199 protein-coding genes, 6 pseudogenes and 3 riboswitches (2 of these 208 running past the window's edge) are annotated in these 230,686 nt (G+C 70.4%); of the genes and pseudogenes, 126 read left to right on the plus strand and 79 right to left on the minus strand.

Annotation, left to right across the window (positions count from 1 at the left end):
* The 3 genes and pseudogenes from CDO52_RS11430 to CDO52_RS11440 all read left to right on the plus strand — a co-directional run.
* A pseudogene (locus CDO52_RS11430) lies at positions 1 to 75 on the plus strand (glycerate kinase family protein) (it extends 1,039 nt beyond the left edge of the window).
* A gap of 377 nt (positions 76 to 452) precedes the next feature.
* Complete coding sequence (locus CDO52_RS11435; protein WP_017617114.1) at positions 453 to 803, plus strand: HesB/IscA family protein; 351 nt, start codon at positions 453 to 455, stop codon at positions 801 to 803.
* 191 nt (positions 804 to 994) lie between these two features.
* Positions 995 to 1,978: a carbohydrate kinase family protein gene (locus CDO52_RS11440; RefSeq protein WP_017617113.1), complete on the plus strand. Its 984-nt coding sequence runs from the start codon at positions 995 to 997 to the stop codon at positions 1,976 to 1,978.
* A gap of 79 nt (positions 1,979 to 2,057) precedes the next feature.
* Here the strand turns inward: CDO52_RS11440 and CDO52_RS11445 are convergent, their stop codons facing one another.
* Entirely contained in the window at positions 2,058 to 2,837 is a 780-nt protein-coding gene (locus tag CDO52_RS11445) for a DUF2470 domain-containing protein (protein WP_017617112.1), read from the minus strand.
* Between the two features lie 75 nt (positions 2,838 to 2,912).
* Between CDO52_RS11445 and rpsD the strand changes: the two genes are divergently transcribed.
* Complete coding sequence (rpsD, locus tag CDO52_RS11450) at positions 2,913 to 3,524, plus strand: 30S ribosomal protein S4 (RefSeq protein WP_017617111.1); 612 nt, start codon at positions 2,913 to 2,915, stop codon at positions 3,522 to 3,524.
* An 82-nt stretch (positions 3,525 to 3,606) separates the two neighbouring features.
* On the opposite strand, the gene CDO52_RS11455 is transcribed toward rpsD, so the two are convergent.
* A complete protein-coding gene (locus CDO52_RS11455; RefSeq protein ID WP_017617110.1) occupies positions 3,607 to 3,843 on the minus strand; it encodes a sulfurtransferase TusA family protein in 237 nt (78 codons plus the stop codon).
* A 398-nt stretch (positions 3,844 to 4,241) separates the two neighbouring features.
* On the opposite strand from CDO52_RS11455, the gene ctaC reads away from it, so the two are divergent.
* The 4 genes from ctaC to CDO52_RS11475 all read left to right on the plus strand — a co-directional run bounded on the left by ctaC (position 4,242) and on the right by CDO52_RS11475 (position 8,977).
* Positions 4,242 to 5,288 carry an aa3-type cytochrome oxidase subunit II gene (gene ctaC, locus CDO52_RS11460; protein ID WP_449406726.1) on the plus strand — a complete coding sequence of 349 codons (1,047 nt, stop codon included), beginning with the start codon at positions 4,242 to 4,244 and terminating at the stop codon, positions 5,286 to 5,288.
* Entirely contained in the window at positions 5,288 to 6,961 is a 1,674-nt protein-coding gene (gene ctaD, locus CDO52_RS11465) for an aa3-type cytochrome oxidase subunit I (RefSeq protein ID WP_094932373.1), read from the plus strand. The genes ctaC and ctaD overlap by 1 nt, the downstream gene beginning before the upstream one ends.
* 15 nt (positions 6,962 to 6,976) lie before the next feature.
* Complete coding sequence (locus tag CDO52_RS11470; RefSeq protein WP_017617108.1) at positions 6,977 to 7,402, plus strand: cytochrome c oxidase subunit 4; 426 nt, start codon at positions 6,977 to 6,979, stop codon at positions 7,400 to 7,402.
* Between the two features lie 288 nt (positions 7,403 to 7,690).
* On the plus strand, positions 7,691 to 8,977 hold the full coding sequence (locus tag CDO52_RS11475) for a L,D-transpeptidase (RefSeq protein ID WP_017617107.1): 1,287 nt from the start codon (positions 7,691 to 7,693) through the stop codon (positions 8,975 to 8,977).
* Between the two features lie 301 nt (positions 8,978 to 9,278).
* Here CDO52_RS11475 and qcrB read toward each other — a convergent pair whose 3' ends face one another.
* The 4 genes from qcrB to ctaE are packed head-to-tail and all read right to left on the minus strand — an operon-like array spanning position 9,279 to position 13,598.
* On the minus strand, positions 9,279 to 10,934 hold the full coding sequence (gene qcrB / locus CDO52_RS11480) for a cytochrome bc1 complex cytochrome b subunit (protein WP_017617106.1): 1,656 nt from the start codon (positions 10,932 to 10,934) through the stop codon (positions 9,279 to 9,281).
* Positions 10,935 to 10,937: 3 nt separating this feature from the next.
* Positions 10,938 to 12,053, minus strand: coding sequence for a cytochrome bc1 complex Rieske iron-sulfur subunit (gene qcrA / locus CDO52_RS11485; RefSeq protein ID WP_017617105.1), 1,116 nt, complete (start codon positions 12,051 to 12,053; stop codon positions 10,938 to 10,940).
* Positions 12,046 to 12,957 carry a cytochrome bc1 complex diheme cytochrome c subunit gene (gene qcrC, locus CDO52_RS11490; protein WP_017617104.1) on the minus strand — a complete coding sequence of 304 codons (912 nt, stop codon included), beginning with the start codon at positions 12,955 to 12,957 and terminating at the stop codon, positions 12,046 to 12,048. The genes qcrA and qcrC overlap by 8 nt, the downstream gene beginning before the upstream one ends.
* Positions 12,958 to 12,974: 17 nt before the next feature.
* The gene (gene ctaE / locus CDO52_RS11495) at positions 12,975 to 13,598 is read right to left on the minus strand and encodes an aa3-type cytochrome oxidase subunit III (RefSeq protein ID WP_193373641.1); all 624 of its coding nucleotides are present in this window, start codon (positions 13,596 to 13,598) and stop codon (positions 12,975 to 12,977) included.
* A gap of 396 nt (positions 13,599 to 13,994) precedes the next feature.
* On the opposite strand from ctaE, the gene CDO52_RS11500 reads away from it, so the two are divergent.
* On the plus strand, positions 13,995 to 14,432 hold the full coding sequence (locus CDO52_RS11500; RefSeq protein ID WP_017617102.1) for a DNA-binding transcriptional response regulator: 438 nt from the start codon (positions 13,995 to 13,997) through the stop codon (positions 14,430 to 14,432).
* Between the two features lie 309 nt (positions 14,433 to 14,741).
* Positions 14,742 to 15,794 carry an anthranilate phosphoribosyltransferase gene (trpD, locus tag CDO52_RS11505; RefSeq protein ID WP_232524443.1) on the plus strand — a complete coding sequence of 351 codons (1,053 nt, stop codon included), beginning with the start codon at positions 14,742 to 14,744 and terminating at the stop codon, positions 15,792 to 15,794.
* Between the two features lie 94 nt (positions 15,795 to 15,888).
* Here trpD and CDO52_RS11510 read toward each other — a convergent pair whose 3' ends face one another.
* From CDO52_RS11510 to CDO52_RS11520, 3 genes are all read right to left on the minus strand, one after another.
* Positions 15,889 to 16,164 carry an Lrp/AsnC family transcriptional regulator gene (locus CDO52_RS11510; RefSeq protein WP_017617098.1) on the minus strand — a complete coding sequence of 92 codons (276 nt, stop codon included), beginning with the start codon at positions 16,162 to 16,164 and terminating at the stop codon, positions 15,889 to 15,891.
* Between the two features lie 60 nt (positions 16,165 to 16,224).
* Positions 16,225 to 16,989, minus strand: a complete 765-nt coding sequence (locus tag CDO52_RS11515; RefSeq protein WP_017617097.1) for a rhomboid family intramembrane serine protease — start codon at positions 16,987 to 16,989, stop codon at positions 16,225 to 16,227.
* A 163-nt stretch (positions 16,990 to 17,152) separates the two neighbouring features.
* Complete coding sequence (locus CDO52_RS11520) at positions 17,153 to 18,883, minus strand: DEDD exonuclease domain-containing protein (RefSeq protein WP_094932375.1); 1,731 nt, start codon at positions 18,881 to 18,883, stop codon at positions 17,153 to 17,155.
* A 253-nt stretch (positions 18,884 to 19,136) separates the two neighbouring features.
* Here CDO52_RS11520 and CDO52_RS11525 point away from each other — a divergent pair, with 253 nt between their 5' ends.
* From CDO52_RS11525 to CDO52_RS11540, 4 genes are all read left to right on the plus strand, one after another.
* Complete coding sequence (locus CDO52_RS11525; protein WP_017617095.1) at positions 19,137 to 19,409, plus strand: hypothetical protein; 273 nt, start codon at positions 19,137 to 19,139, stop codon at positions 19,407 to 19,409.
* Positions 19,406 to 20,761 (plus strand): NYN domain-containing protein, encoded by a 1,356-nt coding sequence (locus tag CDO52_RS11530; RefSeq protein ID WP_094932376.1) that lies wholly within the window; start codon positions 19,406 to 19,408, stop codon positions 20,759 to 20,761. Before CDO52_RS11525 ends, CDO52_RS11530 begins: the two co-directional genes overlap by 4 nt.
* 438 nt (positions 20,762 to 21,199) lie before the next feature.
* Complete coding sequence (locus tag CDO52_RS11535; protein ID WP_017617093.1) at positions 21,200 to 22,204, plus strand: C40 family peptidase; 1,005 nt, start codon at positions 21,200 to 21,202, stop codon at positions 22,202 to 22,204.
* A gap of 522 nt (positions 22,205 to 22,726) precedes the next feature.
* Complete coding sequence (locus CDO52_RS11540; RefSeq protein ID WP_033299219.1) at positions 22,727 to 23,779, plus strand: C40 family peptidase; 1,053 nt, start codon at positions 22,727 to 22,729, stop codon at positions 23,777 to 23,779.
* 212 nt (positions 23,780 to 23,991) lie between these two features.
* On the opposite strand, the gene CDO52_RS11545 is transcribed toward CDO52_RS11540, so the two are convergent.
* Positions 23,992 to 25,791: an AMP-dependent synthetase/ligase gene (locus CDO52_RS11545; protein WP_026125479.1), complete on the minus strand. Its 1,800-nt coding sequence runs from the start codon at positions 25,789 to 25,791 to the stop codon at positions 23,992 to 23,994.
* 419 nt (positions 25,792 to 26,210) lie between these two features.
* Between CDO52_RS11545 and CDO52_RS11550 the strand changes: the two genes are divergently transcribed.
* Positions 26,211 to 26,723 (plus strand): hypothetical protein, encoded by a 513-nt coding sequence (locus CDO52_RS11550; RefSeq protein ID WP_017617090.1) that lies wholly within the window; start codon positions 26,211 to 26,213, stop codon positions 26,721 to 26,723.
* Between the two features lie 109 nt (positions 26,724 to 26,832).
* Positions 26,833 to 27,786, plus strand: coding sequence for an ROK family glucokinase (locus CDO52_RS11555; RefSeq protein ID WP_017617089.1), 954 nt, complete (start codon positions 26,833 to 26,835; stop codon positions 27,784 to 27,786).
* Between the two features lie 596 nt (positions 27,787 to 28,382).
* Here the strand turns inward: CDO52_RS11555 and CDO52_RS11560 are convergent.
* Positions 28,383 to 29,081 (minus strand): endonuclease/exonuclease/phosphatase family protein, encoded by a 699-nt coding sequence (locus CDO52_RS11560; RefSeq protein ID WP_017617088.1) that lies wholly within the window; start codon positions 29,079 to 29,081, stop codon positions 28,383 to 28,385.
* Between the two features lie 163 nt (positions 29,082 to 29,244).
* Complete coding sequence (locus CDO52_RS11565) at positions 29,245 to 30,150, minus strand: lysophospholipid acyltransferase family protein (protein WP_017617087.1); 906 nt, start codon at positions 30,148 to 30,150, stop codon at positions 29,245 to 29,247.
* 298 nt (positions 30,151 to 30,448) lie between these two features.
* Here CDO52_RS11565 and CDO52_RS11570 point away from each other — a divergent pair, with 298 nt between their 5' ends.
* The 3 genes from CDO52_RS11570 to macS are packed head-to-tail and all read left to right on the plus strand — an operon-like array spanning position 30,449 to position 33,427.
* Positions 30,449 to 31,216 carry an alpha/beta hydrolase gene (locus CDO52_RS11570; RefSeq protein ID WP_017617086.1) on the plus strand — a complete coding sequence of 256 codons (768 nt, stop codon included), beginning with the start codon at positions 30,449 to 30,451 and terminating at the stop codon, positions 31,214 to 31,216.
* Positions 31,213 to 32,178 carry a hypothetical protein gene (locus CDO52_RS11575; RefSeq protein ID WP_017617085.1) on the plus strand — a complete coding sequence of 322 codons (966 nt, stop codon included), beginning with the start codon at positions 31,213 to 31,215 and terminating at the stop codon, positions 32,176 to 32,178. The genes CDO52_RS11570 and CDO52_RS11575 overlap by 4 nt, the downstream gene beginning before the upstream one ends.
* Before the next feature lie 4 nt (positions 32,179 to 32,182).
* A complete protein-coding gene (macS, locus tag CDO52_RS11580; RefSeq protein WP_017617084.1) occupies positions 32,183 to 33,427 on the plus strand; it encodes a MacS family sensor histidine kinase in 1,245 nt (414 codons plus the stop codon).
* Here the strand turns inward: macS and CDO52_RS11585 are convergent.
* The 3 genes from CDO52_RS11585 to CDO52_RS28690 form a co-directional block, all read right to left on the minus strand.
* Entirely contained in the window at positions 33,378 to 33,833 is a 456-nt protein-coding gene (locus CDO52_RS11585) for a hypothetical protein (RefSeq protein WP_017617083.1), read from the minus strand. The genes macS and CDO52_RS11585 overlap by 50 nt on opposite strands.
* A gap of 220 nt (positions 33,834 to 34,053) precedes the next feature.
* Positions 34,054 to 34,698: a TetR/AcrR family transcriptional regulator gene (locus CDO52_RS11590; protein ID WP_017617081.1), complete on the minus strand. Its 645-nt coding sequence runs from the start codon at positions 34,696 to 34,698 to the stop codon at positions 34,054 to 34,056.
* 114 nt (positions 34,699 to 34,812) lie between these two features.
* A complete protein-coding gene (locus CDO52_RS28690) occupies positions 34,813 to 39,024 on the minus strand; it encodes an MFS transporter (protein ID WP_232524444.1) in 4,212 nt (1,403 codons plus the stop codon).
* Between the two features lie 278 nt (positions 39,025 to 39,302).
* Here CDO52_RS28690 and CDO52_RS11605 point away from each other — a divergent pair, with 278 nt between their 5' ends.
* Positions 39,303 to 40,580 carry a serine hydrolase domain-containing protein gene (locus tag CDO52_RS11605; RefSeq protein ID WP_017617080.1) on the plus strand — a complete coding sequence of 426 codons (1,278 nt, stop codon included), beginning with the start codon at positions 39,303 to 39,305 and terminating at the stop codon, positions 40,578 to 40,580.
* A gap of 84 nt (positions 40,581 to 40,664) precedes the next feature.
* On the opposite strand, the gene CDO52_RS11610 is transcribed toward CDO52_RS11605, so the two are convergent.
* Both CDO52_RS11610 and CDO52_RS11615 read right to left on the minus strand, forming a co-directional pair.
* Positions 40,665 to 40,970, minus strand: a complete 306-nt coding sequence (locus tag CDO52_RS11610; protein WP_017617079.1) for a DUF397 domain-containing protein — start codon at positions 40,968 to 40,970, stop codon at positions 40,665 to 40,667.
* Positions 40,967 to 41,788 carry a helix-turn-helix domain-containing protein gene (locus CDO52_RS11615; protein ID WP_332459815.1) on the minus strand — a complete coding sequence of 274 codons (822 nt, stop codon included), beginning with the start codon at positions 41,786 to 41,788 and terminating at the stop codon, positions 40,967 to 40,969. The genes CDO52_RS11610 and CDO52_RS11615 overlap by 4 nt, the downstream gene beginning before the upstream one ends.
* Before the next feature lie 196 nt (positions 41,789 to 41,984).
* On the opposite strand from CDO52_RS11615, the gene CDO52_RS11620 reads away from it, so the two are divergent.
* Positions 41,985 to 42,299 (plus strand): hypothetical protein, encoded by a 315-nt coding sequence (locus CDO52_RS11620; RefSeq protein ID WP_017617078.1) that lies wholly within the window; start codon positions 41,985 to 41,987, stop codon positions 42,297 to 42,299.
* A gap of 292 nt (positions 42,300 to 42,591) precedes the next feature.
* Positions 42,592 to 43,386: an LLM class flavin-dependent oxidoreductase gene (locus CDO52_RS29435; protein WP_394340790.1), complete on the plus strand. Its 795-nt coding sequence runs from the start codon at positions 42,592 to 42,594 to the stop codon at positions 43,384 to 43,386.
* 93 nt (positions 43,387 to 43,479) lie between these two features.
* On the opposite strand, the pseudogene CDO52_RS29440 reads toward CDO52_RS29435, so the two are convergent.
* Positions 43,480 to 44,238: pseudogene (locus tag CDO52_RS29440) on the minus strand (MFS transporter); the annotation flags it as partial.
* Between the two features lie 180 nt (positions 44,239 to 44,418).
* Entirely contained in the window at positions 44,419 to 44,865 is a 447-nt protein-coding gene (locus CDO52_RS11635; RefSeq protein ID WP_017617075.1) for an acyl-CoA thioesterase, read from the minus strand.
* A 173-nt stretch (positions 44,866 to 45,038) separates the two neighbouring features.
* On the opposite strand from CDO52_RS11635, the gene CDO52_RS11640 reads away from it, so the two are divergent.
* The 6 genes and pseudogenes from CDO52_RS11640 (at position 45,039) to CDO52_RS11660 (ending at position 53,708) form a co-directional block, all read left to right on the plus strand.
* Positions 45,039 to 45,308, plus strand: a complete 270-nt coding sequence (locus tag CDO52_RS11640) for an FAD-dependent oxidoreductase (RefSeq protein ID WP_026125475.1) — start codon at positions 45,039 to 45,041, stop codon at positions 45,306 to 45,308.
* Positions 45,302 to 45,487, plus strand: a pseudogene (locus CDO52_RS29445) (hypothetical protein); the annotation flags it as partial. The gene CDO52_RS11640 and the pseudogene CDO52_RS29445, both read left to right, overlap by 7 nt.
* Positions 45,488 to 45,677: 190 nt before the next feature.
* On the plus strand, positions 45,678 to 46,532 hold the full coding sequence (locus CDO52_RS11645) for an RnfABCDGE type electron transport complex subunit D (RefSeq protein WP_017617074.1): 855 nt from the start codon (positions 45,678 to 45,680) through the stop codon (positions 46,530 to 46,532).
* A gap of 4 nt (positions 46,533 to 46,536) precedes the next feature.
* A complete protein-coding gene (locus CDO52_RS11650) occupies positions 46,537 to 52,569 on the plus strand; it encodes a type I polyketide synthase (protein WP_094932377.1) in 6,033 nt (2,010 codons plus the stop codon).
* Positions 52,570 to 52,763: 194 nt separating this feature from the next.
* The gene (locus CDO52_RS11655) at positions 52,764 to 53,153 is read left to right on the plus strand and encodes an AraC family transcriptional regulator (RefSeq protein ID WP_017617072.1); all 390 of its coding nucleotides are present in this window, start codon (positions 52,764 to 52,766) and stop codon (positions 53,151 to 53,153) included.
* A 324-nt stretch (positions 53,154 to 53,477) separates the two neighbouring features.
* Positions 53,478 to 53,708 (plus strand): type II toxin-antitoxin system VapB family antitoxin, encoded by a 231-nt coding sequence (locus CDO52_RS11660; RefSeq protein ID WP_017617071.1) that lies wholly within the window; start codon positions 53,478 to 53,480, stop codon positions 53,706 to 53,708.
* Positions 53,709 to 53,947: 239 nt separating this feature from the next.
* Here CDO52_RS11660 and CDO52_RS11670 read toward each other — a convergent pair whose 3' ends face one another.
* From CDO52_RS11670 to CDO52_RS11700, 7 genes are all read right to left on the minus strand, one after another.
* Entirely contained in the window at positions 53,948 to 54,724 is a 777-nt protein-coding gene (locus CDO52_RS11670; RefSeq protein WP_017617070.1) for an ABC transporter ATP-binding protein, read from the minus strand.
* A 2-nt stretch (positions 54,725 to 54,726) separates the two neighbouring features.
* The gene (locus CDO52_RS11675; RefSeq protein WP_017617069.1) at positions 54,727 to 55,536 is read right to left on the minus strand and encodes an ABC-2 family transporter permease; all 810 of its coding nucleotides are present in this window, start codon (positions 55,534 to 55,536) and stop codon (positions 54,727 to 54,729) included.
* A 94-nt stretch (positions 55,537 to 55,630) separates the two neighbouring features.
* On the minus strand, positions 55,631 to 56,539 hold the full coding sequence (locus tag CDO52_RS11680; protein ID WP_017617068.1) for an ATP-binding cassette domain-containing protein: 909 nt from the start codon (positions 56,537 to 56,539) through the stop codon (positions 55,631 to 55,633).
* Between the two features lie 7 nt (positions 56,540 to 56,546).
* Positions 56,547 to 57,320 carry a hypothetical protein gene (locus CDO52_RS11685; RefSeq protein WP_152471487.1) on the minus strand — a complete coding sequence of 258 codons (774 nt, stop codon included), beginning with the start codon at positions 57,318 to 57,320 and terminating at the stop codon, positions 56,547 to 56,549.
* A gap of 439 nt (positions 57,321 to 57,759) precedes the next feature.
* Positions 57,760 to 58,290, minus strand: coding sequence for a hypothetical protein (locus CDO52_RS11690; RefSeq protein WP_157745538.1), 531 nt, complete (start codon positions 58,288 to 58,290; stop codon positions 57,760 to 57,762).
* 421 nt (positions 58,291 to 58,711) lie between these two features.
* Complete coding sequence (locus CDO52_RS11695; RefSeq protein WP_017617065.1) at positions 58,712 to 59,290, minus strand: RNA polymerase sigma factor; 579 nt, start codon at positions 59,288 to 59,290, stop codon at positions 58,712 to 58,714.
* Positions 59,291 to 59,327: 37 nt separating this feature from the next.
* Positions 59,328 to 59,930, minus strand: coding sequence for a molybdopterin-dependent oxidoreductase (locus CDO52_RS11700; protein ID WP_026125470.1), 603 nt, complete (start codon positions 59,928 to 59,930; stop codon positions 59,328 to 59,330).
* Between the two features lie 306 nt (positions 59,931 to 60,236).
* Here CDO52_RS11700 and aroF point away from each other — a divergent pair, with 306 nt between their 5' ends.
* Positions 60,237 to 61,295 (plus strand): 3-deoxy-7-phosphoheptulonate synthase, encoded by a 1,059-nt coding sequence (gene aroF / locus CDO52_RS11705; protein ID WP_017617063.1) that lies wholly within the window; start codon positions 60,237 to 60,239, stop codon positions 61,293 to 61,295.
* 205 nt (positions 61,296 to 61,500) lie between these two features.
* On the opposite strand, the gene thiI is transcribed toward aroF, so the two are convergent.
* Together thiI and CDO52_RS11715 are read right to left on the minus strand one after the other, a co-directional pair.
* A complete protein-coding gene (gene thiI, locus CDO52_RS11710) occupies positions 61,501 to 62,775 on the minus strand; it encodes a tRNA uracil 4-sulfurtransferase ThiI (protein ID WP_017617062.1) in 1,275 nt (424 codons plus the stop codon).
* Positions 62,776 to 63,028: 253 nt separating this feature from the next.
* A complete protein-coding gene (locus CDO52_RS11715; RefSeq protein ID WP_017617061.1) occupies positions 63,029 to 64,054 on the minus strand; it encodes a 6-phosphofructokinase in 1,026 nt (341 codons plus the stop codon).
* A 272-nt stretch (positions 64,055 to 64,326) separates the two neighbouring features.
* Here CDO52_RS11715 and glpK point away from each other — a divergent pair, with 272 nt between their 5' ends.
* On the plus strand, positions 64,327 to 65,805 hold the full coding sequence (glpK, locus tag CDO52_RS11720; protein ID WP_017617060.1) for a glycerol kinase GlpK: 1,479 nt from the start codon (positions 64,327 to 64,329) through the stop codon (positions 65,803 to 65,805).
* Between the two features lie 72 nt (positions 65,806 to 65,877).
* Here the strand turns inward: glpK and CDO52_RS11725 are convergent, their stop codons facing one another.
* The 5 genes from CDO52_RS11725 to thiO form a co-directional block, all read right to left on the minus strand.
* The gene (locus CDO52_RS11725; protein ID WP_017617059.1) at positions 65,878 to 66,540 is read right to left on the minus strand and encodes a response regulator; all 663 of its coding nucleotides are present in this window, start codon (positions 66,538 to 66,540) and stop codon (positions 65,878 to 65,880) included.
* Between the two features lie 77 nt (positions 66,541 to 66,617).
* Positions 66,618 to 68,555: a Stk1 family PASTA domain-containing Ser/Thr kinase gene (gene pknB / locus CDO52_RS11730; protein WP_026125469.1), complete on the minus strand. Its 1,938-nt coding sequence runs from the start codon at positions 68,553 to 68,555 to the stop codon at positions 66,618 to 66,620.
* Between the two features lie 152 nt (positions 68,556 to 68,707).
* A complete protein-coding gene (locus CDO52_RS11735; protein WP_017617057.1) occupies positions 68,708 to 69,577 on the minus strand; it encodes a thiazole synthase in 870 nt (289 codons plus the stop codon).
* A 3-nt stretch (positions 69,578 to 69,580) separates the two neighbouring features.
* Positions 69,581 to 69,781: a sulfur carrier protein ThiS gene (gene thiS / locus CDO52_RS11740; protein WP_017617056.1), complete on the minus strand. Its 201-nt coding sequence runs from the start codon at positions 69,779 to 69,781 to the stop codon at positions 69,581 to 69,583.
* A 112-nt stretch (positions 69,782 to 69,893) separates the two neighbouring features.
* Positions 69,894 to 71,045, minus strand: coding sequence for a glycine oxidase ThiO (thiO, locus tag CDO52_RS11745; protein WP_094932379.1), 1,152 nt, complete (start codon positions 71,043 to 71,045; stop codon positions 69,894 to 69,896).
* Positions 71,037 to 71,148, minus strand: a riboswitch (TPP riboswitch). Its footprint overlaps the gene before it by 9 nt.
* Positions 71,149 to 71,280: 132 nt before the next feature.
* Here thiO and CDO52_RS11750 point away from each other — a divergent pair.
* Complete coding sequence (locus tag CDO52_RS11750; protein WP_017617053.1) at positions 71,281 to 71,640, plus strand: Rv2175c family DNA-binding protein; 360 nt, start codon at positions 71,281 to 71,283, stop codon at positions 71,638 to 71,640.
* 171 nt (positions 71,641 to 71,811) lie between these two features.
* The gene (gene thiE, locus CDO52_RS11755) at positions 71,812 to 72,462 is read left to right on the plus strand and encodes a thiamine phosphate synthase (RefSeq protein ID WP_094932380.1); all 651 of its coding nucleotides are present in this window, start codon (positions 71,812 to 71,814) and stop codon (positions 72,460 to 72,462) included.
* A gap of 70 nt (positions 72,463 to 72,532) precedes the next feature.
* On the opposite strand, the gene CDO52_RS11760 is transcribed toward thiE, so the two are convergent.
* Together CDO52_RS11760 and CDO52_RS11765 are read right to left on the minus strand one after the other, a co-directional pair.
* Positions 72,533 to 73,417, minus strand: coding sequence for an SDR family oxidoreductase (locus CDO52_RS11760; protein ID WP_017617051.1), 885 nt, complete (start codon positions 73,415 to 73,417; stop codon positions 72,533 to 72,535).
* A 366-nt stretch (positions 73,418 to 73,783) separates the two neighbouring features.
* Complete coding sequence (locus tag CDO52_RS11765) at positions 73,784 to 74,854, minus strand: polyprenyl synthetase family protein (protein ID WP_017617050.1); 1,071 nt, start codon at positions 74,852 to 74,854, stop codon at positions 73,784 to 73,786.
* A gap of 95 nt (positions 74,855 to 74,949) precedes the next feature.
* Between CDO52_RS11765 and metF the strand changes: the two genes are divergently transcribed.
* Positions 74,950 to 75,903: a methylenetetrahydrofolate reductase [NAD(P)H] gene (gene metF / locus CDO52_RS11770; RefSeq protein WP_193373639.1), complete on the plus strand. Its 954-nt coding sequence runs from the start codon at positions 74,950 to 74,952 to the stop codon at positions 75,901 to 75,903.
* Here the strand turns inward: metF and CDO52_RS11775 are convergent.
* Both CDO52_RS11775 and bldD read right to left on the minus strand, forming a co-directional pair.
* Entirely contained in the window at positions 75,821 to 76,429 is a 609-nt protein-coding gene (locus CDO52_RS11775) for a GNAT family N-acetyltransferase (RefSeq protein ID WP_017617048.1), read from the minus strand. The two genes, metF and CDO52_RS11775, sit on opposite strands and share 83 nt — an antisense overlap.
* Positions 76,430 to 76,934: 505 nt before the next feature.
* Positions 76,935 to 77,429: a transcriptional regulator BldD gene (bldD, locus tag CDO52_RS11780; RefSeq protein ID WP_017591133.1), complete on the minus strand. Its 495-nt coding sequence runs from the start codon at positions 77,427 to 77,429 to the stop codon at positions 76,935 to 76,937.
* A 567-nt stretch (positions 77,430 to 77,996) separates the two neighbouring features.
* Here bldD and pyrR point away from each other — a divergent pair.
* The 15 genes from pyrR to CDO52_RS11855 all read left to right on the plus strand — a co-directional run bounded on the left by pyrR (position 77,997) and on the right by CDO52_RS11855 (position 95,210).
* Complete coding sequence (gene pyrR / locus CDO52_RS11785; protein ID WP_017617047.1) at positions 77,997 to 78,635, plus strand: bifunctional pyr operon transcriptional regulator/uracil phosphoribosyltransferase PyrR; 639 nt, start codon at positions 77,997 to 77,999, stop codon at positions 78,633 to 78,635.
* Complete coding sequence (locus CDO52_RS11790; RefSeq protein WP_017617046.1) at positions 78,635 to 79,561, plus strand: aspartate carbamoyltransferase catalytic subunit; 927 nt, start codon at positions 78,635 to 78,637, stop codon at positions 79,559 to 79,561. The genes pyrR and CDO52_RS11790 overlap by 1 nt, the downstream gene beginning before the upstream one ends.
* A 40-nt stretch (positions 79,562 to 79,601) precedes the next feature.
* Positions 79,602 to 80,891 carry a dihydroorotase gene (locus CDO52_RS11795; RefSeq protein ID WP_017617045.1) on the plus strand — a complete coding sequence of 430 codons (1,290 nt, stop codon included), beginning with the start codon at positions 79,602 to 79,604 and terminating at the stop codon, positions 80,889 to 80,891.
* Entirely contained in the window at positions 80,888 to 82,060 is a 1,173-nt protein-coding gene (gene carA / locus CDO52_RS11800; RefSeq protein WP_017617044.1) for a glutamine-hydrolyzing carbamoyl-phosphate synthase small subunit, read from the plus strand. The genes CDO52_RS11795 and carA overlap by 4 nt, the downstream gene beginning before the upstream one ends.
* Positions 82,061 to 82,068: 8 nt before the next feature.
* Complete coding sequence (gene carB / locus CDO52_RS11805; RefSeq protein ID WP_026125466.1) at positions 82,069 to 85,386, plus strand: carbamoyl-phosphate synthase large subunit; 3,318 nt, start codon at positions 82,069 to 82,071, stop codon at positions 85,384 to 85,386.
* Between the two features lie 166 nt (positions 85,387 to 85,552).
* The gene (locus tag CDO52_RS11810) at positions 85,553 to 86,446 is read left to right on the plus strand and encodes a dihydroorotate dehydrogenase electron transfer subunit (protein WP_017617042.1); all 894 of its coding nucleotides are present in this window, start codon (positions 85,553 to 85,555) and stop codon (positions 86,444 to 86,446) included.
* 109 nt (positions 86,447 to 86,555) lie between these two features.
* Positions 86,556 to 87,518, plus strand: a complete 963-nt coding sequence (locus tag CDO52_RS11815; protein WP_017617041.1) for a dihydroorotate dehydrogenase — start codon at positions 86,556 to 86,558, stop codon at positions 87,516 to 87,518.
* A 291-nt stretch (positions 87,519 to 87,809) separates the two neighbouring features.
* Complete coding sequence (pyrF, locus tag CDO52_RS11820; protein ID WP_017617040.1) at positions 87,810 to 88,514, plus strand: orotidine-5'-phosphate decarboxylase; 705 nt, start codon at positions 87,810 to 87,812, stop codon at positions 88,512 to 88,514.
* Positions 88,515 to 88,871: 357 nt separating this feature from the next.
* On the plus strand, positions 88,872 to 89,195 hold the full coding sequence (gene mihF / locus CDO52_RS11825) for an integration host factor, actinobacterial type (protein WP_017617039.1): 324 nt from the start codon (positions 88,872 to 88,874) through the stop codon (positions 89,193 to 89,195).
* Positions 89,196 to 89,590: 395 nt separating this feature from the next.
* Positions 89,591 to 90,187, plus strand: coding sequence for a guanylate kinase (gmk, locus tag CDO52_RS11830; protein WP_017617038.1), 597 nt, complete (start codon positions 89,591 to 89,593; stop codon positions 90,185 to 90,187).
* Between the two features lie 89 nt (positions 90,188 to 90,276).
* Positions 90,277 to 90,543: a DNA-directed RNA polymerase subunit omega gene (gene rpoZ / locus CDO52_RS11835; RefSeq protein ID WP_017617037.1), complete on the plus strand. Its 267-nt coding sequence runs from the start codon at positions 90,277 to 90,279 to the stop codon at positions 90,541 to 90,543.
* Positions 90,544 to 90,588: 45 nt separating this feature from the next.
* Positions 90,589 to 91,827 carry a bifunctional phosphopantothenoylcysteine decarboxylase/phosphopantothenate--cysteine ligase CoaBC gene (gene coaBC, locus CDO52_RS11840; protein ID WP_017617036.1) on the plus strand — a complete coding sequence of 413 codons (1,239 nt, stop codon included), beginning with the start codon at positions 90,589 to 90,591 and terminating at the stop codon, positions 91,825 to 91,827.
* 346 nt (positions 91,828 to 92,173) lie between these two features.
* Positions 92,174 to 93,367 carry a methionine adenosyltransferase gene (metK, locus tag CDO52_RS11845; RefSeq protein WP_094932381.1) on the plus strand — a complete coding sequence of 398 codons (1,194 nt, stop codon included), beginning with the start codon at positions 92,174 to 92,176 and terminating at the stop codon, positions 93,365 to 93,367.
* A 285-nt stretch (positions 93,368 to 93,652) separates the two neighbouring features.
* Complete coding sequence (locus CDO52_RS11850; RefSeq protein ID WP_017617033.1) at positions 93,653 to 94,918, plus strand: RNA-guided endonuclease InsQ/TnpB family protein; 1,266 nt, start codon at positions 93,653 to 93,655, stop codon at positions 94,916 to 94,918.
* A gap of 52 nt (positions 94,919 to 94,970) precedes the next feature.
* Positions 94,971 to 95,210, plus strand: coding sequence for a hypothetical protein (locus tag CDO52_RS11855; protein ID WP_017617032.1), 240 nt, complete (start codon positions 94,971 to 94,973; stop codon positions 95,208 to 95,210).
* A 98-nt stretch (positions 95,211 to 95,308) separates the two neighbouring features.
* Here CDO52_RS11855 and CDO52_RS11860 read toward each other — a convergent pair whose 3' ends face one another.
* From CDO52_RS11860 to CDO52_RS11880, 5 genes are all read right to left on the minus strand, one after another.
* Positions 95,309 to 96,565, minus strand: coding sequence for a DUF418 domain-containing protein (locus CDO52_RS11860; protein ID WP_026125465.1), 1,257 nt, complete (start codon positions 96,563 to 96,565; stop codon positions 95,309 to 95,311).
* Between the two features lie 262 nt (positions 96,566 to 96,827).
* The gene (locus CDO52_RS11865; protein WP_026125464.1) at positions 96,828 to 97,292 is read right to left on the minus strand and encodes a nitroreductase/quinone reductase family protein; all 465 of its coding nucleotides are present in this window, start codon (positions 97,290 to 97,292) and stop codon (positions 96,828 to 96,830) included.
* A gap of 66 nt (positions 97,293 to 97,358) precedes the next feature.
* On the minus strand, positions 97,359 to 98,549 hold the full coding sequence (locus tag CDO52_RS11870) for an acyl-CoA dehydrogenase family protein (RefSeq protein WP_017617029.1): 1,191 nt from the start codon (positions 98,547 to 98,549) through the stop codon (positions 97,359 to 97,361).
* Complete coding sequence (locus tag CDO52_RS11875; RefSeq protein ID WP_017617028.1) at positions 98,546 to 99,844, minus strand: CaiB/BaiF CoA transferase family protein; 1,299 nt, start codon at positions 99,842 to 99,844, stop codon at positions 98,546 to 98,548. The genes CDO52_RS11870 and CDO52_RS11875 overlap by 4 nt, the downstream gene beginning before the upstream one ends.
* Before the next feature lie 6 nt (positions 99,845 to 99,850).
* Positions 99,851 to 100,231: a DUF3870 domain-containing protein gene (locus CDO52_RS11880; RefSeq protein ID WP_094932382.1), complete on the minus strand. Its 381-nt coding sequence runs from the start codon at positions 100,229 to 100,231 to the stop codon at positions 99,851 to 99,853.
* A gap of 301 nt (positions 100,232 to 100,532) precedes the next feature.
* A riboswitch (SAM riboswitch) is annotated at positions 100,533 to 100,660 on the plus strand.
* An 87-nt stretch (positions 100,661 to 100,747) separates the two neighbouring features.
* Here CDO52_RS11880 and CDO52_RS11885 point away from each other — a divergent pair.
* The 3 genes from CDO52_RS11885 to CDO52_RS11895 all read left to right on the plus strand — a co-directional run bounded on the left by CDO52_RS11885 (position 100,748) and on the right by CDO52_RS11895 (position 103,814).
* On the plus strand, positions 100,748 to 102,133 hold the full coding sequence (locus CDO52_RS11885; RefSeq protein WP_017617026.1) for an aminotransferase class V-fold PLP-dependent enzyme: 1,386 nt from the start codon (positions 100,748 to 100,750) through the stop codon (positions 102,131 to 102,133).
* 196 nt (positions 102,134 to 102,329) lie between these two features.
* The gene (locus CDO52_RS11890; RefSeq protein WP_157745541.1) at positions 102,330 to 103,157 is read left to right on the plus strand and encodes an SAM-dependent methyltransferase; all 828 of its coding nucleotides are present in this window, start codon (positions 102,330 to 102,332) and stop codon (positions 103,155 to 103,157) included.
* A gap of 102 nt (positions 103,158 to 103,259) precedes the next feature.
* The gene (locus CDO52_RS11895) at positions 103,260 to 103,814 is read left to right on the plus strand and encodes a DinB family protein (protein WP_017617024.1); all 555 of its coding nucleotides are present in this window, start codon (positions 103,260 to 103,262) and stop codon (positions 103,812 to 103,814) included.
* A gap of 13 nt (positions 103,815 to 103,827) precedes the next feature.
* Here the strand turns inward: CDO52_RS11895 and CDO52_RS11900 are convergent, their stop codons facing one another.
* Together CDO52_RS11900 and CDO52_RS11905 are read right to left on the minus strand one after the other, a co-directional pair.
* Positions 103,828 to 104,598, minus strand: a complete 771-nt coding sequence (locus tag CDO52_RS11900) for a nucleotidyltransferase domain-containing protein (protein ID WP_026125463.1) — start codon at positions 104,596 to 104,598, stop codon at positions 103,828 to 103,830.
* Positions 104,599 to 104,741: 143 nt separating this feature from the next.
* Positions 104,742 to 106,880, minus strand: a complete 2,139-nt coding sequence (locus tag CDO52_RS11905) for a primosomal protein N' (RefSeq protein ID WP_017617022.1) — start codon at positions 106,878 to 106,880, stop codon at positions 104,742 to 104,744.
* A 608-nt stretch (positions 106,881 to 107,488) separates the two neighbouring features.
* On the opposite strand from CDO52_RS11905, the gene fmt reads away from it, so the two are divergent.
* The 11 genes from fmt to CDO52_RS11955 all read left to right on the plus strand — a co-directional run bounded on the left by fmt (position 107,489) and on the right by CDO52_RS11955 (position 117,583).
* A complete protein-coding gene (fmt, locus tag CDO52_RS11910; RefSeq protein ID WP_017617021.1) occupies positions 107,489 to 108,418 on the plus strand; it encodes a methionyl-tRNA formyltransferase in 930 nt (309 codons plus the stop codon).
* Positions 108,419 to 108,534: 116 nt separating this feature from the next.
* Positions 108,535 to 109,995, plus strand: a complete 1,461-nt coding sequence (locus CDO52_RS11915; RefSeq protein WP_017617020.1) for an RsmB/NOP family class I SAM-dependent RNA methyltransferase — start codon at positions 108,535 to 108,537, stop codon at positions 109,993 to 109,995.
* A gap of 82 nt (positions 109,996 to 110,077) precedes the next feature.
* Positions 110,078 to 110,743 (plus strand): ribulose-phosphate 3-epimerase, encoded by a 666-nt coding sequence (gene rpe / locus CDO52_RS11920; protein WP_017617019.1) that lies wholly within the window; start codon positions 110,078 to 110,080, stop codon positions 110,741 to 110,743.
* Between the two features lie 187 nt (positions 110,744 to 110,930).
* Positions 110,931 to 111,061, plus strand: a riboswitch (FMN riboswitch).
* A gap of 127 nt (positions 111,062 to 111,188) precedes the next feature.
* The gene (locus CDO52_RS11925; protein WP_017617018.1) at positions 111,189 to 111,836 is read left to right on the plus strand and encodes a riboflavin synthase; all 648 of its coding nucleotides are present in this window, start codon (positions 111,189 to 111,191) and stop codon (positions 111,834 to 111,836) included.
* Complete coding sequence (gene pnuC / locus CDO52_RS11930) at positions 111,836 to 112,522, plus strand: nicotinamide riboside transporter PnuC (RefSeq protein ID WP_017617017.1); 687 nt, start codon at positions 111,836 to 111,838, stop codon at positions 112,520 to 112,522. The genes CDO52_RS11925 and pnuC overlap by 1 nt, the downstream gene beginning before the upstream one ends.
* A gap of 80 nt (positions 112,523 to 112,602) precedes the next feature.
* Entirely contained in the window at positions 112,603 to 113,904 is a 1,302-nt protein-coding gene (locus tag CDO52_RS11935; protein WP_017617016.1) for a bifunctional 3,4-dihydroxy-2-butanone-4-phosphate synthase/GTP cyclohydrolase II, read from the plus strand.
* Between the two features lie 94 nt (positions 113,905 to 113,998).
* Positions 113,999 to 114,493, plus strand: a complete 495-nt coding sequence (ribH, locus tag CDO52_RS11940; protein WP_017617015.1) for a 6,7-dimethyl-8-ribityllumazine synthase — start codon at positions 113,999 to 114,001, stop codon at positions 114,491 to 114,493.
* 58 nt (positions 114,494 to 114,551) lie between these two features.
* On the plus strand, positions 114,552 to 115,016 hold the full coding sequence (locus CDO52_RS11945) for a PH domain-containing protein (protein ID WP_026125462.1): 465 nt from the start codon (positions 114,552 to 114,554) through the stop codon (positions 115,014 to 115,016).
* 132 nt (positions 115,017 to 115,148) lie between these two features.
* On the plus strand, positions 115,149 to 115,283 hold the full coding sequence (locus CDO52_RS29080; RefSeq protein ID WP_017617013.1) for a hypothetical protein: 135 nt from the start codon (positions 115,149 to 115,151) through the stop codon (positions 115,281 to 115,283).
* A gap of 314 nt (positions 115,284 to 115,597) precedes the next feature.
* A complete protein-coding gene (locus tag CDO52_RS11950; protein ID WP_094932384.1) occupies positions 115,598 to 116,761 on the plus strand; it encodes an XdhC family protein in 1,164 nt (387 codons plus the stop codon).
* Between the two features lie 177 nt (positions 116,762 to 116,938).
* Entirely contained in the window at positions 116,939 to 117,583 is a 645-nt protein-coding gene (locus CDO52_RS11955; protein WP_017617011.1) for a nucleotidyltransferase family protein, read from the plus strand.
* A gap of 136 nt (positions 117,584 to 117,719) precedes the next feature.
* On the opposite strand, the gene CDO52_RS11960 is transcribed toward CDO52_RS11955, so the two are convergent.
* The 4 genes from CDO52_RS11960 to CDO52_RS11975 form a co-directional block, all read right to left on the minus strand.
* Positions 117,720 to 118,640 (minus strand): aldose 1-epimerase family protein, encoded by a 921-nt coding sequence (locus CDO52_RS11960; RefSeq protein WP_017617010.1) that lies wholly within the window; start codon positions 118,638 to 118,640, stop codon positions 117,720 to 117,722.
* 165 nt (positions 118,641 to 118,805) lie between these two features.
* On the minus strand, positions 118,806 to 121,547 hold the full coding sequence (locus CDO52_RS11965; RefSeq protein ID WP_017617009.1) for a protein kinase domain-containing protein: 2,742 nt from the start codon (positions 121,545 to 121,547) through the stop codon (positions 118,806 to 118,808).
* Positions 121,548 to 121,710: 163 nt separating this feature from the next.
* Positions 121,711 to 122,046 carry a DUF2470 domain-containing protein gene (locus CDO52_RS11970; protein WP_051060639.1) on the minus strand — a complete coding sequence of 112 codons (336 nt, stop codon included), beginning with the start codon at positions 122,044 to 122,046 and terminating at the stop codon, positions 121,711 to 121,713.
* A 120-nt stretch (positions 122,047 to 122,166) separates the two neighbouring features.
* Positions 122,167 to 122,712, minus strand: a complete 546-nt coding sequence (locus CDO52_RS11975) for a YceI family protein (RefSeq protein ID WP_026125461.1) — start codon at positions 122,710 to 122,712, stop codon at positions 122,167 to 122,169.
* 137 nt (positions 122,713 to 122,849) lie between these two features.
* Between CDO52_RS11975 and CDO52_RS11980 the strand changes: the two genes are divergently transcribed.
* The 11 genes and pseudogenes from CDO52_RS11980 (at position 122,850) to CDO52_RS12030 (ending at position 132,177) form a co-directional block, all read left to right on the plus strand.
* Positions 122,850 to 123,326 carry a MarR family winged helix-turn-helix transcriptional regulator gene (locus tag CDO52_RS11980; protein WP_017617006.1) on the plus strand — a complete coding sequence of 159 codons (477 nt, stop codon included), beginning with the start codon at positions 122,850 to 122,852 and terminating at the stop codon, positions 123,324 to 123,326.
* A gap of 75 nt (positions 123,327 to 123,401) precedes the next feature.
* Positions 123,402 to 124,115, plus strand: coding sequence for an SseB family protein (locus tag CDO52_RS11985; protein WP_026125460.1), 714 nt, complete (start codon positions 123,402 to 123,404; stop codon positions 124,113 to 124,115).
* Positions 124,116 to 124,231: 116 nt separating this feature from the next.
* Entirely contained in the window at positions 124,232 to 125,029 is a 798-nt protein-coding gene (locus CDO52_RS11990) for a prepilin peptidase (RefSeq protein ID WP_232524445.1), read from the plus strand.
* Positions 125,030 to 125,213: 184 nt separating this feature from the next.
* Positions 125,214 to 126,400, plus strand: a pseudogene (gene aroC / locus CDO52_RS11995) (chorismate synthase).
* Between the two features lie 84 nt (positions 126,401 to 126,484).
* The gene (locus CDO52_RS12000; RefSeq protein ID WP_017617002.1) at positions 126,485 to 127,018 is read left to right on the plus strand and encodes a shikimate kinase; all 534 of its coding nucleotides are present in this window, start codon (positions 126,485 to 126,487) and stop codon (positions 127,016 to 127,018) included.
* The gene (aroB, locus tag CDO52_RS12005; RefSeq protein ID WP_017617001.1) at positions 127,015 to 128,094 is read left to right on the plus strand and encodes a 3-dehydroquinate synthase; all 1,080 of its coding nucleotides are present in this window, start codon (positions 127,015 to 127,017) and stop codon (positions 128,092 to 128,094) included. Before CDO52_RS12000 ends, aroB begins: the two co-directional genes overlap by 4 nt.
* A 120-nt stretch (positions 128,095 to 128,214) precedes the next feature.
* The gene (efp, locus tag CDO52_RS12010) at positions 128,215 to 128,778 is read left to right on the plus strand and encodes an elongation factor P (protein ID WP_017617000.1); all 564 of its coding nucleotides are present in this window, start codon (positions 128,215 to 128,217) and stop codon (positions 128,776 to 128,778) included.
* Between the two features lie 46 nt (positions 128,779 to 128,824).
* Entirely contained in the window at positions 128,825 to 129,238 is a 414-nt protein-coding gene (nusB, locus tag CDO52_RS12015) for a transcription antitermination factor NusB (protein ID WP_017616999.1), read from the plus strand.
* Positions 129,239 to 129,343: 105 nt separating this feature from the next.
* The gene (locus CDO52_RS12020) at positions 129,344 to 130,114 is read left to right on the plus strand and encodes a methyltransferase (RefSeq protein WP_198345848.1); all 771 of its coding nucleotides are present in this window, start codon (positions 129,344 to 129,346) and stop codon (positions 130,112 to 130,114) included.
* A gap of 143 nt (positions 130,115 to 130,257) precedes the next feature.
* A complete protein-coding gene (locus CDO52_RS12025) occupies positions 130,258 to 131,532 on the plus strand; it encodes a DNA polymerase IV (protein ID WP_017616998.1) in 1,275 nt (424 codons plus the stop codon).
* 258 nt (positions 131,533 to 131,790) lie between these two features.
* The gene (locus tag CDO52_RS12030; protein WP_033299178.1) at positions 131,791 to 132,177 is read left to right on the plus strand and encodes a DUF3040 domain-containing protein; all 387 of its coding nucleotides are present in this window, start codon (positions 131,791 to 131,793) and stop codon (positions 132,175 to 132,177) included.
* Between the two features lie 158 nt (positions 132,178 to 132,335).
* On the opposite strand, the gene CDO52_RS12035 is transcribed toward CDO52_RS12030, so the two are convergent.
* From CDO52_RS12035 to CDO52_RS12045, 3 genes are all read right to left on the minus strand, one after another.
* The gene (locus tag CDO52_RS12035; protein WP_232524446.1) at positions 132,336 to 134,672 is read right to left on the minus strand and encodes a transglutaminase TgpA family protein; all 2,337 of its coding nucleotides are present in this window, start codon (positions 134,670 to 134,672) and stop codon (positions 132,336 to 132,338) included.
* The gene (locus CDO52_RS12040) at positions 134,669 to 135,901 is read right to left on the minus strand and encodes a DUF58 domain-containing protein (protein WP_017616994.1); all 1,233 of its coding nucleotides are present in this window, start codon (positions 135,899 to 135,901) and stop codon (positions 134,669 to 134,671) included. Before CDO52_RS12040 ends, CDO52_RS12035 begins: the two co-directional genes overlap by 4 nt.
* Positions 135,902 to 136,166: 265 nt before the next feature.
* Positions 136,167 to 137,162: an AAA family ATPase gene (locus tag CDO52_RS12045; protein ID WP_017616993.1), complete on the minus strand. Its 996-nt coding sequence runs from the start codon at positions 137,160 to 137,162 to the stop codon at positions 136,167 to 136,169.
* A gap of 289 nt (positions 137,163 to 137,451) precedes the next feature.
* Here CDO52_RS12045 and mraZ point away from each other — a divergent pair, with 289 nt between their 5' ends.
* From mraZ to CDO52_RS12140, 19 genes are all read left to right on the plus strand, one after another.
* On the plus strand, positions 137,452 to 137,880 hold the full coding sequence (mraZ, locus tag CDO52_RS12050; RefSeq protein WP_026125456.1) for a division/cell wall cluster transcriptional repressor MraZ: 429 nt from the start codon (positions 137,452 to 137,454) through the stop codon (positions 137,878 to 137,880).
* A gap of 245 nt (positions 137,881 to 138,125) precedes the next feature.
* Entirely contained in the window at positions 138,126 to 139,112 is a 987-nt protein-coding gene (rsmH, locus tag CDO52_RS12055; protein ID WP_193373638.1) for a 16S rRNA (cytosine(1402)-N(4))-methyltransferase RsmH, read from the plus strand.
* A gap of 203 nt (positions 139,113 to 139,315) precedes the next feature.
* Positions 139,316 to 139,606 carry a hypothetical protein gene (locus tag CDO52_RS12060; protein ID WP_094932386.1) on the plus strand — a complete coding sequence of 97 codons (291 nt, stop codon included), beginning with the start codon at positions 139,316 to 139,318 and terminating at the stop codon, positions 139,604 to 139,606.
* 343 nt (positions 139,607 to 139,949) lie between these two features.
* A complete protein-coding gene (locus tag CDO52_RS12065) occupies positions 139,950 to 141,635 on the plus strand; it encodes a peptidoglycan D,D-transpeptidase FtsI family protein (protein ID WP_449406727.1) in 1,686 nt (561 codons plus the stop codon).
* 139 nt (positions 141,636 to 141,774) lie between these two features.
* Positions 141,775 to 143,433 carry a UDP-N-acetylmuramoyl-L-alanyl-D-glutamate--2,6-diaminopimelate ligase gene (locus CDO52_RS12070; protein WP_094932387.1) on the plus strand — a complete coding sequence of 553 codons (1,659 nt, stop codon included), beginning with the start codon at positions 141,775 to 141,777 and terminating at the stop codon, positions 143,431 to 143,433.
* A gap of 243 nt (positions 143,434 to 143,676) precedes the next feature.
* The gene (locus CDO52_RS12075; RefSeq protein WP_017616987.1) at positions 143,677 to 145,092 is read left to right on the plus strand and encodes a UDP-N-acetylmuramoyl-tripeptide--D-alanyl-D-alanine ligase; all 1,416 of its coding nucleotides are present in this window, start codon (positions 143,677 to 143,679) and stop codon (positions 145,090 to 145,092) included.
* A gap of 41 nt (positions 145,093 to 145,133) precedes the next feature.
* The gene (gene mraY, locus CDO52_RS12080; RefSeq protein WP_394296708.1) at positions 145,134 to 146,144 is read left to right on the plus strand and encodes a phospho-N-acetylmuramoyl-pentapeptide-transferase; all 1,011 of its coding nucleotides are present in this window, start codon (positions 145,134 to 145,136) and stop codon (positions 146,142 to 146,144) included.
* Between the two features lie 20 nt (positions 146,145 to 146,164).
* A complete protein-coding gene (gene murD / locus CDO52_RS12085; RefSeq protein WP_094932826.1) occupies positions 146,165 to 147,589 on the plus strand; it encodes a UDP-N-acetylmuramoyl-L-alanine--D-glutamate ligase in 1,425 nt (474 codons plus the stop codon).
* A 306-nt stretch (positions 147,590 to 147,895) separates the two neighbouring features.
* Positions 147,896 to 149,260, plus strand: coding sequence for a putative lipid II flippase FtsW (gene ftsW, locus CDO52_RS12090; protein WP_017616984.1), 1,365 nt, complete (start codon positions 147,896 to 147,898; stop codon positions 149,258 to 149,260).
* Complete coding sequence (murG, locus tag CDO52_RS12095) at positions 149,257 to 150,417, plus strand: undecaprenyldiphospho-muramoylpentapeptide beta-N-acetylglucosaminyltransferase (RefSeq protein ID WP_017616983.1); 1,161 nt, start codon at positions 149,257 to 149,259, stop codon at positions 150,415 to 150,417. The genes ftsW and murG overlap by 4 nt, the downstream gene beginning before the upstream one ends.
* A complete protein-coding gene (gene murC, locus CDO52_RS12100) occupies positions 150,414 to 151,865 on the plus strand; it encodes a UDP-N-acetylmuramate--L-alanine ligase (RefSeq protein WP_017616982.1) in 1,452 nt (483 codons plus the stop codon). The genes murG and murC overlap by 4 nt, the downstream gene beginning before the upstream one ends.
* Before the next feature lie 126 nt (positions 151,866 to 151,991).
* A complete protein-coding gene (locus CDO52_RS12105; RefSeq protein ID WP_017616981.1) occupies positions 151,992 to 152,738 on the plus strand; it encodes a cell division protein FtsQ/DivIB in 747 nt (248 codons plus the stop codon).
* Positions 152,739 to 153,153: 415 nt separating this feature from the next.
* Positions 153,154 to 154,566 carry a cell division protein FtsZ gene (gene ftsZ, locus CDO52_RS12110; protein WP_017616980.1) on the plus strand — a complete coding sequence of 471 codons (1,413 nt, stop codon included), beginning with the start codon at positions 153,154 to 153,156 and terminating at the stop codon, positions 154,564 to 154,566.
* A gap of 135 nt (positions 154,567 to 154,701) precedes the next feature.
* Complete coding sequence (gene pgeF / locus CDO52_RS12115) at positions 154,702 to 155,430, plus strand: peptidoglycan editing factor PgeF (protein ID WP_017616979.1); 729 nt, start codon at positions 154,702 to 154,704, stop codon at positions 155,428 to 155,430.
* The gene (locus CDO52_RS12120; protein ID WP_017616978.1) at positions 155,427 to 156,167 is read left to right on the plus strand and encodes a YggS family pyridoxal phosphate-dependent enzyme; all 741 of its coding nucleotides are present in this window, start codon (positions 155,427 to 155,429) and stop codon (positions 156,165 to 156,167) included. The genes pgeF and CDO52_RS12120 overlap by 4 nt, the downstream gene beginning before the upstream one ends.
* A 115-nt stretch (positions 156,168 to 156,282) precedes the next feature.
* A complete protein-coding gene (locus CDO52_RS12125) occupies positions 156,283 to 156,810 on the plus strand; it encodes a cell division protein SepF (RefSeq protein WP_017616977.1) in 528 nt (175 codons plus the stop codon).
* 39 nt (positions 156,811 to 156,849) lie between these two features.
* On the plus strand, positions 156,850 to 157,143 hold the full coding sequence (locus tag CDO52_RS12130; protein ID WP_017616976.1) for a YggT family protein: 294 nt from the start codon (positions 156,850 to 156,852) through the stop codon (positions 157,141 to 157,143).
* Between the two features lie 130 nt (positions 157,144 to 157,273).
* Positions 157,274 to 158,155 carry a DivIVA domain-containing protein gene (locus tag CDO52_RS12135; RefSeq protein ID WP_094932388.1) on the plus strand — a complete coding sequence of 294 codons (882 nt, stop codon included), beginning with the start codon at positions 157,274 to 157,276 and terminating at the stop codon, positions 158,153 to 158,155.
* A 65-nt stretch (positions 158,156 to 158,220) separates the two neighbouring features.
* On the plus strand, positions 158,221 to 159,678 hold the full coding sequence (locus CDO52_RS12140; RefSeq protein WP_094932389.1) for a midas domain-containing protein: 1,458 nt from the start codon (positions 158,221 to 158,223) through the stop codon (positions 159,676 to 159,678).
* Between the two features lie 785 nt (positions 159,679 to 160,463).
* Here the strand turns inward: CDO52_RS12140 and ileS are convergent.
* Positions 160,464 to 163,646 (minus strand): isoleucine--tRNA ligase, encoded by a 3,183-nt coding sequence (gene ileS / locus CDO52_RS12145; protein WP_017616973.1) that lies wholly within the window; start codon positions 163,644 to 163,646, stop codon positions 160,464 to 160,466.
* 468 nt (positions 163,647 to 164,114) lie between these two features.
* Between ileS and CDO52_RS12150 the strand changes: the two genes are divergently transcribed.
* The 4 genes from CDO52_RS12150 (at position 164,115) to CDO52_RS12165 (ending at position 166,767) form a co-directional block, all read left to right on the plus strand.
* Positions 164,115 to 164,378 carry a hypothetical protein gene (locus tag CDO52_RS12150; protein WP_094932390.1) on the plus strand — a complete coding sequence of 88 codons (264 nt, stop codon included), beginning with the start codon at positions 164,115 to 164,117 and terminating at the stop codon, positions 164,376 to 164,378.
* A 339-nt stretch (positions 164,379 to 164,717) separates the two neighbouring features.
* The gene (locus CDO52_RS12155) at positions 164,718 to 165,128 is read left to right on the plus strand and encodes a TraR/DksA family transcriptional regulator (RefSeq protein WP_017616972.1); all 411 of its coding nucleotides are present in this window, start codon (positions 164,718 to 164,720) and stop codon (positions 165,126 to 165,128) included.
* Positions 165,129 to 165,163: 35 nt separating this feature from the next.
* Positions 165,164 to 165,844 carry a signal peptidase II gene (gene lspA / locus CDO52_RS12160; RefSeq protein ID WP_017616971.1) on the plus strand — a complete coding sequence of 227 codons (681 nt, stop codon included), beginning with the start codon at positions 165,164 to 165,166 and terminating at the stop codon, positions 165,842 to 165,844.
* Positions 165,841 to 166,767: an RluA family pseudouridine synthase gene (locus CDO52_RS12165; RefSeq protein ID WP_094932391.1), complete on the plus strand. Its 927-nt coding sequence runs from the start codon at positions 165,841 to 165,843 to the stop codon at positions 166,765 to 166,767. The genes lspA and CDO52_RS12165 overlap by 4 nt, the downstream gene beginning before the upstream one ends.
* 15 nt (positions 166,768 to 166,782) lie before the next feature.
* Here the strand turns inward: CDO52_RS12165 and CDO52_RS12170 are convergent, their stop codons facing one another.
* Positions 166,783 to 167,784 (minus strand): DMT family transporter, encoded by a 1,002-nt coding sequence (locus CDO52_RS12170; protein WP_017616967.1) that lies wholly within the window; start codon positions 167,782 to 167,784, stop codon positions 166,783 to 166,785.
* Between the two features lie 73 nt (positions 167,785 to 167,857).
* Here CDO52_RS12170 and CDO52_RS12175 point away from each other — a divergent pair, with 73 nt between their 5' ends.
* Entirely contained in the window at positions 167,858 to 168,763 is a 906-nt protein-coding gene (locus CDO52_RS12175) for a LysR family transcriptional regulator (RefSeq protein ID WP_026125453.1), read from the plus strand.
* A 46-nt stretch (positions 168,764 to 168,809) separates the two neighbouring features.
* Here the strand turns inward: CDO52_RS12175 and CDO52_RS12180 are convergent, their stop codons facing one another.
* The 4 genes from CDO52_RS12180 to CDO52_RS12195 all read right to left on the minus strand — a co-directional run bounded on the left by CDO52_RS12180 (position 168,810) and on the right by CDO52_RS12195 (position 172,647).
* Positions 168,810 to 170,483 carry a thiamine pyrophosphate-dependent enzyme gene (locus CDO52_RS12180; RefSeq protein WP_094932392.1) on the minus strand — a complete coding sequence of 558 codons (1,674 nt, stop codon included), beginning with the start codon at positions 170,481 to 170,483 and terminating at the stop codon, positions 168,810 to 168,812.
* A gap of 157 nt (positions 170,484 to 170,640) precedes the next feature.
* The gene (locus tag CDO52_RS12185) at positions 170,641 to 170,961 is read right to left on the minus strand and encodes an AzlD domain-containing protein (protein WP_017616965.1); all 321 of its coding nucleotides are present in this window, start codon (positions 170,959 to 170,961) and stop codon (positions 170,641 to 170,643) included.
* Positions 170,961 to 171,695, minus strand: a complete 735-nt coding sequence (locus CDO52_RS12190; RefSeq protein WP_017616964.1) for an AzlC family ABC transporter permease — start codon at positions 171,693 to 171,695, stop codon at positions 170,961 to 170,963. Before CDO52_RS12190 ends, CDO52_RS12185 begins: the two co-directional genes overlap by 1 nt.
* Positions 171,696 to 171,789: 94 nt before the next feature.
* The gene (locus CDO52_RS12195; RefSeq protein ID WP_017616963.1) at positions 171,790 to 172,647 is read right to left on the minus strand and encodes an AraC family transcriptional regulator; all 858 of its coding nucleotides are present in this window, start codon (positions 172,645 to 172,647) and stop codon (positions 171,790 to 171,792) included.
* Positions 172,648 to 172,708: 61 nt separating this feature from the next.
* Here CDO52_RS12195 and CDO52_RS12200 point away from each other — a divergent pair, with 61 nt between their 5' ends.
* Both CDO52_RS12200 and CDO52_RS12205 read left to right on the plus strand, forming a co-directional pair.
* Positions 172,709 to 173,152, plus strand: coding sequence for a GNAT family N-acetyltransferase (locus CDO52_RS12200; protein ID WP_017616962.1), 444 nt, complete (start codon positions 172,709 to 172,711; stop codon positions 173,150 to 173,152).
* Between the two features lie 582 nt (positions 173,153 to 173,734).
* Positions 173,735 to 174,394 (plus strand): PaaI family thioesterase, encoded by a 660-nt coding sequence (locus tag CDO52_RS12205; protein ID WP_026125452.1) that lies wholly within the window; start codon positions 173,735 to 173,737, stop codon positions 174,392 to 174,394.
* Between the two features lie 125 nt (positions 174,395 to 174,519).
* On the opposite strand, the gene CDO52_RS12210 is transcribed toward CDO52_RS12205, so the two are convergent.
* A complete protein-coding gene (locus CDO52_RS12210; protein WP_033299169.1) occupies positions 174,520 to 175,479 on the minus strand; it encodes a hypothetical protein in 960 nt (319 codons plus the stop codon).
* Positions 175,480 to 175,919: 440 nt separating this feature from the next.
* Here CDO52_RS12210 and CDO52_RS12215 point away from each other — a divergent pair, with 440 nt between their 5' ends.
* From CDO52_RS12215 to CDO52_RS12225, 3 genes are all read left to right on the plus strand, one after another.
* Positions 175,920 to 177,146 carry a M23 family metallopeptidase gene (locus tag CDO52_RS12215; protein ID WP_157745544.1) on the plus strand — a complete coding sequence of 409 codons (1,227 nt, stop codon included), beginning with the start codon at positions 175,920 to 175,922 and terminating at the stop codon, positions 177,144 to 177,146.
* Between the two features lie 214 nt (positions 177,147 to 177,360).
* Positions 177,361 to 179,166: an AMP-dependent synthetase/ligase gene (locus tag CDO52_RS12220; RefSeq protein WP_017616957.1), complete on the plus strand. Its 1,806-nt coding sequence runs from the start codon at positions 177,361 to 177,363 to the stop codon at positions 179,164 to 179,166.
* A 116-nt stretch (positions 179,167 to 179,282) separates the two neighbouring features.
* Complete coding sequence (locus tag CDO52_RS12225) at positions 179,283 to 181,088, plus strand: AMP-dependent synthetase/ligase (RefSeq protein WP_094932394.1); 1,806 nt, start codon at positions 179,283 to 179,285, stop codon at positions 181,086 to 181,088.
* A gap of 52 nt (positions 181,089 to 181,140) precedes the next feature.
* Here the strand turns inward: CDO52_RS12225 and CDO52_RS12230 are convergent, their stop codons facing one another.
* A complete protein-coding gene (locus CDO52_RS12230) occupies positions 181,141 to 181,503 on the minus strand; it encodes a CU044_2847 family protein (protein ID WP_017616954.1) in 363 nt (120 codons plus the stop codon).
* A 266-nt stretch (positions 181,504 to 181,769) separates the two neighbouring features.
* Here CDO52_RS12230 and CDO52_RS12235 point away from each other — a divergent pair, with 266 nt between their 5' ends.
* On the plus strand, positions 181,770 to 182,054 hold the full coding sequence (locus CDO52_RS12235; protein WP_083919693.1) for a DUF397 domain-containing protein: 285 nt from the start codon (positions 181,770 to 181,772) through the stop codon (positions 182,052 to 182,054).
* A 33-nt stretch (positions 182,055 to 182,087) separates the two neighbouring features.
* Here the strand turns inward: CDO52_RS12235 and fxsT are convergent, their stop codons facing one another.
* The 4 genes from fxsT to CDO52_RS12255 form a co-directional block, all read right to left on the minus strand.
* Complete coding sequence (gene fxsT / locus CDO52_RS12240) at positions 182,088 to 186,551, minus strand: FxSxx-COOH system tetratricopeptide repeat protein (protein ID WP_232524447.1); 4,464 nt, start codon at positions 186,549 to 186,551, stop codon at positions 182,088 to 182,090.
* A 107-nt stretch (positions 186,552 to 186,658) separates the two neighbouring features.
* Complete coding sequence (locus CDO52_RS12245; protein ID WP_026125450.1) at positions 186,659 to 187,795, minus strand: AAA family ATPase; 1,137 nt, start codon at positions 187,793 to 187,795, stop codon at positions 186,659 to 186,661.
* Positions 187,796 to 187,828: 33 nt separating this feature from the next.
* Positions 187,829 to 189,613, minus strand: coding sequence for a VMAP-C domain-containing protein (locus CDO52_RS12250; protein ID WP_026125449.1), 1,785 nt, complete (start codon positions 189,611 to 189,613; stop codon positions 187,829 to 187,831).
* A 359-nt stretch (positions 189,614 to 189,972) separates the two neighbouring features.
* The gene (locus CDO52_RS12255; protein ID WP_017616950.1) at positions 189,973 to 191,409 is read right to left on the minus strand and encodes an aldehyde dehydrogenase; all 1,437 of its coding nucleotides are present in this window, start codon (positions 191,407 to 191,409) and stop codon (positions 189,973 to 189,975) included.
* A gap of 388 nt (positions 191,410 to 191,797) precedes the next feature.
* On the opposite strand from CDO52_RS12255, the gene CDO52_RS12260 reads away from it, so the two are divergent.
* A complete protein-coding gene (locus CDO52_RS12260) occupies positions 191,798 to 192,100 on the plus strand; it encodes a chorismate mutase (RefSeq protein WP_017616949.1) in 303 nt (100 codons plus the stop codon).
* A 56-nt stretch (positions 192,101 to 192,156) separates the two neighbouring features.
* Here CDO52_RS12260 and CDO52_RS12265 read toward each other — a convergent pair whose 3' ends face one another.
* On the minus strand, positions 192,157 to 193,392 hold the full coding sequence (locus CDO52_RS12265) for an endonuclease/exonuclease/phosphatase family protein (protein ID WP_017616948.1): 1,236 nt from the start codon (positions 193,390 to 193,392) through the stop codon (positions 192,157 to 192,159).
* Between the two features lie 207 nt (positions 193,393 to 193,599).
* Between CDO52_RS12265 and CDO52_RS12270 the strand changes: the two genes are divergently transcribed.
* Positions 193,600 to 195,129, plus strand: coding sequence for a flavin-containing monooxygenase (locus CDO52_RS12270; protein ID WP_017616947.1), 1,530 nt, complete (start codon positions 193,600 to 193,602; stop codon positions 195,127 to 195,129).
* Here the strand turns inward: CDO52_RS12270 and CDO52_RS12275 are convergent.
* The 3 genes from CDO52_RS12275 to CDO52_RS12285 all read right to left on the minus strand — a co-directional run bounded on the left by CDO52_RS12275 (position 195,078) and on the right by CDO52_RS12285 (position 198,270).
* A complete protein-coding gene (locus CDO52_RS12275; protein ID WP_094932396.1) occupies positions 195,078 to 195,995 on the minus strand; it encodes an ArsR/SmtB family transcription factor in 918 nt (305 codons plus the stop codon). The two genes, CDO52_RS12270 and CDO52_RS12275, sit on opposite strands and share 52 nt — an antisense overlap.
* Before the next feature lie 551 nt (positions 195,996 to 196,546).
* Entirely contained in the window at positions 196,547 to 197,749 is a 1,203-nt protein-coding gene (locus tag CDO52_RS12280) for an aminotransferase class III-fold pyridoxal phosphate-dependent enzyme (RefSeq protein ID WP_083919692.1), read from the minus strand.
* Positions 197,746 to 198,270 (minus strand): ATP-binding protein, encoded by a 525-nt coding sequence (locus CDO52_RS12285; protein WP_157745547.1) that lies wholly within the window; start codon positions 198,268 to 198,270, stop codon positions 197,746 to 197,748. Before CDO52_RS12285 ends, CDO52_RS12280 begins: the two co-directional genes overlap by 4 nt.
* Before the next feature lie 245 nt (positions 198,271 to 198,515).
* Between CDO52_RS12285 and CDO52_RS12290 the strand changes: the two genes are divergently transcribed.
* The 4 genes from CDO52_RS12290 to CDO52_RS12305 all read left to right on the plus strand — a co-directional run bounded on the left by CDO52_RS12290 (position 198,516) and on the right by CDO52_RS12305 (position 204,787).
* Positions 198,516 to 199,367, plus strand: a complete 852-nt coding sequence (locus CDO52_RS12290; protein WP_017616944.1) for a helix-turn-helix domain-containing protein — start codon at positions 198,516 to 198,518, stop codon at positions 199,365 to 199,367.
* A gap of 14 nt (positions 199,368 to 199,381) precedes the next feature.
* Positions 199,382 to 199,585: a DUF397 domain-containing protein gene (locus CDO52_RS12295; RefSeq protein ID WP_083919689.1), complete on the plus strand. Its 204-nt coding sequence runs from the start codon at positions 199,382 to 199,384 to the stop codon at positions 199,583 to 199,585.
* 538 nt (positions 199,586 to 200,123) lie between these two features.
* Entirely contained in the window at positions 200,124 to 203,690 is a 3,567-nt protein-coding gene (gene dnaE / locus CDO52_RS12300; protein WP_017616943.1) for a DNA polymerase III subunit alpha, read from the plus strand.
* A 239-nt stretch (positions 203,691 to 203,929) separates the two neighbouring features.
* Entirely contained in the window at positions 203,930 to 204,787 is an 858-nt protein-coding gene (locus tag CDO52_RS12305) for a PadR family transcriptional regulator (RefSeq protein ID WP_017616942.1), read from the plus strand.
* A 97-nt stretch (positions 204,788 to 204,884) separates the two neighbouring features.
* Here CDO52_RS12305 and CDO52_RS12310 read toward each other — a convergent pair whose 3' ends face one another.
* Positions 204,885 to 205,400, minus strand: a complete 516-nt coding sequence (locus CDO52_RS12310) for a DinB family protein (protein ID WP_026125447.1) — start codon at positions 205,398 to 205,400, stop codon at positions 204,885 to 204,887.
* Between the two features lie 100 nt (positions 205,401 to 205,500).
* On the opposite strand from CDO52_RS12310, the gene CDO52_RS12315 reads away from it, so the two are divergent.
* Positions 205,501 to 206,085, plus strand: a complete 585-nt coding sequence (locus CDO52_RS12315; protein WP_017616940.1) for a hypothetical protein — start codon at positions 205,501 to 205,503, stop codon at positions 206,083 to 206,085.
* Between the two features lie 17 nt (positions 206,086 to 206,102).
* On the opposite strand, the gene CDO52_RS12320 is transcribed toward CDO52_RS12315, so the two are convergent.
* From CDO52_RS12320 to CDO52_RS12335, 4 genes are all read right to left on the minus strand, one after another.
* Positions 206,103 to 207,299, minus strand: a complete 1,197-nt coding sequence (locus CDO52_RS12320) for a TIGR04222 domain-containing membrane protein (RefSeq protein ID WP_017616939.1) — start codon at positions 207,297 to 207,299, stop codon at positions 206,103 to 206,105.
* A 155-nt stretch (positions 207,300 to 207,454) separates the two neighbouring features.
* Positions 207,455 to 207,934, minus strand: coding sequence for a Cys-tRNA(Pro) deacylase (ybaK, locus tag CDO52_RS12325; RefSeq protein ID WP_094932397.1), 480 nt, complete (start codon positions 207,932 to 207,934; stop codon positions 207,455 to 207,457).
* Positions 207,935 to 208,070: 136 nt separating this feature from the next.
* Positions 208,071 to 208,754, minus strand: a complete 684-nt coding sequence (locus CDO52_RS12330) for an LON peptidase substrate-binding domain-containing protein (protein ID WP_017616936.1) — start codon at positions 208,752 to 208,754, stop codon at positions 208,071 to 208,073.
* A 50-nt stretch (positions 208,755 to 208,804) separates the two neighbouring features.
* Positions 208,805 to 209,368, minus strand: a complete 564-nt coding sequence (locus CDO52_RS12335) for a ferritin (RefSeq protein WP_017616935.1) — start codon at positions 209,366 to 209,368, stop codon at positions 208,805 to 208,807.
* Positions 209,369 to 209,661: 293 nt separating this feature from the next.
* Between CDO52_RS12335 and hisD the strand changes: the two are divergent.
* The 10 genes and pseudogenes from hisD (at position 209,662) to CDO52_RS12380 (ending at position 219,952) form a co-directional block, all read left to right on the plus strand.
* Positions 209,662 to 210,970, plus strand: a pseudogene (gene hisD / locus CDO52_RS12340) (histidinol dehydrogenase).
* Positions 210,967 to 212,151: a histidinol-phosphate transaminase gene (locus CDO52_RS12345; protein ID WP_017616933.1), complete on the plus strand. Its 1,185-nt coding sequence runs from the start codon at positions 210,967 to 210,969 to the stop codon at positions 212,149 to 212,151. Before hisD ends, CDO52_RS12345 begins: the two are co-directional and overlap by 4 nt.
* Positions 212,152 to 212,212: 61 nt before the next feature.
* A complete protein-coding gene (gene hisB, locus CDO52_RS12350) occupies positions 212,213 to 212,806 on the plus strand; it encodes an imidazoleglycerol-phosphate dehydratase HisB (protein WP_017616932.1) in 594 nt (197 codons plus the stop codon).
* The gene (locus tag CDO52_RS28130) at positions 212,806 to 212,967 is read left to right on the plus strand and encodes a hypothetical protein (protein WP_017616931.1); all 162 of its coding nucleotides are present in this window, start codon (positions 212,806 to 212,808) and stop codon (positions 212,965 to 212,967) included. Before hisB ends, CDO52_RS28130 begins: the two co-directional genes overlap by 1 nt.
* A 78-nt stretch (positions 212,968 to 213,045) precedes the next feature.
* Positions 213,046 to 213,681, plus strand: a complete 636-nt coding sequence (hisH, locus tag CDO52_RS12355) for an imidazole glycerol phosphate synthase subunit HisH (protein WP_017616930.1) — start codon at positions 213,046 to 213,048, stop codon at positions 213,679 to 213,681.
* A gap of 108 nt (positions 213,682 to 213,789) precedes the next feature.
* Positions 213,790 to 214,521, plus strand: coding sequence for a bifunctional 1-(5-phosphoribosyl)-5-((5-phosphoribosylamino)methylideneamino)imidazole-4-carboxamide isomerase/phosphoribosylanthranilate isomerase PriA (priA, locus tag CDO52_RS12360; protein WP_017616929.1), 732 nt, complete (start codon positions 213,790 to 213,792; stop codon positions 214,519 to 214,521).
* Positions 214,518 to 215,288, plus strand: a complete 771-nt coding sequence (gene hisF, locus CDO52_RS12365; protein ID WP_017616928.1) for an imidazole glycerol phosphate synthase subunit HisF — start codon at positions 214,518 to 214,520, stop codon at positions 215,286 to 215,288. The genes priA and hisF overlap by 4 nt, the downstream gene beginning before the upstream one ends.
* Before the next feature lie 181 nt (positions 215,289 to 215,469).
* A complete protein-coding gene (locus CDO52_RS12370; protein ID WP_083919688.1) occupies positions 215,470 to 215,931 on the plus strand; it encodes a peptidoglycan-binding domain-containing protein in 462 nt (153 codons plus the stop codon).
* A 257-nt stretch (positions 215,932 to 216,188) separates the two neighbouring features.
* The gene (locus tag CDO52_RS12375) at positions 216,189 to 218,105 is read left to right on the plus strand and encodes an ABC transporter ATP-binding protein (RefSeq protein WP_026125445.1); all 1,917 of its coding nucleotides are present in this window, start codon (positions 216,189 to 216,191) and stop codon (positions 218,103 to 218,105) included.
* Entirely contained in the window at positions 218,102 to 219,952 is a 1,851-nt protein-coding gene (locus tag CDO52_RS12380; RefSeq protein ID WP_017616925.1) for an ABC transporter ATP-binding protein, read from the plus strand. Before CDO52_RS12375 ends, CDO52_RS12380 begins: the two co-directional genes overlap by 4 nt.
* 38 nt (positions 219,953 to 219,990) lie before the next feature.
* On the opposite strand, the gene CDO52_RS12385 is transcribed toward CDO52_RS12380, so the two are convergent.
* Positions 219,991 to 220,977 carry an SIS domain-containing protein gene (locus CDO52_RS12385; RefSeq protein WP_017616924.1) on the minus strand — a complete coding sequence of 329 codons (987 nt, stop codon included), beginning with the start codon at positions 220,975 to 220,977 and terminating at the stop codon, positions 219,991 to 219,993.
* Between the two features lie 217 nt (positions 220,978 to 221,194).
* On the opposite strand from CDO52_RS12385, the gene hisI reads away from it, so the two are divergent.
* The 5 genes and pseudogenes from hisI (at position 221,195) to CDO52_RS12410 (ending at position 224,681) form a co-directional block, all read left to right on the plus strand.
* Positions 221,195 to 221,593: a phosphoribosyl-AMP cyclohydrolase gene (gene hisI, locus CDO52_RS12390; RefSeq protein ID WP_017616923.1), complete on the plus strand. Its 399-nt coding sequence runs from the start codon at positions 221,195 to 221,197 to the stop codon at positions 221,591 to 221,593.
* A complete protein-coding gene (locus tag CDO52_RS12395; RefSeq protein WP_017616922.1) occupies positions 221,590 to 222,345 on the plus strand; it encodes a Trp biosynthesis-associated membrane protein in 756 nt (251 codons plus the stop codon). The genes hisI and CDO52_RS12395 overlap by 4 nt, the downstream gene beginning before the upstream one ends.
* Positions 222,346 to 222,684 (plus strand): HGxxPAAW family protein, encoded by a 339-nt coding sequence (locus tag CDO52_RS12400; RefSeq protein WP_017616921.1) that lies wholly within the window; start codon positions 222,346 to 222,348, stop codon positions 222,682 to 222,684.
* A gap of 332 nt (positions 222,685 to 223,016) precedes the next feature.
* Positions 223,017 to 223,316, plus strand: a complete 300-nt coding sequence (locus tag CDO52_RS12405; RefSeq protein WP_332459816.1) for a CD225/dispanin family protein — start codon at positions 223,017 to 223,019, stop codon at positions 223,314 to 223,316.
* A gap of 281 nt (positions 223,317 to 223,597) precedes the next feature.
* Positions 223,598 to 224,681: pseudogene (locus CDO52_RS12410) on the plus strand (IS701 family transposase).
* Positions 224,682 to 224,705: 24 nt separating this feature from the next.
* Here CDO52_RS12410 and CDO52_RS12415 read toward each other — a convergent pair.
* The 6 genes from CDO52_RS12415 to CDO52_RS12440 form a co-directional block, all read right to left on the minus strand.
* Entirely contained in the window at positions 224,706 to 226,466 is a 1,761-nt protein-coding gene (locus CDO52_RS12415; RefSeq protein ID WP_026125443.1) for an ABC transporter ATP-binding protein, read from the minus strand.
* A gap of 36 nt (positions 226,467 to 226,502) precedes the next feature.
* Positions 226,503 to 227,099, minus strand: coding sequence for a TlpA family protein disulfide reductase (locus CDO52_RS12420; protein WP_083919687.1), 597 nt, complete (start codon positions 227,097 to 227,099; stop codon positions 226,503 to 226,505).
* On the minus strand, positions 227,099 to 227,671 hold the full coding sequence (locus CDO52_RS12425; protein ID WP_017616918.1) for a MauE/DoxX family redox-associated membrane protein: 573 nt from the start codon (positions 227,669 to 227,671) through the stop codon (positions 227,099 to 227,101). Before CDO52_RS12425 ends, CDO52_RS12420 begins: the two co-directional genes overlap by 1 nt.
* Before the next feature lie 18 nt (positions 227,672 to 227,689).
* Positions 227,690 to 228,601 (minus strand): SDH family Clp fold serine proteinase, encoded by a 912-nt coding sequence (locus CDO52_RS12430; protein ID WP_083919686.1) that lies wholly within the window; start codon positions 228,599 to 228,601, stop codon positions 227,690 to 227,692.
* Entirely contained in the window at positions 228,598 to 229,608 is a 1,011-nt protein-coding gene (locus CDO52_RS27400) for an ATP-grasp domain-containing protein (RefSeq protein ID WP_033299146.1), read from the minus strand. The genes CDO52_RS12430 and CDO52_RS27400 overlap by 4 nt, the downstream gene beginning before the upstream one ends.
* Positions 229,609 to 229,749: 141 nt before the next feature.
* Positions 229,750 to 229,953, minus strand: a complete 204-nt coding sequence (locus CDO52_RS12440) for a hypothetical protein (RefSeq protein ID WP_094932398.1) — start codon at positions 229,951 to 229,953, stop codon at positions 229,750 to 229,752.
* Between the two features lie 658 nt (positions 229,954 to 230,611).
* Between CDO52_RS12440 and CDO52_RS12445 the strand changes: the two genes are divergently transcribed.
* Positions 230,612 to 230,686, plus strand: partial view of a DUF2752 domain-containing protein gene (locus CDO52_RS12445; protein ID WP_017616916.1) — the 5' portion only. 360 nt of this gene lie beyond the right edge of the window; only the first 75 of its 435 coding nucleotides appear in the window; its start codon is at positions 230,612 to 230,614; its stop codon lies off the right edge, out of view.

The raw sequence follows: 230,686 nt of genomic DNA on the forward strand, positions 1-230,686 counted from the left end.
GAGGCCGCGCTGACCCGCTCCGCCGCGGAGCTGCGCCGTCTGGCCGCCGACGTCGCCCGCCGCTGGCGGCGCTGACGCGCCGCCGCCCTCCGGTCACCCGCCGCCGACCCAGCGCAGCGCGGCTCTCCGTGGGACCGGCCACCGCCGCTCCCCGGGAATGGCGGACACCGACCGAACGACCTAACCTGGGTGTGCAGCACTATGGTGCGTGCGTCCGGGGCGCTCCGGTGAGCCGGTCCCAGGACAGCGTCGCGCCCCCTACGCGGGGGAGCGGCGGCCGGCGATGGACGGCACCGGGACACGGCGTCCTTCGGGCGGACGGACCAGCGAGCAGTGAGCAGTGCGTGTCCCCGCCACGGGCTGGAATGCACAACGCAGCCTCGGTGTTGAGACGTCGAGGAGTACTCAGGTCGCAGTGGCGGCCGCCACGCCTTTTGGAGGAGCTAGTAGATATGACGGTTCAGAGCGAGGCCACCGCGCAGGGGATCATCCTGACGGACGAGGCGTCGGGCAAGGTCAAGGGCCTCCTGGAGCAGGAAGGCCGCGATGACCTGCGGCTGCGTGTCGCTGTTCAGCCGGGGGGCTGCTCGGGGCTGCGCTACCAGCTGTTCTTCGACGAGCGTGAACTCGACGGCGATGTGGTGGCCGAGTTCGGTGGTGTGGAGGTCGTCACCGACCGCATGAGCGCTCCCTACCTCATGGGCGCCACCATCGACTTCGTCGACACCATCGAGAAGCAGGGCTTCACCATCGACAACCCGAACGCCACCGGGTCCTGCGCCTGCGGCGACTCCTTCAACTAGCCCCCGGGGACGCCGCTCCGGCCGCAGGTGGGAGCGGTGACGTCGGACCTGGCCCGCGCGGGAAAACCGTGCGGGCTTTTTCATATACCCACATATTCACCGATTCCACCGGACATAGGGCCTTCAATGCCCGCGGCACTGATGGGTACTCTTGCTAGGTCCCGATCTCCCGACCCAAGGAGCCCTCCGCAGTGCGCATCGCGGTTACCGGATCCATCGCCACCGACCACCTGATGACCTTCGAGGGACGCTTCGCCGAGCAGCTGATCGCCGACCAACTGGAACAGGTGTCGCTGTCGTTCCTGGTCGACGAGCTGGAAGTACGCCGCGGCGGCGTCGCGCCCAACATCTGCTTCGGCATGGGGCGCCTGGGCCTGCGCCCCGTCCTGGTGGGCGCGGCGGGCGCCGACTTCGAGGAGTACCGGTCGTGGCTGGAGCGGCACGGTGTGGACACCTCCGGGGTGCACATCTCCGACCTGCGGCACACCGCGCGGTTCGTCTGCACCACGGACCGCGACCACAACCAGATCGCGTCGTTCTACGCCGGCGCCATGGCCGACGCCCGCAACATCGAGCTGAAGCCGCTCAGCGACCGCGACGGCGGCCTGGACCTCGTGCTGATCGGCGCCAACGACCCCGAGGCGATGCTGCGGCACAGCGACGAGTGCCGCGCCCGCGGCCTCGCGTTCGCCGCCGACCCCTCCCAGCAGCTGGCCCGCATGGAGGGCCCGGAGGTCCGCCGCCTCATCCAGGGCGCCACCTACCTGTTCACCAACGAGTACGAGAAGGCGCTCGCCGAGCAGAAGACCGGCTGGAGCGACGAGGAGATCCTCGACCTCGTCGGCACCCGCGTCACCACGCTCGGCGCCAAGGGCGTGGTGATCGACCGCAAGGGCGAGCCGCCGCTGCACATCCCCGCCGCCGCGGTGAACGAGAAGGCCGACCCGACGGGCGTCGGCGACGCCTTCCGCGCGGGCTTCCTCGCCGGTGTGTCCTGGGAGCTGTCGCTGGAGCGCGCCGCCCAGATCGGTAACGCCACCGCGGTGCACTCGCTGGAGGTCAGCGGCCCGCAGGAGTACAAGCTGACCGGGGAGACCCTGGTGGAGCGGATCGCCGCCAGCTACGGCGAGGACAGCGCCGCCGAGGTGAAGCCCTTCGTGGGCAAGGCCGTCTGACGCGCGGCGAAGGCCGAAACGGCCTGACGAGAACCGGTCGCCTCCGCGCTGCCCCTGCGCCGCGGAGGCGCTTCTCGTATCAGGGGTGCGCCGCGCTCCCGTGCCGCGACATGAGGTCGAACAGCGCGCGCTCCAACTGGCAGGGCCGCGTGACCCGGCTGCTCCACGGCACCCGGATCAGCGCCGGGTGGCCGCCGTGCACGGGGTTGACCCACAGCGTCACGCCTTGGGCGTCCAGCTCCCAGAGCCAGGCCGCTCCGTCCGGAGCCTCGGGCAGGTGCCGCAGCGAGGCGCTCAGCTCGTCGCGGTGGCAGTCGTTGACGTGGCGCAGGATCCGCTCGGCCGCGCCGGTGATCGGATCGGGGCGCATGGCCATGTAGGACGCGCCGTCGATGAGCCCCGCGGCGTCGTAGGTGTGGTACATCACCGTCGCCGGCTCCACTCGGGCGAGGAGCGGCGCGTCCGGCATGGGATCATGGTCCACTGCGGCGAGTAGCTCCTCGTCGGGACATCCGTCCCACACCGCGAGGGCGGCGTCGCGGCGCTCGCCTGCGGGGACGATCGAAACGTGGCCGTCGCACCACAGCCGAGCGCGTACAGTAGGTGTGCGACCCACGTGCCGCAGCGCGGAGAGTCCGACGCCGATCGTGAGATCGGCGCGGTCGTGCTGAGACGCCCGCAACGCCTCGTGCAGCGGGTGGCCGTTCTCGGCCCACAGCACCGCGCGACCGGCATGGTCTACCGCCCCGCGCACGCTGAAACGCGTGTCGGGATTGTTTGCCAACACCGCCGTGGTGGGGGTCGCCGTGGCGGCGAGGGAACGGACCCGTTCGATCGCGGACGGGCTGGGCTGTCGCATGACACCTCCTAGACTTAGGCAAGCCTTACCTAGGATTCCCGTTTTTTCAAGTGACTCAAATAACGGAGGACCTCAATGCGCTACACCGGACCTAAGGTGCGGTTGTCCCGGCGCGCGGGCACCCCGCTGACCCGTAAGGCGGTCAGCTACTTCGAGAAGCGGCCGTACCCCCCGGGTGAGCACGGTCGCCGCGTTCGTCGCAACACCAGCGACTTCGCGGTCCGCCAGGCCGAGAAGCAGAAGATGCGCTGGTACTACGACCTGTCGGAGAAGCAGCTTCTGCGCGTCTACGAGAACGCCAAGAAGCGCCCGGGCCGTACCGGTGAGGAAATGGTCACCGAGCTGGAGCTCCGTCTCATGACGGTCGTGCTGCGGGCCGGCTTCGCGTCGTCGATCTACGCCGCGCGGCAGTACATCAACCACGGCCACATCACCGTGGACGGCAAGAAGGTCGACATCCCGTCGTACCAGCTCAAGCCGGGCCAGGTGATCGGCGTTCGGGAGAAGTCCCGCAACATGGTGCCGTTCGTCGAGGCCGCCGAGGGGATCCACGCCGACGACAAGATCGCCGGCTTCCTCGCGGTGAGCCACAAGGACCTGCGCATCGCGGTCGTCGACCGCCCGAAGCGCGAGCAGGCCCCGGTTCCCTTCGACGAGCAGCTCGTCGTCGAGTACTACGCCCGCTAGTCCTCTGGCGTAAGCAGGGCCGCGCAGCCGGAATCCGGCCGCGCGGCCCTGCTTTGTGGTGCGCCCGAGGTTCGGGGCCGCCTCAGTACATCCGCCGGATGTGGAAGGCGCTCCCTCGCTCCAATGGGACTTCGGCCACGAACTCGTGCATCTTCAACCGGCACCACGCCGGGATGTCCGTCTTAGCGGCCGGATCATCGGCTGTGACAGCGATGACAGTACCGATCGGCACCTCGCGGATACGGCCCGCGAGCATGATGATCGGGATCGGGCATTTGCGGCCGGTCGCTTCGACGGTGACCAAGGGGCGGTCCGACACCGATGTTCTCCTCGCGTAGCGGGTTCGTATCCCAATCTTGACCCATGCGGAGCGTTAAACGGCACCCGGTTAAGGGTGTCGTAAATGCAGCGATACCCTCGCCTTAGCCCGCTCTCCTGGGCGGTCTTTCGGACACCCGGACGGTGTCCTGAGCAGCCCAGGAATGCCGGGCAGGGCGATGGACGCGAACCGCTGGTGACCCGGCCCGGCGCACCGCGCCCACGCGGCCGGACGGTGTCCCGCACCGCCCCACCGCAAGGGTGTGCAGCAACACGCTGGCAGGGTTCGCCCACGAGCGGATCACCAGGCGATTCGCGATAATGTTGCCCGTTGACAAGCTTCGGATATAACTACGCCCGCGCACGTCGCGCGGGCATTCACCGCTGGGAAGGCAATCCGTGAGTCCGACCCGCCATAGGAATCGGCGCTCCGCGTTGCGCCGATGGGCACCACGTGGCGCCGCGCTCGCCGCGTTGGGTATTGCCGCGACCGGCTGCGCGTCGAACGAGTTCACTCGTTTGGGTGTGCCGGAGCCGATCACCGAGCAGGCAGAGACCGTTCTCGCGCTCTGGCAGGGCTCGTGGGTGGCGGCGTTCGCGGTCGGCATTCTCGTGTGGGGGCTGATCATCTGGTCGATCATCTTCCACCGCAAGCGCTCCGAGCAGCTGCCGCCGCAGGTGCGCTACAACATGCCCATCGAGGCGCTCTACACCGTTCTGCCGATCGTCGTTATCGCGGTCCTCTTCTACTTCACCGCGCGCGACCAGGCCTACCTGCTGGAGACCGACGAGAAGGCCGACGTCAACGTCGAGGTCGTCGGCTTCCAGTGGAGTTGGCAGTTCAACTACCTCGACCAGTCCAAGGCCGAGGCCGAGGAAGCCGCCGACGACCCCAAGGCCCAGCCGACCACCGAGTTCGCGGTCGTCGGTACCCCGCAGGAGGTCCCCACCCTGCGGCTTCCCGAGGGCGCGGTCGTGCACTTCGACCTCACCTCGCCCGACGTCATCCACTCCTTCTGGATCCCCGCGTTCGCCTTCAAGATGGACGTCATCCCGAACCGGGACAACGAGTTCCAGGTCAAGGTCAAGGACGGCACCGCGGGCACCTACGCCGGCCGCTGCGCCGAGCTGTGCGGTGTCGAGCACGCGGGCATGCTCTTCAACCTCGAGGTCATGGAGCCCGAGGACTACCAGAAGTGGGCGGCCGAGCAGAAGCAGGCCGCCGAGGCGTCGTCCGAGCAGCTCGCGGAGAAGGCCGCCGACAAGGGGGCCGACGCCACCGCGAAGGGCGCTGAGAACGGCGCCGAGGCTCGCGACGAGAAGGCCGAGACGGCGACGGACGGCGACAAGGCCGAGCAGGCCGAGAACGCCGACAAGGCCGAGACGGCCCACGGCGCTGACGAGCAGGACACGGCCGACGCCGCGGCCGAGGAGGCGGGCCAGTAATGACGACGGCAACCGAGACGAGTGTCGCGGCCGGACCCCGGCCCACACGCAAGGGGTCGATGATCGTCAGCTGGATGACGTCGACCGACCACAAGACGATCGGGTACATGTACCTGATCACTTCGTTCGCGTTCTTCCTGTTCGGCGGAATCCTGGCGCTGATCATCCGCGCCGAGCTGTTCCTGCCGGGCCTGCAGGTCGTGACGAAGGAAGAGTTCAACCAGCTCTTCACCATGCATGGCACGATCATGCTGCTGCTGTTCGCGACCCCGCTGTTCGTCGGGTTCACCAACATCATCATGCCGCTGCAGATCGGCGCCCCCGACGTGGCGTTCCCGAGGATGAACATCTTCGGGTACTACCTGTTCCTGTTCGGCGGCCTCATCGTCGTCGGCGGGTTCCTCACCCCGGGCGGTGCGGCGAGCTTCGGCTGGTTCGCCTACACCCCGCTCTCCGACGCGGTCCGCTCGCCGGGCCTCGGCGGCGACCTGTGGATCCTGGGCCTGGCCGTCAGCGGTCTGGGCACCATCCTCTCGGCGGTCAACTTCATCACCACCGGCCTGTGCATGCGCGCGCCCGGCATGACGATGTTCCGGATGTCGATCTTCTCCTGGAACGCCATGCTGACCAGCGTGCTCGTGCTGATCGCGTTCCCGGTCCTGACCGCGGCCCTGGTCGCGCTGGGCGCCGACCGCATGGTCGGCACCCACGTGTTCGACCCCGAGCACGGCGGCGCCATCCTCTGGCAGCACCTGTTCTGGTTCTTCGGCCACCCCGAGGTGTACATCATCGCGCTGCCGTTCTTCGGTATCGCGACCGAGATCCTGCCGGTGTTCAGCCGCAAGCCGATCTTCGGCTACAAGAGCCTCGTCGGCGCGACCATCGCCATCGCGGGTCTGTCCGTCACGGTCTGGGCGCACCACATGTTCCCGACCGGCGCGGTGCTGCTCCCGTTCTTCTCGTTCATGACCTTCCTGATCGCGGTCCCGACCGGTGTGAAGTTCTTCAACTGGATCGGCACCATGTGGCGCGGCCAGATCGTCATGGCCACCCCGATGCTGTTCGTCATCGGCTTCCTGGTGACGTTCCTCTTCGGCGGTCTCACCGGTGTGCTCCTGGCCTCGCCGCCGATCGACTTCCACGTCACCGACAGCTACTTCGTCGTGGCCCACTTCCACTACGTGGTCTTCGGAACCGTGGTCTTCGCGATGTTCGCCGGCTTCTACTTCTGGTGGCCGAAGTTCACCGGGAAGATGCTGAACGAGCGGCTCGGCAAGGCGCACTTCTGGGTGCTGTTCTTCGGCTTCCACGGCACCTTCCTGGTGCAGCACTGGCTGGGCGCCGAGGGCTTCCCCCGCCGCTACGCCGACTACCTGCCCAGTGACGGCTTCACCGCGCTGAACCAGATCTCCTCGGTCAGCTCGTTCGTCCTGGGCGCCTCGACCCTGATCTTCTTCTGGAACATGTGGATCACCCACAAGAACCCGAAGACGGTCGAGGTCGACGACCCGTGGGAGTACGGCTGCTCGCTGGAGTGGGCCACCTCCTGCCCGCCGCCGCGGCACAACTTCACGTCGCTGCCGCGGATCCGGTCCGAGCGCCCCGCGTTCGACCTCCACCATCCGCACGCTGCCGCTCCGGGTGCGCACCCGGAACCGGCGACCACGAAGTAAGAGGGTGCGTTCATCATGAAGATGCAGGCTTACCTGTTCATGGGCGTCTCCACCTTCTTCGGCCTGTGCGCGGCGCTCTACGCCTACTGGGCCTGGGTGGCTGAGGGACAGATCGAGTGGACCGGCACGGTCGCCCTGGTCGTCGCGATCGGGTTCGGCTGGATGATCGGCTTCTGGCTGTGGCAGGCCGCCCGGCGCAGCGAGAGCTTCCACGGGCTGCCCCCGGAGGAGCGCCTCGACGGTGAGATCGCCGAGAACGCCGGCGAGTACGGGTTCTTCAGCCCGCACAGCTGGTGGCCGCTGTTCGTGGCCATGTCGGTCTCCTTCACCGCGGTGGGCGTGGCGATCGGCTGGTGGATGGTCTTCATCGGCGTGTTCGCCATCATCCTGACCTCCATCGGCTGGGTCTTCGAGTACTACCGCGGAGAGTTCCAGCACTGAGCGTCACCCCACCGGGTTCGCCCCGGTGGGACGACCGCGCCCTGATCCCCGGCAGGTCGGTGGGTTCCGATGAGTCCACCGACCGGCCGGGGGTATTCTTTTGGGGCGGCCCGTACCTGATCTTCGGTATCTCCCCCCTTTTGGCCGCTGTTGTCAACGATGTGGAACTTTCCAGCTCACCACGGCGTCCAAGGGGAGGACGGGTTCCGCAGGTAGAGCAGGACGCAGGAGGTCGCTCGCGTGAAGGGCAGCACAGTACCGACGGCATACCGTCGGCTCGGCGCCGGAATGGCCGGTCTGACCCTTGCCCTCACCACCGCATGCACGGGCTCTGGTGGCACCGACACCAACACCACGGGCGCCGAGGCCAGCGGGGGCGAGGTCAAGGTCGAGATCAGTCCCGAGGACGGCGCCACCAAGGTGCGCCCGAACCTCCCGGTGACGGTGACCGCCGATGGCGGGACCATCACCGACGTGCAGGTGGAGCAGTCGGGGGGAAATGAGGCCGACGCCCAGAACCCGGCCGACGGGGAGAGCACCGACGGCGGCGACGAGGGCCAGGCCGAGGTCGACAAGGTCACCGGCACCCTCAACAAGGACAAGACCGAGTGGGTCAGTGACTGGAATCTCATCCCGGGCTCCAATGTCACCGTGACCGCCGTCGCCGAGGACAAGTCCGGCGAGGAGACCGAGGTCGTCAGCGAGTTCTCCACGCTGGAGGCCACGCCGGGCAAGCGGCTGGAGCTCAAGTCCAACTTCCCCAGCAGCGGCCAGGAGGTCGGTGTGGGGATGCCGATCGTCGTCAACTTCGACCTGCCCGTGGAGAACAAGGAGCAGGTCGAGAACTCCATCGAGGTCACCTCCGACGAGCCGGTCGAGGGCGCCTGGAACTGGTTCGGCGATAAGGAGGCGGTGTTCCGCCCCAAGGACTACTGGAAGCCGAACCAGAAGGTCAGCGTCGACATGCACCTGGCCGGCACCGAGGCGTCCGAGGGCGCCTACGGGGTGAAGAACTACCGCCTCGACTTCACGGTGGGTCGCAAGCAGGTCAGCACCATCGAGAACGACGACTACACGATGACGGTCGAGCGCGACGGGAAGAAGATCAAGACCTTCCCGATCAGCATGGGCAAGGCCACCACGGAGAAGTACACCACGACCAGCGGCACCCACGTGGTGATGGAGAAGTACGACCGGCTGGTCATGGACTCCTCCACGGTCGGCGTCCCGGTCGACAGCCCCGAGGGCTACAAGCTGGACGTCGACTACGCCGTCCGGTTCTCCGACAGCGGCGAGTTCACCCACGCGGCCCCCTGGAACGGCCAGCTCGGCGAGGCCAACCTGAGCCACGGCTGCCCGAACATGAGCGTGGCCGGCGCCAAGTGGTACTACGAGAACTCGCTCATGGGCGACATCCTGCAGGTCAACGGCACCGACCGGGAACTCGCGGTCGACAACGGCTGGGGCTTCTGGCAGCGCTCCTGGGACGAGTGGCTGGACAACAGCGCCACCGGCAAGGCCGACACCACCGACGGCAAGGGCACCCCGGGCAACGTGCACGGCGGCGCCGCCTAAGGCCGCACAGCGCACCTGAGGGCCGTTCAGAGCACACTCGTGCTCCGAGCGGCCCTCAGTCGTGTGCGGGCTGAAAGGGGGAGTGGGGTCCGGGCCTGCTGGGCGACCGGCCCCCTCCGGCCTCGGTGCGGCTTGTCACCGAAAGACACCGGAAACGTGGAATCGGACAGGGCCGCCCAGCAGACCCCCGGTCCCTCTCCCGTCCCGCAGGCATCCAGGCGGCCCACAGAACGACGAAGGCCCGGCCTCCCGATACGGGAGGCCGGGCCTGCTGTTTCGCCCGTGAGCGTGCGGCTCAGGCTCAGGAGGACGATCCGGCCTTGGCCTCTTCCTCGGCTGCGTGCGCGCCGTGGTGGAGGTGGTGGCCGCTGTGCGGTTCGACGCCCTCGAAGGAGATGTTGTCCTTCGTGTACCAGCGGGCGAGGGCGGAGCGCATCCGGCCCTTGGCGCCGCGGGCCTCCGGGGCCTCGACTCCGTGCTCGTCCACGGCCTCGACGTCGATGCGCTCGACCGGGGCCTTGCTCTGCAGCACGTGCACGGTCTCCTCCGAGGACTCCTTGTGGACCTCGATGAACTCACCGCTGGGCAGCTGCTGGATGGTGCCGCTCTCGTAGCCGTGCTCCAGCGTCTCCCGGTCCTGGCGCTGCAGGCCCAGGCAGATGCGCTTGGTCGCGATGAACCCGATGATCGGCCCGAGGATGACGAAGATCCGGAAGAACCAGGTCGTCGCGTACAGGCTGATCGAGAACGTCTCCGAGAGGATGTCGTTCGAACCGGCGAGCCACAGCAGGCCGTAGAAGACGATCCCGGCGACGCCCACGCCGGTGCGGACCGGCGCGTTGCGCGGGCGGTCGGCCATGTTGTGGTGGCGCTTGTCGCCGGTGATCCACTGCTCGGCGAACGGCCACACCGCCAGGCCGCCGAAGATCAGACCCGGAATCACCAAGCCCGGGACCAGCACGCCGATCGGGACCGCGTACCCGAAGATGTTGAAGTCGAACCAGTTCGGGAAGATCCGCAGCGAGCCCTCCATGAAGCCCATGTACCAGTCGGGCTGCAGCCCGGAGGTGATGGACGTCGGCGTGAAGGGGCCGAACAGGTGGATCGGGTTGACCTGCACGAACGCGCTGAGCGCGACCATGATGGCGAAGACGAAGAAGAAGAACCCGCCCGCCTTGACGGCGAACCCGGGGAACATCGGCGTACCGACGACCTTCTTCTCCGACCGCCCCGTGCCGGGGTACTGCGTGTGCTTCTGGTGCCAGAGGATCATGAAGTGCGCCACGATCAGCGCCAGCAGGATCCCCGGGATCAGCAGGATGTGCAGCATGTACAGCCGCGTGATGATCTCCTCGCCGGGGAACTCCCCGCCGAAGAGGAACATGCTGACGTAGCTGCCGACCAGCGGCAGCGCCATGATCACGCCCTGCAGGATGCGGACACCCATGCCCGAGGGCAGGTCGTCCGGGAGCGAGTAGCCGAAGAGGCCCTCGAGCATCGCCAGGACGAAGATCGCCACACCGATCAGCCAGTTGATCTCGCGCGGCTTGCGGAACGCGCCGGTGAAGAACACCCGCAGCATGTGGATCACCAGCGAGGCGACGAAGATCAGCGCCGCCCAGTGGTGGATCTGCCGGACCAGGAACCCGCCGCGCACATCGAAGTCGATGTACAGCGTGGACGCGTAGGCCTCGCTCATCTGAACGCCGTTGAGGCGCTCGTAGGAGCCGTCGTAGATGACCTCCGCCATGCTCGGCTTGAACCAGAACGTCAGGAAGACACCGGTGATGAGCAGGATGATGAACGAGTACAGGGCGATCTCGCCCAGCATGAAGGACCAGTGGTTCGGGAAGACCTTGCGCAGGTTCTTCTCGCCGGTCTTCGACAGGTGGAAGCGGTCATCGATGAAGTTGCCGATGTTCCGCAGCGCCTTGGGCGCCTCTGGGGTCGTGCTCATCGACTATGCCTCCTTCTCCGCGTCCCAGAACGTCGGGCCGACGGCCTCGGGGAAGTCTCCGTCCGCCACCAGGTAGCCCTCGCTGTCCACGGTAAGCGGCAGCTGCGGCAGGGGCCGGTGGGCGGGGCCGAAAACGACCTTGGCGCCGTTGGCGGCGTCGAACGTCGACTGGTGGCACGGGCACAGGATGCGGTGCGTCCCCTGTTCGTACAGCGCCGCCGGGCAGCCGACGTGCGTGCAGATCTTGGAGTACGCGATGATCCCGTCCTGCGTCCAGTTGAGCTGCTTGTCCGACATGTCGGGGCCCCAGGCGTCCTCCGGCATCTTGATGAGCAGGACGACGGCCTTGGCCTTGTCGTTGAGGCTGATCCCGTGCGGGTGCTCCTCGCTGTGCTCGACGTAGGGCAGCGCCGTGATCATGCCGCCGGCCACGTTGAGGTCCGCGACCTTGATCTTGCGGTCGGTGCCCTCGACGACCATGTGCATGCCCTTTTCCCACAGGGTCTTGTGCAGCTTGTCGCCGGGGAGCGGCCCGGTGTCGCGCAGCATGACGATCGGGGCGAGTCCCAGCGGCGCCATCGCCAGCAGCAGGGTGCGGCGCATCAGGGGGCGCTTGAGGAACCCGCTCTCGTCGGCGCTCTTCATGAAGAACTCGCCGAACGACTTCTTCTCCTCCGGGGCGGAGGGCAGCTCGTCGTAGGGCGAGGACACCTCGTAGTGCGGCATCACGCGGCGCGCCCACACCGTCATACCGGCGCCGATGGCGAACAGGGCGAGGGCGAGCGTGCCGCCCAGGGCCATGTTCGAGTACTGGCCGATCTGCGGGTCGGCGATGGCCGGCTCGCCCGCGGCGTTGGGCGGCCAGGCGAAGTAGGCCACGAGGAAGCCGATGCCGGCGAGGAACGCGATGACGAACCACAGCGAGGCGACCTTCTCGCCCCTGCGCTGCTCCTCCTCGGAGTGCTTGTGCGTCTCCTCGGCGGGATAGGGCCCGGCGTGCTCGCGGTGCGGGTCCGCCGGACCGGCGACGATCGAGTCGCTGGAGGCGTCCGAAGGGGTGCCGATGACCCGGTCGTCGGCACCCGCTTCGTTCTCGGAGTTGGTGTTGTTATCAGTCATGGGCTCGCTGCTTCGCGGTGATCCAGATCGCGCAGGCGACGATCAGGGTGAGACCGACGGTCCAGCCGATGAAGCCTTCGGCGACCTGGCCGACGCGGTCGAGGTCGAAGATGCCGCCCGCGTTCGGCTCGGCCTGCAGGTTCTTCACGTAGGCGATCAGGTCCTGCTTCTCGGTCGGCATAACGGTCGTGTCGTTGAACACGGGCATCTGCCCGGGCCCGGTGAGCATGGCCTCATAGATCTGACGCGGCGAGGCGTCGTGGATCTCGGGCGCGTACTTGCCGCCGGTGAGCGCGCCGCCGCCCCCGGACCAGCTGTGGCAGTGCGCACAGTTGGTCAGGTACAGCTTCATGCCCGCTTCGGTGTCGTCGCCCCCCGAGATGTACTTCTCGTAGGCCTGCTCGTACTCCTCCTTGGCCGCCTCGTAGGCCTTCTCGTCGGAGAAGTCGGAGCGCTGCGGAGCGCTGCCCGGGACATCCGTCGGGATCTGCGGGCCGTCGCCGATCTCGGCCTTGTAGTAGGCGATGAGGTCCCGCAGCTCCGCGTCGGTGAGGGCCTGGGGCTTCCGGGGCATCTGCGCGTCCGGGTTCATGGACGGCATGCGCCCGGTGCTCACCTGGAAGTCGACCGCGGCCGCACCGGCATCGGTGATGTCCGGTGCGTTGCCGCTGCCGCCACCGGTCAGGCCGTGGCAGCTCGCACAGCTCTTGTTGAAGATCTCCTTGCCCCGTTCGGCGTCAGGCTGACCGCTGTCAGCCTTGTCGGCGGCAAGGGTCTGCGCCTGGGCCGTGTCAGTCCCGGTGGGCGCCACAAAGGCGTAGCCCAGACCGAAGAGGCCAAGCGCGAGTATGACGACGACATACCCCGCAAGGGGATGCCGTCGCCGCGCGGTAATCCATTTCACGGTTTCCCCGATTCGGGTTACTGAATGAAGTAGATGGTTGCGAACAAAGCGACCCAGACCACGTCGACGAAGTGCCAGTAGTAAGACACAACGATCGCGCTCGTGGCCTGCTGGTGGGTGAAGCGCTTCGCGGCGTACGTGCGTCCCAGCATGAGCAGGAACGCGATCAGCCCACCGATCACGTGGAGACCGTGGAAACCCGTGGTGAGGTAGAACATCGAGCCGTAGGCGCTGGACTGCAGGGTCAGTCCCTCGTGGACGAGCTCTCGGTACTCGTTCGCCTGGCCGAGTACGAAGACCAGGCCCATGAGGAACGAGATGAAGAACCACATACGGAGCTTCCGGACGTCACCGCGTTCGGCGGCCCAGACGCCGGCCTGTGCGGTGAAGCTGGAGGCCACCAGAATGATGGTGAAGACGAGGGCGTAGCCGACGTTCAGATGAACGGCCGGCCAGTCCCCGAGGTCGGGGTTGCCCTTGATCACCGATCGGATGGTGAAGTACATCGCGAACAGCGCTGCGAAGAACATGAGCTCGTTGGCCAACCACACGATGGTGCCAACGCTCACCAGGTCAGGTCGCTTAGCCGCACCATGCACTGGTGTCGGTCCTGTTGTTTGGTTCGCGGTTGCTGTCGCCACGTCAGCATTATTACGGCATCTCGCGCGAGGTGGTGCACGACCCCCCGTAACCCGTGTGATCGGCGCCGATCACGGTACCGGCCTGTGACGGGGGACGTCGCCGTTCCGCGACCTTCCTGTTACCGGACGCGGCGTGCGGCGACGGGGGTGGTGAGGGCCTCAGCCGGGTGCCGGTTGCCCCGTAGCGAGCGGGATTCACGGCGCTGAACTGCGCGTTCACGACCGGGTGGCGGTGGAAAGAAGGTATCGAATCGATATCGGGACGTCGCGCGGACGGGTCCTGGGCATGGCTCGCGGGGTGGCGCGGGTGGCATCCTGTCGTGTCGAAGGTCTCAAGGAACATAGGCTCGGCAGTGGTGGCGTAATCCTCCACACGGTTCAAAGGGACGGTTGAGCATGGCGAACGACACCCGCGACACCGCGGAGCACGGCCCGAAGATGCGGATCCTGGTCTACAGCAGCGATGCCAGCGCGCGCGAGCAGGTCCGACTGGCCATCGGCCGCCGTCCGGCCGCCGATGTCCCCAAGGTCGAGATCATCGAGTGCGCCACGTCCCCTGTCGCCCTCAAGCACCTGGAGGACAGCGGCATCGATGTCGCGATCCTCGACGGCGAGGCCGCCCCGGTCGGCGGCATGGGGCTGTGCCGCCAGATCAAGGACGAGATCTACCAGTCCCCGCCGGTGCTGCTGCTGATCGGCCGCCGCGACGACGGGTGGCTGGCGGCGTGGTCGCGCGCCGACAAGGCCGTCAGCCACCCGATCGACCCGGTGGCGCTGGCGGAATCGCTGGCCGAGCTGATGCGGGCGCGCGCCGCCCGCCTCGCGGCCCGCTAGGTAGGCTTGGTCACCGACCCCCGGGGTCCAGCGTCGGACCCCGGCACACCGGCGCCCGTCTCACGGGCGGCCCGGTCGTCAGACCCGCTGGTCCACGCACGGAAAGCCGCTTCGATGGTGCACTCCGTCGCCGCCGACGACTCGAACGGCGGCCTCTCACTCCGGTTCTTCAACGGTGCTTCGCACCACGGGGCCGACATCGCACGATGGCGATGGCTGCGCTGAACAGCCGATCCCATCCCCCCGGCCGCGTTCGCGCGGCCGACCGATGTCCGCACCCCACTGACCCAGAACCTGGAGGACGCCCCCGTGCGTACACGTGAGCGAACCTGGTCCGACCTGATCACCGCTCTGCTGGAGGGCGACTCCCTCTCCGCCGAGGAGACGGAGTGGGCCATGAACGAGATCATGGCGGGGTCGGCGACCGACGCCCAGATCGCCGGATTCGCCATCGCGCTGCGCGCCAAGGGCGCCACCGTGGAGGAGGTCACCGGCCTGGCGGGCGGCATGCTGGACAACGCCGTGCAGATCTCGGTCCCGGGCCGCACCGTGGACATCGTCGGCACGGGCGGCGACCGGGCGCACACCGTCAACGTCTCCACGATGGCGGCCATCGTCGCCGCCGCGGCGGGGGCGAAGGTGGTCAAGCACGGCAACCGCGCGGCGTCCTCGTCGTGCGGTACCGCCGATGTGCTGGAGCGGCTCGGCGTGGTGATCGACCTCCCGCCCGAGGCCACCGTGCGGGTGGCCGACGAGGCCGGGATCACCTTCTGCTTCGCCCCGCTGTTCCACCCCTCGCTGCGGTACGCCGCCAAGCCCCGCCGCGAGCTCGCGGTCCCCACGGTGTTCAACTTCCTCGGCCCGCTGACCAACCCGGCCCGCCCCGCGGCCGGGGCGATCGGCGTCTTCGACGAGAGCATGTGCGCGACCGTGGCCGGGGTGTTCGCCCGTCGCGGGGCGAGCGCGCTGGTCTTCCGCGGCGACGACGGCCTCGACGAGCTGACCACCACGACCACCTCGGGCGTGTGGGCGGTCCGCGACGGCGAGGTGCACCGGGAGACCCTGGACCCGACGGACCTCGGCATCCTGCGCGCGGAGCCCGACGCGCTGCGCGGCGGCGACGTGGAGTTCAACACGCGCGTGGTGCGCGAGACGATCGCCGGCCGCCACGGCCCGGTCCGCGACGCCGTGGTGCTCAACGCCGCCGCGGCGATCACGGCCGTCGACGGCCTCAGCGGGTCGCTGGTGGACGCGCTGCGGTCCGGCTGCGACTGGGCGGCCGAGGCGATCGACAGCGGTGCGGCGGCGACGCTGCTCGACCGGTGGGTCGAGGTCAGCCAGGCCTACGCCAAGGGCGTGTAGGCGCACCGGCTCCCAGCGACGACGGCGGCCCCGCGATCACCCGGTGATCGCGGGGCCGCCGTCATGTGCGCCGATCGGCTCGCCGGGGCGGTCCTCACAGCCCCAGCGAGAACGCGGACTCCAGGTCGTGCTGGGAGTAGGCGTGAAACGCGATGTGCGTGTCGGAGGAGCTGACGCCGGGGATCTTGTTCACCCGGCCGGGGATGACCTCGGCGAGTTCCTCGTGCTTGCGAACGCGGACGATGGCGATCAGGTCGATGCCGCCGGTCACGGAGTACACCTCGCTGACACCGTCGATCTCGGCGATCGCCTCGGCAACCTCCGGGATGCGGTCCACGTCGGCCTTGATCATGACGATCGCGGTGATCACTGCGTTCTCCTCCTGGCAGGTCTGTGGCACGGCCGCCGGCTGTGCCCGGTACACGTCCGATCAGTACACGTCTGACAGGCGCGTGCCGGAACGCCAGCGTATGCGGTGGATCAGCAGCCCGCCGATCACCCCGCCGATGAAGCCGTAGACGTGCGCGGCGTACGCCACATTGCCGCCATCGGCGCCGGGGAACAGCGAGACGCTGACGTAGAGAAAATACTGAATCACGAAGTAGGTGCCGACGAGCACCCACCCGGGGAGCCGTATCGGAAGGACGAACAGGGCCAGGAAGATGATCCGGCTGCGGCGCTGCACCAGCAGGTAGGCGCCCAGAACCCCGGAGACCGCCCCCGACGCGCCCACGAGCGGCATGTCGGCGTCCGGCGTCCCCAGCGCGTAGGCGTAGGTCGCGATGAGCCCGGTGACCGTGTACAGGCCCAGGTACCGCAGGCGGCCGAGGCGGTCTTCCACGACCGGGCCGAACACGAACAGGTACACCATGTTGCTCAGCAGGTGGATGGCGTCCCCGTGCAGGAACATCGCGGTGAACGCGGAGACCCAGGGGATCTTGGTGTAGTCGGCGCCGGAGCACTCGCCGGAGTAGGGGAGCTGCTGCCCGCTGAGCAGCTCGACCGGGATCGCCCCCCACTGCGCGACGTAGATGTCGATCGGGCAGAGCCGGGCCATGAGCGAGTCGCCGTACCAGAACGCGAGCATCGACATCGGGGAGAGCAGGTAGACGCTGACATTGGCGGCGATCAGCAGGTAGGTGACGGCGGGGACGCGGCGGACCCGGTAGTCGTCGCTGAGCGGGATGCCTGCCATCGGTCTCCTTCACGCTGCCCGTGAGCCTGTCCGCGCGATATCGGCCCCCGCCCCGCGCAGTCCGTTGATCTCGGGGATATCGACCGAATAATCGCCGACATTCGGTCGATATCCCCGACATCAACGGAGGAGACGGCGGAACTGGCGTGCCGCTGCGGCGCGCTCAGTCGTAGGCGCTGTCGCGCTGCCAGTCTGTCAGCTCATGGTGCTTTTCGGCACCATTGACCGGGCATGTCCAGGGGGAGGCCGCGTCGATCAGCCGGATGCCGGGTGAGCCGAGCCAGCGCAGCACGCACTCCATCTCGCCGGGGGTCGCCCGCGGGCTCGGGCCGGGGCCGGGGAACACGGTCTCGGCGGTGGCGACGAGCGCCTCGACGAAGGCGTGCGGGTCGGCCCCGCGCCGCATCATGCCGCTTCCGGCGAGCCGCCCGTACCTGACAACGTGCACCTCCCACGCCGTTCCCGTCGGCTGCGCGGCCACCAGCTGGGGTATGGCGGCCAGGGCGGCGAGGCGCTGGCTGCGCGCCGCCCCCGCCACGAACGCGGCCCGCCGGTCGCGGAACAGCGCGGCCTCCTCGTAGCGGAGATCAGTGGCGAGGCGGGCGATGTGCCCGCTCAGGGCCTCGACGACGGGCGTGGCGTCGTCGGTCATGGCGGTCGCCGCAGCGGCGGCGTGCGCGGCGTACTCCTGCGGGGATTCGCTCCCGTCGCACGGCGCACCGCAGCGTCCCAGCTGGGCCAGCACGCAGGCGCTGATCGGCCGGGACGGGGAGAAGCGGTGGGTGCACTGCCGCAGGGGGATGGCGTGGTGCAGCGCCTCGCGGGCCAGCTCGGCCTCGCGGGAGGAGCGGAAGGGACCGATGTAGGGCGCGTCGTCGTCGCGGACCGCCCGCACGACCGACAGCCGCGGGTAGGACTCCCGCGTCAGCTTGAGCCAGGCGGCCCGCCCGGGGTTGCGGGAGCGGCGGTTGTAGGGCGGCTTGCGTTCGGCGATGAGCCGGAGCTCGCGGACCTCCGCCTCCAGCGAGGTCGCGCAGACGATGGGGGTGACCCCTTCGACGAGGGAGATCATCTCCCGGATGCGCCCGCGCGTCTCGGCGGCGGTGAAGTAGGAGCGGACGCGCCGCCGCAGGTTCGAGCTCTTGCCGACGTAGAGCGTGTCGCCCTTGGCGTCGGTGAAGACGTACACGCCCGGTGCCTCGGGGACGTCGTCGGCGAGGTGGCGCTTGCGCCGCTGGGCGCTGGTGCGCGGGGTGCGGAAGTGCCGCAGCTCCTCCAGGGTGTCGATCTCGTGGGAGCCGAGGCGCTCCAGGAGCCCGTGGAGGACGCCGACGGTGGCGCGGGCGTCGTCGAGGGCGCGGTGCGTCGGCTGCTCGGCGGCGCCGAAGAACCCGGCGAGCGTACCGAGCTTGTGGTTGCGCACCTCGTCGCGGGTGACCAGTCGGCGGGCGAGGGGCAGGGTGTCGACGACGGTCGGATGGGGCCAGTCGTGGCCCTGGGCGCCGCACGCGGCCTTGAGGAACCCGACGTCGAACGGGGCGTTGTGCGCGACGAGCGCGGTGGCGTCGCCGTCCAGTGCGGCGAATTCGAGGAAGGCGGGCAGTGCCGCGTCCAGGTCCGGGGCGGTGGCGACCATGGCCTGGGTGATACCGGTCAGCAGGGTGATGTGCGGCGGGATCGGCATGCGGGGGTTGACCAGGGTGGCGAACTCGCCGAGCACCTCGCCGCCGCGCACCTTCACGGCGCCGATCTCGGTGATTCCGGCGCCGTCGGAGCGGGAGCCGGTGGTCTCCAGGTCGACGATCACGAAGGTCGTGTGCGCGAGGAGGGTGCCCACGTCGTCGATGGTGCCTTGGACGTGTGCGCCGGGTAGGGAAAGCCGCTGGTCTGCCACGCGGTCAGCCTAAGCGCCGGGGGTGACGGATCGTGGGTGCTGATTCCTCCCCAAGTGACCGATTGTGTCCGGTCCGCTCCTGGATCGATGCGGATCCGTCAAGATCATGACCTTCACTACGTGGAAAGATGGTGCGGGCCACGGGTGGGGGAACGTCGCCGGGGCGGTGCTGGAGGTCGCCGTGTTACCGGGCGGTTTCCTTGTGCACAAGGATCTAGGGTCGTGCCGTGAGTAGCAAAAGGAGGAAGAGGCCTTGAGTATTTCTGTCCCGTCCGATACTCAGCGCTGGCGGTGCGCCCAGTGCGGCAACCTGACCCGGTTCGACGTGACGCGCAGCGTGCGCTCGCGCGACTACCTGCACTTCGATCTCTCCGGCGCCTACGACGTCGAGGAGCGCGAGGTGCTCGCCGAGACCATCGAGCAGGTGCGCTGCCGCTGGTGCAATGCCGTGGACTCGGTGGAGGTCGTGGACCGCCCCGCGGGCGAGGCGGGACGCGTGGCGGGAAACGGCACGGAGCGCGCATGAGTCCCGATACCGCCCCGGACAACGGCGGCGAACCGGGCGAGCGGCCCGCGGGGGAGTCCCTGCGTCGGCCGCTGCCGGAGAGCGTCCGTTCACGGGTCATCGAGTACGGCTCCGATGTCCTCGGCGGCCTGAGAATGTCCCAGCTGCCTCCGGCGCTGCGCCGCGTGGCGAAGTTCGAGCCGCGCCGCCGCGCGCGCCTGGCCGGGCCGCAGATTGCCGCCCAGCTGGAGAGCGACGACGACTTCCGGTCGCAGGTCGCCGCGCGGGTGGAGCAGGTCTGGCCGGAGCTCGCCGAGGGGCTGCGCCAGGGTGTCGTCCCCCCGGCCGCCGACCCGGTCGCCGTGGCGGCGGCCGCCTACCTGATCCGCCCGGAGGGCTGGTCGGAGATCGTCGAGCGCATCCACGGGGAGCTGGAGCGCCAGGAGACGGCCAAGGAGGCCGACGAGGCGGCCGAGACCATCGCGGACCTGCGGCGCCAACTGGAGGAGGGCCGGGCCGAGCAGCGCGAGGAGCTCGCCCGGCTGCGCGCGCGGCTGCGCGAGCAGCGCAGCACCATCGCCGACCTGCGCCGCAAGATCCACGCGGAGCGCCAGCGCGCGAAGGAGGCGGTGGCAGGGGCCGAGCAGGCGATCGCGGAGGCGGCGGAACTCAGTTCCACGACGACCAACCAGGTCAATGCCGTGGAAGCGGAGAACCGCCGGTTGCGCAACCGCCTCGCCGCGGCCGAAGGACAGGTGGAGAACGCCCGCCGCGCCGCCCGCGCCGGGCGCAGCGCGGACGAGGCCCGGCTGCGCGTGCTGCTGGACGTGCTGCTGGACGCCTCCCACGGGCTGCGCCGGGAGCTCGCGCTGCCCACCTCCATCGAGAGCCCGGGCGACCTGGTCGCGGGGGAGCGGCACGAGCGGAGCATCGGCGTGCCCGGCCAGGGGCTGCCCGACGACGACCCCGGCCTGATCGACCAGCTGCTCACGCTGCCCCGCATCCACCTCCTCGTCGACGGCTACAACGTGACCAAGACGGGGTACGGCACGCTGCCGCTGGCCGACCAGCGCAGCCGCCTGCTCGCGTCCCTGGAGGGGCTGGCGACGCGGACCAAGGCGGAGATCACCTGCGTGTTCGACGGCGCCGACGTCGACGCCCCGCCCGCCCTCTCGGCGACGCGGCGGGTGCGGCTGCTGTTCAGCGAACCGGGGGAGACCGCCGACGAGCTCATCATCCGGCTGGTCCGGGCCGAGCCCGCCGGGCGGCCCCTGGCCGTGGTGACCTCCGACAAGGAGATCATCGCCGCGGTCCGGCGCGAGGGAGCGCGGACGGTGGCCTCCGCCGTCCTCCTGCGGCGCCTGGAGTCCTAAGACACAGTGCGGCGATATGCGGCGCTTCGCCGCCGTTGGCGATGGCCCGAGACGGGCTTGTTATCGGCTGGGGGATGCGGGCCTGTGCAGGGGTGATGTTGGTGGGATCACGGCGCGGGCCGTTACTCCCTCGTTGTTGTGGTTGAGGTGAGACCCGAGGTCCGCTAGGTTCTACCCGGAGCTTGACCGGCTTCCCGCTATAAGGCCAGAGCTGTATCTGGAACGGTCCCGGGCCGGCTCGGCCCAGGCTTCCCCCAGCCTCGTCGCGGGAGGCTCCCGACCTCGGGGAGAGCGGTCGCGCTGCCGTGTCCGTCCCGTGTAGGCGACGCATGCTGACCGGGGTCCCCGATCCCCGGGCCCGGCGGCGCCGCAGGCGGACGCCGACCCTCAGCCCCCCGTCCCCGTACGCGGACTTGAACCAAAGGAGCAGAGACCGCCATGGCGAACAAAGATGGTGGTCGGCCGACGGCGCGCCGGATCGCGACCGGCCTCGGCGTCGTTGTCGCCGGTGGCCTGATCGCGCCCACTGGGGTCGCCTACGCCGACCCCGAGCCCTCCAAGGAGGACGTCGAGAAGAATCTCGACGAACTCAACAAGGAGGCCGACAAGGTCGTCCAGGATTACAACCAGGCGAACTCCGACTACAAGGCGGCCAAGAAGAAGGCCGACGAGCTCAAGGAGCAGGTCGGCGACGAAGAGGACAAGTACAACGAGCTGCGCGACGAGGTCGCCGACTTCGCCAGCGCGGCCTACAAGTCCAACGACCTGGACGCCACCACGACCATCCTCGCCGCCGAGAGTCCCGAGGAACTCCTCGAGCAGAGCGATGACATCGACTACCTCTCCAAGACGCAGAAGGCCAAGCTCGACGAGTTCGGCGACTCCTCCGAGCGCCTCTTCAAGCTGAAGGACGAGGCCGACGACGCCCTGTCCAAGGCGAAGAAGGCGAAGAAGGAGGCCAAGGAGAAGAAGGACGAGGTCGAGGAGAAGATCCAGAAGCAGAAGGACCTCCTCGCCCAGTTCCCCGACGCCGAGGACTCCGCGCCGGAGGGCTCGTCGGCCTCCGGCGGCAGCTACACCGGAAGTGCCAGCGGCAACGCCCGCGCGGCGCTCGACTTCGCCTACGCGCAGCTCGGCAAGCCCTACGTCTACGGCTCCGCCGGCCCGAACAGCTACGACTGCTCCGGCCTCGTCATGCGCTCCTGGGGCAACGGTGGCGTCAGCCTGCCGCGCACCACCTACGGCCAGGCCGAGGCGGGGCAGCGGGTCTCCCGCGACCAGCTGCAGCCGGGCGACATCCTCTTCTTCAGCGACCTCGGCCACGACGGTCTGTACGTCGGCGGCGGCAAGATGATCCACGCCCCGCGTACCGGGAAGAACGTCGAGGTCGTGCCGCTGGCCGGGTACTGGGACGGCCAGTTCATGTACGGCGTGCGCCCGTAGCACCGACCGGGCTCACCGAACGGCGCCCCCTCCGGCGCCTGTCGCCTTCGGCCCGCCGATCGCCCACGGGTGCCGGTGTGCATCGTCACGTTCTACCGGCCGCCGAGCAACCTTTTGCCCTGGTCCTCGTACACGCGAGGACCAGGGCTTTTGTGCTTCCCTGCGGTATCGGCGGCTACGTATCGGACATAACGGCCTAACCGCAAACCGGCCTCATTGGTAACGAATCGGTTGAGATGGGGTCGTTGATGCACTAGTGTCCTCGCCGAGTGAGGTCGTAGACCACGCCATCATCCGGATGGCGGCGACCGGCTTCCGCCCCACTCCGCGCACAACACACCTCCTGACCCTCGAGGCGCGGAGACCGGAAGGGCCCCGGCCCGGCGCGAGATCCCGACGCGCCGCCGGAGAGAGCCCCGGGTGAATCAGTGACCGGCGTACCGCCGGGCCCTGACGGGCTCCCCCTGCCCGAACCCCTGTGGACGTACCGGTGGGCGGTCTGGAGAAAGGTGTGCCCCCAGCGTGGATGAACTCCAAGAACGTCGCTCGTATCGCCGTCACCTCGCGGTGGTCGGCTTCATCGCCGCCGGCGCCCTGCTGACCTCCTCCGGTGTCGCCTTCGCCGACCCCACCGCGGACGAGGTCAAGGACAAGATCGAGAAGCTCGAAAAGGAGTACTCAGAGCTCGCCGACAAGTACAACCAGGCCAAAGAGAGCCACGACGCCGCGAAGAAGAAGCTCGACGACCTGGAGTCCAAGCGCGACAACGCGGAGGACAAGCTCGACGATCTACAGAGCGACGTGCGCAAGCTGGCGACCTCGGCCTACACCGGGGTCGACTACGGGTCGCCCGCGTACCTGATGGGCGCTGACGGCCCCGAGGACGCCCTGCAGCAGGCGGCGGACCTCGGCTACCTCTCCAAGAGCCAGAAGGCGAGCCTCGACAAGTACGTCAAGCAGCGGGACAAGCTCGACGACCTGGAGTCCGAGGCGGAGTCCACCGAGAAGAAGGCCAAGAAGAAGCTCAAGGAAGCCAAGGACTCCAAGAGCAAGGCCGAGAAGAAGATCGACAAGCAGCAGGACATTCTTGACGATCTGAGCGCGGAGGAGCGCGCCCAGGCCACCGCCGGTGTCAACGGCGGGTCGGGCAACGGCGGCGGATCCTCCTCCTCGTCCGGTTCCTCCGGTGGCGGGGGCGGCTCCTACAACGGCTCGGCCTCCGGCAACGCTCGGACCGCCCTGAACTTCATCTACGGCCAGATCGGCGACTCCTACAGCCTGGGCGCCAACGGCCCCGACGTGTGGGACTGCTCCAGCCTGGTCCAGGCCGCATGGAGACAGGCCGGGGTGAGCCTCCCCCGGACCACCTACGACCAGGTCAACGCCGGAACCCGGGTCTCCTGGGACAACATGCAGCCGGGCGACCTGATCTTCTTCTACAGCGGCCCCGGCCACGTCGGCATGTACGTCGGCAACGGCAAGATGGTGCACGCCTCCAACCCGTCCAAGCCGGTCGCCGAGGTCACCCTCAACAGCTACTACCGGAACAACTTCACCGCCGCCGTGCGGCCCTGATCCCCGCTCCGGCGCGGCCCGACCAGGCGCCGGACACGAGACCGCCCGCCCGGCGACCAGGTCGCCGGGCGGGCGGTGGGCGTTTCAGGGGCGGCCCTGCCGCTTTCCTCCTCGCCTCTCCGTTGATCTCGGAGATACTGGGGTTCCGGCGGCGATTTTTCCCCCAATATCTCCGAGATCAACGGAGAGGCGGTGACGTCGGTGGTGAAAGGTCAGGAGCTCGTGTAGAGCTCCTCGATCTCGTTCTCGTACTGCTTGGTGACGACGTGCCGCTTCACCTTCAGCGACGCCGTCATCTGGCCGCCTTCCTCGGAGAAGTCCTCGGGCAGGATCTTGAACCTGCGCACCGACTCCGCGCGCGACACCGCCTGGTTGGCGTCGTCCACGGCCTCCTGTACCGCGGCGACCAGGGCGGGGTCGTCGATCAGGTCCGCGACCTCGCCGGTGCGGTCGTTCTGCTGCTTCCAGAACTCGAAGGCCTCGGGGTCGATGGTGACCAGCGCGGAGACGAAGTTGCGGTTGTCCCCGATCACCAGGCACTGGCTGACGATGGCGTGGCCGCGGATGCGGTCCTCGATCACCGCCGGGGCGACGTTCTTGCCGCCGGCCGTCACGATGATCTCCTTCTTCCGCCCGGTGATGCTGAGGTAGCCGTCGTCATCCAGCGCGCCCAGGTCGCCGGTGCGGTAGAAGCCTTCCTTGCCGAACGCGTCGGCGGTGGCCTTCTCGTTGTTCCAGTAGCCGCGCATGACGTGGTCGCCCTTGCACAGCACCTCGCCGTCGTCGTCGATCTTGATGGTGACGCCGGGGAACGGCGGGCCGACCGTGCCGATCTTGTTCTTGCTCGGCGTGTTCACCGCGGTGGGGGCGGAGGTCTCGGTCAGCCCGTAGCCCTCGATGATCGTCAGACCCACCCCGCGGAAGAAGTGGCCGAGGCGGTCGCCCAGCGCGGAGCCGCCGGAGACCGCGTACTGCGCCTGCCCGCCCAGGCGGGCCAGGATCTTGCCGTAGACGAGCTTGCCGAACAGGGCGTGCTTGATCTTCAGGCCCATGGGAACGCGGCCGGAGTCGAGCGCCTTGCTGTAGTCGATGGCGGTGGCCGCCGCGGCACCGAAGACCTTGCCCTTGCCCTCGGCGGTGGCCTTCTGCTCGGCCTTGTTGAACACCTTCTCGAAGACCCGCGGCACGGCCAGCAGGAAGGTCGGCTTGAAGACACCGAGCTGGTCGATGAGTTCGGGGCCGGTGGTCGGGAAGTGGCCGAGGATGGTCTTGGACTCGATGCAGCCGATCTGGATGATCCGCGCGAAGGAGTGGGCCAGGGGGAGGAAGAGCAGGGTCGAGCGCCCCTCCAGGGTGAAGACCTCCTCCAGCGGCCCCTCGATCACGTTCATGATGGTGAAGAGCAGGTTGCGGTGGGTCAGCTCGCAGCCCTTGGGGCGCCCGGTGGTGCCCGAGGTGTAGATGAGCGTGGCGAGCTCGTCGACGTCGCCGGCGGTGCGCCGCTGTTCGAGGACGTCGTCCTCCACCTCGGAGCCCGACGCGATGAGGTCGGCCAGACCGCCGTCGTCGATCTTCCACGTGTGGGCGAGCTCCGCGAGGTTCGTCTGCACGGACTTGACCCGCTCGGCGTGGTCCTCGGTCTCGACGAAGACGGCTTTGGCGCCGGAGTCGCCGAGGATCCACTCGACCTGCTCTGCCGAGGAGGTCTCGTAGATCGGGACGGTCACGGCGCCGACTGACCAGACGGCGTAGTCGATGCTGGTCCACTCGTAGCGCGTCCGCGACATCAGGCCGACGCGGTCGCCGTGCTCGATGCCGGCGGCGATGAGTGCTTTGGCGATGGCCGCGACGTCGTCGCGGAACTCCTGGCAGGTCACGTCCCGCCACTGGCCAGCTTCCTGGACTCGGAGCGCGACGGAGGCGGGCTCATTGGTGGCGCGGGCGAAGACCGTATCTGGCATCCGCGCCTGCGACGAGATCTCGACCTTCACAGGACGGCTGTATTCGCGCACGTTATCGCTCCTGGACGTACAAGGCCTGTTAGGGGACGTGACGACGGTAACAACTTAAGCTACTAGCCGGTAGAACGCGTTCTCGTTCGGTATCCGAAAGAGACGTTATGTTGATGAAAACGGTCCCATACCCTGCGGCGATGCCCGCCGCGCGGCTCACTCGCCGCTCCGCCCGGCGCGCAGGATCTTGACCCTAGCGTTGATCTTGCTCCCGCAACAGCGTCGACCGCCGATTCGGCCATAGATGGGGGGAATCGGGCGCAGTGGCGCGGAACGGAGGATCCCGGAACCGGCCCGGGGTCACGGGAGTCCCTGAACCGCCTCCGGGTTTACCCCGGTTTATCCGGCGGGAAGGGCCATCGTCCGACCGGCGCGGATAACGTGGCGTTCACGACAGGAGAAACAGGGGCTGGACGACCATGGCTGAGCCGAACCGTGACACGGGTTCACAGGACATCATCGATGACGCGCTGCGACTGGTGGACGCCCTGCAGCGCAAACTCATCATCGCGGGCGTGCGCCGCGGGGTGTCGAGCGTGACCTCCCCGCCGCCGCCCAAGGACGACGTATGGGGGGAGGCCATCCGGCTGGAGCAGCCGCCGGAGGAGGAGCCGCTCGACCGGCTGGCCGGGATCGTGCGCACCGCGGCACCGGAGGTTGTCGGGCACCTCGGCAAGGCCGGGGCCGCGCTGTTCGGCGCGCTGGGCGAGACCTGGGACGTGGTCGAGAAGTCGCTGGAGAAGCAGCGTGCCGATCGCGAGCGCCAGGAGCAGGAGCGCCCCGAGCGCGAGAGCGACGACCAGGAGAGCGCCGAGGCCGCGGCGGACAGCGGCGCGCAGAAGAACGGCGAGCCCTCCGCGGCGGACGGCGGGCCGGAGCTCCCGGCGAGCGAGGAGCGTGAGCGGCCCCGTCCCACCGAGACGACGACGTAACCAAATGGTCCATACCAGTGTGAGATTGTGGTGCCAGCGCACGCGGAGCGACGGGCCGCGGTGCGCGTGCCCTCCCTCGACACGTGAATGACCGGAAAAGGAGCCGTCCATGCGGTTGACGATCGGTGTGGACATCGGCGGTACCAAGGTCGCCGCCGGAATGGTCGACCCCGATGGGCGGATCCTCGGCGACGTCGTGCGCTACCCGACCCCGACGAACGACAGTGAGGCACTCGCCGACGTCATCGGGCGGGTCGTCGTGGAGCTGCGCGAACGGCACACCGGTCACGACATCGCGGCCGTGGGCGTGGGCATCGCCGGATTCGTCGACGAGGACCGCGCCAGGATCGTCCTCGCCGCCAACCTGGGACTGTCCGACGACCCCATCACGGAGCGGATCCGGCGGCGGATCGACCTGCCGGTCGTCGTCGAGAACGACGCCAACGCCGCCGCCTGGGCCGAGGCCCGCTTCGGTGCCGGGCGCGGGAGCGACCACGTCGTCCTGGTGACCCTGGGAACCGGGGTCGGCGGGGGCATCGTCATGGACGGCCGGCTCCAGCGCGGCCGCTACGGCGTCGCCGCCGAAGTCGGCCACTACCGGATGGTCCGCCACGGTCGCCGCTGCGGCTGCGGCAACAACGGCTGCTGGGAGCAGTACGCCAGCGGACGCGCCCTGGTCGCCGAGGCCCAGGACCTCGCCACAACCGATCCCGTGCGCGCCGCCTACCTCCTCAAACTGGCCGAGGGCGACATCTCCCGGATCCGGGGACCCGAGATCACCCAGGCGGCCCTGGAAGGCGACGAGGGCGCGCTGGAGTGCTTCCGCGCCGTGGGCGAGTGGGTCGGCCTCGGCCTGGCTGACCTGGCCGCCATCCTTGACCCTGAGTGCTTCGTCGTCGGCGGCGGGGTATCCGAGGCCGGGGACATCCTCCTCGAACCGGCGCGAGCATCGTTCAAGAAGCACGTGACAGGCCGCGCCACCCGCCGCCTCGCCGATATCCGCACCGCCGAACTCGGCCCCCAGGCGGGCATCGTCGGCGCCGCCGACCTCGCGCGGAGGTAGCCCCCGGTTTGCTGCCGGTTGTTCCGACAGCTCCAGCGACCACCGGGCGGGACGGGGGGTCTGCTGGGCGGCCTTGTCGGCGCTCATCCCGTCCGGTGTTCTGTGGTGAAAAGCGGCACCGAGGCCGGAGGGGGTCGGGCGCGCCGGTCCTCCGGCGGGTGCAGCCTGGTTCGGCGCGCTGTGGCGGCCCCCACCGCCGGGCGCCTTCCTGGTTGGGCGGGGCGGCACCGACGGCGGGTGGGGCGCCGGGTATGCCCGGCTTGCCATGGTCTGTGCGGGGTGGATCCGTTGATCTCGGGGATATCGACCGAATGTCGGCGATTATTCGGTCGATATCCCCGAGATCAACGGAGGCGTGGACATAACGGGCACACAGAGAGCGCTTTCCCGCCCTGGGCCGCCCGCCCCACCTGGCGGTCGGTGCCGCCTTCCCCCCGGGAGGTGACCGGCGGTGCGGGCCGACGCCGCTGGCCCCCGGATCCGCTCCACCCGTCAGAGGACCGGCGCGCCCGACCCCCTCCGGCCTCGGTGCCGCTTTTCACCACAGAACACCGGACGGGATGAGCGCCGACAAGGCCGCACAGCAGACCTTGGGCTCATGGTGTCTCGATCTCCGCGAGGACGGGGCGGTGGTCGCTGGCCGCGGCTAGATCGGCGGGCGGCACCAGATCGACCGGCACTCCGGTTCCGCAGACGGTCAGCTCTCGGGAGACGAAGACGCCGTCGATACGTGCCCGCGGCTGTCGTGCCGGGAACGTCAGCTTTTCCCCGCGCGGAGCCTCCGCCCCGGTGTCGCACAGCTCGCTCGCCAGCAGCCGCCACGCCGGACCGTCCGGTGTGCAGTTGATGTCCCCGGCCAGGACCGCGGGGGCGCAGTGGCGTGCGGCCGTGGCGGTAAGGTGCGCCAGGACCTCCTGTGCGTGTCTGCTGCGCGCGTGGTCGTCGAGATCCAGGTGCGTGCAGCCGACGACCACGAGGCGTCCACCCACGTCGAGCACGGCCAGCGACAGCGCCCGGCGGTGCAGTCGGGGATAGCGGCGCAGCAGCCGGTGCTCGGCATGCAGCACGCGGACCGCCGGTCGGATGAGAATCGCGAGTCCGCCCGCGCGCCGGTTCACCGCCGCGACCAGACCACACCCGCGGGCCAGGGCCCGTCGCCGCCATCGCCAGCCCAGGAGCCGGGGCGCCTCCTGCAGGCAGACGACATCGGGTTCACAGGCCGCGATGGCCCGCCCGACCGCCTTCGCGTCGTCACGCAACGCCCGCACGTTGTAACTGAGGACCCGGAGCGTCATGGCTCCTACCTACCCGGCCGCGCGGCCGGGTGACGGTCGGATCGGGATACATCGAGCCCCCGGTGGCCAGGTTCGAACCCGGCCACCGGGGGCTCGGAGCTATGTCCTCGGACGGATCGGAACGGCTCCGCCCGGACGGCCGCCCGCTGGGACGCGATGCGGTCTAGGCGGCAGTGCCCGGGGTGTCCGGCTTGACCGCCTTCGGCGTCGACGACTCGCGTGCGGACTCCTGCGCCTCGGCCTGCGCCTTGGCCTTCTTCTCCTTCTCGGCCTTCTTGGCCGCCTTGCGCTCGGCACGCTCGGCCTTGCGCTGGGCGCGGCGTTCGGCGCGTTCGGCCTTCTTCCGCTCGCGCTCGGTGGCGTGCTGCTCCTTGCGCTCCTCCTTGGCGGCGGCCTCCAGCTCGGTCTTGACCGACTGCGCGTAGCGGTCGACGTACTCCTGGCCGGAAAGCTCCATGAGCGCGTACATGATCTCGTCGGTGACGGCCCGCAGCACCCGCGGGTCCTTCTCCATGCCGTAGTAGCGGGAGAAGTCCAGGGGCTTGCCGAACTTCACCTTGGGGCGGATACCCAGCTTCGGGATGGTGCGGCCGGGCGGCATGATCTTGTCGACATTGATCATCGCCATGGGGATGACCGGCGCCTTGGACTCCAGCACGATCCGGGCCACGCCGGTGCGTCCGCGGTACAGCTTGCCGTCGGGGGAGCGGGTGCCCTCGGGGTAGATGCCGAGCAGATGGCCCTGCTTGAGCACCTTCAGGCCGGTGCGCAGCGCGGCCTCACTGGCCTTGCCGCCGGACCGGTCGATCGGGATCTGCCCCACGCCGCTGAAGAAGAGGCGGCTGATGAGGCCCTTCGGGCCGGTGCCGGTGAAGTACTCGGCCTTCGCCAGGAAGGTGATCTTGCGCGGCAGCGGCAGCGGGCCGAAGAAGTGGTCGGAGAAGGACAGGTGGTTGCCGACCAGGACCGCAGGGCCGTACCTGGGCACGTGCTCCACCCCTTCGGCGCGCGGTTGCCACAGCACCGCCAGCACCGGACCCAGGACCGCCTTGACAATCCAGTAGAACACCGAGTTTCACCCCCGCACCCGCGGGGAGCGTCCGACCTGCTTCGCCACGTTCGCCTTCCCGCATTCACGAACAATCGACGTTATCTTCGCATCGCTTGGGACCGACTACCAATGTCGGAGTAAGTTACCCACAAGTAGGAGAGAAACGTCCCGATCCATCCCGCTATGCAACCATCTCACGTGGCAGGACCGCTCCTACCGGGGCGGCGGGGTTCCGGGCGCCCGGCCCCTGGGTTAGTTTCATAGACCTGATACCTGATCCGCCGCACGGCCGAGACGAGGAAGTCAAGGAGATCCCATGTCACTACTGCCCGGCGCCGAACCGTACCACCGCGGTGGCGGGGGTGTCGGCGTGCTGTTGTGCCACGGGTTCACCGGGACGCCGCAGGCGATGCGGCCCTGGGGGGAGTACCTCGCCGGCGCAGGGCTGACGGTGGACGTGCCCCGCCTGCCCGGACACGGGACGACCTGGCAGGACATGGCGACGACGACTAGCGACGACTGGCTTGGCGTGGTCGAGGAGGCGCTGGTCAAGCTGCACGCCGAGTGCACGCGGGTCTTCGTCATGGGGATGTCCATGGGCGGCTGCCTGGCGCTCCGGCTCGCCGAGCTCCACCCGGACAAGGTAAGCGGTGTGGTCGTGGTCAACCCCTCCCTCGCCCTGGAGGACTGGAAGCTGTTCGTCGCGCCCTACATCAAGCGGCTCATCCCCACGACCCCGGGCATCGCCTCCGACATCAAGAAGCCCGGCGCCGTGGAGATCGGCTACGACGACATCCCCACGGCCGCCGCCGCGACCCTGCCGAAGCTGTGGCGCGCCACCCGCCGCGGCATGTCCAGGCTCACCGCGCCGGTTCTCGTCTACCGGAGTCACGAAGACCATGTCGTTGGACCGAAGAGTCTGCGTATCCTCACGAGTGAGGCGGTGAACGCTCAACTGACCGTGCACGCGTTGGAAAACAGCTACCACGTCGCGACCCTGGACAACGACGCCGAGACCATCTTCGAGGGAAGCCTCGCGTTCGTGCGCGAACACGGCGGAAGCGGGGAAGGAATGGACCGATGACGCAACGCCGGGGGAACGGCCTGCTCGCGGACACCTACGTTCCGCTGATCCTGCTGCCTCCGGCCACGGCCGACCGCATGCTCGACGCGTTGCGTCGCTCCGGCATCGCCGCCTACGCCCTGCCGCTCGACGACGAGGTGCAGGCGACCGCGGCCATCGCCGTCGAGGACCCGCCCACCGACCACCTGTACGTCGACGCCGAGGAGCGCGAGGCGGCCGCCGCGATCCTCCGCCGTGAGCTCCCGGAGCTGGGGGAGCGCGCGCTCGGCGGCGGCGCGGCCGAGACGGCGGCCGAAGCCGCGGGAGCGCAGCCCCGCGCGCCGGATACGCCCGGTGCGGAGACCGCGGACGACCCCGAGACCGATACTCCGGCGTCATCGAGCGAGAGCGCGCGCTCTGACCCAGGGGCCGCCGATTCCACCGCCTCCCCCGCTTCTTCGCCGTCCTCCTCGGACGCCGACGACGCGGACGTCTGGGCCGACCTGGTGGCGCGCTTCTACGAGAGCGGCGGCCCCCCGGCCGGCGACATCCACTGGCCCGACGCGGAGAACCTCAGCGTCCGCGAACCGGCCGACCGCCCCGACGACACGGCCGACCGGCCGAGCGGCGACGGCGACCCCTCCGGTATCGGCGACGGCCCCGTGGCCGAGGGCGTCGACAGCGACGGGGGCGGCGCGGGACGCCGTTACGGGCGCGGCGACGACTCCGACCCCACCGACCACTACGTGCCACCGCCCCCGCCGCCCTTTCCCCGAGGCGACCTGACCAGCCGCCTGTCCTGGGGCGGTCTGTTCGGCGGCCCGCTGCTGCTGCTCGGATCGATGCTCCTGGGCATCCGGCTCCCGGGGTGGCTCGCCTTCTGCGCCGTCGCCGCCTTCATCGCGGGATTCGTCGTCCTCGTCGTCCGGATGAGCGACCGCCCCTCCGGTGGAAACGGACCGGACGACGGAGCCGTAGTCTGACGCCGTGACCTTCCGGCCGCCGAGGATCCCCCGCTCCCTGCCCTCGCTGCCCTCCCCGTCGACCTTCCCGACGTCCGGGCGCACGACCCCGGCCATGGGCTACGAGGCGCCGATCTGGCGTGCCATCAGCGCCTTCCGCATCGCGTCCCTCCTCTACGCTCTGGTACTCATCGTGCAGCACCACGCGCTGCTGGCGCGCCCGTGGCTGGCGTGGACGGTGTTCGCGACGATGGTCGCCTGGACGGCCGTGGCCGGATACGCCTACGCCGTCGATCAGCACCGGCACTGGCGCCTGGTGCTCGTCGACCTCGCCGTCACCTTCGCCTGCCAGGCCGCCACCATGTTCGCCGCCTCGCCCGGCTACCTCCGCATGGCGCCCCCACTCACCGCGACGTGGTTCGGTGGCGCCGCCTTGGCCGCCGCTGTGATCGGCGGGCGGCGCTGGGCGCTCATCATCCCGGTGGGCTACGGCATCGTCGACATCACCGTCCGGGTCAAGCTCGGGCTCGACATCACGGCGGCGACACCGCGCGGAATGGTGCTGCTCATCCTCGCCGGGTTCGCCGTCGGCTACATGACCCACATCGCGCAGGCGGCGGAACGGCGCTTCGCCGCTGCCGTGGAGCTGGAGGCGCGGACGCGGGAGCGCGAGCGGCTCGCCCGGTCCATCCACGATTCCGTGCTGCAGGTGCTGGCCATCGTCCAGCGGCGCGGCACGGAGCTGGGCGGTGAGGCGGCCGACCTCGGGCGGCTCGCGGGCGAGCAGGAGGCCAAGCTCCGCGCCCTGATCGGCGTGCAGGCGCAGGCCGAACGGACCCCGGTGGACGCGGCGGCGGACGTGTCGGCCGCGGACGCGGAGGAGGGCCGGGCCGACCTCAGCGCCCGGCTCGGCGTCCTGGCCTGCGCGCGTGTCACCGTCTCCGCGCCGGCGCTACCAGTGCCGCTGGCACAGCACGCGGTGGACGAGGTCGACGCCGCCGTCCAGGCGGCCCTGGCCAACGTCGAGCGGCACTGCCCCGCGGAGACGCGGGTCTGGCTGCTGGTCGAGGACGAGGAGGACACCGTCACCGTGACGGTCCGCGACGACGGTCCCGGCATGGACGAGAGCCGAATCGCCGAGGCCGCCTCCGACGGCCGTCTCGGCATCGCCCAGTCCATCCAGGGCCGCATCCGCGACCTCGGCGGGGAGACCGCGATCTTCACCGCTCCGGGGGAGGGGACCGAAGTCGAGATGCGCGTGCCGCGATGAACCCGCTGCCCTGAAGCTCGAGCAGCCCGGCGATCAGCGGAACGGTCCACCAGACCTGGTAGAGGAATACGGAGCCGGTGCTGCTCCACGGCAGCGACCCCAGGGCCGCGCCGATCAGCACGCCGATATAGGCGGCATGCCACCCGCGGGAAATCGACGGAACCGTGGGAATGGCGCGCCGGAGTAGGCCGAATGCGAGGAGGGCGACCCCGAGGCCCCACACGGTCAGAAAGATCCGGTGCTGGACGGGGTCGATGGTGGCAATCGCGGAAATGGGCAGGTCCCATCCGGTGCGAAACAGGAATGCGCCGGTCACCAGTACGGCTCCGGCGGTCGCGGCGATGGCCGGGTTGGGAGAACGCGCGGGTGGCAGCGCTGTTCTCGGGCCGGTGGGGTGCTGGTCCATGCCTGCTCCGGGCGGTGCGGTGGGTGTCTGATCCGCACCGAGATTAGAGCGTGGTATTTCCGAAGTCAACGACGTTGAGTTTCACGGAGAAAATGCCGTGGTCGCGGTCGGCGCCGCCCGGTCGGTGGAACATTGAATTACCACCCCCGCTTATGCCATGAATGGCGGGATCCGGGCCCGCAGAGCGATCATGATTTCGGGTGTGTGTCGCCGTTTGTCGCTATTTCCCCGGTGGCGGCGGGAAGAGGGGCATCATGACATCGTCGACGATTCCGGTGACCACCTCGTCGGGGATCGGCGCACCATTGAAGAGGAAGTGGTAGCGCAGCAACGCCAGACCGGCCTCCAACCGGCGCTCGGTGAGCGCGGCGGGGTCGACCTCGTCGCGATCGACGGCCTGGGACACGACGTCGTACATCATCCGCATGGTCCGACCGCCGGAGTACTCGCGCACCTCGGCCATCCGGCCCGGCGAGGCCAGCATGTCGCCGAGCAGGCCACGCAACGCCTCGCCCATCGGCCCCGCGAGCACGCGGGAGGTCTCGGTGAGGACGGTGACGAAGTCCCCCCGCAGGCTTCCCGTGTTCGGCGGGGTGGCGTAGGTCGACAGGGCATGGTGGGCGGCGTCCAGGACCAGCTCGGCCCGGCCGGGCCACCGGCGGTACAGCGAGGCCTTGCTCGCCTGGGCGCGTTCGGCGACCCCCTCCATCGTGAACCGCGCGTATCCGACCTCCGTCAGCTCGTCGAGCGCGGCCCGGAGGATGGCCGCGTTCAGGGCCGCCCCGCGTCTGCGCGGCAGCTTGCGGTGGTCCATCACCGGCTCCTCCGGGGTTCCGGTGGCGGCGTCGTTCGACACGGCGGACATGACCCTTTCTCTGTTTCTCTGCGCGGCTGAGTTCGGTCGCCGATGACCGGATGACTCGGCTGACGGCGTGCGGGCGTCGGCGGGTGGCAGGTGACCACCTGCCACCCGCCGATTCTAGGAAGGCCCACCTTCGGTCCCGCCCTTCGCCGCGGGGACAGCGGTCGCACCCGGGGCGTCCTGGGCCGCACTCACCTCGCCGACATCACCGTCGACCGTGACGATCCGCCCGCTGGTCAACTCGGTGGTCGCCACCCCCGTGCCCATGACCGCCGGGATGCCGTACTCGCGCGCGACGATCGCCGCGTGGGACCCGGCGCCGCCGCTGTCGACCACGACGGCGGCCGCCCGCTGGAACAGCGGCGTCCACGCGGGGTTGGTGTAGGGGCAGACGAGGATGTCGCCGCGGCGCAGCTCACCGAACTCGGCCGGGTCGCGGATCACCCGCGCCGGACCGGTGGCCCGGCCCCCACTCGCCGGCGTTCCGGAGACCAGCGCGTCGCCGCCCTCGGGCGGGCGCGGGAAGATCGCGGTGGGATCGATCAGCCGGACTCCGGCCAGCTCGTCACGCTTGGCCGCGCGCCGCAGCGCGGTGGCGCGCAGCGCCTCGGCCTGCTCCGGGGGCAGTCCGGGCACGTCGGCGATGCTCTCCAGCTCCTCGAAGCGCAGGTGGAACACGTCGCCGGGCGTGCGCAGGACACCGGCGTCGCGCAGCCGCCGCCCCATCTCCATCAGTGAGCGCCGGAGGGGCGGCATCGACCGGGTGAAGTAGAAGTGGGTGTCCTCGCGGAGCGCCATGCCGACGCGCGCCGCCTCCACCCGGCGCATCATCCGCGCCCGCCGACCCGCCCGACGCAGACGCGGGTGGGCCAGCAGCCGCTCCTCGGCCGCCCGGGAGCGGTCGCCGGGGGCGGCGCCGGCGGTGTCCTGGTCGAGGAGCATCCTGATCAGGCCGAGGACGGTCGCAGGAGACTCGATCCACGTGGGCGGCGAGATGAGGATGGGGCTGGCCGTCTCCCGGTGCCCGTACTCCGCCAGGAACGCGCGGAAGTCGGCACGGAACCGCGCGAGGTCCGGGTCGTCCGGTGCCTCGGTGTGTTCGTACTCCGTCGCGGGTGCCGTCGTTCCGGCGACCAGTTCCGCGAGTTCGTCCGGGTCGAGCCGGGCGAAGTCCGCGTACAACCGGGGGGACCGGCGCACCTGCTCGGCCAGTGCCTCCAGCGCCCGGTTGCAGTCGGTCGTGCGCGTGGGCGCGATGAGCAGATCGGCCATGAGGGTGGTGAGACCGAGCCGGGCCAGAGCCAGGCGCAGGCGAAGCAGGGCCACGAGGGCCGCCGGAAGATAGTCGACGCGCAGGTCGGTGACCTCGCCGAGCAGGTCCATCGCCGTGCGCGGCACGCGAAGCAGCTCCGCCCAGGTAAGCGCCTCCAGGTCGCGGTCGTTCAGCTCGTCGATCCCGCGCTCGAACGCGAGGAAGCGGGCGTCGTTCGTCCAACGGGCCGGGTCGTGGCGCCGGGCCCGCGCGGCGATGCTGAACGGGGCGGCCAGCACCTTCAGTGTCGGGCGGGGCATCGGCGGAATGTACCGGGTGACGACGCCGTCCTCCTCGGGGAAGCTCTTCGGCAGATCCGCGCGGATGCCGACGCTGGCCATCATGACGGCGACCATCTTCACCGGACCGTGGGCCAGCCACGTCGTCATGTCGAGCGGGTAGGGCCGCTGGGTCGCGTAGTCCATCACCATCGAGCCGATCCTGCGCTGGACGGGGTTCAGCCGGACCGGCGGCGGGGGGACGGCCGTCATCGGGCGTGCTTGGAGCAGGCGGACCTCGCCATCGGCATAGGCCCACTCCATGTCCTGGGGGCGGCCGAAGTGCGCGGCGACACGAGTGCCGAGGGAGGCCAGCTCGCGTAGCACCGGAGCGGGCAGCTGGGGTTTGTCGGGCGGCGGCGCCGGCTCCGAACCGTGGGTGACGCCCCCGTCGGCCGTGCCGTGGATGACAACCTCGCGCCGTCCGCCCCGCCACTCCTTGAGCTTGCCGCTGGTGTCCAGCACGTAGTGGTCGGGGGTGACCAGCCCGGAGACGACCGCCTCGCCGAGCCCGCTGCTCGCGTCGATCACGACTTCGCCGCGGTCGCCGGTGACCGGGTTCGCGCTGAACATCACCCCCGCGCTCTCGGCCTCCACCATGCTCTGCACGACCACGGCGATGCTCACCTCGCCGGAGTCGATGCCCCGGTGGCGGCGGTAGGCGATGGCCCGGTCGGTCCACAGCGACGCCCAGCAGCGGGCGACCGCGTCGATGACCGCCCGTTCACCGATGATGTTGAGGTAGGTGTCCTGCTGCCCGGCGAACGCGGCACCGGGCAGGTCCTCGGCGGTCGCGCTGGAGCGCACCGCGACCGGCCCGCCGCCCAGCTCGGCGTAGGCGTCGGCGATCGCCGCGCGGATGTCATCGGGCACGGCGGCGGCGTCGAAGGCCGCGCGGAGCGCCGCGCCGTCGGTGGCCGGGGCCGTGTCGCCGCCCGCGTCGGTAGCGCGCAGCCCCGCCACGTGCTCGGCGATCCGCTCGGCCAGGTCGGTGCGCTCGACGGCCGCGGTGTAGGCGTCGGTGGTGACGATGAACCCGCCGGGCACCAGGAATCCGTTGCGGACGAGTTCGCCCAGGTTGGCGCCCTTGCCTCCGGCGCGGTCGAGGTCGTCGCGCCCGAAGGCGTCGATCGGTGCCGCGAACCGCTGGGCTGGTCCTCGGTCGGTCATGCGGGGTGCCTCCTTAGTGATCCTTCCCCGAGGGGAGGGGGCGGTCTCGATGTGGGCGGTCGTGCGCAGGGGACGGGCGGGGAGCGCGAGGGCGAGGACGAACGCGAGGAGGAGCAGTGGGGCGGTGAGCCCGAAGACCGGCGGCACGGCGTCCCCGAAGGCCTGGGCGACCGCGTCGCGCACCGGCCCGGGGAGGTCGGCGATGGCCTGCGGGGTGAGGGAGCCCGCGCCGCCGTTGCCATCCAGAACGGTTCCGGCGCCAGTGGGAAGGCGCTCGGTGAAGCGGAGCGTGATCAGCGCGCCGATCGCCGCGACGCCGACCGAACTGCCGATCTGCCGTAGGAACGTCACGGTGGAGGTGGCGGCGCCGAGGTGGCGGTGCTCGACGCTGTTCTGCACGGCCAGCACCATGACCTGCATGACCAGGCCGATCCCCAGCCCCAGGAGGATCAACGCGGCCGTGACCGTCGCCGTGCCGCTGCCGGAGTCCACGGTCGCGAAGAGGCCCAGCCCGGCGGCTGCCATGGCGGTGCCCACGATCGGGAACACCTTGTAGCGCCCGGTGCGGGTGATGAGACGCCCGGAGACCACCGTCGTGGCGATCACGCCTGCCATGAGGACGGTGAGGAGCAGCCCGGCCCGGGTCGCGCTCGACCCGAGGGCGATCTGCAGGAAGGCGGGCGTGTAGCTGATGGTCCCGAACATCGCGAACCCGATGAGGAAGCTGATCGCTCCCGGGATCGCGAACGCGGGGTCGCGGAAGAGCCGCAGCGGGATGATCGGGTCGGTTGCCCGACGGGCCGTGACCAGCCACGCGACGAGTCCGGTGAGGGTCAGCCCGATCAGTGCCGGGATGGCAACGGGGCTGGCGCTGTCGCCGCCCCGCCCGACGATGTCGGTGAGCAGGACCAGCGCGATGACGGCCGTGGCCAGGGTGAGCGCCCCGGCGTAGTCGATGGGTGGGCGGGCGGTGGGCCGGGGCAGGCGGAGGGTCAGCGTGATGGCGATGAGCGCGACAAGGCCGAGGACCGGGTGGATGGTGAAGATCCACCGCCAGGTGAGGTGGTCGACGACGAAGCCGCCGATGACCGGCCCCGCGACCGCCGCGATGATGTAGGCCGACCCGATCAGGGCCAGGTAGCGCCCGCGTTCACGCGGGCTGACGATCTCGCCGATGATCGCCTGCGCTCCGATCATCAGCCCACCGCCGCCCGCGCCCTGGATCGCGCGGGCGGCGATGAGGGCGGGCATCGAGGGCGCGAGCCCGGACAGCACGGCACCGGCGACGAAGATCAGGATGGCGGCCTGCATGACCGGCCTGCGGCCGAACCGGTCGCCGAGTTTGCCGTAGAGCGGCATGACGACGGTCGCGGCGACGAGGTAGGCGGTGACAACGGCCGGCATCTGGTCCAGTCCGCCCAGGTCACCGGCGACGAAGGGAAGCGCCGGAGCCATGATCGTGTGGTCCAGCGCGCCGAGCAGCATGGCCAGCATCAGTCCTGGGAGGATCAGGCCGATGCGGGGGAGGGCGGCCGAGCCGGTGTCGCGGTGCACGTCGTGTCGGGGCACGCGGTCTTCCTCCTCTCCGTAGCGCGCGGGGCGCGGTGGAAGGGACGTCCGAGCCAACTAGGAAACGCGGCGTTCTCTATCACGACGCTACGCGGCGCTCTGAGGAAACGCAACGTTCTCTACCGAGCGTGGTGTTTGTTCACCTCAGGGCAACCACTTCGGGCACAGCCGAAACAGCGTGACCTGCGGAACCAGCGGCACAACCGGGTCGTCGGAGATGTCGGTTCCGGAGAGATGGGTGTCCGGAACCACCCTCACGACGAATGGTTGGACAACGAATGGCAGAGCACGAGGTCAGCCGGCGCGGATTCGGCAAGCTCGCGGGTGCGGCCGGTGTCGGGGCGGCGCTCGGCGGGACGCTGGCAGCGTCACCGGCATCGGCGGCGACCCGCACCTGGCACCAGGGCGGACAGTACGTCAAGTCGCTGCGCGTCTTCGACGGCACCATGAAGACGTTCATGCAGGACCGGAACATCTCGGCGGGCCAGCTCGCGGTGAGTTACAAGGGGCGGCTCGTCTTCGGCCGGTCCTACGCGTGGACCGACGACGAGAAGCTGCGCTTCGGCCCCACGGCACTCTTCCGCATCGCGAGCCTGTCGAAGTCGATCACCGCCACCGCGGTGAACCTGCTCGTGCAGCAGGGCAGGCTCAAGCTCAGCACCCCCGTGACCGAACTGCTGGAGCTGAACCCGCCGGAGGGAGAGAAGGTCGACCCCCGGGTCTCGGAGATCACGGTGCGGCGGCTGCTCCAGCACCTGGCCGGGTGGGACCGGGACATCTCGGGCGACGCCACGTTCGAGAACTTCGCGACCGCGAAGCAGCTGGGTGTCGGGCTGCCGGTGGGCATCGACCAGATCATCCGCTACGGCGCGGGCAAACCACTGGACCACGACCCCGGCACGAAGTACGCCTACTGCAACTACGGCTACATGCTGCTGGGCAAGATCGTCGAGAAGGTCTCCGGGCAGCCCTTCGAGACGTTCGTGAAGAAGAACGTGCTCAACCCGATGGGCATCACCCGGATGCGGCAGGGCCGGACCCTCGCCGAACACCGCGCGCCCACCGAGGTGCCCTACTTCTCCCAGTACACCAGCACCACAGTGATGGACGACTCGGGGAAGAAGGTCCCCCTGCCGTACGGCGGGTTCCGGCTCGAGAACTTCGAGGCGACCGGGGGATGGCTGTCCTCCGCCGTCGACATGGTCCGCTTCGCGTCGCTGTTCGACTCGACCAAGGTGCTGAACACCGCCTCGGTCAAGCGGACCTTCGCCGAGCCCGAGACCGGGATCAACAGCAAGGGTTACTACTACGGCATGGGCTGGCTGGTGCGGCCGGTCAGCGGTGGCAGCGGGATGAACACGTGGCACGACGGCAGCGTGGGCGGAACGTTCGCCTACATGGTGCGGCAGTACAACGGGATCTCATGGGTGGCGTTGTTCAACCAGCGTGATGACAAGTCGGGGAAGAGCTACTACGACATCGACAGCTCGATGTGGGACGCGATCAGGAGCGTCAAGAGCTGGCCGTCGCACGACCTGTACGACAAGTACTTCTAGAAGCCGCTGAAGTGGGCAAACGAAGGGCGGGGGCCGTGTGGCGCCCGCCCTGGTGTGCTTGTACGGAGGATGGGGGAGTGGAAGTTACAGGCGTTCGGCCTTGGCATTGGCGAGGAGCGCTGCCCACTCTTGCCCGGGGAACGCGAGGTGGCCGAGGGGTCTGTTCTGCGTGTCACGGATGAGGATGGAGTGGGGGGTTTCCGCGACCTCGACGCAGTTGCCGCCCTTGGAGTTGCTGTAGCTCGACTTGTTCCACGCCTCCGCGATCTCGACGCAGTCTCCACCCGTCTCGTTGCTGTAGCTCGATTTGTGCCAGTCCAGCCGTGCTTCAACGCAGTTGGCGGCACCTCCTGTGCTGTAGCTGGACTTGTTCCACTTATTACTCATCATGGGAGTTCTCCAATGGCGCTGGCGATGAGATCACGTGATGTCGCCTCAGGGAGCGCGGCTCCGCGTAGTTCGCCGAACACACGCGTATAGTCCGCTATGGCATCCGGATCTTCGACAGGATTACCGGCGTTTCGAGTCTCTGTGTACAAGACCTGTCCCCTGTGGGGAACGGTGAACAGGTGGAATGCTCCATCTAGACCGGGGTGCAGGTGAGTTGCAATCGGTACCACCTGAATCGTCACCCGTGGTCGTTCACCCACCATCAGCAGATGCTCCAGCTGGCGGCCCATCGTCTCACGCCCCCCGAAGGGGCGGCGTAACACAGTTTCGTCAAGGACGACGATGAGGATGGGTGGACGTTCTGAAGTGAGGATGGCCTGCCTGTCTAGCCGTCCTCTGACCTGTTCTTCTATCTCTTCGTCTGTGAGGGCGGGGCTGCCAATGCGAAGAATGGTGCGTATGTATGCTTCTGTTTGAAGTGGTCCTGGGATCAGTAGTGGGTGATATTCCCTTATTTCGGATGATTCTCGCTCAAGTTCTGCAACACCCCGAAACCACTCAGGGAGTCCGTTATAAGAGTTTAGGGCCTCCCACATCCGCTGGAGGGATCCGCCTGTTGAAAGCAGATGGTCTATCTGGGCCAAAACTTCGCGAGTGGTACCTCGCACGCCGCGCTCGATCCCACTGATTGTCCCGTAGGACATGTTCAGGCGCTTGGCAAGCTCGTCTTGCGTCAGACCAGCTTGAAGCCGAAGTCGCCGTAGTTCCCGACCGATCCTGACCCACTGTGGACGTGACCTGTCAGCCATGTTCAACATGATTGAACCGTCACTTAACCGGCGTCAACCGGTTTGAAAATAAATCCCCATATCTGTTGAGTCTCTGGCGGCGTGAGTCGGGTTGAGTCAGTCTGTTCACACGGCACCTCCGGTGCCAACGACAGCGGCCCTGGCCGGTGGGCGAACACCAACCAGGGCCTTGATCCACAACCTGACGCAACAGGTGGAGGACCCAATGGGCAAGGCTATCCCGACTCCCGACGGCGGGCGTCCCCGAACCCCGGCCGAGCGGCTGGCGGACTACAACCTCTTCCTCACGCTCGACCTTGAGTACTTCATGACCTGGCGGCTCTCGTACACCGGCCCGCACTACCTCGACCCGGTCAACTACACCGCCGACCGCCGCTTCGACCCGCCCGAGTACTACCGCTCCGTCGGCGTCGTCTCCCACATCGAGACCCCCGACATCTGTGAACTCTCCACTCAGCTCCGCAAGCAGGCCCTTCTCGACTGGGCGCTGCAGACCCCCGACCCGAAGACGGACGGCTGAGCCACCCCCCACCGTGCCGTCGAGTCCGAGGCGAGGGGCGGGCTCGACGGCACGGCTCCCTCCCAGGCCCTCCCTAGAGTCAGTGTTTTTCTGGTCTGACCGAGGTAATCACCGGTGATTCGGCACCTACTTAGGGCTGTTCCTCGTGTCTCATGCGTATGGCGGAGTGTGGAGAGAGCCCACGCCTTGGTCTTCGTGGAGTGAGAGAGCCATGTCCTTGCCCGTACTGCTCGGTGCGAATGTCGATCCCACCTGGTCCGACCCCCAGTTCCCCGTGCGGCTGGCCCGGCGGATGGATGCTGCCGGGCTGGACCTGATCAGCGTGCAGGATCACCCCTACCAGCGCGCCTTCTACGACACCTGGACCCTGATCAGCTATCTCGCGGCTGCCACCGAGCGCATCACGCTCGTGCCCACCGTGGCTAACCTGCCTCTGCGTCCCCCCGCTGTCCTGGCCAAGTCGGCTGCCAGCCTGCATCGTCTCTCCGGTGGGAGGATCCAGCTCGGCCTTGGCTCGGGGGCGATCTGGGACGCGATCGCCGCCATGGGCGGCCCTCGCCGTAGCCCAAAGGAAGCCGTCGATGCCCTGGATGAGGCGATCGACGTTGTCCGCGCGGTGTGGAGTGAGGAGCGGGCGGTTCGCTTTGAAGGCGTCCACTACCGGCTGGCGGGTCTGCACCCCGGGCCGCCCGCAGGCCCCGGGCTGGGGATATGGCTCGGTGCGTACGGACCCCGCACTCTGCGCCTGACCGGTGCGAAGGCCGACGGCTGGATGCCCTCGCTCGGCTTCCTCCCGCTCGACCGCCTCAGCGAGGCCGTCATCCGGATCGACACCGCCGCGCAGGAGGCGGGCCGCGACCCGGCCCAGATACGCAAGGTCTACAACCTCAACGGCGTGATCGGCACTGAGTCGAGCACCCCATTCCAGGGGTCCGTCCAGCAGTGGATCGACCAACTGGCCGAACTGGTCAGCGACTTCGGCATGAACGCCTTCATCTACTGGCCCAGCGACGATCACGAACGCCAGCTCACCCTCTTCGCCGAAGAAGTCGCCCCTGCCGCCCGCCAGGCCCTTGCGGAGGTATGAAGGAGGCCCGTGAGGCTGGCCAGTAGTGGAAGAAGACCAGGGCCGCCGCGAGTCGCGCAGTGCCTGGTCGGTGGTTCGCGCCTCGAGGCCGAGAACGCGCAGGTTGGTCGGGATCCACAGCTGGAACCCGTAGGTCACCAGCCCGATACCGATTCCGAAGATCACAACGGCTGCGCTGAAACCGGCGAAGGGGAAGCGGAACAGGGGGCCATGGCCACTCGCCCAGTCCGCGCCGATCATCGCGTCCTGTCGCGCGGCGTCGGCAGGCCGCGCCGTGGCCCCGTACATCGCCATGATGGCGGTGGCCTCGCGGACGCGTCCGTGCAGCAGCAGGAACCGGGGCGACTCCGGGAGCCAGCGGTTGAGCAGGATGAGCAGGGCCCCGGTGGGCGCCCCGACCAGCCACAGCACCCGCCAGGAGTACTCCGGGATGAGCTCGGCCGCCAGCCAGCCGGTGAGCGCGTAGGCGAGCGCCGGAGTACCGCCGATGAGCACCATCACCCACCCCCGATGACGCGCCGGGATGGTCTCGGCCAGCAGGGAGAAGGTGATGGGCAGCATGCCTCCGGCCGCCACCCCCATGAGCGCGCACATCACCAGGTTCCACGCGAACGAGGGCATGGCCCCGCACCCGGCCGTGCTCACGAACAGCACGCCCGCCAGGAGAATGGCCGAGCGTCGGCCGATCCGGTCGGCCATCGAGCCCCAAAGCAGCGATCCGACCACGGTTCCGATCAGTCCGCTGAGCGGGAGCAGGGCCACGGGAAGCCCGCCTTCGGGGTTGAGCGGTGACCGCAGCCCGTACTCGGCGGTCATCCCCGGCGCCACGAAGCCGAGCGTGACCGGCTTCATCGCGTCAACGGTCACCGCTGCGACCAGGACGGCCACCAGCGTGATGTGGGCGCGGTTCAGGCGGGCACTGCGTGGGTGGTTTCTAGTGTCTGCTGCAACAACCCATTGGAACCAAGGCTGGAATTTGGTGCACTTCGCCGAGATCAACGGGGGAGGGCCGCCCCTCCCCCGTGCGTGCCCTCAGCGTCTCCACGCGCCCGCGTCTCCGGCCACGGTGTCGATCGCACTCAGCAGCTCACCGGGGACGCGGTCCGGAACCAGGCGGCCGTCCTCCCACCGCATCCACGCCAGCTGCTGCTCTCCCTTGGCCGCCGTCCGCTCCGCACCGTCCGGCTCCAGCCGCACGTAGTCGAACAGCAGGGTGAGCCGGTTCTGCGTGACCTCTCCGGCCCGCATCCGGACCGCGACCCGGTCGAACGCCGCCAGCTCCGCCAGGTACTCGCACGAGCACCGCGTGGTGACCATGGCGGCGCCGTCGTCGAGCGCGGCGACCAGCGTCGGCACATGTTCCCAGAGGAATTGTTCGCGGCAGCGGCCCTGCCACCGCAGAAAGTGCGAGAAATAAACATTTCCCAGCGCATTCGTCTCCTCGAACGAAACGGTGTGCAGGAATTCGAAGTATTTCATGATCACCTTCCCTGCTTGGATCTACCCTGATTGTGCAGGCCGCCGCCTGGTCGCGGGTGCGGAATATTGCGGAGCGGCGAGGCGCAATAAATGCCGAGTGCCCGGATTCGATGCTTGTGAAAATGCAGGGAGTATGGCATGAAAAATCACACCAAACAGGGAAGTCGGGGATCATGTCGCTGGAGCGCTGCTACGACTGCCTGATCGTCGGCGCCCGCGTCGCGGGCGCCGCCACCGCCATCCTGCTGGCGAACCTCGGGCACCGGGTCCTCCTCGTCGACCGGCGCTCCACCCTCGGCCCCACCCTGTCCACCCACGTCTTCGGCGAATGGGAGGCGTTCGGACCGCTCGGCGTGGCCGACGCGCTCGCCGCGTCCGGGCACCTCCGATGCGGCGGTTCCGCACCGACACCGCCGGCTGCGTCACCGAGGCCGACATGGTAGTCACGCCCTATGTCCTGGCGCTGCGTCGCGTGCGCCTGGACCCCCTGCTCCTCGACCGCGCGCGCCCGCTCGGCGCCACCTGGCGCGGCGGCCATCCCCTGGTCCTCCTGCGCACGACGCAGGGCCGGATGACCGGTGCGGTCCTGCGCGCCCCGGAGGGCGAGCGCACCGTGGCGGCGCGCGTGGTCGTGGGCGTCGACGGGCGCAACTCACCCGTGGCCCGGCAGGCCGGAGCCGCCGCCTACCTCACCCGTCCCGCCGGGTCCCGGCTCCGGCCGGGAGGCCGCGGCACAGGCCCCACAACGGGCGCCCAAGGACCTCCGGGTCGCGGCGCTCACCCGCTTCGCGATCTCCATCTCCGCGTTCACGGTGATCGGCCACATCTGGCTCGGCATCGAGACGGCCTGGGCGGCACCGGTCGTCGCGCTGCTCACGTCGTATGCCGTCGAGCTTCTCCTGGAGGCCCTGTCCGCCTGGTCGGCCGGGCGCCGACCGGAGTTCCTCGGGGGCGTGCGCCGATGCGTCGTCTTCCTACTCCCGGCGCACATCTCCGGGCTGGCCATCGCCATGCTGATCTACCCGGGCGACCAGCTGTGGCCGTTCGTCTTCGCCGCGGTCGTGGCCGGCGGTGCCAAGCACCTCTTCCGCGCCCCGCTGCGCGGCCGGTTCCGGCACTTCATGAACCCGTCCAACCTCGGCATCGCCGCCACCCTCACCCTCTTCCCCTGGGTGGGCATCGCGATCCCCTACCAGTGCACCTCCGGCGTCAGCGGAGCACTCAACTGGATCATTCCGCTGGCGATCCTGGCCTCGGGCCTGCTCCTCAACATCCAGCTCACCGGCAAGTGGCCGATCGTGCTGGCCTGGATGGGAGGGTTCGCGGCCCAGGCGGTGATCCGCGCACTGGTGACCGACACCGACCCGCTGGCGGCGCTGGCGCCGATGACCGGGGTGGTGTTCCCGCTGTTCACCAACTACATGATCACCGACCCGGGCACGACCCCGGTCCGCCCCCGCGACCAGGTCGTCTTCGCCCTCACCGCGGCCGGTCTCTACGGCCTGCTGACCGGTATGCACGTCGTCTACGGGATCTTCTACTGCCTCATCGCGACCTGCCTGCTGCGCGGCGCCCTGACGTGGGCGACGGCCTGGCGGGAGCGGGACCGCGCAGCGGACGGCGCCCCGGCGCCGCCGGTTCGGCCAGAGACCCGGCCAGAAAGGTGAACTCATGCACGAACCCATCGCCATCATCGGACTGGCCTGCCGCTACCCCGGAGCCGACGATCCCGGTCGGCTCTGGGACGCGGTGCTCAGCCAGCGCCGGATGTTTCGCCGGATCCCCGACGAGCGGCTCCGGCTCGCCGACTACTACGCCGCCGACCCCGCCGTCCCGGACGCCGTCTACTCCACGCACGCCGCACTGCTGGAGGACTACGAGTTCGACCGCGTCGGCTACCGGGTGGCCGGACCCACCTACCGGTCCACCGACCTCACCCACTGGCTCGCCCTCGACGTCGCAGGCAAGGCCATCGAGGACGCCGCGCTCGACCACCTGCGCCCGCTCAGCCGCGACCGCATCGGCGTGCTCGTCGGCAACACCCTGACCGGGGAGTTCTCCCGGTCCGGGGTGATGCGGCTGCGCTGGCCCTATGTCCGGCGCACGGTCGGCCACGCGCTGGCCCGCGCCGGGATGTCCGACGCCGACCGGCGCGACCTGCTGGCCCGCCTGGAGGCCGACTACAAGGCGCCCTTCCCGCCGATGGGGGAGGAGTCCCTGGCCGGGGGCCTGTCCAACACCATCGCCGGGCGTATCTGCGGCACGTTCGACCTGCACGGCGGCGGTTACACGGTGGACGGTGCCTGCGCGTCCTCACTGCTGGCCGTCGCCAATGCCGCCGACGCCCTGTGCGCGGGCCAGCTGGACGCCGTGCTGGCGGGCGGCGTCGACCTGAGCATCGACCCCTTCGAGCTGGTGGGCTTCGCCAAGACCGGCGCCCTTGCCACGGACCGGATGCGCGTCTACGACCAGCGCTCCCAGGGGTTCTGGCCCGGGGAGGGCTGCGGCTTCGCCGTGCTGGCCCGCGAGTCGGACGCCGTGGCCTGGGGCGCGCGGATCTACGCGCTGCTGCACGGCTGGGGACGCTCCTCCGACGGGCGCGGCGGGATCACCCGGCCCGAGGAGACCGGCCAGCGCCTGGCCCTGCTCCGCGCCTATGAACAGGCCGGATACGGGCCCCACGAGGTCGAGCTGTTCGAGGGGCACGGCACCGGAACCGCGGTCGGGGATGCCACCGAACTGCGCGCCCTCGCCGGGGTCAACCGCGAGTCCGGCCAGCGCGGCCGCCCGGCCGCACTCGGTACCGTCAAGGCCAACATCGGCCACACCAAGGCCGCCGCCGGGGCGGCCGGGCTGCTCAAGGCCGTCCTTGCCCTGGACCGGGGCGTGCTGCCCCCGACCACCGGGTGCGAGCGCCCGCACGACGAGCTCACCGTCCCCGGCACCCCGCTGCGCGTCCTACGCGAACCCGAGCCGTGGCCCGACGACGCACCCCGCCGCGCCTCGGTCAGCGCCATGGGGTTCGGCGGGATCAACGCCCACCTGACCCTGGGCGCGGTGCGCGACCGTTCCCGGGCACGGCTCACCACACGCGAGCGCCTGCTCGGCCGCACCCCGCAGGACACCGAGCTGATCCTGCTGGGCGCCGCCGACGGCGCCGGGCTCGCCGCCCGTGCGCGGCAGCTGGCCGAGCACGCCCCGCACCAGAGCTTCGGCGGGCTGCGCGACCTGGCCATCGACACCGCGCGCGACCTGCCCGCCGACCCGGCGGCCCGCGCCGCCGTGCTCGCCGCCACCCCCGCCGAGTTCGCCGAACGCAGCGCCGCGCTGGCCGGCGCCCTGGCGGATGAACGAACCGGCCCGGACCGCCGCGCCCTCGACCCCGCCGCCGGGTTCCTGGTCGGCGAACCCGACGGCGCTCCGCGGGTCGGCTTCCTCTTTCCCGGCCAGGCGGCACCCGCCTACCGCGACGGCGGTGCGCTGGCCCGCCGGTTCCCCACAACGGCCGGCCTGTTCGACGCCGTCGCCGCGGCCGTCCGGGACCTGCCGGACGCGTCCGCCCCCGGCGCGCCCGCCCCCGGCGCGCCCGTCGACACCGCCATCGCCCAGCCCGCCGTCGCCGCCTGCTCCGCCGCCGCGGCCCACGTTCTGCACGAGGTCGGCATCACGGCGCGCGTCGCCGTCGGCCACAGCCTCGGCGAACTGACCGCCCTGCACTGGGCGGGGGCGCTCGGCGCACGCGACATGGTCGAGCTGGCCCGCACCCGGGGCCGGGCGATGAGCCGCTGTTCCGGGCGCCCCGGCGCGATGGCGGCCGTCATGGCGCCACTCGCGCGGACCACCGCGCTCATCGACGATCTGGACCTGGCCGTGGCCGGGTACAACGGCCCCGAGCACGTGGTGGTGTCGGGCCCGGCCGAGGCCGTCGAGGGGCTGCTGGACCGGGGGCGGCGCCAGGGTGTCCGGACCGTCCGGCTGCCCGTCTCGCACGCCTTCCACTCGCCGCTGATGGCTGATGCGGCCCCGGCCCTGCGGGCGGCACTGGACCGGCTCGGTCCGCTGCACTGCGGTCCGCAGGTCGTCTCCACGGTGACGGGCCGACCGCACGAGGCCGCCGACGACCTGCGTCCGCTCCTGGTCGACCAGCTGTGGTCGCCAGTGCGCTTCGACGCCGCGCTCACCGCCGCCAGCGCCGACCTCGACCTGCTCATCGAGGTCGGACCGGGAAGGATCCTCGCGGATTTGGCCACCGGACCCGGGCGGCCGCCCGCCGTCGCCACCGACGCGGGCGCGGAGTCCCTCAGCGGGGTGCTCGCCGCACTGGGCATGGCCTACGTGCTCGGCGCTCCGCTGCGCGCGGACCGGCTCGCCGAGGGACGGTACCGGGCGGCCGGAAGCGACCCGCTGCGCCGCCCCGCGTTCCTGGCCAACCCGTGTGAGAGCGCCCCCACGGCTGACCTGGATGACGACGCGGCGCCCGCGACGCGCGCCTCCACGCCGTCGGCGGCGGCCGAGGACGGGGCGGCCCCGGAACCGCGGTCGGCACCGGCCGCCGACCCCGGCGCCGCCGACGGCGACCCCCTCCAGGTGGTGCGGCGGCTGATCGCCCAGAGCTCCGAACTCCCGGTGGAGGCGGTGGGACCCCAGGACGGCATGCTCACCGACCTCAACCTCAACTCCATCACCGTGGGCCAGCTCGCGGCCGACGCCGCCGCCGAACTCGGGGTCCGCCCGCCCGTCGCCGTCACCGAGTTCGCCACCGCCACCGTCGCCGAGCTGGCCGCCGTCCTCGCCGAGGCCGAACCCGACGACGGAACGGGCGCCGAGGGCCCGCCGCCGGGCGTGGCAGGGTGGCTGCGGCCCTTCGAGGCCGCCTGGGTCCACCGAACCCGGACCGGCGCCCCCACGCCCCACCGGTGGGAGCTGGTCACCGTCGGCGAGCCTGGCGCATCCGCCCGGACCGAGGCCGACGCGGCGTTCACGGGCGGCACCGGCGACGCCGCCCTCGCCATCCACGTGGCCGCCGACCGCGACCCCCAGTGCGCCAAGGAACTGCTGGAGGCGCTGCGGCGCGCGCTCGACCCGGCCGTGGCCAGGCTCGCCGTCCTGCACCGCGGCGGTGCCGCGGGCATCACCCGGACCCTCGCACTGGAACGCCCCGGCCTGCCCATCCGCGTCATCGACCTGAGCACCGGGGCCGCGACGTGGAGCGCCGACGAACTCCGCCGCGAAGCGGAGACCGGCGACGGATTCGCGGAGGTCCGCCGCGCCGACGACGGCACGCGCCAGGTGCCCCGCCTGCGCCTCGCCGGGAGGGGGCCGGAGACACGCGACCGCCGCGGCCGTGGTGCCGTTTGCGGTGGAGCCCAGGAGACGGGCGCCGCCGGTGCGGCGGAGGCGGACGACCGGGCCGGTGCGCGGATCGCCGAGGCAGATATCGGCGCAGTCGGCGACCACCCCGGTGGGGACCGAGGCCCGGTCCGCCTCGGGCCGGACGACGTGCTGCTCGCCACCGGCGGCGGCAAGGGCATCGGGGCCGAGAGCGTGCTGGGGCTGGCCCAGCGGACCGGCGCCCGGGTGGCCGTCATGGGCCGCGCGCGCCCCGAGGACGACACGGAGCTGGCCGGAAACCTGCGGCGGATGCGCGACGCCGGGATCACCGCGCACTACGTCCGCGCCGATGTCACCGACCCGGCGGCCGTCACCACCGCCGTCAAGGAGGCCCGAGCGGCGCTCGGCCCGGTCACCGCGATCCTGCACTCGGCCGGGGCCAACCACCCCCGCCTGCTCGCCGACCTCGGCCCCGACGAGCTGGCGGCCACCCTGGGACCCAAGACCACCGGCCTGTCCCACCTTCTGGACGCCGTCGACCCCGCGCGGCTGCGCGCGGTGGTCGCCTTTGGCTCGGTCATCGCGCGCACCGGCATGCGGGGCGAGGCCGACTACGCGCTCGCCAACGAATGGCTCCGCCTCGACGTCGAGGACGCCGCACGCCGCCTGCCCGGATGCCGCTGCCTCACCGTCGAGTGGTCGGTGTGGTCGGGCGCGGGGATGGGGGAGCGCCTCGACATCGTCGGCGCCCTGGCCCGCATGGGCATCGCGCCCATCGCGCCCGACGACGGGGTGGCGCTGCTGCGCCGACTCCTCGACGAGGGCACCGGGGGCACGTCCGTGGTCGCCTCCGGGCGGCTGGGGGACCCGCCGACGCTCCCGATGGACCGCCCCGACCTGCCGATCCTCCGCTTCGTGGAGCGCACGCCGGTGCACTACCCCGGGATCGAGCTCGTCACCGAGGCCGTCCTGTCCGGGCCCACCGACGGCTACCTGGCCGAACACGCACTGGAAGGGCTGCCGCTCCTGCCCGCCGTCGTCGGCCTGGAGGCGATGGCCCAGGCCGCGGCGGCGCTCGTCGGCCGCATTCCCGACGGCTTCACCGATATCGACCTGGCCCGCCCCATCACCGTGCCCGACGGCGGCGAGCGCCGGATCAGGATCGCCGCCCTGGTGCGCGGCGACGACCGCGTCGACGTGGTGATACGCAGCGACGAGACCGGCTTCGAAGCTGACCACTTCCGCGCGGTCGGCCGCTTCGACCTGCCCGAGGCGGAGCGGCTGGCCGCCGACGCTGGGCTCGCGGCCGCGCGGGGACAGGCGGACGCCCCCACCGGGGCGGACGAGGCACCGGCCGAGCTGTATGACCGCCTGCTCTTCCACGGTCCGTCGTTTCGCCGCGTGGCGTCCTACCGCCACCTGCACGCCTGGACGTGTACGGCCGCGGTGGCGACCCGGCCCGCCCACCGGTGGTTCGGCGAGTACCTGCCCCAGCGGCTGCTGCTCGGCGACTTCGGTGCCCGCGACGCCTTCATCCACGCGGCCCAGGCCTGCATCCCGCACCGGCGGGTGCTGCCCGAGGCGGTCGCCCGCATCCGCACCGGACCGCCGCCCGATGGCGGCGTGGAGATCCTCGCGGTCGAGCGCGCCTCCGACGCCGAGCGCCTCACCTACGACCTGTGCGTGCGTGACACCGCCGGAACGGTGTGCGAGGTGTGGGAGGGGCTGGTCCTGCGGGTGCTGGCGCCGCTGCCCGCGTCTTCGGAGTGGGGGGCGGACCTGTTCGCGCCCTACCTGGAGCGCCGCGTCGGCGAGCTGCTGGGCCGCGAGGTCGTCGCGGGACTGGCGGACGGTGGGGAGCGGGACGCGCGGTCCCGGGCGGCACTGCGACGGGCACTGGGGCGGGAGGCGCGGGTGGAGCACCGCCCGGACGGTCGGCCGCACCTCGTCAGCGCCGGAGACGGGGACGAGGGCGAGCACGTGTCCTTCGCCCATGGTGAGCGGCACACACTCGCGGTCGCGGGCCGCGGCCGGGTCGCCTGCGACCTGCAGGAAGTCGCGGCGCGCACCGCCGACCAGTGGCGGGGGATGCTCGGCGGGGCCGGGTTCGGCCTGGCCCAGCTGATCGGCGCCGAGCTGGGGGAGGACCCGCACCGCGCCGCCACCCGCGTGTGGTCGGCCATGGAGTGCGTTCGCAAGGCCGGACGGCCCTCGAACGAGCCGCTGGTGCTCGACCGGGCCGGGCCCGAGGGATGGGCCGTGCTGCGCAGCGGCGGGATGGGGATCGTGAGCGGCGTCGTGCGGCTCGGCGGATCCTCCGCGCCGCTGGCCGTGGCGGTTCTGGCCGCGTCAGTGGAGGAGAGGACGAGATGACGGAGGGCACGACGGGGGCCTGACGCCGACCGCGGAGGGGGACGTCCGGGGGGACATGCGCGTCGTCCTGGTCGGGGGGAGTACCGCGGACCCCTCGCACACCCGGGCGCTGCTGTCTGCGGCCACCCAGGCGGTGGAGCGCGAGGGAGCCGAGCCCGTGGTGTGGGACATCGGGCGCCGCCCGCTGCCCCCCGATGGGAACGGACTGCCGTGCCGGGGCCGACCTGGAGCTCACCGGTCCCAAGCTCGGTCACGGGGTCGGCGAGCTGGTGGGGAAGCTGCTGTGGGTGGCCGAGCGGCTCGGGGGAGAGGGTCGGCCGGTGCGCCCGGAAAGCGGAAACGGCGCCGCGGACCGGCCGGAGTCGGCGGTCCGGCCGGTCCGCGGCGGGCAGAGCGAGGCGGTGAACCGGGCCGTCGCCTACATCAGGGCGCACTATCGGGAGGGCACGCTCACGCTGGACGAGGTGGCCCGGCACGTCCGGATGAGCCGCTACCACTTCTCGCGCACCTTCCGGGCGCAGACCGGGCGGCGCTTCTCGCTATCGGGAAATTGGGCGATTCCAGATTATGTGCAGACTCCGTAAAAACTCTTGGAATTATTTGCGTAGTTTCCTTCGAAGTTCGACCGGTGGATTTACCGCATCGCACCCCCGGTATCCCAGCTCACCGCAAATCCGATCGCTGAATGCACACATTCGTGCCGCCCGGGTGAGCCCCGGGCGCGACCGATTGCGCCCTCGGCACTCCAGTGGCCCCCCTGGGAGAAATTAGGGGGCGGTCATCTACCGGGGGCGCGGCGTCCTGACCCTGTCCCGCCCAGCACTGAATACTTGAAAGCGCCTGTCGAGATGGATGTTGGTGGCATGTGCTTCTTGGATACATGGCATATATAGCTGCTAGGAGGAGCAGTGGCGCCCACTCAGATTGATCTTGCCGAAGAAGCCTTGGCCGAGGCGATGCGGATCATGGGAACCACAACGAAGAAGGAGACCGTCAACGCGGCGCTCAGAGATTATGTAGATCGCGTGAAACGGCCTGAGGCAGCCAAGAAGCTCGCGGAGCGGGGAGCTCGCGGGGAGTTCGAGCAGGCCGCCGCCCATGCCGCCATGAAGCGGGCGTGCAGGGCGGCGTTCGAGTGATCACGTACCTGCTGGACACCTCGGCTCTGCGGTACTTGTTCCGTACCCCGGGAGCGATGACCTCTTGGGCAGGGCACATCGAAACCGGTGCGTTCTATATCTGTGAAGCGACGAGGACGGAGTTTCTTTACTCCGCCGAAGGGCCCTCGCACCGGGATGAACTGGCGGACGAGATCGACGCGATGTGCCATCTGTCACCGGTGCCGAAGGCAGCCTGGCGATGGGTCGACTCCAGCTGTCTACCGGACGACCGCCGATGTACGGGAGAGCAGGGCGAAGAATCCTTCCTCCAGGTCGCCGTCGAGAGCAAGGCCGTCCAGGGCGCCTTCGTAGCGGGTCGAGCCCTCGGCGATGACGCCCACCCGGTCGCAGATGCGGGAGACCTGGTCGAGCTGGTGGCTGGACACGAACACGGTGACGCCCTCACCCGCCAGTCGGCGGAGCAGTTCACGCATGTCGCGCATGCCCACCGGGTCGAGACCGTTGGTCGGCTCGTCCAGGACGAGCAGCCGCGGACGGGCGAGGAGGGCGATCGCGATACCCAGCCGCCAGCGCATGCCCAGCGAGAATGCGGACACCCGCCGCCGGGAGACCTCCTCCATGCCGACGGTGCGCAGCAGCTCCGGGCCGGTCTCCTCCGGAACGCCGCGCAGGCGCGCGTGCAGTCGCAGGTGCTCCTCGGCGTTGAGGCGCGGCCACAGGCCCGGCCCTTCGACCAGGGAACCGACGGAGCGCAGGGAGGACCGGTCGAACGGGCGCCCCAGCAGTTCCACCTGGCCGCCGTCGGCGCGTAGCAGGCCGGAGATGATCTTCATCAGGGTCGTCTTGCCCGCCCCGTTCGGGCCGAGGAGTCCGTAGACCTCCCCCGCCCCGACACGCAGGTTGACCCCGTTGAGCGCGCGGTGGCCGCCGAGGGTCTTGGTCAGGCCGCTGATCCGGAGGGCGTCGCCGCGTGTGTTCGCGTTCGCGGGTGCGTAGGCGGCCGCGCTGGGGTTCGCGTTCGGCGTCGAGTGCATTCTCAAAGCTCCTTGCGATTGACATAGCGGCTGCCGATGGCGAGCAGCACAACGGACAGCGCGGCCGACAGGGCGATGGCGATCGGGATGACACCGGTGTCCATCAGCGGGTGCTCGGGCGGCAGGGGGACGCCGCTTGCGAAGACCTCGGCCAGCGGAACGACCACGCGCATGGGCCAGGCCAGTGGGATGGCCCACCACACGGATTTGTCCGCCAGCAGAGCGCCGAACATCATCCCCGCGACACCGACGCAGATGGTCGTGGCAAAGCCCCACATGTGTGCGACCAGCAGGCACAGCGCGAGCGATCCGAGCCCCGCCAGCCAGGAGAGCAGGACCCCGGCTGCGACGGTGCCGATGTCGCCGACCTGGCCCAGCGCGACGGCCAGAGCGCTCAGCAGTGCGGTGAGGATCAGGGCCGAGCCGAGCCAGACGAGCGCGAGCGCGACGAACTTGCCGAGGAAGAGGCGGTGGCGCGGGAAGGCGTAGCTGTAGAGCAGACGGCGGGCGTCGTCGTCCTGGCGTACGGAGACGGCGGCGTACAGTGCGGCGGCCATCGGCGCGAGAATGCCCCAGAACATCAGCACGACATTGAGCCAGATCTTCCACACATCCCCGTTCTGCCCCTCGGGCGAGAACGCCGCGATGACGCCCAGCGGCAGTACCAGGGCGGCCGGGAGGAGCAGCGTGAACCAGAGCGAGAAGCCGCCCCGTTGCCGGGCCAGCTCGGTACCGACCACCGTGAACAAGGAAGGATCGTCGCGGGAGACCCCGCGCGCTCGGGGACGGGGTTCGGTGCGGGTTGCGCTCATCGGCGACTCCTCGGATCCATGGGTGGGCATGTCACCGAGTACGTAGCGGGGCGGCGCGTGAGGGGTTCACCTCCCCACGGGAGAGTGAGTCAGGTCATACCTGAGCATCGAGATCAGCCGCCGAACCCGCGAAGCCAGCGCGAGCATCGCGCATCAGTGCCGTGTAGCCGTCCTCCAGGGTCGGTGCGACCTTCTCCGCACCGGCCGGGGGCTCCTCGGCCACAATCCGGTAGTCCACTCCGTCCCCCGTCGCCACCGCGCTGACGACGCTCAGCCCCGTGTCGACCGGCTGTGGCCCCGCTGTGCGCAGGCGAAACGTCCGGCCCTCGCCCGCGCGGGTGAGCCCGCTCGTCGTGCCCCGATAGACCACCTGCCCCGCGGCCAGCACCGCTACCTCCGGGCACGTCTGCGCCACGTCGTCGAGGATGTGCGTGGAGAGCACCACCGTGCGCTGCTCGCCGAGCCCCGCCAGCAGCACACGGAAGCGCATCCGCTCCTCGGGGTCGAGCCCCGCTGTCGGTTCATCCACCACGATCAGCCGAGGGTCACCCATCAGCGCCTGGGCTATCCCGACCCGGCGGCGCATTCCGCCGGACAGCGCGCCTAGCCGCCGCCGCGCCACCAGCGTCAGTTCCATCCGCTCCAGCAGTTCATCGGCCTGGCGGCGGCGCTCCCGCCGACTGTCGACGCCCTTGAGCAGGCCCATGTAATCGAGGAACTCGCGAGCGGTCAGATCCGGATACAGCTCCAGGTGCTGTGGCAGATAGCCCAACATCCGCTTGACCGCCGCCCGTCCGGCACGCGTGCCCAGGTCGTGCCTACCGATCGAGATCGTCCCCGAGTCGGCGCGCAGCACGCTGGTGAGCAGGCGCATCAGCGTGGTCTTCCCCGCGCCGTTGGGTCCCAGTAGCCCGAGCATGCCGCCGCCGAAGTCCAGGTTCACCCCGTCCAGCACCCGTTGCCGGCGGAAGGACTTGGTCAGGTCGGTGACGGTGACGTCCACGGCGGAACTACCCCTTCCAGTCGATGATCAGCCGCGCGGCCCACACGAACAGGGCGACGGCGCCCAGCACGCACGCCAGGTTGACCAGTGCCGGCACTGGTCCGGTGGGTGGGCTGAGCAGGGCGACCTGGCCATAGCCCGCCCACGTCGTGTCCACCCCGAACCAGGCCGCGCCCGGGTACTCGCCGATCGGTGTGAGGACGGTCCCGGTCGGGGTCGGCACCCAGCGCAGGGTGTAATTCCACCAGTTGAACCAGAGCCACAAAGGGGCTACCAGCACCCGGACGACGGGGACGGGCAAGACCAGACCCAGCGTCGCAGTCAGGGCCCCCGACCAGAGACAGGCCGGGAGCAGCAACACGGCAAAGGCCACCACCGACCACAGCGGCGCGGACGGGGCGCCGTCGGCGATCGCGATGTACACGCCCGATCCCAGAGAGATCACCAACCCGGGTGCGGAGGCGACGGCAGCACCCCCGAACAGCACCCCGAGCAGCCGCCTGGGTCCGGCCAGCGGCGTGGACGCCAGCAACTCCTCGATCCCGCTGCCCCGGGTACGCCGAAACCGATCGGCCATCGCCACTCCGACCCCGACCGGGACGAGGAACACCAACATCAGAACGATCTTCCCCGCCTTCTCCTGGGCTGGGACCACCGCCGTCACCGGACGTAGCAGCAGGAGTAGGGAGATCAGCGCGAATGGCAGCACAGCGAACCACATGGCCTTGCCGCGCAACGCCATGCGCCCCTCGTAAAGCGCCGACGCCCACAGGGGTGCCACAGACGCTGCCTGGATACCTCTCGTCGCCATCCATCCGCCGGAGACCGCCGCATGCCGTGGGGCAATGGCTGTCGCTCCACCCCGCAGCTCGATCGCAGCCCGGCGCAGTCACCACCGGAGCCGCGTAGGTGGTAGGAATCGCCCGGGCAGGCAGGAAAGCTACCGCAGCGCTCCGACGAACGCCACCGCCACCGTGCCTCGCGGACCGCATGAAAAGGAGACTCATGGGAGAAGAATCAGAGGGGGTAGCTGCCACGATTAGCATGGTTTTTGTTTCCGTGTCCGAATTCCAAGAAGTTGCATATCCGGCGCCCCTGCTACGGTAAACCCGCTGCTCACCGAGGCCTGCTCCCCGCGCGTGCGGGGATGGACCCAGGGCGTCCATCGACAGGGGGACTGGGACCTCCTGCGCCCCGTGCGTGCGGGGATGGGGCTCATGTCAGTCTTCCGGCAGGGTGCGGTCGGGGCGGGTGACGAGCCAGGTGGATGCGGTGAGCAGTGCGGCGGCGGCTCCGAGTGTTGCTGGGTTGGTCGACCACACCGTCACCACGGCCGCTGAGGCATCCGCGCTTATCGGTAGTGGGACCACTCCCAGCCCCAGCACGCCTACAGCCCACGCGCTCAGGCCGAATCCTGCGCCGACCATGGGGGAGCGCCACACCGACCCGAACACGGCGAGTGCCGCGCCGAGCAGTGCCGCGCCGAGCCAGGAGCCGATCATCTCCAGCGGCCCCACCGGAGCGGCCAGTACGGTGCTGGCCAGCAGCGACGCCGTCATAGCCACCAGCAGGTCGATTCCGACGACGAACGTCAGCCGGGCCAGCCACACCACTACCGGCGGCACCGGCATCGCGTACAACAGCTCGCCGCGCGGGTCCCGCCGGGGTTCGCAGACCGCGAGCGCGCCCAGCGTCACCAGCAGCGTCACCCCGGCCGAACAGCAGGGCGCCGACCAGGGGGTCGGGCGCACGCCACACCACCCCGAGTAGCAACGCGAACCCGACCGCCGTGAGCGGCCACAGCAGCCCCGGGAGCAGTCGCGCCTGCCGGAGCACCAGCGCTGCCGTCAACCGCCAGGAAGCCGTCATCGCGGGCTTGGCGGCGCGGCGGGGGAGAGCTGCTGGAGCGGGGGCCGCTGCCCCCATCGGTGGCGAGTCGACTGCACCCTCGCGTAGCGCGGGGGCGATCAGCACGTCGAACGACGGGGCGGTGGTCTCGCCGACTGCCTCCGCATCGGCGTCACGGAGCACCGACGCCAGCCGCGCCGTTCCCGCCACCTGTTCCCGGCACGCCGCGCACCCGTCCAGGTGGGCGCGCGCCGCTGCGGGCAGGGCGTCGGCGCCCTCCGTACCGCCCGCCCGTGCGATCAGTTCGTCATCCAGGTGCGTCATTCAGCTCACCGGCCCCTTCGCCAGTGCTCGTGCCAACCGCGCACGCGCGCCCGACATCCGGCTCTTCACCGTGCCGACCGGGATGCCCAGGACCTCGGCGATGTCCCGGTAGGGAAGCTCGTCCACCAGCGCCAACGTGACCACCTCCCGGTGCTGTTCGGGCAGCGCGGCGATCGCCGCCATGATCTCCGAGTGCCCGGCCGCCGACAGCGCCGCCGCTTCGACGTCGGCGCGCACGTCGGCGGGCTCGGGTGCGGTGTCGACATCGACGGTCACCGGCTCGACGCGGCGCAGCCGGTTGTGCGCCTGGCGGCGCGCGACGCCCATCAGCCACCCGCGCACCGACGACGCACCCCGGTAGCTCGACGCCGACTGCCACACCGCCAGCCAGGTCTCCTGAAGGATGTCCTCGGCGGTCCCGGCATCGGAGGTCAGCCGACGCAGGAGCCGCAGCAGCGCCGTCGCGTGCCGCTGATACAGCGCACGTAGGGCCGCCTCGTCACCGTGCCCCACTCGTGTCAGAAGGTCGTGATCGCCGTTCACCTGACGTACGTAGCGGCGGCGGGCGAAAAGGTTCACGCCGTCTCCGCGCGCCGGGGCGCGGGCAGGCGGACGTTCACAGCAGCGGTGGCCCCTGGCCGGGCTTCTCCTGGTAGGAGTAGCGCTGCTCGGACCACGGGTCGGCGAGGTTGTGGTAGCCGCGCTCCTCCCAGAAGCCGCGGCGGTCGCGGGTCATGTACTCGATCGCGCGCACCCACTTCACGCTCTTCCACCCGTACAGGTGCGGCACCACCAGGCGCACCGGGAAGCCGTGCTCCGGGGTCAGGCGGACGCCGTCGCGGTGGGTCGCCAGGAGCACGTCGGGCGCGAGGAAGTCGTCCATGCGCAGGTTGGCGCTGTAGCCGTACTCCGCCCACACCATGACGTGGGTGACCGTCGGGTGCGGCGGGGCCAGCTCGACCATGTGCGACGCGCGGACCCCGCGCCAGCGGACGCCGGGAATCGTGAATCTGGTCACGCAATGGAAGTCGGAAACGGCGTCGACCCGCGGCAGCTCGTCAAACTCCGACCAGGACCACCGGTACTCGCCCAGCGAGTCGGTGGCTCCATACACCCGGAGATCCCAGCGCTGCGGGCGAAAGCGCGGCACCGGGCCATAGTGCAGGGCCTCGCGTGGGCCGGGCACGTATTGGCCGGGTGGCAGGCGACTCTCCGACAATCGATCTCCTTCACGTACCGTCCCCGCCATCCTCCCAAACCCGGATGACACGCGTGGAGTGAACCCCTCCCGGCGTCCAAGGTCACGGGCGTGCGCTATAGTCACTGGCATGCAGCGGAAGTTTTGGCGCTTTTATGGCTACCGGCCCTCGGGTAGGACGGTCGCCCTCTTAGCGCTGCGCTGACAGGACGACTTCGCAAAGCCCCGGGCCGGACGGCCCGGGGCTTTTTTGTATGTCCGCTGTCGCATCCGCACCGCCGAACACGCCCAAAGCAGGACCCCCGAACCGCCAAAGGAACAAGGCCAATGGTCATCGTGATGGCTCCGGACGCCACTCCCGCCCATATCGAACACCTCGTCGACCTCGTCACCGCCGCGGGCGGTGAGGCGTATGTGACCCGCGGTGTCAGCCGCACGATCATCGGCCTGGTCGGCGACGTTCGGCAGTTCGAGACCCTTGACCTTCGCGCGATGCCGGGAGTGAGCGACGTGTTGCGGATTTCCGCGCCCTACAAGCTGGTCAGCCGAGAGAACCACGACAGCCGTTCGGTCGTGAACGTGCGCGGGGTGCCGATCGGCGGTGAGCACATGACGCTCATCGCGGGCCCGTGCGCCGTCGAGACGCCCGACCAGACCCTGGAGGCGGCGCTCATGGCCAAGGCGGCCGGTGCGGCGCTGCTGCGCGGCGGCGCCTACAAGCCGCGCACCTCCCCCTACGCCTTCCAGGGGCTCGGCGAGGCCGGGCTGAAGATCCTCGCCGACGTGCGCGACCAGACCGGCCTGCCGATCGTCACCGAGGTCGTCGACGCCGGTGACGTGGAACTGGTGGCGTCCTACGCCGACATGCTGCAGATCGGCACCCGCAACATGCAGAACTTCGCCCTGCTGCAGGCCGCCGGTGATGCGGGCAAGCCGGTGCTGCTCAAGCGGGGTATGAGCGCGACCATCGAGGAGTGGCTGATGGCCGCCGAGTACATCGCCCAGCGCGGCAACCTCGACATCGTGCTGTGCGAGCGCGGCATCCGCACCTTCGAGAAGGCCACCCGCAACACCCTGGACATCGCGGCCGTGCCCGTGGCCCAGAACCTCTCCCACCTGCCGGTGATCGTCGACCCGTCGCACTCCGGCGGCAAGCGCGACCTGGTGCTGCCGCTGTCGCGCGCGGCGATCGGGGTCGGTGCCGACGGTGTCATCGTCGACGTCCACCCGACGCCCGAGACCGCGCTGTGCGACGGCCCGCAGGCCCTGGTCGGCGACGACATCCAGGAGCTGGCCGACGCCGTGTCGAGCATGTCGAAGCTGCTCGGCCGCACCCTGGCCACCGCCCCGGAACCGGAACGGGCGGCGCAGACGGTCGGCGTCTGAACGGAGCGCGCGAGGGCCCGCGGCGACGCTGTCGCGCGGGTCCTCGCTCTTTGCTCTTTCTCCCCGTCTCCGCGGTCCAGGCTGGCCGCCCCCACCTCCGTTGATCTTGGCGATATCGGGGTTTCAGCGGCGGTTTTTACCCCGATATCCCCGAGATCAACGGAGACAGGAAGGGACGTCGAACGCCGAGCGTTGGACGGCGGGGCTACAGCTTGGCCATCTCCTCGCCGAGGAAGCTCGGCCGGTGCAGCTGGGCGGTCGTCACCAGGTGCTCGGCCAGCTCCTCGGCGTCCAGGCGCTTCTCGATCTGGCGCAGGTCGGCGACCTTCGCGGCGGTCTCGACCTGGCGCGGGGTGAGGAGCGTGCAGCAGTCCTCGTCCGGCAGCTCGGAGATGCTCAGCGTGCCGATGCGGCGCGCCTGGTCCATGATCTCGGTCTTGTCCATGCCGATCAGCGGGCGCAGGATCGGCAGGTCCACGGCGTCGTCGAGCGCGGTGATGTTGGTCATTGTCTGGCTGGCGACCTGGCCGAGCGCGTCGCCGGTGATGAGGGCCTCGGCGCCCAGGTTGTCGGCGAGCGCCTCGGCCGTCTTGAGCATCAGCCGACGCTGCGCCACGATCTGCAGCCGCTCGATTCCCGAGGTCTTGAGCTGCTGCTGGGCCTTGCCGAAGGGCACGACGAACAGCCGCGAGCCGACCTGGAACCGGTCGAGCTGGCGCACCAGGCTGTAGGCCTTGTAGATGGACTCCGGGCCGGTGAACGGCATGCCGGAGAAGTGCAGGAAGTCGACCTTCAGGCCGCGGCGCATCATCCGGTGCGCCGCGACGGGGGAGTCGATGCCCCCGGACATCAGCACCAGGCCGCGCCCGCTCATGCCCGCCGGCAGGCCGCCCTGGCCGGGGATGCCGTCGGTGTAGACGAACACCTCGTCCCGGTCGACCTCGATGTTGACGGTGTTGTCGGGGCGCTTGAGGTTGACCGGGAGCCCGTGGGCCTCCTTGACCTTGGCGCCGACGTACCCGGCCAGCTCGGAGGAGGTCATCGGGAAGCGCTTGTCGCGGCGCCGCGCCTTGACCGCGAACGAGCCGGTGCGGTCGGCCATGGAGCGCACGGCGAGGTCGACCACGGTGTCGAGGTCCTTGGCGACGCGGCGCACCAGGTGCACCCAGACGATCCCCATGACGTTGCTCATGCGCTCGGCCAGCTCGTGGACCTGGGCGTCGGCGGCGCCGGGCATGCGGATGATGATCACGCCGGCCCCCCGCTGGGTCACCTTCAGCTCGCCGAGCCCCCGCGCGGCCGAGCGGATGTTGTTGTGCAGCCGGCGCTCGAAGAGCTTCCGGTTGCTGCCCTTGAGCACGATCTCGCCGAGCTTCATCAGCACGCACAGCTCGCCGACTCCCGACCCGGACGGGGTCGGGCCCGTGGCGTCCACGACTTCTCGCGCGTCGATCGCGGCGGAGTCGGACGTAACGGCCATGACGTGGTCTCCAAGGTGTGTGGAACAGCGGGTGGTCGAGTGGTGGAATCGGGGGCCTCGCGCATGGGGCCGCCTATTCCAGTATCGAACATTCCGGCGACCGGTCGGTACGGCGCGGTGCGGCCGAGTGTGGGGGACTGGCGCGGTCGCGCGTGCCCGCGACCGCGCCTGCGCGTCGGTCGGCACCGGAGGTTCCCCGCACGTTGAAGACCCCGCCCCCGGTGCCGGGCGGGGTCGGTCCGCTGTCCGCGTGCTATCCGAAGAAGACCTCGGCCTCGGCGTAGCGCTCCACGGGCACGGTCTTGAGCTCCTCGGTGGCCGCGGCCAGGCCCACGCGCACGATGTCGGTGGCCTGCAGGGCGACCATCTTGCCGTAGTCCTTGTCGTGGACGGCGTCGATCGCGTGGACACCGAGGCGGGTGGCGAGCACGCGGTCGAAGGAGGAGGGGGTGCCGCCCCGCTGCACATGGCCCAGGACGACCGAGCGGGCCTCCTTGCCGGTGCGCTTCTCGATCTCGGCGGCGAGCCGCTGGCCGATGCCGCCCAGGCGGACGTGGCCGAAGGCGTCGAGCTCCCCGGTGCTGAGTTCCATGTCGCCGTCCTGGGGGTGCGCGCCCTCGGCGACGACGATGATCGGCGCGTAGTCGGTCTTGAACCGGCTCTCGACGTAGGCGATGACGTCGTCGATGGCGAAGGGGCGCTCGGGGATCAGGATCACGTTGGCCCCGGCGGCCATGCCCGAGTGCAGCGCGATCCAGCCCGCGTGGCGGCCCATGACCTCGACGACCAGCGCGCGGTGGTGGGACTCGGCGGTGGTGTGCAGGCGGTCGATCGCCTCCATGGCGATGTTCACAGCCGTGTCGAAGCCGAACGTGTAGTCGGTGGCGTTGAGGTCGTTGTCGATGGTCTTGGGCACGCCGACGACGTTGACGTCCTGGTCGTGCAGCTGGCGGGCGATGCCGAGGGTGTCCTCGCCGCCGATCGCGATCAGCGCGTCCACCCCGAGCCCGGCGAGGTTGTCCTTGACCCGCTCCACGCCGTTCTCGACCTTCATCAGGTTGGTGCGCGAGGATCCGAGGATCGTTCCGCCGCGCGGCAGGATGCCCCGCACGGCCGCCCGGTCCAGCGTCATGACATCGCCTTCGAGGGGCCCGCGCCAGCCGTCGCGGAAGCCCACGAACTCGTATCCGTAGTGCTTGATGCCCTTGCGTACCACCGCGCGGATCACCGCGTTCAGTCCCGGGCAGTCGCCACCGCCGGTCAGAACCCCGACTCGCATGGGTGTACTCCTCGCTCTCGGATTCGGTTGTAGGTTACGAACGATAGAGACCGGCGTCTCCGGTCTCTTTGGACTCTTGACCGTAGGGACCACCTCCGTCAGCCTGATGCGCTGGGTGTGACCGACGTCACGGGTGGCGACCGGTTCGGGGTTGGAAAATTGTCACCTCCGGGTAAGCCCCCTGGGTGACGATGTGGCGGGGACGGTAAGGTCGGTCCGCGTTATCCATATGGTCTAGACCATAGTTGCCAGAACTGATGGAGGCCACCCGAATGTCCGTGCTCACCATCGACGCCGGAACGACCGGTGTCACCGCCCTCGTGGTCGGTGTAGACGGCACCGTCCTGGCCCGCGGGTACCAGGAGTTCGCCCAGCATTTCCCGGAGACCGGATGGGTCGAGCACGTCCCCGAGGAGATCTGGCAGGCGACCCTATCGGCCTGCCAGAGCGCGCTCGATGCCACCCCCGAGGCGCCGACCTGCATCGGCATCACCAACCAGCGCGAGACCGCCGTCCTGTGGAACCGCAAGCGCGGCAGCTCGCCGCGCCGCGCGATCGTGTGGCAGGACCGCCGCACCGCCGGGATCTGCACCGAGCTGCGCGACGCCGGGCATGAGGGACGCGTCACCGATATCACCGGGCTGCGGCTGGACCCCTACTTCACCGGCACCAAGCTGACCTGGATGAAGCGCAACGATCCGCGCGCCTGGAGCGGTGTGGAGTCCGGTGAGACCGCCATCGGCACCGTCGACTCCTACATCATCGCCCGGCTGACCGGCGGGGCGCGGCACTGCACGGACGCCTCCAACGCCTCGCGCACGCTCCTCTACGACATCCGGGCCGGCCGCTGGTCGGAGGAGATGTGCGACCTGTTCGGCGTGCCCATGTCGGCCCTCCCCGAGGTCGTCCCCTCCTACGGCGTCGTGGGCGAGTCGGTGCCCGACGAGTTCCTCGGCCTGCGGCTGCCCATCGCCGGGATCGCCGGCGACCAACAGGCCGCCATGTTCGGGCAGAACTGCTACGACCCCGGCCACTCCAAGTGCACCTACGGCACCGGGTCGTTCATCCTCGTCAACACCGGGCAGCAGGCGATCGCCCCGGAGCACGGCCTGCTCAGCACGGTGCTGTGGCAGCACCCCGACGGGAAGCTCGACTACGCGCTGGAGGGGTCGATCTTCGTGACCGGTGCGGCCGTGCAGTGGCTGCGCGACGGCCTGGGGATGATCGACACCGCCCGGCAGACCGAGGCGCTGGCGCGGACCGTCAGCGACTCCGGCGGCGTGGTGTTCGTCCCGGCACTGACGGGCATGGGCGCGCCGGACTGGGACCCCCACGCGCGCGGTTCGATCTTCGGTATCACCCGCGGCACCGGCCGCGCGCACATCGCGCGGGCCACCCTGGACGCCATCGCCTTCGAGGTCCGCGACGTCGTGGAGGCCATGGCCCGCGCCTCCGGTACCCAGCTGCCCGAACTGCGCGTGGACGGCGGTGCCTCGGGCAACAACCTGCTCTGCCAGATCCAGGCCGACCAGCTCGGCGCGCCCGTGGCCCGGCCGCAGGTGCAGGAGACCACCGCCCTGGGCGCCGCCTTCCTGGCGGGACTGGGGACGGGTGTGTGGAATTCCACCGACGAACTCAAGCACACCTGGCAGCTCGACCGCCGGTTCGATCCGGGGGCGCGTGACGAGGCGGGCTACCGTCGCTGGCGCGTCGCCGTGGAGCGCTCCAAGGGCTGGGCCGACCTCGCCTAGCGACGACGTTGTCACCGGGTCGGTTCGGCGAACCGACCCGAGGGCGGGGTGCGGCGCGGTACCGCGCCGGCGCTAGGTGTCGTCCAGCCCCTTGTCGATCGCGTAGCGGACCAGCTCGACGCGGTTGTGCAGCTGCAGCTTGTTCAGGGTGTTCTGCACGTGGTTCTGCACGGTGCGGTGGGAGACGGACAGCCGGGCCGCGATCTGCTTGTAGCCGAGCCCCTTGGCGACGAGGCGCAGCACCTCGGTCTCGCGGGGCGTGAGCCGGGGCGCGTCGGAGTCGGCCTCCGGTCGCGGCGCCGTGGCGAGCCGCCGGTACTCGCCGAGGACCAGCCCGGCCAGCCCGGGGGTGAACACGGCCTCGCCCGCGTGGACGTGGCGGACCGCGGCGATGAGCTCCTCGCGGCGCGCCGACTTCACCAGGTAGCCGGTGGCCCCGGCCTTTACCGCCTCCAGCACGTCGGCGTGCTCGCCGCTGGCCGACAGGATCAGCACGCGGGGCGGGTCCCCGGCGTCCAGCAGCTGTCGCGTGACCTCGACGCCCGATATGTCGGGGAGCTGCAGGTCGACCACGGCCACGGTGGGGCGGGTGGCCGGAACCACCCGGACCGCCGTGGCACCGTCGCCTGCGGTGGCGACGACCTCCAGCCCCGCCTCGGAGAGGTCGCGGGCGACCGCGTCCCGCCACATCGGGTGGTCGTCGACGACCATCACCCGGATCGGGTCACCGGCCATGCGGCGGCTCCGGTCGGGCCACCCGCACGACCACCGGTGAGGGCGACGAGCGCGCCGGCCGTGTGGCGGACCGCGCCTCAGTCGTCGTCATCGTCGCCGCCTTGCGGTTTCCGGGGGGCGAAGGGGCTGGTGATCAGCTCGATCTCGGTGCCCTTCTCCGCCTTGCCGCTGGGCGTGAAGGAGTCGACGCGGTTGGCGCCCAGGATGCGGGTGACCTTGACCTTGAAGCCGCGCTTCTCCAGCTTCTTCTTGGCCTTGCCCACCTTCATCCCGCGGACGTCGGGGATCTTGATCTGCTCCTTGCCGGAGGAGACGGTGATGGTGACGGTGTCGCCCGCCCCGGCGGTCGTCCCCGCCTCCGGCGACTGCTTCATCACCTCGCCCTTGGGGACGTCGTCGCTGGGCTCGGTCTTGACCTCCACCTCGAGGCCCTTGCCGTCGAGCTCGCTGCGGGCGGCGTCCTCCACCAGGCCCACGACCTTGGGCACGTCGAAGCCCTTGCTGACGGTCAGCGTGACGGTCTCCTCGCGGTCGGCGTCCGCCCCCTCCTTCGGGTCGACGGCCAGCACGGTGCCGGGCGCCTGGTCGTAGGAGTCCTTCTGCTCCACCTCGACGTCGTCGAATCCGGCGTCCTCCAGCGCCTTCGTGGCGTTGGCCTCGGTGTCGCCGACGACCGAGGGCATCTCGACGGTCCGCGGCCCCTTGGACAGGGACACGGTGACGGTCTCCTCGGGCAGGACGTTGGCGCCCACGTCGGGGTCGGTCTCGGCCACCTCGCCCTCGGCGGCCTTGTTGCTGTACACCGGGGTGTCGGAGACCTCGACCTTCAGGCCGAGGGCCCGCAGGTCGGTCGTGGCCGCGTTCTGGTCCTTGCCGACGACGTTCGGGACGGTCTCATAGCGCCCGTCCAGCACCCACCACCCGGCACCGAACAGCACCAACGCGAGCACGGCGGCGGTGGCGACCAGGAGGTACTTCTTCCAGTCCGGCCCGGGACGGTCGTCGTCATCGCCGTAGCCGTCATAGCCGCCGTAGCCGCCCGAGCCGAGGTCCACCTGGACGGTGTCGTTGCCGCCGGCCACCGGGGCGGCACCGTTCTGCTGTGCCGGTCCGTCGGCGGGCGGCCGAGTGGTGTCGATCACCGAGGTCTCGGCGAACGCGGGGGCGCCGCCGTTGTGCACCGCCATCACGGCGGAGAGGTACTGGCCGGCGTCGCCCGGGCGGTAGCGCGGGTCGCGCTCGGTGGCCTTGGTGACCAGCGTGTCGATCTCCGGGGGGATACCGGCGACGACGGTCGACGGGCGCGGCACATCGGAGTTGACGTGCTGGTAGGCGACGGCGATGGGGCTCTCGCCGGTGTGCGGCTGGGAGCCGGTGAGCAGCTCGTAGAGCATGATCCCGGCCGCGTAGACGTCGGTGCGGGTGTCGGAGGTCCCGCGCTCGATCTGCTCGGGGGCGATGTAGGCGGCGGTGCCCATGAGGGTGCCGGTCTTCGTCATCCCCTGGTGGGCGGACTCCACGGCGCGGGCCAGCCCGAAGTCGGCGACCTTGGCGCGGCCGTCGGCGGTCAGCAGGACGTTCTCCGGCTTGATGTCGCGGTGCACGAGCCCGGCCCGGTGCGCCGCTCCCAGCGCGCCCAGCACCTGGGACATCACCTGCAGCGCCTGGTCCGGGCCGAGCCTGCCGCGCTCCTCCAGGAGGTCGCGCAGCGTGCGGCCGGGGACGTACTCCATCGCCAGGAACACGTGGCCCTGGTCGGTGCCCTGGTCGAAGACCTGCACGACGTTGGGGTGGGAGAGTTTCGCCACCGAGTGCGCCTCGTTGATGAACCGGCGCACGAACTGGGGGTCCTGGGCGAGGGACGGGTGCATGACCTTGAGGGCCACGCGCCGGTCGAGGCGCTGGTCATGTGCGATGTAGACGGTGGCCATGCCACCGCCCGCGATACGCGACTCGACGAAGTAGCGACGGTCGAGTGTCGCGCCTACAAGCGGGTCCGCAGTCGTCATGTCCACGAAGGTGAGTTTACGGGTGATCCGGGCGGGGCAGGCGACGCTTCCATAGAGCGTCGTGACATCGTAATAGCCCACAGGGGTGGGAAACGGGCACAGAGGGCGCAATCGCCCCGGCCCGCCCGGGTCGGACGGGCCGGGGCGGCGACGCGGCGTCAGTCCACGGCCGGGGACGAGGCCTGGGCGTAGCGGCGCACCGGGATCCGACCGGCCAGCCGGGCGGCGCGCCCGGCCCTGATGGCGTCGCGCATCGCCGCGGCCATCCGTACCGGGTCCTGGGCACGGGTGACGGCCGTCGCGAGCATGACGGCGTCGCACCCCAGCTCCATGGCGAGCGCCGCCTCACTGGCGGTGCCGATCCCGGCGTCGATCACCACCGGCACCTGCGCCTGCTCCACGATCAGCTCGATGTTGTGCGGGTTGCGGATGCCCAGCCCCGAGCCGATCGGGGCGCCCAGCGGCATCACGGCGGCGCAGCCCAGCCCCTCCAGCCGCCGCGCGAGCACCGGATCGTCGTTGGTGTAGGGCAGCACCACGAACCCGTCGTCGACCAGCCGCTCGGCCGCGTCCAGCAGCTCCACGGGGTCGGGCAGCAGGGTGCGCTCGTCGGCCACGACCTCCAGCTTGATCCAGTTCGTCCCCAGCGCCTCGCGGGCCATCCGGGCGGTGCGCAGCGCGTCCATCGCCGTGTAACAGCCGGCGGTGTTGGGCAGCGGGCGGATGCCGTTGCTCCGCAGGATGTCCCACACCGACCCCTCGGCACCGGGGGCGACCTTGCGCATCGCGACGGTCGTCAGCTCGGTTCCGGAGGCGATCAGCGCTTCCTGGAGAACCTTCAGCGACGGCGCGCCGCCGGTACCGGCGATGAGGCGGGAACCGAACGTCTCCCCGGCGATGACCAGGGGATCGTCGGTGGCTGCGGGGTCGGTGCTGGGACGCGTGGGACCGGTGGTGCCAGTGGGATCGGCGCCGCCCTCCGCGGTCGGGGCGGGGGTACACGGGGTCGTCGGGGTTCCGGACGTCATGGGTCAGCCTCCCTGCACAGCGGTGAGCACGTCCACGCGGTCGTCCTCGGTGACGAAGGTCGCCGACCAGGTGGCCTTGGGCACGACCTCGTCGTTGACCGCCACCGCGATCCCCTCCCGCGCCGCGGTCAGGGAGCGGACGACGTCGGCCACCGTGCTGCGCGGGGCCAGGTCGCGGGGCTCGCCGTTGATGATCACGTTCACGTGTGATCTCCTTCGATGTTCGACGCCGTTCGACGTCTTCAGCGGAATTCTCTGCTCCGGGGTGCCCGGGGGCCGCGCGATCCGCACGTCCCGCGCGGGACGGGAGCGCGTTTCAGGACAGGCGCGTCGCGGCGAAGCGGCGCGCGTAGTCCGGCAGCTCTCCGGTGGTCAGTGCCTCGGCCATGGCGTCGCCGGTGGCGGGGGTGAACAGGACGCCGTGGCGGAAGTGCCCGGCGGCCAGGTGCAGACCGGGCAGGCGGGTCGGGCCGAGCAGGGGTTCGTTGTCGGGGGCGGCCGGGCGCAGCCCCACGCAGGTCTCGGCGATCTCCAGCTCGCTGATGCCCGGCACCAGCTCATGGCCGTCGCGCAGCAGCTCCCACACCCCACCGGCGGTGAGCCGGGTGTCGTCGCCCATCTCCTCCTGCGTCGCGCCCAGGACGACCTCCCCGTCGGCGCGCGGCACGAGGTAGACGGGGGAGCCCTTGACCAGGCCGCGCACGGTGCGGGAGACGATGGGCGGCTCGCCCGGCGGCATCCGCAGCCGCAGCAGCTGGCCCTTGACCGGGCGGAGGGCGGGGACCACGCCCTCGGGCAGCCCGCCGATGTCGGGCGTGTGCGTCCCGGCGGCCAGCACGACCTGATCGGCGCTCACCTCCTCGCCGGACTCCAGCACGACGCCGCGGGCGCGGTCGGCAGACACCAGCACCGCCCTGACGCGGTCGGCCACGACGCGCGCGCCGCGCCGCTCAGCGGCGGTACGCAGGGCCGCCATCAGCGCGCGCGGGTCCACGGAGTGGTCGTCGGCCACGTGGATGCCGCCGCGCACCGCCGGGGCCAGCATCGGCTCCAGGCGGCGGCACTCGCGGCCGGTGAGCCGCTCGGACTTCAGCCCGAGCCGGGTCTGCAGTTCGCCGAGCTCGGTGAGCTTGGCGAGGTCGTCGGTGTCGAACGCGATCTGCAGCGTGCCCGACGCCCGGTAGGCCGTCGGCTGCCCGCTCTCGTCCTCCAGCTCGGCGACGAAGGCGGGGTAGCGGTCGCGGGACAGGGCGCCGAACCGCATCAGCGGCTCCTCGCCGAACATGGCCTCGGTGGCCGGGGTGAGCATGCCCGCCGCGACGCCCGAGGCGGGGAAGGGGCGCGAACGCCCCACGATGGTCGTCCGCAGGCCGCGCTGGGCGGCCCGCCACGCCGTGACCAGGCCGATCAGGCCGTCACCCACGACGACGACATCAGAGGTGGACCAGGGGTGACCGCGCACGGTCATGCCTCCACTCCCTTCGCCGGTATGACCCGGATCAGGTTCATGCGGTCGGAAGCTCACAGCCTCCCTCTCAGCCGGGTCCCACCCGGCTCCCGCGGGGAATCTCACGTCTTCACCGCCCATCTTAGGGCGTTTCCTCCGGCACGGCCGAGGGGCCGCCGACGCGGGCCGCTACGCCATGAGCGATACGGGTCGAGGGGCTGGTTTGCGCCCGGCGAAACTGTGGGAGATTGGCTGCGTGACACAGAACGACCACGACATCGAAGCCCTCGTCGGCGAATGGATGACCCTGAAGGAAGCCGCTCAGGCGCTCAACGTCAGCCCGAACCGCGTCAAGCAGTTCATCGGCGACCACAAGCTCCTGGGCATCCGGAAGGGCGGTGAGGTCGCGATTCCCGCCGCCTTCATCGCGGGCGGCGACATCGTCAAGGGCCTACCGGGGACACTCACCCTGCTCGCTGACGCCGGCTTCACCGACCACGAGGCGCTGAACTGGATGTTCACCCCGGACGACACCCTTCCCGGGGCACCCATCGAGGCACTGGCCGCCAACCGCGGCACCGAGGTGCGCCGCCGCGCCCAGGCCATGGCCTTCTAGCCGAGCGGGTCCTGGGACCAACCACCCCGGGGCCGCCCCCGCGCGGGACCCAGCGCGTTCGAACACTCCACCGCGGCGCGGCCGGACACCCCGGGCGCGCCGCGGTGCAGCTGCGGGTGCGCGGCGCGCCCCTCGGACCGGCACCGACCGCCGGCGCACTACCCTGGCCGGGTGACTGAGAGCCCGCGAGAACGCCTGTCCACGGCCCGCCTCTACCTGTGCACCGACGCCCGCACCGAGCAGGGCGACCTCGCCGCCTTCCTCGACGCGGCGCTGTCCGGCGGGGTCGACATCGTCCAGCTGCGCGACAAGACCCTGGAGGCCCGCGAGGAGCTGGCCGCACTGGAGGTCATGCGCGACGCCTGCGAACGCCACGGCGCGCTGCTCGCCGTGAACGACCGCGCCGACATCGCCCACGCCGCCCGCGCCGACGTCCTCCACCTCGGCCAGAACGACCTTCCGGTGCCCTACGCCCGCGCCATCCTCGGCGAGGGCCCGCTGATCGGCCGCTCCAACAACAACCTGCCCATGGCCACGGCCTCGGCCACCGAAGCGGGGGTCGACTACTTCTGCGTCGGCCCGACCTGGTCCACCCCCACCAAACCCGGCCGCCCCGCCGCGGGCCTGTCGCTCGTCCAGGAGACCGCCGGCCTGCGGCCGCAGCGCCCCTGGTTCGCCATCGGCGGCATCGACCTGGACAACCTCGATCAGGTCCTCGAAGCCGGCGCGACCCGTGTGGTCGTCGTCCGCGCCATCACCCGGGCCGACGACCCCCACGCCGCCGCTGCCGCCTTCAAGCGGCGGCTCGCCGCGATTAGCTGAGCCGCACGCTTCGCGGGCGCCGCTGGCCCCGGCCCTCGGCCCGGCGTGAGCCGGGTGCCCGACCTTCGTCTCAGGCGTAGACGTGGTTGAGCGCGCTGGGATGGGTGCGCAGGAAGCCCTCGATGGACTGGGCGGGGTGGCCGGTGAGGTGCGGGACGGTCGCGGAGACGACGTCCATCTCTCCGCTGGCGATCGCGGCGTACGAGCTGGCCCACCCCTCGACCTCCCACTCGGGGGCGCCCGTGGGACGGCGCGAGGCCAGGGCTTCCTCCCAGGTCTCGGGCACGTAGCGCACGGTCTTGCCGGTCAGCGTCGAGAGGCGCTCCACGGTCTCGCCCATGGTCACCGCCTCGGGACCGGTGACGTCGTAGCTCGCGCCGTCGTGGGCCGCGCCCTCGGTGAGGACGGCGACGGCGACGTCGGCGATGTCGTCGCGGGAGACCCACGCGACCCGTCCCTGCCCGGCGGGGCCGCGGATGACGCCCGAGTCGTCCGCCCAGTGCGGCAGCACATCGAGGTAGAAGCTGGGGCGCAGGAAGGTGTGGGCCACGCCGGTGGAGCGGATGTGGGCCTCGGTGTAGAAGTGGTCGCGGGCGAAGGTGAAGGTCGACGCCGGGGCCGCGGACAGGAAGGACAGGTAGACGATCCTGGTCACACCCGCGGCGACGGCGGCGTCGACCGCGCTGATGTGCTGGTCCACGCGGTCGGCGGACTCGGTGGCCGAGACCAGGAACAGGGTGTCGGCCCCCTTCACCGCGCGCTCGAAGGCGGGCATGTCCTCGTAGGGCGCCATGGCCGCGCTGGCGCCGGGCAGCTCCGGTGCGCGGTTGAGGTCGCGGACGATGAGTCGCTGGGGGATCCCCCGTCGGGCCAGGCGGGCGGCCACCCGGCCGCCCAGGCCTCCGGTCGCGCCGGTGATGCCGATGGTGTGCGTTATTGCCTGATCGTCACCCATGGCTCCCTATTCTCACCTGATGCCCGTTCCGGCGCACCCGCGGCGCGCCGATCGGAGCGTCACGCGCGAAGGGCGGTGTCCGCGGATGAGGTGCCGTCCTCACCTCACCCGCGGATACCGCCCATCGCCGACATCGCTCTTTCATCCCCGTGTGCTGCGACTGGCCGACCTGAGGGGCCCGATCGGCGGTGCCGCCGTTGTCATGCCGCGATCGGGCTCTGATCCGACTCAAACAGGCTTTGCCTCCCCAGTCGATCCGTCACGGGGAGGAACCGGCCTCATCCCTCAGGTGGGGAGGCGTCATGCTCCCCGCCGGGAGAGCGGGGGCGTGGCGGTGCCGTGGCAGCGGTCGGGCGGGGGTGCCCGTCAGTGCTTGCGGGCGGTGGCCGCGACGATCAGGTCGGCCAGGGCCGGGCGGGCCGCGTCGTCGACCTCGGGGCTCTCCAGGGCCTCCGTCGCCTGCGCCACGTAGCCGTCGATGCGCCGCTCGCAGGCCTCCAGCGCGCCGCACTCCGTGGCCAGGGCGCGCATCCACTCCACCGTCTCGGGCGTCAGGTGGGGGTCGCCCAGGTGGCGGCGGAACTCGGCGGCGTCGGCCGGGGTCGCGCGTTCGAGGGTCTCGGCGACCAGCAGGGTGCGCTTGCCCTCGCGCAGGTCGTCGCCTGCGGGCTTACCGGTCTCCTCCGGGTCGCCGAACACGCCCAGCACGTCGTCGCGCAGCTGGAAGGCGATGCCCAGCGCGATCCCGTAGTCGCTGTAGACCCCGGCGAGCTCCGCGGAGCGTCCGGCCAGGGCGGCGCCCATGTGCAGCGGGCGCTCGATCGTGTACTTGGCGGCCTTGTAGTGCATGACGCGCAGCGACGCCTCGACGCTCTCCGAGCCGCGCACCTGCTCCAGCATGTCGAGGTACTGCCCGGCCATCACCTCGGTGCGCATCTCGTCGAACGGCCGGCGCCCCGCCCGCAGCGCCTCCAGCGGCAGCTCGCTGCCCTGGAACATCTCATCGCTCCACGCCAGGCACAGGTCGCCGATCAGGATCGCGGAGCCCTGCCCGAACCCCTGGGCGCCGCCGCTCCAGCCGGAGCGCCGGTGCAGCGCCTCCAGGCGCTTGTGCGTGGCCGGCAGGCCCCGGCGGGTGTCGCTGTTGTCGATGACGTCGTCGTGGATCAGGGCGCAGGCCTGGAGGAACTCCAGCGACGCCGCGGCCGTGTAGATGCCCGGGACCTCGGCGCCGCCGGCGCCGCGCCAGCCCCAGTAGCAGAAGGCGGGGCGCAGCCGCTTGCCGCCCGCCAGCATCGCCTCCAGGGCCTCCATCACGGGCGCCAGCTCGGCGCCGATCTCCAGCAGCTGGGCGCGGCGGCGCTCGGTGAAGGACGCGATCTCGGCGTCCACGGCCGCGCGCACGAAGGAGACGGGAGACGAAGAAGTGGAGGTCATGAGGGCAGGTTATCCGCTGTCCACAACGGCTCCTCCACCGCAGTACCAAGGGCTGCCCCCTCATCCCACCAGGAGTGTGGCCTAAGGTGGATCACATGCTTGGCACAATGACACGCTCCGGTACAGCGCCGCGCCCTACTCCGCGCCCGCGCGACATCCGCGACCTGCTCAACGCCGGCGAACCGACCTTCTCGTTCGAGTTCTTCCCCCCGAAAAACCCCGAAGGCCAGCGCAAACTCTGGCGGGTCATCCGCGAGCTCGAGGCCCTGGCCCCGTCCTTCATTTCCGTGACCTACGGCGCCGGCGGAGGCACCCGCGACCGTACGGTCGAGATCACCGAGCGCGTGGCCACCGACACCACGCTGCTCCCGGTGGCCCACATGACCGCCGTGGACCACTCGGTGCGCGAGCTTCGTCACCTCATCGGCCGCTTCGCCGACGCGGGCGTCAGCAACATGCTGGCGCTGCGCGGGGACCCGCCCGGCGATCCGCTGGGCGAGTGGGTCAAGCACCCCGAGGGCCTGATGTACGCCGACGAACTGGTCCGGCTGCTCAAGGAGACCGGCGACTTCAGCGTGGGCGTCGCCGCCTTCCCCTACAAGCACCCGCGCTCGCCTGACATCGAGTCCGACGTGAAGTACTTCGTCCGCAAGTGCGAGGCCGGGGCCGACTACGCGGTCACCCAGATGTTCTTCGAGGCCGACGACTACCTGCGGTTGCGCGACCGGGTGGCGGCCAAGGGCTGTGACGTTCCGATCATCCCCGAGATCATGCCGGTGGTGAAGCTCTCCACGATCGAGCGCTCCGAGCAGCTGTCGGGCGCGCCGTTCCCGCGCCACCTGGCCGAGGAGTTCGAGAAGGTGGGCGACGACAAGGAGGCCGTGCGCCGCCTGGGGATCGAGCAGGCGCAGCGGCTGTGCGAGCGCCTGCTGAACGAGGGCGCCCCGGGCATCCACTTCATCACCTTCAACCAGTCCACCGCCACACGCGAGATCTACCGCGAGATCGCGCCGCACCGCGTTCCCGCAGGGGGAGACGCGCGGCCATGATCGCGAAGGGCTGGTGCGGACTGCCGGGGAACCGGAAGTCCGTCAGCACATCGACGAAGCCGCAGGACGTGTAGAGGCCCCGGGCGACCGTGGGGCCGCTGTGGGTCGACAGGACGGCGGTGCGCTCGGCGCGTGCCGCCGTCAGTCGGTACAGCAGCCGCCGCCCGATCCCCCGCCCCTGGTGGTCGGGGTGCACGTGGACCTCGGCGATCTCGAAGGAGTCGCGGAACCAGCGCCGCTCGGCGGAGGGGTCGCGGGCGCGCAGCGCCTGGGTGACGACATCGTGCCACCACTGGCCGCGCTGGCCGTGGAACCCGTAGGCGAAGCCGACGGCGCCGCCCGATGCGTCGACGGCGGTGACCGACTGGAACCCTGGGTTGCGGGAGTGCTGCTCCATGATGACCTTGCGCCCACCGAGCTGGTCCTGTGGCGGGTCCATGGCAGCCGCGTAGATCTCCATCAGCGCGGGCAGCGCGTGGACGAAGGCGGGAGCGGCCAGTTCCCACAGCTCGGTGTCGGTCTGCACAGCGCCACCCTATGCCCTGCCCAGCTCCCGGCTCCCGCGGCGATACTTCGTTGATCTCGGAGATATTGGGGTCAAAATCGCCCGTGAGACCCCAATATCTCCGAGATCAACGAAGCGGGCGGCGAGGTGGCGACACGCCCGGGGACCTGGTGCTTCTTGACGGGGTGGGGCGGGTGCGATTAACTGGAGCCCGTTCGAACCTCTGTTCGAAACCAGAAAGCGCCGAGTGCCTCCTCGGACTCGTGCCCGACCGCCGTCCCCCCTGGCGTTCGGGCACGGGGAGAGCGGCCGGGCGGGGGAGGGGAAGCCCCTGTGCCCGGCCGCTCTTCTTGTGCCCGGGCGCGTTTTTTGTCTCCTGACTCCCTTCGCGTCTCGCCGCTGCGCGCACCGCGCGTACGGCAACGGCCGCGCACCTCGAACGAGGTGCGCGGCCGTCGGTGACGCGTGCAGGGAGCCCCTGGGGCAGGGGGGCGTTGACGAAGGAACCGGTCCGGTTCTGGGTTGTCTAGAAGGCGTCGACCGCGCGGCGCGCTTCCGGGTCGAGAACGCCCCAGTTGATGAGTTCCTCGGTCAGGTCGCCGGGCGAACGGTCGTAGATGACGGCCAGCGACCGCAGGTCCTCCTGGCGGATCGAGAGCACGCGGCCGTTGTAGTCGCCGCGCTGGCTCTGGATGGTGGCGACGTAGCGGGCGAGCGGCCCCGCCTTCTCCTGGGGCAGCTGCTGCATGCGCTCCAGGTCGATGACGAGCTTCGGCGTGGGGCCGAGCGGCGTGGGCGCGGCACCGCCGGGCAGCAGTTCGGACATCGGCACGCCGTAGAAGTCGGCGAGCTCGGCGAGCTTCTGCACGGTGACGGCGCGGTCGCCGCGCTCGTAGGAGCCCACCACGACGGCCTTCCAGCGCCCGTGGGACTTCTCCTCCACCCCGTGCAGGGACAGCCCTTGCTGGGTGCGGATGGCGCGCAGTCGCGCGCCGAGGGACTTCGCGTATTCGGATGGCATCTTCTTCGTCGCTCCCCGGCCGTGAAGGTGGCTGGCGTGGGTGGTGGATCGGGCGTTCCCCGGCCACGGCCCGTCCGGCGGAACGCCGCGTTGTGCGCTGCCTTCCGCGGGGGCCACCACTCCGTGCAACGGGCCACACCGTACTCGTGCGTCGGGTGGCACGGAGCGTCCCCCACCCAGATTGGTTACGGACAGTGACGGTAGGGCGGTCCGCGCGCCAGGTCAAGCCGTTGGGTGGAAACGCGACTAATCAGTGGCCAAACCGTGTGTAAGTGAGGGCTCTCTCATACCGGGATCAACAGGGTCGTGCGGCGCCTCGGTCAAGAGGCGAAAAGCCCGCAGGTGTAGGGGATTCCGTGTTTTCAGGGGGTGAACACAAGGGGGTGCGGCAGGCCCGGAATGTGGCGGCCGACTGCATAGTCAAGAGGTTGTTATGTGATCAGTGTCATATTTTTGCCATGTTTGCTCTTGCCCGTGATCAGGGCACGGGAGGCGGCGCTGGTAGCGTGGGGTCGATCGACATCCTTTAACGTCCTGTTCAGTGAGGCAGGGAAGGGGGTCACTACTTTGTGTGCTCAAAAGCGCACAGAAGGTGACGCGCGTACTGCGCATACCGCAGATCCGCCGAAAACCGCCGACCACGGCGACTCCAAGACCGTTCTCGAAGGACCCGAGATCCAGCGGGCGCTCACCCGTATCGCCCACGAGGTCCTCGAACGCACCAAGGGCGGAGAAGACGTCACCCTACTGGGAATTCCCACCCGGGGCGTCCCGCTCGCCGGACGACTCGCACAGCGCATCGAGCGCGTCGAGGACCGCGCCGTCCCCTGGGGGTCGCTGGACATCACCATGTACCGCGACGACCTCCGACTGGCACCCGCGCGGGCGCTCGGCCGCACCGACATTCCGGCCGAAGGCATCGACGGCCGCGTCGTCGTCCTCGTCGACGACGTCCTGTTCTCCGGACGCACCGTCCGCGCCGCCCTCGACGCCCTCAACGACCTGGGCCGCCCGCGCGCCGTCCAGCTCGCCACCCTCGTCGACCGCGGCCACCGCGAGCTGCCGATCCGCGCCGACTACGTCGGCAAGAACCTGCCGACCTCGCTCCGCGAGAACGTCACGGTCCTGCTCGACGAACTCGACGGCCGCGACGCCGTCGTGCTCGGCCCCGCCAAGCCCCGTCCCGGAGCGGAGGACGACAACTGATGCGACACCTGCTCTCCGCGGGGGACCTCAGCCGCGACGAGGCCACCCTCATCCTGGACACCGCCCGGGAACTCGCCCAGGCCGGGGCGCGCTCGGTCAAGAAGTTCCCGACCCTGCGCGGGCGCACTGTGGTCAACCTCTTCTACGAGGACTCCACCCGCACCCGCACCTCCTTCGAGCTCGCCGCCAAGCGGCTGTCCGCCGACGTCATCAACTTCTCGGCCAAGGGCTCCAGCGTCGCCAAGGGCGAGAGCCTCAAGGACACGGCGCTCACCCTGCAGGCCATGGGCGCTGACGGCGTCGTCATCCGGCACTCCGCCTCCGGCGCCGCCCACCGGCTCTCCGGCTGGGTCGACGGCTCCGTCGTCAACGCCGGCGACGGCACCCACGAGCACCCCACCCAGGCGCTGCTGGACGTCTACACCATGCGCGAGCGCATGGGCCGCCTCGACGGCCTGCGCGTCGCCATCGTCGGCGACGTGCGGCACAGCAGGGTCGCCCGCTCCAACGTGCTGCTCCTGCACACCCTGGGCGCCGAGGTCACCCTGGTGGCCCCGCCCACGCTGGTGCCGGTCTCCGTGCACACCTGGCCCTGCGCCGTCTCCTACGACCTCGACGAGACGCTGGCCAAGAGCGACGTCGTGATGATGCTGCGCGTGCAGGCCGAGCGCATGCAGGGCGCCTACTTCCCGACCCCGCGCGAGTACAGCCGCCGCTACGGCCTGGACGGGGAGCGCTTCGCCAAGATGCACGACGAGGCCATCGTCATGCACCCCGGCCCGATGGTCCGCGGCATGGAGATCTCCGCCGAGGTCGCCGACTCCCCGCGGTGCACCGTCACCGAGCAGGTCGCCAACGGCCTGAGCATCCGCATGGCCGTGCTCTACCTGCTGCTCGGCGGCTCCGAATCCGCGATCGGCGCCTGAGATGTCGGCACCTGACCCAACAGACGGAAACAGAGACGAGATGAGCGTGAACCACCTGCTGCGCGGGGTCCGCGTCCTGGGCGGAGAGCCGACGGACATCCTGCTGCGCGACGGCGCCGTCGCCGCCATCGGCGCCGGACTGGACGCCGAGGGCGCCGCGGTCGTCGAGGCCGACGGCCTGATCGCCCTGCCCGGCCTGGTCGACCTCCACACTCACCTGCGCGAGCCCGGACGCGAGGACGCCGAGACCGTGGCCAGCGGCTCCCGGGCCGCCGCCATGGGCGGCTACACCGCCGTGCACGCCATGGCCAACACCGACCCGGTCGCCGACACCGCCGGCGTCGTCGAACAGGTCTGGCGGCTCGGCCGCGAGGCCGGGTACTGCGACGTCCAGCCCGTCGGGGCCGTCACCCACGGTCTGGGCGGCACGCGCCTGGCCGAGCTCGGCGCCATGGCCGACTCCCCGGCCCAGGTGCGCGTCTTCTCCGACGACGGCCTGTGCGTCGCCGACCCGCTGCTGATGCGCCGCGCCCTCGAATACGTCAAGGCCTTCGACGGCGTCGTCGCCCAGCACGCCCAGGAGCCGCGGCTGACCGAGGGCGCCCAGATGAACGAGGGCGTCGTCTCCGACCGGCTCGGCCTGGCCGGGTGGCCGGCCGTGGCCGAGGAGGCCATCATCGCCCGCGACTGCCTGCTCGCCGAGCACGTCGGGTCGCGGCTGCATGTCTGCCACGTCTCCACCAAGGGCTCGGTGCAGATCATCCGCGAGGCCAAGGCCCGCGGCTGCGACGTCACCGCCGAGGTCACCCCGCACCACCTGCTGCTGACCGACGAGCTCGCCGAGAGCTACGACCCCATCTACAAGGTCAACCCGCCGCTGCGCACCGCCGAGGACGTGCACGCCCTGCGCGCCGCCCTCGCCGACGGCACGATCGACTGTGTGGCCACCGACCACGCGCCGCACCCGGTCGAGGCCAAGGAGACCGAATGGGCCAACGCCGCGATGGGCATGGTGGGCCTGGAGACCGCCCTGCCGGTCGTCCAGCACGCCATGGTCGACACCGGCCTGCTCGACTGGGCCGGCGTCGCCGAGCGCATGTCGGCCACCCCGGCCCGCATCAGCCGGATCGGCGGCCAGGGCCGCCCGATCGCGGTCGGCGAACCGGCCAACATCACGCTCTACGACCCGGCCGCCGAGCGGCAGGTCAACGGGGCCATCATGGTCTCCAAGAGCAGCAACACCCCCTACCGGGGGATGACCCTGCCCGGGAATGTGGCCGCGACGTTCCTCCGCGGCGTTCCGACGGTCCTCGATGGGAAGATTCAGTGACTGCAGAGACGACCACCACCGACGTGCCCGCGATCCTGGTGCTCGAAGACGGCCGGGTCTTCCACGGCCGCTCGTTCGGCGCCCAGGGTGAGACGTTCGGCGAGATCGTGTTCAACACCGGCATGACCGGCTACCAGGAGACGCTCACCGACCCGTCGTACCACCGCCAGATCGTGGCCATGACCGCCCCGCACATCGGCAACACCGGGGTCAACGACGACGACCCCGAGTCCGGCCGGATCTGGGTCGCCGGGTACGTCGTGCGCGAGCCCGCCCGCATCCCGTCCAACTGGCGCGCCCAGCGCACCCTGGACGAGGAGCTGCGCCGCCAGGGCGTCGTCGGGATCGCCATGCCCGGCACCCGCGCGCTCACCCGCCACCTGCGCGACCGCGGCGCCATGCGCGCGGCCGTCAGCACCACCGAGACCGACCCCGAGGCGCTGCTGGAGCGGGTGACCGCCAGCCCACGCATGGCCGGGGCCGACCTCATGGGCGAGGTCACCACCACCGAGCCCTACACCGTCGCCCCGCCCGAGGGCGTGTCCACCCGCTACCGGGTCGCCGCCGTGGACCTCGGCATCAAGGCCATGACCCCGCAGCGGCTGGCCGAGCGCGGCTGCGAGGTCACGGTGCTGCCCGCCACCGCCACCGCCGAGGAGATCCTCGCGCTGGACACCGACGGCGTCTTCTTCTCCAACGGCCCCGGCGACCCCGCGACCGCCGACGGCCCCGTCGCCACCATGCGCGGCGTGCTGGACGCCGGCAAGCCGCTCTTCGGCATCTGCTTCGGCAACCAGATCCTGGGCCGCGCGCTGGGGTTGGGCACCTACAAGCTGCGGTTCGGCCACCGCGGCGTCAACCAGCCCGTGCGCGACGTGCACAGCGGCCGGGTGTACATCACCAGCCAGAACCACGGCTTCGCCGTCGACGCGCCCACCGACGGGGCGTTCGACACCCCCTACGGCCGCGCCGAGGTCAGCTACTTCGGCCTCAACGACGACGTGGTGGAGGGACTGCGGCTGCTGGACCGACCCGCGTTCAGCGTCCAGTACCACCCCGAAGCCGCCGCGGGCCCGCACGACGCCGCCGAACTGTTCGACGCGTTCTGCGACCTCATGGCGGCGCAGTCCGCTGACTCCGCCGACACCGTCCAGCCCGCCCAGTCCTAGAGGAAACCATGCCGCGCCGTAGTGATCTGTCATCTATTCTCGTGATCGGCTCCGGGCCGATCGTGATCGGGCAGGCCGCGGAGTTCGACTACTCCGGTACCCAGGCCTGCCGCGTGCTCAAGGCCGAGGGCCTGCGCGTCATCCTGGTCAACTCCAACCCGGCCACGATCATGACCGACCCGGAGATCGCCGACGCCACCTACGTCGAGCCGATCACCCCGGAGATGGTCGAGAAGATCATCGCCAAGGAGCGCCCCGACGCCCTGCTGCCCACCCTGGGCGGGCAGACCGCCCTCAACGCCGCCGTCGCCCTGCACGAGTCGGGTGTGCTCGCCAAGTACAGCGTCGAGCTGATCGGCGCCAACATCGAGGCCATCCGCTCGGGGGAGGACCGCGAGACCTTCAAGGGCATCGTCGAGCGCATCGGCGGCGAGTCCGCCCGCTCCCGCATCTGCCACACCCTGCAGGAGTGCCTGGACGCCGCCGAGGAGCTCGACTACCCGGTCGTCGTCCGGCCGTCGTTCACCATGGGCGGCGCCGGCTCCGGCTTCGCCCACGACGAGGCCGACCTGCGCCGCATCGCCGGGCAGGGGCTCAACCTGTCGCCGACCAGCGAGGTGCTCCTGGAGGAGTCCATCCTCGGCTGGAAGGAGTACGAGCTGGAGCTGATGCGCGACGCCAACGACAACGTGGTCGTCGTCTGCTCCATCGAGAACCTCGACCCGATGGGCGTGCACACCGGCGACTCCATCACCGTCGCCCCGGCCATGACCCTGACCGACCGCGAGTACCAGCACATGCGCGACATCGGCCTCGCGGTCATCCGCGAGGTCGGCGTGGACACCGGCGGCTGCAACATCCAGTTCGCCATCCACCCGGAGACCGGCCGGATGATCGTCATCGAGATGAACCCGCGCGTCTCCCGGTCCTCCGCGCTGGCCTCCAAGGCCACCGGCTTCCCGATCGCCAAGATCGCCGCGAAGCTGGCCGTCGGCTACACGCTCGACGAGATCCCCAACGACATCACCCGCGAGACCCCGGCCAGCTTCGAGCCGGCCCTCGACTACGTCGTCGTCAAGGTGCCGCGGTTCGCCTTCGAGAAGTTCCCCGGCGCCGACACGTCGCTGACCACCACCATGAAGTCGGTGGGCGAGGCCATGGCCATCGGCCGGTCCTTCCCCGAGGCGCTGCAGAAGGCCATGCGCTCGGTGGAGAAGAAGGGCGTCGGCCTGACCTGGGCCGGAGAGCCCGGCGTGGGCGACGTCCGCGGCAAGGAGGCCCTGCTGCGGGCCGCCGCCGTCCCCGGAGAGCAGCGGCTGCGCCTGGTGCAGCAGGCGCTGCGCGCCGGGGCGAGCGTCGCCGACGTGCACGCCGCCACCCGGATCGACCCGTGGTTCGTCGACCAGCTCATGCTGCTGGAGGAGACCGCCCGCACGATCGCCGCGGCGCCCAAGCTCGACGCGGAGTCGCTGCGCACGGCCAAGCGGCTGGGCTTCTCCGACGCGCAGGTCGGCGAGATCACCGGCAAGTCCGAGGAGGTCGTCCGGGAGCTGCGCTACGCCATGGGCGTTCACCCCGTCTACCTGACCGTGGACACCTGCGCGGCCGAGTTCGCCGCCCGGACGCCCTACCTGTACTCCAGCTACGACGAGGAGACCGAGGTCCCCGAGGGCACCCGGCCCAAGGTGATCATCCTGGGCTCCGGACCCAACCGCATCGGCCAGGGCGTCGAGTTCGACTACAGCTGCGTGCACGCCTCCTTCGCGCTGTCGGGGGCCGGCTACGAGACCGTCATGGTCAACTGCAACCCCGAGACCGTCTCCACCGACTACGACACCAGCGACCGGCTCTACTTCGAGCCGCTGACCCTGGAGGACGTGCTGGAGGTCGTCCGGGCCGAGCAGCTCACCGGCCCGGTCGCCGGGGTGATCGTGCAGCTGGGCGGGCAGACCCCGCTCGGGCTCGCCCGCGATCTCAAGGAGGCCGGGGTGCCGATCGTCGGCACCAGCCCCGAGGCCATCGACCTGGCCGAGGACCGCGGCGAGTTCGGCAAGGTGCTGACCGACGCCGGGCTGCCCGCCCCCAAGCACGGCACCGCCACCTCGTTCGAGGAGGCGCGCGAGGTCGCCGCCGAGATCGGCTACCCGGTCATGGTCCGGCCCTCCTACGTGCTGGGCGGACGCGGCATGGAGATCGTCTACGGCGAGGACATGCTGCGCGACTACATCCAGCGCAACGCCGAGGTCAGCCCGGAATACCCGGTGCTGATCGACCGCTTCCTCGACGACGCCATCGAGATCGACGTGGACGCGATCTACGACGGCACCGACCTCTACCTCGGCGGCGTCATGGAGCACATCGAGGAGGCCGGGATCCACTCCGGCGACTCGGCGTGCGCGCTGCCCGCCGTGACCCTCGGCAACGAGGACTACGAGCGGATCCGCTACTCCACCGAGGCGATCGCCCGGGGCACCGGCGTGCGCGGCCTGATCAACATCCAGTTCGCGCTCGCCTCGGGCGTGCTCTACGTGCTGGAGGCCAACCCGCGCGCCTCGCGCACGGTGCCGTTCGTCTCCAAGGCGACTGCGGTGCCGCTGGCCAAGGCCGCCTCTCGGGTGATGCTCGGCGCCACCATCGCCGAGCTGCGCGCCGAGGGGCTGCTCCCGGCCGAGGGCGACGGCGGCACCCTGCCGATGGACGCGCCGGTCTCGGTCAAGGAGGCGGTGCTGCCCTTCAACCGCTTCATCGACAAGAAGGGCGAGGGCGTCGACACCGTCCTCGGCCCGGAGATGCGCTCCACCGGCGAGGTCATGGGCCTGGACGCCGCCTTCGGCGCGGCCTACGCCAAGTCCTCGCAGGCCGCTTTCGGGTCGCTGCCGACCTCGGGTTCGGTGTTCGTTTCGGTCGCCAACCGGGACAAGCGCTCGATGATCTTCCCGGTGAAGCGGCTGGCCGACCTCGGCTTCGAGATCCTGGCCACCGAGGGCACCGCGTGGGTCCTTCGACGCAACGGGGTCGAGGCCCGCGTGGTTCGGAAACACAGCGAAGGCCCCGGAGCCGACAACGAACCCACTATCGTGCAACTCATCCACGATGGAGACGTGGACCTCATCGTCAACACGCCGTTCGGCGGGGCGGGCCAGTCCGGGCCGCGTCTCGACGGCTACGAGATCCGCACCGCCGCGGTCCTGCGCGGCGTGCCGAGCGTGACGACGGTGCAGGGGCTGGCCGCGGCCGTGCAGGGGATCGAAGCCCTGGTGCGCGGTGACATCGGTGTGCGCTCCCTCCAGGAGCACGCCGCGTCCCTGCGCGGGTCCACCGACTGAGCACGTAGGGAGCGAGGGGCGCGCCGGTGACCGGACGTGAGGAGATCGCTGCGAGCGGGGGAGTACCCCCGTCCCGTGGACGACGGGCTGGGATACCGGCGCCCCTAGCCCTAGCCCCCACCCCGGCGAGGACAGCGGGGCGGCCGCGCGTGGGCGGGAGGGCCCGATGAACGAGCAGGGGCCGGTCCAGATCCGCTGCCCGGTGCTGACCGTGCGCCGGGTGGACGCCTACTACGCGATCACCGTGGTGGCACCGGGCATCGCCGAGCGCTTCCGCGCCGGACAGTTCGTCTCGGTCGCCGTCGGCGGGGAGCAGTCCAGCACGCTGCTGCGCCGTCCGTTCGCCATCCACGACGTCAAGCCCGACTACGGCGGCACCGTGGAGTTCCTGTTCTCGGTGCGCGGCCAGGGCACGGCGTGGCTGTCCGAGCGGCGCTCGCGCGACCTGCTCGACATCGTCGGGCCGCTGGGGCGCCCCTTCCCGCTGCCGCGCGACCCGGTCAACTGCGTGCTGGCCGGGGGCGGCTCCGGCGCGGCCCCGCTGTTCCCGCTGGCGCTCTCCCTGCGCCGCCGGGGGTGCCGGGTGGACTTCGTGCTCGGCGCGGCCTCGGCCGACCGGGTGTTCAGCGCCATCACCGCCCGCCGGGTCGCCGAGACCGCGACCTTCACCACCGACGACGGCTCCTTCGGTGTGCACGGCGCGGTCACCGACGCCCTCGGGCGGGTGATCGAGGACGCGCGGTCCGATGTCGTCTACTCCTGCGGCCCGATGCCGATGCTGCGCGAGGTCACCGCCGTGGCCTCGGCCCACGGCATCCCGGTGCAGGTCGCCGTGGAGGAGACGATGGCGTGCGGGACCGGGCTGTGCATGACCTGCGTGATCCCGGTCGTGGGGGAGGACGGCATCACCCGGATGGTGCGCACCTGCATGGACGGGCCGGTGTTCCGCGGCGAGCGCGTGCGCTTCGACGACGTGGGCACGATCCCGTTCGACGCGCTGGGCGCGCCGGGCTGGAAGGCCCACCACGACAGCGACGTCACCGATCGGGAAGCCGGGTGAGCGGCCGCGGCCCCGGCGGCGGGACGTCCGCACGCCCCTCCCGCCCTCTCCCAGGCGGGGGCGGCACCGCACCCCCGCACCCCCTCAGGACACGAAAGGCGCCCCGGGGATGAGCCCTGACCTGCGGACCCGGCTGAGCAACGTGGAGCTGGAGAACCCCGTCATGACGGCGGCCGGCTGCGCGGGCAGCGGGCGGGAACTGGCGCAGTACTTCGACATCGCGCGGATCGGCGCGGTGACGACCAAGTCGGTGATGCTGGAGCCGCGCGCGGGCCGCCCGGCGCCGCGCGTCGCCGAGACGCCCAGCGGCATGCTGAGCGCCACCGGGCTGCAGGGGCCCGGAGTCGACGTGCTGCTCCAGCGCGACCTGCCGTGGCTGATCTCGCGCGGCGGGCGGGCCGTGGTCTCCGTCGCCGGGGGCAGTGCCGGCGAGTACGGGGAGCTGGCGCGGCGGATCTCCGACGCGCCGGGGGTCGATGTGATCGAGATCAACCTGTCGTGCCCGAACCCGGCGGGACAGGGGCGGCATTTCGCCGACGACCCCGAGGAGGCGGCGCGGGTGGTGAGCGCGGTGCGCTCGCACACGCGCTCCGACGTCCCGGTCTTCGCCAAGCTCGCACCGGACGTGCCCGACCTGGTCGGGTTGGCCACAGCGTGCGTCGAGGCGCGCGGCGACGGCCTGTCGATGGTCAATTCGGTACGCGGGATGACCATCGACCCGCGTACCCTGCGCCCGGCGGTCGCCGGGGGGATGGGCGGGTTGTCCGGTCCGGCCATCCGCCCGATCGCCGTGGGCTGCGTCTACGAGGTGCACGCCGCGCTGCCGCACGTGCCGATCATCGGCATGGGCGGGGTGCGCACCGGCGCCGACGTACTGGAGTTCCTGGCGGCCGGGGCCTCGGCGGTGGCCGTGGGGACGATCAACTTCGCCGACCCCTCGGCGTGTGTGCGTATCCTGCGCGAACTGGAGGAGACGCTGGACGACCGGGGGGTGACGCGGATCGCCGACCTTATAGGGACCGCGCACCGACCGATGGGGGCTGCTCTGGGAAACACGTCCGCAACGCTCTGAAACGGCCCCTGCGGCCTCACGGGACCGAACCAGGCTCGGTGGGTCATCCCACCAGGTTCGGGCGGCTAGCGCCGTCTGGGCGCCGTACAAGCATCATCGCTGTCGCACGCATGAACCCGGCAAACCGGGGAATCGCAGGTGGCAGTGTGTCAGTGACAGTGCCTGTGCCTGTGTCTGTCCATACCGACGGCGGAGCCGCTGCCCCCGCAGTGTTCGCTGTTCGCTGTTCCGCTCCGCCTACAACCCGCACATCCGCATTCGCTCGCACTGCGACACGTAAGGAGAACGATCGTGGCCGCGCCAATCGCCGTCGCCATCGACGCACCCGAGATCGAGACAGCAGCCCGGTGGGCGTCGGCGGTGGCGCCGCACGTCAGCACGGTCAAGGTGGGGCTGGAGCTGTACCTGCGCTATGGCCCCGAGGTGATCACCACCGTCCGCGGGGCCAACAAGGTCGACGTCTTCCTCGACCTGAAGCTGCACGACATCCCGGCCACCGTGGGCGGGGCGGCGCGCAACATGGCCCGCTTCAAGCCGTCGATCCTGACCGTGCACGCGGCCGGTGGCCGGGACATGGTCAAGGCGGCGGTGGAGGCGGCCCCGCAGACCCAGATCGCGGCGGTGACGGTCCTCACATCGCTGGACGAGAAGGCGTTGGACGAGATCGGGCTGCGCGGCCCGGCCTCCGAGGCCGCCCGGCGGCTCGCGGTACTGGCCGTGGAGTCGGGGGCGCGGGCGCTGGTCTGCTCGCCATGGGAGGTCGCCTCGCTGCGCGCAGAAGTGGGTCCCGACATCACGCTGATCACGCCGGGGGTGCGCCCGTCGGGCGCGGAGAGAGGCGACCAGGCCCGGGTGGCGACGCCGGAGGAGGCGATCGAGGCCGGAGCCGACCTGCTCGTCATCGGGCGGCCCATCACCCGCGCGGCCGATCCCGGTGCCGCGGCGGCGTCGATCGCGGCGGCGCTGCGCCGTGCGCAGTCGACCCCGTCGGCCTGAGGCGCCCCCACCGGGTGTCCGGGTTGGCTCGGGCGATCGAGGAGGTCGGTCCCGAAAGTGGCCGGATCCGGTCACGTTCGGCGACAAATCCGGCATGTCCGAAACGCGGTCGCTCGCGGAAGCTTGTGACCTGCGGCACTCGCTTTCGCGGGGCGGGAAACCGAAACGGTTATCTCTCGCGAGGGGGCGAAAAGCGGCAAGTTTCGCACCTGTGCGCAGTCGGATGGTCACAGAAGGTAGTTAGTTTGAGGAAAAGCCGCTTGAAAGGCCACTTTGCGTTGCCGAACAGGGTCGGAACCTACTAACTTGCGCAGGCGTCCGCCCTCTACAAACGAGAGAAAACCGAGGTGACCCGGCGTGGCCCTTCCTCCCCTCACACCCGAACAGCGCGCCGCGGCTCTGGAAAAAGCCGCAAAGGCCAGAAAAGAGCGCGCGGAAGTCAAGAGCAAGCTGAAGCACGGCGGCATCAGCCTCTCCGAGGTTCTCGCCGACGGCCAGACCGATGACGTCATCGGCAAGATGAAGGTCTCTGCTCTGCTCGAGTCGCTCCCCGGCGTCGGCAAGGTCCGCGCCAAGCAGATCATGGAGCGGCTCAACATCGCCGAGTCCCGTCGCGTCCGGGGGCTGGGCGCCAACCAGCGCTCGTCCCTGGAGAAGGAATTCGGCGAAAAGACCGAGTAGCGATCGGCGTGTGTGCGGTTCCCCACTGTCGGTGGGAATCGCGCGGAGGTCCGGTGCTCGGACGCGAGCCCGCGTGCCGGACCTGACGCTGTAGCGGTCGGCCGCCGACGGCGGTCGGCCTTCGTGAAGCGGACGCCCCTGTGCCGCGGTGCGGTGCCGGCGGAGGAGCCCTGGAGGATCCGGGGCAACTCCGTCAGCCGCGCCGCGGCACAGTGGTATAAAAGACCAATCATCCACAGTCCGCGCACCGGACCGCCGCCTCGCGTCGACGTCACGTCGATCCCGACCTGCGGCGCATCACGTCGCGGACGCATCCGCACGCCGTCGCGACCGTGCGGCGCCCGCCCGGCCCGCCACGCGCCAGCGACCCGCGACATCGAGAGTTTGATCTTCACGTGCCTACGGAATCCGCCATCGGCGCCGACCAGAGCGGCCCGGCGAAACGTCTCACCGTGCTGTCCGGCCCCTCCGGCGTGGGCAAGAGCACGGTCGTGCGGGAGATCCGGGAGCGGCACCCCGAAGTGTGGCTGTCGGTCTCGGTGACCACGCGTCCGCCGCGGCCGCGGGAGACCGACGGTGTCGAGTACCACTTCGTCACCGACGCCGAGTTCGACCGGATGATCGCCGAGGGCGGCCTGCTGGAGTGGGCCGAGTTCGCGGGCAACCGCTACGGCACCCCCCGCGCCCCGGTCGAGGAGCGTCTGCGCGCCGGAGTGCCGGTACTGCTGGAGATCGACCTGCAGGGCGCCCGCCAGGTGCGCGAGAACATGCCCGGGGCGTTCCACGTCTTCCTGGCCCCGCCGTCCTGGGAGGAGCTGGTGCGCCGGCTGACCGGCCGGGGCACCGAGTCAGCGGAGGTGGTCCAGCGCCGACTGGACACCGCTCGCGTCGAACTCGCGGCGGAGAAGGAGTTCGACCGCACCCTCACCAACACGTCCGTCGAGGATGTACGCGATGAACTGCTAGCGTTGATCCTCGCACCGCAGATGTGATAACCGGCGCACCCGCGTCGACTAGTCTGCAATCGAACACCAACCCGCAGGTCCCGTATGGGGCCGCCGACTGTCCAGAGGGGACCCACGTGGCTGGCACCGAGGCCGTCGCCGAAGGCATCACCAACCCGCCCATCGACGAGCTCCTGGAGTGCGTCGACAGCAAGTACAGCCTGGTCACCATGGCGTCCAAGCGCGCCCGCCAGATCAACGCCTACTACGCCCAGCTGGGCGAGGGCCTGCTGGAGTACGTCGGCCCGCTGGTCGAGACCCAGGTCCAGGAGAAGGCCCTGTCCATCGCGCTGCGCGAGGTCAAGGCCGGGCTGCTCACCGCTGAGCCCTACGAGGGTTCCTAAGGGGCGGCCCGCCGCCGCGCGGGCCCGCCTGGCTAGAGTCCTGCCGTGACTACCGAAAACTCACCTGAGGTCGTCCTGGGGGTCGGCGCCGGAATCGCCGCCTACAAGGTGTGCGAGCTGCTGCGCCTGTTCACCGAGTCCGGGCACAGCGTCCAGGTCGTCCCGACCGCCGACGCGCTGCGGTTCGTCGGAGAGCCCACCTGGGCGGCGCTGTCCGGCCGACCCGTCGCCACCGGTGTCTGGGACGCGGTGCACGAGGTGCCGCACGTCCGCATCGGGCAGCGCGCCGACCTCGTGTTCGTCGCCCCGGCCACCGCCGACCTGCTGGCCAAGGCCGCCCACGGCCTCGCCGACGACCTCCTGACCAACACGCTACTCACCGCGCGATGTCCGGTGGTGTTCGCCCCGGCGATGCACACCGAGATGTGGGAGCACCCGGCGACCCAGGCCAACGTCGCGACGCTTCGCGCGCGCGGCGCCATCGTGCTCGATCCCGCGGTGGGGCGGCTCACCGGGGCCGACACCGGCCGGGGGCGGCTGCCGGACCCCGCGGACCTGTTCGCCGCCGGACGGCGGGTCCTGGCACGCGGCGGCCTCGAAGCCGACCTCGCCGGGCGGCGCGTCCTCATCACGGCCGGCGGCACGCGCGAGGACATCGACCCGGTCCGCTACCTCGGCAACCGCTCGTCGGGCCGCCAGGGCTACGCCCTGGCGGCCACCGCGGTGGCCCGGGGCGCCGACGTGACACTTCTCTCGGCCAACGTCACCCTGCCCGACCCGGCGGGGGCGGACGTACGCCGGGTGCGCTCCGCCGTGGAGCTGCAGGAGGCCGTGCTGGCCGAGAGCGACAAGGCCGACGTCGTGGTGATGGCCGCCGCCGTCGCCGACTTCCGGCCCGCCGAGCGCGCCCCCGGCAAGATCAAGAAGCAGGCCGGCTCCGGCCCCGCCCCGATCGAGCTGGTGGAGAACCCCGACATCCTCGCCGGGCTCACCCGCGACCGCGCCCATCCCGGGCAGCTCATCGTCGGCTTCGCCGCCGAAACCGACCGCGTGCTGGAGCACGGACGCCAGAAGCTCGCCCGCAAGGGCTGTGACCTCCTCGTCGTTAACCAGGTGGGTGGCGGCAAGGCGTTCGGGACCGCGGACAACCAGGCCGTCGTGCTGGGCGCGGACGGCTCGGCCACCGAGATCCCGCACGGTCCCAAGGAGGCCCTGGCCGACCGTGTCTGGGATCTCGTCGCCGACCGTCTGACCCCCCGCCCTCGCGGGGATACCCAGCGGTAGTGTTGCGTGGGCAGCAACCTCGTTTCGCTGTGCGGCACGGAAAATCCCAGATCAAACCCGGTATGCCGGTAAGTCTGGATTTTCCGGTGCCCTGTGCGTCACACTGCGGTCAGAGACGTTGGACGTGGCGTTCCGCAAGTCGTGCCTCGGCACGGGCCGTCCTTGGGGCGGCCGACGCGGCTCGCCCACATCCCTCGCTCGCACCACGGTGGTGGAAGCCCCACTACAGTGAAGCCAATAAACCAAGCGATTCGGTCGGTTATCACCGGGGACCCCCACCGCCTCGGCGAATGCCGTGCCGATCCGACAACTGTCAGCCAGCAGCCGCTGCAAGGAGTCACTTAACGTGTCCCGTCGTCTTTTCACCTCCGAGTCGGTCACCGAAGGCCACCCCGACAAGATGGCCGACCAGATCAGTGACGCGATCCTCGACGCGATGCTCGTCGACGACCCCAGGAGCCGGGTCGCCGTCGAGACGCTGATCACCACCGGACAGGTGCACATCGCCGGTGAGGTCACCACCAAGACCTACGTCGACATCCCCGAGATCGTCCGCAAGAAGATCCTCGACATCGGCTACGACTCCTCCGCGAAGGGCTTCGACGGGGCCTCCTGCGGCGTCAGCGTCTCCATCGACGCTCAGTCGCCGGACATCGCGCAGGGCGTCGACACCGCCTACGAAGCCCGCGTGGAGAACGAGGACGACGCGCTCGACCGTCAGGGCGCGGGCGACCAGGGTCTGATGTTCGGCTACGCCAACCGTGAGACCCCCGAGCTGATGCCGCTGCCGATCAAGTTGGCGCACGCGCTCTCCCAGCGCCTCTCGGCGGTTCGCCACGACGGCACCGTCCCCTACCTCCGCCCCGACGGCAAGACGCAGGTCACGGTCGAGTACGACGGCCAGACCCCGGTCCGCCTGGACACCGTCGTCGTCTCCAGTCAGCACGCCCCCGACATCGACCTGGGTGAGCTGCTCACCCCGGACATCAAGGAGCACGTCATCGCTCCGGTCGTCGCTGACTACGGTCTGGAGGCCGACGACTACCGTCTGCTCGTCAACCCGACCGGCCGCTTCGAGATCGGCGGCCCGATGGGCGACGCCGGCCTGACCGGCCGCAAGATCATCGTCGACACCTACGGCGGCTACGCCCGCCACGGCGGCGGCGCCTTCTCCGGCAAGGACCCGTCCAAGGTCGACCGCTCCGCCGCCTACGCCACCCGCTGGGTCGCCAAGAACATCGTCGCGGCCGGCCTCGCCGACCGCGCCGAGGTCCAGGTCGCCTACGCGATCGGCAAGGCCCACCCGGTCGGCGTGTTCATCGAGACCTTCGGCACCGAGCAGGTCGCCCCGGACGTCATCGAGAAGGCCGTCCAGGAGGTCTTCGACCTCCGCCCCGCCGCCATCGTCCGCGACCTCAACCTGCTCCGCCCGATCTACTCCAACACCGCGGCCTACGGCCACTTCGGCCGGGAGATCCCCGAGTTCACGTGGGAGCAGCCCACCCGCGCCGAGGCCCTCAAGTCCGCCGTGGGCGCCTAACAGCCGCTCGATCGTCGGCGCAACGACACACGACTGAGGCCCGCCTCCCTTTCGAGGGAGGCGGGCCTCAGCCATTTCCGGACGTGCCCAAAACTAGGGACTAAAGCACAGGTAGACGGATTCTCGTTGATTCTTTGGAAACTGTCGGTCACCTTCAGTAGTGTTCCGCTATTCCTCGGTTAGGGAGCCCCGTCCCGTTAGTGCGGCGGTGAATCGCCTCCCGGAGCAATGTCGTACCCGCCCGCTAGAGTGCTGGCCTGGACTGAGAGGGGGTGTTCCCCCGCTATGCTGACCGGCTACCGGTACCGTCTCACGCTCACCCCAGAGCAGGACGAGCAGTGCCGAACCTACGGTGATATCTGCCGCGCGGTGTGGAACACCGCCCTCGACCAGCGTAGGCAGGCGGTGAAGCGTTGGGAGCGCGGACAGTCCAACCCGTTCCCCGGATACGCCTACCAGTGCGGACAGCTCAAGGAAGCCACGACCGAAGAGGAGTGGCTCAAGACCGTCCCGGCCCAGACTCTTCAACAGACGCTGAAAGACCTGGACGCCGCGTGCGCGAGGCATGGCACATTCAAGGTCCACTGGCGGACCAAGCACCGTTGGAAGCCGTCCTTCCGGTTCCCTGACGGCAAGAACATCCAGATGGAACGCCTTGGACGCAGGTGGGGGCGCCTCAAGCTGCCGAAGCTGGGCTGGGTGCGGTTCCGCTGGTCGCGCGCCCCTAGGGGCGCTGTCCGCTCCGCCACAGTCCGGTGTGAGAGCGGTCACTGGATCGTGTCCCTGCTGTGCGAGGACGGGACCGCCGCCCCCGAGGTGCACGCGGCGCCGACGACGTCGGTCGGCATCGACCGGGGCGTGACCGTGGCGGTTGCCACCAGCGACGGCGACCTGTTCGACCGGCAGTTCCAGACCTCGAAGGAAGCGGAGCGGGAACGTCGGCTGCGGCAGCGGTTGTCCCGGCAGCGCATGGGCAGCGCGAGCCGTGCCAGGACCCGGGCGCAGCTGTCCCGGCTCACCGGGAGGGTGCGCGACCGGCGCGCGGACTTCCAAGCCCAGACGGCGAAACCGCTGTGCGCCAAGAATGCGGTCGTGGTGCTGGAAGCGCTGAACACCTCCGGGATGGTCCGCTCCGTGAAGGGAACCGTCAGCGCTCCCGGGCGCGGCGTGCGTGCTAAGGCCGGTTTGAATCGGACCATCCTCGCAAAGGGGTGGCACGCCTTTGAGGTGGCGTTGGCCAACGCCGCACGCCGGACCGGAACAACGATCGTCGAAGTCGATCCCGCCTACACGTCGCAGACCTGCCATGGATGCGGGCACGTCGAACCGGGAAACCGTGAGAGCCAAGCGGTGTTCCGGTGCAAGTCGTGCGGGCACACGGAGAACGCTGATGTGAACGCGGCGAAGAACGTCAACGCGGCAGGGCTTGCCGTGTCAGCCTGTGGAGACCTCGCCGTCGGGCGGTCTGTGAAGCAGGAACCGCCATCCCGACTCGCGCCTGGGTCGGGATGGAATCCCGGTCCCTTGAAAGCCGGGAGGACGTCAAAATGACTACATCGTGTCCAAGCTCAGCTCAGCGGCATAGAAGACCTGGGAGGCCCTGATGGCGACCGGAACCTACGAGTGGCAGACGGACTTCGCCCGCAAGCACATCGCCGAGGGCAAGATCGAAGGCAAGGCCGAGGGCGAGGCCGAGGCGATCATCGTCTTTCTCGAGGCCCGTGGACTCAAGGTCAACGCTGAACAGCAGAAGCGTATTCGGGAGTGCGCCGATCTTGATGTGCTCAGCCAGTGGGTTCGGCGAGCGGCCACGGTCCGCAAGGTCGAGGAGCTCTTCGACTGAGTCGTCGCGCATTCGGTCGGCCATGATGGTGCCCTGACACGCGTGGGCCTGGCTCCCTTAGGGAGTCAGGCCCTGGGCTTTTCCGGGCGCGGACAGGATCAGGCGGAGATCGTCGGGTGCCGGTCGGGGATCTTGGACAGGGTCCACTTCTGGAGGGCTTCGAAGGGGCCGTGGTCGAAGCGGCGGAGCCAGAGGGTGGAGCCGGTCATCAGGATGAGGGAGATCGCCGCCCACAGGCCGATGACCCACCAGGGGCCGGATCCGGAGAGTTTGGCGGCCAGGCCCAGGCCGATGCCGTAGCAGGCCAGCATCGCGAGCAGGTTCTGCAGGACGTAGCCACTGAGCGAGGTCCGTCCGAGTGACGACAGCCCGGTGACCACGGGGCCGGTTCCGCGCACGTGGTCGAGGAGCCAGCCGATGAGGCCGAGGAGGCCGACGCCCACGACGGGGGCCGCCAGGTAGCGGTCGATCAGGAAGAACTCGGGGCCGCTCAGGGCGGTGACGACGTTGAACGGCACCCCGATGCCCAGGCCCCAGGCCATGAGCCGGACGCGGAGGCGCCTCCCGGTCGCGTCGTCGCCGAACGCCCCGGCGCGGAAGAGCCGCACGCCGAGCAGGAAGAGGAACACCATCATCGTGAAGGTGATGACCGGCTCCAGGCGCAGGACCCCGAAGAAGTTGTCCAGCCGCCACGACACCTGCTCCAGGTAGCTGCCCTCGGCGAAGAGGCGGACCGCGTCCGGATCGACGGACGGGGCCTCGGCCGATCCGGTGTCGGGGCCGTCGAACGCGCTGGTCGCGTAGACCAGCGCTGCGGTCGCCAGCGACATGGCCAGCACGTGCACAACGGCGCCCGTCCACAGGGCGATACTCCGGGCGCGTTCGGAGCGGGACAGGAGCCAGGCCACCACCAGGGACGTGACCGCGTAGCCCATGAGCACGTCGTAGGCGAAGACCAGCGTGAAGTGGACCAGCCCTTCGGCGAAGAGGAACAGCGCCCGCCACTTGTAGGTGCCCGGCCAGCGGGATCCTCGTTTGGCGGCCGAGCGGAACTGGATGGCCAGCCCGACGCCGAACAGGACCGTCAGCATGGTCAGGAACTTGCCGTTGGCGAGCCAGCGGAACACTCCGGAGACCACCGTGCCCGGCGACGGGTCGCTGAGCGCGTCACCGAGCGTCCCGAACTCACCGCCCCCGCTGAGAAGGGCGGCCTCGGAGCCCAGCGACGCGAAGATCCACACGTTGGTTCCGAGCGTGCCGATGATCGCCGCGCCGCGCAGGACATCCAGGAGCGGCAAGCGTGTGCCCGGCGGTGCGGGAGATGCTTCCGCGGTCTGTGTCCGGGTCGATTCCATGATGTGCGCCCATCCCCCTCGTCGATCGAACCGTCTGCTGCGCCCATTGGCGCTGATACCGGTCTCAGGGTGGTGGGCAACCCGGGTTCGGGGCGTCCTGCGCGGAGCCGAGATCATGTGCTGCTTTCGATGTACTCGCATGCACGTCGGGATCCCGGACACCGCTCCGGGGCCGCTCCCCGGGCGCTGAGCGCACAGAAAAGGGCGCCCCCGTGACCACGGGAGCGCCCGACCTGTTCGGCACGAGCCCTTTTCGGGCGGCTCAGATCCGGACGGTGGTGCTGCGTACGATCTCGAAGACCGGGTGCGCTTGTGCCTCGTCGGCGAACCATTCGAGGGGGGAGTCGGGTGCCGCCTTGAAGTACGGGCCGACAATGGCCACGCGGGGGTGCTGCAGGTACTCCCGGAGCACCGGAGCCGCACGCTCCGGGTCGACGTCGACGACGCTGATCAGTTCGATCCAGCCGCCGTGGCGCAGGGTGGCGTATCCGTCCTTGCGGATGTTGCGCACCCAGTCCACCTCTCCGTACGGAGCGACGAGGAACCGGCCCAGCTCGTTCTCCACCAGACTCACCGGCGTCGTCCGCAGGAAACCGGACGTGCGGCCGCGCGTCGTGAGCAGCTGCATGTCCGACGGGCTGACCCCGTACTTGATGAAGCCTCCGATGACGGCGTTGGCGGTGCGCCGCAGCTTCGTCATTCGGAAGTGACTCGTGTCGTTCCCCATCGACATCTCCCTAATTCGGCTCCCCACTATTGTGCTGGGTACGCCGAGCGCAGCGACCGCCGCCCGTCAGCGAAACGCCGAGATGCCGGTCACCGCTTGTCCCAGGCTGAGAGCGTGGATCTCCTCGGTCCCCTCGTAGGTGGCGACCGTTTCCAGGTTGAGCATGTGCCGCAGCACCGGGTACTCCAGGGTGATGCCGTTGGCCCCGTGGATCGAGCGCGCCGTGCTGGCCACGCGCTGGGCGGCCGCCACGCAGGCGAACTTCCCGAAGCTCACGTGGTTGCGGTGGCACCGGCCCTGGTCCTTGAGCCGCCCGATCTGCATCGCGGTGAGCCCGGCCTGGTTGACGTCGACGAGCATGTCGGCGAGCTTGCGCTGGGTGAGCTGGAAACCGCCGATGGGCCGACCGAACTGTTCGCGGGTCGTCGCGTACTCCAGCGCGGCCTCGTAGCAGGCGCGCGCCGCACCGGCGGCCCCCCACACGATGCCGTAGCGCGCCTCGTTCAGGCAGGAGAGGGGAGCCCCGAGCCCCGTCGATCCGGGCAGCAGCGCGTCGCCCGGCAGCCGCACACCGTCCAGTACCAGCTCCGAGGTGATCGAGGCGCGCAGCGACAGCTTCTTGTGGACGAGATTGGCGCTGAAGCCGGGCGTGTCGGTGGGCACGGCGAAACCGCGAATGCCCTCGTCGGTCGCGGCCCACACGATCGCGACGTCGGCGATCGAGCCGTTGGTGATCCACATCTTGGTGCCGTCCAGCACCCAGTCCGACCCGTCGCGGCGGGCGCGCGTGCGCATCGAGCCCGGGTCGCTGCCGGAGTCGGGCTCGGTCAGCCCGAAGCAGCCGATCGCCTCGCCCGCCGCCATGCGCGGCAGCCAGTGGTTCTTCTGCTCCTCCGAACCGAACTTGTGGATCGCGGTCATCGCCAGCGACCCCTGCACCGACACGAAGCTGCGCAGCCCCGAGTCGACCGCCTCCAGTTCCCGGCAGGCCAGCCCGTACTCGACGGCGCTCGCGCCCGCGCACCCGTAGCCCTCCAGGTGCATCCCGAACACCCCGAGGTCACCGAACGCCTTGGCCAACGAACGGGGGTCGGGGATGGTCCCGGCCTCGAACCAGTCGGCCACGTGCGGGCGCAGTTCCCGGGCCGCGAAGTCGCGGACGGTGTCGCGGATGTCGCGCTCCTCGTCGGACAGCGAGTCGTCCACCGCCAAGAAGTCGTGCGGGTCGGGCGGTGCGGCCTTGCGCTGCTCGCTCATCTGGGGACGTCCTTTCCGGTGTCGGTGTCGGTGTCGGTGTCGGTGGCAGTGCTGGTGTGCTGGTACGCGGCGCCGCGTTCGATCATGGCCTCGACGCGCTCCTCGGGCAGCCCCAGCTCGCGCAGGACCTCAGCGGAGTGCTGGCCGAGCAGCGGGGGCGGGAGGGCGGGCCCGTCGGTCGCGGCGGTCCCGGGCGCCGACTCCAGCCGGAAACCGGCGCGGATCTGCTCCATCGGCCCGGCCACCGGGTGCTCGACGCCCAGCACGGCGTCGTCCCCGGCCGCCTCGGCGCTGCGGATCGCGTCCAGCACCCCGCGCACCTTGCCGACCGGAACCCCGGCGGCCAGCAGCAGCTTCACCCACTCCTCCGAGGGGCGAACGCGCAGGGTCGCGCTGATCTCGCCGACCAGCTCCGCGCGGTGCGCGACCCGGTCGGGGTTGGTCGCGTAGCGGGGGTCGTCGGCCAGGTCGGGGCGGTTCAGCACGGCGCACAGCTTGCGGTACAGCGCGTCGTTCCCGGCGGCGATCACGATGTCGGCGTCGGCGGTGGGAAACGCCTGGTAGGGCACGATCGTGGAGTGGGCGTTGCCGTAGCGCGGCGGGTCCGCCCCGGTCACCAGGGCCTGCTGGGTGAGGTTGACCAGGCTGGACAGTGCCGCGTTGATGAGCGAGACGCTGATGTGCTCGCCGGCGCCGGTCGTGCGTGCGCGCAGCAGCGCGCCGAGGATCGCCACCGCCGCGTTCAGGCCGGTGAGCACGTCGGTCATGGCCACACCCACCTTGCTGGGCGGCCCATCGGGCTCGCCGGTGGCCGCCATCAGGCCGCTCTCCGCCTGCACGATGAGATCGAAGCCGGGACGCCCCTCCGGCTCGTGCTCGGGGCCGAAGCCGGTGATCGAGCAGTAGACGACGCCCGGGTTGCGGGCCGCGATGGTGGCGTAGTCCAGCCCGAGGCGCTCGATCACTCCGGGGCGGAAGTTCTGGATCACCACGTCGGCGCGGGCGCAGAGGTCCTGGACGGCGGCCAGCCCCTCCTCGTCCTTCAGATCGACGGCGAGGCTGCGCTTGCCCCGGTTGACCGAGAGGTAGTAGGCGGCCTCGCCGCCCGCCCAGGGCGGCCCCCAGGAGCGGGTATCGTCGCCGCGGCCGGGGTGTTCGACCTTGATGACCTCGGCTCCCATGTCGGCCAGGAGCATCGTCGCGTACGGCCCGGCCAGGACCCGGGAGAGATCGGCGATCCTGACCCCGGCCAGTGGTTGGGCCGACGGGGCGGACTGTGGGTTGGGTGTGTCCACTGCTGGCTACATCCCTTCCTGCTGCGGCGCTGAAGCTCGGGACTCGCGGAGCTGGTGGTAGGTCTCCAGGCAGCGGCGCAGCGCCGTGGTCAGCGCGGCCCCGGACTGTCCGGCGTAGCGGCTCTGGACGCGTTCGGCGATCTCGGCGATGTCGTCGGTGACCGACAGGCCCTCGACCAGGGCGCGGAAGAACTCCTTGGCGAGGTCGGTGAGGAGCGTGGTGTCGGCGGCGACGATCCGGCCATCGGCGAGGTGCACGGCGAGGACGACACCGAGCCGCTCGTACTGGGAGTGGCTCGCCACAGTGTCGGGAAGGCGGGCGTAGCCCGATACGAGGACGATCTGCGGATCGTCGAGGAGGCGCTGCAGCCGATCGCGTTCGTGCACGGTGGAACTCCCTCCGGTGGGCAGGCGAAACTCCGGCGGTGCTGGAGTCTCTCGCCTGACAGGACGGCCGGGGCAGACCCGACGTCCACAGCGGGAGGGCAGTCGCCCTCAGTATCTCCGATGAGTGTGCCGCGTTGTCAACGCTCGCCACCGTCCGGGGGCGGGAGAGTGGCGGGAGAACGGCGCGGCATCGGTCGACGGCAAACGGGCCCGCAGGTGAGACGGCCGTCGCCGGGACGGAGACGGACATGGGGGTGGGGGCGGTTCGGGGGCATCCGGCCGTGCGCTATAGTGCCACCCAGGTCATGAGCGCCAGCGTCAAGCCCCGGCTTGCTGGCCGGCAACCCTCCTTCCGCGGTGGGGTGCCCCGGGTGAAGACCAGGTCGAGACACGACCGCATCCCGTAACCGTGTCAGGCAAGCGCGGACCCCACCAGGTTCGTACCACGGCAGCGCTGTAGGACGACGCGCTGTGTGGTGCTCCCGGGGGTCCCTGACGGCCCTTGGAGGAGCCACGATGACCGCTGTCGCCGCAACCCCGTCCACCCGCCCCACGGCCGCCCCCGCCCCGGCCTCTGGTGCGCGCACCACGCCCGCCGCCTCCCGCGCCACCGCGGTCGACACCTCGATCGTGGGCGCCGACGTCCGCATCCCGCTCGTCACCGGCGAACGCGTCACCTACGCGAACTTCGACTACGCCGCCAGTGCCCCGTGCCTGGCGGCGGTGCGCGAGGTGCTGGACGCGTCCCTGCCCTACTACGCCAGCGTGCACCGGGGCGCGGGATTCCACTCCCAGGTCAGCACCAACGCCTACGAGCAGGCGCGCCGCTCGGTGGCCCGGTTCGTCGGCGCGCGCCACAACGACGCCGTGGTGTTCGTCCGCGGCACCACCGACGCGCTGAACCTGCTGGCGCGCTCGGTCCCGAAGGACTGCACCGTCGTCGTCTTCGCCGCCGAGCACCACGCGAGCCTGCTGCCCTGGCAGCACCGGGGGAGCAGGGCGGGCAAGGTCATCCGCCTCCCACTGCCGCAGAGCCCCGACGCGGCGGTCGAGGCGGCACGCGAGGCACTGCGCTCCGCGCCCGAGGGGCCGCGTCTGCTCTGCGTGACCGGTGCCTCCAACGTCACCGGCGAGATCTGGCCGATCGAGCGGCTGACCGCCGTCGCGCACAGTGCCGGGGCGCGCATCGTGGTCGACGCCGCCCAGCTCATCCCGCACCAGTCGTTCGGCCTCTCGGCGACGGGCGCCGACTACGTCGCCTTCTCCGGGCACAAGCTCTACGCCCCGTTCGGCGCGGGTGTTCTGGCGGGGCGCACCGACTGGCTGCAGGCCGCCACCCCCTACCTGGCGGGCGGCGGCGCCACCGGCAATGTCACCGAGGACGATGTGCGGTGGAACGACCTCCCCGCGCGCCACGAGGCGGGCAGCCCCAACGTGCTGGGCGCGGTGACGCTCGCCGCGGCCTGCGACACCCTGACGGAGGCCGGGCAGGACGAGCTGCACGCGCGTGAGCAGGCGCTGCTCGATCGGCTGCGGACCGGCCTGGCGGCGATCCCCGGTGTGCGGGACCTGGCCCTGTGGGACACCGACCACCCGCGCGTCGGCATCGTGTCCTTCGTGATCGACGGGCTGGCCAGCGACCTGGTGGCGGCGGCCCTGTCGGCCGAGTACGGCATCGGTGTGCGGGACGGGCTGTTCTGCGCCCACCTGCTCACCCGGCACCTGCTGCCGGAGGAGCACGAGCAGGCGGTGCGCGCGAGCATCGGCCTGGGCACCACCGAGGAGCACGTCGACCGGCTGATCGGAGCCGTCGCGCGCCTCGCCGCCCACGGTCCGCGCTGGGAGTACCGCGACGACAACGGCCGTATCGCCCCGCTGCCCGACCCGCGCCCGCTGCGGTGAAACCCGCCGAGTGTCCTTGGTCCAGGGCAGAACGAGGACGCCCATGGTGGACTTTCGACGGGTGAATGAGATAGCTCACACGAGGTAACATCGGGCGCTAACGAAAGGGCGACGGAGCCCGGGGGACCCAAGGACACGATCCGCGATCTCCGTTCCGCGCGCCCAGGCACCGGCCGAAGGTTCGGAGAGCGCGATCGTGACTGACGAGCGGCGGGCACTGCACATCGTCGAGGGGCCACCGGAAATCGATGTGCCTCCGCCGCGCGTCATCCACATTGACGAACACCGGCTGCGCCGTGGGGAACGTGGAGGAGCGGAGGCGGCGGAACCCGCGAAACCCGGAGCGCCCGCGGCATCGCCCGTGCCGTCCGAGCCGCCCGAGGTCACCCGGGCCAAACGCGCCTTCCTGCGGCGCGCCGCCGGGTACCTCGCGGTCGACGCCGGAATCCGGCAGTTCGTCGACATCGGCTCCCGGGTCCCCCTCGACGAGGGCATCGGCCGCGCCGTGCACGGACACGCGCCGGACGCCCGGGTCGTCTACATCGAGACCGGATCCACGCTGCCGATGCGAGGGTGCGCGTCGGCCGGGGAAGAGACCGTCTCCGTCGCCTCGATGCACCGGCCGGACCCGGTCTCCCTCATCTCCCTCCTCGAACTGCGCGGGTTCGTCGACTTCGGCGAGCCCGTGGCGTTTTTCCTGGTGGACACCGACGCGCCGCAGTGCGGCGACGTGCCGACCTCCGACCTCGTCCGCGCCCTCCACGGCGCCATGTGCCCTGGGGGATGCGTAGCGATCGCACTGCCGCCCGGCCCGCCCGGGCACACGGACATCACCGTGGGAGGTGAGACAACCGACCACCACGCCCCCACCGACGATCCGCACCGCCGGCAACGCGCCGAGTCCGTCTTCAGCCCGTTCACGCTGCTGGATCCCGGCCTCGCCGACCTTGCCTGGTGGCCCTACCCGGACGAGGCCGTCGCGGCGCGGGGCACCGGCATCCGGGCGGGTGTCGGACGCCGGTAACGGCGGTAGGGGCGTGCCGAGGGGCGCCGGGACTCGAGCCGAGCCCGGCACGCCGCACCCGGCTCTCGCCGGATGCGGCCGACCAGGGGAGAGGGGGACACCATGACACTGAACTGGACCGGGGAGATCCTCGCCCAGCTCGAGTTCTACTGGGACACCTCACTGTGGCCGCGGCTGAGCGGGCTCGACGACGACGAGTACTTCTGGGAACCCGTAGACCACTGCTGGTCCGTGCGTCCACGCCCCGACGGCACATTCGTCGCCGACTGGGAGTGGCCGGAACCCGTGCCCCCGCCGGTGACCACGATCGCCTGGCGGCTCGGCCACATCGTCGTCGGCATCTTCGAGCTCCGCGTCGACCACCACTTCGGTCCGGGCACCATGACGATCCGCGACGCCCTCTGGCCGGCCACCGCCGAGGAGGCACTGGACCGTCTCCAGCGCGCCTACACCCGTTGGTGCGAGGGCGTCCACGCCCTCGACGCCGACGCCCTGGCCGCACCGGTCGGCATGGCAGAACCACCCCAGTGGGCGGACTTCCCCTTCGCCGCCCTCGCCCTGCACATCAACCGCGAAGTCATCCACCACGGCGCCGAGATCGCCCTGCTCCGCGACCTCTACCGCGCCCACCCGGCGCATCAGGCCGACGCGGTGTGAGGCGGGAAATCGGTCAGCCGCTCCAGCTGCGCTGGTAGGCGTCGACCAGCCAGGCGTCGGCCCATGCCGCGTCGGGGTGCTCTGGCAGGTGCGAGGTCGCAGTGAGCTTTTCCAGCTGGGCTTCCAGCTCGCCTGCCGCCTCCAGCGTCTCGTCCATCGAGTGCTCGCCGCGCCGCACCTCGCGCAGCCAGGTGGCCCACGGGTCCGGCATCGGCAGGGTGATCCGTCCGGTCTCCAGCATCTCCACGCCCTGAACACCGAGCCGCACCATGTGGTAGGCGAACTTGACGTCGAATCCGTGCACTTCGATGAGCTCGGGGCGGTTCGTGTGCCGACCGCCGCGCCGCCCGAGCATGCTGTCGCGCTGGGCGCGCAGGTAGCCGAGGAAGCGGTGCCCGGCCTGCCGGGAGAGAATGCGCCCGGAATTGGCCCGCAGCTCTCGCCCCAGCTCGGTGACCTCGACGATCTCCGACTCCGGGACAAACAGCGGAAGCAGCACCGTGGGGTTCCCGGACAGGGCGAGCCGGAGCCACTTGCGCAGCGAATAGACCGTCAGGTCCAGGTCGCCGGGGCCGGAGCGGACTCCCTCCGGTTGGCTGCGGTAGATGTACTGCTCGAACTCGCGCAGTCCGATCACGTACTCCGGCGGTTCGACACAGATGCCCATCTCGTCGCGGTCATCCTGGCTGGCGACCGTGATGCCGTGTACGCCGGATCCCACCTGGCAGCGGAGGATGGTCCCCCGCTCGGCGAGCGCTGCGAACTCGGGACTGGAGTGCTTCATGATGTTCCCGTTCACCTGACACAGGTCCATGGCGCGGCTGCCCACGCCGGGCACTCCCCGGAAAATGGGAAGTTTTCGAACTTATCGGCGGACTCGTGCGCGCGCGAACGTTTTTCCGCCATTCGGGGCAGGTGCGAGCGACCTCACACCACGTGCAGTGGGTCCACGCGGATCTGGGCGAGGTGATCGTCCTTGCGGGCGCTGCGTGCCGATGCGGCAGCCTTCAGCGCCGCTGTCAGGGTGAGGGTGGCGCTGCGGGGAACGCGGAGAAGGGCGCGTTCGACGCGTTCGCCCTCCGGGCGGTCGGCCTCGGGGCCGGTGGTAATGGGCACCGGGCCGAGGAGCTCGGCGGATTCCGGCAGGCTGATGCCGTTGAGGAGTTCGTGGACATGAGCGGCCTCGCCGGTCACCGACGCCATGGCGACCGCCGGCGGGAAACCCAGTTCCCGGCGTTCGGCGAGCTCGCGGGAGGCGAACCAGCCCGGATCCCAGCGGATGAGCGCCTGGGTGGCCGGGAGTCCCGCCTCCGCGAGCACCACCACCTGGCCGCCCGCGTCAGCCGGACGCACCAGGGCGGCGGCGTTGCACCAGCGCCGCAGCGCCTCCTCGCTGGCCCGCAGGTCGGCGCGGCCGAGGAGCGCCCATCCGTCGAGGAGCAGAGCGGCGGCGTAGCCTCCGGCGGCCACCGGCTCGGCGCCGGGGGTGGACACGATCAGGGCGGGGCGGTCGCCGACCTCGGTGAGGACTTCGTCGCGCCCCGACGTGCGAACCGTGAGAGAGGGGAACGCCCGGCCCAGCTCCTCGGCGGTGCGGCGGGCGCCCACGACGTTGGCCCGGATCCGGCCATGCCCGCACCCCGTGCACCTCCACTCGCCGCTGATCCGTCCGCACCAGCGGCAGTACGGCATGGCGTGCGCGCTGCGCAGCGCCAGCGGACCCTGGCAGGTGTCGCAGCGGGCCGGAGCCCGGCAGGACGCGCAGGCCAATGAGGTGACGTAGCCGCGCCGCGGCACCTGGATGAGCACCGGCCCACTCTGGGCGGCCTCGCGGGCGATGCGCAGGGCGAGACTGGGCAGTCGGGCCGAACGGGCCGCCTCGTCACGGGCCAGCTCGCTGTCGTCGCCCGCCGCACGCACGCGCGGGGCGCGGCGGCGCAGTGTCTCGCGGTCGGCGGTGAGCGGGTGCGCCCACCCCGACTCGATCAGCTGGGTGGCCTCGGTCGTGCGGGTGAACCCGCCGATGAGCGCGGCGGCTCCGGCGCGGTGTGCCCGTATCGACAGCACCGTGCGCGCGTGCGGGTAGGGGGCGTGCGGATCGCAGTGCACGTCGTCGCCGTCGTCCCAGAGGACCACCAGCCCGAGGTCGCGGACCGGCGCGAACATCGCGGCGCGTGTGCCCACCACAGCGCGGACCTCGCCGCGCAGCACCGACAGCCATCGTCGGTAGCGCTCGGCGGGGCCGAGGTCGGCCGTAAGGGCGGCGTGGCGACCGGCACCCAGACATTCGGTGAGCGCGGTGTCCACCAACGTGACATCGCGGCCATCGGGGACCACGATCACCGCTCCGCGCTGTGCCGCCAGGGCGGTTGCGGTCGCCACCGCGATCGCGTCGGCCCGCTGGGAACCGGGCAGCGCCGACCACACAGCACGCGGCGCGCCTCCGTCATGGACCGCCTCAAGGAAGGACGGCCCGGCGGGGTAGTCCGCCCACGGGCCGGGTTCCGGAGGGCGCGACGTCTCCGCGCTCTCCGCGGGCTCTGCGATCGAGTCTGGCGCGGCTTCCTCTTCCTCTCCCTCGGATTCGGCCTTCTTCGCGGCCTTCTCCTTCTCCACACGGGCGTGCCGGGGCGGGATGGCGAGGCGGAGCACATCGTTGAGCGTGCCCGCATAGCGGTCGGCGACCGCGCGAGCGAGGTCGGCGATCTCGGGTGTGAGGACCGCCTCGCTGGACACGACGTCGTGCAGGTAGGCCAGCCGTCCCTGGAACTCCGACTCCGCTGCCCGCTCCATCAGGAACCCCGCGAGGAGCTGGCCATTGAAGGGCACCCGGACCCTGCACCCCGGAACAGCCGCCTCCGCCATGGTGTCGGGCACCTGGTAGTCGAAGAGGCGGTCGAGGTGCGGCAGCGGGGTGTCGACGACGACACGGGCGACCGGCAGGTCTTCGGCGGGCCTGCGCTTCTTCGGCCGCTTCTGTTTCGTCGTCTCCTTCGACGCGGCCGTGACCCCAGCGCGGGGAACGTCGAAGAGAACCCCCTCGTCGGGGTCGGGCTGCGGATTCATCACCGTCAGGTGTACCAGAGGGCACCCACAGGAAGGGATCCGGCGAGTGGAGCTGTGGATGCCGAAGTCTGGGGGAGAGAAGCTGGTAGACAAGGATCCGAGCCACCGGCTGGCCAGTGGCTGAGGAACGAGATATCGGTAACGGGATCCTCCTCGTCAACTAGGGGGCCTCCAGCCCTACCGGCTGATGGCCTGCCGTTACCAGACCGAGCCAACGATCGAGTAGGAGGTGACCTCTGGTTGGCTACGTTCCGCGTAGGCGAGACGACCCACCCCGGGGTGCTTCCCCAGCTCCGGGCTCTGGAATCCGTGTCAGCAGACAACCCCGGGATCAGGGACGAAACGGGGCACGGACGCCGTAAGGCACCCGGCGCGGAACATGGTCGAGGGGAGATCACCGGGCATTCACCTGTGCTCGGTGGCGTCACCCCCGAGCCCCCTGGGGCCGGGGAGCTTCGCCCGTGAGGGCGACGGTGGTCGGGGCCTCACCCGCTCCGGCCACCACCTACCAGCGTTCCCAAGTGATACTGCGGCGCGGAGCGCCGCAGGGCTGAGGGATGCGTTTCCTCCCCTGCCTTAAGGCAGGGGTTTTCACGCAAGGAGATTTGATGAAGTTGGTCTTCGCTGGAACACCCGAGGTCGCGGTGCCCTCACTCAAGTTGCTGCTGGAGTCGGAGCACGAGGTTGCGGCCGTGGTGACCCGGCCGGACGCCGTGTCCGGGCGGGGCCGCAAGGTGAGTGCGAGCCCGGTCGCCGAGGTCGCGGCCGAGGCTGGGCTGGAGGTGCTCAAGCCCGCGAAGGCCGGTGACCCCGAGTTCCTGGACCGACTGCGCGCCATCGCGCCCGACTGCTGCCCTGTGGTCGCCTACGGTGCGCTGCTGCGCCAGCCGGCCCTGGAGATCCCTCGGCACGGCTGGGTCAACCTGCACTTCTCGCTGCTGCCGTCCTGGCGCGGCGCCGCCCCCGTCCAGCACGCCATCCTGCACGGCGACGACGTCACCGGGGCCGCGACCTTCGAGATCGAGCGGGACCTCGACGCCGGACCCGTCTACGGGATGCTGACCGAGCCCATCGGCGCGCGCGACACCAGTGGCGAACTCCTCACGCGGCTCTCCCAGTCCGGCGCCGAACTGCTGCTGCGGACCCTGAACGGCATCGAGTCCGGCGAGCTCGAGGCCCGTCCGCAGGGGCACGACGGCGTCTCGTACGCCCCCAAGCTCACGCCGGCCGACGCCGAGGTCGACTTCGGTGCCCCGGCGATGCGCGTCGACCGGCTCATTCGCGCCTGCACACCGGCCCCCGGCGCGTGGTCGACGTTCCGCGGCACCCGGATCAAGCTCGGCCCCGTTCTGCCCGTCCCCGACGCCGAGCCGCTGGCACCGGGCCGACTCTCCGCGGAGAAGAAGCGGGTACTCGTCGGCACCGCCACCCACCCCGTCGAACTCGGCGAGGTCCAGCCGCAGGGCAAGCGCCTGATGGCGGCCGTCGACTGGGCGCGCGGCGTGCGCCCCGGCGAGGACGACCACCTCGGCGGCTGAGCTGCCGTATCCTCGATAGGTGGCCCGATCGGTGTCCTCAGCGGACGCGCCGAGGCGGGCCATCCGACTTTCTCCCGTTTCTCCCGGCGATTCCCAGGCGTAAGGCTGATCCCAAGGTGACCGACCGTTCCCGTTCCCCGTACCGCCCGTCCCGCCGCCCCAAGGGCGGCGGTGGCCAGAGCGGCGGGAAGAAGAACCCGGCGACCCCGCCCGCGCCTCGGGATCCCGCCCGACGCACCGCCTACGACGTCCTGCGCGCGGTCGAGGAACGCGACGCCTACGCGAACCTCCTCCTTCCCACCCTCCTCCGCGAACGCAATATCACCGGACGGGACGCCGCGCTCGCCACCGAGCTCACCTACGGCACGCTGCGCCTCCAGGGCACCTACGACGCGATCCTCGACGCCTGCATCGACCGGTCGCTCAAGTCCGTCGACAAAGAGGCCCTGCCGCTGCTCCGCCTCGGCGCGCACCAGCAGCTGTCCACCAACATCCCCCCGCACGCCGCCGTCAGCGCGACCGTCAATATCGCCAGACGGGTCGTCGGCCACCACCGTGCCCGCTTTGTCAATGCCGTGCTGCGCAAGGTCAGCGCCCGCGACCTCGACGCGTGGCTGGCTGTCGTCGCGCCCGACCGCGACGCCGATGCCGTGGGCCACCTCGCCGTCGTGCACAGCCACCCCCGCTGGATGGTGAACGCCCTGGCCGCCGCCCTCGGCGAGGACCCGAAGAGCAGCGACCTGACCGAGACCGAGCAGCTGCTCGCGGCCCACAACGAGCGCCCCCGCGTGACGCTGGTCGCCAAACCCGGCCGCGCCAGCGTCGCCGACCTCATCGAAGGCGGTGCCACCGAGGCCCGCTACTCGCCCTTCGCCGCCTACCTGCCCGAAGGCGATCCTGCCCTGCTGCGCGAGGTGCGCCAGCGCCGCGCCGCTGTGCAGGACGAGGCCAGCCAGCTGGTCGCGCTCGCGCTCACCCGCGTCTCCGTCGAGGGCGCCGACGCCCGCTGGCTCGACATGTGCGCCGGTCCCGGCGGCAAGGCCGGACTGCTCGCCGGGCTCGCCGGGCAGCGCGACGCCCGCCTGCTCGCCGTCGAGGTGCAGCCCGCCCGCGCCGGACTCGTCGCCCAGGCCGTCCAGCGCTCCGTGCGCGACGCCGGACGCGTGGTCGTGGCCGACTCCACCCGCCCTGCCTGGCGCGACGGGGCCTTCGACCGCGTCCTTGTCGACGTCCCCTGCACCGGTATGGGCGCGCTGCGCCGACGCCCGGAGTCGCGCTGGCGGCGCACCCCGCACACGGCCGACGAACTGGCGCCTCTCCAGCGTGACCTGCTCGCCCGCGCCCTCGACGCGACGCGGTCCGGCGGTGTCGTGGCCTACGTCACCTGTTCCCCGCACCTGTCCGAGACCCGGAGCGTCATCGAGGACGTGCTCGCCGACCGCTCCGACGTGACGGTGCTGCGCGCCGCCGACTTCCTCGACGAGGTCCCCGACGTCGCGGCAGGCGACTACGTGCAGTTCTGGCCGCACCGCCACGGCACCGACGCGATGTTCCTGGCGCTGCTGCGGAAGAACTGAGCGCCGCCGACACCGCCGCGTGCGCGTCCGGCCCCGCCCCGGGCGCGCAGGTCGAAACGGCCCCCTGACTAGACTCGGTGCCGTGGCAATCCAGATCTCACCCAGCATCCTCTCCGCCGACTTCGCCCATCTCGCCGATGAGGCCGCGGCGGTCGCGCATTCGGCCGACTGGCTGCACGTCGACGTTATGGACAACCATTTCGTCCCCAACCTGACCCTCGGCCTGCCGATCGTCGAATCCCTCCGCAAGGCCGCGGCCCTGCCGCTGGACTGCCATCTGATGATCGAGGACCCCGACCGCTGGGCGCCCGCCTACGCCGAGGTGGGGGCCGGCAGCGTCACCATCCACGCCGAGGCCGCGAGCGCACCGGTCCGGACCCTGCGCGAGATCCGCCGCCAAGGCGCCCGCGCCGGTCTGGCCCTGAACCCGGCGACCGCACTGGAGTCCTACGCCGACCTCCTCCCCGAGGTGGACATGATGCTCCTGATGACGGTCGAACCCGGATTCGGCGGGCAGAAGTTCATCGACCTCGTGCTGCCGAAGATCGAACGGGCCCGCAAGCTCATCGACAGCAGCGGCGCCCAGGTCTGGCTGCAGGTCGACGGCGGCGTCAGCGCCGAGACGATCGAGCGCGCCGCCGCCGCGGGCGCCGACGTCTTCGTGGCCGGTTCGGCCGTCTACGGCGCCGACGACCCCGCCGCGGCCGTCGACGCCCTGCGCGCCCAGGCGGTCAAGGCGGCGATCTAGCCCCCGCCGCCGGTCCCATCGCCCCGCTCTCCGAGCTGTTCCGGCGGGCCGGGCATGGCCCCACACCCCGGCACACGGCCCCGTGGCGCGCGTGACGCGCGCCACGGGGCCGTACACGTTTTCCGGGGGGCTCGTGCGCGACAGGAATACGCCGTCATGGCACACTTGTTCCTCAAGACGTTGTCCAACGCGTGCTCCGGGGTCGGTGAAAGTCCGAACCGGCGGTGACAGTCCGCGACCCGGCCGAATCCATCGGCCGGTTGAACCGGTGAAATTCCGGTACCGACGGTGAAAGTCCGGATGGGAGGCAGTACGCGTGGGATCGGACGGGCAGAGGACCGCTCCGCCGAAGCGGCGCGGCGTATCTGTCCCCCCGGTCCCGGAGCGGTTTTCCCCGCTCACGTTCATCCCCGGAGCCTGACCAGGTGAAGGGGATGGCTCGGACATGTTCACGGGAATCGTCGAGGAACTGGGCGAGGTCGCGGCGATCACGCCCGACGGCGCCGACGGTGCGGCCGTCCGGCTCGCGGTACGCGGCCCGGACGTCACCTCCGACGCACGGCACGGCGACTCCATCTCGGTCAACGGCGTCTGCCTGACTGTTACCGACAACGCCGACGGCACGTTCACCGCCGACGTCATGAAGGAGACGCTGGACCGCTCCAGCCTCGGCGCGCTGCGCCCCGGATCACCCGTCAACCTCGAACGTGCCGCCAAGGTCTCCGACCGGCTCGGCGGGCACATCGTGCAGGGCCACGTGGACGGCACCGGGCGGATTCTTGAGCGCGTCCCCGGCTCACGCTGGGAGACCGTGCGCATCTCCCTCCCCGACGACCTGGCCCGCTACGTCGTCGAGAAGGGCTCCATCACCGTCGACGGCGTCAGCCTCACCGTCGTCTCCGTCGAGCCCGGCTCCTTCACCATCAGCCTGATCCCCACCACGCTCGACCTCACCACCCTCGGCCGCAAGGGCGTCGGCGACCCGGTCAACCTCGAAGTCGACATCGTCGCCAAGTACGTCGAGCGCCTGGTCGGATTCACCGGCACGGCGGCACGTCCCACAGCGGGCGCGGACGAGAGGAGCGGCGCCTGATGGGCGACGTCTCCACCGGCGTGTGGTGGCTGCAGTGGGCCTACGCCGGCTTCACCCTCTTCGGCGAGCACGTCCGCTGGGCCGACCTCATCGGCAACATCGCCGCCCTGGCCACGGTCGCCCTGGCCATCCGCCGGTCAATGTGGACCTGGCCCGTGCAGCTCACCGGTGCCGTGCTCCTCTTCGCGGTCTCCATCGACGCCCACCTCACCGGTAACGCCCTCAAGCAGGTCATGTTCATCGGCCTGGTCCTCTACGGGTGGACCCGCTGGGCGCGACAGACCCGCGGCGGCGCCGAACTCCGGGTGCGCCCGGCCACCGGCCACGAGCGCGGGCTGCTCCTCGGCGCCCTCATCGGCGGAACCATCGCCGTGGCGCTGATGTTCGAGGCCACCGGCCTGTCCTGGGCCCCCTGGCCGGACGCCTTCATCTTCGTCGGCAGCGCCATCGCGACCTTCGCCCAGAGCCGCGCGCTGATCGACTTCTGGTTCGTGTGGATCATCGTCGACCTGGTCGGCGTCCCCCTCGCCCTGCTGTCGGGCCTGTGGGTCACCGGCCTCGTCTACGGCGTCTTCTTCATCCTGGCCGCGCTGGGAATCCGCGACTGGAGCCGCCAGTACCGGATCCGTCAGCGGGCCGACCTCGCCGCGACCGCCCCATCCAGGACGACGGCGGTGGGCGCATGAGTACCCGTCCCGAACCTTCCCACAGCAGCGCGGTTCGCGCAGTCCACGCAGGCCGAGCAGGTCAAGTTCAAGGAGCCACGATGACGAGTGCCATCCAGGAGCGGATCGAGCCGACCGAGCCGGTCGACGCCCCCATCCGCCTCGACGACATCACCGAGGCGATCGCCGACATCGCGGCCGGACGCCCCGTCATCGTCGTGGACGACGAGGACCGTGAGAACGAAGGCGACCTCATCTTCGCCGCCGAGGCCGCCACCCCCGAACTGCTCGCGTTCATGATCCGCTACACCTCCGGCGTCGTCTGCGCCCCGATCACCGGCGACGACGCGGACCGCCTCGACCTGCCGCTCATGGTCAAGGTCAACCAGGAGAGCATGCGCACCGCCTACACCGTCTCGGTGGACGCGCGTGCCGGAGTGACCACCGGAATCTCCGCGGCCGACCGCGCGCACACCCTCCGGCTGCTCGCCGACGCGCGCAGCACCGCCGGGGACCTTGTCCGACCCGGCCACATCTTCCCGCTGCGCGCCCGCTCCGGCGGCGTGCTCGTCCGCCGCGGACACACCGAGGCCGCCGTCGACCTCGCCCGCCTCGCCGGACTGCGGCCCGCCGGTGTCATCGCCGAGGTCGTCAACGACGACGGCACCATGGCCCGGCTGCCCCGGCTGCGCGAGTTCGCCGACGACCACGGCCTCAAGCTCGTCTCCATCGAGCAGCTCGCCGCCCACCTCGAGGCCGACACTTCCGTCGAGGAGCCCCCGGCGTGGCCCACCCCGCTCGTCGACCGTGTTGTCGAGACCCGCATCCCCAACCGCCACGGCGAATGGCGCGCCATCGGCTACCGCGGCCTGGCCGACGGCGCCGAGCACGTTGCCCTCGTCTACGGCGACCTCGGCGACGGCACCGACGTGCTGGCCCGGCTGCACTCCGAATGCCTCACCGGCGACGGCTTCGGCTCGCTGCGCTGCGACTGCGGCCCCCAGCTGGAGGCCGCCATGGAACGGATCGCCGACGCGGGCCGCGGCGTCCTCGTCTACCTGCGCGGACACGAAGGCCGCGGCATCGGCCTGCTGCGCAAGCTCCAGGCCTACCGCCTGCAGGACTCCGGAGCCGACACCGTCGACGCCAACCTGAAGCTCGGCCTGCCCTCCGACGCCCGCGAGTTCGGCGCGGGAGCACGGATCCTGACCGACCTCGGCGTCTCCTCGGTCCGGCTGATCAGCAACAACCCCGAGAAGATCGACGGCCTCGTCGACAACGGCATCACCGTCACCGAGCGGGTCACCCTGCCCACGGCCGTCACCCCGGCCAACCTCCGCTACCTGCAGGCCAAGCGCGACCGCATGGGCCACGACCTGCCCGGCATCGCCGCCGCCAACTGAGCGGTCCTGGCGTCGGACACCGGTCCGTAGCCAGAGCCGACCACCACAACCAACCGACACTGCCGACCCACATTCACGACGAGGACCATCACCCATGAGCGGAACGGGACGTCCCGACGAAGCGACCATCGACGCGGCCGGTCTCACTCTCGGCATCGTCGCCACCCGGTGGAACGCCGAGGTCGTCGAGCCGATGGTGCGGCGCGCCATGGACGCCGCGAAGCAGGCCGGGGCCGACACCCCGACCGTCGTCAAGGTGGCCGGGTCCATCGAGATCCCGGTCGTCGCCCAGGAGCTCGCCCGCACGCACGACGCCGTCGTCGCCCTCGGCGCGGTCGTCCGCGGCGGAACACCGCACTTCGACTACGTCTGCCTCTCGGTCACCCAGGGGCTCACCGACGTGGCGCTGCGCGAGGCGACCCCCGTGGCCAACGGCGTGCTGACCTGTGATACCCAGGAGCAGGCGCGCGACCGCGCCGGTCTCCCGGGCAGCCGGGAGGACAAGGGGTGGGAGGCCGCGCAGGCGGCGCTGGACAGCGCCGTCGTCCTGCGCGGGCTGCGCGCGAGCGAAACCCGCCCCACGGGGTAAGCCGAGAGGGGAGAAGGGGACAACGTTGGGGCCGGTGGACGTGAGAGAAGAGGGACCGTTGAGTGAGCCGGTCGATGGTCAGACACGGGCGCTTCCGGTGACATGGCGCCCGCGCAACATCCGCATCGTCGCCTACGGGCTCGCCGTTGTGACGCTGGCCACGATGGTGATCCTGGCCGCTGTCCTCCCCGCGGACTGGCGCCTGCAGGACCGGGTCGGCCTGGTGATGATGGGCCTGGTCGGCGTTGCGGCCCTGCACCTCCTCGCCCGGCCGCGGCTGACCGCGGCCGAGAACCGGGTGACCGTCGTCAACGGCATCCGCACGCACGTCCTGGAGTGGCCGGAGATCATCGACATCCGCATGCCGGTGGGGGAGCCGTGGCCCTCCATCGACCTGGCGGACGGGTCGACGCTGGCGGTGATGGGCATCCAGAGCAACGACGGCGAGCTGGCGCAGACCAACCTCGCCCAGTTCCGCGCCCTGCTGCACGAGCGCGGAGAGGCCGAGGAGCCGGAGCGCTGACCGGCGCCGTCCGGGCGCGCCGGTCACGGCGCCGGGTGGCACGTGCCACACGCCGCGACCGCTGAGGGTGCCGCGCCCCAGGAGCCGAGAAGACCAGTTGAACTCCCTCGCGTCACGCGGCGTCATAGGAGTATGGGCACCCTCACCCGGAACACGACGCCCACCCGGCCCCGACCCCCGCACCGCGGCGCCGGAATCAGTCGGGCCGCCGCGTTGTTGTGGCTGACGGTTCTGGTCCTGGCGGTGATCTCGCTCATCGTCCAGTGATCGCATTCGCGACTTCCACCGACTCCCGCGGTGAAGAAGAAAGGGCGGGCGGCCGTGCCACGGCCGCCCGCCCTTTTCCTGTCGCCGTCCCTGACCGCCACCGCGACGCGCGAGGCGCCAGCGCTGTCTGTGCCCGGATACGAGGGACCGTGGAGATCTTTGGAGGATCACGATCTCTGCGAATGTGCTCCCGACCACATAGCCTGGCAGTCCAGACATGTACACAGGGCCACAGGACCAAGGGGCCACGGGAGGACCCGCGGGGCGCGTCGGGTCACCGCCGTCGCGGCTGGAGCCGGAGAAGGAGTTGGAACGTGCGTGACATCCGCTCGGCCGTTGGGGAGCTGTACTCCTCAGGTGAGACCTTCGCGCTCGCGACGGTCATCGACACCTACCGGAGCTCCCCGCGAGAAGCGGGCGCGGCCATGGCCGTCGGGGCCACGGGCGAGGTCATCGGAAGCGTGTCCGGGGGATGCGTGGAAGGCGCGGTCTACGAGCTGGCGCAGCAGGTCATCGCCACCGGTACCCCCGCCCGCGAGAGCTACGGCGTCAGTGACGACGACGCGTTCAGCGTCGGGCTGACCTGCGGCGGGACCCTGCACGTCCTCGTGGAGCCGGTGAACCGGACGCTCTACCCGCAGCTGGGCGCGGTCATCGGCGCTATCGACGAGCACCAGCCGGTGGCGGTCGCCACCATCGTCTCCGGCCCCGGACGGCTCGGGCAGCGGCGGGTCATCTGGCCCGACCACAGCGAGGGAACCCTGGGCAAGGAGCGGCTGGACGCGGCCGTCGACGACGACGCCCGCGGCATGCTCGCCCAGGGCAGCACCGGCATCCTGCGCTACGGCGCCGGCGGCCAGCGGCGCGGCGACGAGCTGGAGGTGTTCGTGCAGTCCTTCGCCCCCGCCCCGCGCATGCTGGTGTTCGGCGCCATCGACTTCGCCGCCGCTGTCGCCGACATCGGCGCCCACCTCGGCTACCGCGTGACGGTGTGCGACGCCCGCCCGGTGTTCGCCACCGCCAAGCGCTTCCCCAAGGCCGACGAGGTGGTGGTGCAGTGGCCGCACGTCTTCCTCGCCGAGATCGAGGACCAGATCGACGAGCGGACCGCCATCTGCGTGCTGACCCACGACCCCAAGTTCGACGTGCCCCTGTTGAAGGTCGCCCTGCGCACCCGTGCCGGATACATCGGGGCGATGGGCAGCCGCCGCACGCACGACGACCGGATGGCCCGGCTGCGCGAGGAGGGCGTGGGCGAGGAGGAGCTGGCCCGCCTGCACTCACCGATCGGCCTCGACCTCGGCGCCCGCACGCCCGAGGAGACCGCGGTCTCGATCGCCGCCGAGCTCATCCAGGCCCGGTGGGGCGGCAGCGGCCGCCCCCTCAGTTCGACCACCGGGCGTATCCACATCGAGCCGATGGCGTCACCGGCGCCGAGCGTCCCTACCGAGGTGACAGCGGGGACTCACACGCGGTGACCTGGCCCGAAGCCGTCGGTAGAGCACCGCTGCGGCCGGATCCGGCCAAGCAGTCCGACCACCTGGACACCGCTGGCTGCGAATCCTTCCTTCGGGTGGGGTTTCGGGCCCTTCGTGCACCCGGAGCGATATCGCAGACAGGGGTGCGAACCCTCCTGAGCGTGACATCATCGCGTCATGACGACACGCAAGACAGGCGGTGACGGCACACCGGTCGCCGGACTGCTGCTCGCGGCGGGGGAGGGGACCCGGCTCGGCGGGCCCAAGGCCCTCGTTGAGCTCGCGGGCGAGCGGCTCGTCGATCGGGGTGCGCGGATCCTGCGAGAGGGAGGGTGCGTGCCGGTCTATGTCGTGACAGGAGCTGCGAAGGCCGAGGTCGACGGCGCGACCGAGGTGCACAACCCGAAGTGGCCCAGCGGCATGGGATCGTCGCTGCGCACGGGTCTCGACGCGATGCCGACCGAGGTGGACGCCGTTGTGGTGGCCCTCGTGGACCAGCCCCTGGTGACCTCCGCCGCGGTACGACGGCTGCGCGAGGCGTACGCGGAGGGCTCCCGGGCGGTCGTCGCGACGTACGGAGGCAACCTGCGCAACCCCGTTCTGCTGGGCCGGGAGCACTGGCCGAGCGTGCACGCACTGGCGGAGGGCGACGTGGGCGCCCGGCCGTTCCTGCGCGCCTACTCCCACCTGGTGACCCCCGTGGACTGCGACGACGTGGCCAGCCCCGATGACATCGACACGGCCGAGGACCTGGAGCGAATGCGCAAGATCCTCGATCTCGGGCCGGGTGGTACCGACGGCATAACCGTCGGACCGGACTAGCCGGTCCGCCCCTCAACGGACGAACAGACGAACAGACGCACACTGACCGCGCCGAAGCCGCTTCCCCCAGCCCCCAACCACCGCGGCTTCGGCCCGCACACCATCTCGCGCCCGGGCCCCTCGTACCCGAGCCGCTCTAGCCCAGCGCCGATGACATCATGCGGATGCCGAAGCGCGCGTCGCTGTGCTCTCCCGGGCCCAGCACCCGCAGACACTGGCCGCTCGCCAAGGCGTTGGGCGGGCAGGTCATGGGCTCGACGGCGAGCGCTCCCCGGTGCGCGGCGCCGGGAAGACCGTCGGCGCTGTACACCTGCAGCCAGCCACAGGACGAGTCGGCCCACAGGCCCACACCGTGGTCCGGCCCGGACAGCACCGTCCAGGACCATCGCTCGGCGCCGGGGCGCAGGCCGGTGAAGGCCGTGTCGAACACCGTCTCCCCGATGCGGCGCGGCGTGCGGAAGTCGTACTCCGTACCCGCGACGTTCTGCGGTGGCCCTGTGGGCAGCAACCGGTCGTCCACGGGCAGCCGGAGCCGAGCAGGCAGGTGCAGCGTCGCCTCGTCCAGCGGCATCCCGACCGTGAGGTACGGGTGCGCCCCGAAGCCGTACGGGGCTGCCGTCGACCCGACATTGTGCGCGGTGGCCAGCACGCTCAATCCGGAGGCCGGGTGGAGCCGGTAGTCGACCGCCAACTCCAGCGGGAACGGGTACCCCGGTTCGCCGTCGAGGGCGTAGGTGAGGCGCACGTGGGTCGAGGTGGTGTCGTGCGGCGTCCAGGACCGGGAGTGCACCAGCCCGTGGATCGCGGTACCGCCCTCGGGCTCGGTGATCTCCAGCTGGTACTCGGTTCCCTCGAAGGTGTACCGGCCCTTCTCGACCCGGTTCGGCCAGGGAGCCATCAGCCGCCCCTGAAAGGCCTCGCCCCCCGCGCCTGGGGAATCGGATTCGCCGCCCCAGATCAGGTCACCGCCGCACCAGGTGAGCCGTTGCAATGTGGCTCCGTTGCGGCCGATGATCGCGCGGTACTCGCCTGCCGCCAGTTCGATCGCGTCGCCCACCGGACACCGTCACTCATCTACTCGTTTTGATCCAGCTACCGGGCGATCATATAGGCGCACGCCGCGCGACGCGGGCGATCGGCGAGAATCTCTTACATTCCGATGCGGAAGGGGCGACCTGCGCCAGGACGGGAGCGGTGGTCGTCGACGCACGGCCTCCTACGGCTATCCGGCCAGCAGGGCGTCCAGCGGGATCAGGACTCCGGCGCCGAGCATGACGAAGCCGGTGGAGAGCAGCACGAGGAGCATGAACACCGACCCGACGACGGCCAGCCGGAAGGCGCCCAGCTGGGTGCGGGCCTTGCGTCGGCCGTTCGCCGCGGCGCGGCCGAGGAGCACCAGCACCACACCGAGGGCGGCCGGCAGCCACCACTGCTCGGCGACCCCGCCGGGCAGCAGCCCGACAACGTACTTCGCCAGGGCGACGACGGGCTGGGTGTTCGGGCCCTCGTCGGCGCCGAACGCGACGAGCGGCTCGTACAGCGAGCGCACGGTCTCGGTCGTGGGGAAGAACCCCTCCGGTCCGCGCAGCACGCGGCCGAGCGTGTCGAGGATCCCGAGCAGCGCCGCCGGGTAGGCGAAGCGGCGGCACTTCCCGGCGCTCATCGCCCGCAGGATCTGCTTCATCGCGCGGTCGGCCCGCCGCTGCTCCTGGGAGCGTGGGACATCGGCCCCGGCGCCAGGCTGCCGACCGTAGGGGACGGGCGTGGGGGACGTCGGGCCGCCGGCGGTGCCCTTGGAGCGGATGGTGGACAGCCGCTCACGCACCCGCGCCCAGCCGCCGCCGACCGCGTCCGTGGTGCTCTGCCACCGGCCGCGCCAGCGCGCGCGGGTGTTGGCGCGTTCGAGCTCGCGCTGCGCGGTACCCGCCGCCGTCGCGGCGGGCAGGAGCAGGGAGGCGGTGACCAGCGCGGCGTTCGTGGTGACCTCGTCGGCCCGGCCGCGCAGGCCGGTGCGCCGCTGCTCGCGCCACCACGGGGCGTGCGGGGCGTCGCTGCGCCGGGAGGGGTGCCAGGACTGGTCGCGGAGCAGCCGACGGTGCCGGGCCGGAGCTTCGGGGTCGAGGACGAGTTCGGCCGCGGTCGCCCACGCCGCGTCCCACTCGTGCTCGGCGAGGCCGGTGATACCGGAGACCCCGCTCTCGTGGAGCCGGTCGGTGGCCGTCGCGACCTGCTCCATGATCAGCGGGACCTCGTGCTGGACGCGTTCCAGCAGCGCACACCGCCGGGCGCCATCGGCCCGGCAGGCGGGGTGCCCGCACCAGTGCCGGGCCGCGAGGTCGAGCGCGCCCTGCTCGATGGCGTCGCGCAGCAGCGCGTGGCGGCTCCGCTCTCCGGCGGCCAGCCCGAGCACGCCCTCGGCGCTGATCTCGTGACCCCGGTAGCGGGGCGGCATGCCGGGCACGTAGTGCGCGGCCAGCGCGCTGATCGCCAGGTGGACGAGCTCGGGGTGGGCGTCGAGCTGGGTGAGGTAGGCGCGGTCGAAGGTGTAGTCGTTGACTTCGCGGTCCAGCCAGGTGCGCAGGCTGGGCCAATGGGTGCGGAGCCAGACCTCGCCCTTGTCGCAGCGGTCGAGCAGGTCGAAGGCGAGGCTCGGCGGGTCGTCGTGGGAGACGTCGGCGAAGACGAGCGGGGCGTGGCGGCGGGCGGCGACGATCGTCGGGCGCTCACCGGAGAGCCACGCGCGGACCTCGTCGTGCCCCCAGCGCGCCGACGGGATCGGGGCGAGCAGACCGCGCGCCAGCAGCCGCCAGCGCTCGTCGGGGATGCCGGAGACGTCGATGTCGGTGGTGCGCGCGGTCAGCCAGCTCTCACCGCGCTCGGGGCGGCGGCCGGTCATCAGCTCGTGCACCATGATCCCCAGCGACCACCACGCGGCCGGGGCCTCGCGCCGCCCCTCGACGACCTCGGGTGCGGCATAGTCCTCGGTGATGGCGAGCCCGCCGTACACGCGGCTCATCGTGGCGCGGACCGCGCCGCCGAAGTCGGTGAGCGCGAACACGGGCGGGTCGAGGTCGCGGACCAGCAGGTTCTCGGGTTTCACGTCGGTGTGGTTGTGCTGCAGCGAGTCCTGCCAGTGGTGCAGGCAGTCGGCGACGGCCGACACGATGGCCCGCGCCCGCTCCTCGGAAAGCGGGGCCTCGTCCAGAACGGACCGCAGCGAGCCCTTGGCGAAGTACTCCTGGGCCTCCCACGCCAGCTCCTCGCCCCACGAGCTGCGCGCGTACCCGTAGCCGTGGATGGCGGGGGTGTGCGGATCGGCGGCGCCCCGGGCACGGAGGCGGTCGAGCAGCTCCCGGTTGATGTCGTGTCCGGGGCGGTAGACCTTGAGCGCGACCCGGCGGCCGTCCCCGGCGCCGTCGGTGTTCCCCCGGTCGTTGGCGTTGTCGGACGCCGTTGCGCCCTCCGGAGGCGTGCGCTGGTCAACCGGTTCGGCCAGGTAGACGATGGCCTCGCCCCCGGCCCCGATGTGTCCCCGCACGTTGTAGGCGCGGCGGAGCTCGGCCGGGATGGCGTAGTCCAGCTCGCTCGCCGGGCCGACCACCATCCGCCCGATCAGCCGGGCGAACCATTCCAGGAGCGGGCCGAAGACGCGTCGCCACCAGGCATCAGGCCGCGCGGCGGTGCCCCGGAACGCGGCCGTCGCATCGGCGGCTCTGGCGGTGGACGTCCGAGCGCCCGTGGACGCCCCGCCGCGAGCGCCGCGCAGCACGCGGGTGCGCGGCTCCAGGGTCCGCGTCGGGTCCGAGGATCCGGCGTTCTCGGAAGACCCGCCCCCGGGGCGCAGAACCCGGGTGACCCACCGCGTCGGCCCACGCCCGGTGTCGAGCCGCGTCGTCGACTGGGCCGGCGTCGGGTCGATCCGCTGCGTGGGTGCCGCCGGATCCGGCTGATCAGGAGTGACCATCGTTGAAGGGGCGTCTTTCCGGTGCTGGACCACTGGACGAGGGGGTGCCCTCCAGATTAGGTCAGTGCCTCAAGCCCGACGCTTGAGGCGCTATGTGCGGCTTCAGCGCGCATGACCGAAACGCCGGACCAGTGACGGAAGTGAGCGACGTGAGGGAAGGCTGTCACGCCCCCGCGTGCGGCGGGACCCCGAGGATCTCGCAGGCGTCCTGGTACATGCGGACGACCTCCTGGCGGATCTCGGCGCGTTCGGTGAGCGGACGGGACCACGGGATGCGTACCTCGACCTCGGCTCCGTCCACGATGGCGACGTAGTCGCCGCCGTATCCGTCGAGGCCGGTCATCCGGGCCGCGGTGGCCGAGGGGCGGCCGCCCAGGGCTCGGCAGATGAGCAGGGTGTCCTCGGCGTGGTCGTCGTTCATGTGCTTGGTGACGGCATGGACGACCTCGGGGGTGAACGGTGTCGCAGGCAACGGTGGTCGGTTCCTCTCCGTGATCATCGGCCCTTGCGGGATCGGACGGATTATACGACGGAGCGTCGTGAAAGCTGGGGCCCGGGTGGCTGCCGCCCACCCGCCCTGCGGAGCAGTGCCTATTTCCGGTCAGTCATCAAGCGGCCATCAATCGGGTTCATAAATAAACTCGGCATCGATCTCCACCGCGACCCGATCTCCCACGACCATCCCGCCGCCGTCCATCGGCATCTCGATGTCCACGCCGAATGTCCTGCGACTGAGCTCGGTCTCGGCGTGGAAACGTGCCCGGGTGAAGCCGAAGTCGTCTGTGCTCGTGCCGTTGAACTCCATCCTCAGCTCGACCGGACGGGTCACCCCTTTGATGGTCAGGTCGCCGTCGAGGAGGAAGGCCGCACCGTCCTGGCGGACGCCGGTCGAGGTGAAGGTCCATTCGGGGAAGGCCGCGACGTCGAAGAAGTCCGCTGAACGGATGTGGGCATCGCGTTCCCCGTTGTCGGTATCGATGCTGGTCGCGTCGATCGTGGCGCTGACCGATGAGGCGAGGGGATCGTCGTCGACTGCCAGGCTGGAGCTGAACTTCTCCATACGTCCGCGCACGCGACTGATCATCATGTGTCGGACGGAGAAACCGATTTGTGAATGTGTTGGGTCAATCTTCCAGGTCCCGGGCTTGAGGTCGAATTCGGTCATGATTCCCCCCGAAAGATGACGAGATTGCATGATAACAATCAGTTACCACGTTGACACGTTTTTGATTCCGAGGAGGAGTCTTGCTGGTAAGGAATGACATGGCAGGGGATCCCGCGGGCAACGGAGGCCGGACTACGATGACGGCCATGGACCCGGTCGACTGGCTCGATGACGATCAGCAGCGGATCTGGCGCAGCTTCCTGCGAACGAACTCCCTGATGAACCAGGAGCTCGACCGCGACCTGCGCCAGCGCGACGGACTGACGCTCGTCGAGTACGGCATTCTCGTGAGCCTGTCGGAGGCGGAGGGGCAGCGCGTGCGCATGCGCCACCTCGCCGACAGCGTGATCGTCTCCAAGAGCCGCCTGTCCCACCAGATCGCACGCCTGGAGCGCGACGGCTACGTGCGTCGCGAAAGCTGCTCCCAGGACCGTCGCGGCTCGTGGGCCGTCCTCACCGAGCACGGTGAGAAGGCGCTGTCGGAGGCCGCCCCCGGACACGTCGCTCGGGTGCGCGAGTGCCTGTTCGACCGGCTCACCTCCGAACAGGTCGAGCGCCTCGGCGAGATCATGGGCGTACTGGAGGATGGGTTGCGCGAGCGCACCCGCAGGTGAGATCGGCCTCCCCGCTGGGGGATTAAACCCGCTCTGCCCCTCTCAACCTGTTGAAATCGTCTAGAGTCACCAGTCGTGACCCAACGACCCACCCTCACCGGCGCACAGAGATTTCGCGACGATGACGGCTCAGCCGATCCACAGGTAACCGAGCGGTTGGAGGCCTACTCCCGCGGCGCCATCGGGGACCGCCAGGTGCTGGCCGCACTCGGCCCCTCCCGGGTGCTGGTCCCCGTGGTCGCCGTACCCACCGAGGTCGAGGAAGGCGAGGACGGCCTCGAACGCGACAAGCAGAGTGACGTCGCCGTCCCCCTCATGATCGGCAAGGACGGCCGCAGGGGCGTCCTCGCCTTCACCTCGGTCGACGCCGTGCGCCGCTGGCGGGAGGACGCCCGCCCCGTCCCGGTCACCGCCGTCGAGGCCTGCAAGTCCGCGATCGACGAGGGAGCCGACGCCCTCGTCGTCGACGTCGCGGGCCCGATCACCTACGCGGTCCAGGGCCGGTTCCTCACGATCCTCGCCGAACGCGGGACCGTGCCCGAACCCCAGGAGGACCCCCAGGTCCTCGCGATGATCTACCGCATCACGCACACGGAGTTCGGCATCGAGCGTGTACGCATCCACAGCTCCGAACGCGCCGACATCGGTGTCCGCCTGGAGCTCGACCGCCGCGACGACGACTCGATCCGCCGCGTGGCCGACCGCCTCGCCGCCGAACTCGCCCCGCTCCTGCCCGGCGGCGTCGAACTGAGCGCCGTGGTCCGCGCGCGCCGCGGCGACGCGGACTGACCAGGCCGGGCGTCCGATGATCTCGGGGATATCGACCGAATGTCGGCAATTATTCGGTCGATATCCCCGAGATCATCGAAACCACCCCATCGGTGGCATCGGATAGGTTCCCGTTCATGCCTCCATCCCCCGATGTCGTGCTCGCCGTCGTGCTCGCGGTCGCCCTCGGCCTGGTCGGGGTCGCGGTCGGATGGGCGACGGGGCGGGTGGTGCCGCTGTTCGTGCGGCATGAGCCCGAACCAGACGACGACTCCGGGCCGCCGCCTCCCACCTGCCCGCACTGCGGTGCCGAGATCCCCTTCCTCCGGTGGCTTCCGGTACCCCGGTCGGCCGGCTTCCTCCGGCACGGGCGCTGTCCCTCGTGCCGGGCCACGGTCACGACCTCCACGGCCACCGTCTGGGCCACCGCCGCGGTCTTCGCGGGGATCGGAGCCACGGCCGGGCTGGGGCTCGGCATCACCGGGCACAGCTGGGCGGCGCTGGCCGCCCTGCTCGTCTTCGGCGCGCTCGGTGCCGTGCTCTCAGTCATCGACATCCGCGTCCACCGGCTGCCCGATGTGCTCGTGCTGCGCTCCTACCCCGTCGCCCTGCCGCTCGTCTTGGGCGGGGCGCTGGCCGCCGCGTACGTCGGCGGGCCCGCCGACCGCCTCGGAGCGGCCGACGCCGCCACGGCCGACTCCCTGACGGGCCTGTCGAACCTCGGGGGCGTGGCCGGAGGGGTGAGCGGGGCGCTGGTCGGGATGGTCGGGCTGGCCGCCTTCTACGGCCTGCTCTGGTTCATCTACCCCGCCGGAATGGGCTGGGGCGACGTCAAGCTGTCCGGCATGCTCGGCCTCTTCCTGGGGTGGCAGGGCCTGTCCAGCGTGATCGCGGGGCCTTCCTCGCCTTCCTGCTGTCGTCCGTCGTCGGGCTGACGCTCATGGCCCTCGGCCGCGCCACCCGCAAGACCCAGCTTCCCTTCGGCCCGTTCATGATCGTCGGTGCCCTGGCCGTCGTCCTCGTCGGAGACCCGCTTCCGCTGATCATCTGACCACCACCCGCGGCGGGACAGCACGCCCTGGTGTGCGGCGGACCCGCGGACCATGAAAAGATCGGAGCATGTTGCGCTGGCTGACCGCAGGGGAATCCACGGACCGGCACTCGTCGCGATCTTGGAAGGCCTTCCGGCCGGTGTGTCCGTCACCTCCGACGACATCGCCGCCGCACTGCGCCGCCGTCGCGCCGGGTACGGCCGGGTGCCCGGATGAAGTTCGAGCAGGACCAGGTCTCCGTCATCGGGGGATCCGGCACGGCCGCACCCAGGGTGGGCCGGTCGCCGTCGAGGTGGGCAACACCGAGTGGCCCAAGTGGGAGCAGGTCATGTCCCCGACCCGGTCCCCGCCGAGACGCTGGAGGGGCTGGCCCGCAACGAGCCGCTGACCCGGCCCCGGCCCGGCCACGCCGACCTCGTGGGCATGCAGAAGTACGGCCATGAGGAAGCCCGCCCCATCCTGGAGCGCGCCAGCGCCCGTGAGACCGCCGCCCGCGTCGCCATCGGCGAGGTCGCCCGCGCCTTCTGCCGCCAGACGCTCGGCGTGGAGATCCTCAGCCACGTCGTGTCCATGGGTCCGGTCGCCGTGCCCGAGGACGCTGCCCTGCCCGGTCCCGCCGACCTGGAAGCCGTCGACGCCGACCCGCTGCGCTGCTTCGACGCCGAGACCAGCGAGCGGATGGTGGCCGAGGTCGACGACACCAAGAAGTCCGGCGACACCCTCGGCGGCGTCGTCGAGGTGCTCGCCTACGGCCTCCCGCCCGGCCTGGGCAGCCACGTCCACTGGGACCGCCGCCTGGACGCGCGCCTGTCCGGCGCCCTCATGGGCATCCAGGCCATCAAGGGCGTCGAGGTCGGTGACGGGTTCCGCACCGCCGCACGCCGCGGATCGGCCGCGCACGACGAGATCGAGCCCGGCGAAAGCGCTGTGGGCGTCCGCCGCCGCACCAACCGCGCCGGAGGCGTCGAGGGCGGCATGTCCACCGGCGAACCGCTGCGGGTCCGCGCCGCGATGAAGCCCATCGCGACCGTCCCGCGTCCGCTGGACACCATCGACGTGACGACCGGCGAGCCCGCCCTGGCCCACCACCAGCGCAGCGACGTCACGGCGGTTCCGGCCGCCGGTGTCGTCGCCGAGGCGATGGTCGCGCTCGTCCTGGCCGAAGCCGTCGTGGAGAAGTTCGGCGGCGACTCGGTGGCCGAGACCGCCCGCAACGCGCGCTCCTATCTGGAGACGCTGGACGCCGACGGCTAGACCACGGCGCGAACACCTCCGCCGGCCGTGGGCCGGCGCGGGGCGACAGGACGCGGACGAGGAACGACGAGGAACAAGGGACGGATGAGCACACCGATCGCGGTCCTCATCGGCTCTCCCGGCTCGGGGAAGTCCACTGTGGGCCGGGCCCTGGCCGAGCGGCTGGGCGTGGAGCTGATGGACACCGACGTCGAGATCGCGGCGCGCGCGGGCAAGCCCGTGAGCGACATCTTCGTGGAGGACGGCGAACCCGCCTTCCGCGCGCTGGAGCGCGAGGTCGTCGCCGAGGCGCTGGCCGCCCACCCGGGCGTCGTCGCGCTCGGCGGAGGCGCCGTTCTCGACCCGGCGACCCGCGACGACCTGTCGGGGCACCACGTGGTCTACCTGGAGGTCGAGTTCGCCGACGCCGCCAAGCGCGTGGGCATGGACACGGCCCGCCCGCTGCTGGTCGGCAACCCCCGCACCAAGCTCAAGAAGCTGCTGGAGGAGCGGCTGCCGGTCTACCGGGGACTGGCCACGACCACGGTCCCCACCAGCGGATACCACCCGGAGGAGATCGTCGACACCATCGTCGCGTCCCTTCCCGGGCAGGACGAGCGGCAGGAGAACGCCCGATGAGCGCCACCCGCATCGCGGTCGGCGGATCCTCCGCCCCCTACGACGTCGTCGTGGGCAGCGGGGTCTTCGGCGAGCTTCCCGGCCTCGTGGGCGAGAAGGCCGAACAGGTAGCCGTCGTCCACCCCGAGGCGCTGGGCGAGGTCGCCCGCCCCGTCCTGGGTGCGCTGCGCTCCGCCGGGTACACCGTGCACGCCCTGACCGTGCCCGAGGGCGAGGCCGCCAAGGACGTCGCCACCGCCGCCGACCTGTGGTCGCGGCTCGGGCAGGCCGGGTTCACCCGCTCTGACGCCATCGTCGGCGTGGGCGGCGGCGCCACCACCGACCTCGCCGGGTTCGTCGCCGCCACCTGGCTGCGCGGCGTGCGCTGCGTCCTGGTGCCCACCACCCTGCTCGGGATGGTGGACGCCGCCGTCGGCGGCAAGACCGGCATCAACACCCCCGAGGGCAAGAACCTCGTCGGGGCCTTCCACCCCCCGGCCGGGGTGCTGTGCGACCTGGCCACGCTGCCCACGCTGCCCACCGCCGACTACGTCGGCGGCCTCGCCGAGGTCATCAAGGCCGGGTTCATCGCCGACCCGGTCATCCTCGACCTGATCGAGGACGACCCGGACGGCGCCACCCGCCCCGAAGGTCGGCACACCCGCGAGCTCATCGAACGCGCCATCGCTGTCAAGGCCGAGGTGGTCTCCGCCGACCTGAGGGAAAGCGGGCGCCGGGAGATCCTCAACTACGGGCACACCCTCGGCCACGCCATCGAACGCGCGGAGAACTACACCTTCCGGCACGGCTACGCCGTCGCGATCGGCATGGTCTTCGCCGCGGAACTCGCCCGCCTCGACGGCCGGATCGACGACGCCGCCGTGCGGCGCCACCGCTCCATCCTCACCTCCGTCGGACTGCCCACCGGGTACTCCATGGAGGCCTGGAGAGAGCTGCGGGAGGCCATGCGCGTCGACAAGAAGGCCCGCGGTGCCACCCTGCGCTTCGTCGTCCTGGACGGGATCGGCACACCCGCGATCCTCTCCGGCCCCAGCGACGACCTGCTCGACGCCGCCTACAGGGCGGTCGGCGCCTGAACCCCCGCACCTCACACAGCCACTAGACTGGCCGGACAGGAGAGCCACCGCCCGCACCGCCGGTGGTGATCCAGGGGACCCACCCAACGACCGTGCCCAACCCATGGAGAGACGACAGAAGTGGCCACGACGAACGACCTCAAGAACGGCACGACGCTGCGGCTCGACGGCGGAGAACTCTGGAACGTCGTGGAGTTCCAGCACGTAAAGCCGGGCAAGGGCGGCGCGTTCGTCCGCACCAAGCTCAAGAACGTCGTCTCCGGCAAGGTGGTCGACAAGACCTTCAACGCTGGGGCGAAGGTCGAGATCGCCAACGTCGACCGCCGCGAGATGCAGTACCTCTACAACGACGGCGACTCGTTCGTGTTCATGGACACCGAGACCTATGACCAGCTCAACGTCCCCAACGAGGTCGTCGGCGACAACGCGAACTTCCTCCTGGAGAGCGCGATGGTCACGGTGGCGAACAACGAGGGCAACCCGCTCTACATCGAGCTTCCCGCCGCCGTCGAGATGGAGATCTCGCAGACCGACCCCGGCATCCAGGGCGACCGCTCCACCGGCGGCACCAAGCCCGCCACGCTGGAGACCGGCGCCGTCATCCAGGTGCCGCTGTTCATCACCACGGGTGAGCGCGTCAAGGTCGACACCCGCTCCGGCGACTACCTCGGGCGCGTCAAGTAATGACCGCCCACCCGAAGCGGCCGGACAACAGTAAGCAGGGAACGCAGTGAGTGGCGCACGGCGCAAGGCCCGCAGGCGCGCGATCGAGGTGCTTTACGAGTCCGAGCTGCGGGAGACCCCCGTGGCGAAGGTCCTGGAGCGGCGACGCGCACAGCCGGAGCCTCCGATCAACGAGTTCACCGAGCAGCTCGCGGCGGCGGTCGACGAGCGGCGCGCCCGCATCGACGAACTGCTCCAGGAGTACGCCATCGGCTGGACGCTGGAGCGCATGCCGGTGGTCGACCGCAACATCCTCCGGATGGGCGCCTACGAGCTGCTGTGGGCCGACGACATCCCCGACGGGGTGGCGATCGCCGAGGCGGTCGCGGTGGCCAAGGAACTGTCCGCTGAGGAGTCGCCGGCCTTCATCAACGGCCTGCTCTCCCGGCTGATGGAGAACAAGGCGTCGCTCGCGCTGTAGCGGCCCCACGGCCGCCGCGGACAACGCACACGCCCGCTGGGGCACCGCCGCCCAGCGGGGCAACGGGGAAGAACGGGGACGAGGGTGACCGAGAAGGCCGGTGGCATGACCATGGACTGCGCGACCTCCTCCGGCCCGCACCGGGCCGCGGGCACGGCGCGGATCGCCGTTGTGTGGGACGCCCTGCGCAACCTGCTGGCCGGACTCGGTCCGGCGGCCGACGCCCCGCTGCACATCGTCGACGCGGGCGGCGGCACCGGAGGTGCCGCCGTTCCGCTCGCCGAGCTCGGCCACCACGTCACCGTCGTGGAGCCCAACCCCGACTCCCTGGCCGCGCTGGAGCGCCGCGCGGCCGAGGCCGGGGTGCGCGTCCACGCGATGCAGGGCGAGACCCACGACCTCGCCGAGCTGCTTCCGGCCGAGCACGCCCACCTCGTGCTCGTGCACAACGTCCTGGAGTACGTGGACGACCCGCGCGCCGCCCTGAGTGACGTCGTGGGGATCACCCGGCCCGGCGGAGCCGTCAGCCTGATGGCCACCAACGCGGTGGCGGGGGCCCTGCACCGCGCCCTGGCCGGGCACGTCGCCGACGCCCACCGGCTGCTGAGCGACCCGGAGGGCCGCTGGGGCGAGGGCGACCCCATGCCGCGTCGCTTCACCAGCGACCGCCTGCTCGCGCTCATCGACGAGTGCGGACTCACCGCCCCCGAGGTCAGGGGCGTGCGGGTCTTCGCCGACCTGCTGCCGGGGCGCGTCTACGAGGCCGACCCGCACGCCGGGCGGGAGCTGCTGGAGCTGGAGAAGGACGCCGCGGTGCACCCCGAGCTCTCGGGCATCGCCACCCAGCTGCACGTCCTGGCGCGCAAGCCCGCCTGATCGCCGGACAGGCACGGCGGCGACACGGGGCGATCCGTCCGCGTCGGCCCTGTCCGCCCTGCCTCGCCGAAAACCGGCGTGACCAGGACAGATCATCGTCGGGAATCGACGGTTTGGAACCCGGCATCCGGCACACTGGTTATATGAGCCGACGTCAGCTGGAACGCGGGGCCGCACTGCGCGGCATGGTCGGCGCGGACGGCATCGAGCCGCTGGTGCCCGACGGCACCGTCGCGGACGCCGACTGCACCATCCTCCACCTCGACATGGACGCGTTCTTCGCCAGTGTCGAGCGGCTGCGCCACCCCGAGACCCGCGGCCGGCCCATCATCGTCGGCGGGACCGGCCCCCGGGGCGTGGTCGCCTCAGCCGACTACATCGCCCGCACCTACGGCGTGCACTCGGCCATGCCCATGGTGCGCGCCCTGCGGCTGTGCCCCGACGCCATCGTCTTCCCACCCGACGGCGCCGCCTACCGGGAGGCCTCCGAGGCGGTCATGGACATCTTCCGCGCCATCACCCCCGAGGTCGAGCCGGTCTCGCTGGACGAGGCGTTCCTCGACGTCGCCGGGGCACGGCGGCGGCTGGGCGGCCCGGTGCGCATCGCCGAGCTCATCCGCGCCCGCGTCCGCGAGGAACAGCGCCTCACGTGCTCGGTGGGCGTCGCCGCGACCAAGTTCGTGGCCAAGCTCGCCTCCACCCGCTGCAAGCCGGACGGCCTGCTGCTGGTGCCGACCGACCGCGTGACCGCCTTCCTGGACCCGATGCCGGTGGGCGCGCTGTGGGGCGTGGGCGAGAAGACCGAGCAGCACCTCGTCCGGCTGGGCCTGCGCACTGTCGGCGACGTCGCGCGCGTCGCCCCCGACACGCTCCGCCGCGAGCTGGGGCAGGCCGTGGGCGGGCGGCTCAGCGAACTCGCCCGGGGCCGCGACGAGCGCCGGGTGGTGCCCGGCTCCCCGGACAAGAGCATCGGCACCGAGGAGACCTTCGACCGCGACGTCGACGACCCCGGCGTGATCAACCGCGAGCTGCTGCGGCAGTCCGAGGCCGTGGCACGGCGGCTGCGCGCCAGCGGCCAGATGGGACGCGTGGTCGTCGTGAAGCTGCGCCGCGCCGACTTCAGCACGATCACGCGGTCGCGCACCCTGGCCGAGCCCACGGACGTCGCCCGGGAGATCAACACCGTCGCCCGGGAGCTGTACGCCGCCTCGGGGCTGGAGCGGGTCCGGCTGCGCCTGGTGGGCGTGCGCGTGGAAGGGCTGGGCGGCGCCGAAGAGGTGCACCGCCAACTCGCCTTCGACGAGCCGGAGACCGGATGGCGGGAGGCGGAGCAGGCCATGGACCGGGTCACGCGCAGGTTCGGTCCCGGCGCGATCAAACCGGCCGCCCTCGCGCGGCGTGACGAGGACGACGCCTGAGAAGGACACTTTTCGGTCCGGTCAATCGTTGGCCGTGGGATAAGGGACAACGATGCCCTGGATGCAGGGGTGGAAGCGGGGACTCTGGACCGGTGTCTCCTATGGACAGTAGGGGTAGAGTGACCATCGTGGGTCAGCTACACGCGCATCTTTTCTTTTCAGCGGGCGCTAAGGCACCGTATTCTGGGCATATCACTGACCATCAGATTGTTGTTCAGTACCCGTTACCCCGATCGGGGACTGTCATTGGGAGGCGCCGTGCCGCTCTCTGAACACGAGCAGCGTATGCTCGACCAGATCGAGCAGGCGCTCTATGCCGAGGATCCGAAGTTCGCCAACACCGTTCGGCAGACCAACCCTGCGGTGCACTACAAGCGGTGGATCATCAAGGCGTCCATCGGCTTCGTCCTGGGCGTCTCACTCCTCATGGCCGGTGTGATTTTCAAGCAGCCGGCGATCAGCGCCGTCGGATTCCTCATCATGCTGTCCTGCACCCTGTGGGGCCTGTCGGGATGGCGTCGGGTGGCCGGGGGTGCCGAGGGGGCCGCGGCGCCCGCCGAGGGTAAGCAGCCACGCCCGGAGCGGCGCGGGATGATGGACCGTTTCGAGGAGCGCTGGCGCCGCCGCCAGGAAGGCGACCACTGACGTCAGTGCGGTACCAACGCCTCTCCGCTGAGGGTTACGTGTAGGCGAACGCGCCCGTTGGTTCACAACGGGCGCGTTCGCATTCGCGCGACCGTACGACGCGTGGCCGCGGCCCGCCTCGGGACGGCCTGCCCCAGCGCCGTCCGTGGGTCCGGTGTTCAGCCGGTGCGCACCCGTACCGCGCGCCGGAGGACGCCCGGCAGGCGGAGCAGCGAGCGGGGCAGCAGGATGGCGCGGATCAGGGCGAGGACACCGAGACGGGCCCGCAGGGCGCGGCGCACCGTGTGCACATCGGCGGGCAGCGACAGCGGGACCACGGGGTGCGGGGCGTACCGCGCGCTCTCCTCGGACAGCGCGATTCGCCACAGCGCCTCGCGCGCCGACCCGAACAACTCGTAGTCCGCCGTCAGCCGCCGCGCGATGGACCGCGGGCTCTCCGCAGGGCTCCAGGGCACCCGCAGGTCCGCCGCTTCGTCGCGCAGCCCCAACCAGGCCGCCCGGGCCCGCGCCGACGCGGTGGTGGCGCTCGTCTGGCGGACGTGCCGGATGGCCGCGGTGGTCAGCGCGGGCGTGAGCAGCACCAGCAGGCCGACGGCGGCGGCCAGCAGAGTCCGCCGCAGCGACTCGGCGTCGATCGCGCCACCCGCGCTGTCCGCCCCGGAACCGGGCGCCGGAGCCGCGGCGCCGCCGTCCTCCGGTGCGTCGCCTTCGGGCTGTTCCGCGCCCTCGTCGGGAGCGTCGGCGTCCGGCCGCGGCGCGCGGGTGTCGGGTGCGGTCGCGCGCTCCTGCGCGGGCTCCGCGTACGAGGGCACCGAGGCCGTCCCCTGCCCGGCACCGGATGACGGTGTCGGTTCGAACCGCAGCCACCCCTGCCCCTCGAAGTACAGTTCCGGCCAGGCGTGGGCGTCCGATTGCGCGACCTTCCACCGGCCGTCGGCGACCTCCGTTCCGGCGGTGTAACCGGTGGCCACCCGGGCGGGGATACCGACCTGGCGGGCCATCAGCGCCATGGAGCCGGCGAACTGCTCGCAGTAGCCGACGCGGCTGGCGAACAGGAAGTGGCTCAGCGGGTCGGCCCCCGGGGGCATGGGCGGCGGCCGGAGGTCGTAGGTGAACCCGCCCTCCCGGGTGAACCAGTCCTGGAGGACCACCGCCCGCTCGTGCGGTGTGTCCGCTCCGCGGACGATCGACCGGGCCAGCCCCGCCACCCGGGAATCGACGCCCTCCGGGACCGACAGGTACTGGGAGTCGACCCCCGCGGTGCCCCGGCCGCCGTCAGCCAGCTCCGCGGCGCTCGGACGGGACCGGAGGCTCTCGACCTGGTAGCCCAGGGACCGCGTCCGCCCGCCGGTGCTGAACACCATCTGGGTGGCGGGATCGGCGAACCATTCGCCCGGGACGTCCACCGAGAGCGCCGGGTAGGGCATCGGCAGGAAGTCGACGTTCCGGGCGTCGCCCGCCACGGAGACCTCGGTGGTGACGGGATCGCCGGTGAGAGCGGGGGTGCCCGGGGGCAACGGCAGCCGGTCGTCGCCGACGCGGTTGTCGCGCCCGGCACGCAGCGTGGACATCGTCCAGTTCTCACCGTCGAAGACGTCCAGAACGTAGGTCCGCAGATAGTCCGGCGCGGGGTCGTCGGTGCGGTAGGTCAGGACAGGCGTCTGGCTGTCGGCGGCCAGCTGGGTGCGCAGGCTGACCAGCGGGTGGGTGGTCGTCACGGCATCGTCGCCGATCACCCCGCCCTGGGCCATCCGGAACAGCGCGTTGTCGGCGAGGCCGGGCACGGCGAGCGGCGTCAGCAGGGCGAGGACGATGGCGACCGCCGCGACGCCCCCGGCCGTCGCGGCACGGCGCAGGGTTCCGAGCAGGGGAGGGGCGGAGTCGGTGCCCGGGGGCGGCCGGATCCCCCGGAGCGCGCCCCGGATCCAGCCGTCGACCGTGAGCAGTCCCAGGTAGCCGGCCGCCGCAAGGGCAAACGCCCACCAGCCGATGCCCTGGTCGTTCACGGACAGGACGAGGAACAGCATCCCGGCGAGGGGAAGGCCGACGAGCGCCGGTGCACGCACGGTGACCACGATGAAGTCGGCGACGAGCGCCAGCAGCCCCATACCCAGCGCGACGACCAGGACCACCCCCGGGATCGCCGCGACCGGCGCGGGGCTGGCGTCGATCTCGGCGCGCCCCTCGGTGATGAGAACGAGCAGCGACCCGACCGTCTGCGGGGTCGGGATCAGCCCGCCCACGGCCCGCTCCGGGGCGAAGAGCGCGGTCAGGGTGACGACCCCCGCGGCGGCTTGCGCGAGGGGCAGGATGACCTCGGGCAGGCGGACGACCCGGAGGACCACCCCGGTCAGGGCGACCGCCGCCACGGTGAGCACGATCGCCGACCACCACTGACGGCCCGAGATGAGGGGCGTGAGGGCGGGGAGGGTGGCCAGAACGGTGGCCGTCCACGCCAGGACGAGGAAGCACGCGCCCCAGATGCCGGTTCTCACCGCCCCGCACCTCCCCACGCGTGTCCGGCCCCCTCGTGGACGGGAGCGCCCTGGTCGAGCAGGTCCTCCACGGTGTCGATCCGGTAGACGAGCCATCCCGTGCGGGCGAGTGCGTCGCTCGCCGTGTCGAGAGTAGCGGGGGAGGGCCAGGCCGCCGCGGCGCACAGGACGGCGACGCGGCGGTGGCTGTGGGCGGAGCCCAACCGGGCGAGGGCGGCGAGGTCGCCGTCGGTGAGGGCACCCAGGATCGCGACGCACAGGCCGGTGCCCGCCACCGGGGATCCGGCGACCAGGTCGACGCCGCGACCCAGTCGGACGGCCGGGGACGCGGGCGTCAGGGCGAGCGCGTCCAGCACCGTCTCCCGGCGTCCGCCGGGGACCTCCCGTTCGTCGGTGAGCAGGCGCACGTCCTGGCTGCGGCCGATGAGGTGCAACCCGATCGACGCCGCGGCGCTGACCGCCGTCTCCAGCGAGGAGTCCTCCCCGTCGCCGGCGTGCGCGCCCTGCCGCATGTCGAGCAGGACCGCGCTGTGGTCGCCGAGCCGGTGCTCCTCGCGGCGCACCATGAGCTTGCCGACCCGCGCGGTGCTGCGCCAGTGGACCCGGCGCAGGTCGTCACCGTGGCGGTAGGCGCGGGGCACCTGATCGTCCTCGCCGACGCCGGTCACGAACCGGCTGCTGCTCTCCCCAGAGTCGGCGGCCCCGCCCATCGGCCACATCCGGGGCAGGGCCACCACCGGCGGTGTCACCAGCAGGGGCACGTGCGTCCCCAGGGTGCGGCGCATCCGCACGCAGCCCAGGGGGTCGTCGATCGTCAGCCGCAGCGGGCCGATCGGGTAACCGCCGCGCACGGGCGGCCGGACGCGGTAGGAAAGGTCGCGGGTGGCCCCCGGCCGCAGGTAGCCGACGTCGAACCGCGGCGCGTCGTGGGGGAGGTTGGGCAGCGTGTCCTCGGCGAGCACGCCGGCGACGGCGCGCTTCGGGGAGGCGTTGTGCACCTGGATGAGGACGCGGGCGTCGTTGCCGGCCGTCACCCGCTCGGGCTGCAAGGTGCGGCTGTGGGCGAGCCTGCGCGGAGAACCGGCCAGTGCCGCCAGCGACAGCAGGGGCACCGCGAACACCAGCACGCCGAGTCCGACGACGTCGCGCTGGCCGATCGCCAGCCCGCCGGCCAGCAGGGCCGCACCGGCGCACAGGAGGGACAGGCCACGGGTGGTGAAGGCGCGCACGGGCCTCATCTCCCGGCCGGTCGGGACGGCGGCAGCGGGTCGGGTTCGATCGCCTCCGGGATGCTCATAGGTGCCATCTTCCCCCGTCCGGTGCGCCGCCCTGGCCCGGATGCGCCGGTCCGCTGGCCCGCGGGGCGGTGGGCCGGAGCGCATCCGTCCTGTTGATGGGGGTTTGCCGGGGCCCGCACGTGCCGCCGGTGCGCGAACGCCTCCGGCCCGGCGGTGTGCCGCCGGACCGGAGCGATCTGCTGGGGGACACCGGGTGCTATCTGGGCCCGGGGATCGGCATCCGGGCGACGAGGTCGGAGACAATGTGCTCGGTGGTGCGGCGCTCCATGTGGGCCTCGGGGGAGAGCAGGAGCCGGTGGGCGAGCACCGGCACGGCCAGCGCCTGGATGTCGTCGGGGACGACGTAGGCGCGCCCCTCCAGGGCCGCGTAGGCGCGGGCCGCCCGGACGAGGTGCAGGGTGGCCCGCGGCGAGGCGCCGAGCCGCAGCTCCGGGGCGGTGCGGGTGGCCGCGACCAGGTCGACCGCGTAGCGGCGGATGCCCGGGGCGACGTGGATGGTCTGCACGTGGGCGACCATGGCCCGGATCTCGGCGGTGTCGGCCACCGGGGCGAGGCCGTCCAGCGGGGAGAGCGCCCCGTGGGTGTCGATCATGTCCAGCTCGGCCTGCGGGGTGGGGTAGCCCACCGCGATGCGCGCCATGAAGCGGTCCCGCTGCGCCTCGGGCAGGGGATAGGTACCCTCCATGTCGGTCGGGTTCTGGGTGGCGATGACCATGAACGGCCGCTCCAGCGACCGCGTCTCGCCGTCGACGCTGACCTGCATCTCCTCCATGCACTCCAGCAGCGCCGACTGGGTCTTGGGGGAGGCGCGGTTGATCTCGTCGCCGAGCACGATGTTGGCGAACACCGGCCCCGGGTTGAACTCGAACTCCTGGCGCTCCTGGTGGTAGACGCTGACGCCGGTGATGTCGCTGGGCAGGAGGTCGGGGGTGAACTGGACGCGCTGCACCGAGCAGTCCACGGCCCGCCCGAGCGCCTTGGCCAGCATCGTCTTGCCGACGCCCGGGATGTCTTCGATGAGCAGGTGGCCTTCGGCCAGAAGCACGGTCAGGGCCATCCGCACGACCTCGGGCTTGCCCTCGATGACCGTCTCGACCGCCTCGCGGATCCGGTCGGCGACCACGAGGACCCCACCGGTGTGGGAGGGGCGTCCGTCGAACCCGTTCGTGTCGTATCGCGCGTCGAGCGACACCTCTCACCCTCCCCGGTCCCCACACTGACGTCCCCCGAGGCTAATGGCAAAGCGGCGGAATGCACAGCAGAACGGATCAGCGGTTCGACGGCCCCCGGGTGTCCGGACGGTGGGACAACCCACGGCACGCCGCGCCCGCTCCACTCCCCTCCACCCTCCTGAACTGCGGATTTATCGGGGAAACGCCCGCGTACCGGCGGGTGATTCTGTTGACCGTGGGGGAGAGTGGAGTACAGTGGAGCATCGTGGGGCAGGAGACTGCTCTCACAGGGCTGGGGAGGTGGTGCCGGTGTTTCTCGGTAGCCACTCGCCACGCCTCGACGAGAAGGGGCGACTGTTCCTTCCGGCGAAGTACCGCGACGAACTGTCGGGGGGACTGGTGATCACGAAGGGCCAGGAGCGCTGCCTCTACGTCTTTCCGATGGAGGAGTTCCAGCGCATCACCGAGGCCCTCCGGTCGGCTCCGGTCACCGCCAAGGCGGTTCGCGACTACAGCCGTGTCTTTTTCGCCAGCGCGTCCGACGAGATCCCGGACAAACAGGGACGGATCACCATTCCGCCCACGCTCCGGGGCTACGCGAGCTTGGACCGCGACTGTGTCGTCATCGGAGCCAACACGCGCCTGGAGATCTGGGACGCGCGCGCCTGGGCCGATTACGAGGCCGAACAGGAGCAGGCATTCGCGGATCTGTCGGAGGAGGTGTTGCCGGGGGTGTGAGTGACTTGGCGGCGCCGCGGCGACGGCTTCGGCCATCGGCCGCGGCGGAGCGCGAAGCCACCACCGTCAAGTGTCCTGTCCGGATCCAGGGCCTTCAGACGCGACCAGGTACCAGCTGACACAGCTTCCCCGGTGCCAGGTGGGCCGACGTCGGGACGCGTCTGGAGGCCGGGCCGGGCGGCCGCGGGTCCGGGGGGAACGACCGCGAGCGAATCGAAAACGATAACTAGGGGGGCACTGTGCTCATGGGGGACACGGTGGGAGACGCATCGGGAGGCACCGAGGCGGCGCACATTCCGGTCATGCTCGACCGGATCGTCGAGCTGCTCTCCCCGGCGCTGACGCGCCCGGGGGCGGTCTTCGTCGACGGGACGCTGGGCCTCGGCGGCCACGCCGAAGCGATGCTCACCGCCCACCCCGAGCTGCGGCTGGTCGGTATCGACCGCGACACCACCGCACTGCAGCGCAGCCGCCGGCGCCTCGCCCCGTTCGCCGACCGCGTCGACTTCGCCCACGCGGAGTACGACGACATCCCCCGCGTCCTCGACGACCTCGGCATCACCGACGTCCAGGCCATCCTGCTGGACCTGGGCGTGTCCTCGCCCCAGCTGGACGAGGCCGAGCGCGGCTTCGCCTACTCCTACGAGGCGTCGCTCGACATGCGGATGGACCGCACCCAGGACCTCACCGCCGCCGACGTCGTCAACACCTACTCCGCCGCCGAGCTCACCCGCATCCTGCGCGACTACGGCGAGGAGCGCTTCGCCGCGCGTATCGCCCAGACGATCGTGCGCGAGCGCGCCAAGCAGCGCATCGACTCCACCCGCCTGCTGGCCGACCTCGTGCGCGAGGCCATTCCCGCCGCCACCCGGCGCACCGGCGGCAACCCCGCCAAGCGCACCTTCCAGGCGCTGCGCATCGAGGTCAACGCCGAGCTGACCATCCTGGAGCGCACGCTGCCGGCCGCCATCGGCCGGCTGGCCATCGGCGGGCGCATCGCCGTGCTGTCGTACCACTCCCTGGAAGACCGCCTCACCAAGCGCGCCCTGACCGCGCTCGCCACCGACACCACCCCGCCCGACCTGCCCGTTCCCCTCCCCGAAGCCCAGCCCGAACTGCGGCTCCTCACCCGAGGGTCCGAACAGCCCTCCGACCAGGAGAACGAACGCAACCCCCGTGCGGCATCGGCCCGGCTCCGGGCCGCCGAACGGGTCAGAGCACCACGGAACTGATCGGGGAGGCGGACCACTCTCATGAGCACCACGACCGAGCGACGGCCGCGGGCCAAGCGCGCTCCCGCCCGGCCACCGGCACCCCGATCGCAGGCGCGCGCCCGAACGCACCCGCGGCTCCGGCACCACGCGCACCGCGCCGTCCGGCCCGCCGCCAAACGCGCCCCGCGCCCCGGCGCCAGCCGGTCCCGCGCGCGCCGCGCATGCCCTTCGTGCTGCTCGTGCTCGGACTGCTCGGCGGCGCGATGATCAGCCTGCTCGCACTGCGCACCGTGTTGATCGAGGACGCCTTCGCCATCACCCGCCTGGAGCAGGACTACCGCAACCTCTCCCACCAGCAGGAGGCCCTGCAGGAACAGGTCGTCGCGCTGGAGGCCCCCGACCGCATCGCATCGGAGGCCGAGGCAATGGGTATGGAGCCCGGCGACGCGCCGCTGTTCATCGATCTGCGTACGGGGACGATCGACGGCGATCCCGAAGCGGGTACACCGTGACCGGGCGACGCGCGGGCGCCGGGAGGAGAAGACCGACCGCTAGGAGCCACGGTTGAGTCCATCGCGTGACGGGCGGTCCCGCGATCCCCGCCGCCCCTCTCCGTCGGGGAGGCCCGGCCGTGGTCCCGCCCCCAAGGACGGTCGGCAGGCGCGCCCCCGCTCCTCCGGCACCGGGCAGCCTCCGCGGCGCCCGAGCCGCCAGGCCCCGCCCCGCCCCCGCCCGACCCGAACCAGCGCCTCCGCAGGGCCTCGAAGAGGGGGCGGCCCCACCGGCCCCGGCGCACCCCCGCGCCGCCGGTTCCGCCTCGTCAACCCGCGGCGGCGGATCAAGGTGTCGCTGGTCATGATGGTCGGCATCATGCTGGTGTTCGCCGGACGGCTGGTCCAGATCCAGGGCATCGACGCCGACGGGTATGCCGCGGCCGCCGCCGAGCAGCGGCGCACCACCATCGACATCCCGACCACGCGTGGCGCCATCACCGACATCAACGGCAAGTCCTTCGCGATGTCGGTGGAGTCCCGCCTCGTCTTCGTCGACCCCACCGAGATCCGCGACGACGAGCGCGACAAGCTCATCCGCGAGCTCTCCGAGCGCTTCGGCCTGGACACCGACCGGGTCGCCGCCAAGGTCAACGCCACACCCAGCCGCTACCAGGTGATCAAGAAGAACGTCGCGCCCAAGGAGTGGAAGGACCTGGCCGAGCGCGGCTTCCAGGGCCTGGGTGCCCTGGTCGACTACAAGCGCGTCTACCCCGACGAGACCGGTGCCGCCGATGTGATCGGCTTCACCAACGCCGCGGGCCAGGGAGCTGAGGGCCTGGAAGCCGTGCTGGACACCACGCTCGCCGGCGAGGCCGGCAAGCAGCAGGTCGACATCTCCGCCTCCGGCACCCAGATCCCCATGGGGGGCGGCCTGGCCAAGGACCCCGTTCCCGGCAAGGACGCGCGGCTCACCCTCGACCAGGACGTCCAGTGGCACGCCGAGCAGGCCCTGGCCGCGCGCTCCGACGAGCTGGACGCCGGCGGCGGCAGCGTGATCGTGATGCGCCCCAACGGGGAGATCGTGGCGATGGCCGACTACCCCACCTACTCCCCGAGGGACATCAACTCCTCGACCGCCGAGGAGCGGCTGAACGGCGCCGTGGCCGAGGCGTTCGAGCCCGGCAGCACCAACAAGGTCATCACCGTGGCCGGGGCGCTGGAGGAGGGGCTCACCACGCCCGACACGGTCTACACCGTGCCCTACTCCATCCAGCGCTACGACCGCACCTTCAAGGACGACCACTTCCACGACACCGAGCGGATGACGCTCAGCGGAATCCTCGCCAAGTCCAGCAACGTCGGCACCATCCAGGTGGGCGAGCAGCTGGGCAAGCAGAGGATGTACGACTACCTCCGCAAGTTCGGGTTCGGCCAGCCCACCGGGCTGGACCTGCCCGGCGAGAACGCCGGCATCCTCACCGACCCCAAGGACTGGTGGGGGACCCAGCTGCCGTCGATCTCGTTCGGCCAGGGCCTGTCGGTCAACGCCATGCAGATGGCGAGCGTGTACGCCACCGTCGCCAACGACGGCGTGCGCGTCGAGCCGCACCTGCTCGCCGGGACCGTGGACAAGAAGGGCGAGTTCACCCCGGCCCCCGAGCACAAGAAGGAGCGCATCGTCAGCAAGGCCACGGCCGATGAGCTCAAGCTCATGCTGGAGGCGGTCACCACCGACGAGGGCACCGCGGCCACGGCCCAGGTCCCCGGCTACCGGGTGGCCGGGAAGACGGGCACCGCCAACCGGGTCGACCCGGAGACCGGCACCTACAAGGGCGGCGGCCACACCTCCTCGTTCGTCGGCTTCGCCCCCGCCGACGACCCGCAGCTCATCGTCCAGGTGGTGCTGCACAACCCCAAGAAGGAGTACTACGCCGGAAAGGCCGCCGCACCGGTCTTCACCGACGTCATGTCCTTCGCGCTGAAGTCCCTCAAGATCGAGCCGACCGGCACCGAAGCGCCCAACATCCGGCTCATGGAGGACGAGTAACCCCTCGCGCGGGGGCGGCGGCTCGGGTCCCGCCGCCGCCACGCCGCGCGGCGCCGCCCGCCCACGGGCCCGGCGTGTGCCATTCTCGGATTATCCCCCTTGTGATCACAGCCGATAACCTCACGACGTGCCACCGGTAATGCGACCTGAACGAAACCATCTCCGCCCGCTGTCCGACCTCGTCCGCCTGCTGGGGCCGGACGCGCTCGCCAGTCCCCCCGGCCCTGCGCCGTCTGATGTGACCGAGACGACGGTCACCGGGATCACCCACGACTCGCGCAGCGTGCGACCCGGCGACGTCTACGCCGCGCTGCCCGGCCTGAGCCGGCACGGGGCGGACTTCGCCGCGCAGGCCGCGGCGTCCGGCGCGGTGGCGATCCTCACCGATCCCTCCGGTGTGGAGCGCGCCGCGCAGACCGGGCTGCCCGTCCTGTCCGTCGCCGACCCGCGCGCCCGCCTCGGCGAGGTGGCGTCCTGGGTGTACGGGAACGCCGCCGAGGAGCTGCTGCTGATCGGAACCACCGGCACCAGCGGGAAGACCACCGTCACCTACCTGGTCGAGTCCGGGCTGCGCAGCGCCGGGCGCCACACGGGCCTCGTCGGCACCGTCGAGATGCGCGTCGGAGACGAGCGCGTCGACTCCTCACTGACCACCCCCGAGGCCACCGACCTGCACGGCCTGTTCGCCGTCATGCGCGAGAACGGCGTATCCGCCGCCGCGATGGAGGTCTCCAGCCACGCCCTGGCCATGGGCCGCGTCGGCGGCACCGACTACGACGTCGCCGTCTTCACCAACCTCTCCCAGGACCACCTGGACTTCCACGCCGACCTGCGCGACTACTTCGACACCAAGGCCCGGCTGTTCACGCCGGAGTACTGCAAGGTGGCCGTGGTCAACCGCGACGACAAGTTCGGCCGGGCGCTCGTCGACATGGTGAACGCGCGCGGCGCCATCCCGGTCACCACGTTCTCCTCCGCGGGCGACCCCGAGGCCGACTGGCGCGCGGTCGACGTGCGGCTCTCCTCCGGCGGTAGCACCTTCCGGCTCGTCGGACCCGGCGGGATGGAGGCCGACGCCTCGGTCCGCCTGCCCGGCCCGTTCAACGTCTCCAACGCCATGGCCGCCATCGTCGGCCTCATCGAGGCCGGGATCCCGATGCACACCGCGGTCGAGGGCGTCGCCGCCGCGGGGGGCGTGCCCGGGCGCATGGAACCCGTCGACGAGGGGCAGGACTTCACCGCGCTGGTCGACTACTCCCACAAGCCCGGAGCCATCGAGGCCGTGCTCGGCTCGCTGCGCGACATCACCGAGGGCCGCCTCACCATGGTCGTGGGGTGCGGGGGCGACCGCGACCGCGCCAAACGCCCCCTCATGGGGGAGGCCGCCGCCCGGCTCGCCGACGCCGTCATCTTCACCGACGACAACCCGCGCAGTGAAGATCCCATCACGATTGTGCAGAGCATGCTGGAGGGCGTCGTCAAGGTCCCCGAGGACCAGCGCGCCCGGATCACGGTCGAACCCGACCGCGCCTCCGCCATTGAGACGGCGGTCCGGCGCGCGGCACCGGGCGATGTCATCGTCATCGCGGGCAAGGGCCACGAGCGCGGCCAGTACGTCGCAGGTCAGGTGCTGCCCTTCGACGACCGGGAGGTGCTCCGCGACGCCCTGCGCCGCCGGGGCGCGGCTGAGCGCCCATCGCGCCGAGCCGACGCACCGTGCCGTTGGGCGGGGCGCTCAGCCGCGCCCACGCGCCCCTCTCCGTACACGACGGGACGGTGCGCGACGGACCCCGCATGACGGGCGATACGGTCGTGAGGGCGAAGACATGGACAGGTGATCACGGATCGGTCGTGATCCGGCCTGGGCGCAACCCCCGCGGCCCAACATGTTCTAAGGTTAGGTCCGGCAATCGCAGCCCGGCTCCGTGGCGTGCTGACGCCGCTCCCAAGTGGACGAGTACCGCGCTTCCCCGCATTCGCGCCGTCTGCCTGCCGGAGCGCCCCAGGCGCGGAGGACCGGGCCCCGACATGAGGAGTGGTTTTGATCGCGCTGACGCTCGATCGGATCGCTGAGATCACCCAATCCCGGTTAAGCGGATCGGCGCGCGCAGCGGAGATCGTCAACGGCCCGGTCGTGATCGACTCGCGGCAGGCCCGGCCGGGCTCGCTGTTCGTCGCGTTCACCGGCGAACACGTCGACGGCCACGACTTCGCCGGCGCCGCCGTCGAGGCGGGCGCGGTGGCGGTCCTGGCGTCCCGCCCGGTGGATGTCCCGCACCTGCTGGTCGACGGCGGTGACGAGGGCGTCCAGGCCGCCTTGGGGCGGCTGGCACGGGGCGTCGCCGACGAGCTGCCCGGGACCGACGTCATCGGTGTCACGGGCTCGTCCGGCAAGACCACGACCAAGGACCTGCTCGCCCAGGTGCTGGAGCACCACGGGGCCACGGTCGCGACGCAGGGCTCGTTCAACAATGAGATCGGCCACCCCCTGACCGTGCTGCGCGCCGACGCCGCGACCCGGTTCATGGTCCTGGAGGTCGGGGCGCGCGGCACCGGGCACATCTCCTACCTGTGCTCCCTGGCGCCGCCCCGCATCGGCGTGGTGCTCAACGTGGGCAGCGCCCACGTCGGCGAGTTCGGCAGCAGAGAGGCCATCGCCCGGGCCAAGGGCGAGCTGGTCGAAGCGCTTCCCACCGCGGCCGACGGCGGGGTCGCCGTGCTCAACGCCGACGACGACGCGGTGATCGGGATGGCGTCGCGCACCAAGGCGCGCGTGGTCTCCTACGGCACCGGCGCCGACGCCGACGTGCGCGCCACGGGCGTCGAGCTCGACGGCTCCGGGCGGGCGGCCTTTACCCTGGAGATCGGTGGCCGCGGCGCGCGGGTGCGCCTCGCGCTCGTCGGCACGCACCAGGTGCACAACGCGCTGGCCGTCGCCGCCGTCGCGGCGGAGGCCGGCATGGACATCGACGCCATCGCCGCCGCGCTGGGCCAGGCCGGCCCGGTCAGCCGGTGGCGGATGGAGATCGACGAGCTGGACGACGGCATCACGGTCGTCAACGACGCCTACAACGCCAACCCTGAGTCCATGTCGGCCGCGCTGCGGACGCTCCGGACGCTCGGGGAGCACCGGCGGTCCCTCGCCGTGCTGGGGCAGATGGCCGAACTCGGCGAGGAACGGCACCGCGCCGAGCACGAGGCCATCGGCCGACGCGCGGCCGAGACCGGGGTCGCCGGGCTTGTCATCGTCGGAAGTGAGGCCGCGCCCATCGCCGATGGAGCGCGGAGCGTGCCAGGGTGGCGGGGGGAGATCGTGCAGGTCCCCGATGCCCCGGCCGCGGCCGCGGCGCTGCGTGAGCGCCTGCGGGCAAGAGACGTCGTCATGCTGAAGGGATCGCGCGTGGCCGGGCTGGAACGGGTCGCCGAACTGCTCAAGTCCGGGGAGGACGCCAAGTGACCGGCATCCTGCTCGCCTCGGCGCTCTCTCTCATCTTCTCAATGGCGCTCATGCCGATGGTGATCCGGATTCTGTTCCGGTTCAAGTTCGGCCAGGAGGTCCGCGACGACGGACCCGAGGGGCACAAGACCAAGCAGGGCACGCCCACCATGGGCGGCATCGTCATCATCCTCGGCGCGGTCATCGGCTATTTCGGCTCCCACCTGGCGCTGATGACCCGGCCGACGGTGTCTGGTCTGCTGGTGATGTTCCTCTTCGTCGGTATGGGTGCCGTCGGCTTCCTCGACGACTTCATCAAGATCTACAAACGCCGAAGTCTGGGTCTGCGCAGCGGCGCGAAGATGCTCGGCCAGACCGTCGTGGGCGTCGGCTTCGCCGTGGGCGTCACCCAGTTCCCCAACGGCTACGGCTACACCCCCGCATCCCCGCAGCTCTCCTTCCTGCGCGACTTCGGGCCGCCGCTGATGATCGGCGTGTTCGTGATCTGGGCGCTGTTCCTCATCGTCGGCTTCTCCAACGCGGTGAACCTGACCGACGGACTCGACGGACTGGCCACCGGCGCCACGATCCTCTCCCTGGTCGCCTATGTCATCATCGGCAACTGGCAGCTGCGGCAGAGCTGCACCCAGGCGCTCGAACCGAGCTGCTACCCGGTGCGCGACCCCCTCGACCTCGCGGTCGTCGCGGCGGCGGTGCTCGGCGGCTGCATCGGGTTCCTCTGGTACAACGCGCCGCCCGCCAAGATCTTCATGGGCGACACCGGCTCGCTGGCGCTGGGCGGCCTCATCGTCGGCCTGGCGATCACCACCCGCACCCAGCTGCTGCTGCTCATCATCGGCGGCCTGTTCGTGCTCATCACCCTGTCGGTGATGATCCAGATCACCTCGTTCCGGCTCACCGGAAAACGGGTGTTCCGCATGGCACCGCTTCAGCACCACTTCGAACTCAAGGGCTGGGCCGAGACCACCATCGTGATCCGGTTCTGGATCATCCAGGGCCTGTTCGTCGGCGTCGGCATCGGCCTGTTCTACCTGGAATGGATGCCGAGATAAGCGTGAGCGAGACTCATACCGTGAGCGAGACCACCTCCTTCCCGACCCGGCTCAGCGGCCGCGCCGTGTGCGTGGCCGGGCTGGGGGTGTCCGGGCCGCCGGTGGCCCGTGTCCTGCTCGCCCACGGCGCGCGGGTGACCGTCGTCGACGGCCGCGACGACGACGCCACCCGGCGCGTGGCCGCCGACCTGCGGGTGGAGGGCGCCGAGGTGGAGCTCGGCGCCGCCGATGTCCCGCCGCCGGGGACCGACCTCGTGGTCACCTCGCCCGGCTGGCGGCCCGACTCCCCGCTGCTGGTGGCCGCCGCCGAGGCGGGCATCGAGGTCATCGGCGACGTCGAACTGGCCTGGCGGCTCAAGCCCGCCGACCAGATCTGGCTGGCGGTGACCGGCACCAACGGCAAGACCACCACGGTGCGGATGCTGGAGGCGATGCTGCGCGCCGGCGGCCGTGACGCCATCGCGGTCGGCAACGTCGGCACCCCGGTCATCGAGGCCGCCCTGCCCGACGAGAAGGGCGCCTACCCCGGCATCCTCGCCGTCGAGCTGTCCAGCTTCCAGCTGCACTGGTCGTCCTCGCTGCGCCCGCACGCCGCCGTCGTCCTCAACGTGGCCCCCGACCACCTCGACTGGCACGGCGGCCTGGAGCCCTACGCCGAGGCCAAGGGGCGCATCCACGCGCCCGGCACGATCCGGGTGGCCAACACCGCCGACGAGTGGTCCCTGCGCCTGGCCCAGGCGGGCGACGCGACGACCCCCCTGATCGGCTTCGCCCTGGACACCCCGCGCCCCGGCGAACTGGGCGTGGTCGAGGACCTGCTGGTGGACCGGGCCTTCGTCGACGACCCGCTGCACAGCGCCGAGGAGCTCGCCACGCTGGGCGATGTCGTCCCGGCGGTCCCGCACAACGTCGCCAACGCCCTGGCCGCCGCCGCACTGGCCCGGTCCGTGGGCGTGGCCCCCGGGGCGGTGCGCGCCGGACTCGCGGCCTTCGCGCCGGAGCCCCACCGCATCGCGCACGTGGCCACCGTCGGGGGCGTCGACTACGTCGACGACTCCAAGGCCACCAACCCCCACGCGGCCGCGGCGTCCCTCGCCTCGTACGCGTCCGTCGTGTGGGTGGCGGGCGGCCTCCTCAAGGGCGCCGACGTCGATGCCCTCGTCCGCTCCGCCGCCCCTCGCCTCCGCGGCGCCGTACTGATCGGCCAGGACCGCGCCCGCCTCCGTGCCGCCCTGGAAACCCACGCCCCGGACGTCCCGGTCGTCGACATCGCCGACACCGACGGCCGCAGCGCCATGGCCGAGGTGGTCAAGTCCGCCTCGGAGCTCGCCCGAGAGGGCGACACCGTGCTGCTGGCCCCCGCGGCGGCGTCCATGGACATGTACACCGACTACAACGCCCGCGGCGACGCCTTCACCGAGGTCGTACAGGGCCTCGACGTGTAGGACGGCGCGGCGCCCTCGGTGCGGGCCTTCGGCGCTGCTTTTCGCCTCAGAGCACCGGAGGAGCGGACCGGGCCGACCCGGCAGCCCCGACACCCCACCGCCGCCACCGCGGTGATCACGGTGCGCGCCCCGATTCTGTCGGGGTGGTCGAGACAATGGCGGTGATCTCCGGCGGGTGTGGCGGGAACCACCGTGGGGCGGACTGGAAAACCGCCCAACACGCGCGAAATGTCCTACGGCTAGGGGCGTGCAGCCGCCAGACTTGGTCGACGCCGGGTGGTAGAGGGGCGAAGGCGGAGGTGACGTATGGCGGTGTCGACATCGGTTTCCTCCGCCGGTGGGGCGGACCGGCGGGGGAACGGCGCCATCGGGCGGGGACTGGCGCGGGTGCGGGAGCTTCCGCAGGTGGTGAACCGGCCGCTGACCTCCTACTACCTCATCTTCGGCAGCAGCGCGCTGCTGATCATGCTCGGTCTGGTCATGGTGTGGTCGTCGTCGATGGTCGACTCCTACACCGAGACCGGTTCGGCGCTCTCCCTGTTCCGCAAGCAGGTTGTGGCCGCCGCGATCGGGCTGCCGCTGCTGGTGGTGGCCTCCCAGCTGCCGACGAAGGTGCTGCGGGTCATCGGCTACCCGGCGATGATCATCTCGGTCGCGCTGCTGATCATCACCATGTTCAAAGGCGAGGAGTACGGCGCCGGAGCCATGCGGTGGCTGGAGGTCGGCGGAGTGACGATCCAGGCCTCGGAGCCCGCCAAGCTCGCGTTCGCGCTGTGGGGCGCCAATGTCCTGGCCCGCAAGGAGGAGCTGAAGCAGCTGGTCGACTGGCGTCAGCTGCTGATGCCGCTGCTGCCCGGATGTGGCGTGCTGGTACTCCTGGTTCTCATCGGAACCGACCTGGGCACCTCCTTTGTCCTGCTCACCATCTTCCTCTCGCTGCTGTGGGTGGTGGGCGCGCCCACGCGGCTGATCTGCGGCATGATCGGGCTGGTGGCCGCGCTGGGCGCGATCATGATCGCCGTCGAGCCGTTCCGCAAGGGCCGTCTGACCTCGTTCCTCAACCCCGAGGCCGATCCCACGGGGACCGGTTTCCAGCTGCTGCACGGGCTGTACGCCCTCGGGAGCGGTGGGGTGTTCGGCCGCGGCATCGGCGGCAGCTTCGAGAAGTGGGGGGTGCTGCCGCACCCCGAGAGCGACTTCATCTTCGCGATCATCGGCGAGGAGCTCGGGCTGATCGGGACGCTTCTCGTCGTCGGACTGTTCGGTGTCCTGGGCTACGCTGGTCTACGCGTCGCCTCTCGGGCGAAGGAGCCGTTCGCGCGGCTGGCCGCCACGTCGCTGACCGGCTGGATCGTGGTCCAGGCAATGGTCAACATCGGAACGGTCATCGGCCTCATGCCCATTACGGGCATTCCGCTTCCCCTGGTCTCCGCTGGGGGATCGTCGCTGATCCCGACCATGCTGGCGCTGGGGGTGCTGCTCGCGCTCGCGAAGAACGAGCCCGCCGCCCGCAGGGCCCTGGCCGCTCGCGGTCCGAGTCGGGCGCAAAGGGCTCTAAGCTGGCTTGGCCTGGACAATGCCGGGACCGGGAGAAAAACCGGGAGCGCGGCGCAGGCGAAGAACGGATCGCGTCCGACGCAGGTTCAAGCGAGGAGGAATCGGCGACGATGAGGGTAGCCCTCGCCGGAGGTGGAACGGCCGGGCATATCGAGCCCGCGCTCTCCCTGGCCGATGCGCTGCGGCGTATCGACCCGAACGCCCAGATCGTGTGTCTGGGAACCGAGCGGGGACTGGAGACCCGCCTTGTGCCACTGCGGGGTTATGAGCTGGGTGAGATCCCGGCCGTGCCCCTGCCCCGCAAGCTCACCCCCAAGCTGCTGTCGGTCCCGGGCAAGCTCGCCGGCGCGGTCAGCGCCGCGTGCGAGCACCTCGACCGCATCCAGGCCGAGGTGCTGGTCGGTTTCGGCGGCTATGTCGCCACCCCCGGCTACCTGGCCGCCCGCCGGCGCCGGATCCCGATTGTCATCCACGAGGCCAACCCGCTGCCCGGGCTCGCCAACCGTCTCGGCGCGCGGATGACCCCGCACGTCTACACCGGCCACCCGCACACCGAGATCCGCAACGGGCGCTACATCGGCATCCCGCTGCGCGAGCAGATCTCCCGGCTCGACCGCCTGAGCATGGGCGACAAGGCGCGGGCCTTCTTCGGGCTCCGCCCCGACCTGCCCACGCTGCTCATCTTCGGCGGCTCCCAGGGCGCCCAGGCCGTCAACCAGGCCGCCTTCGACTGCGCCGGGGCCTTCAGCGCCGCGGGCGTCCAGGTCCTGCACGTCGTCGGCCCGAAGAACGCCGAGGAGCCCAAGGACCTCACGCGCGACGGCGTCCCGTACGTCGCCGTGCCCTACGTCGACCGCATGGACATGGCCTACGCCGCCGCCGACATGGCCATGTGCCGGTCCGGCGCCATGACCTGCGCCGAACTCACCGCCGTGGGCCTGCCCGCCACGTTCGTCCCGCTGCCGATCGGCAACGGCGAGCAGCGTCTCAACGCCGAGCCGATCGTGGAGGCCGGGGGAGGCCTCATGGTCCCCAACGCCGACCTCACCCCGCAGTGGATCCAGCAGAACCTGATCCCGCTGCTGACCGACACCGACCGGATCGTCTCCATGTCGGAGGCCGCCGCCAAGATGGGCCGCCGCGACGCCGACGAGGCACTGGCCCGCGAGGTCATGGCGATCGCCCGGGGCGGGTCCGTCCCTGAGACGCCGATCGACGACGACTTCGAGGACGAGAACGGCTACGTCGACGACGGAAAGGACGCGCAATGAGCCTGGTCTCCCCGACCGAGCCCGTCCCCGTCAGCGACCTGGGCCGCGTCCACTTCCTCGGCATGGGCGGCGTCGGGATGTCCGGGATCGCGCGCATCCTGCTGCAGCGCGGCGTCGAGGTGTCGGGCAGCGACGCCAAGGACAGCCCGCTGCTGCGCGAACTCGAGGAGCTCGGCGCCCGCGTGCACGTCGGCCACGCGGCCGACCAGCTGGGCGACGCCGACACCCTCGTCGTCTCCTCCGCCGTCCGCGATGACAACCCCGAGCTGCTCCGGGCGCGCGAGCGCGGAGTGCGGGTGCTGCCGCGCGCCGCGGCCCTGGGCGCGCTGCTCCTCGACCGCAGAGGGGTGGCCGTCTCCGGGACGCACGGCAAGACCACCACGAGTTCGATGCTCACCGTCGTGCTCCAGGAGCTGGGCGCCGACCCCGGCTACGTGATCGGCGGCAAGCTCGTCACCACCGGCCTGGGCGCCGACGCCGGGGCCGGCGACATCATCGTCGCCGAGGCCGACGAGAGCGACGGCTCGTTCCTCATGCTGTCGCCCGAGATCGCCGTGGTCACCAACGTCGAGGCCGACCACCTCGACAACTACGGCGGCCTGGACGAGATCCACGACAACTTCGCCGCCTTCGTCGACCGCGTGGGCTCCACCCTCGTCATCGGAATCGACGACCCCGGCGCGCGCAAGGTCGCCGAGGTCGCCCGCGAGCGCGGCAAGCGGGTCCGCACCTACGGCGAAACCCCCGAGGCCGACTACCGCGTCTCGGAGATCTCCGCGCGCGGCTTCGCCACCGCCTTCACCCTCACCCCGGCCGATGCCGACCCGCTGGAGTGCACCATCTCCGCTCCGGGGCGGCACAACGTCCTCAACGCCGCGGCCGCGGTCGCCGTCGCCGACGAGCTCGGCCACGACCCGGAGGTCGCCGTCGAGGGACTCGCGTCCTTCACCGGCGCCGCCCGGCGCTTCGAGCCCAAGGGCGAGGCACGGGGCGCGGCGGTCTACGACAGCTACGCGCACCACCCCACCGAGATCGCCGCCGACCTGGAGGCCGCCCGCGCGGCGCTCGCCTCCCGCGAGACCGCGGAGGCGGCGGGCCCCGGCCGCGTGGTCGCGGTCTTCCAGCCGCACCTCTACAGCCGCACGCGGATCTTCGCGCAGGAGTTCGCCGAAGCCCTCACCATGGCCGACGAGGTCGTCGTGCTGGGCATCTACGCGGCGCGCGAGGAGCCCGAGCCCGGCGTCGACGCCCAGCTGATCACCGGCGGCATCGGCCACGACCGGGTGCACTACCGTCCGGACCGGGCCGAGGCCGTCTCCACGGCCGCCTTCCTGGCCCGGCCGGGCGACATCGTGCTGACCATGGGGGCCGGCGACGTCACCGAGCTGGGGCCGGAGATCGTGGCGGCGTTGGCGGACACGGCGGGCACAGGAGACGCGGCGGAGTAGCCCGGACGCGCCGGAGGACCACGGCTGGGAGGGGAGCGGTGGACAGTGGAGCGTCGTAAGGCGGAAGCGGCGGGGACGACCGGGAGACCCCGGAGCTCCGGGGGCCCGGGGAGGCCCGCGGGGCCGGTGGGGTCCGGCGGGCCTGGGAAGCCGGGGAGACCGGGTAGACCGGACCGACCGGACAGCCCCAGATCGTCCGATCCGTGGAAGGTCGCCTTCGTCACCCTCCTCATCGTCGCCCTGCTGGCCGTGGTGCTCTGGGTCTTGCTCGGATCGCGGCTGCTCGTGGTGCGCGACATCCGGGTGACCGGGGTCGACCGGGTCTCCGACCAGGCGGTCGTCCAAGCCCTGGACGTGCCCACGGGTACCCCCCTGGCCCGGGTCGACACCGGGGCCGCCGCCGACCGGGCCGCCAAGTTGCGCCTGGTGGAGTCGGTCGAGGTGACCCGCGGGTGGCCGTCCACCCTGCGGGTCGAGGTCACCGAGCGCACCCCCCGGCTGGCCCTCAAGGTGGGCGACGGCTACCGGCTGGTCGACCACGAGGGCGTGCGCATCGCCGACGTCGAGTCCCGACCCGACGCATTCCCGCTGGTCAGAATCAGAGGCGAGGTCAAGGACAACTCTGGAATCGCGGCGGCGGCCGCGATCACCGAGAAGCTGCCCGACGGCGTCCTCTCCAAGGTCCGCACCATCGCGGCGGAAGACCCGAAGACACTGGTCCTGAAACTCGACGACGGCGCGACGGTCACGTGGGGGGACGACGAGCGCACCAAGGAGAAGGGCGAAGTGCTCGCCATACTGCTGCGCGAGCACCCGTCCAACGCCGACCGCAGCTACGACGTCAGCGCGCCCGATGTGGCCGTTGTGAAATAAGGGTCCGTACGTGCGTCCGGAACCGGTCGGAGAAGAACACGTCATCGGACATTCCAGACGCGACGCGCCGGGTCTGCGCATCGCCTCATCATGCGACACGCCGTTAGGCTGAACTCGTGGTTAGTTGCCCCTCGGAAGGCCGCGGCCTACTGTCGGGAACCACTACCTTTGGTTGACATAAGTATGGACGTGAAGTGTTAGGGCGAATGGGGTTCGGACGAAGCCGATCCACCGGTTTCACCGGCCCCCGACCCCGCGGGATCCCGGCCGGTTGCCGACCGGTCCACGGGCTCCCGGAAGAAAGACTGTAGAACCGGACGACCGACCGCCCGGCCCAACCTGCGGGGAGCATGGAAGACCCCCGCAGCGGAGGGAACGGTGCGGTCGGCGGATGCGAGCGGAAAGGCCCCTCGTCGTGGCAGCACCGCAGAATTACCTCGCGGTCATCAAAGTCGTCGGAATCGGCGGCGGCGGCGTCAATGCCGTCAACCGGATGATCGAAGAGGGACTCAAGGGCGTCGAGTTCATCGCCATCAACACCGACGCTCAGGCGCTGCTCATGAGCGATGCCGACGTCAAACTCGACGTCGGCCGCGAACTCACCCGCGGTCTGGGCGCGGGCGCCAACCCCGATGTGGGGCGCAAGGCGGCCGAGGACCACCGAGAGGAGATCGAGGAGGTCCTCAAGGGGGCCGACATGGTCTTCGTGACCGCCGGCGAAGGCGGCGGCACCGGAACCGGGGGCGCGCCCGTCGTGGCCGACATCGCCCGCTCGCTGGGCGCTCTGACCATAGGCGTCGTCACCCGCCCCTTCGGGTTCGAGGGCAAGCGCCGTGCCACCCAGGCCGAGTCCGGGATAGCGATGCTGCGCGAAGAGGTCGACACCCTCATCGTGATCCCCAACGACCGGCTGCTGTCCATCTCCGACCGCCAGGTCAGTGTGCTGGACGCGTTCAAGGCCGCCGACCAGGTGCTGCTCTCCGGTGTCCAGGGCATCACCGACCTCATCACCACGCCCGGCCTGATCAACCTCGACTTCGCCGACGTGAAGTCGGTGATGTCCGGCGCGGGCTCGGCCCTCATGGGGATCGGCTCGGCCCGGGGCGACGACCGCGCCGTGGCCGCGGCCGAGATGGCGATCTCCTCCCCACTGCTGGAGGCCAGCATCGATGGTGCGCACGGCGTGCTGCTCTCCATCCAGGGCGGATCCGACCTCGGCCTCTTCGAGATCAACGAGGCGGCCCAGCTCGTCGCCAACTCCGCGGCCCCCGAGGCCAACATCATCTTCGGCGCGGTCATCGACGACGCGCTGGGCGACGAGGTCCGGGTCACCGTCATAGCGGCCGGATTCGACGAACCGCGCAGCGAGGCGCTCAACCCGCCGCGGGCCAGCGCCACGGCGGCCACCCCGCGCTCCGATCCGCCAGCCGACCCGGCTCCACCGAGAGCCCAGGTCCCCCCAGCTGCGGCCGAGCCCCGTCCGGAGCCCGCCCCCGAGCCGGAGCCCGAGCCCGTCCGCGAGGAGCGGCCCCGTCCGGAGACCGCCGCCCCCGCCCCCGTCGCGGCCCCGGAACCGGAGCCCGAGCCGGAGCCCGTCCGCGCCGAGGAGCCGCCCGAGCCCGAGCCCGCGGAGCCGGAGGACGACGACGCCGACCGGAACGAGCAGCAGCAGCGGGCCCGCAATATCCGCGCGGTCAATGACAGCGGCTACGTCCGGGGGACCGGGACCGAGGGGTCGTACTCGCGCGGCGGGGAGCTTCCCACGCCGCGGCGCCGGGTCATCTTCGACGACCCGGACGACCTGGATGTCCCGGACTTCCTCAAATAACGGTCCGCGATCACCGAGGAATCGGCGGTCACGACAGGTAACGATACGTACGGGTACCGGCGGCGGGGCTTCCCGCCGCCGGTACCCTTTTGCACGTTCTCCCTCCTTCTCTCGTCTGTGAGGAACAGCCCGAAGATGAGTGCCAAGATCGAGATGGGACCGGGCGTCTCCGCCGGTTTCACCCAGCGGTACGACGGAGGGGTCAGCGCCGCGCCGTTCGACACGCTCAACCTGGGCACGGGGGTCTCCGACGACCGCGAGGCCGTCGCCGAGAACCGCCGCATCGCCGCCGCCCGGCTCGGCTTCGACCCCGACCGCGTGGTCTGGATGAACCAGGTGCACAGCGCCGAGGTCGCTGTGGCGGACGCCCCCGGCGACGTCGGGAAGGTCGACGGCGTCGTGACGACGCGGCCCGGCCTGGTGCTGGCGACCCTGGCCGCCGACTGCCTCCCGATCCTCGCCGCCGACAGCGAGGCCGGTGTCATCGGCGCCGCCCATTCCGGGCGGATGGGCACCGCCACCGGTGTGGCCCCGGCGATGGCGGCCGAAATGGTCGCCCAGGGGGCACGGCCCGCCCGCATCACGGTCGCGCTCGGCCCGTCGATCTGCGGGCAGTGCTACGAGGTGCCGCCGGAGATGCAGGAGGAGGTGGCGCGGCGCTCTCCGGAGGGGGCCAGTCGCACCCGCCAGGGGACCAGCGGCGTGGACCTGCGTGCCGCGGTCGCCGCGCAGCTGCGGGCGGCCGGAATCGGCCACATCACGGTGGACGAGCGCTGCACCCTGGAGAGCCCCGAGCTGTTCTCGCACCGGCGCGACGCTCCGACCGGCCGGTTCGGCGGTTTCATCTGGAGGGAGGCGAGATGAGCGGACACCCGGACACCGCGGACGGCGGCCGGAGAGACCAGATTCGGTCACACCTCCTGGCCCTGCGCGAACGGGTGGCGACCGCCTGTGAGAAAGCCGGGCGGGACCCCGAAGATGTGACCATCATCGCTGTGACCAAGACCTATCCGGCGTCCGATGTGCGCATCCTGGCCGGACTCGGCGTCACCGACGTCGGCGAGAACCGCGACCAAGAGGCCGCGCCGAAGGCCGCCGACTGCGATGATCTGGATCTCACCTGGCACTTCGTCGGCCAGCTGCAGACCAACAAGGCGCGTTCGGTGGCGCGCTACGCCGACGTCGTCCACTCGGTCGACCGCGACCGGCTCGCCCGCGCGCTCGGCTCGCGTGCCCGTGCCGAGGGGCGGCAGCTGACCTGCCTGGTCCAGATCAACCTGGACCCGGAGTCGGCCGTGGGCGAGCTGGGCCCGCGCGGAGGAGTGGACCCGCGCGACGCCCTGTCGGTCGCCGAGGCCATCGACGCCGAGGAGGGGCTGACCGTGGGCGGCGTCATGGCCGTCGCTCCCCGCCAGGGCGACCCCGGCACGGCGTTCGCCCGCCTCTTCCAGGTCGCCTCCGACATCCGGGATCGTTACCCTCAGGCCAGGGTGATCTCGGCCGGGATGAGCGGCGACCTGGAGACAGCCATCGAGCACGGTGCGACACACCTGCGGGTAGGCACGGCGTTGCTCGGTGATCGTGGCCCGATCGTGGGGTAATGTCCCCACATGGACCTTGGCGCCCATCTGTCGAGTTCGCCCACCCGGGCGGACCTGGGCTAATAGGCAAAAGTCATCTGCGGTGCAGCACCACAGGGACGACGGAGGACAAGAGATGGCCGGCGCGATGCGCAAGATGGCGGTCTACCTCGGCCTCGTGGAGGACGACCGCTACGATCACCGCTATGCGGATGAATATGATGACTTCGACGATTTCGACGACGGGGTCGATGACCGTCGCGACCGCGAGCTGGACGCCCACGACGGCGACCCTCGCTCCGACTCCGTGATGGACCCGGACGACTACGCCATGTCAGCGGGAGAACGTCGCACCGCGACCCATGTGGTGCCGTCAACTGCGGACCTGGCGCGAATCACCACACTCCATCCGCGGACGTACAACGAAGCGCGTACTATCGGAGAGCATTTCCGAGAAGGCATACCGGTGATCATGAACCTCACCGAGATGGTCGACAGCGACGCGAAGCGGCTGGTTGACTTCGCGGCGGGGCTGATCTTCGGGCTGCATGGCAGTATCGAGCGGGTGACCAACAAGGTGTTCCTGTTGTCCCCGGCTAATGTTGAGGTGACCGCTGAAGACAAGGCACGGATCGCTGAGCGAGGGTTCTTCAATCAGAGCTAGAGCACCGCAGACGTCCAGAGAGTGGGTCGGAGTCCGACCGTGAGCATCGTCCAGACCGTCCTCATCATCATCCTGCAGCTGTTCATGCTGGTGTTGATTGGCCGGCTCGTCTTCGAACTCGTACAGTCGTTCGCCAGATCCTGGCGACCCAGCGGGTTCGTGTTGGTACTGGCGGAGACGACGTATACGATCACCGATCCACCGCTGAGGTTCCTGCGCCGGTTCATCAGACCCGTGCGTCTGGGGAGCGTGGCGCTGGACCTGAGCTTCACTGTCCTCTTCCTCTTCGTGGTGATCCTCATCCAGGTCGTGGCTTCGATCCAGTTCATCTAGGAAGGTCACGGATGCCGGATGGGTAAGCTCCGGTTCCGCTATGTGGTCTTGGTCATGAACTGGATTGCCGTAAGGTCACGATCAGGTAGCGTCCCTACGGATAGAGTCCAAGCGCGCCAAGGAGACGAGCATGCCGCTGACACCCGCGGATGTACGCAATAAGCAGTTCAGTACCACCCGGCTACGACCGGGGTACGACGAGGAAGAGGTCGACGCCTTCCTCGACGAGGTCGAGTCCGAGCTCGACCGGTTGATCCAGGAGAACGAAGAGCTCCGCGGCAAGCTCGCGGAGTGCCTGCGGGGCAAGGTGCCCAACGCAGGGATGCAGGACTTCCAGCAGGCGCCGCAGGAGCAGCTCCCCCCCGAGCCGCAGCAGCCGGAGCCCGCCCCGGCCCCCGCCCCTGCTCCGGCGCCGCAGGTCGAGCAGGCGATGCCGGCCATGGCCGCCAACATGGGCCTCCCGGGCGCCGAGGAGAACATGGACACCGCCGCGCGGGTCCTCGCTCTCGCCCAGCAGACCGCCGACCAGGCCATCTCCGACGCCCGCCGCGAGGCCGACGAGACCCTCGGCCGTGCGCGCCACGAGGCCGACGACATCCTCGGCAAGGCCCGCCGCCAGGCCGAGCAGATCGTCAACGAGGCCCGCGCCCGCTCTGAGAACCTCGACCGCGACGCCCAGGAGCGCCACCGCCAGGTCATGGGCTCGCTCGTGCAGCAGCGTGAGGAGCTGGAGCACAAGGTCAGCGAGCTCAAGGACTTCGAGCGCGAGTACCGCAGCCGCCTGAAGGACTACTTCGAGCGCCAGCTGCGCGAGCTCGCCGAGGGCGCCGAGCACAACGCGGCCAACCCCAACACCACCGGCGGCTTCCAGACGATGGCGCCCACCGGCGGAACCCCGGCGATGCCGGCCGCTCCGGGCAGTGGTGCCCCCACGGGCAACCCCTTCGCTCAGCCCGAGCCGGCCCAGCACGGGGGTTTCCACCCGGGTGAGGCCCCGCACGAGCGTCGCTGACGCGCGGGACCTCGATCCCAGCACACAACACAACGCCAATCCGTGAGTAAAGGCGCTCTCTTCCCGTGTTCATCCTCAGCCTCGTCACCCTTGTGGCGGCTCTGGTCGTCATCGCGGTGGCCGTGGTACTCGCAGAGACGACGCTGGTCTACATCGCTCTCGGGATGGGCGGCCTCGGCGCCGTTCTCCTGCTGATCGAGACGATCCGCCTCCGCAGGTACTTTGGCCTCCCCGGATGGAACGAACTCAGGGAGCGAGTGACCCCTGCTGCACAGGCCGCGCGGACGGACGGTTTGGGGAAGGCGTCCGTCCCCGCCGCGACTGGCCCCCCGGTCGCGACGGCACCGGCCACAGCCTCACCGGCGATGACCACACCAGCGGATCCCGCACCGGCCCCGACGCCGGTGCGGGCCCCCGCATCCGAGGGCACGCGCATGTGGCCGGGAGCCGCGGCCGCGAGCCCGCCCCCGGCCGCGCCTCCACCCGCGTCGGCGGAGCCGGAGCCCGCGGCCACAGCAGAGAACGAAGCGGAGGCACCCGACCCGGCGGTGTCCTTCCGCTACGTGATCCCCTCCGAAGGAAACTCCCAGCACCCCGAAGCAGCGGAGCCCGCCGCGGCGGAGACCCCCGAGTCTGACCCGTCCGCGGAGTCCCCCACCGTGCCCGAGGACGCGGCGGAGGACGAGCACGCGGAGACCACGGCCACCGGCAGCACCGACGAGAGCGCCGAGAACGACGCTCCCGCAGCCGTGGCCGAGGTGGAGACAGAGACTTCGGCCGACGAGCCGGAACCCGCGACCGACACCGCGACCAGCTCCGAAACCGAACAGGCCGAGCAGGAGGCGCCGGACCAGCCGGACGCCCACGAGGCCGACGACGGCGAGGACACCTCCTTCGGCGCCTTCGTCCAGCGCCTGCAGCAGGGCGACCCGGCAGAGAGTGAGCCCGCTGAGCCGGAACCCGGAGAACCGGAGCCCTCGCAGTCCGCGTCCGCGGACCCCGAGGAACCCGACGCCGAACCGGTAGCGCCGGACGCCACCGACGAACCGGACGCCACCGACGAAGCCGAGAAGGCGACCGCCCCGGACAGCGACACCGGCGACGAACCCGAGGCCGCCGACGACGCCGCGGACCCGGACCCCGAGCAGCAACCGCCGGAAGCCGAGAGCACGCCCGCGCCGGAACAGTCCGACGACACCGTCGATGAAACCCCGACCACGCCCGCGGCGGAAACCACCGCGGCGGACCCGGCCGCCGAAAGCGATGAGTCCGGGGACGACGAGGCGACAGCATCGGATACGGCCGCCGCAACGGACACAGAAACCGACGCCGCTACCACCACGGACGCGGAACACGCCGACGAGCCCCCGGAGCCCCCTGACGCCGAGTCGTCTGCGGAGACATCGGACGAGCCTGACCAGGCAGAGGCGGAGACCACCTCGGACACCCCGACCGATGACGCCGAGGATGAAGACCCGGAGGCCACCACCGTGCTGAAGCGCCCGGGCGACGGCGGCAGCTAGCCCGAAAGGGTCTGCTGGGCGGCCTTGTCGGCGGTCGTCCTTATCCGGTGTTCTTGGGTGGAAAGCGGCAGCGAGGTCGGAGGGGGCTGGGGCGCCGGTCCTCTAAGGGGTGCGGCGGGGCCGGGCCGACGTCGGGGGCCTGCGCCGCTGGAAGCTGCCCGGCCCGCAACGGGGGCGGCGCCGAGTGGCGGGGGCCGCTCCTCTCCTGGCGGGTGCAGCCGGGGCCCGCAAGCCGGGTTAGGCACTGTCCGGAATCCCTTCTGGCGATGATTATGGGAACGGTCCCGGTTCTGTCCGGTTTGCCCGAAGAATTGCCATGATCATCGGCGGAGGGGGCTCGGGGCTCCCGTATGGCGGAAGCACTCTCACGTCCAGCGGAAACGCGGCATTCCGGCCCGCCCGCTACTGGCGTTTCACCACCACGCTAACCCCTGTCTCCGTTGATCTCGGCGATATCGACCGAATGCCGGTGAGTATTCGGTCGATATCGCCGAGATCAACGGAAGGGCAGGGCGGATGGCGCTTTCCCTCCGCCCGGCCCCACCCCACCCCGTCCCGCCCGCGAGCCGACAGGGGCGCCCCGGCCCCTACGCCCTCGGTGCCGCCGTCGAGGCCCGACCCGTGGGACGACAGGGGCGCTCCACCCCCGCCTCCTCGTCGCTGCCGCCTTTGCCGCCCCACCAGGGGGCTGACCGGCGGTGCGGGCCGCCGACGCTGGCCCATCCCGCGAAAGGCCGGGAGCGCTCACGCGCTCCCGGCCTTTCCCCTGTTCCCTGGCCCCTCGGCTACTCCGCCTTGCGGAGCCAGAAGGTGACGCCCAGCTCCTCCGAGGACACCTCGTGGGCCTCGCCCGCGGGCTTGCCCTCGCTCAGGGAGCGGGCCAGGACCTCACCGGAGATGGTCTCGCCGTGCTCGGCCACGGCCTGTGCCGCGCTCTCGTCGCTGGCCGACCAGAACAGCTCGATGCGGTCGGAGATGTCCAGGCCGCTGGACTTGCGTCCGTCCTGGATGAGGCGGATGACCTCGCGGGCCAGGCCCGCGCGCTGCAGCTCCGGGGTCAGCTCCAGGTCCAGGGCCACGGTCTCGCCGTTCTCCGCGGCCACCGCCCAGCCCTCGCGGGGCTGCTCGGTGATCAGCACCTCGTCGGCGTTGACCTCCACCTGCTCGCCCTCGACCTCGACGTGCGCCCAGCCGGTCGAGCGCACCGCCTCGACCAGGCTCCGGGCGTCGGCCGCCTGGATCGCCTTCGCGACCACCGGTGTGCGCTTGGCGAACCGCTTGCCCAGCGCCCGGAAGTTCGGCTTGACCGTGTAGTCCACCAGGTCGCCGCCGACCGCCGACAGCGGGTCGAGCCGCACCACGTTCAGCTCCTCGGCGATCTGCGTCCGCAGCTGCTCCGGCAGCGCCTCGAAGCCCTGTGCGCCGACCAGGACCCGCGACAGCGGCTGGCGCGTCCGCACCGCGGAGTCGACGCGCGCGGCACGGCCCAGCTCCACCAGGCGGCGGGTGAGCGCCATCCGCTCCGACAGCTCGGTGTCGATCAGCTCGCGGCGCACCTCGGGCCAGGTGGTCAGGTGCACCGACTCCGGGGACTCCGGCCGCCGCAGCGCCGCCCACACGTGGTCGGTGATGAAGGGCACCATCGGGGCCATCAGCTGCGTCAGCGTCTCCAGCGCCTCATAGAGCGTGGCGAAGGCCGACGCGCCCTCCGGGGTGCTCGCGCCCGCCCAGAAGCGGCGGCGGGAGCGGCGCACGTACCAGTTGGACAGGTCGTCGACGAACGCGGTGAGCCGCCGCCCGGCACCCGTGGTGTCGAAGTTCTCCAGCGCCTCGTCGACATCGGCGACCAGCCGGTTGAGCTCGGAGAGCAGCCACCGGTCCAGCAGCGGGCGGTCGGCCGGGGCCGGAGCGTCGGCCAGCCGCTCGTGGCTCCAGGTCTCCCCGGCATTGGCGTACAGCGTGAAGAAGGAGACGGTGTTGTAGTAGGTCAGCAGGACCTTGCGGACGATCTCCTCCAGAGCCGCGTGGCCGACCCGGCGCGCCGCCCACGGCGAGCCGCTGGCCAGCATGAACCAGCGCAGCGCGTCGGCGCCGTGCCGATCCATCACCGGGATGGGCTCCAGGACGTTGCCCAGGTGCTTGCTCATCTTGCGGCCGTCCTCGGCGAGGATGTGGCCCAGGCAGACCACGTTCTCGTAGGAGGAGTGCCCGAAGACGAGGGTGCTCACGGCCATGAGCGAGTAGAACCAGCCGCGTGTCTGGTCGATGGCCTCGGCGATGTACTGGGCCGGGAAGTTGGCCTCGAAGGTCTCCGCGTTGTGGTGCGGGGCGCCCCACTGCGCGAACGGCATGGAGCCGGAGTCGAACCAGGCGTCGATGACCTCGGGGACGCGCCGTGCCCGCGCGCCGCACTCGTGGCAGTCGACCACCACGTCGTCGACGTAGGGGCGGTGCGGGTCGAGCGCGCTGAGGTCCTGTCCGGCCACCTCACCGAGCTCGGCCAGCGAGCCGACGACGGTGAAGTGCCCGGAGTCGCACTCCCACACCGGCAGCGGCGTGCCCCAGTACCGGCTGCGCGAGAGCGCCCAGTCGATGTTGCCGCGCAGCCACTCGCCGAACCGGCCCTCCTTGACGTTCTCCGGGAACCAGGTGGTCTGGGCGTTCTGCGCGAGCAGCTCGTCCTTGACCGCGGTGGTCTTGATGTACCAGGACGGCAGCGCGTAGTAGAGCAGCGGGGTGTGGCAGCGCCAGCAGTGCGGGTAGCTGTGCTCGTAGGGCTCGTTGCGGAAGAGCAGCCCGCGGTCGGCCAGGTCGGCGACGAGCGCGGGGTCGGCCGTCTTGAAGAACTGTCCGCCGACCAGGTCCAGGTCCGCCTCGAACGTGCCGTCGCCGCGCACGGGGTTGACCACCGGCAGCCCGTAGGCGCGGCAGACCGCCATGTCGTCGGCGCCGAAGGCGGGGGCCTGGTGGACCAGACCGGTGCCGTCCTCCACGGTGACGTAGTCGCCCAGGACGATGAAGTGCGCGGGCTCGGCGAAGTCGACCAGCTCGAAGGGGCGCTGGTAGGTCCAGCGCTCCATCTCGGTGCCCTCGAAGCGCTCGCCGGTGAGCTTCCAGCCCTCGCCCAGGACCTTCTCGACCAGCGGCTCGGCCAGCAGCAGGCGCTCGTTGCCGTCGGTGGCCACGACGTAGGACACGTCGGGGTGCACGGCCACGGCCGTGTTGGAGACCAGGGTCCACGGCGTCGTGGTCCACACCAGCATCGAGGTGGGGTGGTCGGGACTGGCCAGCGGCCCGGAGGTCACCGGGAAGCGCACGAACACCGAGGGGTCGGTGATGGTCTCATACCCCTGGGCCAGCTCGTGGTCGGAGAGCGTGGTCCCGCAGCGCGGGCAGTAGGGGCTGATCCGGTAGTCGCGGACCAGCAGCCCCTTGTCCCAGATGGTCTTCAGCGCCCACCACACCGACTGCACGTACTCGGCGTCCATGGTGCGGTAGGCCTGGTCCAGGTCGACCCAGTAGCCCATCCGCTCCGTCATGGCGCGGAAGTCCTTGACGTTGCTGAGCACGTGCTCGCGGCAGTGGGCGTTGAACTCGGCGACACCGAACTCCTCGATGTCCTTCTTGCCGCTGAGGCCGAGCGCCTTCTCGACGGCGACCTCGACCGGCAGGCCGTGGCAGTCCCACCCGGCCTTGCGGTCGACGTGGAAGCCCTTCATCGTCTTGAAGCGCGGGAAGACGTCCTTGAACGCGCGGGCCTCGACGTGGTGCACGCCGGGCTGTCCGTTGCCGGTCGGGGGCCCTTCGTAGAAGACCCAGCTCGGGCCGCCGCGCGTCCGCTCCAGGGAGCGCTCGAAGACCTTCTGCTCCGACCAGCGCCGCAGCACCTCGTGCTCGACCTTGGGCAGATCGACCTGGGCCGGGAGCGCCGGGAACGGCCGGGCGGCGGCGGGTTGTTCGTGAGACACCTCGTGCCCTTTCCATCAGGAGCGTTCACCTGATGGAGGGACGAGGCTCGGCGGCCCCGCGGTACCACCCTCCTTGGGCGACGCCTCCGCACGAAGGGCGCCCCACTTCATTCCTGCCGCGGCCGGGTCTACTGGGCCGGGCGCGCGTCGCATCGCGGCTCCGGCCGTTCTTCCGGCGGCTCCGGGGTGATCTTCCCGACGGGCATACCCCCGGGCTCCCACCATCCCCGGGTCGCTTGAGGGCTGTTTCCGACGGTACTCGTCCCCATCCACGCCTTGCTGTCTCGAGGATAGCCGAACCCGCACGCCGCCTCCCGCCGTTTTCCGCTCCGGATATCCGCGCGGCTCCGTACGCGAAGGGGCGGTGGCGGCGAAGCCGCGGTGCGGGGACGGGCATACTGGCCTGCCGGGACGGCGACGCGCCGCCGGTCCGGCCGAGACGAGCGACACGCGAAGGGCGGATGCGACATGGGTGAGGCGAAGGGCACGGGCACGGTACTGGTCACGCTGCCCGACCGCGAGGACGCCGAGGAGCTGGCCGAGCAGCTGAGCGGGCAGGGCTACGAGCCGTGCGCCGTGCACCGCGACATGCTGGCCGGTGAGGACGACGCCGAGGACGCCGACTGGGTGATCGAGGTGCACACCGGCCCGCACGGCGGTCCGGCCACGTTCGACGAGCCGCACCTGGCGCGGCTCGCGGAGGACTACGGCGGGTTCGCCGTCGCCGATTGAGCGCCGCGCGGGCCGGTGTGCGACCGGTCGACGGCGCGGGCGCCCGGAGCCCCGGCGAATCGGAACCCCGGAACGTGGGAACACATGAGGGAAAGAACCACCGTGTGCCTGTTGCGTCGTGTCGGTTGAATCGCCCTTCGGTGGGCGTTTAAGCTACCCGGCATTGCGTGGACGGACGCGGGGTAACCGTGATGTTCTCGCAGGTCGATAGGGGGATATCGGGGACCGTCGCACGCGTGTGGGCGGTCGTGCGCAAACAGGAGCCGGATGGTGTCGAAGACCACGGCGAGGACGGCCGGGGCCGCGCAGGGGCTCCGTGGGGCAGAACGTGAGGGGAACATGGGCGTGACCGAGGCCTCCGGGCTTCCCGTCCGCGAGGGGGAGAGCCCATGGACCGAGGCGGAGCTCACCGCCGTGCGCCAAGAGCTGGAAGACGAGATGGCGCAGCTGCGGGAGGAGATCGCGGATACCGAGTCCAAGCTGGCGGAGCGGCTCGCCGACTCCGTCGACGGGGCCGGTGACGACCCGACGGACACCGGTGCCAAGGCCTACCAGCGCGAGCACGACCTGGCGCTGGCTTACAATACTCGTGACCTGCTTGCCCAGAATGAGCGGGCGGTCAAGCGGATGGACGCGGGGACCTACGGGGCCTGCGAGTCGTGCGGCAAGGCCATCGGCAAGGCCCGGCTGCAGGCGTTTCCGCGGGCCACATTGTGCGTGCAGTGCAAACAGCGCGAGGAGCGTCGCTGAGTGACATCGAGCCCTCCGGGGACAAACATCGGACGGTGAACGGACCCGCCGCGAACAAGCCGCGGCGGTTCGTTCTTTTGCTGACCCTGGCGGTCGTCGCGTTCGTGGCCGACTTCGCCAGCAAGGAGATCGTGCTCGCGCAGCTCCTGCCCGGAGAGACCGTGTCGGTCGTCGGGGAGCTGCTGCGGCTGACCCTCGTCTTCAACTCCGGCGCCGCGTTCTCCATCGGAACCGGCATGACCTGGCTGTTCACCCTGATCGCCAGCGTTGTGGCGATCTACATCGTGCGCGTGGGGCGCAATCTGCGCAGCACGGGGTGGGCCATCGCGCTCGGCCTGATCCTGGGCGGCGCGACAGGTAACCTCTACGACCGGTTCTTCCGGCCCCCCGGCCCGCTGTACGGCGAGGTCGTCGACTGGATCCAGCTCCCGAACTGGCCGGTGTTCAACCTCGCGGACTCCTGCATCGTGGTCGGCGGCGTCCTCGCGGTCGTCCTGGCCTTCCGGGGCATCAACATCGACGGAACCCGGGAGTCCGACGCCGAGGCCGATACTGGGGACAACGGGACCGGAGAGGGGAACGGCCAGGACGAGTCCGCCGCCACCCCCACCGCGCCGGAGGGCCCCGCGGCGGATGAGACGGAGGCGGCAGACACTGACGCCAGCGAGCAGCACCGCGCACGCGACAACGGCGCGGACGAGGGAGACCGGACGTGAGTGACCAGCGCAGTATGCCCGTACCGGACGGGCTGGAGGGCGACCGCCTCGACGCGGCCATCGCCCGCATGTTCGGACTGTCCCGTACACGTGCCGCCGAACTGATCGTCGACGGCAACGTGCTCGTGAACGGAGGAGCGGCGGGCAAGTCCGACCGCGTGCAGGCCGGATCCTGGCTGGACGTCACCCTCCCGCCCCCGCCCACCGCGCCCGTCCCGCGCCCCGAGCCGGTGCCGGGGCTCGGCATCGTCTACGAGGACAGCGACATCATCGTCGTCGACAAGCCGATCGGCGTCGTGGCCCACCCCACGGTGGGATGGACCGGACCGACGGTGCTCGAAGGGCTCCTCGCGTCGGGCGTCCAGCTGACCACCAGCGGCGCCGCCGAGCGGCAGGGCATCGTGCACCGGCTCGACGCCAACACCACCGGCCTGATGGTGCTGGCCAAGAGCGAGGCCGCCTACAGCGTGCTCAAGCGCGCCTTCAAGGAGCGGACCGTCGACAAGCGGTACCACACGCTGGTCCAGGGCCACCCGGACCCGCTGCGCGGCACCATCGACGCCCCGATCGACCGCCACCCCTCCGGCGACGGCCGGTTCGCGGTGGTGGCGGGCGGCCGTCCGTCCGTCACCCACTACGACACCCTCGAGGCGTTCCGCGCGGCCAGCCTCCTGGAGATCAAGCTCGAAACCGGCCGCACGCACCAGATCCGCGTGCACATGGCGGCCATGCGCCACCCCTGCGTCGGCGACTACCTCTACGGCGCCGACCCCACCCTCGCCGACCGGCTCAACGTGCGCCGGCAGTGGCTGCACGCGGTGCGCCTGGGCTTCGACCACCCGACCCAGGGCCGCCTCATGGAGTTCGAGAGCCCCTACCCGGACGACCTCGCCAAGGCCGTCGAACAGCTCCGCGAGGACTAGCGGGACCTGCCCTGTTCATGAGGGCGGAGTCGGCGCGCCGTCCGTTCGGGGGCGGCGCGGCCGCAGGGACCCGTGGGACAGTGCGGCGCCGAGGATGATGATCGCCGCTCCGACGGGTTCGTTCCAGACCAGCGACTCGCCGAGGATCACCACACCGGCGACGACGGCGACGATGGGCGCGACGTAGGTGACGGTGGAGGCGATCGTCGCCCCGGCCGCGCCGATGATCGCGTACTGCAGGACGTAGGCCAGGCCGGTGCCGAGCGCGCCGAGCGCTGTCACCGCCAGGATCACCCGCAGCGGCAACTCTGGTGGCATGTCGGTGGCCAGCGGGGTGATGATCAGCAGTTGCGCCGTCCCGGCGAGCAGCTGCGCCGTCGCGAGCTCCACGTTGGTGTGTCCGGTGCCGGTGAGGAATCGGCGCAGGTAGGGCGTGCCGACGCCGTAGCAGACGGCGGCGCCTACGGCGAGGAACGCGCCGGTGTTCCCGGCCCCGGCGAACCCCGTCCACACACCGAACACCACCAGCACACCGGTGAACCCGATGACCAGCCCGACCAGCCGCGCGCGGGTCGGCCGCTCGTCGGAGAGCAGGAGTAGCGAGAACCCCACGGCGAACAGCGGAGTGGCGGCGTTGCAGATCCCGGCGAGCGCCGAGGGGATCAGCTGTTCCGCGTAGCCGAAGAGCGTGAACGGCAGCACGTTGAGCAGGAAGGCCGCCACCGACAGGTGCAGCCAGATCCGTGGCGATCGGGGGAGGCGTCCCCGGCGCAGCAGCACGACGGCGGCGAGCGGGAGCGCGCCGGTCGCCATCCGGCCGAGCGTGATCTGCAGCGGTTCGAGGGCCTCCGTGCCGATCTTGATGAACAGGAAGCTCATCCCCCACACCAGAGCGAGGAGCAGGAACTTCGGCTTCCAGCCGGAGAGCAGGGCGAGAGGGGAGCGCGGGGGAGAGGTGGACCCGAGGGGCGGAACGGCACCGGAGGGAGCCGCCCCGCGGTCGGCGGTGGACGTCATGCGACGTTTGTACCGTTCACTCTTTCGTTAGGTCTACTTCAATCTTCTTAAGAACAGTCTTAGTATCGCTTACATGTTGAGTGTCGATCGTATGCGTGTTCTGCACGCCATCGCGGTGAACGGGTCGCTCACCGCGGCCGCCGAGGCCCTGCGGGTCACCAACTCGGCCGTCTCCCAGCAGCTGAGCAAGCTGGAGCGGGAGGTCGGCCAGCCCCTCGTGCAGCGTGACGGCCGGGGCGTACGGCTGACCGAGGCCGCCGAGCTCCTGGTCGACCACACCGGACACATCCTGTCGCTGGTCCGCCAAGCAGAGGCCGACCTGGAGGCGCACCGCGACACGGTGCTCGGCCACCTGCGGCTGGCGTCGATCGCGACGGCGGCGCGCGACCTGGTCCCACCGGCGCTCGTCGCCCTGCGCGAGACCCACCCGGGGCTGCGCGTGAAACTCGACGAGCTGGAACCGGACGAGAGCGTGCCCGCGGTGGCGCGCGGGGACGCCGACCTGTCCATCGTGGTGGACTGGGACGGTGCCCCGGTTCCGCTGCCCGCGGGCCTGCAGCGGGCGCCACTGATGGAGGACATCGCCGACATCGCGCTGCCGGCCGACCATCCGCTGGCCCACCGCGACCTGGTGGACCTCGACGAAGTGCTCGGCGAGCCGTGGATCAGCTGGACCAAGGGATCCATCTGCGACGACTGGCTGCACCAGACCCTGCGCGCCCGCGACGTGGAACCCGACATCGCGCACAGTGTCGAGGAGCATCAGACCAAGTTCGCCATGATCGCCGTCGGCCTCGGCGCGGCCATGATGCCCCGCCTCGGACGCGACCCCGTCCCCGAGGGCGTGCGCGTGGTCCCGGTGCAACCGGCCCTGGTCCGCCAGGTCTATGTCGTCTGGCGGGCCGACGCCGCCCGTCGGCCCGCGATCCGTGCCACGGTCCGCGCCCTGCGCGAGGCGGCCGCCGTGTACCGGGACTGACCGGGCCGGGCCCAACTGGGCTCGGCCCGGGGCTGCCCCCGGGCGGCTACTGGTCGGCGAGGAGCCCGGACATGGTCGCGCCCGGGCTGATGATGTCCGGGTCGGTGCGGGCGTCGATCAGCGTGGGAGCGTCGGCGTCCAGGGCCGCGGTCAGGGCCTTGTCCAGCTCGTCGGGGGAGGAGACGGTGGCGGCACGCGCGCCCAGCCCGCGGGCGTAGCCGGCCAGGTCCAGCGGGCCGCTGATGCTGATCCCCGCCGTCCGTCCCAGGTCGCGTGCCTGGTGCATGGCGATCGTGCCGTACATCCCGTTCTGGAACACCACCACGATGATCGGCAGCCCCAGGCGGGCGGCCGTCTCCAGCTCCTGCCCGGTCATCAGCGTGCCGCCGTCACCGGCCACGGCGACGACGGTGCGGTGCGGTTCGACGAGCTTGGCCGCGACGGCCGCCGGGACCGCGTAGCCCATCGCCCCGCTCGTCGGGGCGAGCTGCGTGCGCGGATGCCGGTAGCACCACCCCCGGTGCAGGAACGCGGCGAAGTTCCCGGCGTCGTTGCAGATGACGCTGTCGTCCGGGAGGACCCGGCGCATGCCCTCCACCACCGCCCACGGGTGCAGCAGTCCGCCGGGGTGGTCGGCGATGCCAGCGGGCGGGGTCGCGGTCTTCAGCCACGCCGCGTGGGCCGGGGCGAAGTCCCGGTAGGGGGCTGTCACCGGCGCGTCGGCCAGCGACTCCAGCGCCCGCCGCGCCTCGGCCACCACGCCCAGCCACACGCCGGTGACCACGCCGATCTGGCCCGGGTCGATGTCGATCTGGGCGACCGGGGACTCCACACCCTGGGCGGTGGGGGCCGGGAACCGGTAGCCCTGGGTGGTGACCTCGCTGAGCCGGGAACCCACCACCAGCACGGCGTCGACCTCCCGGAGCGGCGCCAGGACCGCGTCGTCGCAGCCCAGCCCGAGGTGGCCCAGGTACAGCGGGTGGTCGTTGGGGAAGACGTCCTGCCGCCGCCACGCGGCGTAGACCCCGGCATGGAACCGTTCGGCGACCCGGACCAGCGCCTCGCGTGCGCCGCGCGCCCCGCCCCCGGCGATGATCACCGGCCGCTGCGCTCCCGCGAGCCAGGGCACCAGCCGGTCGCGCTCGTCGTCGCCGAGGGGCGGGCGTGGCGGGATGCCGCCGGGAAGGGCGGTCGGCGGCGCGATGCGCTGTCCGAACAGGTCGCCGGGGACGGCGATCGCCACCGGCCCGGGGCGGCCGCTGGTGGCCACGCGGATGGCCCGCGCGGTCACCTCGGGCAGCCGGTCGGCGCGGGTCACCGTGGTGGTCCACTTGGTGATCGGAGCGTAGAAGGCCGTCAGGTCCACCTCCTGGAACGCCTCCCGGCCCAGGTGGTCGGTCTCCACCTGGCCGAGGAAGACGATCATCGGGGTCGAGTCCTGCCGTGCCGTGTGCACCCCCACCGCGAGGTTGGACGCTCCCGGCCCGCGGGTGGCCGCCGCGACGGCGGGCAGCCCGATGAGCTTGGCCTCCGCCTCCGCCATGAAGGAGGCGCCGCTCTCGTGCCGGGTGGAGACGAGTTCCATGTTCCCGCGCTGCTCGATGGCGTCGGTCAGCTCCAGGAAGCTCTCTCCTGGGACGGTGTAGCAGCGCCGGATCCCGGCGCCCGCGAGGACATCGACGACTTCTTCGGCCGCGGTGCGGAGAGGGGTCGTGCTCACAGATGGGGTCCTTCCATCATCGCAAGGTCCGCTTAGGGGGTGGAGCGATCGCCCCGTGACCGACGGCCGACGTCGGCGCGCCGTAGCGTTCGCGGGTCCCCCGAGGCGATCACCTCCATTCCTGCCCGCGGGGGAGCGGTTCGTCACCTCCCCTCGGTCAGGAGATCCCCAGGGCGCGCAGCCCGGCGGTGGTCGCGGCGGCGGCGATCACGACGACGAGGAAGGGGGCGCGGAGTACCAGGGCGACGACGGCCGCGCCCAGTCCGCTCAACCGGGCGGCGTCCAGTGCCAGACCCGGACCGTCGGCGTTGTCGGCGGACTGGATGGCGATCAGCGCCGCGAGCAGCGCGATCGGGACCGTGACGGCGAACCTGCGGACCACCGGGTGGTCCAGGAGCCGCCGGGGCGCCGCCAGTCCGGCGAACTTGAGCAGGTAGCACCCCGCGGACGTCGCGAGGATCGCGATCCACACCGTCATCAGCGCACTCCTTCCCATGCGGGGGTGTCCGACGCACCCGCCCCGGCGTCACCGGTGCCCGTGTCGTCGTCGGCTGTCGCGCCGCGCGTGGTCGAGCCCCGCGGCGGCAGCAGCCCGATCAGTGCGGCGACGGCGGCGAGCAGCACCGGCACTCCCGAGGGCGCGAAGGGAGCCGTGGCCAGGGCGATCGCGGCCCCGAGGAGGGCCACCAGCCGCTCCCGTCGGCCCTCGCGCAGGCGGGGCCACAGCAGCGCCAGGAAGATCGCGGGACCGACCGCGTCGAGGCCGAACGCGGCGGTGTCGCCGACCCGCTCGGTGGCCAGCGCCCCGATGAGGGTGGTGAGGTTCCACGCCACGAACAGCGTGGCGAAGGTCCAGGAGAAGGCGGTGCGCGCGGCGGCCCGGTCGGGCTGCGCCAAGGTCATCGCGGCCGTCTCGTCGATCACCCCCTGCGCCGCGACCGCGCGCCGGACGCCGCGCACGCCGAGCAGGTCGGCCATGCGCAGCCCGTACAGGGTGTTGCGGGTGCCGAGCAGCAGCGCCCCGGCGGTCCCCGCGATGAGGTTGCCGCCACCGGCGACGACGCCGATCAACGCGAACTGCGACGCACCGGAGAAGGTCAGGACACTCAGCGCGCACGCTTGGGCGACCGAGAGGCCGGAGGCCACCGCCGCGGTCCCGAACGCCAGCCCCGAGACGCCGACGGCCACGCCGATCCCCAGCGCGTCGCGCACCGGAGGGGAGGGGGAGAGGAAGGATGGTTTCACGTCGCCCGACGCTAACCACCGCGGGAACGCCCGGTCTTGAACGTTCTTGCGCGCGCTGGCGTCAGCTGCCGGGGGCGGTGGTACCGGCGCCCCGGGCCGCCAGGACGCCCTGGCGGAACGAGCCCGGCGTCACCCCCAACTGGCGCTTGAAGTGCCGGGTCAGGTGGGGTTGGTCGGCGAAGCCGAGTTCTCCGGCCACCGCCGCCGGGCGCATACCGGCGGCGAGCAGGCGGCGGGCGCGCAGGACGCGGAGGTTGTTGAGGTAGGCGTGCGGCGGGAGCCCGTGGGCGGCCCGGAAGGCGCGCAGCAGCGCGAAGGGGGAGACGTCCACGGCGGCGGCCAGCTCGTCCAGGCTCGGCGGGTCGGCCAGGCGGGCGTGGAGCAGGTCGCGGGCCTCGGCCACGGCGCGGTCCGGACCCTGCGGGCCGGGGTCCGCGGGCCGCGCGCGGGCGTGCCGGGAAAGGAGGTGATGGAGGGCTTGGCGCATGAGCGTCGACGCACTGAGCCGGTCGCCGTGCTCGGCCGCCCGGTGGGCGGTGCGCATCAACCCGCCGCTGGCCGGATCGCCCGTCCCGGAGGCGCCGAACCCGGGGACATCGGGCATCCCCAGATCGCGGGCGGCTTGGGCCACGACATCGACCTCGGGATAGAGCATGCGGTAGCGCCAGCCCTCGGGAGTGCCCGCGTGCCCGGTGTGGACCTCCTCCGGCTCGACCACCACCAGATCGCCGCGCCCGACGCGGTGGGTGGCGCCCCGGTAGGCGAACTCCTCGATTCCGTCCTCGATGACGCCGATCGCGTAGGTGTCGTGGGTGTGCCGGTTGAAGGAGTGCCGGACGTAGTGCGCCTTGAGGAGGTCGATGCCGGGCAGGCCGGGATGGCGCCAGAACCGCGCGCGTTCGCCGGGCGTGTCGGTCATGCCTGTCAGCTTAGGAATTGGGGGTGACGGACGGAGATCGCGATGCACTACTCTTCCGGCCATGCTCAAGATCGATCTCGCCGAGAGCGCGAAGGACCGCGCCGCCGTCTTCGTCATCCGCGGGGTGGTGTTCGTCGCGGAGCAGCAGGTCCCGATCGACGAGGAGTGGGACGACCACGACCTCACCGCCGACCATCTGCTGGCTCGGCTGGACGAGGTTCCTGTGGGCACCGGCCGCCTGGTGACCCAGGGGGAGCGGGGCATGCTCGGCCGACTGGCCGTGCTGTCGTGCATGCGGGGAACGGGCACCGGGGTCGCCCTGGTCCGCGCGATCGAGGACCGGGCGCGGGACCGCGGCCTGACCGGAGTCGACCTGCATGCCCAGACCCATGCCCTCGGGTTCTACGAGAGGCTCGGCTACCACGCCCACGGGGCGGAGTTCCTCGACGCGGGCATCCCGCACGTGCACATGAGCAAGGACATCGTGCCGACTCCCCAGCCGTGAAGGACCGGGCGTGCGGGTCGGTGTCCGGCCGACCGCTGGAACGACGGTCCGTTCCCATGTGACCCGCTGACCGGTCACCGCCATGGCCAGGGCAGCGCGTCGATCGTCGGCACACCCGGTGGGATGTGGGCCGACCGGGTCGCCATCGAGCGGGTCGGCTGCGACGGGACAGCACCTCCCGCGCTGGCGGTTCACGGAGCGGCCGCTCCATCCGACCGTCGGTGCCGCGGCGCTCCTCGCGCGGCCGGGGTCGACCGCGGAACGACTGTCGTCGCCTGCCGCCGTGCCGTACGCCGGCACGGCGGCAGGCGCGTGCTCGGATCCCCGACGTGGACGCGGTGGAAGCGTCCGCCTACGGAGCGGCAGCGGTGGGGGTGCGGTGGTGAGTATCACCAAATAACCGGTCAGGCCGGTGAGTTCTGGCTTGCGGCGGTGGATGCGCCCCCGGTCCTTCTCCCCGGATGCGCGCGCGTGATCTATTACCGAGTAGCATTCGGTTTCGGTGGTCGGTCCGATTTCAACCATGTCGTGCGCCGCGCCGCCGCCGCCGACGCAGACGATGAACGAAGCGACGAGGGAGCCATGACCGTCGAAGCGCAGCCGGTGTCCGAACTTCCCGACCCGCGCAGCCTCGGGTTCACGGTCGTCGCCGAAGACGACCTCCCCACCGAGCTGACCGACCTGGTCGACCAGGTCCGGACGCTGATCGACACCGTCGCCCACACTGAGGCCGACGGCGCCGACCTCGCCGCGGCGCGGGATCTGGTCGCCGAGGCGGTCAAGCGCATCGACGGAGAGCGCCGCCCCATCGGCGCCCTCGTGCACCGCTCGGACTTCGAGGGGCCGGTCGGCTTCGGCACCCTCACCAACGTCGTCGAGGGGCCGACCAACCCGGCCGCCCCGCCGATGCGGCTGGAACTGACGGAGGAGGGCCTGCGCGCCGAGGTCACCCTCAGCGGCGTCTACCAGGGGCCGCCCGGGCTGGTCCACGGGGGCTGGATCGCCGCCATGCTCGACCAGGCCCTCGGCTCGGCCTCCGCCGCCGCGGGCATGCCCGGCCTGACCGCTAACCTCGACGTCAACTACCGCAACCCCACCCCGCTCAACGTCCCGCTGGAGATCACCGCCCGCGTCACCGGGACCGAGCGCCGCAAGGTCTTCGTCTCCGCCGAGATCCGCCACAACGGCGAGGTCACCGCCGAGGGCACGGCCGTCATGGTGCAGGTCGCCCTGCCGGGCTAGCTTTCCCCGCGTGATGTCCCCAGCCCCTCCCCTCCGTCGATCTCGGAAATATTGGGGTTTCAGTGGCGATTTTTACCCCAATATCCCCGAGATCAACGGAGGAGTGGGGGCTCGTGGGAGTTCGGTCAGTCCCACTCCCATCCGATTCCCAGGACCCCCGGCTGGATGTCGTGCTCGGCGAGGTGCACGGAGTGGGCCGAGCTGAGGATCAGGTCCTCCTCGGCGCGCGACGGGGGCTCCTCGGGCGCCTGGACGAGGCGGTGGCAGCGGACCGGCAGGGCGGACGCGTCGAAGCGGACGCCGAGGATGTAGGTCTCGGCCGGATAGCGGAACGCGCGGCGGTAGTCGTGGCTGCGCGGCGAGTGCCCGACGTTGACGGCGTACTCCAGCAGGTAGGTCTCGCCGGTGCGCAGGCGGCGGTCGAAGAGCAGCTCCACGGCGAGCACGGCGGAGCTGCGATGGCGGCGGACCCGCCCCAGGCGGCAGTTCTCCACCGCCAGGGGCGTGATGTCGGCGGCGTCGGCGCCCGGCTCGCCGCAGTAGACCATCATGTGCCGGTCGGCGTCGTCCTCCAGCGCCCGCACCACCAGTCGGCTGCGCACCCGCCGGATCGCCCGGTCAGCGGCCACCCAGGCGATGTCCTCCTGCCAGAACAGGCGCAGCTTGCGGTCGGAGGGGCCGATGACGCTCTCCACGGTCTGGGCGAGGGCGTCGGCCGGTTCCAGGAACCCCTCATACCCGCGCGGGGTGGAGCGCCGACCGGTGGCCCAGCGTCCGCGCGGCCGCGGCGGCCCCAGCAGGGCGACGAGGGAGTGGCGGGGCAGGCCCAGGATGACCTCGATCGCCTGGACGGCGCGGATCGACGTGGGGCGTTCCGGGCGACTGCGCCCCTGCTGCCAGTAGCTGAGGCTGGTGAGGCTGACCCGGATGCCCCGTTGCGCCAGGCGGTTGCGCAGGCTCCCCAGGGTGAGCCCGCTGTCGTCGATCGCCGCGCGCAATGCCTCGTGGAAAGGGCCGGTCCGTAACAGGACCTGGACTGGTCCGGTACCGGTATCGGTGCGACGCCGCAGGGTCCCGCTGGCCATCGTGACCTCCATGGCTCCATGGGTGGGGGGAAGGGGAGGACGGGGCGTTTCGGCCAACAGTGTGCACCATGGTGGCCACTCTGTGAAATATCAATTAATGAGCGATTTTGTCCGGTGTTGAGAGGGATTTACCCCTAGCCTCTACCGCGCCCCCCGCCCCCTATGCGCTCCCGCTTCCGCCCGCACGGCACCCTCCACCCCAGTGGCGGCCGGATTCACAGTTAGCCCCGCCGATCTCCCCAGTGAAGCCCGTCGCAACGCTCTGACCTTGACCTTTACCGGGGAGCCGGTGTTCCGTCGACCCCACGGACGCCTCCGGCTCCGCCCGGGCCCACCCCCACATCCCCTCCCAGCCCGCGATCCCCCCACCCCGGCTCCCGCGGCGTGCCCGGATCCGTCCGATGATCCCCCACCCCCTCGTGTACGTCCGTGGAGGACGAATGCCAACGCACACATCCCCCAGACGCGTGCTCGCCGCCGCCGCGAGCGTCGTGCTCGGCACCGGCCTGCTCCTCGGTTTCGGTCCCGCCACCGCCTCAGCCGAGTCGACGTCGGACGACCTCGCCGACGCCGTCCGCGCCACCATGCTCGAACAACGCGGCGACACCGCCCGCGAGCAGTTCTCGACCCGGTCGCTGGCCGAACCGCTCGTCGAGCCCATTACCACCGAGGACGACGCGTGGGCGTTCGGTACGACGACCATCCCCGCGCCGTCCACGGCGCACGCCGCCCCCGAGACCGCTCTGTTCGTCGCCGAGCACGGCCCGCAGGGCTGGCGCGTGGAGCTGGACGGAACCGACGGCTTCGTCGACCTCGCCGACGCGGCCCCGGACGACGTGGTCAGCGACGAGGAGAAGGAACTCTTCGCGAAGAACCACGAGGCGGCGCAGGACGCTCCCCTCGCCGACACCGGCCTCGGCCTGCCGTGGCAGGAGGGCGTGGCCTGGTGGATGGGCGGCGGCCCGCACGGCAACAGCGGCAGCAGCCGCCCCTACAGCTCGATCGACTTCAACGGCGGCAACGGCCAGGTCCTCTCCGCCGGGCCGGGCCGCGTCTACAAGAGCTGCGTCCGCGGCGGAAGCGCCCTGGTCAAGGTCATGCACGAGAACGGCTACAGCACGACCTACTACCACATGCGGCGGCTGACCAACCTGTCCAACGGATCGCCGGTGCAGACGGGCACCTACCTCGGGCTCATCGGCAACGAGCTGCCCTGCGGCGGCAGCTCCAGCGGCGCGCACGTGCACCTGTCCCTGCTGCGCGGCGACTCGCACATCAGCGTCGACAACATGACGATCGGCGGCTGGACCTTCCACACCGTGTCGCGCCCCTACCAGGGCTATGCCACGCGCGGCAACGTCCGGGTGGACCGCGGGGAGCGGCTGACCAACTACGGCGGCAGCGACAACAGCCTGCCCACCGGCACGGTTGACAGCGGCGAGTACAGCCGGGTGAACCTGCGCACCGGCCCCGGCCTGGACCACGACATCGTCGACACCGTCGCCGACGGAGCGCTCGTGCGGATCGAGTGCACGGCACGCGGCGGCGACGTCGACGGCGTGTGGGGCACGACCGACCTGTGGAACCGCCTCGACACCGGCAACTGGATCAGTGACGGGTTCGTCTACACCGGCACCAACGATCCGGTGGCACCCGCGTGTGACTGACGGCGGCCCCTGAGCGTCATCGTTCCCCCCGATGAGATGGCCGGGGGGAACGATGGCATGCGCGGCGCCCCGCCACCCGCGGCGTCGCGGACGCAACCGCGGTGGTCACAGCCGCGGCCGCGGCCACGAGGGCAGCGCCGACTATGGCATAGATCATGCGGTATCCGGTTGTTCCATTTTCACATTCGTTACCAGCATCCGATAGACCGGAGCGGTGACCCACACCTCTGCCCCAGCGCTGGCCGAGCTCCCCACCGAGGGCGGCCTGGCCGAGATCCTGTTCGACCGCGCCGAGCGGTCGCCGGACCGTGTGATGCTCAGTCGGCAGGTCGACGGCGAATGGCGGGACTTCACCGCGGCCGAGACCGCCGCCGAGGTGACCGCCCTGGCCAAAGGGCTCGTCGCCGCCGGGGTCGAGCCGGGCGACCGGGTGGGGCTGCTGTCGGGCAACCGGTACGAGTGGATGCTGATCGACTTCGCGATCTGGACCGTCGGCGCGATCACCGTCCCGATCTACCCGTCCGCCTCGGCCGAGCAGTCCCGGATGATCCTCGCTGACTCCGGTGCGGTCGCCTGCTTCGTCGACAACGCGTCGCACACCGCGATGATCGACGGTGTGCGCGACGGCCTCGCGGACCTGCGGCACCTGTGGACCATCGACGCGGGCGCCGTCGACGCGCTCGCCACGGACGGCACCGAGGTGTCCGACGACGCCATCGCCAAGCGCCGCGCGGTTGTCGACCCGCGGGACCCGGCCACCATCGTCTACACCTCGGGCACCACGGGCAGCCCCAAGGGCTGCGTGCTCACCCACGCGAACTTCTTTTCCGAGGTCGACAACATCGTGGCGGGCCTGCCCGAGCTGTTCGAGACCGCCACCGAGGACACCCCGCCCTCGACCCTGCTCTTCCTGCCGCTCGCCCACGTCTTCGGGCGCATGGTGCAGACCTGTGCCGTGCGGGCCGGCGTCCGGCTCGGCCACTCGACCAGCGTCAGCGCGCTCATCGACGACCTGCGGACGTACCGGCCGACCTTCCTGCTCGCCGTTCCCTACGTCTTCGAGAAGATCCACGCCTCCGCCCGCAAGCAGACGACCGGTCTCAAGCGCCGGATCTTCGACGCCGCCACCGACACCGCCGTGGCCTACAGCGAGTCCCTGGACCGCGGCGGCCCGGGGCTGGGCCTGCGGTTGCGGCACCGCCTCTTCGAACCGCTCGTGTACCGCAAGCTGATGGACGCGCTGGGCGGGCGGTGCGCCCGCGTCCTGTCGGGCGGCGGCGCGCTGGACGTGCGGCTGCTCCACTTCTACCGGGGCATCGGCCTGGAGGTGATCGAGGGCTACGGGCTCACCGAGACCACCGCGGCCGTCATCGCCAACCTTCCCGGCCGTATCCGCCCGGGCACCATCGGCGGCCCGCTGCCCGGTGTCTCCGTCAAGCTCGCCGACGACGGCGAGATCATGGTCAAGGGCGAGCAGGTGTTCGGCCGCTACTGGAACCGGCCGGAGGACACCGCGAAGGCGTTCGTGGACGGCTGGTTCGCCACCGGCGACCTCGGCGAGTTCGACGCCGACGGCTTCCTGCGGGTCAGCGGGCGCAAGAAGGAGATCCTGGTGACGGCGGGCGGCAAGAACGTCGCACCCGCCCCGATGGAGGAGAGCGTCCGCGCGCACGCGCTGGTCGCCCAGTGCATGGTGATCGGCGATGACCGGCCCTTCGTCAGCGCGCTGGTAACCCTGGACCCCGAGGAGTTCGACGCGTGGAAGGCGGAGAAGGGGCACCCCGCCGGGGCCACCGTCGCCGACCTCGCCGACGACGCGGACCTGCGCGCCGCCGTGCAGTCGGCCATCGACTCCGGCAACGAGGCGGTGTCGCGCGCCGAGTCGATCCGCGCCTTCACCATCCTCGGTGAGCAGTTCACCGTGGAGGAGGAGACCCTCACTCCGACCCTGAAGCTGCGCCGCGCCCGCATCCTCAAGCGCTACGACCGCGAGGTGGAGAAGCTCTACCAGGGCCGGTGAGGCGCCGGGAGCGTGACCCGGGCCACGGCCGTCCGCCCCTCGGCTATGGCGAAGATCATGTGAGATGAGTACGTGATATGTGGCGATTTGTTACGTTTGTTCGGTAAACCGGAAGAGTGACCGACATCTCCGTGACCGCGCCGGCCGAGGTCCCCACCCAGGGCGGCCTGGCCGATCTTCTGTTCGACCGCGCCGAACGCCACCCGGACGGGATCATGCTCAGCCACCAGGCCGGTGGCGGCTGGCAGGACGCCACCGCGTCGGAGGTCCGGGCCGACGTCGTCGCCATCGCCAAGGGGCTCGTCGCCGCGGGCATCAAGCCCGGCGACCGGGTGGGACTGCTGTCGGGCAACCGGTACGAGTGGACGCTCCTCGACTTCGCGATCTGGGCCGCCGGGGCCGTCTCCGTCCCGATCTACCCGTCCTCGTCCGCTGAGCAGATCCGGATGATCCTGGCCGACTCGGGTGCGGTGGCCTGCGTCGTCGACGACGACCCGCACACCACCACGGTCGAGGGCATCCGCGATACCCTGCCCGACCTCCGCTACGTCTGGACCTTCGACTCCGGCGCCGTGGCCACCCTCGTCGAGGTCGGGCGCGAACTCGACGACTCCGTGATCAAGGAGCGCCGGGCGGGCGTCGACGCCGCCGACCCCGCCACGATCGTCTACACCTCGGGTACCACGGGCAGCCCCAAGGGCTGCGTGCTCACCCACGCGAACTTCCTGGCCGAGGTCGACAGCGTCCTGCACGCGCTGTCCGTCCTCTTCGAACCCGGCAAGGACGGCTCGCCGCCCTCGACGCTGCTCTTCCTGCCGCTCGCGCACGTCTTCGGGCGCATGGTGGAGGTCGCCGTGATCCACGCCGGGGTCCGGCTCGGCCATACCGGCAGCGTCGGCGCGCTCATCGACGACCTGCAGACGTTCCGCCCCACGTTCCTGCTCGCCGTTCCCTACGTCTTCGAGAAGATCCACGCCTCCGCCCGCAAGCAGACGACCGGTCTCAAGCGCCGGATCTTCGACGCGGCCACCGACACGGCGGTCGCCTACAGCCGGTCGCTGTTCAACGGGGGCCCGGGGCTCGGCCTGCGGCTCCGGCACCGGTTCTTCGAGCCCCTGGTCTACCGCAAGCTGATGGACGCGCTCGGCGGGCGCTGCCGCCGCGTGATCTCCGGCGGCGGCGCGCTGGACGTGCGGCTGCTGCACTTCTACCGCGGCATCGGCCTGGATGTGTTCGAGGGATACGGCCTCACCGAGACCACCTCGGCGGTGCTCGTCAACGTCCCGGGCAAGGTGCGCCCCGGCACCATCGGCATCCCCGTGCCCGGGGTCGAGGTGCGCACCGCCGACGACGGCGAGCTGCTGATCAAGGGCGGGCACGTCTTCGACCGCTACTGGAACCGGCCGCAGGACACCGAGAAGGCGTTCGTGGACGGCTGGTTCGCCACCGGCGACCTCGCGGAGATCGACGCCGACGGCTTCGTCCGGATCAGCGGGCGGAAGAAGGAGATCCTGGTGACCGCGGGCGGCAAGAACGTCGCCCCGGGGCCGCTGGAGGAGCAGGTCGGCTCCGACCCGCTCGTCGACCAGTGCATGCTGGTCGGCGACGGGCGCTCCTTCGTCACCGCGCTGATCACGATCGACCCGGAGGAGTTCGGCGCCTGGAAGGCGGAGAACGGCCACCCGGTCGCGACGACCGTCGCCGACCTCGCCGACGACGCCGGACTGCGCGCCCATGTCCAGCGCGCCATCGACGCCGCCAACGCGACGGTCTCCCGGGCCGAGTCGATCCGCGCGTTCACGATCCTGGCGGAGCGCTTCACCGTGGAGGACGAGACCCTCACCCCGACCCTGAAGCTGCGCCGCGCCCGCATCCTCGACCGCAACGCCGCGTCCGTCGAGGCGATGTACACCAAGCGCTGAGACCGCGGGGCGGCGCGGCCGGAAGGGCCGGGCCGCCCGGGCTCAGCGGCGGTCACTCGGGGGCGTCCGCGGCGTCGTCGTCGCCATCGTCGACCGGTCTGCGCCCCCGCCACCAGGTCATCTTGACCTTGAGGCTGCCCTCACTCGCGGCCTTGGCGATGAAGACGTCGGCCGAGCCGTTGACACTGATGCCCAGTTCGACGCTGACCTCGTTGGGGCTGGCGTCCAGGGTCGACAGCCGCCGCGAGATGCGCTCGGAGATGTCGCGGACCTTGTCGACCACGACGTCGAAGCGCTGCTCCGCCGCGCGGAAGACATCACCGCCGGCGACATCGCGCATCACGGGGGAGCTCTCCGCCGTCTCGATCTGCACCGTGGCACCGTGCCCGTCGTCGAACCGAACGATCTCCGCCATCGATCCCGCCTTTCTCGCCGTAGCACCATCGATTTCCGTCGTGCCGTCATGTCCCTCCCGCGTAGCGGAGGCGGGGAAACCAAAGGTGCGCGTCGAATCCGGGCGACGTAAGACAAATGTCCGCATCTGGTCTACATGGAATCCGGTACAACGGGGATATAACCCCCGTTGCGGCATGTCGGGATATTTGTCATGAGAAGACTTGTGTACCGTTCGCGTCTACCCGTACCGGGGTCTGGCCACCGAATCATGGTCGTGAGGTACAAATGAGCACCGATTCAGCGGTGGTAAGCGAAGGGGCCGGGAGAGGAGAGAGTGCGTGCGCGTCGGGGCCGGGACGGCCGGGGCATCGGCCGCCCGTCCGTGCCTGGTGGAAGTCCAGCTACAGCAACCAGGGCGAGGGCTGCCTGGAAGTCACCCGGCCCTCCGGGTCCACCGTCCTGGTCCGTGACTCGACCGACCCGCGTGGAACGGTGATCGGTATCGACGCCGGAACCTGGCAGGCATTCCTCTCCGGTCTCCGACGCGGAGAATTCGACGGCGTGGACTGAGCGAGCCCCGCGGCCTCCCCGGCTCCGGACGACTCAGAGCAGGGGCAGGAAGAGGTCGCAGTTGGCACGTACGTTCTCCTCCGCCGACCGCGTGGCGGGATGCGCCGGGCCGAACATCGCCCGGTAGCGCTCGACCACGTCGGCCCGCTCCTCGGCAAGAGCGGTGTCCTCCACGGCCATGCGATCCAGCACCCGATTGCGTCGCACGGCCAGGGTCAGCGGGTGGTCTTCCCCCAGAATCCGCTGCGCGCGTTCCAGAGACGCCGTGTCCAGGTCCAACGCCGCCGCCGCGTTGCCCGCCGCGAACAGGTCGCTGGCGAGGTTGACCGCGTTCGCGAGGGTCCACGGGTGCTCCTCGCCGAGACGGTCGGTGTTCACCGCCAGCGCCTCCTCATCGACCGTCCGAGCCTCCTCCAACCGACCGAGGAGGCGCAGCGTGACGGCGTGGTTGACCGACGTGGCGGCGTAGAGGGGGTGGTCGGTGCCGTACAGGGCGCGATAGCGGTCGCGGGCCTCCCGCGACAGGGACAGGGCGCCGTCGTGATCGCCGACCGCCCGCAGCGACACCGCGTGGTTGGCCGCGGCACGCGTCGTCTCCTGGGTGTCGCCCCCCAACTTCGTCCGCAGCATCTCATAGGCCTCCCCGGACAGGGCGAGCGCTTCCTGCAGACGCCCCGTCCGGCGCTTGAGCGCCGACAGCGCCATCATGGTGGACAGCCGCAATGTGTGGTCGGAGGGAAAGGCGCGCTGCGTGGTGAGATAGAGCTCGTCCATCTCCCGCTCGGCCTCCCAGTAGCGCCCCGACTCCATGAGTCCCTGAGCGTGCGCCGAGCGGCTGGCCAGCGTCTGCACGTGCTCCGGCCCCAGCATCTCGCTGCGACGCTGGAAGTTGTACTGGTTGATCTCTATCGACTCGGTGAACTGGCCGGTCAACCGGAGACCGACAGCGTGCACGTGGGCGGACTGCAGGGTGAGCGGATCGTCGCGGCCGAAGGCGCGCTGTTGTCGGTCGAGCACATCCGCACTCACCTTGACCGCGCGACGGTACTGCCCCAGGTTCCGCAGATCCAAGGAGAGGAGGCCGCGCGACTCCAGGGTCTCCTCATCATCGGTGCCCCGCAGCCGGATCAACGTCTCGACCAGCTCCTTCCGGCGCTCGTAGGCCTCGTCGAACCTCCCGGCCTCCGCGGCGATCTGCGCGTAGCGCATCTCGGCGCGCAGCGTGTGCGGATCCTCCGGCCCGAGTTTGTCGGGCCACAGGTCGAGCAGGCGGCGAACCAGCGCCTCGGCCTCGGTCAACCTGCCCCATTGGAAGAGGAACAGCACCTCGTGGAGAGCCAGGTCCCGGGCCCAGTCGCTGCGGCAGTCCCACTGCCGGGTCTCCCACACGTGCGGCAGCAGCTCCACATACCGCGGCCAGTCTCCCGGAGAGAGCGGGTCGCCCGGGTTGAGGTTGGCCAGCAGCAGGTGGGCGCAGTGCCGGAAGCGGTCGCGCTCCTCGGAGTCCAGCGGCAGCTTCAACGTCTCCTGCACCAGCCGGTGCAGCTGGAACGTGGTGTTGCGGTGGTCCATCTTGGCCAGGGCGTAGCGGTCGATGGTGCGCAGCGCACGGCCCAGCTTGATCGCGGGGTCGGCGAGGATCTCCGTCAGGTACTCCGGCGCCTCGACGTTGCGCGCACCGTTGAACAGCCGACGCGGGATCGGCTGCGGTGCGAGGAACGCGCAGACCTGCAGCAGCTGCAGCGCGCCGGGGTTGGACTCCCGCAGCCGCTCCAGCGTCATGTTCATCGTCGCCGCGACCGACCAGGGGTAGTCCGGGCTCGGCGCCACGTTGGCCAGCAGCTGGTCGGCCTTCACGTCGAAGAGCTCCAGCCACTCCTCGGCGGGCATCAGCGTCTCGTACAGCCACACCGCGGTCTGCTCCACCGCCAGGGGCAGGTCGCCGAGCCGCTCGGCGATGCGGTCGGCCTCCTCGGCGGTGAGCGCCTCCGGGCCGCGCTTGAGCAGCAGCTCGGTGCTCTCCTCCCGCTCGAAGGTGTCGACCTGCAACAGGTTGCCGCCCGCGGTGCGCCATTCGGGGGACCGGGAGGTGACCACCACGTGGCCCGGGCCGCCGGTGGGGATCAGCGGGCGGATGTCGGCGGGCGCGGTGGCGTTGTCGTAGACCAGCAGCCAGTCACTCACCGGACGGCCCGAGCGCAGCGCCTCCAGTACGGTGCGGACCGTGGCCGCGGGGTCGCCGACCGTGCCGATCCCCAGCTTCGGCGCGAGCTCGATGAGCGACTGCTGGACCTGGGCCGGGGTGTCGGCGGGGATCCACCACACCAGGTCGTAGTGGGACCGGTGGCGCCAGGCGTACTCCGTGGCGAGCTGTGTCTTTCCGACACCGCCCATGCCCTGGAGCGCCTGCGGGACGGTCTGCGGCAGCACCATGGCAGTGCCCTCCTGCAGCCGTCGGCCCAACTCGGCCAGGAGCGGCTCGCGGCCGACGAAGCTCATGTTCCGCGGCGGAACCTGCCCCCATACGGCCGGGCGGGTGTGCTGCCCCCGCGGAACCGTCTGCTGCGCCATGTGCATGCTGTCTCCGTCGGGCACAGGTGGGACCAGCCCTGCCCGCTGGGGATACGCGGGAGAGTCGGCCGTCTGGAACTCGTCGAGGTTCACGTCTCTGCCCTTCAGCGTTTCACGGCTGGCTGCGTCGGAACCGGGTTGGCTTTGGCCGAACCCGGCCAGTGTGGATGTGGGCGCGGTGTGCGGAGGCCCCGTCGCCTGCTCGGGGCCTTTCCACTCTTCGGCGGCCTGCCGAATTGGCCCGGGCAGTGCCCGCATCGCCGCGTAGACGGCGTGGGCGAAGGGGGCCGTGTCTCCGGACACCTCGGGCAGCCGTAGGTCGGGGGCGTCGCCCAGCAGCAGTCGCTCCAGGTCGGCGAACCAGGGGATGGTGGTCCGGTAGTGCCCGGCGATGGCCGTCAGGAGTTCCTGGATCTCGTGGCGCTGCCCGCCCACCGCCAGCAGCAGTTCCCGCACACCGGGGTGGAATTCGAGGGTCACGCGGTCGCCGCGGTCGATGGAGGGGGCGTCCTCGCTGCGATGGATCAGACCGGAGCACAGCACCTCCGTCAGGTCGGAGGGGCGCGCCCGGGGGTCGAAGCGCTCCTGGATCAACCGGATCGTCGACAGGTTGAGCGGCACCGCCGCCAGGTGCACCGCCAGCCGGAACGCGGCCGGTGAGGCGATGGCCCGGAACGTCTCGACGCGACGATGGGCTGCGAGGTCCTGGGGGACCTCCGACTCCCCGGCCGCCGGATCGGGGAGCGAACCGATGCCCCACGCGTCGTCGGCGCCGCTGGGCGCTTGGAAGTCCGGGCTGGTGAGCAGCGCGGTCGCCGGATATTCCGGCGGGGCCTGGCGGCCCGCGACGAAGCGGGCCCAGCGCCCGACCTCGTCGGCTTCCAGGGGGAAGACCGGGATGGGGACCGCGTCGTCCTGTGGGGCGTCGACCTCGACGGGCGGCCATGCGGAGAACGGTCGGATCCGGTACGTGGAGTTGGGTGCCAGCGCGTCACCGGGCGGCCAGGGCGCCCGCAGCTTGACGCGCTCCGGGGACATGCCGGTCGACGGCCACACCGTCCGGTCGAGCAGGTGGGCCACGCCCACCGGCCCCTTCGCGCCCCAGCGGGCGAGCCACGTGTCGATCGCTCCGGTGTGCCAGCCGTCGCCGACGCCGTCGGTGAGCACCAGCAGGATGCGGGATTCGGGGGAGCGGCCGTCCACGAGGCGGTCGGGGTCCGGCGCGGGGCCCCCGGTCGTCCGCAAGGGGAAGTCGTCCACGTGCGTCTTGCCGGAGTCGAAGTAGCAGACCCGGATCCGGCGGAACACGTTCAGCGGCGTGAGCAGCTCGATGAACTCCCGAACGAGCGGCTCCTGGACGACCATGGACAGGCTGTCGTCGACCAGCAGGGTGAGGCCGTCGGCGACCTCCCGCTCGGGCAGGAACTCCGGCAGCAGCGGTGCGGGCCGTGCGCGCCGGACGCCGCGGCGGGCCAGCGACCGCTCGGCGTAGTGCGCCGCGGTGGCGTCCTCGTCCACCAGGGTGCCGGTGTCCGACTCGTGGTGGCGCCGGAACCACCGCAGTGCGCGGACCATCGATACGCGGTCGCCGATCAGCGGGCCGCCCGCCCGCTCGGGGGCGGCGCCGACGGGCGTATGGGGATGGCCCGGAGACGGCTCGGAGCCCTCCGCGTCGCCGTCGGGGGACTCAGGGTCCGCCTCGGGGTCGGCAAGGTGATCCGGAGGGTCGGGGGACGCGTCGCGCGGATCCTGTGCCGGTGTCTCCGGTGCCGCGTCGTCCGCCTCGGGGGAGGAGTCGCCGAGTGCTTCGTCCGGCGGTTCGACCTGTGCCTGGCCACCAGGTTCGTCGGGGGCCTCGGCCGGTTCGGTGTCCGGCGGCTCCGGCGCGTGGTAGCGGTGCGCGGCGAGCCACAGCGCGTCGCCCACTTCCCACCACGTCGGTAATGAGGCCGTGGACTGCGGAAATGACTCACCTGGGGACGGCGATGCCGCCGACCCCTCGGCCTCCGGCCGGTCGCGACCCCTGCTCCCGGTCACTCGAGGCCCGCCTCCGTTTCCGTCAGACGGCGCCAGACCAGGTTCAATATCCGGTTCCAGGCGTTCGGGTCCAAGGATGTTGCATGGGCGCGGACATCGGAACTAACGAGATGGACCGAGTTCAGTAGCTGGTCGATCGACAGCCCGTTGACTTCCTGGCTCCGCCGGAGGAAGTCCTGGATGAGTTGGCGGTCCTGGGCGCGCTCCCGGTCGATGAAGTGGGCGCAGACGATGTCGGCGAGCCGCCCTTCCGATGGGCGCTCCAGGTGGACGGGGAGACAGCGGCGGAGGAAGGCGGGGGGCAGGGGGCGCTCACCATTGCTGGTGATGACGATGAACGGGAACTCGTGGCAGCGCACCTCGCCCTCGTGCACCGTCGCCGTCCGTCCGGGGTCGTCGGTGGGAACAGTGATGTACTCCTGGGAGGAGCGGAGCCGGACGAGCTCGGGGATCCGGTAGCGGCCGTACTCCAGGACGTCGAGCAGGTCGTTGGCGAGGTCGATGTCGCCCTTGTCGAACTCGTCGATCACCAGGACGCGGGGGAGCCGGTGCGGAAGCAAAGCGGTCCCCAGAGGGCCGAGGCTCAGGTAGTCGCCGATGGGCCGCTCAGGCGGCGGTTGGTCGTCCGGTGCCGCCGCGGCGTCGGCCGAGATGTCGTGGATGCGGGCGATGGGATCGTACTCGTAGAGTCCCGAGCGCAGGGTGCTGCGGCTGGTGATGGGCCAGCGCAGCACGCGCCCCAAGCCCAGCTCGCGGCTCACGTGGTAGGCGAGGCTGGACTTGCCGACCCCGGGCGCCCCAGTGACGAGAAGCGGGCGGCGCAGGAGCAGCGCGGTGTTGACCGCCTCGACCACCGCCGTCTCGTGGTCGGTCAGCGGCTGACCGGCCAGAGCGGTCGTGACGCCGAGGACGCGCGCGGTCTCCTCGTCGTCGGTCGGCGGGTCGGGTTGGTCGGGGCCACCGTCGAAGCGGCGCCACGGCGGGGGACCGGGGAGCCGCTCCGCCAGGTTCGTCGCGTAGGTGGCCGGTCGGCCCGTCCCCCGGTAGATCCACCACGACGGCACGGCACCATTGCCGCCCGAAGCATGGTGACCGGGGGATTTCCCGGGGTCGGACGTCGGGGAAGAGGCCATCGGAAGACCATCCTTGTCGTCGTCGACCTCGTGTTATTCGGGCGTGGAGAGGATTCCTATATGGAACAGTCGTCGGATGTGCGACATATCGTCCAATATGATGTTTATGTCGTAGGGGTCGTAGCCTTCGCCGTTGTCCTGCCCGCCGATTGTATTGCGCGTGCGCCATGAACGCACGTAGCGGGAGAGGGAGGCGACATCGTCAAGGGAGATCGCTTCACCGTTCCGCCTGGTAAAGGATTCTATTCGGCCATGGAAACGTCGGGTGGCGTCCTCATCGGCCACATCCAGCCAGATAATCGCAGGTAGTCCGGCCTCGATGGCGTGGTAGAGCTGCAGTGTGCCGTCGCGTTCGCGCGGCGGCGCCCCCAGTGCGCACAGTGCGATCCCCGGGTTGGCGAGCCGATCGGCGAGCGGCGGATCGTCCGGGGACGCGGGGCGCGGCGGGATGCGGTGGACGATTCCTTCGTCGTTGTCGGCGAGCCTGCGCCAGCGTTCGCCGAGTTTGCGGCGGGCTCGGGCCAACCGTTTCTCGGTGAAACGCTCGGCCGAGTGGACGACGATTTCATAAGTTGCGCCGATCCGTTCCCCTTCGCCGGTGAAAGGGGAGGGAAGTCGCCATTGTGCGATTTGCTGGGTCAGGAGCGGAAAGGGAAGGATGAACTCCAGGCGCAGCCCTGCGGAGGCCGGTGAATCCCAGACCGGCAGCTGAGCTTCGGCGTCCTCCACCATCTGCAGCACCGTTTCGCGCAGGGTGTCCTCGGTGATCCGGTGGGATCCCCTGTTGGTGATGGTACGCCCGTCATCCAGCCAGTGGGAAAGGGTGTAACGCGGGATGGTGCCGGGTTCGCCCGGGATGGGCTCGGCCGCGATGATGAGGGAGCCTCCGGTCGGTGCGGGCGTGCTCGGCTCGTTCGAGACCCGGACCAGCGCGTCCCGCGGCACGTACCAGGGGGGCCGGCTCTCCACATAGCCCTGCAGGGCGCGGGCATCGGCAAACCCCATCTTGGCGATCTCCGCGAGGTAGACGATCTCGCAGGGGAGGTCGTCGGGACCGGGGGTGAACTGGCGCAGCCGGACGAACGCGTCCCACGCCGAGGTGAAGTCGGCGCGCTCCGGGCCCCGGTGCCGGGTGGCCGCGACGTAGGCGGCGCTGACGGCCTCGAACCGCAGGGCGAGCAGGAACGTCTTGACCGCCTCGAACTCCTCGTCGACCAGGAGCGGCCGGAGTGCGGTGACCCATTCCAGCGGCTCCATGAAGGCGACCCGGCTCTGGTGCGGGTGCGCGGCGTCGAACCGCGCGGTGGTGACGATCCCGATCACCGAGCCGTCGGTGGTGTCCCGCACGCCGCAGCCGCTGAACCCCTGCTCGACACTGACCGTCGGGTCGACGACGTTGAGCTGCGCGCGGCCGGGGATGCCGCCTCCGTAGCCGACGACCTCCGCACCGGCCAGCAGACCCTCGGGCACTCCGCTGGGGTAGCCGCGCACGACCACGCGGCGCGGGGACCCCGACTCCGCGACCTCCTCCATGCGCGCGGCGAGCCAGGCGGCGGGGTGCTCGTAGTCCCGGGGGTCCTCGTCGAGCCGGAGCAGGGTGGTGTCACGGCCCGCGTCCCACGTGTCGCCGACGACATGGGCGGCCACCGGCCGGTACCCGGGATGGTGCGGGGTGTCGACGGATATGGGTTCATCCGGTCCCGGCGGGGCGGGATCGTTTCCTCTGCGCAGTGCGACGTTGACGACATGTACGCAGGTCAAGACCCTGTTTCCGGGAACGAGGACCCCGCCTCCGGCCACCAGGCCGTCGGGAGTCATGATCCTGACCTGCCACGTTGGGGAACGGGGGGTCGGAGGGGGCGGGCCCTCGGTGGAACGGGGCGTCGAAGGAGATGCCACCGTGGCGCGGCCTCTTTCTTCGGTTGTACGTGGGGGGCTGCGTGAGACGGATCGCTGAAATTCGGTTGGCTCTTTATGTTCCCTAAGTCACGATGAATACTCTATGTATGTATACGGCTACCAGCCTTCCAGTGTGGTCAGGCCGATAAACGCAGAAGCGTAGAAGGGTCGACACGACTCTGGCACGGTGCGACGACGCACACCGTGCCAGCCAGGGGAGACGCTCGGTCGGGAGGGTCGCGATCGGATGCGGGGCGGTCGGCGCCCCTAGCCCGGCCTCACCCCATTGTCGCGATCGACTTGAACTCCAGGTACTCCCGCAGGCCCTCCGGCCCGTACTCGTATCCCAGGCCGCTGGACTTGCGCCCGCCGAAGGGCGTGTTGACGTCGATGTTGTACATGTTCACCCCGCAGCTGCCGGTGTGGATCCGGCGGGCGACGGCGATGCCGTGCTCCGGGTCGGCGGTCCACACCGACCCGGCCAGGCCGTACTCGCTGTCGTTGGCGAGGTCGACCGCATGGCGCTCGTCGTCGTAGGGGATCACCGTGAGGACCGGGCCGAAGATCTCCTCGCGGGCGATGCGCATGCGGTTGTCGACGTCGGCGAAGAGGGTGGGCTCGACGTAGTACCCCCGCTGTGCGGACGCCGGACGGCCCCCGCCCGCGACGAGCCGCGCGCCCTCGGCGCGACCCAGGTCGATGTAGCCCTCCACCCGCTCCCGCTGGGCGGGCGAGACCAGCGGTCCGATGTCGGTGGACGGGTCCGCCGGGTCGCCGACGGAGAGCTCGGCCAGGCGCGCGGCAAGGGCGTCGACGACCTCGGTGTAGCGCTCGCGCGGCGCCAGGACCCGCGCCTGCGCGACGCAGGCCTCGCCGTTGTTGAGGAGCGCGGTCAGCGTCAGCATGCCGGTGTAGGCGGTCAGGTCCGCGTCCGGGAGCAGGATCGCCGCGGACTTTCCACCGAGCTCCAGGCCGCACCCGCGCAGCCGCTCGCCGCACAGGGTCGCGATGCGCCGTCCTGCGGCGGTGGAGCCGGTGAACGCGACGTGGTCCACCCCGGGGTGGGTGACGAGGTGCTCCCCGACCGCGCGGTCGGCCGCGACGATGTTGAGCACACCGGCGGGGACACCCGCCTCCTCGGCGAGCTCGGCGAGGACGTAGGGGTCGAGCGCGGTCTCCGGCGCGGGCTTGACCACCACCGTGCATCCGGCGAGCAGCGCCGGGGCGACCTTGGCGATGATGAGAAGCTGCGGGACGTTCCACGGGGTGATCGCGGCGACCACCCCCACCGGTTCGCTGACGACGCGCGTCGGCCCGAGGAGCCCTTCGCGGGTCTCCTCCCAGGTGACGTCGTCGGCGAGGCCGCCGAAGTAGGCGAGCGTGCGCTGTGGCAGGGACGCCTGGGCGAGGTTCGACAGGGTCAGCGGGCAGCCCATCTCGGCGGTGACCAGTCCGGCGACCTCGTCGAGGCGCGCCTCGTAGAGCTCGGCCAGCCGGGTGAGGACCGCCGCTCGCTCCCCGGGCGCCATACGCGGCCAGGGGCCGTGGTCGAACGCCGCGCGGGCGGCGGCCACGGCGCGGTCCATGTCGGCGGCTGTGCCCTCGGGGGCCTGCCCGATGGCCTCCTCGGTGTGCGGCGACACCACATCGATCGTTCCGGTCCCGGCGGGCTCCACCCACTCCCCGCCGATGTAGAGCCGGTCGTGCTTGCGCATGTGGCCTCCCAACCCCTGCGGATGTATGCAGAGCACGTTTCAGTGTGATGTCATAAATTGCCTATTTCTAGGGGGTTTCATCAAACAAGAACGCGTTATATCAACCGCCGTGGTGGGGGCAGGGGCGCCGCTGATCCGCGCGGCACCGGCGCGGAGGCGCTAGGATGACCGCCATGACCCACCGCTATTGCGCGTTTAGCACGCCGGCTCCAGAGCAGCCGGCCGCTACGACGTAAGCGGTCGACGGGTTCTGAGCCGGCTGAAGAGCGAGAAGGCAGACGCCTTCCGCTCTTTTTCTTTTCCCAGCGGTCGGCTCCGCCCCGTTCCCGCGCGTCGCGCGAGCCAGTGGACCACCGGCCGCGTCGACGCGACAGAAGGAACGAATGCGATGACCGAAAGCGCCACCACCATCGACGACCTCCGCGGCCGCATCGACGAGGTCGACGCGGAGCTCGCACGCCTGCTGGAACGCCGTGCCCTGCTCGCCGCCCACGTCCAGCGGCTCAAGCCCGTCGGCGGCTTTGCCGGCCGTGACCCGAAGCGCGAACGGGCCCTCGTCGCCGCCATGGCCGTGCACGCGCCCCGACTGGGCGAGGCGCGGCTCGCCCGCATCATGTCCGAGGTCATCGAGGCCGGACTGGACGCGGCCGAGAGGGAGGCCGCGCACGCCCGGTCGGCACAGCGCACCTGAGCCGCCGCATGCGTCCCCGGCCCTGCCCTCCGGGCCGGGGACGGGGCGGCGGTGGCTCAGCGGATGTCCAGCCAGACCAGCCGGTGGTCCGACGCGGCGCCGGTCACTCGCGACATCGGGTCGTCGGTGGTCGGCCAGTAGACGGCGGTGTCGCGCACGGGGAGCCCGCGCGACGGCAGGACGTAGTCGACGCGCAGGTTGCCCGGTGCCTTGTCGTTGAAGTCGGCGGTGTCCAGGGCAGGGTCGCCCGTGTGGTCGTCGTTGGCGCCGCCCTGGAGTTCGGCGGCCTCGACGGCACCCGCGCTGGCCGGTGCGACCCTGTCGTTCACCAGGGGAGCGCCCAGCAGGTCGGTGATGCCTCCCTCGGGCCCCGCGCTGTCGTTCGGGTCGGCGTTCAGGTCACCGACGACGACGAACCGCGCCCCGGGCTTCAGCCCGCCGCGTGCGCCCTTGTCGTCGTAGATGTAGCCGCCCCTGCGCGGTGTCACGTAGTCGGCCCAGAACCGGGTCTCATCGCTGTTCCGAAGAGCATTTCGCCGCTCCGGCCCGTCGAAGGCGGGCGGCGTCGGGTGTGACGCGAGCAGGTGCACGGTCCTCCCTCTGCCGAGGCGTACCGGCAGGTCCCAGTGGCTCTTCGAGGACAGGCGCAGCACCTCCAGCTCCTCCTCGGAGTAGAAGCCCTCGCCGGTCTCCGGATCGGTCGGCAGATGGGCCCCGGGCATGTCCGCCCAGCGGAACTCCTGGAACGTGCGCGCGGCCCCGGTGTCGATGGGGTAGGCGGAGTAGACGACCGTCCCGTACTGCCCCGGGTACTGGCCGAACCCGAAGGCGTCCTCGCCGTAGCCGGGGGCGCCGGGTTCGGTGACGGCCTCGCCGTTGTTGTCCAGGTCGAACTCGGAGGGGACGCCGGTGTTGCTCGGTGCGGTGTAGCGGTAGGGGTAGGTGATCGGCTCGGCGCCGTTCTGCCCCACCGCCAGGTAATTGTCCTGGAACAACTCGGCCGCGCGCCCATCAGCGTCGTGGTCGAACTCGTTGACCAGCAGCACATCGGGACGGTTGCGCTGGATGATCTCGGCGACCGCCCGCGCCTGCCCGTCGTCGCCGGTCGACAGGTCCTCGATCAGTTCGCCCTCGGCCGACCGGTGCAGCGACGCGTTGAACGTGGCGAACCGGACGCCGGACCCCTCCGCCCGCTTGGTCGTGTCCGCCGTCGCGGGGATGGCGGACAGCGTGGACAGGGTGAGCAGAGCGGTCGCTGCCAGAGCGGTGGGGAACCGGTGCCGGGGGATCATGGAGCGCCTTCCATCAATGCCGATATCTCACAACGGGCACGTCGCAGATAAGCGTGCCAAACCCTGACGATCAACGGGACATCACCGCGATGAACATTCGGCTGACATCGCGCCGCAATTCCGTCATACCCATAACCCCAGGGGTTCCGGTCAGGTGTTAGCGTCGGTGACTTCAGCTGACGGGCCACCGAACAAGGGGGTCGGAAAGTGTCGTCCCCGCCACCCTCATCGCCGCGGATCGCCATCATCGGAGCGGGCTTCGGCGGCATCTGCATGGCCATCCGCCTGCGGCGCGCCGGGATCACGTCGTTCACCGTCTTCGAACGCGGCGACGGCATCGGGGGCGTCTGGCGCGACAACACCTACCCCGGCGCGGCCTGCGACGTGCCCTCCCACCTCTACTCCTTCTCCTTCGCGCCCAACCCCGCGTGGACGCGCAGCTACGCCGACCAGCGGGAGATCCTCGACTACCTGGAGCGGTGCGCCCGGGACTTCGACGTCGTGCCGCACATACGCTTCGGTACCGAGATCACCGCAGCGGCGTTCGACGACGCTGCGCGGACGTGGCGGCTGACCATGGCGTCGGGCGCGTCGGAGGAGTTCGACGTCGTCATCTCGGCCTGCGGGCAACTCCAGCGCCCCGCCTATCCGGACATCCCGGGCCGAGCGGCCTTCGCGGGGGAGTCCTTCCACTCCGCACGCTGGAACCACGACACCGACCTGGACGGCAAGGATGTTGCCGTCGTGGGAACCGGCGCGAGTGCGATCCAGTTCGTGCCGCGGATCGCCGAACGGGCCGGGCGCCTGCGCCTCTTCCAGCGCAGCCCCGCCTACGTCCTGCCCAAGGACGACCGTCCCTACAGCCAGGCCGAACGCGCCCGCTTCGCCCGGCACCCCCTGCTCCTGCGGACGAGCCGGGCCGCCACCTACCTGCGCTTCGAGAGCAAGGTCGTGGCGTTCCAGTACCTACCTTCCCTCATGGGCCCCATGCGCGCCGCATTCCTACGCCAACTGCGCCAACGCGTCACCGACCCCGACCTGCGCGCGCGGCTGGTGCCCGACTACACCATGGGCTGCAAGCGCATCCTGCTGTCCAACGACTTCTACGCGGCGCTCGCGCGCCCCAACGTCGAACTCGTCGACCAGTCCGTGCGCGGGATCGAACCCGACGGCGTGGTCACCGCCGACGGCACCCACCACCGTGCGGACGTGCTCATCTACGGCACGGGCTTCACCGCGACCGACTTCCTCGCCCCCATGCGCGTCACCGGCCGCAACGGGCTGGACCTCACCACGGCCTGGCGCGACGGCGCCGAGGCCCACCTGGGCATCACCGTAGCGGGGTTCCCCAACTTCTTCCTGCTGTACGGGCCCAACACCAACCTCGGGCACAACTCGATCATCTACATGCTGGAGAGCCAGATCCACCACGTGATGGACGCGGTCCGCCGCCTCAGCGCCCCCGGCCGCCGCACCCTCGAAGTCCGCCCCGACGCCCAGGCCCGCTTCGTCCGCCGTATCCGCAAGCGCCTGAAGCGCGGTGTCTGGGCCACGGGCTGCGACAGCTGGTATGTCACCGCATCGGGCGCCCAGACCGTCAACTGGCCCGGCTTCACGTGGCGCTACCGCCAGCGCACCCGCAGACTCGACCCCCGCGACTACACCGGCGAAGTGCTCCAGTCGCCCTACTCCGGATCCCCGAGCAACAGCCGCGACCCCAACTCGGTCAGCTCATGACGGATGGCGTTGCGGTCGCGGCGGCTGTGGGTGAGGCCGGAGGCGCGCAGGACGGTGGCGTGCTCGCTGGCCGAGGCCGGCGAGATCCCGAGCCGTTCGGCCAGCTCAGACGTTGAGTAGGTGTTGGCGGCGATCGTCTGCAGGACAGCGGCCCGGGTACCGCCCAGCAGCTTCTCCAAGGCCTTCCTCCGCACGGTGTCAAGCTGCTGGCCATGGGGGAAGTCCAGGCAGTCCAGCACCGGGTAGACGAGCACAGGTGGGAGCCCCGGGTCCTGGAAGGCGATGGGGTAGCGCCGACAGAAGAACGAGGGGATCAGGTGAAGGTCACGCCCCTCGAGGTGGAGGTGCCGCTCCAGCGGATAGGAGACCTCCAGCACCGGACCGCGCCACCGCGCGGCGGCCCGCAGCGGCGGCGGAACACCGGCCGCCTGCGCCGGAGCGATCTGCTCGGGAATGCGGCCGCTCAGGCGTTGGCGCACCGTGCCCTCGATGTCCTCCCACTCGGGAGCCAGCGCGAGATCGAAGTAGCCCCGCACGGTGTCCGCCAGCTGCGGGAGCATGCGCCCCTCCCCACGTGCGAGGGAGCGTACGGGGGCGGACAGGCGCTGCTGCATGGCGAGGATGCCCAGGTCACGGCGCACGTACGCGGGAGGAGTGGACACCAGCGAATTCAGCCCCTCCTCAAGACCGCCCCCGCCGCACACCGGCGTCAGGAAGTCCGGCGAATACCCCCGCGGCGGCGCCAGCTCGGCCAGCCGCCACATATGACCGCTCATCCGCTCCCGCACCCGCAACCGCCACTGATCGTGCCGCGCCCCCGCATGGTGCAGCTGCAGCATGTGCAGACTCAGCAAGACCTCCCACATCGGATCGGGCTCCGCCGCACAACGGATCCGCTCCGGATGCTCCCCGTTGAAATGGACATGCAGCACCGCGATCTACCCCAATCACCCCGTTGCCCCGTGAGTCCCGGGCTACTGTGCCCGCCTCCCGACGACCGGAACTTCGGCGATGCAGTGGTCAGCTTACTCATGCGACTCGCAGTATGCCTGTCCGTAATCGGTCACGGATTCTTGGTCGAAGGCAGCGCAACTCCGACGTTCTGGCCTGCGCTCACCTAGTCGCGGCCGGGTAGCCAGACGAGCAGGGGAAGGAGTGAGCACTGCCGTTAGGCATCAGCGACGAATGAAGGAAAAGAACAGGGGAGGATCTTTCCCAAGTATCTCCACCGTCCCGCCTCAGTGGTTGCTGTCTGCTGGCGGGCCCACCCACCCCACGTCTGCTGTGGTGTCCGACGCGCGTTTACCTGCGGCTCTGTCGTGTCCTACTTCAGGAACAGCCGACCATCCGGCACTTGCACCTGTTGTCTTCCCTGACGGAAAGGCCGCGCCGCCGAGTCGGTTGGTCGGCTGGTCCCTCATTCCTGCTGAGAACCAGCGCGTATCGCCTGGACCGTTAGTGCGGCGAGAAGGGCGTACTCATCCGATCGGCAGTTAAAGGGCGGGGTGAGGACGACGGACGAGAGGTCTGATGTTGCCCCGAGACGCAGCCGTGCGTTAGCCGCACGGTAGGCGACTGCCGCAGCGGGGGCATCCGAGGCCTGTTTCCCGGATCCGTGAAGCTCGATAGCGACGCCGAGACCGAGCTGACGGACGACATGGGAGGTGCCGCTGAGTCCGTCTCGTAGCCGATCGGCAAGACCGGCGCCCCATGCGTCGATGGCAGCCAAGGTGCCGTGATTGATGAGCGAATACACCGTGTATGCGGCGATGGAAGACGCCATTGGTGATGGAGGCTGGGGGATGTAAGAAGACGTACGTCCGTAAGGACTGTGCCGCGCGATGATGGCTCCGATGGGGGCGTAGCCAGCTGCCAGACTGTCTCCGATAACAAGGAGATCCGGCCTGACCCGGGCGTTCTGTGCGTGGTGAAGACAGTAGACGCGGCCCGTGCGCCCGAGCCCAATCTGGGATTCGTCCCAGGCCCAGGCCAAGCTGAGATCGTCACAGATATTCCGGACGTCTTCCAAGAACTCCAGTGGAAGCGCGCGACTGATCGGTGGCCGCAGCGATATGGCCGAGACTTTGCAGGCAGATCGGTGAATCATCTCCTCGACGGCATCGGTCCAATGCGTGGGTCCGCAGGATGTGCTGATCGTGCTGGTCGAGAAGATGTCCCCCTGGATTGTCGCGACCCGTAACTTCGCGTCTGCCCCGTCGAAGCCGTGCAGGTGCAGGATCGAGCCGGGTAGGAGGCGACGAGCTTGCGCACCGTGGGATGCCATGGCCAGCGCTGCCCGACGGGCGGAGATCCCGCTTTCAGCGAGCAGACCCGTTTCGCAGCCCATGAAGGCGGCCAGGGTTGAGGCGAGTTTGCAAGCTCCGGCGTACGTCCACCCCTCGGGCAGTTGAGGTAGCAGCAAGTCCGCACTCAGGTGCTCGGTGATCTCCTTGCCCCAGCCGTAGCCGAAGATCGCGGTGTCATCGACCGCCGTCGCGTCCAGCAGGCGTGCCCCCGCGGCCCCCGCCAGAGCGGGGCCGCGGCCTTTGCGGGCAGCGCTCGTTCGACCGCTGTTCCGCAGATTACGGCGGGACGGTAGAGGTAGGCGTTCCGCGCTCATCGAAGGGCCTCCTGGATCTGTGCGCGGAGCGACTGGTCCACGAGGGGCGAGAACGCCCACTCTGATCCTGGTCGGGCGATGCGAAGCTCGATCGCGCTCGGTCCCGGGTCTATGGGGACGGGGGCACTGAACCAGACGACCTTTCCGGGTGGCCGGGAACGCCAACCGCAGCGGCCGTCCGACAGGTTGCTGATGAGGTCGAGACCGCGTCCTGATTCGGAGAGTCGGACACTAGCCATGTCCTCATCGATCGTCCCAAGGAATGAATCGAGGTCGTCGCCGACGATCTCGCCTTCGACGTAGTCAACGGGGCATCGCGGTAACTCCAGGTGCGTTGGGTCGCTGTCGTACACCTCGACCTCCACCCGAGTGAATTTGCTGGTCACCGACAGGTGGATAGGGGCGCGGCCGTGCTCGATGGCGTTGGCGACGGCCTCGCTGACCATCAACCTGGCATCGTCGACGCTGCCCTGGGAGCACCCCAGCGGGATGAGAGACGAGGTGAGGAAGGCTCGTGCCACTGAGGGGCTGTTGGTGTGTGGCGCGAGCGGGAGCACGGATGGCATGGGACAGGGCGAGTTGGACACTCGGATCACCCACAGAGTCGGTCGGGGCAGCCGTCCTCTTGTCCGGCTGGATGTTGGAACACGCTACTCTGGATTCAAGAGATTTCAAGCGGATTGGGTAATCGCGTAGGTGCTTGTATTGCTCAGAGAGCTGGCTGCGAGCTTTAGAATCAAGACCTGCTCTGTCGAAGGAGGCGTCGGTGGCTACCAAGTACGTTCCGACTGTGGGTAAGCGTCGTCTGTCACGCGAGTTGCGGAGGCTGCGCAACGATCGAGGGCTGACGCTGAAGGACGTCGCGAAGAGGCTTGATTGTTCGCACGGCAAGGTCGCCAACCTCGAGACCGGGAACTGGATGCGAATCAGCCTCACCGACATCCGCGCGATGCTAGATCTCTATGAGGTGACCGACCCGAAGCGTCGTGAGGCCATCGAGACCCTGGTTCGGCAGGCGCGGGAGCGTGGTTGGTGGGAGAAGTACAGTCCGCACCTGCCTGCGGCTTACGTGGGCTTCGAGAATGAAGCGTGTCGGATCAGTACGTTCCAGTGCGATGTTGTTCCCGGTCTCCTTCAGACGGCGGACTACACCCGTGCGCTTGTCGGAAGGCAGCTGGGCGATGATCCCGCCGAGGTCGAGCGCTTGGTTGAGAGCCGTCAGCGGCGTCACCAGATCTTCGAGCGCTCGAATCCCCCGAAGCTATGGGCCATCCTCGATGAATCGGCGCTACTGCACATCCCTGACCGATCGGTGTTCCGGGATCAGGTGCAACACCTTGTGAGTCTCGCCACGGGAGTTAAGACCATCACGATTCAGCTGGTGCCCATAGCCGCTGGTCTGCACAATGGCCTCGGTCAGAAGTTCGTCATCCTCGACTACGAGGACGAACTGGACTTATCGGTGGTCTACCTTGAGCTGTACGGCCAAGCGCTGTACATCGAAGACAAACCTCGAGTGACCGGTTACCGCGACCTCTTCAACCTGATTCAGTTGGATGCGCTCCACCCCCACGAAACCGTCCCCTACCTGCGCGCCATGCTCGATCAGTCGGACTAGAGAGCACCCCCATCATGAGCCACGAGACCCTAACTGACCTGGTGTTCCAAAAGAGCAGCTACTCCAACCCAGGTGAGTGTGTCGAAGTGGCTCCGCTGTCGTGTGGAGGCCGGGCAGTCCGTGACTCCAAGAGTCCGGTGGGGTTGATCCAGCGCTTCCCTGTCGTTGAGTGGTCCAGATTCATTCGCGCCGTCAAGTCCGGTGAGTTCAGCGCCTGACCGGTGCACTCTTCAGGGATGCGCCGTTAGCACAGACTGCTCGACCACGGAAGCCCGTGCCCGGAAGCGGTCGGATCCCTATCCAGAGGGCGATTTCATCGCGATTCTGGGTGTGCGGCAGGTCACCTGCCGTGAGTGATAACCGGTCGAGAGGAAGCGGAGGTTCCCATGCCAGCGTCAGGGGAAGACTGCCGGGACTGCGGGAATCACCAGTCCGAGTGCACCTGTCCGGGTGGGCCGAACACCTGACACAAACTCCGACCAGGTGCTCGTCCTGTGCTGTTGAGAGTGACTCATCAGATCACCCGTCTGGGCTGATGACCGGACAGCACCGATGAGGTGGCTCTGTGGTGATAACGATGTCGAGAATAGCGCCGTGACGTACGTCGCCGTCGGAGCCCAGGTCCTGAGCCGAGCTGAGTTCAGGGCCTGGGCCGCAAATCTGGGGCCATCCACAACCGGCTGCGGAGTCCGTGTGAAGGTCCTAAGCTCGTGAGGCACCATCCGACTCACGAGCCATATACGGAGCAGCCACGTCATGGCCGATTCCTTCGCTCACCTGCACGTCCACACCGAGTACTCGATGCTCGACGGAGCGGCGAAGCTCAAGCCGCTCTTCGCGGAGGCGGCAAACCAGGGAATGCCCGCTGTGGCAATGACAGACCACGGCAACATGTTCGGCGCCTACGAGTTCTACCAGCAGTCGCAGGGCACCGGCGTCAAACCGATCATCGGCATCGAGGCCTACGTCGCGCCAGAGTCCCGGTTCCATAAGAAGCGGGTCCAGTGGGGACGTTCGGCGGGTACGGACGACGCCTCAACCGAGGGTGGCAAGGACATCTCAGGTGGTGGCCGCTACCTGCACATGACGATGCTCGCAGAGAACGAGATCGGGCTGCGCAATCTCTTCCGCCTCTCCTCACTCGCGTCGATTGAGGGCTACTACATGAAGCCCCGGATGGACCTGGAACTGATGTCCCAGTACAGCGAGGGCATCATCGTCAGCACCGGCTGTCCCTCCGGTGGCGTGCAGACGCGCCTGCGACTCGGCCAGGAGAAGGAGGCGATCGAGTACGCCGCCAAGCTGCAGGACATCTTCGGCCGGGAGAACGTCTTCCTGGAGCTGATGGACCACGGCGTGGACATCGAAAAGCAGGTCCGCTCCGGGCTCCTGAAAGTCGGCAAGGAACTCAGCATCCCGCCGCTGGTCACCAACGACTCGCACTATGTCTACGAGAGCCAGGCCACCGCGCATGACGCGTTGCTGGCTGTCGGTGTCGGTAAGAACCTGGACGACCCCACGCGGTTCCGGTTCAACGGTGCGGGTTACTACCTCAAGACCGCCGACGAGATGCGCGGCATCCTCAACTTCGACGAGTGGGCGCAGGGGTGCAAGAACACGCTGCTCGTGGCCGAACGCATCGCCCCCGACGCCTACGACAACGTCTTCGCTTCCCGGGACCTGTCACCTAAGTTCCCTGTTCCCGAGGGCGAAAGCCAGCTCTCCTGGCTGAAGAAGGAAGTCGAGCGCGGCATCCCCACACGCTTCCCCGACGGGGCAAGCGAGGAAGTGCGCCAGCGGATCGAGTACGAACTCGGCATCATCGAGTCCATGGGCTTCCCGGCCTACTTCCTCGTCGTCGCCGACATCTGCCAGTACGCGCGGAAGAACGACATCGCCCTCGGCCCGGGCCGGGGCTCGGCGACCGGCTCGATGGTCGCCTACGTCCTGGGCATCACCGACCTTGACCCGATCGAGCACAGCCTCATCTTCGAGCGGTTCCTCAACCCCGAACGTGTCACCATGCCCGATGTCGACCTGGACTTCGACGAGCGTCGGCGCGGCGAGATGATCGACTATGTCACTCGCATGTACGGGGAGGAGAACACAGCCCAGATCCTGACCTTCGGCACTATCAAGGCCAAGGCCGCGGTGAAGGACTCGACCCGGATCCTCGGGTTCCCCTACTCCCTCGGCGACCAGATCACCAAAGCCTTCCCCGCAGCTGCCAACGGCAAGGAGATCCCGCTCGACGCCGTTTACAGCGAGGACCATGAGCGGCACGCGGAAACGACCGAGCTGCGCTCGTTGATGGAGAAGGATCAGCAGGTCAACAAGGTTATGGAGACCGCTCGCGGTATCGAGGGCCTGACCCGCGGCACCGGCGTCCACGCGGCTGGCGTCATCCTCTCCGACGTACCGCTCCTCGACGTCATCCCCCTGCACAAGCGCGACACCGACGGCGCCATCATCACCGGGTTCCCATTCCCTCAGTGCGAGGAAATGGGCCTGCTCAAGATGGACTTCCTCGGCCTGCGGAATCTCACCGTGATCGACGACGCGGTGAAGAACGTCAAGGAGGCCGAGGGGATCGACATCGATCTGCCGACGCTCCCGCTCGATGACGAGAAGACCTACAAGCTCCTGTCGCGAGGTGACACCCTCGGCGTCTTCCAGCTCGACGGTGGCGCGATGCGCAACCTGCTCAAGCGCATGGAACCGAAGAAGTTCGGTGACATCGCCGCTGTGCTCGCGCTCTACCGGCCCGGCCCCATGGCGGCGAACGCCCACAACGACTACGCCGACCGCTCGAATGGGCGGCAGGACATCACCCCGATCCATCCCGAGCTCGAGGCTGCCCTTGAGCCGATCCTCGGTGAGACCTTCCACCTGCTCGTCTACCAGGAGCAGGTCATGGCCATCGCCCAGCAGCTGGCCGGGTACAGCCTGGGCGGCGCCGACCTCATGCGCCGGGCGATGGGCAAGAAGAAGAAGGAAGCCCTCGAAAAGGAAGAGGTCAAGTTCTTCGAGGGCGCCAAGGAACGGGGCTTTTCACAGGAGGCCGTCCAGGCCTTGTGGGACGTCATGCTGCCGTTCTCCGGCTATGCGTTCAACAAGTCGCACACCGCCGGGTACGGGCTCGTCTCCTACTGGACCGCCTACCTCAAGGCCAACCACCCCGCCTCCTATATGGCGGCCCTTCTGACGTCTGTCGGTGACGACAAGGACAAGATGGCCGTCTACCTGGCCGAATGCCGGTCCCAGGGCATCAATGTGCTGCCCCCCGACGTCAACGAGTCCGGTCTGCGGTTCACCCCGGTCGGCCGGGACATCCGCTTCGGTATGGGCGCCGTCCGCAACGTGGGTGGGAACGTCGTCCACTCCATCACCACGACCCGCACCGAGAAGGGCAAGTTCAGCTCCTTCACCGATTTCCTGTCCAAGATCGAGCTGGCGGCCTGCAACAAGCGCGTCGTCGAATCGCTGATCAAGGCCGGTGCCTTCGACTCGCTGGGCCAGCCACGCCAGGCGCTGTACCGCCACCACGAGACCGCGGTCGAGGGGATGATCAGCTCCAAGAAGCAGGAGGCGAACGGCCAGTTCGACCTGTTCGGCGGCGGGGACGCCGATGCGGGCGACTCCACGCCCATCGGGCTCAACATCAACTGGGGCGATGACGAGTGGGACCGCAAGACCAAGCTCGCGTTCGAGCGGGAGATGCTCGGCCTGTACGTCTCCAGCCACCCGCTCTCGGGCGCCGAGCGGATCCTCGCCCGGTCCCGTGACACCTCGATCACCCAGATCGTGGCGGGTGAGCGCGGCGGCGAGCGCGGTGAGGTCCGCATCGCCGGACTGATCTCCAAGGTCGACAAGCGCGTGAACAAGGCGGGCAACCAGTGGGCCATCGCCACGGTGGAGGACCTGGACGCCAGCATGGAAGTCCTGTTCTTCCCCAAGACCTACCCCCTGTACATGGACGCCCTGATGGAGGACACCGCCGTCACCGTCAAGGGCCGGCTCAACGACCGCGACGGCACCTGGTCGATGTTCGCCTCCGAGATGTCGATCCTGGACATCTCCCACGTCTCGGAGGGGCCGCCCCCCATGCTGCTCACCGTGCAGGACAAGCGCCTCACGCCGGAGCTGGTGGATGAGCTCAAGCAGGTCCTGAAGGCCCACCGGGGCGAGACCCCGTTGACGATCCGGGTCGACCACCCAGTCAAGAGCCGGGTGTTCGAGATCCCGGGCTACCCGATCCAGGTGGGGCCGGAGTTCTCCGGCGATGTGAAGTCCCTGCTGGGGCCGGACGCGGTCACGTACTGACGCGAGTTTCCGGCCGTGGTGTCGGGCGGGGAGGGGCACGGCCCCTCCCCGCCCTTTTTCGTGCCTGCGCGGGGGCGGGGACGGTGCCTGTGGTCGGTGCTCCTCGCGCTCCGTTGGTGTCGGCGGTCGGTCTTGACCGGAGTGAGTTAGCGATATATCGTAGAACTATCTCGATAGGAGATGAACTATCGACATTGATCACGATGGATCGACGTTGTCACCAACCGAAGGAGAACGAGATGACAGAGATGGCGATGCCGTGGGCCTGGGGCGGACGCCCGGAGAAGCAGCCGATCGCCGGCGGCTGGGAGGTCCCCGAGGACCACAGCCACGAGGGCGACGGTGAGCGCGGGCGCGGCCGCGGGCCCCGGTGGCGCGGACGGAGCGGCGGACGCGGTCGGCGCGGTCCGTGGGCACCGGAGGGATGGATGGCGATGGGAGGGTCCGGCGGGCCGGGCGGCGGCTTCCACCCGCCGCACCCGCCGCAGCCTCCCTTCCCGCCGAACATGCCGTGGGGCGGCCCGCAGGTCCCGCACGGGCATCCGATGGAGGGGATGTTCGGCGGAGGCCGGGGCCGCGGGCGCCGCGGCGGGCCGCGGGCCCGGCGGGGTGACGTCCGTACCGGGATCCTGCTGCTCCTGGCCGAGGAGCCCCGCAGCGGGTACGAGATCATCCGCGAGGGCAAAGAGCGCAGTAACGGCGCTTGGCGGCCCAGCCCCGGCTCGGTCTACCCGATGCTGCAGCAGCTGGAGGACGAAGGCCTGGTCCGTCCGGCCGAGGCGTCCGGCGGCGGGCGGCGCCGCCCCTTCGAACTGACCGATGAGGGGCACGCCTACGTCGAGGAGAACGCGGCCGAGCTGACCCCGCCGTGGGAGGCGGTGCACGAGGAGTACATGGACTCCATGGCACGCTATGGCGAGATCAGCTCCCTCGCCTACCAGCTGTCCGCGGCGGCGGCACAGGTCGCCCAGGCCGGAACCCCCGAGCAGCTGGACCGGGCGAAGCGGCTGCTGGCCGAGACCAAGCGCGGCCTCTACCGCATCCTCGCCGAGGACGACACCGACGTCGATGAGGACGGCGAGGAGGGCGACGCCTAGATCGGCGCCCCACCGGCTGGTGCGGACCGCACCGGCGCCGGTAACCCCGTGGGGTGGGGGACGCGGCCGGAGAGGGCCGCGTCCCCCACCCCACTGCTCATTCTCCCGTCCTGCCGTCGGCCAGTTCGCGGAGGATGTCCAGGTGGCCGTTGTGCCGCGCCGTCTCCTCGACCATGTGCATCAGGACCCAGCGCAGCGTGGCCCGTTGTTCGCCTTCCGTGGACACCCGGGCACTGCTGTTGAGTTCGAGCTTGGCGGTGATCTCCCGGGAGCGCGCGCACTGCGCGTCGTACTCGTCGAGCAGCTCGGTGAGGGGGCGCTCCGCGCCGACGCGGAACTCGGCGTCCCAGTCGTCGGGGGACCACGGGGCCCGATCACGCACACCGAGCAGGCGGACCTCGAACCAATAGTGCTCCACCCAGCGCAGATGGGAAACGACGCCGCCGATCGACATCAGCGGCGACGTCGGCAGCGGAGCCGACGACGACAGTCCCGCGTCGAGCCCGGCACACTTCTCCCGCACCGTTGCCCGGTGCCGGTCCAGCCAGGAGGTGAGCATGGTGCGCTCGTCGGCCGACATCGGCGGGTCGAAACGATCCATCGTGTTCGTCATCCGGGCATTGTCACGTGCGCACGAACACAGCACCACCGGTTTTTCCCCCGGCACCGGCGGATAGATTCGAAGAGTGCAGAGCAATAAGGAGCGTCGACCCGTGACACGGCGGCGACTGGTCGTGGGCGCGGCGACGCTGGGGAGCGTCGCGGCGCTCGGCATCCCGCTCGGCCTGCTGTGGTGGCTGATCACCCCCCGGCCCAGCGTCACCGTCATCGATGGCGACGGGACGACCGCCCCCTTCCCCGTCTCCCAGACCCTGTTCGCCTCCGAGGGCTACTTCGCCGTCATGATGATGTGCGCGGGAATCCTCTGCGGCTACGGTTCCTACCTGGTGCAGTACCGCCTGTGCGCACGCGAACGCGTCGACCTCCGGCTGGCCTGCCTGCTGGGCCTGGCGGCCGGCTCCGTGCTCGGATCGCTGGTCGCCTGGCGCATCGGGGTCGGTCTGGACGCGGGCGCCTTCGCCCGCGCGGTCGCCGAGGCCGAACCGGGCGACGTCGTCACCGCCGGACTCGGGCTGCGGGCACTGAGCGCCCTGATGCTGTGGCCCTTCGTCGCCGTCCTGCAGTACGGGCTGTTCGACGCGGTCAGCCTGTGGCGCCGTGACCTCCCCCACCAGCGTGAGCAGGACGCATCGGCACCGGCCGTGGACGCGCCGCGCAACGAGCCCGCCGCGCACTGAGCCCCGCGGCCGCCGCGCTAGTCCCCGCGCGGATGGTGCGGATGATGGTGCCGCCCGACCGTGGGCACGCCGCCGCCCACGCGACGCCAGGCGGTGCTCCCGGGCACACCGGTGAAGTCGCCCACCAGACCCCCGTCCGGCCCGCCGACGCCGCGGCCGCAGGCCGTGGCGAACGACCGCACCAGGCCGAGACCCGGACACCCCGGTGCTCGCAGACCCCGCTTGCCCGGGCGGCGGCGCAGTTCGCGGAAACCGAGCAGGGCGGTGGCGCGCAGCGCCGGGCCGCGCGGCCGGGGTCGATCCCGCGCTTCCGCGTGCCCCGGCTGTTCCAGCGGTTCCGGCGGTTCCGCTCGGGCGGACGGATCGAGGTCGGATCGGGCTTCGGCCAGCACCGCGTCCCCGGCTCTCGTGCGTGGCCCCAGACCGCCCCCGGTCAGCCGGTACACGCCGTACAGCGCGAACCAGCCGAGGAACAGCCCCAGCGCCGCGATGAGCTCGCGCGGCAGCTCGGCCGCCGGGGCCGCCGCGGCCGTGACGATGAAGGCGGCGAGGACCGCCGCCCGCACACCGCCGATGACCCGGTGCGTCAGATGCAGGAGGAAGGGATAGGCCAGGAACAGCCCGGCCAGCAGCACGAACACGATCCCGACCGGCTCGCGGGGCGCCATCATCGCTGCAACCGCCGCGCCTCCGGCGAACGGCACCCCCGCAGCTCCGATGAGGACCTGCAGGCCCCACGCCGCGTTGCGCGCGAAGGTCACCCGGCGCATCCGCTCCGGGGAGAAGAGCAGCCCCAGGCGGCGCAGCCGCCACAGCAGCACCGTCGTCGCGTCGCTCGTCGACGCCGCCGCCACCAGGTGGTCGGCGGGGACGGCGCGTCCCGCGGGGAGGCGTGCGTCCAGGACCCGGGTGAAGGGGGCCAGCGCATCGGGGGCGGGCCGCTGCTCGGCCTGCCACGGACGGGCCACCATACCGTGCCCATGGGCGACGGCGCGCCCGCTCAGGTACAGCTCGGCGAGGGCGACCTCACCCAGCCGCCGCCTGCCTCCGGCGAGCATCCCCAGCTCGAACGGGGTCAGCTCCTCGGCGCCGACAGCGGGACGTCGAGGGCCCGCCGCCAGAATGCGGCGATAACCGTAGCGAGTGGCCGCGTAGCAGCCCGCTATCGCGAGGTAGCACAGCACAGTGCCGAGCACGACCGCCTCGACCACCATCGCGCCTCATCCTCCACGCGCGCCCTATTGTGTTCGCCTGGTTCCTCAACGTTAGGCCTCCAAGGCCGCCGTGAGAAGAGGGTGGCGCGCGTGGCGCGGCGCGGGCACGCTGGATCGGGCCCTCGGACCGCGGGGGGGGAGACCGGGCCGTCGCCTCAGGCGCGGAGGTCGGCGGTGGCCGCCCCGGTCAGGTGGATCAGGTCGGCGGGGGAGAGCTCCATCTGAAGCCCGCGCCGTCCGGCGGAGACGAAGACGGTGGCGTGTCCGCCGACCGACGCATCGATGACCGTGGGCAGGCGTTTGCGCTGGCCGAGGGGGCTGATGCCGCCGCGCACGTAGCCGGTGGCGCGCTCGGCCGCCGCTGGGTCGGCCATCGCGGCCTTCTTACCGCCGACCGCCGCTGCCAGCGCCTTCAGGTCCAGGTTGGCGTCGACCGGCACGACGCCCACCGTGAGCGCGCCGTCGACCTCGGCCACGAGCGTCTTGAACACCCGGTCGCGGCCCACCCCCAGCGCGTCGGCGGCCTCCTCCCCGTAGGACGCGCCGCCGTCGCCGGAGGCCTCGTAGGGGTGGAGGGAGAACCCAACCTTGGCGCGGGTGGCCGCGACCGTGGCGGGGGTGCCCTTTCCGCTCATGACGCTCCTGCTCGACTCGTGGCGACGCTGATCAGCCGCATGGTATGCCCCGCAGCGGGGTCAGCGGGGTCAGCGGGGTCAGCGGGAACACGGGCGAGGGCGGGCGCGGGGCGGGGGAGAGAGCCGGGGCACCGCACTAGTTGAGGTTGACCTCCCGACGCAGCAGCGGCCCGGCGGGCAGGGTGGGCAGGGCCGTGAGCACGCGGTTCTCCCGCCGCATCAGGGCGGAGGCCAGCTCCAGGCGCGCCGCCGCGTGATCGGCCTCCAGCAGCGCCTGCTTGTCGCGCTGGTCGAGGACGAGCGCGGACGCGACCGCGTACGACAGCGGCAGCGGGTCGGCGGGGAACTCCGCGGGCGGCTCGGTGGGGATACCGATGCCGGTCAGCCGCTCGCAGTAGACGCGGAACAGCCGACTGGCCCGCTCGGCCTGCTCCTCGGCGCCGGCTCCCAGTTCGTCGGGGATGAGCGTGGTGGCCGCCCGCAGGTAGGGGCGGTCGTCGTCGGGGTCGTCGACCTCCTCGACGCGGAAGCGCGACCGGCCCTCGATCACGAGGTCGTACCGGCCGTCGTCGTGCCTGCGCACACTGCGGACCTCGGCCATACAGCCGACGTCGGACAGCTGGTGCGCGGCCGACGCTCCGACCTCGTGCCCGAGCTCGATCCCGACGACCCCGAACTGCTGGGCCTCTCCCGCGTCCTCGGCAGGCCCCAACAGCTCGGACATGAGTCGGCGATACCGCTCCTCGAACACATGGAGCGGCATGGTGAGCCCCGGGAACAGCACGCTCCCGAGCGGAAACAGCGGTAGCCGGTCAGGCATTGAACAAGTATGCCCGACCGGCCCTGGCGCCTGTCGTCCGCGTCCGCCCGTCAGGTCAGGGCCGGACCCGCGGTGCTCGGAGCGTCCGCGCCATCGCCGCTCTCGTCGGGCATGTCACGGGCGACGAACGCCTCGACGTCGAAGAGGTTCCCGGCGCTGCGGTCGACGACGGCCAGCAGCGTCGACATCTTGGCGACCTCCTCCGTCTGCTCCTGGAGGAACCACTGGAGGAACTGCTCGCCGGTGTAGTCGTTCTCGTCGCGCGCGACCTTCATCAGCATGTGGAACTGGTCGGTCACCTCGCGCTCCTGGCGCAGCGCCAGGGCGACAAGGTCGCGCGGCGTGTCGAAATCGTTCTGGATTTCGTCGACCCGCGGGATCGAAACCGAAACGTCACTGTCGACCAGGAAGCGCACGATCATCATCGCGTGGTCGCGCTCTTCCAGCGACTGGTGGTAAAACACGCGGGCCAGCTGCGGAAGGTCGCGGGCGTCGAACCACGCGGCCAGCGCGATGTACTGGTGCGAGGCCGTGAACTCATGACGCACCTGGTCAATGAGGAGGCGGTGGAACTTGGAAAGGCCGTGGTCGGCGCTCTTTGTCGTGGAAGCCATGCTTCAACAATAACGCGAAACAATGGCCGAGTCGAACATTCGAAAGGTAACGTCGAGCACTGAGGCAAGCCTTTCAGAATGGAAATTAGGTTAGGTGTTCCAAAGTTAGGCGACACTTATTCGTGGCGTTTATGGTGAGGCTTCCCTAAAACGGGACCGACAGGGCGGAGTCGGGGGACAGCGGGCGAGGCGGGGCGCACCGCGCGTCCGCGCGCGGTCCGGTCCGGCCGCGACCGGTGCGACGCGTGCCGCCCGTAGGAGCAGGTGAGGCGCCCGACCCCTAGAATGAAGGGGTGATCTCCCGAATCGACCTCCGAGGAACCCCTGGCGACCCGCGTGACCTGCTGCCGCGCGCCGAGCTCGACATCGAGGCCGCGACCGAGAAGGTCCGCCCGATCTGCGACGACGTCCGCCATCGGGCGTCGAGGCGCTGATCGAGCTCACCGAGCGTTTCGACGGTGTCCGCCTCGACGACATCCGCGTCCCCGGACGGCCATCGATTCGGCTCTCGCGGAGCTCGACCCGGCCGTGCGCACGGGCCTGGAGAAGTCCATCCAGCGTGCCCGCAAGGTCCACGCCGACCAGCGCCGCACCGACACCGTCACACAGGTCGTCCCCGGCGGCACCGTCACCGAGCGGTGGGTGCCCGTCGGCCGCGTGGGCCTTTACGTCCCCGGCGGCCGCGCCGTCTACCCCTCCAGCGTCGTGATGAACGTGGTGCCCGCCCAGGAGGCCGGGGTCAGCTCGCTCGCCGTGGCCTCCCCGCCCCAGGCCGACTTCGGCGGCCTGCCGCACCCCACGGTCCTGGCCGCCTGCGCCCTCCTCGGCATCGACGAGGTCTACGCTGTCGGCGGCGCCCAGGCCGTCGCCATGTTCGCCTTCGGCGCGGGCGAGTGCGCGCGCGCCGACATGGTCACCGGGCCGGGCAACATCTGGGTGGCCGCCGCCAAGCGCCTGCTCAAGGGCGTCATCGGCATCGACGCCGAGGCCGGCCCCACCGAGATCGCCATCCTCGCCGACGACACCGCCGACCCCGGCTACGTCGCCGCCGACCTCATCAGCCAGGCCGAGCACGACGTCATCGCGGCCTCCGTGCTGGTCACCCCGTCCCCCGAACTCGCCGACAGGGTCGAGGCCGAGCTGGCCGAACGCGTCCCCGCCACCAAGCACAGCGAGCGCGTCGCCGAGGCCCTGGGGGGCCGCCAGTCGGGCATCGTGCTGGTCGACGACCTCGACCAGGGGATCGCCGCCGTCGACGCCTACGCCGCCGAGCACCTGGAGATCATGACGGCCGACGCCGTCGCCGTCGCGGCCCGGGTGCGCAACGCCGGCGCCGTGTTCGTCGGCGACTTCGCCCCCGTCTCCCTCGGCGACTACTGCGCCGGCTCCAACCACGTGCTGCCCACCGGCGGCAGCGCCCACCACTCCTCGGGGCTGAGCGTGCAGACCTTCCTGCGCGGCATCCACGTCGTGGAGTACGACCGCGCCGCGCTGGCCGAGATCGCCCCGAGCGTCGTCGCGCTCGCCGAGGCCGAGGACCTGCCCGCCCACGGCGAAGCCGTTAGCGCCCGCGTGGGCCGGACCGAAGGGGGCGCCCAGTGATCCGGCGCGAGGAAGCCGTCGAAGAGGCCGCCGCGGGGTTCCGCCTGGCGGACCTGCCGATCCGCGACGACCTGCGCGGCAAGACCCCGTACGGCGCGCCGCAGCTCGACGTGCCCTACGCACTCAACACCAACGAGAACCCCTACGCCCCCTCCGAGGAGCTCGCCGCCGCTCTGGCCCGCGGCGTCGCCGACGTCGCCCGCGGGCTGAACCGCTACCCCGACCGCGACGCCACCCGGCTGCGGGCCGCCCTGGCCACCTACCTCGGCCACGACCTCGACGTCCGCGAGGTGTGGGCCGCCAACGGCTCCAACGAGGTGCTGCAGCAGATCCTGCAGGTCTTCGGCGGCGCCGGGCGCACCGCCATGGGCTTCGAGCCGTCCTACTCGATGCACCCCATCATCACCGGGGTCACCGGCACCGAGTGGGTCAGCGTGCCGCGCGCCGCCGACTTCACCATCGACCTCGACGCCGCCAAGGACGCGATCGCCCGCCACCGGCCCGACATCGTCTTTCTGACCTCGCCCAACAACCCCACCGGCACGGCGCTGCCGCTGGAGGTGATCCGGGAGGTCGCCGCCGTGGCGCCGGGCATGGTCGTGGTGGACGAGGCCTACGCCGAGTTCCGCCGCGAGAACACCCCCAGCGCCCTGTCGCTGCTGCCCGACCACCCCCGGCTGATCGTGAGCCGGACCATGTCCAAGGCGTTCGCCATGGCCGGGGCGCGGCTGGGCTACCTCGCCGCGAACCCGGCCGTGATCGACGCACTGCAGCTGGTCCGCCTGCCGTACCACCTCTCGGCGGTCAGCCAGATCGTCGCGCTCACCGCGCTGGAGTTCTCCGACGAACTCCTCGGCGCGGTCAAGCAGCTGCGCGGGGAGCGCGACGCCCTGGTCGCCTGGCTGCGCGACCACGGGTTCACCGTGGCCGACTCCGACGCCAACTTCGTCATGTTCGGTGAGTTCACCGACCGCGCGGCCGTCTGGCGTGGTCTGCTCGACCACGGCGTGCTCATCCGCGAGGTCGGACCGGCCGGGTGGCTGCGCGTCACCGTCGGCACGCCGGAGGAAATGTCGGCGTTCCGCGACGCGTTGCTCCGGGTGACGGCCGACCTGCCCGCCGCGCGTGAGCAGCATGACGAGACCGCCGGGCCCGGGGCGTCGGGGAGCCCCGGGGCCTAGGGAGGCCGAGCGCGCCCGTCCACCGTCCCCCCCACCACCAGACCAGGAGAGTCCGAGTCCAATGAGCCGCATCGGCCGCGTCGAACGCACCACCAAGGAGACCAAGGTCGTCGTCGAGATCGACCTTGACGGCACCGGTGTCTCCGACATCTCCACGGGCGTCGGCTTCTACGACCACATGCTCGACCAGCTCGCCAAGCACGGCTTGTTCGACCTGACCGTGCGCACCGAGGGCGATCTGCACATCGACTCCCACCACACGATGGAGGACACCGCGCTCGCGCTCGGCGCGGCGTTCAAGGAGGCGCTGGGCGACAAGGTCGGGATCCGCCGGTTCGCCGACGCCAAGGTGCCGCTCGACGAGGCGCTCGCCGAGGTCACCGTGGACGTGTCGGGTCGGCCCTACCTGGTGCACACCGAGCCCGAGCCGATGGCCCCGGTCATCGGCCGCGACTACGACACCACGATGACCCGGCACATCTTCGAGTCGTTCGTCGCCCAGGCCCGTGTCGCCCTGCACATCCACGTGCCCTACGGCCGCAACGCCCACCACATCGTCGAGTGCCAGTTCAAGGCCTTCGCGCGCGCCCTGCGCTTCGCCTGCGAGCGCGACCCCCGCGTGTCCGGCGTGCCCTCCACCAAGGGCGCCCTGTAATGCAGGACATGTGGGCCGTCCTGCTCATCGCGCTGGGCGGACTGCTCTTCGGTGGCACTATCGCCTCCTGGAAGATGAACAAGGTCCTGGCCGCCGCTCTCGGCCTGTGCACCGTCCTGGCCGTCGCGTCCGGCGTGCTGCGGCTGGGCTACTTCGGCTGATGCGGCCGACCCGGCGCAGCGACCCGGGTCGGCCATAGGATCCCGGCACCGCCGGCAACTGGAAAGGCACGATTCCCCGTGCAGCCTCGCGTCGTCATCTTCGACTACGGATCGGGCAACCTGCGCTCGGCGCAGCGGGCCATGGAACGCACCGGCGCCGAGGTCACCGTCACCGGTGACCCGCAGGCCGCCCTGGACGCCGACGGCCTCGTCGTCCCCGGCGTGGGCGCGTTCGGCGCCTGCATGGAGGGGCTGCACGCCGCCCAGGGCGACCGCGTCATCGGGCGCAGGCTCGCCGGGGGCCGCCCCGTGCTCGGCATCTGCGTGGGCATGCAGGTCCTCTTCGAGCAGGGCGTCGAACACGGCGTGGCGAGTGCGGGGTGCGCTGAGTGGCCCGGCACCGTCGAGCGCCTGCGCGCCCCCATCGTCCCGCACATGGGCTGGAACACCCTCGACATCCCCGAGGGGTCCCGGTTGTTCGCGGGGATCGGCGCCGACGAGCGCTTCTACTTCGTGCACTCCTATGGCGTGCTCGACTGGAAGCTGGAGCCCACCAGCGAGCACATCGCCGCGCCCAAGGTGACCTGGTCGACGCACGGCAGCCCGTTCGTCGCCGCGGTCGAGAACGGCCCGCTGTGCGCCACCCAGTTCCACCCGGAGAAGTCCGGAGACGCCGGTGCCAAGGTGCTGGCCAACTGGGTCGCCACGCTGTGAGCAGCCGCCCGCTCCGCCGCGCTGGAGCGGCACCCGCGCCCGTCACGCCCCCGTCTGGCATGCTTGATTCGACCCCAACCCGTCTGAAGTGAAGGTCGCCCACAACCCATGTCCTCCACCCTCGAACTCCTGCCCGCTGTGGACGTCGCCGACGGCCAGGCCGTCCAGCTCGTCCAGGGGAAGGCCGGCTCCGGCGGCCAGTACGGCGATCCGCTGCAGGCCGCCATGGCCTGGCAGAACGCCGGCGCCGAATGGATCCACCTGGTCGACCTGGACGCCGCCTTCGGACGCGGCCACAACCGGGAGCTGCTGACCGGCATCGTCGGCCGCCTCGACGTCAAGGTGGAGCTGTCGGGGGGCATCCGCGACGACGAGTCGCTGCGCGCGGCGCTCGCCACCGGCTGCACGCGCGTCAACATCGGCACGGCCGCGCTGGAGAACCCCGAGTGGTGCGCCAAGATCATCGCCGAGCACGGCGAGAAGGTCGCCATCGGCCTCGACGTGCGCGGCACCACGCTGGCCGCCCGCGGCTGGACCCGCGACGGCGGCGACCTGTTCGCCACCCTGGAGCGGCTGGAGTCGGAGGGCTGCGCCCGCTACGTGGTGACCGACGTCAACAAGGACGGCACCCTCAAGGGCCCCAACCTGGACCTGCTGCGTACGGTCTGCGAGCGCACCGACAAGCCCGTGGTGGCCAGCGGCGGTGTCTCCAGCCTGGACGACCTGCTGGCCATCGCCACCCTGACCCCGGTCGGCGTCGAGGGCGCCATCATGGGCACGGCCCTCTACGAGGGCGCGTTCACCCTCCAGGAGGCGCTGGCGGCGGTGAGCGCCCGATGAGTCTGGCGATCCGGGTCATCCCCTGCCTCGACGTCGACGCCGGGCGCGTCGTCAAGGGCGTCAAGTTCGCCAACCTGCGCGACGCCGGCGACCCGGTGGAGCTGGCCGCGCGCTATGACACCGACGGCGCCGACGAACTCACCTTCCTCGACGTCACCGCCTCCAGCGGGGAGCGGGAGACCACCTACGACGTGGTGCGCCGCACCGCCGAGCAGGTCTTCATCCCGCTCACGGTCGGCGGCGGCGTGCGCACCGCCGAGGACGTCGACCGGCTGCTGCGCGCCGGGGCCGACAAGGTCGGAGTGAACACCGCCGCGATCGCGCGCCCCGAGCTCATCCGGGAGATCGCCGAGCGGTTCGGCCGCCAGGTCCTGGTGCTGTCCGCCGACGTCCGCCGGGTCACCGACGGCGAGCCCACCCCGAGCGGGTTCGAGGTCACCACGCACGGCGGCCGCAAGGGGACCGGCATCGACGCCGTGGAGTGGTGTGCGCGCGTCGCCGAGCTGGGCGCGGGCGAGATCCTGCTGAACTCGATGGACGCCGACGGCACCAAGGCCGGGTTCGACCTGGAGCTGATCCGCAAGGTGCGTGCCGTCGTGGACATCCCCCTCATCGCCAGCGGGGGCGCGGGCAAGGTCGAGCACTTCCCCCCGGCCATCGACGCGGGCGCCGACGCGGTGCTGGCCGCCTCGGTGTTCCACTTCGGCGAGTTCACCATCGCCGACGTCAAGGCGGAACTGCGCGCCCACGGCCACGCCGTGCGCTAGCCGACATCGCGAGGAACGCCACCCAGCAGACCCCTGGCGCATGGGCAACGTCCCCTTGGTGCTCCAGTGAGCGAAGCATGGCTACATGGTGGTACTTTCCGCTTTTCGAAAACCACGGCCCTGAGCTGCGCATCCTCCCGTACACACGCAGTGAGCGTGCAAGTGAGAAGGGGGATCTCACATGTCAGGAAAGCCGAGTGGCCCGGTAACGCAGTCGCCGAGCTGGTGGGACGTGCTCAAGATCGGCCGCATCCACTGGCGTGTCGGCTTTGTGGAGTACGTCCTCCAGGACTTCGGCTACAACGTCGGTTCGATCGATGACCGCTTCGACCACATGCTGGAGGAGGCCGTCCGCAAGTTCCAGGGGGACTACTACCTCCGGCTCACCAGCGCGGTCGACGACGCGACCTGGACGCAGATGCGCACCCTGTTCGGGGTCGTCAGACGGGGGGACTTCTCGGACCTGGTCCGCGCAGTGCAGTACGCGCTCAACGAGGGCCACGGCTACCACCTGGCCGTGGACGGTGACTTCGGTCCGCTGACCGAGCAGGCCGTGCGGGACTTCCAAAGGTCGCAGAGCATCGATGTCGACGGCGAGGTCGGCATCCAAACCTTCACCTACCTGGTCATCATCGGCCGCTAAGCCGCTCCGACACCCACCGCACGCGATAGCGACGGGCCGGTCCGCCCATTACGGGCGGACCGGCCCGTCCCGCGTGTTCCGGATCAAACCGCCGCCACCTGCGACGATTCCCAAGGGAATAGCCCGTCCCCGCCCGATGCTGAAGAAATCGGTGTCCTCTACGCCGCCACGCGGAGTAGGTTGTCACCGCTCATGCCGTCCTGTCACCGGATGGCATGCGCTGTTTTCCGGGGTCGCCGAGGTAGCGGGGGTTACGCATGTCCGACGGAAGCACGACGGGGCCGAGGCCCGACTCCGGGGTGTTCCGCCGCGGCATGCGGGTGCTGTGGGTCGCCATGCGCACCGAACCCTGGGTGTGCGCCATCGCCGTCGGCGGAGCGTCCCTGCACGCGGCCGTCACGGTCGGATCGGCATCCGTCCTCGGCCACATCACCGACACCACGATCCTCCCCGCCTTCGCCGAGGGCCGCACCACGGTCGCCGCGCTGGCCGCGGCGGCCGCCCTGCTCATCGGCATCGGCGTTTTCAAGGCCGCCGGACTCGCCGCGCGGCGGCTGTTCGCCGGGCTCATGCAGTTCCGGATGCAGGCCCGCTACCGCCGCGAGGTCGCCCGCACCTACCTGCGACTCCCGCTGGCCTGGCACCACCGCCACCCCACCGGCCAGCTGCTGTCCAACGCCAACGCCGACGTCGAGGCCGCATGGCAGCCCCTGGCCCCCCTCCCCATGGTGATCGGCAGCCTCTTCCTGCTCCTGATCGCGGCCGTCGCCATGGTCGTCACCGACCCCGTCCTCGCCCTCGTCGGGTTCGTCGTCTTTCCCCTGCTCTTCGCCGCCAACGTCGCCTTCCAGCGCCGCGTCGCCCCCATGGCCACACGCGCCCAGGCGTTGCGCGCCGAGGTCAGCGAGGTCGCCCACGAGTCCTTCGACGGCGCGCTGGTCGTCAAGACCCTGGGCCGCGAGGACACCGAGACCGAACGGTTCACCGCCGCCGCCCACCGGCTCCGCGACGCCCAGATCCAGGTCGGGCGGATGCGCTCGATGTTCGACCCCGTCATGGAGACCCTGCCCAACCTCGGCGTGCTCGCCGTACTGATGGTGGGCATGTGGCGGCTGTCCACCGGCGCGATCGTGCCCGGCGACCTCGTCCAGATCGCCTTCCTGTTCACTCTGCTCGCCCTGCCCATCCGCTCCTTCGGCTGGCTGCTGGGCGACCTGCCGCGCAGCGTCGTCGGCTGGGACCGCGTCCAGCACGTGCTGGCGTCCGAGGGGACCATGGAGCACGGCGCCACCCGCCTCAGCGGGACCGGCGGCATCGGGGTCGACGTCACCGACGTCGCCTTCTCCTACGAGGACAGCTACACCGAGCCCGGCACGAGTGGCCGCCGCGACCTCGTCGACGCCCCGGACGCGGCCGAGGCGCCGCGCTCCACGGTCCTGCACGATGTCGCGTTCGACATCGCCCCGGGCCGCACCGTCGCGCTCGTCGGCCCCACCGGCTCCGGCAAGTCCACCCTGACGACCCTGCTCATGCGTCTCGTCGACCCCGACACCGGCACCGTCCGCTACGACGGCACCGACGTGCGCGACCTGGAGAAGGGGGAGCTGTCCCGCGTCGCCGCGCTGGTGCCGCAGTCGACCTTCGTCTTCGAGGACACCGTGCGCGACAACGTCGCCCTCGGCGCCGACGTGCCCGACGAGGACGTGTGGGCCGCACTGCGGCTGGCGCGCGCCGACTCCTTCGTCGCGGCGCTGCCCAACGCGCTCGACACCCGCCTCGGCGAACGCGGCACGAGCCTGTCGGGCGGCCAGCGGCAGCGCCTGGCCCTGGCCCGCGCCGTGGTGCGCCGCCCCCGGCTGCTCATCCTCGACGACGCCACCTCGGCCGTCGACCCGCAGGTCGAGGCCCAGATCCTGGCCGGGCTCCGGGACACCGACCTCGCCGCCACCGTCGTCGTGGTCGCCTACCGCAGGGCCACTATCGAGCTGGCCGACGACGTCATCTACCTGGAACAGGGCACCGTGCGGGACCGCGGCACGCACAGCGAGCTGCTGGAGCGCTCGCCCGGCTACCAGCGCCTGGTGACCGCCTACGAGCGGGCCGCGGAGGAAAGGGAGGCGCGGGCGACCGGCCGCGCCGAGAACGTCGACACGTCCGAGGAGATCGTCCGTTGAGCGCCCCTGCCACCACCCCCACCCGGCGCGACACCGACCAGCCGACCGCCGCCGCCGGCGGCGGGGCGGGCACCACTACCCTGCACCGGTCGAACGACTCCGCTCTGGGCACCATCCGCCGCGGGTTGGAGCTGTCCCCGGAGTTCACCCGCGGCCTCAGGCTGACCCTGCTGTTCGCGGTCGTGGCCACGCTGGGCAAGGTCATCGTCCCCATGGCGATCCAACAGGTCATCGACAACGGCCTCGGCGCCGGCGGAGGCGAGCCCGACCTGTCGTTTGTGGCCGCCACGGTCGGCCTGTGCGCCGTGCTGCTGCTGGTCACCATGGTCTGCTCCTACCTGATGAACCTGCGGCTGTACCGGGCCACCGAGTCTGGTCTGGCCACGCTGCGCCGCAAGGCGTTCCGGCACGTCCACGACCTGTCCGTGCTCACCCAGAACAGCGAGCGCAAGGGCGCGCTGGTCTCGCGGGTCACCGCCGACGTCGACCAGATCTCCACGTTCATGCAGTGGGGCGGCCTGCTGCTGATCATCAGCACCGGGCAGCTGTTCATCGCCACCACCCTCATGGCGGTCTACTCCTGGAAGCTCACCCTGCTGGTGTGGGTCTGCTTCCTGCCGCTGATGTTCGGCGTCCGGTGGCTGCAGAAGCTGCTGTCCAAGGCCTACCTGAAGGTGCGCGAGCGTACCGGCGACATGCTCGGCGCCATCGGCGAGACCGTCATGGGCGCCGCGGTCATCCGGGCGCACGGCACCGAGGAGCGCACGGCCCGGCGCATCGACGAGACCGTCCTGGCGACCCGCACGGCCCAGGTCAGGGCGCAGCGGCTGTCCATGGCGGTCTCCCCGTTCGCCGAGATCGTCGCCGCCGTGGGCAACGCCGCCGTGGTCGTGGCCGGGGTGCTGATCGGCATCGGCGGCGACATCACCCCCGGCGAGCTGGTGGCGTTCCTGTTCCTGGTGACGCTGTTCGTCATGCCGATGATGATGGCCACCGAGATCTTCAACGAGGCGCAGAACGCCATCGCCGGATGGCGGCGCGTCCTCGGCGTGCTCGACACCGTCCCCGACATCGCCGACCCCGGCGAGGCCGGACGGGAGTTGCCGCGCGGTCCGGTGTCCGTCGGCTTCGACCACGTGAGCTACGCCTACCCCGACGGCCCGACCGTGCTCGACGACGTCGACGTGGAGATCCGGCCGGGCACCCGGGTCGCCGTGGTGGGCGAGACCGGCTCGGGCAAGACCACCTTCGTCAAGCTGCTCACCCGGCTGATGGACCCGCTGCACGGGCGCGTCCTGCTCGACGGCGTGGACCTGCGCGACGTCGCCTTCTCCTCGCTGCGCAGCCGCGTCGTGATGGTCCCCCAGGAGGGGTTCCTGTTCGACAGCTCGTTGGGCGACAACATCCGCTTCGCCCGCCCCGAGGCCACCGACGCCGAGCTGGAGGCCGCCATCGCCGAACTCGGGCTCGCCGACTGGCTCGGCGGGCTCGCGCACGGCCTGGACACCCCGGTCGGCCAGCGCGGCGAATCCCTGTCGGCGGGGGAGCGCCAGCTCGTGGCGCTGGTCCGGGCCTACATCGCCGACCCCGAGCTGCTGGTGCTGGACGAGGCCACCTCGGCGGTCGACCCGCACACCGAGGTCCGCATCCAGCGTGCCCTGGACCGCCTCACCCACGGCCGGACATCGGTGACCATCGCCCACCGCCTGTCCACGGCCGAGGCCGCCGAGGAGGTCTTCGTCTTCGACGCCGGGCGCCTCGTCCAGCGCGGGACGCACACCGACCTGGTCGCCACCCCGGGCATCTACGCCGACCTGCACGCCTCCTGGGTGCACAGCTCGGCCTGACGGGCCAGGGGCGGTGGGCCGGTCGGCGGGCCGCGCGGTCAGACGCCGCGTTCGGCCCACCAGTGGGCGGCGAGGAGCTCACCGACCACCGGCTCGGTGAGCAGCCGCACGTCGGGGTCGGTGTCCCCGAGGTAGCGCAGGTTCACCTCCGCGCCCTCGACCGCGCCGCCCACGGCCACGAACGCGCCGCGCAGCTGCAACAGGTGTTCGGCGACGCGGTCGTCATAGTGCGAGCCGGTGAACAGCACCGCCCGGTAGTCGGAGATCGCGGCGAGGTGGCGGCCGGTGTGCGACCACTCGGCCGACTCCGCCGCGTGCGCGGCCCGCACCGGCCCCTGCCGGACCGCCAGCGCCGCCTGCCGAGCCGAGCACAGCCGCTCCACGGGGGCGACGAAGTGCACACCGTCGGGGGAGTCCAGCGCCTTGGCCGCCTCGGGCACCCACCCCGGCGCCCGCTCCACGAGGTCGGAGATGGCGTTGGCGCTGCGGCGCAGCGTCTGGCCCAGATCCGCCGTCGCCCCCAGCACGGGAGCCCCCAGCTGGTGCCCCAGGAGCAGCAGCAGCGCCAGCGCGTTCATGTATCCGCTGCAGGCCAGGCCACTGCGTTCCTCCCCGGACAACAGCGGGACCAGGACGTCGGCGTAGCGCGCCACGGGGGAGTCCGCATCGTCGCACAGCACGATGACGGCCGACCGCTCCACGTAGTGGTCGAGCGCCGTGCACAGCTCCCGCAGCCCACTGCCCAGCGACACCGCCACCACCAGTGTGTCCGGCCCCGGCGGCAGCGACGCCGTCGTCGAGGCGTACTCCGCGACGGCCCCGAGCCCGGCCCGCCGCATCCGCTCCGCCGCCGCCTCACACGCGTAGCGGGCGCCGCCCGTGCCCAGCAGCAGCACCCCGGCCGGCTCGTCGTCCAGCAGGGAGGGCAGCGCCGCATAGGGGTCACGGCGCGCCAGGCGGTCGGCCAGCGCGGTCAGCGCCCCTGGCTTGCCCGCCAGGTCGGCGGAGAGCAACTCGGCGGTCACATGACTCCTGACTCATCGAACATCGACGACACGACCCGTCCATAGTGGTGGGTGGTCCGCCCCCGGCGCACGGCGGCCGGGCAATCGCACCCTAGTCCGCGCCGCGCCCGGCTCCTGCCCTGCGGGGGCGCCCCTATGGCCATTGTCACCCGCCACGCGCCCCCGCTGACCGGGGGCCCGAGGCGGCCCCTCCCGACACGGCCATAGGCTGGAACCCATGAGCACGCGTCCCCCGGAAAACGGCAGCGCACCCGCGCCCGGCCAGGAACTGGACCCCGCGATCGTGGCACGGCTGAAGCGCACCGCCGACGGCCTGGTGCCCGCCGTCGTCCAGCAGTACGACACCGGCGAGGTGCTCATGCTCGCCTGGATGGACGACGAGGCCCTGCGCCGCACCCTCACCACGCGCGCCGCCACCTACTGGTCGCGCAGCCGCCAGGAGTACTGGGTGAAGGGCGCCACCTCCGGCAACGTGCAGCGGGTCGTCTCGGCCGCTCTGGACTGCGACGGCGACACCCTGCTGATCAAGGTCGACCAGACCGGTGCCGCCTGCCACACGGGCGACCGCACGTGCTTCGACGGCGACCCGCTTCCCGTGGCGGAGGAGGCGCCGTGAGCGAGCCGGAGGAGAACGGACCGGCGGGTACCGGCGCGCCGGAGGAGGGCGCGGCGGCCGAGCCGACCGAGCCCGACAGACGCGCCGCGCGCCGGGAGTTCGCCATCGCCCTGGCCGCCACGGTCGCCGGGGCGGTCGCGCTGCTGGCGTCCGCCGGGCAGACCTGGGCCACCGGTGACGTGACGATCCCCGGACCCTCGGCCCCCGCGCCCGTCGCCCTCAGCGGCACCGACATCGCGCCCGCGGCCTCCGCTCTGGGTTGGGCCTCGCTCGCCGCGCTCGGGGCGCTGCTGGCCACGCGCGGGTGGGCGCGCCGCGCCGTCGGCGTGCTCATCGTGATCTTCGGCGCCGCCGGCGGCTACGACCTGTGGCGCGGGACACGCCCCGACGCACTCGCCCGTGCGGCCGGAGAACAGACCACCGCCGACGGCCACCTCGGCACCCTCGACCTGGCCGGTCAGTGGCCGGTTCTGGCCACGGCGGGGGCGGTGCTTCTGCTGGCCGTCGGGGCGGCAACGGCGATCCGGGGTGCTGCCTGGCCTGGCATGGGCAGCAGGTACGATCGCCACAGTGCCCCGAGCACGGACCGCGCCGGCGACCCCGCCGAGCTGTGGAAGTCGCTCGACAGTGGCACCGACCCCACATTGGACCCCGCATCGGACAGCGCCGCGCCCGGGACGGGCGCCACGGCGTCGTCCGGTGTGTCAACGCACGACCGCGATGCGGAATCGGCAGATTCGAAGGAGACCTGAATGGCCGACGCACACCACGACGAAGCACACGAAGACCACGGCAACACCCTCGCCGCCTGGTTCTTGACCCTCTCCTGGATCGTGGTCTGGACGATCGCCGGCGTGGCCATCATCGTCGCCGACGGCAAGGTCGTCCTGTGGTCGACCATCGCGCTGGTCGCCAGCGTCGTCTGCGCGGTGGTCTCCGGGGTCATGAAGAAGGCGGGCATGGGCCGCAAGGAGCCGCGTCCGGTCCCGCAGACCCGCGAGGAGTGGGAGGCCGCGCGCGCCGCCGCCACGAAGGGCAAGGCCGCGAGCGCTAAGGGCGACAAGGAGCCCGCTGCCGCCGCCGCGAAGTAACGGTGGCATATCGGGAAGTGGACGTTTTCTCGGTCTTGTGGGTAAATAGGCGAGGCCAGTGCCGTACCGCCGCCGGTTTGCGTCGGCTATGCGTGGCAAGTTCTGGCATGATCCCTTTCTGCCCGCGATGCGCGTGAGGCGCCGTCCCCAGCCGTGCCCCTGTTGGTGCGCTTCTTCACCGGCCCGCGGAGTAAGCAGCTTTTCTATTCCGTCGTCAGGAAGACACACCAAGCATGAGTTACGGTCCTCCCCCTGGTTCCCCTCCGCCGCCCCCGCCCGGTGGTGGGTACGGGCCGCCCCCGCCTCCCGGCGGCACCGGCGGTTACCCCGGAATGCAGCAGCCGATGGGCGGCGGCCAGCCGCCGTCCAACTGGCTGATTCCGGCCATCCTGACCATCTTCTGCTGCTGGCCGGCAGCCATCCCGGGCATCGTCTTCGCCTCTCAGGTCAACAGCAAGTGGAACATGGGTGACTTCGCGGGTGCCCAGGACTCCGCCGGCAAGGCCAAGATGTGGACGCTGATCGCCCTCGGTCTGGGGCTCGCCTTCTGGATCGTCTACATCATCCTTTGGCTCATCGGATTCGGCCTGGCAGCGAGCGCTCCGGCTACGTACGACACGGGCGGCTACTAAAGGCCCATGACCGAGGCATCGGTCCTCATAGGGCTCCGGCACCGTCCGTACATCGCGGCGGTACCGGAGCCCGTTCTTCTGGTGAGCGGGATGCTCACCGCCTCGTCTGCACGACGCCCCACCCCTTGGTGAGCGTTTGTTATCTCCTGCGTCGACGATCCAGTACTCCAGTTGTAGATCCGGCTTGCCCTGATCAGTCACCATTCACGGAGTTCAGTGACTTCCGGCCATGCTGATCTGGCCGTTCACCGCGCACACCAACGGCCACCGCCCGATCATCGATGGTTGTGAAGACAACGAAAAAGCAGGCGGCGGCCGCAGCCACCAGCGTAGCGGCCCTGCGCTGGCCGCACCTGCCGAACGAACTCATCTCCACCGTCCCCGACCCACACCTGGCCCGTCCCGCGACCCGAGCTACCGCCTGTGACATACTCAGGGCCCTTCTCGCGCCGCTGACCCGCAAGAACTGCCGGGCGCTGTCCGAGCACGCCGGACACCCTTCCCCCTACCGGATGCAGCACCTGCTCACCCGCGCCCGCCTGGACGAGGCCGCTGTGAGGGCCTGCCTGCGCGGCTACCTCATCACCTGCCTGGGCTCCAAGGACGTGGTCCTGGTCGTTGACGAGACAGGGGATTCCAAGAAGGGCTCCAGCACCGTGGGCGTCGCCCGCCAGTACACCGGTACCACCGGAAAGATCGACAACTGCCAGGTCGCGGTCTATCTCGCCTACACCACACCCGGGACCCACGCCCTCATCGACCACTGCGTCTACCTGCCCCGGGCCTCGGGCGAGGACCACGCCCGGCTCCAGGCGGCGGGAGTGCCCGCCGAGGTCGCCTTCGCGACCAAACCCGAACTGGCCAGGGAGATGATCGCCGCCGCGCTGGAGCACGCCCCAGCGGCGTGGGTAGCCGGCGGCGAGGTTTACGGACGCACCCCCGCCCTGCGCGAGTACCTGGAAGAACACCGGGTCGGGTACGTGATGGCCATCGCCGCCACCGACCGGATCCCCGTCCCGCGCGGGCCGGTCACGATGAAGGAGCTGGCCGTGCTGCTGCCCCGAGCGGCTTGGCAGAAGCGCTCCGCCGGGGCCGGGGCCAAGGGGCAGCGCTACTACGCCTGGGCGCTCATCGGTGACCGCGTTGGGTCCGATGGGGTGCGGTGGGTTCCGCGAAGCCCGTCACCGGCCGGCCTCGGCGGGGCTGATCACGTTGACCTGCAACGAGATCGCCCATCTGCTGCACGCCCTGTTCCCAGCCCGCTCCAACGACGAGCACGTCCTGGCCTGGTCGGTGTTCAGACGCTCCCACCAAGCACAGGCCCAGCGCTGCCGCTACCGTAGACAGGCAGTCCGAGAATCATGACAAACCGGATCTACAACTGGAGTACTAGGTAAGGACCTGAGACCTGACGAGGTCCTGATAAAGGTCATCAGAGTCCATCAGCTCATCGTGGCGTCCGGTGACCCGGACACGGCCGGACTCCATCACGATGATCCGGTCGGCCTGGCTTACTGTCGACAGCCGATGGGCGACCACAATGACGGTCGCATGCTCAGCGATTTCCGTGATGGTCCTCTTGAGTGCGGCCTCGTTCGCGGCATCCAGCTGGGATGTTACCTCATCCAGCAGCAGCACACGCGGCTTCCTCAGTAGCGCACGTGCGATAGCGATGCGTTGCCGCTCACCGCCGGAAACGGTGGCACCCCGATGGCCAATCTCTCCGTCAAGGCCCCCGGGCAGGGTCGATGTGAGGTCGGTCAGCCGGGCGAGCTCCACTGCACGGCTAATTTCTTCCTCGGTTGCATCCGGCGCGGATATGGTCAAGTTCTCCCGCAGGGAGCCGTCGAAGACGGGGGAATCCTGTTCAACGTATCCAATATTCGAGCGAAGTTCGCGGAGCGGCCATTCGGTCACGTCCTTCCCGTCGATCGCTAAGCTTCCGTCGGCTGCGTCATAAAAACGCTCGATGAGGGAGAGGAGCGTTGTCTTTCCCGTACCCGATGGGCCGACGATAGCTGTGAGTCCCGGACCGTCGACGCTGAAGGAGACGTTGGTCAAGACGTTGGTGCTATCGGCGTCGTACGCGAAGTTGACTCGGTCGAATACGACAGTGGCCGGAGCGGGGGCGGCACCGCACGTCCGGTGGTCGGCCACGTCCAGTTCTGTCTCCGTCTCCAACAGAGCGGTCTCCTCGATGCGCCGCAGTGCGGCCAACCCGGTCTGCAGAACCGTGATACCGGAGAGAGTTGAGAAGACGGGCTGCATGAGGTAAAAAATGAGTAGCAGATATGCGATCAGTGAGGATATCTCAAGCGCGTTCGAGCTCACCCGGGATGCCCCGACGGCGAGAACGATCAAGAACGCCAGGTTCACGGATATCCAGCCGAGTGTCCCGGTACCGGCCTGCCAGCCGGCAACTGCTACGCCCTTCCTCCAGGCTCGGTCTGCCACCGTGCCAAGTTGCGCCATCTCGGAATGCTCGGCGGAGAAGGATTTAAATGTCCGATAGGCTCCGAATACGCGCTCCAAACGTGCACCCATCTCACCCACCGCGCTTTGCGTGGCGAAAGCAGACTTGGCGAGGTGGGGGATGATTCTGGTGAGAATCAGGACTACTACGATAGCCACCGCGACTGTTATTCCAAACAGGACCGCGTCCAGATAGAACATGATCGCGAGGCCCAGTACGAGAAGCACAACTCCACTGACGAGTTGAGTTATGCTATTTGTTACTACGTTGCGCAACAGATTCGTGTCGGAGGTGACACGGGAGATGAGGTCTCCAGGTTTCAGGCGATCCACCTCCGACATCCGCAGACGCAATAGTCGCGCGACCAGTTCGCGGCGGATGTGCAGGACAAGTGTGTGCGCCGTCCGCTCGAGGACGTAACCACCGAGCGCGGACATGAGCGCACTCACGAGTATCAAGCCGGAAAGGACAACCAACGACCTGGCGAGCGCATCGCCATTTCCCAGAGATTCGACAACGTACTTCGCAAATAGCGGCTGAGCCAATCCAACAGCCCCGCCCGCGAAATTCAGAACCCCGCCCAGGAGTAACGAGGTGCGATGCGCACGCAGTCGTGTCCACAATTTTCGTAGCGGCGGTGCGGAGGTTTCCGCTGCGTGCTTTGTCTTGCCGGTCATATATTCATCCCCTTCGTTGAGTGGAATCACTCCCGTCTACGCGAACTTTCTTATCAGACGGCGTCCCGCCTCAGCCTTGGCATGCCATTCCGCCACCAGTTGATCCCATTCATCTCCGCCAAGGCCTCCATTGCGGCGGACGATGCCGTTCTCAATATGGATAAAAAATGGCGTGGCCTTGCGCGGGTTATACGTCTTTTCCAGTTCATGGCCGAGAGGGACGAAGAGCACCTTTGCTGGAATTCTGAACTCTTTGACCATCTCCTCCGTTGCCGGCCGACTATCCTTCTGCTCGTCGTACGTTACGAGTACGAGTTCGCTGTTGGCGCGCTGTGCGATCGCGAAGAGTCTACTGATAGTGGGAAAATGGGAGCGGCAGGTAGCGCATCCGTGATAAAAGAATACGAATGTGACGGCACGGTTTTCGTACTCGCGGAGTGAGAATGGACGACCATCTAGGGTCGTCGCCTCGAAGGGCGGAGCGGCCGCTCCTGTCGGAACACTCGGGACCTCCGGGGAAGCTGAAGCGGGCGGAGGCACTCCCTTTCTCATCTTGCTGGCCAGCCGCAATGTGAGGAGGAGGTTGAACGAGACAACGACCCACAGCACAGCAAGCACGGATTCTGTGCTCATCACATTTCCTTAGCTGGAGCATGGTCTTCGGTCGCCGCGTTGGAGAACGCCCAGGAGACCTGACGCAGGTGAAGACTGACGGTAACCCACACGACCACGGACGCAAGGACTACGATCCCGTCCCATGAGACGGGAGATGCTGTGGCAGGGCCCCACTCCAGAGCCACGTACATTCCTGCGGCCGGGACGAGAGATAGCAGAATATTACGGATAACGTCAGCGGGAGATACCGGATCAGTGGTGGAGCCGAAGCAGTTGCATGAGACCTGTCGGCCGCGGGCGAGCGAGTTGACCAGGGTCGCAGAAAATGCAAGAAGCAGGAAAAGTGCCGTGCTGAATCCCCACTGCAGCGCGGCGCCGCCGACGAGCATCATGAGGCCAATGAGCAGTTCAACGATTATCACTGCCTGGGCGAGAGGACGCGCGTATGACGCTGGAAGACTGAGCAGGGAGCGGATGCTGTCCGTAAAACTCGACAGGTCCCTCAGCTTGTTCACAGCAGCGAGAGTGAACACCGTCCATATCACCATCCGGCAGAACAGCATCGCGTGCTCGGAAAACGGAGCCAACATTGCTTTTTCCTTTATGGACTACCTGGTGCCGTCTGGTGTGGCACTTCGCCAATAAATCTTCGGTATACTTCCTTCTGTGGCTGCCAGCGAAGTACTTCCGTATACGCGTTCGGCATGATACCCGTGTCCACTCACGATTGTGCCCAGTACCTGCTCCTCGGCATCGCGCGGGTTTGTATAGTGTTCGCGGATGATGTGGGTGCACTCCCACATCGCGTTCTCTTCTTCACGAGTGGGGAAATGAATGTTCAACCCCAATTGTTGCGCATCTCGTCGGGTGATGGCATGGGAGTGACTATGGTACCCGGTGACGAGGTGGTCGATAACTCTCTGTCGCTCGTCTTCTGTCCAGTCGAGTCGCTGATGTGCTAGGAGTTCTGCAGCTATCGAGCGGACATTCATGTCGGCTCGGTAAAAGGCGCCCAGTGTGGCTGGAAAAAACCACTGGGAGAGTGCCCGGAATGTCTCGTTTTCTGACTCCGTGGGGCATATTGAGAACCATGTGCTTGCCATCTCCCGAAAGGCGCGAATTTCTTCGGTGGAGATTTTCTTGGGCATGTTCGCACTGGCTCCGCTTGCCGATATGTGCGGATCGATTGGACCGAGACGGGCCATGGGGCCGAGGGTCAGTTTGTGCGCGGCCAGGCAGAGCAGTGTTCCCGATGAGACCGAGTTGTCTGGAACCATGATGTTGAGCTCGTCGCAGAACTCGTACAGCAACAGAGCAATGCGTCTCGTTACATCTATCTCTCCGCCGTTCGTATAGAGGACCATATTTAGTTCGCGAGCACCTTTCATCGAGCGCAGGCACTCATACAGAAAATAGATGTCCGTATCACTGAACTCGTGTACGACGTATGCGATAACGGGACCGTTTCGCGAACGCTCGAGAGTGGAGAGAGCTTCGACGACCTGAGGTGGGATGCTCATGCGCCGCTACCTCTGATCAGCAGGGATGCCAGAGCATCGCACATCCTCAGCTCCGGCACAAGATGTTCGACGAACATGAATTGGCCTACCGGGTTGTTTTCGATGAATATATACCTGCCATCAGGCGTGAGAATTAGGTCAATAGCGCCGAAGAGAAGATCATAGCTCTGCACGAACTCCACACACAGCCGTTCGATGCCGTCCGGAAGCTTTGCCTTTCTATAGGGTATGTCCACGTCGAAGTGGCGGAAATCAACCTTCGTCTTGGGGTGCTCTTGGGAATGAATCGCTGCCGTGAACACCTCGTCGCCGATGACCGTGACTCGGAGCTCGACATCCTTCTCGATGTACTCTTGGAACAAACACGGCGCCTGGCTGACAGACTCCACGTGCTCCAGCTGATCCTCCGTGATCATCACTGTTGGAAGCTGAAGATCCGGAGGACGAACCCCCATCGCCCCGGCAGCTCCCATGATCGCTCCCGGGCCGGATATGCATTTGTAGATGATCTTTCCTGAGCACTGCTCATAGAACTGCTTCACACGTTCCGGATCGGTGGACACCAGCGTCCGGGGAGCTTCGAATCCCATGTTCTTGGCTCGGCCGAGCTGTTCGATCTTCCAGCTTGCGGCGCGAATTGCTGTGGGGTGACTGACCCAGCGACACGGGAGCGATGCCCACAGTCCACCTATCGCGTGATCGAGTTCGGCTGTCACGAACGCCTGTTCGTCATGCTCCATATCCGCCCCGGGATTATAGAATCCGGGACGTCGAACCAGGACGGAACGCACATCTTCGAAGCCAAGGAAGGATTGTTGGTCCGACCCGATCGAAATACCGCCAGTCCACCCTTCGCCATTGAGGGAGAGGTTGAAGGCAGTCGAACCGGGAATTTCATCGGTGTTCAACCGGATCGGGTCATGGCCCAAGCTGTGCAGTTTGCTGGCCATGACATCAGAGTGTGCGTCCGTTGAACTTGTGAAAATGACAACCCGGGAGTTGTCCATATCCTGCACCGCCAGTCAGCGTAAAACATCTCTCATGAGAAGTGCGGTGTGAATACCAGTGTATCCACACCGCACCCAACCGCTTGTTTCGCTGCGCAGCGTCACAGAGGCGGCATGCAACATTCTTCAACGGGGAGACAGTCAGCCACCACAGATAGGCGGACCCATGTCACTGAGCGAACGCTCGTAGGAGATCGGCCCAATGCCGAACGTCGTGCACAGGCGAACGTCGATCGCGCTCGCCTCAGACGTCCCAGTCCAAGAGGAGGCCTCGGGTTGCTGGGTGTCGTTTACAGAGATTTCACTTTCGCGCGAAGCGATGTTCATGCCAAACGGCGTAGCCATGTTTTCACCTCCTTTCCCGTGGATTGCGGCGTCAAGTTATCGAACTATCGCTAGATGTGCAATTAGCCCGAATCCATCGCCTCCACGTCGATCAGTTGACGCCCACTGCTGGTATCTAGTAATGGGGTATGGTTTTTGTCCTTCTCGGGGGTATATGGATGGTGCTGGACTTGCAGTAAGTTTGGGTGGTGGATAACAAATGTGCGGTATAGCGAGAGTCAAACTCTGGAAATAATTCTCTCGCGCACTGAGCATTCCCGGATTGTTGAGAGACTCCCGGTGTTGGTGCGGTCTGTGGCTCCGGGGAGTTCTGGGCGTCGTAGGCGGCGCCGTCCTCGACCGGTGGGACATTGCTGAGCTCACAGTGGAGCCGGGTGCCGGGGAGCTGCTCGCGTGCTCCACATTCTCACCAGCCGTTTCGACGTAGCCGGGTGACAGCGAACATGTCCCGCAGCGGAGCTGCGCGCCCAACGCCGCGGTCTGGTACACGTTGCTGGTCGACCCGTTGACCAAGCGGTCGCTGATCGTCGACCGCCACTGCCGAGGGCCCGTGTCCCCCAGCTGCGATCTAGGCTGGCGACTCCTGATACCTGTCGTGTTCGCAGTTGCCGACATGGCCGAAGGTCCTGTGAACGTCGATGAACAGCACGGAGTACCCATGACCGACACACCGCTCCTGAGTCGCATCCAACGCCGCCTGCACCCCGCCACGGCGCCCCTCCTCCTGGGTGCG

Source organism: Nocardiopsis gilva YIM 90087, from assembly GCF_002263495.1.
GTDB classification, from domain to species: Bacteria; Actinomycetota; Actinomycetes; order Streptosporangiales; family Streptosporangiaceae; genus Nocardiopsis_C; species Nocardiopsis_C gilva.

What these genes read in the sequence shown, in the direction of transcription:
- CDO52_RS11435 (WP_017617114.1), top strand. Translation starts at nt 453, where the DNA reads ATGACGGTTCAGAGCGAGGCCACCGCGCAGGGGATCATCCTGACGGAC.
- CDO52_RS11445 (WP_017617112.1), bottom strand. Translation starts at nt 2,837, where the DNA reads ATGCGACAGCCCAGCCCGTCCGCGATCGAACGGGTCCGTTCCCTCGCC.
- rpsD (WP_017617111.1), top strand. Translation starts at nt 2,913, where the DNA reads ATGCGCTACACCGGACCTAAGGTGCGGTTGTCCCGGCGCGCGGGCACC.
- ctaD (WP_094932373.1), top strand. Translation starts at nt 5,288, where the DNA reads ATGACGACGGCAACCGAGACGAGTGTCGCGGCCGGACCCCGGCCCACA.
- CDO52_RS11470 (WP_017617108.1), top strand. Translation starts at nt 6,977, where the DNA reads ATGAAGATGCAGGCTTACCTGTTCATGGGCGTCTCCACCTTCTTCGGC.
- CDO52_RS11475 (WP_017617107.1), top strand. Translation starts at nt 7,691, where the DNA reads ATGGCCGGTCTGACCCTTGCCCTCACCACCGCATGCACGGGCTCTGGT.
- qcrB (WP_017617106.1), bottom strand. Translation starts at nt 10,934, where the DNA reads ATGAGCACGACCCCAGAGGCGCCCAAGGCGCTGCGGAACATCGGCAAC.
- qcrA (WP_017617105.1), bottom strand. Translation starts at nt 12,053, where the DNA reads ATGACTGATAACAACACCAACTCCGAGAACGAAGCGGGTGCCGACGAC.
- CDO52_RS11500 (WP_017617102.1), top strand. Translation starts at nt 13,995, where the DNA reads ATGGCGAACGACACCCGCGACACCGCGGAGCACGGCCCGAAGATGCGG.
- CDO52_RS11515 (WP_017617097.1), bottom strand. Translation starts at nt 16,989, where the DNA reads ATGGCAGGCATCCCGCTCAGCGACGACTACCGGGTCCGCCGCGTCCCC.
- CDO52_RS11530 (WP_094932376.1), top strand. Translation starts at nt 19,406, where the DNA reads ATGAGTCCCGATACCGCCCCGGACAACGGCGGCGAACCGGGCGAGCGG.
- CDO52_RS11535 (WP_017617093.1), top strand. Translation starts at nt 21,200, where the DNA reads ATGGCGAACAAAGATGGTGGTCGGCCGACGGCGCGCCGGATCGCGACC.
- CDO52_RS11550 (WP_017617090.1), top strand. Translation starts at nt 26,211, where the DNA reads ATGGCTGAGCCGAACCGTGACACGGGTTCACAGGACATCATCGATGAC.
- CDO52_RS11555 (WP_017617089.1), top strand. Translation starts at nt 26,833, where the DNA reads ATGCGGTTGACGATCGGTGTGGACATCGGCGGTACCAAGGTCGCCGCC.
- CDO52_RS11560 (WP_017617088.1), bottom strand. Translation starts at nt 29,081, where the DNA reads ATGACGCTCCGGGTCCTCAGTTACAACGTGCGGGCGTTGCGTGACGAC.
- CDO52_RS11570 (WP_017617086.1), top strand. Translation starts at nt 30,449, where the DNA reads ATGTCACTACTGCCCGGCGCCGAACCGTACCACCGCGGTGGCGGGGGT.
- CDO52_RS11575 (WP_017617085.1), top strand. Translation starts at nt 31,213, where the DNA reads ATGACGCAACGCCGGGGGAACGGCCTGCTCGCGGACACCTACGTTCCG.
- CDO52_RS11585 (WP_017617083.1), bottom strand. Translation starts at nt 33,833, where the DNA reads ATGGACCAGCACCCCACCGGCCCGAGAACAGCGCTGCCACCCGCGCGT.
- CDO52_RS11590 (WP_017617081.1), bottom strand. Translation starts at nt 34,698, where the DNA reads ATGTCCGCCGTGTCGAACGACGCCGCCACCGGAACCCCGGAGGAGCCG.
- CDO52_RS11605 (WP_017617080.1), top strand. Translation starts at nt 39,303, where the DNA reads ATGGCAGAGCACGAGGTCAGCCGGCGCGGATTCGGCAAGCTCGCGGGT.
- CDO52_RS11610 (WP_017617079.1), bottom strand. Translation starts at nt 40,970, where the DNA reads ATGATGAGTAATAAGTGGAACAAGTCCAGCTACAGCACAGGAGGTGCC.
- CDO52_RS11615 (WP_332459815.1), bottom strand. Translation starts at nt 41,788, where the DNA reads ATGTTGAACATGGCTGACAGGTCACGTCCACAGTGGGTCAGGATCGGT.
- CDO52_RS11620 (WP_017617078.1), top strand. Translation starts at nt 41,985, where the DNA reads ATGGGCAAGGCTATCCCGACTCCCGACGGCGGGCGTCCCCGAACCCCG.
- CDO52_RS29435 (WP_394340790.1), top strand. Translation starts at nt 42,592, where the DNA reads ATGGATGCTGCCGGGCTGGACCTGATCAGCGTGCAGGATCACCCCTAC.
- CDO52_RS11635 (WP_017617075.1), bottom strand. Translation starts at nt 44,865, where the DNA reads ATGAAATACTTCGAATTCCTGCACACCGTTTCGTTCGAGGAGACGAAT.
- CDO52_RS11640 (WP_026125475.1), top strand. Translation starts at nt 45,039, where the DNA reads ATGTCGCTGGAGCGCTGCTACGACTGCCTGATCGTCGGCGCCCGCGTC.
- CDO52_RS11650 (WP_094932377.1), top strand. Translation starts at nt 46,537, where the DNA reads ATGCACGAACCCATCGCCATCATCGGACTGGCCTGCCGCTACCCCGGA.
- CDO52_RS11655 (WP_017617072.1), top strand. Translation starts at nt 52,764, where the DNA reads ATGGGAACGGACTGCCGTGCCGGGGCCGACCTGGAGCTCACCGGTCCC.
- CDO52_RS11670 (WP_017617070.1), bottom strand. Translation starts at nt 54,724, where the DNA reads ATGCACTCGACGCCGAACGCGAACCCCAGCGCGGCCGCCTACGCACCC.
- CDO52_RS11675 (WP_017617069.1), bottom strand. Translation starts at nt 55,536, where the DNA reads ATGAGCGCAACCCGCACCGAACCCCGTCCCCGAGCGCGCGGGGTCTCC.
- aroF (WP_017617063.1), top strand. Translation starts at nt 60,237, where the DNA reads ATGGTCATCGTGATGGCTCCGGACGCCACTCCCGCCCATATCGAACAC.
- thiI (WP_017617062.1), bottom strand. Translation starts at nt 62,775, where the DNA reads ATGGCCGTTACGTCCGACTCCGCCGCGATCGACGCGCGAGAAGTCGTG.
- CDO52_RS11715 (WP_017617061.1), bottom strand. Translation starts at nt 64,054, where the DNA reads ATGCGAGTCGGGGTTCTGACCGGCGGTGGCGACTGCCCGGGACTGAAC.
- glpK (WP_017617060.1), top strand. Translation starts at nt 64,327, where the DNA reads ATGTCCGTGCTCACCATCGACGCCGGAACGACCGGTGTCACCGCCCTC.
- CDO52_RS11725 (WP_017617059.1), bottom strand. Translation starts at nt 66,540, where the DNA reads ATGGCCGGTGACCCGATCCGGGTGATGGTCGTCGACGACCACCCGATG.
- CDO52_RS11735 (WP_017617057.1), bottom strand. Translation starts at nt 69,577, where the DNA reads ATGACGTCCGGAACCCCGACGACCCCGTGTACCCCCGCCCCGACCGCG.
- thiO (WP_094932379.1), bottom strand. Translation starts at nt 71,045, where the DNA reads ATGACCGTGCGCGGTCACCCCTGGTCCACCTCTGATGTCGTCGTCGTG.
- CDO52_RS11760 (WP_017617051.1), bottom strand. Translation starts at nt 73,417, where the DNA reads ATGGGTGACGATCAGGCAATAACGCACACCATCGGCATCACCGGCGCG.
- CDO52_RS11765 (WP_017617050.1), bottom strand. Translation starts at nt 74,854, where the DNA reads ATGACCTCCACTTCTTCGTCTCCCGTCTCCTTCGTGCGCGCGGCCGTG.
- metF (WP_193373639.1), top strand. Translation starts at nt 74,950, where the DNA reads ATGCTTGGCACAATGACACGCTCCGGTACAGCGCCGCGCCCTACTCCG.
- bldD (WP_017591133.1), bottom strand. Translation starts at nt 77,429, where the DNA reads ATGCCATCCGAATACGCGAAGTCCCTCGGCGCGCGACTGCGCGCCATC.
- CDO52_RS11790 (WP_017617046.1), top strand. Translation starts at nt 78,635, where the DNA reads ATGCGACACCTGCTCTCCGCGGGGGACCTCAGCCGCGACGAGGCCACC.
- CDO52_RS11795 (WP_017617045.1), top strand. Translation starts at nt 79,602, where the DNA reads ATGAGCGTGAACCACCTGCTGCGCGGGGTCCGCGTCCTGGGCGGAGAG.
- carB (WP_026125466.1), top strand. Translation starts at nt 82,069, where the DNA reads ATGCCGCGCCGTAGTGATCTGTCATCTATTCTCGTGATCGGCTCCGGG.
- CDO52_RS11810 (WP_017617042.1), top strand. Translation starts at nt 85,553, where the DNA reads ATGAACGAGCAGGGGCCGGTCCAGATCCGCTGCCCGGTGCTGACCGTG.
- CDO52_RS11815 (WP_017617041.1), top strand. Translation starts at nt 86,556, where the DNA reads ATGAGCCCTGACCTGCGGACCCGGCTGAGCAACGTGGAGCTGGAGAAC.
- CDO52_RS11850 (WP_017617033.1), top strand. Translation starts at nt 93,653, where the DNA reads ATGCTGACCGGCTACCGGTACCGTCTCACGCTCACCCCAGAGCAGGAC.
- CDO52_RS11855 (WP_017617032.1), top strand. Translation starts at nt 94,971, where the DNA reads ATGGCGACCGGAACCTACGAGTGGCAGACGGACTTCGCCCGCAAGCAC.
- CDO52_RS11860 (WP_026125465.1), bottom strand. Translation starts at nt 96,565, where the DNA reads ATGGAATCGACCCGGACACAGACCGCGGAAGCATCTCCCGCACCGCCG.
- CDO52_RS11865 (WP_026125464.1), bottom strand. Translation starts at nt 97,292, where the DNA reads ATGGGGAACGACACGAGTCACTTCCGAATGACGAAGCTGCGGCGCACC.
- CDO52_RS11870 (WP_017617029.1), bottom strand. Translation starts at nt 98,549, where the DNA reads ATGAGCGAGCAGCGCAAGGCCGCACCGCCCGACCCGCACGACTTCTTG.
- CDO52_RS11885 (WP_017617026.1), top strand. Translation starts at nt 100,748, where the DNA reads ATGACCGCTGTCGCCGCAACCCCGTCCACCCGCCCCACGGCCGCCCCC.
- CDO52_RS11895 (WP_017617024.1), top strand. Translation starts at nt 103,260, where the DNA reads ATGACACTGAACTGGACCGGGGAGATCCTCGCCCAGCTCGAGTTCTAC.
- CDO52_RS11900 (WP_026125463.1), bottom strand. Translation starts at nt 104,598, where the DNA reads ATGAAGCACTCCAGTCCCGAGTTCGCAGCGCTCGCCGAGCGGGGGACC.
- CDO52_RS11905 (WP_017617022.1), bottom strand. Translation starts at nt 106,880, where the DNA reads ATGAATCCGCAGCCCGACCCCGACGAGGGGGTTCTCTTCGACGTTCCC.
- fmt (WP_017617021.1), top strand. Translation starts at nt 107,489, where the DNA reads ATGAAGTTGGTCTTCGCTGGAACACCCGAGGTCGCGGTGCCCTCACTC.
- CDO52_RS11925 (WP_017617018.1), top strand. Translation starts at nt 111,189, where the DNA reads ATGTTCACGGGAATCGTCGAGGAACTGGGCGAGGTCGCGGCGATCACG.
- pnuC (WP_017617017.1), top strand. Translation starts at nt 111,836, where the DNA reads ATGGGCGACGTCTCCACCGGCGTGTGGTGGCTGCAGTGGGCCTACGCC.
- CDO52_RS11935 (WP_017617016.1), top strand. Translation starts at nt 112,603, where the DNA reads ATGACGAGTGCCATCCAGGAGCGGATCGAGCCGACCGAGCCGGTCGAC.
- ribH (WP_017617015.1), top strand. Translation starts at nt 113,999, where the DNA reads ATGAGCGGAACGGGACGTCCCGACGAAGCGACCATCGACGCGGCCGGT.
- CDO52_RS29080 (WP_017617013.1), top strand. Translation starts at nt 115,149, where the DNA reads ATGGGCACCCTCACCCGGAACACGACGCCCACCCGGCCCCGACCCCCG.
- CDO52_RS11955 (WP_017617011.1), top strand. Translation starts at nt 116,939, where the DNA reads ATGACGACACGCAAGACAGGCGGTGACGGCACACCGGTCGCCGGACTG.
- CDO52_RS11965 (WP_017617009.1), bottom strand. Translation starts at nt 121,547, where the DNA reads ATGGTCACTCCTGATCAGCCGGATCCGGCGGCACCCACGCAGCGGATC.
- CDO52_RS11970 (WP_051060639.1), bottom strand. Translation starts at nt 122,046, where the DNA reads ATGATCACGGAGAGGAACCGACCACCGTTGCCTGCGACACCGTTCACC.
- CDO52_RS11975 (WP_026125461.1), bottom strand. Translation starts at nt 122,712, where the DNA reads ATGACCGAATTCGACCTCAAGCCCGGGACCTGGAAGATTGACCCAACA.
- CDO52_RS11980 (WP_017617006.1), top strand. Translation starts at nt 122,850, where the DNA reads ATGACGGCCATGGACCCGGTCGACTGGCTCGATGACGATCAGCAGCGG.
- CDO52_RS11990 (WP_232524445.1), top strand. Translation starts at nt 124,232, where the DNA reads ATGCCTCCATCCCCCGATGTCGTGCTCGCCGTCGTGCTCGCGGTCGCC.
- CDO52_RS12000 (WP_017617002.1), top strand. Translation starts at nt 126,485, where the DNA reads ATGAGCACACCGATCGCGGTCCTCATCGGCTCTCCCGGCTCGGGGAAG.
- aroB (WP_017617001.1), top strand. Translation starts at nt 127,015, where the DNA reads ATGAGCGCCACCCGCATCGCGGTCGGCGGATCCTCCGCCCCCTACGAC.
- CDO52_RS12020 (WP_198345848.1), top strand. Translation starts at nt 129,344, where the DNA reads ATGACCATGGACTGCGCGACCTCCTCCGGCCCGCACCGGGCCGCGGGC.
- CDO52_RS12025 (WP_017616998.1), top strand. Translation starts at nt 130,258, where the DNA reads ATGAGCCGACGTCAGCTGGAACGCGGGGCCGCACTGCGCGGCATGGTC.
- rsmH (WP_193373638.1), top strand. Translation starts at nt 138,126, where the DNA reads ATGGGGGACACGGTGGGAGACGCATCGGGAGGCACCGAGGCGGCGCAC.
- CDO52_RS12060 (WP_094932386.1), top strand. Translation starts at nt 139,316, where the DNA reads ATGCCCTTCGTGCTGCTCGTGCTCGGACTGCTCGGCGGCGCGATGATC.
- CDO52_RS12065 (WP_449406727.1), top strand. Translation starts at nt 139,950, where the DNA reads ATGATGGTCGGCATCATGCTGGTGTTCGCCGGACGGCTGGTCCAGATC.
- CDO52_RS12070 (WP_094932387.1), top strand. Translation starts at nt 141,775, where the DNA reads ATGCGACCTGAACGAAACCATCTCCGCCCGCTGTCCGACCTCGTCCGC.
- mraY (WP_394296708.1), top strand. Translation starts at nt 145,134, where the DNA reads ATGGCGCTCATGCCGATGGTGATCCGGATTCTGTTCCGGTTCAAGTTC.
- ftsW (WP_017616984.1), top strand. Translation starts at nt 147,896, where the DNA reads ATGGCGGTGTCGACATCGGTTTCCTCCGCCGGTGGGGCGGACCGGCGG.
- murG (WP_017616983.1), top strand. Translation starts at nt 149,257, where the DNA reads ATGAGGGTAGCCCTCGCCGGAGGTGGAACGGCCGGGCATATCGAGCCC.
- murC (WP_017616982.1), top strand. Translation starts at nt 150,414, where the DNA reads ATGAGCCTGGTCTCCCCGACCGAGCCCGTCCCCGTCAGCGACCTGGGC.
- pgeF (WP_017616979.1), top strand. Translation starts at nt 154,702, where the DNA reads ATGAGTGCCAAGATCGAGATGGGACCGGGCGTCTCCGCCGGTTTCACC.
- CDO52_RS12120 (WP_017616978.1), top strand. Translation starts at nt 155,427, where the DNA reads ATGAGCGGACACCCGGACACCGCGGACGGCGGCCGGAGAGACCAGATT.
- CDO52_RS12125 (WP_017616977.1), top strand. Translation starts at nt 156,283, where the DNA reads ATGGCCGGCGCGATGCGCAAGATGGCGGTCTACCTCGGCCTCGTGGAG.
- CDO52_RS12135 (WP_094932388.1), top strand. Translation starts at nt 157,274, where the DNA reads ATGCCGCTGACACCCGCGGATGTACGCAATAAGCAGTTCAGTACCACC.
- CDO52_RS12150 (WP_094932390.1), top strand. Translation starts at nt 164,115, where the DNA reads ATGGGTGAGGCGAAGGGCACGGGCACGGTACTGGTCACGCTGCCCGAC.
- CDO52_RS12155 (WP_017616972.1), top strand. Translation starts at nt 164,718, where the DNA reads ATGGGCGTGACCGAGGCCTCCGGGCTTCCCGTCCGCGAGGGGGAGAGC.
- CDO52_RS12170 (WP_017616967.1), bottom strand. Translation starts at nt 167,784, where the DNA reads ATGACGTCCACCGCCGACCGCGGGGCGGCTCCCTCCGGTGCCGTTCCG.
- CDO52_RS12175 (WP_026125453.1), top strand. Translation starts at nt 167,858, where the DNA reads ATGTTGAGTGTCGATCGTATGCGTGTTCTGCACGCCATCGCGGTGAAC.
- CDO52_RS12185 (WP_017616965.1), bottom strand. Translation starts at nt 170,961, where the DNA reads ATGACGGTGTGGATCGCGATCCTCGCGACGTCCGCGGGGTGCTACCTG.
- CDO52_RS12195 (WP_017616963.1), bottom strand. Translation starts at nt 172,647, where the DNA reads ATGACCGACACGCCCGGCGAACGCGCGCGGTTCTGGCGCCATCCCGGC.
- CDO52_RS12200 (WP_017616962.1), top strand. Translation starts at nt 172,709, where the DNA reads ATGCTCAAGATCGATCTCGCCGAGAGCGCGAAGGACCGCGCCGCCGTC.
- CDO52_RS12205 (WP_026125452.1), top strand. Translation starts at nt 173,735, where the DNA reads ATGACCGTCGAAGCGCAGCCGGTGTCCGAACTTCCCGACCCGCGCAGC.
- CDO52_RS12210 (WP_033299169.1), bottom strand. Translation starts at nt 175,479, where the DNA reads ATGGCCAGCGGGACCCTGCGGCGTCGCACCGATACCGGTACCGGACCA.
- CDO52_RS12215 (WP_157745544.1), top strand. Translation starts at nt 175,920, where the DNA reads ATGCCAACGCACACATCCCCCAGACGCGTGCTCGCCGCCGCCGCGAGC.
- CDO52_RS12230 (WP_017616954.1), bottom strand. Translation starts at nt 181,503, where the DNA reads ATGGCGGAGATCGTTCGGTTCGACGACGGGCACGGTGCCACGGTGCAG.
- CDO52_RS12235 (WP_083919693.1), top strand. Translation starts at nt 181,770, where the DNA reads ATGAGCACCGATTCAGCGGTGGTAAGCGAAGGGGCCGGGAGAGGAGAG.
- CDO52_RS12245 (WP_026125450.1), bottom strand. Translation starts at nt 187,795, where the DNA reads ATGGCCTCTTCCCCGACGTCCGACCCCGGGAAATCCCCCGGTCACCAT.
- CDO52_RS12250 (WP_026125449.1), bottom strand. Translation starts at nt 189,613, where the DNA reads ATGACTCCCGACGGCCTGGTGGCCGGAGGCGGGGTCCTCGTTCCCGGA.
- CDO52_RS12255 (WP_017616950.1), bottom strand. Translation starts at nt 191,409, where the DNA reads ATGCGCAAGCACGACCGGCTCTACATCGGCGGGGAGTGGGTGGAGCCC.
- CDO52_RS12260 (WP_017616949.1), top strand. Translation starts at nt 191,798, where the DNA reads ATGACCGAAAGCGCCACCACCATCGACGACCTCCGCGGCCGCATCGAC.
- CDO52_RS12265 (WP_017616948.1), bottom strand. Translation starts at nt 193,392, where the DNA reads ATGATCCCCCGGCACCGGTTCCCCACCGCTCTGGCAGCGACCGCTCTG.
- CDO52_RS12275 (WP_094932396.1), bottom strand. Translation starts at nt 195,995, where the DNA reads ATGTGGGAGGTCTTGCTGAGTCTGCACATGCTGCAGCTGCACCATGCG.
- CDO52_RS12280 (WP_083919692.1), bottom strand. Translation starts at nt 197,749, where the DNA reads ATGAGCGCGGAACGCCTACCTCTACCGTCCCGCCGTAATCTGCGGAAC.
- CDO52_RS12295 (WP_083919689.1), top strand. Translation starts at nt 199,382, where the DNA reads ATGAGCCACGAGACCCTAACTGACCTGGTGTTCCAAAAGAGCAGCTAC.
- dnaE (WP_017616943.1), top strand. Translation starts at nt 200,124, where the DNA reads ATGGCCGATTCCTTCGCTCACCTGCACGTCCACACCGAGTACTCGATG.
- CDO52_RS12305 (WP_017616942.1), top strand. Translation starts at nt 203,930, where the DNA reads ATGACAGAGATGGCGATGCCGTGGGCCTGGGGCGGACGCCCGGAGAAG.
- CDO52_RS12310 (WP_026125447.1), bottom strand. Translation starts at nt 205,400, where the DNA reads ATGACGAACACGATGGATCGTTTCGACCCGCCGATGTCGGCCGACGAG.
- CDO52_RS12320 (WP_017616939.1), bottom strand. Translation starts at nt 207,299, where the DNA reads ATGGTGGTCGAGGCGGTCGTGCTCGGCACTGTGCTGTGCTACCTCGCG.
- ybaK (WP_094932397.1), bottom strand. Translation starts at nt 207,934, where the DNA reads ATGAGCGGAAAGGGCACCCCCGCCACGGTCGCGGCCACCCGCGCCAAG.
- CDO52_RS12330 (WP_017616936.1), bottom strand. Translation starts at nt 208,754, where the DNA reads ATGCCTGACCGGCTACCGCTGTTTCCGCTCGGGAGCGTGCTGTTCCCG.
- CDO52_RS12335 (WP_017616935.1), bottom strand. Translation starts at nt 209,368, where the DNA reads ATGGCTTCCACGACAAAGAGCGCCGACCACGGCCTTTCCAAGTTCCAC.
- hisB (WP_017616932.1), top strand. Translation starts at nt 212,213, where the DNA reads ATGAGCCGCATCGGCCGCGTCGAACGCACCACCAAGGAGACCAAGGTC.
- CDO52_RS28130 (WP_017616931.1), top strand. Translation starts at nt 212,806, where the DNA reads ATGCAGGACATGTGGGCCGTCCTGCTCATCGCGCTGGGCGGACTGCTC.
- priA (WP_017616929.1), top strand. Translation starts at nt 213,790, where the DNA reads ATGTCCTCCACCCTCGAACTCCTGCCCGCTGTGGACGTCGCCGACGGC.
- hisF (WP_017616928.1), top strand. Translation starts at nt 214,518, where the DNA reads ATGAGTCTGGCGATCCGGGTCATCCCCTGCCTCGACGTCGACGCCGGG.
- CDO52_RS12370 (WP_083919688.1), top strand. Translation starts at nt 215,470, where the DNA reads ATGTCAGGAAAGCCGAGTGGCCCGGTAACGCAGTCGCCGAGCTGGTGG.
- CDO52_RS12375 (WP_026125445.1), top strand. Translation starts at nt 216,189, where the DNA reads ATGTCCGACGGAAGCACGACGGGGCCGAGGCCCGACTCCGGGGTGTTC.
- hisI (WP_017616923.1), top strand. Translation starts at nt 221,195, where the DNA reads ATGAGCACGCGTCCCCCGGAAAACGGCAGCGCACCCGCGCCCGGCCAG.
- CDO52_RS12400 (WP_017616921.1), top strand. Translation starts at nt 222,346, where the DNA reads ATGGCCGACGCACACCACGACGAAGCACACGAAGACCACGGCAACACC.
- CDO52_RS12405 (WP_332459816.1), top strand. Translation starts at nt 223,017, where the DNA reads ATGCAGCAGCCGATGGGCGGCGGCCAGCCGCCGTCCAACTGGCTGATT.
- CDO52_RS12415 (WP_026125443.1), bottom strand. Translation starts at nt 226,466, where the DNA reads ATGACCGGCAAGACAAAGCACGCAGCGGAAACCTCCGCACCGCCGCTA.
- CDO52_RS12420 (WP_083919687.1), bottom strand. Translation starts at nt 227,099, where the DNA reads ATGAGCACAGAATCCGTGCTTGCTGTGCTGTGGGTCGTTGTCTCGTTC.
- CDO52_RS12425 (WP_017616918.1), bottom strand. Translation starts at nt 227,671, where the DNA reads ATGTTGGCTCCGTTTTCCGAGCACGCGATGCTGTTCTGCCGGATGGTG.
- CDO52_RS12430 (WP_083919686.1), bottom strand. Translation starts at nt 228,601, where the DNA reads ATGAGCATCCCACCTCAGGTCGTCGAAGCTCTCTCCACTCTCGAGCGT.
- CDO52_RS27400 (WP_033299146.1), bottom strand. Translation starts at nt 229,608, where the DNA reads ATGGACAACTCCCGGGTTGTCATTTTCACAAGTTCAACGGACGCACAC.
- CDO52_RS12440 (WP_094932398.1), bottom strand. Translation starts at nt 229,953, where the DNA reads ATGGCTACGCCGTTTGGCATGAACATCGCTTCGCGCGAAAGTGAAATC.